Origin of the sequence: Pedobacter sp. PF22-3 (assembly GCF_026239555.1) — a bacterium.
In the GTDB taxonomy this organism is placed as follows: Bacteria; Bacteroidota; Bacteroidia; order Sphingobacteriales; family Sphingobacteriaceae; genus Pedobacter.
The window spans coordinates 461,373-692,058 of sequence record NZ_JAPIVP010000001.1; the positions used below are offsets into that span (position 1 = coordinate 461,373).

Consider the following 230,686-nt stretch of genomic DNA (forward strand, 5'->3'; position numbering starts at 1 on the left):
ACCTGCCAATTCCTCAAAACCAGATATTCTTTAGTGAAAACAACTATGTTCAAAATCCAGGTTACTAAACCTCTAAATTACTAGACAATGAAATTAAAGCAAATATTGAAAGCATTTCTAGCTTTTGTGATGGCCTTAACAATCCTGGGCTGCAAAAAGGATAAGAACAACGATTTTAAACTTGACAGCCAGGTACAACTGGTCTCTTATTCAATTAACGGTATTGCCGCTACTATCGACCAAAAAACGGGTGCTATAAGCGTTAATGTTCCTTTTGGTACAGATATTTCAAATTTGACACCTAAGGTGGAAATGCCAGATGGCGCAACAAGTTCCATGAATTTTAATAAGCCCATTAATTTTACCGGTGCCGTAGATTTCAGGGTAGTGAATGGAAATGTTTTCAAAGATTATTCAACAACGGTGAAAATTACCCCACCACTTAAAAGCGTTTCCGTAGGCAGCTTAAAGGCATCCATAAATCACGATAACCGTACCGCAACGTTAATCCTTCCTGATGGAACAGATTTATCTGGAATTAAACCTATAATAGAAGCGGAAGCAGATGTTGTGGTTAGTCCGCTAAGTGGCACTGCTCAGAATTTCAGTCAACCCGTAACTTACACTTTCACCAAGGGCAATTTTACAACAAGTTACCAGGTCACCTTTATCAGCAATTCTGTAAGCGAGTACGCGTTCCTCGGCACAGCAAGTTCAAGATCGACAATCACTAACCCTGATGAAAAAGCAGCAAGTGACTGGTTTTTTGCCACCTACCCTACTGCAGACTATATTTCTTTTGGCGCATTGGAAACCGGAAAGCGTCTTTCTAATTATAAAGTGATCTGGTGGCATTACGATTCTGCACAGGATCTCCCTGCTCAGGCATTGAGTACTGCTAGTTTGAATGCGCTGAAAACCTACCGTAGCGCAGGTGGAAGTTTACTATTAACATCTTTTGCCGGCAGATATGTGGAAGCATTGGGCTTAGTGCCAGCAGGTAAAGGGCCAAATAACGTTTTTGGCGACTTTCTTCCTAACGGCTTTATCGAAAATGGTAGCGATTGGGGTATCTCTTTCAAAGGCAAGGAATCACATCCCATCTTTCAGGGGCTGGAGACCTATGAAACCGGGAAAGCCAACCTTTTACAAAAAGGAACATTCAGGCTTAACCATACAGCCTGGTGGTTTCTTCCAGACTGGGGAGGTTACACAAATGGTGCGGGATGGCGCCAGCAAACAGGTGGCATAAACCTCGCATCTGAAGCATGGGACGATAACCTTGACGGACGCGTTGGTATTGCGGAATGGCCTCAGACAAATGGTCCTGGAAATGTAGTCGTAATCACTTTTGGTGCCTATGATTGGTATTCTGAACCTCAAAATGGTGCATCTACCAATAACAGGTTTATCACAAATATTCGCAGAATCACCAAAAATGCGATCGACTATCTAAAAAAATAAATTCACAATCAAATAATGACATCATATGGCATTGAAAAGAATATTATTAGCAGGAATGGCGGTTTCGCTCTTCCTGTCTTGCACCAAAGAAAAAACATACGCCCCGGCGGAGCCTTTTAGCGAAGAGAAATTCAACATCTTCCCGAAACCACAAATCAGCCCTAATTCAACTACAGGTCAATCAACAGGCTGGGTTGGCGATGTGATGCCCAGCTATGTGAACGGGCAGTTTGAACTGTTTTTTCTGCATGATGATCCGGATCAGGTGAAGCAAAGTAGTGCTGGTCAGCATGCTATCCACAAACTAAGCTCCAAAAACCTGCTCGATTTCAGCTATGATGGCGAGATTATTCCGTATGGCAATAAATCGACACAAGATAACCTCATTGGCACAGGCTCTATGGTAAAGGCTGGAAATACAAATTACTTTTTCTATACAGGTTATAATGCAAACAACAGTTGGTTGCAGAATACCAACAGTGCATTTGTAACGGGCAACACCCGCGAAGCGATTATGTATGCCACCAGCAGCACAACTACAGGGTGGACAAAAAAGCCTGGTTTTGCGCTTAAAGCACCAGACGGCTATGCAACAACAGACTTTAGGGATCCGTATGTATTCTATAACACGGAATTTTCTACCTACTGGATGATGGTGAGTGCTCAAAAAGACAACAAAGGTGTAATTCTCGTTTACACCAGCAGCGATCCGGCAAGTGATAACTGGCAATTAAGAGGGCCTCTATCGGTTGAAGGTGATTACCTGATGCTCGAATGTGCGGATGTTTTTAAAATTGATGACAAGTATTTTATGCTTTTTGCAGAAGACTGGAGTTCAACGCCTGGAACCCATTACAGGGTTGCATCGTCTTCAGCTGGGCCATGGTTCAAACCAGCAGACGGAATGGATATGTTTGACGGGCATCAGTTTTATGCCGGTAAAACAGCTAGTAATGGTACTGAACGTTATGCCTTCGGTTTTGCTCACCGCCGCAATCCGGAAAACGACAATGGTGTTCGCACCTGGGGAGGAAACCTCATCAGTCAGCAAATTACTAAGCTGGGCAACGATAAGCTTGCAGTAAAAGCCCCAAGTAGCGTGAAAAGTTATTTCAGTAAAGATGCAGATGCTATGGTGAGCGCTCAGATCGGCACCGTTAGCGGATCGGCTGGTAACTATACCCTAACCGGAACCTCTTCAGCTTCAGGATACAGGTTTGCAGCGCTAAACGGAACAACTATGGTTAAAGGAAAATTATCTTTAAGCAATCTTAACGGAACAGCCTCCTTAAACTTTAATGCAAAAACTGATCTGAGCGGATCCTACCAGATCAGGTTCGAACCGGCATCAAATCGCATTGCCGCCTACAATAATGGCCAGGAAGTTACCCGCGTTCCATTTGTTTTCGAACAGGGAAAAACATACGACTTTAGTATTATCGTGGATGGATCGATAATCGTACTTTATCTTAACGATCAGGTTGCACTAACAAACAGAAGCTATAGTGCAAAAGGAACGCCATGGTCATTGACTGCTAACAATTTAGAGGTAAAAGTTACTAATTTGAAAGTATCAACCCATTAATTCCCTAAATGATGAGCATTAAATTTGATTATAGGATTGATTTGAGGTATATCCTCGGACTGTTTTTATTGGTGGGTGGATGCGTACATGCACAGGAAATCGATAGAAAAGCACAGGAATACCGACCTATGTATCATTTCAGTCCGGCAAAAGGATGGATGGGCGACCCGGATGGACTGGTTCATTACAATAACACTTATCATCTTTTTTGGTGGGGCCATGCCGTTTCAAATGATCTGGTTCACTGGCAGGAAATGCCCAGACCCATGAAAGAAGGAATGGGATTTTCTTACTTCAGCGGGTCGGTGGTTGTAGACAGAATGAACACCGGAGGATTTGGAAAGAACAGTATGATCGCTTTCTATACCAAACACCTTCCCGGGGATTCACTTCCTGAAACACAAGCCATTTCCATCAGTAACAATGAGGGACAAAGTTTTGACTATTACCATGGAAATCCGATTCTGGATATCAATAAAGTGTTTTTCAGGGATCCACAGGTTTTCTGGTATGAACAGGATAAAAGCTGGAAGATGGTCGTTTCCAGACCTGATGTGCAGCAGGTTCATATTTATCAATCATCAGACCTCAAAAACTGGACTTTTTGCAGCAGCTTTGAAGGCTTAGGAGCAAAAAATTCATTTTGGGAATGCCCTGATCTTTTCGAACTCCCAATTGAAGGAAGCAATAAGAAGAGATGGGTGCTCATCATAGGAAGAGGTCCGAATCGGGTACAGTATTTTGTGGGTGACTTTAACGGACAGACTTTTGTAACAGATAAAAAACTTGCAGATTACCTTAGTGTTGGAAAAGGCATTAATGGATCTGTTTTTGAAGATTTTGAGGGCAAAAATTCAAAATGGCCGAAGTTTCAGGAAGAGCGTGAAAACAAAGCATCTGGTGTGACTGATTATTTAGGTAAGCATTACCTCAGTACAGCAAATGTTACTGGGGCAGTTGTCCGGTCAAAATCTAAGCCTTTCACAATCAGCAATAAAGCTATTAATTTTTTGTTGATGGGCGGAAATCACCAGGATAGCACCTGTTTAAATCTTTTGGTGGATGGTAAGGTGGTGAAGACAACTCATGGTGATAATACCAAGGTATTTAAGTGGAATGGCTGGGATGTACGCCCCTGGATAGGCAAAAATGCACAACTGGAGCTTGTAGATTTGAGTAAAGATACGACTACCGGATTTATTGCTATCGATCATATCTTATTTTCTGATCAGTTAAGCAATCAACACCTTGAACACGCCCTGTGGCTGGATTACGGGCCTGATTATTATGCCACCAGAACCTGGAGAGATTATGATAAAAGAAATGGCCTGGCCGACACCGTTCATGCCATAGGCTGGATGGGAAACTGGGACTATGCACGCAAGGCGCCGTCAAAATGGGGAAAGGGCTTTCAATCTATTCCCAGGATGATGACTTTAAGAGAAACACCATCCGGATTTAGGGTTTTTCAGCAGCCTATACCGCAGCTCGCCCAACTTCGCGATAGTGGTATTCGTCAACAGTTACAGCTAAAAGGTGTTCAATCTATCAAAAACTTTAAGCCTGGTGTGAATTCTTATGAACTTGATGCTACATTCACTGCAGGAACCGCTAAGGCATTTGGATTTAACCTGCTCGTTGGTGAAGGCAGAAAACTGGAACTAAGATACGATCCACAGCTTGGCGAACTTAGCTTGGACAGGCGCAACTGCACCAACTTCATTACGGATACAGCCTTTACAAAATCGTTTGCAAAAAAGTATGCTGTACCCTTAGCTTTGAATAATGGTAGCCTTCGTTTACATATCTTTATCGATCGTTCTTCGATTGAAATATTCGCGAATAATGGAGAAAAGGTGGTGAGTGCCACAACATTCGCCGCTGACACTCAATTGGGTCTGGAAACTTTTTCCGAGGGTGGAAATACAAAATTAAATCTCCGGGCTTGGAAACTCAAAAGCATATGGTAAACGCTAATAATTTGAACATATTTTAACTTACAGAAATGGAAATAAAAAGAAATTTATACTTTGGTTTAATCATTGCATCTTTTTTTTATGGATGCGCATCGACAAGGATGGTACATCAAAAAAGTTCAGATACGGAACCCTATCGCCCAAAATACCATTTTACACCTAAAGCCCATTGGATGAACGATCCAAATGGAATGGTCTATTTGAATGGAAAGTACCATTTATTTTTTCAGTACAATCCCGACTCTACCGTTTGGGGGCCTATGCATTGGGCGCATGCAATAAGCAAGGATATGATTCACTGGGAAGAGCAGCCGATAGCACTCTACCCAGACAACCTTGGAACCATATTTTCAGGCAGCGCGGTCATAGATAAAGATAATACGGCGGGATTTGGTAAAAATGCGATGGTCGCAATCTTTACTCATCACAACAAGAAAATTGAAGATCAGAAGACAGGACTTCACCAATATCAAAGTCTCGCTTATAGTCTTGATGAAGGCAAAACCTGGACGAAGTACAAAGGAAATCCTGTTCTTCCCAATCCGGGTATCTGGGATTTCAGAGATCCGAAGGTAATGTGGCATGCCGCTACCGGAAAATGGCTCATGACCTTGGCCACAAAAGATCGGATCACATTTTATTCCTCTACTGATTTAAAAAAATGGAGCAAGGAAAGCGAGTTTGGCGAAAAGCTGGGTGCCCACGGTGGCGTTTGGGAATGCCCTGATCTATTTCCACTTGAACTTAATGGCAAAACACATTGGATACTCCTGGTAAGCATCAACCCGGGTGGGCCTAATGGTGGTTCAGCAACGCAGTATTTTACCGGCGATTTTGACGGAAAAACTTTTAAACCAGATTCTGACAAGCAAAAATGGATGGATTATGGCACTGATAACTACGCTGGTGTCACTTTTTCCAATACAGGTGCAAGAAAAGTGTTGATGGGATGGATGAACAATTGGAACTACGCAAACGTGGTGCCGACTGGTTCCTGGCGGGGTGCTACTACCCTACCCCGCGATTTATCGCTTAAAAAAGTTGGTGAGGAGATTTATCTTGCTTCGGCTCCTGTTAAGGAAGTTTCTAAGCTGGAAAAGGTAGTGTTTGAACGCAAAGAATTAACCGGAATTAATTCATTAGATCTTTCTGCAGGTTTAAATGAAGGAAAAGGCACTAAGATTGAAATGCAGGTTAATGGTACGGGTGACTTCGGCATCGAGCTTGGAGACGGAAAAAACCAGAAGCTTATCATCGGTTTTGAAAAAAATAAAGGCTATTTTATCGATCGCAGCAAGGCTGGTAATGGTCAATTTGAGCAGCAATTCGCTGAAAAGCATTTTTCACCGCGTATTTCAAATGCAGATTCTAAAAAAATAATCATTTTTATCGACGCTGCCTCGGTAGAGCTATTTGCAGACGATGGACTTACTGCAATGACAGAAATATTTTTTCCAATAGAAAAAAACATTTTACTCAAGCTAAAAAGTTCGAAGAAATTGGACTTAAAGATGATTAAAGTATCTAGAGTTTCCTCCACAAATTAAGCTTGACAATCTTTGTTATAAAATAACGTATGAGAAGATCAATGATGCGCGTATTTGTTACAATAGGACATCACCTGTGGATCCCAGATCTATTACCGCTGCCGGACACGGCTAAACAATAAGGTCATATCCTAAAACAGAATATTTTTTTCTACCAGGCACAATAAAAATTAGAAAGTTACGCTTATATACATGAGAGCGTTAATTTAGATTAAACGGGAAGCTGTCTTAAGATAGCTTCCCGTTTTTCATTTTTCCAGTAATGATTACCTGCTTCATCAAACATCAGGTTTTCAGCAAATTGACGAAGACCGAAAATTAAATACCATAAATAGTTTTCACCCAGCTGGCATCTTTGGTGGATGGGGATTTTGTACCAGTCCATGAATTATCGATCCAGGTAGAACCATCTAATCGTGTCGTGGTTGGAAGACTACTATTTATCGCACCATAACCATTATATGATCCATAAAGCATTATAGAACTGATATCAAATGTCGTCCCACCATAATTCATACCTGTAAGTTTATTATATCCGGCCTGAGCTGATGCACTTATATTATCCCATTTTACTGAAATGAAGGAGTCACGGTCTGCACGTAGCTGCTCGTGGTGTAATCCAATGGCATGCCCTAGCTCATGTACAACGATGCCTTTAGCTTCCGGATTTGAAAGATTCATCGTGGCCCCGCTAACATAGCCTACCGTACAATTGTTTGCACTCCCAGGTTGTATTGTCAGGTAGTAGCCGGAAGTTACAGCTTCGAAGATAATTCCGGATTTTGCCGTCCAGTCTGCCATGGCAGTTAATATCGTATTGGTCTGCGCTGTGGTAAATCCAGCGGCAAATCTATAGGAAACTTTATGGTTCGGCCACTTGTATGCACCAGCTGGTCCATGTCCCTCAGTTGTCACTTCTGGGAGTTTTGTGGTGATTTGTTCATCTGGGATAACCATATCGCCATTGAAGATATTTTTATCATTAATCCGCTCATAACTGATCAATGATCCCAAATAATAGCCCTGCCTCAGTTCTACAGTATTTTTTTCCGCTGGAACATTTAATACATCATTACTCGTTTTTTTACATGCCTGAGTTAGCAATAGCGATCCTGTTAGGAACAGCATAAACAATTTTGTGTTTTTCATAATATTAATTTTGTAGTTTTAATACTAAATTAATGTATTTTTTAATATTATAAAATTTAAACACCTTTTTGTTGACATCTTCAGGTTGCCAGCTGATTTTTGGTGAGTGAATCGAGTACAGCTATCATATCAAAGCATGTGCTGAGCAGGTTCAAAAAATTTTTCGTAAAGAACAGGATTAGCCTTACGTACTATTGATTTGAAATCATACAGTGGGATCTAAATTAAGTTATGCCACTATCGCTTATACAGGGTAAATTTTTAAAAAATTGGCCAACGAAAAAAGCCATCAATTAATTTGATGGCTTTTACTTAGAAAAATGAATACCTTAAGCGTGGGCATCTCTTAATGCTTTGATCGCATCATGGCTCGTATTAATGCCTTCCTGTTGTTTTAACAATACCGTTCTAACATTTTCGCCTAGCTCATTTTCTGCAAGTGCATCACGATATGCTTTTTTAATTGCATCTTCTCCGCGTTCACATTCCGCCAGGATGCTATGCCTGTCATCGCCACCGAAGGTTGCTTTAATATCAATCCAGGCTCTGTGCAGTGTTCCTAAAATAGTATTCCCATCATCAGGAGTTCCAGCATTTCTGCCCACTAACCCTGCAAGTTCTATAACGTTACTGCGGCTATCAGATGATAGTTTATCAAAAGTTGCCTTTAAATCAATGTTTTCTTCTTTTAGATCGGCAGCTGCTTTATCAAAACCATCTGCTCTATCATTGTTGATCTGAATCAGATCATTTAAGACTTCAACTGTTTTTTCTGTATTTTCCATAGTTTAATATCATTTTTAAATACAACAAGGGGGAGCAGAAATATGTTTTAGTGAAGCAAAATAAATCCTCAACATATATTTATAATTAACCAGATTCGTAATAATATATAGCAAACGCATATTGACAAGGTTCTATATGGTTATGAAAAGTTCAAATCAGAATTCAAAGCCAAAACCGACTGATTTGCTGTAGCTGTCCTTTTGATTAAAAAATCGTAAGAAAGCAATGTTGTCTAATTGATAGGATAACCAAAAGCTTTCATTCACGCCCTCATTAGGCCGCCCAGGTCAACCAGCCGAACTGGTATCAATAGTTGTACAATGTCAGAAAGTAATGCCAGCTATGCAGCCGGAAGGAATAGTCACCCGTAAAAAACTTAAGCTGTCGCCGGGAGAAGCATTCATCATCCGGTATCAGCTTAACTGAGTTTGATAAAAATTACTAAAAGTTCTTAATCGTTAACGCCCGGGTGATTCCATTCGGCACTTACACCAACGGCCATTTAAACACTAAATAAGATCTTTTTAAACTTTTTAGCTTTCTAATCGTCTATTTTTATATGATAGAAACACAAGAAACCTTTAATTTCACTACAATGCCTTTTATTAGCGGTATTTTAGCGCTGATTTTCGGGGCCTTTATTTTCATGTTCGCAATATGGCGAAGAAACAAACGGAGAAAACTAACTGGAATCAATGAGTTCACCTGTACGGACAGGGTGGTAAACACCAAAAGCACCGAAAAACTATTGCAATTTTTGGCACTGGTGCTGCTGATATCAGGTTTCATGCTCGTTACCTCCGAAGCGCTGAGAATTGAAGATAAGGCAACGAACGAAGTGACTACCAGCTAAATAAGGGATAGCATTATATTTAGACTTTAGATAGGTCATTAATGCCCGATCGGAGAAAAGATTAGCTTAAATGTACGGATAGCGTCATGATTTCTCCATCTGCCTAGCTTTCTCTCCTAAAAAAGCTATATTACTATTGTTATCCAAATTAACCGCTCTGTTAATAGAATTTTCACTAAAACTTTTACAATTTGGCATTAAAAAAAGCAGGATTTTACAGGGGGCCACGCTTACCCTTCAGAAAAAAAGAAGCAGAACATAAAATAAATGAGTTTATAACCGCACCAGAGGTGCGTTTGACGGGAGAAAATGTTGAGACCAATATTTACCCGCTCGCAGAAGCACTCAGGATGGCTAAAGAATTGGATTTAGATCTGGTTGAAATCTCACCAAATGCCTTCCCACCCGTTTGCCGGATTATCGACTACAGCAAATTTCTTTACGAACAGAAAAAGAAACAAAAGGAGATTAAGAGTAAGGCCAAGCAGACTATTATTAAAGATATCCGTTTCGGTCCAAATACTGACGATCACGATTTTCAATTTAAACTTAAACACGCGGTTTCGTTTTTGGAAAGTGGTGAAAAGGTACGCGCCTTTGTTCATTTTAAAGGTCGTTCTATAGTATACAAAGACCAGGGCGAAATCCTACTGTTGAGATTTGCACAAGGTTTGGAAGAGGTAGGAAAAGTAGAATTATTGCCAAAACTGGAAGGCAAGCGAATGTTTCTCACACTGGCACCAAAAGTCGGGAGAAAATAAAGAATGGCAATCTACATCTAAAAAATTTAAGAAGTAGCCCACCTCTTTTCAGCACATGTTTTAAGTCAGATGGCCGTTTTATCGGTATGCATTGGCTGGAAGCTCCGTATTACAGATTCCAAACAGCCAGGATAATAGCTTGAGGTTACGTTTGTGACATCCATCAATTGCCGGCTAGAAAAAGGAACGAAAGTATAACCCCTATACTTCTTGTTGACGATGAGCAATGGTTGATTTTATATTAAAATTGGTAGCAATACATTCCGCTACCAATTTTTATCCGATCTTTTAAGTTTACGTTTCTAAAATTCACTACAGTTTAGATTTTTAATGTTCCTGTAAGAAAAGTGGCTAAGGTTTTTGAATTCAATTTCCATTGTTTCTCTTCTAATACTTCCCCCTGGCCGTCTGGCAATTTATGCTCAAGAAACTTCATGCTGTTTTATCGACAACATTAACATTGAAATCATATACCGTTCCAATGATTAGTTTTGAGTTACCGGTGGCATCAATTAATACCTGGTAATTGAATGTCTTCTCCCCGCGGTTATCATTGAGGTATGGATATCTTTATCCCTGACATCCCAAACCGGAGCAGGTTCAGTTCCCGATATATCTTCCTGGTTTATTTAAAAAAGTTGACGTTTATCAAAATGCTTTCACAGCTGTTTTGATAATAATTTGCCTAATGGCATGGATTTATCACATGATAGCAGCGTAATAATCAAAATTTCTTTAATTTGTATCCACAATATTAACGAAATGACGCTACTATATGGATAAATACCCTGTTCCTGCCAACGAAGAAAGACGAATTAATAAGCTCAATTTTTTTAACCTTTTAAAGTTGAAGAAAGATCCACAATTTGATATTTTTACAGAAACAGCTGCGCTTATTGCCGATTGTCCGGCTGCACTTATCGCGATGATGGAAAGTGAATCACAGGTGATCCAAAGTTGCATTGGTCTTGATTTTGATTCCGTAGACAGAAAAAGCACGTTATGTCAATATGCAATTGCAAGTGGTAATGTTGTAACAATCAATGATACATTAGCAGACGAAAGATCATCCGAGAATCCACTGATATTGGAAGGAGGAATTCGCTTTTATACAGGAATCCCTCTGATAGATGATGAAGGATTTGCATTAGGCACCCTATGCGTTATTGACTATCAGCCTAAAACATTGACAGAAAAAAAAGTGACTGCTCTGCAAAAAATTGGAAGTGCTGTCACCAAGCTACTCACAGGAAAAAGAAAAGAGATTGATGCTGAATACTTTCAGCAGATCTTCAATATCTCCAATAATCTCATTTGTGTTCTGGATAACAACTTTATACTCAAAGATGTTAATCCTACCTTCGAAAGGGTTTTCCAATTTAATAAAACTAAAACTCCTGAACAGAATTTTTTAAAAGTTTTAGGTGAACATAATAGTGAATTGCAATTAATCATAAAAAAGCTGCCCGATGTTCAGGAGGAAGTTACATTTTCTACTTCCACAAAAATCAGTGATGGTTCAGCTATTATAGCAGAATGGTCCTTAAAACATAACCAAAACAATTCTGAGATTTTCTGCTTCGGCATTAATATTACCCAACAGATCGAAGAAAAACAACAACTTGAAAGTTCAGAACGGCGCTTTAGAAGCTTTTTTGAAAATGCGATTGGCTTAATGAGCATGCATGATATGCAAGGAAATATAATTTCAGTTAATGAAAAAGGAAGAAAAACACTTCAATATTCAGCAGAGGAAGTCAAAAAATTAAATTTAAAAGACCTCGTTCCCGAAAAGAACTGGCCTTTACTTGCACAGTATCTTGAAAGGATCAATGACAATAAAGAAGATCTCGGAACGATGATCCTAAAATCTAAGGAAGGAGAAAAAATGATATGGATGTATCATAATTTGGTAGAAACTGACACCCACGGAATGCCTTATGTTTTAAGTACAGCTTTAAATGTTACAGAAAGAATGTCTCTTGAAAAAGATTTGCTGTACACTAAGAAAATATTAGAACAGACAAATGCAGTAGCACAGGTAGGAGGTTGGGAAGTTAATCTAAAAACCAATACTGTTTTTTGGTCGCAATCTACTAGAGAAATACATAAAATAGACGACCCATTCCAGCCTGATTTTGGGAATGCATTGGGATTTTACAGTACAGAAAGCAGAAAAAAAGTAAAATCATTATTTGAGCGGGCTGTGCAGGAAGGAATACCTTTTGATGAAGAATTGCAGCTTATACCTAATGATGGAGTGATGATATGGGTAAGATTGAAGGGAATACCTGAATTCGAAAATGGGGTTTGTACAAAAGTGTTTGGGATTATTCAGGATATTGACACCTTTAAAAAAATTTATATCGAACTGGCTACACAAGAAGCTATGCTACAGTCATTTGTAGCATATGTTCCTATTGCGGTAGCAATGTTCGATAAAGATCTCAACTATCTTTCGGTAAGTAGCAGTTGGAAAAATGAGTTCCAGATGTATGATACAGATCTTATAGGGAAAAATATGTTTACTGTTTCACCCAATGTACCGGATGAAAGGAAGAAAATATATAGAGATGCACTCGAAGGAAAAGTGTACATAAATAGAGATATGGCTTTGGAAGTTCCTCATAAAGAAGAAATACAGCATTATAATATTGTGGTTAGCCCCTGGTATTTATCGGATGAGGTGATGGGGGGAGTTATTATTTCTGCACAAAACATTACGGATTCAGTAAAAACTAATGAAGAACTTAAAAATGCAAAAGAAATAGCAGATACGGCAAGCAAGGCAAAATCAGAGTTTCTAGCCAATATGAGCCATGAGATACGAACGCCGCTGAACGGCGTCATCGGGTTTTCTGATCTTTTGATTCAAACGCCGTTAAATGAAATACAAACGCAATATCTCAATTACATTAATGAGTGTGGTGAAAACCTGTTGAACATTATTAATGACATTCTTGATTTCTCTAAAATTGAATCTGGAAAAATGGACCTTCTGATAGAGAAGGCCAATGTTTATGACATGGTGAGTCAGGTCATCAATGCAGTTCTTTACCAGTCTCAGAAAAAAAATATCGAACTTCTTTTGAATATTGAACCGGGATTGCCTGATATAATCTGCCTCGATGAAACACGATTGAAGCAGATTTTGATCAATCTACTCGGGAATGCCGTGAAATTTACAGCACAGGGCGAGATAGAACTTAAAGTGGAAAAGCTGAATATAGACGATAAAAATATAACATTGCGATTCTCGGTAAGAGATACAGGAATTGGTATTCCTGTAGAAAAACAGCAGGATATCTTTAATGCTTTCACCCAGGAAAACAGTTCTATCAGTAAACAATATGGAGGAACCGGTCTCGGGCTTACCATTTCAAATAACATTTTGAAATATATGGGAAGTAATCTTATTTTGGTAAGTGAACCTGGGAAAGGATCTGTTTTCTTTTTTGATATTGAGATTCCTTTTGAAATTTCTGATCAAAGCGAAAATGAAATACCGAAAATCAACAAGGTTCTGATTGTTGACGATAACGAAGCAAACAGGATTATTCTTCAGGATATGCTTGCTTACAAGAATATAGATTCTAAACTGGCTGCCAACGGAATGGAAGCTTTTCAGCTGCTTTTAGCCGGTGAGCGTTTTGATACTATTCTGGTAGATTACCACATGCCGGTTATATCAGGGTTGGAAACAATCGGGAAAATAAAGCTACTATTTAAGCAGCGGAATGAAGTCCCGCCTATTGTTATCCTTCATACATCTTCTGAAGAACATGATGCGATCAATTCTTTCAAGAAGGAAGAAAACTCATATTTTCTGCTCAAACCCATTAAATCTGATGAACTGTACAAAACCTTGCGGCAGGCAATAAAAAGTTCGGTAAAAGAAACGGTTGCTTATAACCCATTGCCCAAAGCAGCACCTTCCCCGCTCATGACTTCGCCTCATGTCTTGCTTGTTGACGATAATCCGGTGAATATGATGCTAAACAACAGGATGATGGAATCACTGATTCCCAATGTAAGGTTAGTAGAAGCAACAGATGGTTTGCAGGCTTTGGAACAATGCAGGGGCCAGCTTTTTGATCTGCTGTTGATGGATGTACAGATGCCTGTAATGGATGGTATAGAAGCCACAAAGCAAATCCGGCTGCTACCGGAATACGCCGCAATTCCGATTATCGGGGTTACGGCAGGAAACGTATTGGGTGAAAAAGAAAAATGCCTGAATGCCGGAATGAATGATTTCCTACCCAAGCCTCTCAGACAAAACGATCTTTTGGAAATGTTGAAAAAACATATAGCTACTGGCGTTCAGGGATTACCTGAAGACCAGGTGCATCAAGAAATGTATTTGGATATGAATGTTCTAAAAGAGCAAATGGGTGGTGATGATGATTTTAGAAAAATATTTTTGAACCTAGTGGTAAAGGAGCTCTTCCAGGCGCAGGAACACTTGAAGTCAGGGATAAAAGAAAAGAATACCGCATATCTGAAACAGATTCTTCACAAACTCAGAGGAACTGCAGGAACCGCCGGATTGATAAAACTTGTGGAACAAACAGCCAGTTGGGAGAGCCGTATTGAAGACAACATGGATTATACTGCTATGGAGAATGAAATCATCCATGAAATAAACACAGGTCTACAATTAATTAAGAAGTTGATATAATGATAGGACGATAGTGATTTAATTGCTGAAGATGACGAACTTAACTTAAAAACGACAGAATAAGCATTCAACAACAATAGAATTTTATGAAAAGGATTTCCATAATCTATGTATTCTATTTTTATTCTTGTCAAAGATTAAATTATGACTTTGTTTGCATATTGGTTTCTAGATTTTAAAAAAAAGATATTTCCATAGTTTTACTATGCCGGGGAATTTCTCTGGCCATAACATTACCGTTAAACTAATTTTTGATGCCGAAAAAAATTATAAGAAATCTTCAGGTTGGAGTCGCACTGTGTTTATTACTTCTGATTGCGAGTTCTATAGCTTCCTATGTGAGCGTATATAAGCAGCAGAAGAACAGGGAAAGCCTTTTAAAAAGTAAGGAATCTATAAGTTTGGTAAAAGATATTTTAAATTTTCTCTTAGATGTAGAAACAGCTAATAGAGGATACCAGCTTACGGGTCAGGAAAATTTTCTTGAACCTTTCAATAAAAGCTTGAGGAAATATCCTGTACTTATTTCTAATAAAAATAGGCTGGATATTAATGATAAACATCAAATCAAGTTCATCAATGAACTCTTGCGTACTTCAGAAATGATTATAGAAGGGGATGTATTGCTAATTGAGAATCGTAGAAAGGGAATATCAATGACCTCAAAGGAACTTGTACAAAACAAGGCCGCTATGGACAGGTGCCGTATACTGGTTGAGGAATTTATAAAATATGAAGAAGTTCAGTTGGCTATCAAAAATAAAGACCTGAATAGATCTTCCAAATCGGCGGTTTTATTCATCATTTTCTCTGCAATTGCAGCCATTGTTGTTACATTTTTTTTCTACGAAAAAATAAAATCTGACCTTATCCGCAGGGATAAATTAGAAAAAGATTTGTTTTACACTAAAACAATTCTTGAAGAAACAAGCGCTGTAGCGCAAGTTGGAGGCTGGGAAGTCAATCTGAAAACTGGCAATGTTTTCTGGTCTCAGAGCACGAGAGAAATTCATAAAATAAAAGGTAATTTCCAGCCTGATTTAGAAAATGCCATCAGATTCTTTAAAGAAGATAGCAGGGAAAGGATGAAAAATCTTTTCGATAGAGCCTTAAAAAAAGGAACTCCCTTTGACGAAGAGTTTCAACTAGTCCGTTATGACGGCGTTACGATCTGGGTCAGAGTAAAAGGAATTCCCGAATTTGGAGATGAAGTTTGTAACAGGGTTTTCGGAATCATTCAAGATATTGATGCCTTCAAAAAAATGTTTCTAGAAGTTACCAGGAAGGAAGCCATGATGCAATCTTTTGTAACCGATGTTCCTATTGCTCTTGCCATGTTTGATAAAGACCTTAACTATGTTTCTGTAAGCAACAAATGGAGAGAAGAATTCAATATGAATGATGTAGGGGTTATCGGAAATAATCTGTTTACTGTATCTCCTGGCATTCCTAAAGAAAGAAAAATATATGAAAACGCCCTGCTGGGTAAAACCTACATAAACGGGGACTTTAAGTTAAAGGTAGCTGGTCAGCAGGAAATTCAGCATTACGACCTTAAAGTCGGGCCATGGTATCTAACAGAAGATGAAGTAGGAGGTTTAATTATTTCCATACAGAATATTACAAATGCCGTTAGGATAAATGAGGAATTGAAAAATGCAAAAGAAATAGCGGATACGGCAAGTAAGGCAAAATCAGAGTTTCTAGCCAATATGAGCCATGAGATACGAACGCCGCTGAACGGCGTCATCGGGTTTTCTGATCTTTTGATTCAAACGCCGTTAAATGAAATACAAACGCAATATCTCAATTACATTAATGAGTGTGGTGAAAACCTGTTGAACATTATTAATGACATTCTTGATTTCTCTAAAATTGAATCTGGAAAAATGGACCTTCTGATAGAGAAGGCCAATGTTTATGACATGGTGAGTCAGGTCATCAATGCAGTTCTTTACCAGTCTCAGAAAAAAAATATCGAACTTCTTTTGAATATTGAACCGGGATTGCCTGATATAATCTGCCTCGATGAAACACGATTGAAGCAGATTTTGATCAATCTACTCGGGAATGCCGTGAAATTTACAGCACAGGGCGAGATAGAACTTAAAGTGGAAAAGCTGAATATAGACGATAAAAATATAACATTGCGATTCTCGGTAAGAGATACAGGAATTGGTATTCCTGTAGAAAAACAGCAGGATATCTTTAATGCTTTCACCCAGGAAAACAGTTCTATCAGTAAACAATATGGAGGAACCGGTCTCGGGCTTACCATTTCAAATAACATTTTGAAATATATGGGAAGTAATCTTATTTTGGTAAGTGAACCTGGGAAAGGATCTGTTTTCTTTTTTGATATTGAGATTCCTTTTGAAATTTCTGATCAAAGCGAAAATGAAATACCGAAAATCAACAAGGTTCTGATTGTTGACGATAACGAAGCAAACAGGATTATTCTTCAGGATATGCTTGCTTACAAGAATATAGATTCTAAACTGGCTGCCAACGGAATGGAAGCTTTTCAGCTGCTTTTAGCCGGTGAGCGTTTTGATACTATTCTGGTAGATTACCACATGCCGGTTATATCAGGGTTGGAAACAATCGGGAAAATAAAGCTACTATTTAAGCAGCGGAATGAAGTCCCGCCTATTGTTATCCTTCATACATCTTCTGAAGAACATGATGCGATCAATTCTTTCAAGAAGGAAGAAAACTCATATTTTCTGCTCAAACCCATTAAATCTGATGAACTGTACAAAACCTTGCGGCAGGCAATAAAAAGTTCGGTAAAAGAAACGGTTGCTTATAACCCATTGCCCAAAGCAGCACCTTCCCCGCTCATGACTTCGCCTCATGTCTTGCTTGTTGACGATAATCCGGTGAATATGATGCTAAACAACAGGATGATGGAATCACTGATTCCCAATGTAAGGTTAGTAGAAGCAACAGATGGTTTGCAGGCTTTGGAACAATGCAGGGGCCAGCTTTTTGATCTGCTGTTGATGGATGTACAGATGCCTGTAATGGATGGTATAGAAGCCACAAAGCAAATCCGGCTGCTACCGGAATACGCCGCAATTCCGATTATCGGGGTTACGGCAGGAAACGTATTGGGTGAAAAAGAAAAATGCCTGAATGCCGGAATGAATGATTTCCTACCCAAGCCTCTCAGACAAAACGATCTTTTGGAAATGTTGAAAAAACATATAGCTACTGGCGTTCAGGGATTACCTGAAGACCAGGTGCATCAAGAAATGTATTTGGATATGAATGTTCTAAAAGAGCAAATGGGTGGTGATGATGATTTTAGAAAAATATTTTTGAACCTAGTGGTAAAGGAGCTCTTCCAGGCGCAGGAACACTTGAAGTCAGGGATAAAAGAAAAGAATACCGCATATCTGAAACAGATTCTTCACAAACTCAGAGGAACTGCAGGAACCGCCGGATTGATAAAACTTGTGGAACAAACGGCCAGTTGGGAGAGCCGTATTGAAGACAACATGGACTATACTGCTATGGAGAATGAAATCATCCATGAAATAAAGACAGGTCTACAATTAATTAAGAAGTTGATATAATGATAGGACAATGAAGATAACCAACTTATTTTAAAAAGATAGTGTATAAATTATTGAAAGAAGTACCCCGAGTAATCATTGAATTTGAAATTACCAATGTACACTATTCCATTATTTTAATTTCCATCAATAACAGTTAGCTTATTGATTTGTTAATTACCATTACTATAAAAATAGTTATTTTCACAGGAATAATTTTATTGCAATTATGAACAAAAAAATGAGATCATTTTTGATCAAATCTGTCATCGTATTAGTACTAATACATTTAGCCTATTTCCTGTATGGTTATTTTAAGTTTACAGGCATTAGAGAAATCGATGTTTATACAGAGTTTTACCGTTTCAAGTTTTATGATGACGTATCTATTTCACATTTTTTTGTAACTGGTTTATTTTTATTAACTGTTCTTATTCTACTCATACGGAATCATTCCAAAGAAAAGTACAGCGCACTAAATCTAATTAAAATAGGCACTGCTCTGCTTTTCATCGTGTTCTTATCCTTAACCTTCTTTATGAGTTATAGTTTCGGGATGAATGCCAAACTTAAGCACGAATTATCAGCGAAAAATTTCAATGCGGATAAAAAGCTGTTAAATGTTTTGAATCCATTTTTATACCCTGGCTCACACTATAATTCAGAAACACTATCAGAAACACTATTTAATGTAACCAATATTCTTTATCCAAAGCCCTATCCGGTAATGGAGGTAACGGATACTGTTTTTTATGATCCGGCAGATAAGCAATATTTTAGTCTGCAATCTGAATATTATAGCATCGATACTTTGAAAATGCTGACCACAGGTTATGAAAAGCTGAAAAGCGCGGCCAATTCTGTTAATGAGTTACTAGGCTTTGATCAGCAAGAATTACAGAAAAGAATCATTTCAAAAAACATCAGAAAGGACAGTATTGAAATTATATTCAGAGGAGCTGAAGTCAACCCTAAATATGATGATGATATTTGTATTTTTCTTGAAAATAAAACGTTAATCAGTCCAATATATGGCGAAGATATAGTAAAACAACAGCGTCAAAATGCGATAGACCGATACAAACTACTCTATAAGTTAAACCAGGATTCATTACTTCAATCGTTTAAAAAGCTGGATTCATTATTGAAAAGATACCATGTAGAATCTTCAATTAATCCAGCAAACCTCACACAGGATGTATTCCGTTTTCGGGATAAAGATCAGGATCAGCTAGGCCAGATCAGGAACAATTTTAACCGAAATGCACTGATTGAAAAAATTAAAATTTTGAACCGGCTGTTTTATCAGCCAAGATTTTTTCATTCATCCATCAGAGAGATTTTCTTTATCGTACTATTTTCAACCTGGCTCTTTGGATTTGCAATTTTTGTGATTTCAACTTATTTACGAAGACCAAAGCAAAACGCATTAAAGTAGTAAAATTTTGTAAGGTTAGTTTACAAAAGAAAAGGATTGGTTTATATTCACTTCGCATTCGGTTTTAATCAATAATTTAGTCTCGACAAATTTCCTTTATGAAAGAGTTATAGCGCAAGCCTGGAGAAATATGGAGAAAAATCTGTTAAAAACCATCATTGTAAAACCTGAAAACATAGTGTTAAAGCAGTATGTTGAATATTTTCTTTTCTTACAGAAAAACGATGGTATACCCGTTCAATATAGTACCTTTCCTAACAATAATTTGTGTCTGGCTATTTATCGGCATAATCATGTCGACTATCAGCGTGATGAAAAAGTTAATCATTGCATCATTAAAACGGGCAAGAAAGAATTTACCAGCCGAATTTATGGCTTCCACAACATGCCTTTTAAGGTGGATATTCAGCAGGAACTCAATCAGATTTGTGTGATCTTCCATCCTGCCGCTTTAAAAGCTTTTACCCGGGTAGATTTTGATGAGATATGCTATACCGACCAGATGTTTGAACAATTGTTTCAGCCAAATGATAAATATTTTCTTGAGCAACTTTTCGATGAGCCTGATCCCGCACAACAAGCCAGAAAGCTTGAAAGATTGTTATTGAATGAACTTGAAGAAAATCGCATATCAAAAATTCAGGAAGCACTTTACCATTTGTCAATAGCTCAGCTAAATAACCCAAATATGAGTGTAGACATGCTTTGTCAAAAACTTGGCATTAGCGATACTACCCTCTTCAGGATTTTTAAAAACAGTTTGGGACAAAACCCTCAGAAATACATCAAAACCGTTCGTTTTAGGAAAGCATTAAAAGATCTAATGAATACACCAGATCCACTCACTACTGTCGCATTACGTCATCATTATTATGACCAGGCCCATTTTATTAAAGATTTTAAAACATTTACAGGTTATTCTCCCAAAAAATTACTCAAGGCTGTATCTGTACAGCAGCAATCACTAGCCTGGATTTACCAGGAAAAGTAAGGTGAATGATTTTTACAATTTCTTCTGCCTGCAATCTTTTTTCTTTGTGGAAATTCTTATTCCATGCGATACCTGTCCATTTTTTTGGCCATTTGTTTGGCCACTTCCTGTGCTTTAAAACAGAAACAATTTTCACCTGATTTTTCTTCATCACCTGATGGTGTTCCGCAGTTAACACACCAGCAAATGCTGGCCGATCATGATTCCCTGGTTTCTTATATCCGACAGGTTAGTCCGGTCATTTATTTTAATCAGGAAGTCAGGCAAATTCATTTTGATCATTATGCCAAGCTACTAAGAAAAAAAATTAAACCCGGCATGGACATGGGTGCCTACCTCTTTATTGTTGAGCAAACGTTTAATGCTGCCCAAGACGGGCATTCGAACAGGTTGGGAAGCTGGCAACTGGATATCATGAAAAGCAACTGGATTCCCAATGGTTTGGTTACAAATATTGATACGAATACGATCAACTATGGTTACCAATATGAAAACTATGCTAATAAAAACTTTTCGGCCAAACTCAATCTGAATCTTGCATATACCAATGGTGAATATTATAATCTTCTACCCTTCACTTACAAAGATCAGAACTACCCTGCGGGAATGAAAGTATTGTCTTGTAATGGCATGCCGGTTCACAAATTTGTGAATAAAGAGATCACAGCAATATCGCCGTTAAGGTGGGACAGACAATACAATAGAGTATATCATGAACGTTTCTATCGACCTGTACAGATTTTTAATCAGGGGCAGTTGAAATTTGTTTTTGAAGAGGATAATGAGCAGAAACATCAACTCACTATTGGTTATAAAGATACCCTTCAGTTTACGCAGAAAATCAAACATCCATTTGGTTATAATGGTGAACAAGAGCCACTCACCACACATTATTTTGAACAGGAGAAGATTTTTTATGCACGGATGCCCTTAATGATTGAAGCTTATGGAGATTCATTAGCAAAAAAATTCAGTGAGCTGACCTCCGGAAAACCTGTTAAAGCCATTGTGTTGGATATAAGGGGAAATGGTGGCGGCAGTGATAATACCTACGCTAATTTTTTAGGAAAAATAATGAACGATACCTTAAAGCAGGATGTTGTTGTGGGAAGAAACTTTAGCCCTTACAATCAAAAGCAATTTAAAGTAAATACCGATTCTGTAAAAAATAAAAAGGGATTTTCATTTGAAGTTAATGTAGCTACCTTGAATGCACCAGATATGTATTTTATTTCTATCCCTAACTTCAAATTTGTAACACCTGATAGCCTGAATGCAGGCTTCAAAGGAAAAGTATATCTTCTACAAGACCGTTTTATCTATTCTTCAGCTTCCAACCTTTCTAACCTTGCCAGTAAAAATGATCAGCTGGTTAGTATTGGAGAAACCCCAAATTTATTAGGCGGTTTACAAACAAATCCTTCCATTCTTCAGTTACCCTACAGCAAGATTATTTTTAGGATTGAGCCTCAGATTGATTTTACCGGTGCAATAAAAGCAGCCGATGCTTTCCAGAACCATGTTGAATATCCGGTAGCTTACACCATTAAAGAATTAAAAGAAAGAGTTACGACAGAAAAACCGATATACGGTCGTGATTTTTTGTATCGCAGCGATCCTATGTTTAAAAAAGTACTTCAGCTAGAACAAGTGAACAGCAGTCAGCGTTAAACCAGCTGACCTGTTAATTATTACATTTTGCTGCCTGATAACCGCCCTAACCAACTGCTGGTTTAAGGCAGCAAAGTAAATATTCAACTCACAGAATAATCAAGTGATTAATTTACCACGGCATTCACCCTGGCAGCAAAGTCGTCTATATTGAAAGGTTTTGCAATAAAATCATCCGGAATGCATTTTTTGTTGACTTCCGTTATAGATGAATGTGCAGACATCATCAAAACTGGAATACCCAGGGTACGCTGATCATTCTTCACCTCCCGGCAAAGGTCATGTCCATTACCATCAGGCAAACGTACGTCCAAAATCATCAGGCTTGGTGCAGCAAAAAGCAAATCCTTTCTAAAACTCCTAATATCAGGATACAGTTTAACCTCATAATTCTCCTCATCCAATAGCAATCCGATGATTTCCCTGATATCCTGATCATCCTCTAAAACCATTATTCTCTTTTTCATTTTCGTTCCGTGTGTATTTATATAACCATTTGGATTCCATTTAGTTTTAGCAGAACCAAAACAATTAAATTATTCACTTAATTGCTTTGTTTGATCCTCACAGGTCCTTTAATCTTTCCAACATCTATCGCCTTACCTTTTTGGGTGATTAAAATTTTTCCATCAATACTCAGGTCAATTGCGACTTCCATAATAGTCCCCATATGTTTCCGCCAATCGTTTGGAAAAAGCATCCTGGCAATTTCAGACGGGCAGGTACTTTTATCGGAGCCGCGCTGCTCAGCCACCATTAATATCCGCGCTGCTATGATTTGCTTCTCTTGCATCATCGGTATAACACATTCCGTCATCAGTTGGTTTCCGAATACTATTCTCATCAACAGTAAATGCTCCACATTATTATAATTGTTGAAAATCCTGATTACATCCTGACTTTCAAAATTGCTTTCGGGTTTAAATACGGGAAATAATACAAAAAGGTCCGGCATCAGTATTAGTCAAAACTTTCATCGCTCTGCCCTAGTTGTTATGATAACCATCTTTTTTAAAAATCCCTATGAATATTGGAATAATAGCACATTTAAAACATCCCATCCGTAAACCATATATGGGCGGCCTGGAAGCTTTCACATACGAGGTTACCAAAAGGTTTATTGCTAGAGGACACACCGTAACTTTGTACGCAAGTGAATTGAGCGATCCTGACCTTAATGTTAATGTGATACTCACAGATGTAGATTACGATAGGGAAACACTAAGCAGGTTCAGGGCTCACGAGTTGAGTGAAGATTTTATATCCACACATCATGCTTATTTAGAACTTATGCAAGATATTGATGGCCGTGAACATGATGTAATCTTCAACAATAGTCTTAATTATGTGCCACTTACCATGTCTACCATTACCGCAACGCCCATGGTTACCGTACTGCATACCCCTCCTATTTTTGAAATGAAACGGGCGATGTTACAAGAGCGTAAAATAGGAAGAATGCGGTATGTAAGTGTTTCAAAGCCCAATGCGCTTGCCTGGCAGCCTTTCCTTAATCATTGTGAGGTGATCTGTAATGGCGTAGATATTTCATTATGGAAATTTTACGCGCAACCCGCTGGTGATTACCTGATCTGGTTTGGAAGGATTCATCCGGATAAAGGAACGCACATTGCTATACAAGCGGCTAAATTGGCTGGCTATCCTATTAAAGTAGCAGGCAGTATTGCCGATTTACATTATTTCCAAACTTATGTTGAACCGCTTATTGGCGAAGGTGTAGAAATGCTTGGAAATTGCAGCCACGAAACACTTAATGAATTAATTGGCAATGCCAGGTGCGCGCTGATTACCCCTTGCTGGGATGAGCCTTTTGGCCTTGTTGTTGCAGAAAGCCTCGCCTGCGGTACACCCGTAGCGGGCATATCCCGTGGCGCATTGCCCTATCTTGTGACTGCCGGAACGGGTTGTCTCACCAGCAGCAATGACCCTGCCGATCTTGCAAATTGTGTGGCTGCAGCTGTAAATATGGATCGGGGCGCCTGCCGCCGTCAGGCCGAAGAAAACCTGGATATTGAACGCATGATAGATGCTTATGAATTGCTGCTGATGGAAACAGTTAGCCACGTAGCCTGATATGGAAATTGCTTTTTACGTTCATCACCACGGATCCGGGCACCTGATGAGGTGCCTGGCGATTGCTTCTGCCCTCAAAAATTGCCATATTACTTTTTTGGGAAGTAGGCTTGAAGCGCACAAATCGTTGATTCCGAAATCAATTGATCTTATCTTTTTACCGATGGATACACCTAACCAGCAGGATCGTGATTTCCTGGATCAAAACCTGGAAGGGTTGCACTATGCACCACTTAATATCGATGGACAGCTCCAACGGGTGAACAGGATAACCAGTTTTTTAGCCAGCCACCCCAAATTACTATTTGTTGTCGACGTTTCAGTTGAAATTGCCATGCTTTCGAGACTTTGTGGTGTGCCAACAGTTGTGATTAGGCAACATGGTTTAAGAGATGATTTACCCCATCAGATCTGCTTCCGCAATGCAGTTGGTTTGTTGGCCCCTTTTGATGTGCGAATGGTGGGACATGGTCCCGAATGGGTAAATAATAAAACTTTTTATACCGGTGGGTTAAGTCGGTTTGCGCCCAGTGCAGATACATCAGACGCCAGCAAAAAGCATGTAGCCATACTTATTGGCAATGGCGGCACCAGTATAAATGGAGAATTTTTAGATTATCTCTCCAAGCAGTGTTTGCAATGGACATTCCATATCTTGGGCGATAGCCAACATGTGAGTACCGTTAATAATTTACACTTTCATGGAAAATTGAATGATCCTCAGGATATATTGGCAAACTGCTGCATTGTAATAGGTAATGCCGGTCATAACACGCTGATGGAATGTGCATCGCTCAACAAACGTTTTATTGCCATAGCTGAAAAACGCCCTTTTGAAGAACAGGAAGAAAAAGCCCGCATCATCGAAGAACTGGCATTGGCAGTACACGTACCTGCCTCTGAAATACGCTGTATTGATTGGGAAGAAATGCTTGAAAATTTGTTAACTACCCGCCCAAACTGGACGGGGTTTATCAGCAGTGATGCAGCCGAAAGGGCAGCAAATTATTTAATGAACATGCATAGCGATATTTTTCAGCATCATTAAGTCAACTTCAGTGCTTTTTCCATTTCCATGGCCGAGGGCATGCGCTTGAGCTCAATATCCTCCTCAGACCATTTGATCAAGCCTGCGCGCTCAAACTTCGCCAGCCAACCTTCCATAGGCCAAATCCCCCATTTTTTCCTGAAGGATGTTGCATTACTCACAATATCAACAAGATGGTTCATAGGCGGGTCGTAACTTGGGTGATACTGATGAAAAGCCATCGCATTTATCGTATGTATAGGCACACCTTTTGCCTTAGCGGCAAAAGCAAAATCGGTATCTTCTGCCCCATATCCCGTAAAAAATTCATCAAATCCACCTATTTGCCTGAAAACGGATTTACTACAGCCAAAATTAAGCGACCAAAAAAGTTCATATGGATATTGGTCAACATTTTCGCGTACCGGGTCTGGTATGCTATATTCTTTCATACATGCTAAAAGATTTTCTTTTTCCATCACTTGCGCGGTAAGATAGCGAACCCGGCCAGCAATGAGTACATCCCGATTGTTAAAGGTTTTATTGTAAACGGATAGAAAATCTGATGCTGGAATACAATCAACATCAAGAAATATCACGTGATCAAAACAAGCAAAAGATACAGCAGCATTTCTTGCAGCGGCCAGTGGTAAATGATGCACGCTACTAACTACGCGCTGTTTGATAGGGAAACTGCAGGCAGGTAATTGATATGCTTCCTCGTTCATATGTACAATTACAAGTTCAGCAGGTTGCTGAGCGCCGCGTTCCAAACCACTAATCATATTGAGGAGTGCAGCCCGGCGGTTTTTAACAATCGTAACCAATGAAATATCCATGATATAATGAACCTATCCAGTCATCAAATAGTTTGAAATACATCATTTCTAAACGGAAATTAACTTAAAATCTGTGCAATATACTGTAATTAAAACACCCATTTCAACAGCATAATCTGGATATTTATCATCATCATGTAATTGTCAGCATTTAATTGATATTAGTAAATTATTTCCTAATGTCGTATATTTGTTACACAATCAAATCCAAATAGCCTATTGCAGAAAGCCCTACTTAAACATTTCAATTAGTTATCTATGAGAAAATACATCTTGGGCATCTTCTTTATTATTTTATCCTTAAGCTTTTTCCTATTGGCCATGAGCGATAAAAAAATCGCACATCCGAAAAATGTTACAGGTGTTTCGACTGTGATAAAACCAAGTTATGCTGCTTACGCAAGAACACTTTATAACCAGGTTCATTTAAAAGATTCGGGCCTGACATATCCGGTGTTTGAAAAAGCATTAACAGGATTTTATAACTTAAAAGAAGCTGGCAGACTATCGCAGCATGCGCTGTTGAGCATTGCAGACTTTGATCAGAAAAGTTCCAAAAAAAGGCTTTATGTGTTAGACCTGGCTAGAAAGAAAATTATTTTAAATACCTGGGTGGCTCATGGTCAGCGCAGTGGCGATGATGAAACAGTCACTTTTTCCAACAAAAACGACTCCTATCGCAGCAGTATCGGCTTTTATGTAACTGGTGAGGAATACGTAGGCACGCATGGCAGATCGCTTCGTTTAGATGGTATGGACGCGGGTTATAACGATAATGCCAGAATGCGCGCTATCGTTATTCACGGTGCACCTTATGTAAGCCAGGGTACAATTGAGGCTTTAGGGCGTTTGGGTCGAAGTCAGGGTTGTCCGGCGGTGAGTCCTGAACTATCCAATCAATTGATCAGTGCAATGGGCGAAGGGAGTGTACTTTTTATCAATAAAAGTGCAGAGAAATATGCTTCGCGTTACCTGGATGAGCAGCATGCCGCATTGGCGGTATTGCCAGCCCTGAACAACAGTGCTGATCAGGGCCAGATTCACCTGGATTAAGCTTTATTTAAGTGAGTATAAAGCACAGCATCCTGACCGTAAATATCATTGGCAAACATGAGCTTACCACTTGTTGAATCTTTCCAGCAGGTAAAATAGTTCAGGTATACAGCCACCTTTTTCGGAAGCGCAATATCCTCCGCTTTTGGGTCTTTGCTTTGCATACCCTCATTTATTTTATTGAATTTATCACCAGTACCAAAAAGTGCACGGGCAAGTTCTAGTGGCTTTTCTACCCTTACACAACCATGGCTTACTGCCCTTACCGCCAGGTTAAAGGCCGCTTTTGCCGGTGTATCGTGTAGGTAAACGCTGCTTTGGTTATTAAACAGGAATTTGATTTTACCTAGCGAATTATCTGCTCCCGGTTGCTGTTTAAAAGTATAGGTTTTCCCTGCATCAGGTGCTGACCAGTCAATGGTCTCTGTATCTTCAACCTTTTTTCCTTTATAAAAAACATCAATATTTTTGTTGCTCAAATAATAGCGGTCTTGTGCAGCATATTTGGCAATTTCATTACTCGCTATACTTTCAGGGATATTCCAAACCGGATTAACCTGTACACTGTGGATCATACTTTTAAGTTGAGGGGTTTCGCGGTTAAATGCACGGTCTTTTTTCAGATCGTTTTCATCGTACTCCATTAATGAAGTTGACTGTCCTGTGTTACGTCCTTCCCCTACGCAAACTTTCATGCTTAAAACCGGTTTTTGTTTTTCGATTACCTGAAGTTCAAAAGCTGGAATATTAACCCATACATATTTATCTTCCTGTTCAGCAGTATGCCATCTCAGGCGTTCCATGTTTACTTCAATAATACGCCTGGTTTCTTCAGCAGTATGTCCGGGAGCCGTAATATTTTGATTCAGGGCAGTTTGTAACATTTTATATGCTTCGGAGCTGGGTTGAATACTATCCAAAAAGGAAGTGAGATTACTGGTTTGGTAAGGCTTTTTAAATGAAATGGAATCTGGTCTGAGTACCTTGGTATAAAACTGTGCAAATATTTTTCTGGGGCTCACTATTCCGTATTGCATCGCCGCAGTATAATCGGTAATAGCACCGCTGGCTACCAATTCGAGATCAATAACAGCATCATAAGCTTTATCAAGCGTATTTACCTCCGTTTTGGAATAGATTTTCTCCAATGCAATATTAAATTTTGTCGACTGGAAGTTTTCGGCCGAAAGGCCATGTTCTTTTGCCGCATTAATCTTTTTTGAAGCATTCATTAGTCCGCTATCAGCGAGGAATTTAGAAATTAAAACCGGCTGGTAATCTGCCTGCTTATAAATTTCCTGCGTAAATTTTGGATTGGACATGGATTTACCCCTTTTGCTTAATGCAGCTTTAAACTTATCGCTTAATACATCAGCATCGAGGTCTTTATATAATTTATTGCCGGTAATCTTGGATAGTTCAGCACCTGTTTTAGATTTAGGCTTATTACAGGCCTCAAATAGCATCAATAAGGGTAAAAGCATAAACAGGCTTTTCAAAAATTTAGGTAAAGTTTTTTTGTTCATGCTCATATAATTTGTTTTTGGCCAAATTGTTTTTCTTATTCAGCTAATCAACTTTAAATCAATTATTTAATTTTTAATCCAAGAAAAAGAAGGCATTATAAATTTAACAGATAGAAAGATGCTGACCACGAAGTAGCTATTAGGCCTTTAAACCAATAAAAACTGCTAATAAAATAAATTCAGCATGACGATCGCCCTGGGAACATATGATAAATAACTATAGAATTAACAAAAGATGTGTATACACAATAGGTATTCGTAGTAAATGACGACCTCAATGTATTACCTCAATTTCCAGCTGCACGATAACCAAGCTACTTAAACAAATCCATTACCCGATTAAACAACAGTATTACTCACCCAGGTAAATTCCTTGAACAGCTCCGCCCCTTCAAAATCAAAATAGCGCTGTTTGAGCAATCTTAATCGGAACTTCACAGGAAGATAAGTGGCCCATTTAGATCCTGACAATATATCGGGATGTGCATATAAAAAATTCTCCAGATGTAAATCCAGATCATCCAAAGATGGAATAAGAAGTTTACTCAAAGCCCCAACATCCAGTATAGCATCCTCAACACCAAACTTGCTCTGGTCATCATGCATATGAACCTCTACCCCGCTTAGCGCCCACAAAAAAGAAAGTGTCCTGTTGATACGCGATCCGGTGAACGAATAAAGTGCGAGCTCCTTTGCCCCGATGAGCATAGGCCGCTGCAGATTAAGATCCGTTAATGGAAATACACTGAACTCCTTGCGTAATTTTTCTATTTCTATGGCGCTGTTTTCATCCAGCACCGGAAAAAGTTCTGCGCTAAAAAGGATCTCCATCATTTTTTCACGGATCCGCGGATGTATATCCCCACCCTCACCAAAAAACAGCGGCTTTCTACCATCATTTGCAGTCACTACCTCAATCTTTTTTGCTTCATGATCTACAAACCTGATCTTCCAGATTTTTGCCGCCAGCAGGATATTTTCATTTTCCCGCACCTGCGCGGTAACCGGAATCTGGCCAATCCCAGTACCCGAATTAACAACCTTATAATATGGCTGCATATTAAACACCGTATAAAAATCGCGCCCATTAACGATCTTTTCTCCTTCTATACCGATAATGAGTTCCCTTCCCAGTTCCTCCAAAAAGTCGATTGCGATCAGGTGGTCCACAATTTCTGCAATCTCAGCCTCATCGATCAGTTTAAAGGCATAATTTTGTTTCAGTTCTGCTACCAGTCCCTTTTTTGTGATGCCTAAACGCTCCTTAGCGATTGAGAGTGCCTGATGAAGCAGGATATCATAGGGATAATCAATAATTTCAGGAGGTTCGATAAATCCTTCCAGATACAACAGCCAGCCAGCTAGTGACTGTAACAAACTCCAGGGATTGGTTGCGTACAACAGCAATCTGCTTTTAGCCCCCTCCCTGCGCCCGCTTCTGCCCACCCTCTGGATGAGCGAGGCGATACTGTGCGCTGCATCAAGCTGAACCACCTGATCGACTGAGCCGATATCAATCCCAAGCTCTAGCGTTGAGGTACAGGCGATGGTAAAATTCCTCCTCACTTTGCTTTTCGCAAACTCCTCTACATATTCCCTCACCTGCTTATCAACAGATGAGTGGTGCGAAAAATAATTCTCATGGCCACCTACACGCTCAGCTATCTTCATCAGGCTTACCGCAACCTCCTCGGCTTTGCCCCGACTGTTGGGAAAAACCAACACCTTTGCATCTCTGGTTTCCCGGTAAAGATCCTTTAACAGTTCGATAGGTAAATTATGCGCCTTCTGCTCAAAATATTTAAAAACGGCATCCAGATCTTTTGAAGCAGGGTCTCTTAACACGACTGTTTTTTCAGGATTGCCCGTAAACTTTTTGGCCTCCGCAAAATCGCCCAGCGTTGCAGATAAACCCACCACCGAAAAACTGCCGGCATTAATTCCCTGCAGCCTGGAAAGCAGCGATTTTAAATGAACACCTCTATCAGAACCGATAAAAGAATGGATCTCATCAATTACCACATATTTTAAATTGGTAAAAAGGTTTTTAATATCATAGGGTTTATTGGCAAACATCGCTTCCAATGATTCGGGCGTAATCAGCACCACGCCTTGCGGATCTTTTAGCAATTTACCCTTAAGCGATCTGCTTGCCTCGCCATGCCACTTGGTAACCATGATTTCCATATCACTGCACAGGTCTTCCACCCGCATAAATTGGTCATTGATGAGTGCAATCAGTGGTGAAATGTAGAGTACCGCAACCCCACGCTGATTAAAATCAACCTTTGAAAGGATCGGAAGAAATGCCGCCTCGGTTTTTCCCGAAGCAGTCCTGGATGCCAGGATATAATGTCCATCGTCGCCCATGATCTTTTTGATCGCGGCTGACTGGATATCGCGGAAGCTTTCCCAACGCTTGTCTCTTACAAATTTTCTTACCGCGGGCGATAACAGTTCGAATGCCGTCACAGTTCTTCGATTCCGTCCAAAATAAGATCATCAGGCCTTTCATCCGAAATCTGCACCTGCGAAAACAGGCGGTTTTTATCAAGGCCTGGATTTTGCCGCAATATGTTCAGGATATTCAGAAAATCGCGGATCACCTCCCTTGGCGTCAAAAATTCATCGGCTCCAGGTTTATTGAACATTTCTTCCATAAAGTTCAGGATATCCTCATCATTGATATTGATTTCAGTTTTATAGTTGAAATCAAAAATCAGCTTGAGTTTTTTGAGCAGTACGAATATCTCATTATTATCTAGCGGTAATAACCTGATTACTGGCTGTGCAAAATCCCTGATCCCTGCAGTTTCGAACTTATTGGTCTCCAGCCTTGTTTTCAGCGCATTATAGCTGAACAAACCCCTGCGTTCGTTCTGTAGAAACTCAAAAGTGCCCGCAAAGTTGAAAAATAAGTTCGATACCTTTCCCTGGAAACAGTCGTTATAAATACTCAGGATTTTTTCATAGTTCTTTTCCCTCATCGCCGCGGTCGAGATTTTATAAAGATTGATCGCCTCATCAAGATTGATCATAAAGCCACTATAGCCCATACTTACAAATAGCCGGGTAAAGTTCTTCAGCATATCATAATAATTAAGGTCATTGATGATTTCCCGAACGCCAAGATCCTGCCTAGCCTCTGTTCTTGTTGTATACTCACCTTTCAGCCATTTCAGTGCGCTCCTTCTGAGCATATCATCACCGGAAATATAAGCCTGATAGTATTTTAATACGACTGTACCAAAATCAAATCCGCCGGCATCTGAAAGATCATTGATCGTTCTCATAATCGCATTCTGCACCAACGGGAGGTTGACCTCATCACGCATAGCATGGATAGGAAGCTGGTTTTCTTCAGCTGTTTTGGTCAATACCTGTTCAATCCATTTCTCTAGCAAGGTTGGCAATGCGCCACCCTCAGGTTTGGTCTGGATCGAGATGTTATCCATAATGGCAGCATATAATGCGAGCCCTTTTCCATCATTTGCATACAACCTGTTATCTGGTGTAAAATCGGCTTTGGCTACTACAAATTTCTGTTTCAGCGCAACCGTATTTAACAGGTGAAGGATAAAAGATTTTCCCGACCCGAAATCACCGATCCAGAACTTGACCATGCTATGCCCGTTTTTTACATCTTCCAGTGCCGCAACAACCGCATCGATCTCTTCAGACCTCCCTACCGTAATATGCTGTATCCCAATTTTGGGCACTACCCCACCAATAAGCGAATTGATGATCGCAGTAGCCTCTTTTGGTTTTAAATTTTCTATCATTTTGCTAAAATATTTTGATAATATTGTTCGTAAATCACATAATTTTCCTCTTCTTCCTCGATCAGCACATCGTCAATCGTTTCAAAGCAGGCTTCATTGATGCTGTCGATCAGCTGGTTTTTAAAAACACCCCTTTCCTTTGCCATTTCCTCAATCTCGGATTGTGGGACCGCGAAGTTATTTCTACTAAAATGAATCAGAATATCACTTTGGAGGGCAGAAAGGTTAAGTTCATGAATAAAAACTTTCCCTGCTCCGTCTGTAGTTAACATTACCTGCTCGTGTATATCCTGAGCAGGTAGAACCTCGGCCACAGCAATAGGTTCTTCATCTTCCTGAAGGTATTTGTTTAGCAGTTCAACGGTACCTGAATGCCGCTGTTTGATTGCCTCAATCGCATCAGCATTGAGCGAAATTTTCTTGCGTTTAGGAAGCAACAATGAGGAAACAGCAGCAAGTGCCTGTCTGATATCACGGCTGGCGATAAGGTTTTCGATCACCACCTGAAAATCATGGAGCTGTTCATCCGTTTTAAACAGCTTTTTAATATTGGTTTTATTTAGCGGCCGGTTATCAAAGGTATCAGATAAAAGATCAGCATAAATATAATGGATATATAAGGTAAGCGCAGCCTGAGGATTTACAGAAGAGATATCTTTGGATGCTTCATAGTAGATCATTTCAAGGGATGGATTGGCACTGTTCAGTTCAGCCAGATCCATCACCAAATCCAAATAGCGGGGTATATCACTTTTGAATTCCTTGCTGATCTGCTCAAAAGCCTGCCGCCACCTGCCAGGGCTCTGTGCGTATAATAACCGTTCAGTTTTCCTGTCGGGCATATCTACCCTTGGAATCCAGATCATAAGCACCTGAGCGAGTTTATCGGTAATCCTGCTATGGTATGCTGATAAAACCTCTTCATCGCTGAGATCTACATCCGTGTTTATTTTTCGGGTATGGCCATAATGAACCCTGAGCGCATTCTCGGCATGTTTAAAAATATTATAGTAGATATCCGTCAGTGAGGATAACATGGTATGCTTATAACTATAATCATTGAGCCCGTTTTTGAAACGGCTCCGTGTCATCAGGTCTGCCACAGTATTAAACTCTACTTCAATGGCTGTTCCCTGCTTTTGGTATTTATAAGCAAGATCATCCAGGATAAGCACGAAAAGTTTGACAATCTGCGACCTGCAAAAGGGAATGCTGCTGAAATTGTTGCTTGGATACCATAAACGGTTGAGGATATCAACCTGCTGGCCAGACAGGTTTAACTGCTTTTGGTATTCGTCACCCAACCTGTCTACCGCAAAGGCATCATCACCAGCAACGGAAAATGAGATGCGCTCGCCTGCACCGGTCACATCAACTATAGATAAATCCATGAATGTTATTGATAAGAGTCCTTTAATTTAGCTTGCGGCAGCTAAAAGCATGATAAATTATACCACACTGCCATATACACTAAGATAATCAACTTCTGACGGTATTTCCAAATCAGCTCAGCAGTTATCCCTGCCTATGATATTATCTGGCTGACATTCCTTATCCGGCCGGTATCTTCATCCATCAATTACTGGTACCTGTTGATGTAATCCTGAAGGCCGCCCTTCATCCCTACGCCAACGGCCTCAAACCTCCATTCGCCGTTACGTCGGTAAATCCGCCCAAATTCAACTGCGGTTTCGATCGAGAAATCCTCTTCCAGTTCGTATTTTAATACCTCTATACCATCCTTGTCTACAATCCGCACAAATGAATTACGGACCTGTCCAAAATTCTGCCTGCGCACTTCAGCCTCATGGATCGTTACCACTATACATAGCTCACTCACTAAAGGATCAACAATGGACAAATCCACGTTTATGGCCTCATCATCCCCATCACCTTCACCTGTCAGGTTATCTCCAGTATGTACCAAAGCACCATCAGGCGAAGTGAGGTTGTTGTAGAATATAAAATGATCATCGCTGATCAGCTTTTTGTTTTCGCCCAGCATAAATACCGATGCATCAAGATCAAAATCATTACCTCCGAAGTTATTGGTGTCCCAGCCCAATCCGATAGTAAATTTCGGAGCCTTTAAATTTTCTCTTTGTCCTTTTTGGAGATTAATTGCCATATGATTTAGTTCCTGTATTTAATCTAAAAATATAAAAGATTATGAAGAAAACATTTTTAAGTTATCAATTAATATTAATTATCTGACAGATCCTGCGTGGCAAATATCGCATCAAGTTTAAGTTTTTCTTTACGGATAACCGTAAAGGGAATAAATTGATTGGCTGAAACCGTCAATTTCCTCGCACCTTATTTATTTTCAATATCATTATGTTAAGGTTTTTAACCACAGATACAAATAGATAAACACGAATTTTATATCTGTTGCACCTGTAGTTAATTAGTATTACCTGTGCCGATGGCTTAACTTAATGACCGTGCATTTATCATAAACCCAGCATGTACTAATCCATAGTTGATTCAAAATACGCCTTTAAAGTTTTTGTTTTCCTACCTAACAAGCGCTCCAAATCGCCTGATTGATACTCGAATTCACCTCCTTCCATTGCGGTTATCCAGCTCGTTAAAAATTCGGCAACCTGAAGCGGAACTCCTTTTGCCACTATTCCATCAATATATGCTTCTGTTGTAATAGTCGTAAAAGGAACTGGTTGACCTTTTATTTCGGAAAGGATTTGTGCAATGTCGGCAAATGAAACGGCTTGACTGCCGCCTAATGAGTACATTTTCTTTTTGTGTCCTGGTGTAGATAGTATTATGGCATGAGCTTCAGCCAGTTCGTCTCTTGTAGCAGGAGCCATTTTTCCATTATTTGCCGGAACTTTTATTCCATTTTGGTAAGGATTGGGATCAAAGTAGAGCGATAAAACATCAGTAAAAGGTGGATGGTATACAATGGTGTAATCAAGATCTGAAGATTTAAGTACCTGTTCGGTAAAAAGATCAGACTCCGTAACTTCAGGCACAATGCGCCCTGAACCTTCTTTACGCATTACAGCCATATACACCACGTGTTTAACACCAGCCTGGCGTGCGGCAGTAATTGCATTAAAGTGTTGGGTAGAACGGTCTGTGAAAGCGACCGTGCTTGTGAGCATCACCTTATCAATACCTTCAAACGCACTTAATAGCGAATTATAATCAAAATAATCACCAAAACGTACTTCTACACCTTGATTAGCCAAATCTTCTATTTGTTCTTTTTTGCGGGAAAGCCCGATAATCCGGCTTGCCAGAATTCCTTTTTTTAATAATTGCTCAACCGTAGCTTTTCCCATCGAACCAGTAACCCCGGTTACCAATATTTTTTCATCCCGTTGTGTTGTTGAATAGTCTTTCATCTTTTCTTTTATTAATTTAAAATAATTAAATTCGCTTTTACTTTGCAAGTTAAAAATTGAAATTTAACTTTCAAATTGCAAGCACAAAAATAAGTATTTACTTTCAAATTGCAAGTAGTAATTATAAAAACATGAAAACAAATGAAATGCGTTCCGATTGCCCCATCAGTTCATCACTGGATATTTTCGGCGACAAGTGGTCGCTGTTGATTGTGCGCGACCTTATGCTTCATAAAACCCGTACTTATGGTGATTTTACAAAAGCGAAAGAAAAAATAGCGACGAATATATTGGCCAATAGGTTACAGGTATTGGAAGAACAAGGAATAATCATCAAATTACCCTATCCTGATAACAAAGTAAAAGGGCTTTATAAACTGAGTAAAAAAGGTGTTGATTTAATACCTGCTGTGATCGAAATAGCGCTTTGGGGTAGCAGTCACCTATCCGATACGGATGAATCTTCTCCATTTATCGAAGAAGTAAAAAAGAACAAAGTAAAATTTCTGAAAAAAATAATGGATAAACTAATGGCAGAAGATGCGGCCTGATGGAAATCAAGTCTATAAATTATGTCCTTTCAGTTGTAATTTAGTAACGGTTTTTATATCAAATGGTTAAGCCCGTTTTGATGAAATACAAATCAGCATATCAATAGCTTAATATGAAATTGCATGAATAGATCGACCTATATTTACCAGCGAAGGATTAATCAGGTAATCGACTACCTTAACCAAAACCTGGACAGATCTATTCCGCTGGAAGAGCTGGCAGCTGTTGCATGCTTTTCGGCATTTCATTTCCACCGGATATTTACCGCTGTAATGGGAGAGACTGTTCATGCTTTTACCAGTAGGATGCGGATCGAAAAAGCTGCCCGTCTTCTTAAATTTTCTAAAAAACCCATTTTCGAAATCGCAGCAGCATGTGGTTTCTCTTCCGCAGCAACATTATCACGCCAATTTAAACAATACTTTGCCACCTCACCGGGCCTTTACCGTAAAGGCGGTAATATAAAAAACAGCAAGATCTGCAAAGAATTACAGCCGGTAAATGAATATCATTGTGACCTGAAACAGGAAGAACTGAAACAGCTTTTTCCTATACAGATAAAACAGATGAAGGAAAGGAGGATTGCATACATCCGGGTAACTGACGCGTTTAAACAGGGAGTAGTAATTTTAGCGTTTTCAAAATTGATCGATTGGTCAAAGGAAGTGGGTATTTATGAAACAGAGACCATTTTTGGTATGTCTAAAGATGATCCAGAAGTAACTCCAAAAAAGAAATATACTTATGAGGCCTGCATAACCCTGCCTGAAAATTTTAAGTTAAGCCAAGGCAGCCCGGTCCAAACGACAGTTCTGCCGGCATGTAAATATGCATTTACCAGCGTGTGCGGCGATATCAAACTGGTTGGAGCAGGCATCAATTTCCTTTTCGACAACTGGCTGATTAATAGTGATTATGAATGTGAAGCGCAGCCAGGGCTGGAAATATTCTTAGATAAGGAAAATGTGTGCAACTGGAACCATTTCGATCTGGAAATTGGCATACCCGTTAAATCAGCGATAAATTATAAGGTAAAATGACAATCAAAGTAAAAAAAACGGGATTAGTTCTCCTCATATTGGCGGCATCCTTTCTTTCAGGTTTTACCGCCAGTACAATTATGAGCAGCAATAAACAAAAAATGAAAAGAGTAACCGGTATAGGGGGCATATTTTTTAAATGCAAGAACCCCAAAGCAATTAACCAGTGGTATAAAACACATCTGGGTTTCGACACTACGCCGTATGGAACCAGTTTCGAATGGCGCGATATAACAGACAGTACCAAAAAGGGACTTACGCAATGGAATCCATTCCCTGAAGACACAAAATATTTCGAGCCCTCGGCAAAGGATTTCATGATCAATTATAGGGTTGAAAACCTGGAGCAACTAGTTGAAGTGCTTAAAAAAGAAAATGTGACCATTGTTGATCAGATTGAAACATTCGATTACGGCAAATTTGTCCATATTTTAGATCCGGAAGGCAACAAAATTCAACTTTGGGAGCCAAAAGATTAAGTTGATACTACAGCTATCAGCGTTCTAAACGTTTTCCTGCCTGATAATAAATCTCCGCCATAGCTTTTTGCAAGTTAGCTACCAGCTCAGCCTGCTTAACCTGCATTTCGATGAGTTTGGTCTCTCTCGCATTGATCAAAAAAAGATTGCTTTCTCCCAGGTCAAACTTTTGCTGCTCACCATTAACTAGTGTACGTTGGCTGGCAACATTCCTGGTTTGTAGCTCAAGTTGTCCCATATAACCTTTGTATTGATTAAATGCAGACAAAACTGCAGTCTGGATTTCCCTACCTGTTTGCTGTAGACCGTATTCCATATCAGCCTGTTTTATTTTTACCTCACGGAGTTTACCACGCTCCTCTCTTAAAAACAAAGGGATAGAAAAATCGATACCAACCTTATAATTGGCTAACCGAAAATCGTAGCTATCTGCTACATAAGAAAAATCTCTGCGGCCGGCTAAAAAAGCACCTTTTACGCTTAGTTTTGGCTTTAACATCTCCCTCCTATACTTCTCCTCAACGCTTAGTTGTGCCTGCTTGCTTTTGATCTTTAACAGCGTTGGATGATCTTGTGTGGCATGGCTTACCAATGAATCGAGCTGCAGACTGTTCACCATAGCCCGTGTATCTGCTACATTTTCGGGTCCAGCAAGCGAAGGAAGTTCCTGCGGCACACCATCAGCAGACCATAGATTATTGGAAAGTACAAGCCGTGCATTGTTTAATTTAACATTAGCTTCCTGAAGCTGAACCCTGCGGTCTTGAAGCGTAATAGATGCCTCTACAGAATCAATCGGTGGCTTATCTCCAATAAGTACCTGCTCTTTTAAAGCACGGAATCTTTTTTCAGCGAGATCAACGCCTTCAGCAGTAAAACGTTGCTGTTCGAAAGCGTAATACCAGCTCCAATAGTCTTTGAGTGCATAAAGCCATACCGCATTAATCTGCGAAATTTTATCTGCTTCTGCATAGTCTACCATAATCTTTGCCTGGCGCAGCGTACTTCTGCGCGAGTCGATCAACAGCCCCTGCCCCAGCGGAATGCTTAGACCTATACCTGTGAGCCCAGTATTACTGGTTCTGGTTTCTGGATTATTATAAGTACCTACATTACGGTCATAGCCAATATTTAAATCGGCGCCTGCCAGCCAAAGCGGAACCTTGAGCTGGCTGTTCCAATGGTTATAATATTCAGTGCCACCAAAAATTTTCCTGCCGAAGGAGGCTACCACTTCCGGATCGAAATTTCCCAGCGATTGCAGGACTTTGGCTTGTGAGGCCTTAGGTAGCAGGGCAGCTTGTTTAACAACCGGATGTCCTGTTAGTACAATTTCCTGTAAATCGCGGATTGAAAATACCTGGTCGCCTGCATCTGCTTTTTGCTGGGCAGATGCAGATAAAATCATAACAGACAGGAATACTATGAAAAAATTGCGCTTAAATGATGCCGCTAACCATCCTGAACCTGAAGCACGCGTTGCGTAATAAGTTCTCATTTATTTGTTATTGATATTTTCGGCTGTTGGTGCCTTGTCTAAACTTGGTGGAAACCCATTGAGCTGTCGCCAGATTTCATACCATACCGGAACGGAGCGTAAAATCACCCTACCGTAAACCCCAGAGCCCTGACGCAATTGAATCGGCCATGGTTCATCGCTTTTAGGTATGCCATCAAGCTGCCTAACCAAAATTCGGTATTTGCCGTTTGTACTTACCCTGTCAATAACAGATACCTTACCTCCAAAAGTACCTACCGCAACCGATGGCCAACCAGAAAACTGAACTGAAGGCCAGCCCTCAAACTGTAGCCGAACATTACTGCTGTCCAAAATGAGTGGAACATCCATCGCATCAACGTAAATTTCAGCAGCAACTTGTGGAGATAATGGCTGCAGCGTTGCCACAGACTCTCCTTCTTTAATATTCTCGCCGATACCTGCTTTATATGTTTTTACGATATAACCATCCTGCGGCGCACGCACTACGTAAAGTCCCCTTCTGATATCGATATTTCTCATTTCATTGCGCAATTTTGATATCTCTTCTCTTACAGATGCTTTACCGGAAATCGCGGAGCTAAGGTCTGACTGGGCTGAGGCTAAAGACTGTGCATACTTTACCCTTATGTTGTCAAGTTCGATAACGGCATTGGCCAGTGATTGCCTCGAACTATTGAGTTTGTTCTCCTGCGCAACTTCTTTGGCTTTATCTTCGGCAAGCTTCAATCTTCTCGATTCGATATCAGTCAAGGAAAAAAGGCCATTTTTATACCCTACTTCATAGCGTTCCAATCTTACTTTACTGGTTTGGTAAATGTTTTTTACAGCCACCAGTTCGGCACTATCAATAGTTACGTTATTCCTTGCCTGCTTAACGTAATTGCGGGCTGCGTTAAGCTGTACTTTTAAGCCATTGTTCAGGGCATTGATCTTGGCATCATTTGCTGAAATTTTCTGTTCTGCAGCTTGCTCGCTCCCCCTTTTGGCATTAAGCTGCTCACCCAAACGTTCAGGCAGTTCGGGATTGAAGTATGAGTGACTGGTTTCAGAAAGTACCAAAATGGTATCGCCTTTCTTCACCTGTTGTCCTTCGGTTACCGCCCAGTACTCAATACGCCCGCCAATTTGGTTTTGTATGGTCTGCGGCCTGTCTTCAGGGCGCAGGGCTGTAACAGTTCCACGACCTGATATTGTCTGTCTCCAGGGAAGTAGCAATATGATCACAAAAAGCACAGCTACCCCAATCATTATTCTTCCAAGTAACCTTGGTCCATTAACAGAAATAAGTTGCCCTTTAGATAACACGGCATATTCATTCACCTTGCTCACCACCAGTTTTTTGGTCTGATTAATCATGTTGTTGCCCTCCTTCCTCTAGTTCCATATCGGTTACCACGGCGAGTTTCTCGCTGCCTGTTACCATATCAAAAACGGTATTTAAACTGGTCATCAACTTTTCAACGGCATAAGAAATCTGTACAATAATTACTTCTGCTGCAACAAATTGCCCAAAAGTCATCTCTCTGTTAACGACAAAATATGACCCCAGGAGCAAAAGTGCTCCCATTAAGGTGGTCCTTAAAACTATTGCACTGGCGAACATTCGTTTCAAAATGCTAAAGTGATCGTTTCTGGCTTCCACATATTTGGAGGTAATTTCATCTGTCATTTTTACTATTTTATCCATTTCATGCTTTTGCCCACGGTAAGCATCCAAATTGTCGGCAACATTTTCCAGGTAAGCCACAACCTCGTATTTATACTCCGATTCCTCAATACTGGTTTCTACTCCCCTACGGTAATAAATGGCAATAATTACAACAATACAAGCAATGGTAAAGATTCCAAAACCAATAAATATCGGGTGGTAGAATGAGAGCAGTATGGCGCTAAAAAATATCAGTACGCCTGATGCTACAATATCTATCAACAGCTTGGTAAGACCTTTTTGAATGGTGAGCACATCAAAAAACCTATTCACCAGTTCCCTTGGATCCTCCCCCTCAAACTCCTTTTTTTTGATCCTGGGCAAACGGTAGGCAAATCCAATTGCCGCTTTGATAAAAATCTTCTGTTCTAAATACTCTACCAGGGCAAGTTGGCCCATAAGTAGTATTCCACCAACCACAATTCCGATTAAAATCGCAGCTATTAAAATATAGGTTGAACTGTACATAGAGCCATTGGCGAGCAGATTAAAAACCGCTGACGTACCTAGTGGAAGAGATAATCCGATTACCCCAATGAAGCCGGCATATAAAAAGATGTAATTAATCGTAGAGCGCTCTACATGAAGCATTTCTACAAGCCGCTGCCAAGGCGTGGGGCGTAGGTTTGTATGGTGTTTTTTCATAAAATTGTACACCTAACACCTATATGGCAAATTATGTTTTGTGAAAATGTGTCTTTTTAAACTTCACTCTTATTGATTTTACCGCTATGATATGCTTTACTCAGTGAGAAATATTCCATTGTACCCTATTATTATTTGAAACAGTATTTATTATACAAATCCATTAAAAGGTTTTAGCCATTTGCTAAGCTTCTTCAATTCATAGATTTGATGTACTGTAGTAAACAAAATACCCGCTAAGGATTCATATTTTTATTGCAAATCAATGACGTTATTGGTCCTGCTTTTTTATACACTATTGAGCAATGCGGAACTGGCTGTTGATGGGAATCCTTAACCATACCAGTAAATATATATTGTGCATTTGCATTTAGAAAGATAAACAATGCGAATACCGTGAAAGATAGCCTTTTGACAAAATATGTTGATATTTCCATATCTGATATGATGATAAACAAACTAGAATGGTTGCGATAATATTTTGAATCCTTCTTTTCTGATATCTTTGTTAAATTCCAGCTATGGCAAAAAAGGTAATACATATTCCGGTCAACATTTTACCTAAAGGTACTAGCCGGGGCATCATGATGTTAAGAAGATACTTTGACGGATATCCTGATAATGAGCATGTCCGGCGGTCACATCGTGATCATGGCTATACGTTCATTTTACAGGAAAAAGGAATTACACACATTGAGATAGACTTTCAAACCTACAGTATTCAGGCACCCGCAATCATATACCTGCATCCAAACCAGGTTCACAGGTTGATCGCATTTGAAAGCGCCCAAATCAGCACCTGGATCATTGAAGACGAAAACCTCCATCCAGAATACCTAAGGGTACTGAACAACCTTATGCCAGCAAGTATTCTGGAACTAAGCAATGAAATCCTTTCCATTTTATTGCAAATGGTTGGTGTATCTTATACGCTTTTCACAGCATTGGAAGCCAACTTATATCATACCACGTTAAAAGAGAGCATCAATACCTTAGCCGCATTCATCACCTCACTTTATCAGGCGCAATCCAAGCTTACTGAAAATCACAATAGGTTTCATGTTGTAGCCAAAGCGTTCAGAAAAGAACTGGAGGTTCGGTACAAAACCGTGAAACGTCCGGCATTATATGCAGATTTTTTGAACCTGTCAGCTTCTTATCTCAATGAATGTGTAAAAACGGCTACCGGGCAATCGCTTTCGAACAATATACATCAACGCGTTATCTTAGAAGCTAAAAGGCTTCTTTATCACTCCGACAAATCAGTAAAGGAAATTGCAACTGAACTCGGCTATGATGATTATTCTTATTTCATACGACTGTTTGTAAAAGTTACCGGGTCACAACCTTTACACTTCAGGCGTAAAAACCGCGAATAGTCCTATACTTACACGGAATAGACTTTCATCATACAAATCAAATGGTGTTCTTTTGTGCTAATAAAATGGCATATGGAAACTTCTAAAAAAATAAATTTAATAAATGGTCGCCAAATAGCAATTGTTGGTGGCGGCCCCGGCGGACTTACCCTGGCGCGATTATTACAGCTCAAAGGTGCAGATGTAAAAGTATACGAAAGGGATATTAATCAAAAAGCACGTGTACAAGGTGCAATTGTGGATCTGCATTATAATTCTGGACTGAAAGTGCTTGAAGCAGCCAGCCTGATGGATGCTTTTAAAGCCCGATATATGCAAGGCGCAGATAGCTTCAAGCTGGTAGATGAAAATGCAGATATCTTATTGGATGATTCTTTTCAAAGTGGCAGATTTACTTTTGGCGATGAACATTTTCGCCCCGAAATTGACCGCGGTGCGCTCAGGGATATCCTGATCGATTCATTACTTCCCGGCACCGTGGTGTGGGGCAGTCAACTTCTTAACCTTTCTTTAGTTAATGGCAGATGGGAAATGCAATTCAAAAACGGCACTTATGCCAGCTCAGACCTGGTTATTGGCTGCGAAGGCTACCGCTCCCACATCCGCGAATACGTGACAGATATCAAGTCAGTATACACTGGTGCAGCCATCATTCAGGGAGAGATCGAGGATCCCAAAACAGCTTGTCCTGAAATTTACAGCCTGTTAAATAATGGAAATCTTATGGCAACAGGACCGGGAAAAATGCTTGTGGTCCAGCCAAGGGGTGATGGCGGCCTAACCTTTTATGCAGCATCTATGTACCCTGATAATTGGGAGAAAATTAGCGGTATAGATTTTCATCGTCCTGCGGAGGTAAGTGGTTATCTTAGCAATTTTTATAATGGCTGGCATCCGGCATTCCATACATTGTTTAGCGCCTGTTCACACTACACCTACCGGCCGCTCCTTTACCACCCGTTAAAACAACGCTGGCAAACCAAACCCAACATCACCATTTTGGGGGATGCCGCTCATCTGATGCCGCCAAATGGCGAGGGCGTAAATTTAGCGATGCTGGATGCACTTGACTTAAGCGATTGCCTGACGAACGGGGTTTATCAGAATATCGAATACGCATTAAGGGCTTATGAAGAATTGATGTTTGCAAGAGCTTCTCCTATCAGCGAAGAGACAGTAGAGGGGATTGAGGATTTTGCTTCGCCTACTAAAGAATCCATCCAAAAACTCATACAGATTTTCGGGGATGATGAAAACGCTTGGAAAGACACGAAGTAAAAACCCAGAATATTATTGACGCATTTTATTTAGAAATAAATGCATTCTTTAAATATCTGTGTTAAGTACCACCATCAATAATCAAGATGTGAACCTAACCTTTTTAACGGCTGGGTTCACATTTTTTTACAGAATTTAAATTTGAGCGATTTCTGTTAATTGCCCGGCTTCTGCTGTATCATTTAACAAATCGATCAGCGCCTTCGCCACTGGGCCCGCCGATAGTGGATTTTGACCGGTGATCAGCAAACCATCTTTTTCTACATGTGATAAAAATGGCAATAGCGCCGTTTTTACCGCTGCACCAAGCTCTTCAAGTTTCGTTTGAAGCAGATAGGGTACATTACCACTTCGACCCACTAAAGTTTCCTCGGTATTGCTGAAGGCGGATATGATTTTCCCTTTTAAAAACCCTGGGCGTTGCCTTTCTGCACTAATTAATGCGGCTGGTCCGTGACATACAGCAGCAACCGGTTTTCCAGCATCCAGAAAATCCAGAATCAAAATTCCACTGTTATTGTCTTGGGCAAGATCCCAAAGCGGGCCATGACCTCCAGGATAGAACACTGCATCGTAGTCATCAGACCTGATCTGATCCAAAACCTGGGTTTGCGAAAAAGCCGTTTTTGCCACCTCATCATCATTATACCTACGGTTAGCGCCAGTTACATGCTCTGTTAATTCACTCATAGGATCAACAGGCGGCCTTCCACCTTTCTGGCTGGCTAAAGTTACCTGATAACCCGCATCTATAAATTCATAGTAGGGATCTGTAAACTCACCTAACCAAACACCTGTTTTTCCATCGGTATTGTCCATCGTGCTGTGCGACGTTAACACCATTAATATCTTCTTCATAAGGATTTTATTTAATATCATCTGGTTCTAGTTCATTCCCTTCCTCATCAATACGTTGATGTTCATTCCAGTTCGAATCCTGACCGTTTTTATCCTGCTGCTCCACATTTTCGTCTTGCGGCTGCGCTTCCTTTTCTTTAGGGTCTATCATAACAATATTATTAGTTTAAATAACAACATAACCGGTAGAAAATAGTTCAGTAAAATTTAAATTGCCTTACAATGCCAAAAGAAAATAGCCAGATACTTACTTGATGACGGAATAACTGTTTAAACATTGGTTGGTTCTGCTGATTTAAATGATTGTTTTTTCCTGATCAGTAAACGATAAATAGCCAGGCACCCCGGAATCATCGGAAGAACCGCAGTCCACATGCCCGGAAAATAATACTGCCCGGTGGTTCTGAAATAAAAATTAGGCATCTGTGGTATTCTGGTGCCTTTAATCGAGGCCGTTAACGAGTGCGGATCATGTGGAAGCAAGTTGGGCGCAATCAGCGGAAAAATAAAATGGGTAAACTCTGCCACACCCGGGCCAATAAATATAAACCAGGCCACAAATCCAGCTATCGGTACCTTGTAATACAACCCAAGTGAAGTAAGGGTATAAATCACCGGACCGATTAGCGCAAACACCATCAAAAAATTCTTTTCGCTCCATGGAATACCAAACAGTCTGCTCATTGCGGGTGCAAAGCCCATGAGGTACTCCTCAACAATATGAATCTGCAAACCAGCAACGGTAAGGATAAAAAGCGGGAGGATAATGTTCGGTTCTACAGGCTTTTTTAAATACGTAAAATACCAGCAAAACAGGCCAACCAATGCAGAGCCGCCTACTATAATAACAGGAGGAAGTCCAATAGAAAGATATCCCATGATGGGTGCTACAAGGGTAAAAGTACAGGCTGCCAACAAGCTTACTTTTTGGGATGATGATAATGGGTTTTTCATAACGGATTAATTTTTACCCGAAAGTACAACCCTTGTATAATCCAGCATTTATCAAATGATAAAAACTATTTCATGGACCTGATTCTGCTCAAAGAAACCTGTGTAATACCCAGATAAGATGCCACATCCGCCAGGCTGATGCGTTGCATAAGCGGCCCATATGCATTTAAGAATTTATGGTAGGCTACCTGGGCTTTTTCTTCCAGGTTGCTGCCAATCCTATCCATCATATTTACTGCGGCCAGCGAAAGGAGTTTCCGGTAAAAGGTTTCCACAGCGTGATATCGCTTGCAGAACATGTCTAGGTCATCATAATTGAGACAGGTGATTACCGTATCTTCAAGAGCCAGAACAGCGTATGCAGATGGTTGTTGAAGTACAAAACTGTCTAGAACAGTAAACATATTCCCTTCAGCAAAAAAACGCATAATGAATTCCCTTGTATCCGTATAAAAGAAAGTTTTAACCAGTCCAATGTCTACAAAATAGATTCGCTTACATACCGTTCCGGCTTCTAAGATCAGTTCTCCTTTCTGATATTTCTTCTGATAAAGTTTTGATCGCAAAGTGTCGTTTACTTCGTTTTCAAGAGGTGAAAGAGAAGAGACAAAAGCTAAAAAGTTGGTTGCATTTGAAAATTGATTGCTAATCATGATAGCAAGTTACGAAAGGATAGCCTTAATACAGTCCTCTTTTTTATGATAAGTTTATACTGTGCATTGCCTTTAACGATAGCTTTGAGGTGATCATCAGTTAACTATAGATTTCTATTAAGCGCATTATCAATCATAAGCAATCCGAAATTCCATTGGCGAAAGACCCGTCCGAACCCTGAACATCTTGCTGAAAGACTGCGGATGTTCGAACCCCAATTCATAAGCGATCTCTGCCACCGTCAGGTCAGTACCGGTTAGTCTTTCCTTTGCTTTTTCGATAAGTTTGCTGCGGATATATTGCTGGGCATTCTGGCCGATCAAAGTGCGTAACATATCACTTAAATAACCAGAAGAGATATTGAGCTGCTCAGACAGGTAATGTACTGTTGGAAGGCCCTGGCGCAGTGCTTCCTGGTTATTGAGGTAGCTATCAAGAATGCTTTCGGTTCTTTGAAGAATATCATTATTGGCTATTTTCCTGGTAATAAACTGCCGCTTGTAAAATCTATTGACATAGCTCAGCAACAACTCGAGTTGGGCAATTACGACCTCCTGGCTGAACTCATCTACTCGGCTATTGAGTTCCTGCTCCATGATTTGATAAACCGATAGGATAATTTCCCGCTCAGCTTCCGACAGATGCAGTGCTTCATTGGATGCATAAGAAAAATAGCTGTACTGTTTTATTTTCCGGGCGATGGGATGCCCGAGCAGGAAATCAGGATGGATGAGCAAAATGTAACAATAGGTTTCGCTGTTATAATCATTGCTTCCGATCAGCTGGTTAGGTGCCATAAACAGCATGCTGCCCTCATCAAAGTCGTAATAATTCCGGCCATATTTTAGTCTGCCCCTATTCCTCGTAATGAAAGTAATCTTATAAAAACTTAACACGTCATAGATTGGTGCCATCGCTGTATTGAACGGATTGTTCTGGTTGAAATGAACCAGACTGATCAGCGGATGCTGCGGCGCCGGTAGCCCGAATGCCTGATGGCTTTCCGATATCGATATAAAACGGATCAGTTTATCTCCCTTACCTTTCATGCTATAAATGTATAAAAAACCTATGATTGGCGATCATAGGTTTTAACTGTTAAAAATTACCAGGGTAGGATATTGTTTTCACCACTGAAATTGGCCGGACCAGTAAAACTTCCGTTCGGAAGATCTTCAGCCAGCGCCACGCGGATCGGCTCTTTAGAACCTTCTTCCACAGTGTCGGTTCCCTGAAAATTATTAAGGGCCGTTGCGGTAAAGCCCGGACTTACCAGGTGAACCTTGATGTTGGTATGCTCCAGATCGATCGCGAGTGACAGAAAGATTCCATTCAGTGCTGTTTTTGAAGCACCATACACGGCGTCGAAATTTGAACGGTACGGGTTTTCCGGATTGGCATTGATCGTGAGCGATCCCAGCGCACTGGAAACGGTTACAATTCTGCCGTTTGGCGCTTGGTGCAATAAAGGCAAGCAGGCCTGTGTTAGGGCCAGTGTCCCAAAAACATTCGTTTCCCAAACCATTTTCAGCTCGTCAATAGGTACAATGCTGGCACGCTGCGAACCCAATACATCCTCCATGGTGCGGCCGGGCTTACCAGCGTGAGAAACCGCCGCATTGTTGATCAGCAACGTCAGGTATCCGGATTTATCTTCAATGGTTTTAACCACTGTCCTGATCGATTCATTGTCCGTAATATCCAGTTGGATCGCGATGGCCGATTCCCCAAGCTGCTCAACCGCGGCTTTTCCTTTTTGCAGGCCGCGGGAACCGGCATACACGGTATACCCGTTTTCCACAAGGGCCTTGGCAATCTGAAAGCCCACACCAGTATTTGCACCTGATACGAGTGCAACTTTATTTTCATTTATCTGCATAATCTTTAATTTGATGCAGCAAATATGAGGATCAGATTAACCATCAATGTAACTCAATCGAGACTATATGAAGCAGAATCGAAGATGATATCAAATTTTAGATTTTGTACATTAATAGGTTGCAGCCTATGATTGAGGATGAGGTGTTCTTCACATTTATACTATGCTTAGGTGTTGGAATTAAGGTAATCTTCCGATCAAACATCCATGCAGCATATTACCAATATTGGATTGAAATACCAATACTACAATAAAATTTGAATGTGAGATGCAACACAGGCTTAATTTTGGTGTCAGGTAAATAAATATTTGCTTGATGAATAAAATCCTAATTATTGCGCTCCTATTGCTTACTTACACCAATGTATTTGCTCAGCAAACTTTCCAGACTCAGCTAGACAGTGTGTTTACGGTAATGTATAATCAAAAACAGTTTAACGGCTCTGTACTGGTAGCCGAAAAAGGCAAAATATTGCTGGCAAAAGGTATGGAAAAGTGATAGGAACCGCCATCAGGAAAAGCAACAATTAAGGTCTTGAGTAACTAATCATAAATAACTGCATATTGATATTATTAATCGTATCCATGTAACCTCGATGCATTAAGTCACATCTAACAGGTAAATACTTATAGAATGAAAAGTAAAGGCTTGAGATTATCCTATTTAATTTTGCTATTCAGCTTTGTTTTTTTGAGTCGTTCACTTGCTCAGTATGTACCAGCGAAGCCTTTTTCATTTCCGCTGCAATTGGAAATGCGTGTACCATTTGGCCCTACTGCTTTTCCGAACGAACCAAATCTTTTCCTGATCTATGAACTTTACCTCACGAACTTTAGTGCTTCACCCATTCGTTTACAACGTATGGAACTGCTTAATGGAAACCGGAAAAGCAACTCTCCGATCGTATCTTTCGACTCGCTGGAACTCAGAAGCATGGTGAAAATTTTGGGTAACAATAATTCAAAAGATGGACTAACTATTGAAGCCGGGAAAAGTGCAGTGTTATATATAGCAGCCAAAACAAACAAAGGTGTGGTTTTTCCCGACAGCATCATTCATCGGATCATTACATCGGATGATTCTTTAGATGGAGCAGCAGTAAGTACGCATACCACGAAAATTAAAACACTCAAAGCACCTGTAACGGGTTCGGATTGGATTGCAGCCGATGGTCCAGGCAACGGCATTGATAATCATCACCGACGGGGAAATATCATTCTTGGCGGACGTGCGATAAATTCGAGGCGATTTGCCATTGATTGGAAAAAAGTTAAAGATAGCCTTTCTTTTTCAGGCGATCCCGCAAATGTGCAATCGTATTTCTGTTACGGCGAAAAAATATTTGCTGTTGGCGATGGTACGGTCATCACTGCTACAGACGGATTACCGGATAACATTCCCGGCCACGGAAAAGCCTTTCATCCGGCAGTGCCACTCACCTTCGAAAAACTGCCTGGTAACCATATCGTAATTGATCTTGGTGACGGGCAATATGCCCATTATATGCACATGAATTCAGGTAGCCTAAAGGTTAAAAAGGGAGATCATGTAACCAAAGGGCAATTATTGGGCAACATCGGTAATTCCGGAGATGCACGGGAACCGCATCTGCATTTTGAGGTAACCACTTCTGCCCAGCTCCTTTTGGGAGAAGGCATACCTTACGTAATTGACTCCTATCGGTTAGGATATCAGGATGGTTTTGATGAAGTGCGAAACAAGCAATTACCTAAAGAGAAAGAAATTGTTGAATTTGGACAAGTAAATAAAAGATAACTGGCCAATGCCTGTATGACATACCCTTTGCTTAAAGCTTACCATGCTTCAGCGATTTTTAATTTTAGCTCGATTTGCTGACTGGATAAAATGCCACAGATTGCTTATGTTTATTTCAGATTTTATATTGTATTAATTTTAAAAAACAGCTCGCTTTGAAAGCATCTATCTTAATATTCCTTATCTCCATATTTTTATTAAAAGCAAATGCCCAAAACACGAATCAGTATATCATTACATCCGATATTAAAAACTTTTGGACAGCTTATGATAAGATTAAAGAGACCAGTGATAGTACTTTGCACACAGGTTACATTAATGATCTGTTTATTAAACAGGGTACTGATGGCTTAAAATTGATCATGAAAGCGAGAGGATACACGGCTAAATCTTATCTGGATGCGATTTATCACTATCCGCTTTTTTGGCGTTCGATAAGGGCCAATACCCTGCGCGCGAATGAGTTTGCAGATAGTATTGCAATAGAGGTAGATAAATTAGCCAGGATTTACAAAAAACTTAAACCTGCCCATATTTATTTTACCATTGGAGCCTTACGCACAAACGGCACTACATTAGATGGAAACGTGCTGATCGGCAGTGAACTTGCCTTAGCTGACACTCATACTGTTTCTTCGGAGTTCCCTAATGCACTATCACACCTAAAAACTTTTTTCAACAGCAACCCGATTGGGGGAACCGTATTCTTAAATGTGCATGAATATGTGCATACCCAGCAAAAAAGCAGTATTGGCTATAACCTCCTTTCTCAGTGCATAATTGAAGGTGCGGCAGAATTTGTAGCCGTAATGGCTACCGGAAAGCCATCAGTAACACCTGCTATTTATTTCGGAACACAGCATTTTGAAAAGGTAAGAAGCGTATTTGCCAGACAAATGTTTTTTGAAGATACTGGGTTTTGGTTGTACAGTAATGCCAATAATGAATTTAACATGCGCGATCTGGGCTATTATGTAGGGTATGAAATCTGTAAAAAATATTATCAAAATGCCAAAGATAAAAATCTGGCCATCAGTGAAATGATTACGCTCGACAATAATAACCCATCAGCTTTATATCAATTTGTTGATCGCTCTGGTTATTTTGAAAAACCCATATCCAAATTATACAGGGAGTATGAAAATGATAGGCCGAAAGTTTTGGGAATTAAAGAATTTAAAAACGGAAGCAAAAAAGTTGATCCAAATCTAATGCAGGTTACCATTAAATTTTCGGCTAAAATGGATAAAAGGTATCGGAATTTTGAACTTGGACCGTTGGGGGAAACAAATTTATTGAAGATCAAAGCATTTACAGGCTTTTCTGATGACGGATATTCAGCTTCTTTTAGCGTGGCTTTAAAACCCAGTAAGCAATACCAGCTGGTGTTAGGTAGTGGTTTCCGCAATGAAAATGGAATACCACTTAAACCATACCTGATTGAATTTACAACTGCAAATTTATAAACATGAAAAAGTCGCTAATTTTCTGCTTTTTTAGCGCTTAGCCAGGTTAAGTGATTATGAGCAGTATATTTATATACATTATTCCACCAGTTTGCACCGCCCCGGCAGGCTGTAAGCAATAACTTATTCTTCTTATCCAATGTTACATCACAAAACCCAGAACATTTAGCTTTTGGGGCATCTGGTTCTGCTAGCAACTCGAACCGCTTTGACACGGGATTGTACAGATAAATGGTGAAAGTTCTGTAAACGCCCATCCCGGCATCTGGAATGGAAAATGCCACATCATCATATCCATCAAAATTGTAGTCATCTATAGTGCCTCTACGTTGAGGATCCTGGCTGTCAAAACCAGGTAAATGTGCTATTTTTTTTTTCTTATCCGGATAGCCGAAGGTAAGCTGTTCATCCATACCCCGCGAAAAAGATATGATTACCCCATTCAGCAGGTAACTTACCTTTCCAGAATAATCTTCCTTGTCTTTCGCCTGCTCCAGCTTAAATAGCTTATGATCTTTATTTCTCGAGTACGATGCTGCTGAGATTTGATTGGTTTGCTGACTCAGTTTATAAGTTCCGGTCACTTTTCCTTCAACTACTTCATCCCAAATGTAGGTAACTTTTAGTTTCGAAGTTTTATCCTGCAAGGTCTGTTTTTTTAATTTTAGTGGAATCACTCCTTGCTGGCCCCGGTATTGCACATATGCCCCCTTTCCACCGGTACCGTAATAAATATTCAATTGAAAAGGTTTAGTGCCTGAAGTTGATTTAAGCAAAAAAGGCTGTGCCTGAACAGCACAACTTATCATAGCCAAAGCCATTATTAATTTTAAATTTCTTATCATCGCTATAAACGCATTTTATATTAAAAGATTAAAAGGTTGATCACAGTAAATATTAGTTTAATAAAGTTAGCGAACCTGTAATCATTTCACACGCTTGACCTAGTTTTATAACATAGTAATATACACCAGTCGGAAGCCTTGTGCCTTTAGTCGTTCCATCAAACGGCATATGATATCCAACTGATTCATAAACCTTATTTCCTACTCTATTAAAAATTTGAATGTTGGCTTTTGGATAATTCTCAATACCTTTTAAATTCCAAATATCATTAACACCATCATTATTAGGTGTAAATGAATTTGCTACGGTTAATCCAGACAAGCCTACGGTAATTTTCACTTCCACTTTAACACTTTCACAATCTCCCATGCGTTGGGTAACAAAGTAATTTTTATCACCTCTGGCATCAATTTTAAAAACGCCACCAACCGAAACGTCTACAGGAAATAAAGCATCTTTATTTTCATAAAGGGCATAGCTGGTGGCTGTTGTCAACCCACTTGCCCGCAAAGTAGCTTCCCCCGGAGAACAAAGTTGGATTGGCATAACAGTCGGTGCTGATATCTGGCTGGTCAGATTATCAACTACAAAATCCGAAATCAATGGCTGGCAATTTATGGCATCAGTAATTTCCAGTTTATAATCATCTTTGGGTAAATTGTAAATGTCTAAACTATTGCCAATCTGTACACCGGCACTGTTAGTCCATTTATAGTTATATGGTGCAAGACCACCACTAATTTGCATTCCGGTAATACTTCCCAGTCTTTGATTACAATTATCATCAGCTATGCGAACATTGCTCTTTTCTAAAACAAGTTCAGCATACCTGTTAACCCTATAAGTAATTAAGTATTTTTCGCAACCGTTGTCATCTATTCCGTAAACTTTATAAGCTCCGGCATCTACGTTTTCTAGTACTGCTGTATTTCCACCAATTGTTCTACCCAATTCATCTTCCCATCTATAACTTGTTGGCGGATGAATTGGATTTTGCATCATCACTATGATTTTTCCGTTGTTTAATCCACAAGAAGCATCGGTAATGATCTTTGTAATACCACCACTCACATTGATTAAATTTGGCTGTGCAACTAAAATAAGATCATAAGTTTTAGTACATGACGGATTTGAAGCTGTTAACTGGTAACTTCCGGCAGGCATCCCTTCTAAATTTACCTGATTACCAACTATTTGACCACCACTATTTTTCCAGATATAGGCATTAGCTCCTCCTATTTGCAAGCCGTTTATACTTCCATTGTTGCCCACGCAAGTAGGATTAAAAATTTGTTTCCGGCTATCATCAATGGTAATGGCATTGGCATCCGGAATGGTAATAACCGGTGTTATGACCGCTCCACAACTGGATTGGTCTGTCACTTCCAAAGTGTACTTTCCGGGAGGCTGATTGATCAGATCTTTAATGCCTGCCACCTGCAGATTGTTGACATTTTTCCATTTATAGGTTAAGGTGCCGCTTCCAGTTGCTATAACTCCGGTAATGCTTCCAGAGTTTGTACCGCAATTGGCTGGCTTTATTGACAAGGATTGCAGGCTAACGTTTGGTCCAGAACTAGTGGTTAAGGTAACCGGCCCATAAATCTCGCTACAACTATTATCCGAAGTGGATAGGGTTAATGTATATCTTCCAGGCGTAACATTTGTTAAATTTAATGTTGTAGCTACTTCGGTACCCAGTTCATTTTTCCAACTGTAAACTGCGGGTGATGACGTATTATTGACCACCTGTAAACCGCTAATACTGCCACCGGTACCACAAGCGGGATTTATTATCCGAACATTTGCAGCATTTGTGATCAATCCCTTTTTAATTTCAAACCATGGTGTTACTTCACTACAATCGCCATTGGTTGCTTTTAACCGATAAGTGCCAATTGGTACATTTAAGAGATCTTTTCCCCTGCCTACTATATTTCCAGTTGCATCCAACCATTCTACATAAGTGGCACTTAATGGCAACACACCTGTAATAGAGCCAGTATTGCCACAAGTATGAGTAATCTTAATACCAGAAACATCTACCCTTGTACGCGTAAATTCAGAAGTTATCCCATTTAATGTAGCTGATGCAATTACCGATCTCAATAATGTACCGCTGTACTGCCAATTTCCACTGGCATCTGCTACTGTACTGGCAAAATAGGTTTCGGGAGAACATGTTCCGCACAAGTCGCTGTAAAAAAGCTCTATTGTTGAGTTTGGTGTAGCCTTACCTACTACACTATTAGCAGTTGCATCGGTAATTTCTACATTTGGTGGGATTCTCATTCCATAATTATCCAAAATCATGGGAAAAGAATTCTTTGTACAAAAAAAACTGTTTTTATTAATTGCTGCAGAAGTACTTGGCCATACATTAACAGGTTTACAATATCCTATATAATTTGCATCAGCAGGATTATCACCACCTATTTGTACTTTATCCACGTAGTATACAAAAATACCGGTATTAACATTTGTTATCTTAATAAAATTTCGATTTACACCAATATAATTCCGCTTAATTTCCACCGCGTTTTTAACTCCGGTAAGTTGAATAGCAGTTGAACCACCAACAACATTATCTTCTATTTTAATGGTACTCAACGTGTAAGGCGCACTTGAACCGATATAAATACCCGCATTAGCAACTAAATTATCAGCTACACTTAAATCTAAATTATTGCCAAGAATATTGTACTTGAAATTGATAAATGCCGGGGTGTTATATATTGGATCAGCATATTGCCCCGTGTTAGACTGATGGATGTAAAAACCTTTAGCCACAACATTTTGTCCTGCTGGCGTACCATCTCCAATATTGACTATTCCATAAAGATTTTGCATATACGCATTGTATGATTGCAAGGCATTTGTACGGGCTGGTTCCGTTATACCATTAGCCTCCACACCAAGAAGAGTAGATTTCATCGAAAAATTCTCAACATAACTGTCGGAATTAGATGAAAGACGAAAATTTGAAGACAGATCACGATTAAAACCACAAATCACATTACCCTTACCTACATCACCTAACCTGATATTTTTTGATGCCGTCAGCGCGACACCTACAACCCGCTCAAATACTACACCGGAAGTAAGATTAAAAACGGTAGTATTGCGAAGATATAACCCATAAATACCTACATCATTTACATTATTGAGGTTAAGACCAATATAAGAATCCTGAAAGGTAAAAGCCGCTATGATTTGAATTTTAGCCGTACTGCGTCCAAAAACAATTCCTGATTGTGTCGATCCATCAATATCCAGATTTGAAGAAACATCAGGCAATTGACTGAGCAAGGTTATGGTTCGTCCTGATTCGCTTTGATCTGCCAGATTAAAATAAATAAAGTCTTTATCGGCACTGCCATTTGCGGCTGCTTTTATTAATGCTTCCCTTAAAGTTCCCGGGCCAGCATCCGCGTTCGAAGTTACCATAAAAACCTCTGCACGGGTAGCTGAAGAAATAAAAAGCGTAAGTAATAACGAGGCGAGAATAAATTTAAGCGTTAATCTAATCATGGATTAACAAATCTAATAAGATTATCTTATTTTAATAATACATCGTAAGCAAATCTCAAAATCGTTCCGAAAACTACGATTAAGAAGAAAATGCGCACAAATTTATTCCCTTTAAGTAAAGCCAGTTTCGTACCAAAAAAAGCACCGAAGAGATTAAAAATAGCCATGGGTATGGCATATTGAAATAAGATGTGGCCAGTTGAACTAAAATAAAGAATCGCGGCCAGATTGGTGGCCATATTTACGATTTTAGCATGCGCGCTGGCACCAATAAAATCGAAGCCAAGTACAGCAATGAAAATCAATATGAGAAAAGCACCTGTTCCGGGACCAATCAATCCATCATAGAAGCCGATAACCAGCCCAAAAAAAGCCGACATCAAAACCTGTTTTTTTACCGAATGATTCTTTTCCTGATGAATCCCAAATTGTTTGTTAAAATAAGTGTAAGCGGCTACTAAAATCAATACCACCAGAATAATCGGCTTAATTACCGAATTATCAATCCTGCTCACTAGAAAAGCGCCCAAAAAAGCAGAAATAAATGCGGTACTGGCACAGGCAATGAGCACCTGATAATTAAACTTAACCTGTTTAGCATATTTAAAGGCGGCAAGTGTTGTGCCGGCAATTGATGGGATTTTGGTTGTACCTAAAAGCGTGGCTACCGGATAGTGAGGTAAAATAAGTAAAATGGCGGGTGTTTGCAATAAACCACCGCCACCTACAATAGCATCTATAAAGCCAGCAGCAAAAGCCACCAAACAGAGTAAAATCAGTTCAGTTGCCATCTTGATCGTGTGAAAACCTCATCAATCCTACATTTTACATTATACGTCTTACATCTCCCATCCAACGTCTTACATCCTTTCTGGAGAAGCAATCCCCAGAATCAGCATTCCGGCATGAATAATATCAGCAGTTTTTTTACAAAGGTTTAAGCGGAATTGTTTTAAGTCACCTTCTTCCGTTTTCACAATTGGAGGTACCTCATGGTAAAACTTATTGAACAGCTTGGCCAGTTCATATAAATAGTTGGCTAAACTTGCCGGACTAAAAGCCTTGGCCGCAATTTCTATTTCTGCAGGGTATTTGGCCAATTGCAGGATCATTTCCAGCTCTACAGCTGATATCCCTGAAAACTGTTCACTGGTAACTGCAAACTGATAGTTCGATTTGCTTAACAACGATTTTATCCTAGCATGAGTGTACTGAATAAATGGCCCGGTATTACCCTGAAAATCAATACTTTCTGCTGGGTTGAACAATAAACGTTTTTTAGGTTCTACCTTCAACAAGAAATATTTTAAAGCACCCAAACCAATGTTTTTGTAAAGTTCTTCTTTATCTTCCTGAGGAAAATCATTGGTTTTACCCAATTCTTCGGTTTTCTCACGTGCGGTAGTAATCATACTTTCAATCAGTTCATCGGCATCTACCACGGTTCCCTCACGGCTTTTCATCTTTCCGTTAGGCAAATCCACCATCCCATAAGATAGGTGATATAAACCTTTCGCCCAGCTTTTACCAAGCTTCTCTAAAATGAGGAACAAAACCTTAAAATGGTAATCCTGTTCGTTGCCTACTACGTAAATAGACTCATCCATATTAAAATCGTCGTGTTTCATTTCGGCAGTACCCAAATCCTGTGTAATGTAAACCGAAGTGCCATCTGCACGTAATACCAGTTTCTGGTCTAAACCATCTTCAGTTAAATCAATCCATACCGATCCATCTTCTTTTTTAAAGAAAACGCCTTTGGCCAAACCTTCATCAACCGTGCCTTTTCCTAAAAGATAGGTATTGCTTTCGTAGTAAAACTTATCAAAATCTACCCCCAGGTTTTTATAGGTAATATTGAAACCCGCGTATACCCATTCGTTCATTGTTTTCCAAAGCGAAACCACTTCCTCATCACCCTGCTCCCATTTTAAAAGCATTTGTTGTGCTTCTTTAATTAACGGTGCATTTTTCTTGGCTTCATCTTCGGTTTGTCCTGCTGCTTTTAAGGTATCAATCTCTTTTTTATATTCCCGATCGAATATGACGTAGTATCTGCCAACCAAATGGTCGCCCTTTTCGCCAGTACTTTCCGGAGTTTCGCCATTACCCCATTTTTGCCAGGCCAGCATTGATTTGCAGATGTGAATACCACGGTCGTTAACCAGGTTTACTTTTACCACATTGTAACCATAGGCTTTAAGCAATTCGGAAACCGAATAACCCAATAGGTTATTGCGTACATGCCCCAAATGAAGCGGCTTGTTGGTATTTGGCGATGAATATTCTACCATTACCTTTTTCCCGTTTGCTGGGTATCTACCGAAATCAGGTGCTAAAATTTCTTCATTAAACTGCTTTAAGAAATAACTTTCTGCAATGCTGAGGTTCAGAAAGCCTTTAACTACGTTAAATTTGGTAATATCCTCAACATGGGCCACTAAATATTCGCCTATTTCGGCAGCTGTTTGCTCAGGTGATTTTTTAGAGATTTTAGTAATCGGAAAAACCACAATGGTAGCCTGACCTTCAAATTCTTTACGCGTTTCCTGTATATTGATTACACTTTCAGCTATTTCTTCTTTATAAAGCTCCAAAATGGCTTTCTGTGTCTCGGTAATAATAAAATTCATAGGCCAAAAATATGTAAAAAAGGTGGAAGGTGAAAGGTTTAAGACCGAAGGTTTTTGAGCTTCTGAAGGTTTGGAAAGGTGCTGTAGTACTTATCGGTACCGATAGTCCTTCTTTTCGCTATAGTCCCGATTGAAGGAATCGGGAGCTGCCGCTGCAATAAGGTTTATAGACGAAGGTGTTGCACATGAAAAAAGCCTGAAGACCCGGGTCCGAAGCTGGAAGACAGGATGCCCATAACGATACACCCCATTTACCACAAAAATTTCCGGCACTTATTTCAACCTATATCTTCGGACTTTCGGAACCTGGACTTTCGGACTCTCAAAAATTCTGATAGATTTGCAATAACTAATTTATTTATGAGCGAGCAGAATCTAAATTTTAAAGTGAATGTAAATACCGAAATCGGCAGGTTGCGTAAATTGTTAATTCATAGTCCTGATAGTGGTTTGGGCAAAGTGGTACCTTCAAAAGCACAAGACTGGCTTTTTGAAGACATTGTGCATTTAGATACCATCCGTAAGGGTGAATACGATTATTACATCAAACTGTTGATGTATTTTTTAGATCCAGGTAAGATTAAGGGCAAACTGGCAGAAATTGATTCTGAAGCTGCCAACCGAAATTTCTATAAGCCTAATCATCCTGAGTTTCACAACTCAACAGCAGTAATCGAAATACAGAATTTATTGAGCGAAATGCTGGAGGATGAATCCATCCGGAAGAAACTGGTATCCGCTGTTTGTGCCATTGAAGGCTGTACCTATAAAGTGCAAATCGCACTGACCAATACCCCGGCTAAAGAACTTGCAGAGATCTTTATTTCGGGTACCCTGGCCAACGATACCATGATTTTTGCGCCAATCCCTAACCTGATTTTTACCCGTGATGTGGGCATCACCATTAATGACCACATTCTCTTAAATAAACCTGCAAAAAAAGCACGCGTACGCGAAACGCTTCTAATGCGCTATATTTTCTTTAACCATCCGTTGTTTGAAAGTTACCGCAACAACATTCTCGAAATTCCGGATGTTACCATGCACTTTTTACGTCCTGGCGATGAACCCGCTTTCAGCACCACGCTTGAAGGTGGCGACGTGATGATGGTTAGCCCCAACCACGTATTAATCGGGTGTAGCGAACGGACATCAGAACATGGCGCAAACGAAGCCATTAAACTCTTGTTTGAACAGAATGTGGTAGAAAAAGTAACGGTAGTAAAAATACCGAGCAAGCGTGATTACATGCACCTGGATACTGTGTTCACACAAGTTAAACGCAACACCTGGGTCATTTTAAACTCGATTGCGCACTCACCTAAATACAATCCTTACGAGCCGATCAACTTCTTAAAAGAGCCGGAAAAACTCGAAGCCACTACCGCCATTCAATTTACCAAAGCTAACCCGCAAGAACCGAAACATTTCGAACACGTAGAAGCTTTGCTGAATGATATTAGTCAGAATGATTTGAAGAGTACCGAACCAACTAAGATTATTTATAGCGGAAACAATACTTTCCCTTACGATTCAAGAGAACAATGGACCGATTCGTGCAACCTGTTGGCCATTAAAGAAGGTGTGGTTTTAGGTTACGATAGGAATGACAAAACTGTTGAAGCCTTTAAAGCAGCCGGTTTTGATGTAGTTGATGTGAAAGATTTAATCCAGGATCTGGAAAGTGGCAAGGTAAATCCCGAAACCATAACCGATACTTTGATTTTAATGCCATCAGCAGAACTTTCGCGCGCTCGCGGAGGTTTCCACTGTATGAGTTTACCTGTTTTGAGAGACAATTTATAGATATAACGTCATGCTGAATTTATTTCAGCATCTAATCAGAAAGATCCTGAAATGAATTCAGGATGACGAAGAGAGAAAGAAAAATGCAAACTACCAACCATATCCTCATGATCCGCCCGGTTGATTTTAAATTCAATGAGCAAACTGCGGCGAACAATAAATTTCAGGTAGCATCCGAAACGCAGGACGTACAGTTACAGGCCTTAAAAGAGTTTGATGGTTTTGTTGAACTGTTAAGGCAAAATGATGTTGATGTTACTGTAGTTGATGATACCCTGCAGCCAGAAACGCCAGATTCAATTTTCCCGAATAACTGGGTTTCTTTTCACGAAGATGGCTCGGTTTACCTGTACCCCATGTTTTCTGAAAACCGCCGTTTAGAGCGCAGAAAAGAAATACTTGAAGGCCTGAAAATCCGGTTTGAACTGAACCATGTAAGCGACCTGAGCTTTTACGAAATGCAATATGCTTTTTTAGAAGGTACTGGCAGTATGGTGTTAGATCGCACCAATAAAATTGCCTACGCTTGTTTAAGTGTACGCACAGATGAAGAGGTTTTAAATAACTTTTGCATGCTTAGCGGATACGAGCCTGTTGTTTTTCAGGCGGTAGATAGTGATAATTTTCCGATTTACCACACCAATGTGATGATGTGTATTGGCGATCGTTTTGCAGTAGTTTGTCTCGATTCGATCCGCGATGCTGAAGAGCGCCTGCAAGTGAGTATCAGTTTAAAAGGTAGCGGTAAAGAAATTATCGAAATCAGTCTGGAACAGATGAATAAATTTGCCGGAAATATGCTACAGGTTTCTAATACGGCCGGCGAAAGTTTGCTGGTAATGTCAGAGCAGGCGTATTTATCCTTAAACCCTGAACAGATTGAAACATTGAAGCGGTACAGTCGCATCATTTATGCACCACTTTACACCATCGAAAAAAATGGTGGTGGTAGCGCAAGGTGTATGCTGGCAGAAATACATTTGCCGGGTAAATAAACGATTGGTTGCAAAATCTTGCTGTGGTTCGTGTGTCTGCACGAACCATTTTATTTTTTGCCACGGAAACTCTAAACACATGGAAAACCCAATGAATAGAGTGCAACTCGGGATTCAACCTCATCCTTCGCCGTGGTTCGAGTCGCCACGAACCGCTTTTTTGACACGAATGCTTGAAACGCACGGAAAAACCCATTGGATAGAATGTATCTTGCGATTCAATACATATCTTTTTATCAAGCAAAGTTTAACTCGCCAAACAAAGATTCCATTAAAATGATCTACATCATAATACCTGTTCATTCCGATTAGTTTTATTACTTTCGCGGAAAATTTAAACCCACATGTCTTTACTACAAGAATTACAGACCCGTTCGGGCAATAAATGCGAATTGTGCACTGCTGAAAACAGTTTATCAGTATACGAAGTTCCCCCAACCAGCAACGCCAATGGCGATAACAGCATTTTAGTTTGTAAAACCTGTTTAGCGCAGATTGAAAAAAATGAACAGCTTGATGCCGGTCACTGGAAAATTTTAACAGAAACCATGTGGTCGGAATTTGCACCTGTTCAGGTAGTGGCCTGGCGCATGTTAAGCCGCTTGAGAAATGAAGGTTGGGCTGCAGACAGCCTAGACATATTATACCTGGATGATGAAACCTTAGAATGGGCTAAAAAAACCGGCGACCATGAACAGGAAGGTACAGTTGAATTTCATCAGGATAGCAATGGGACCCGTTTATTTGAAGGCGATACCGTTGTTTTGGTTAAAACACTTGATGTTAAAGGTTCAACCCTGAGTGCCAAATTGGGTACGGTAGTAAAGAACATCCGCCTGGTGCACGATAACACCGAACAAATTGAAGGTAAAGTAGAAGGTCAGACCATTGTGATTTTAACGAAATATTTAAGAAAAGGATAATTTTGATGCTGGGGTACGTTTGGTGTTTGCGCGCGTTTCAAAACGCGTGCCTAATAACCTAAAATTGTATCGTTATAAACCATATTCTACACCGTAGTTCGCATCTATATGCAATGGGATTTTTGCCACGGAAGTTTAGCACACAGGGAAGACTTTCACATCAAAGCACCTTGCTTTAAAACCCTAAATAGCTGCACGGTCTTTGCCAACTAAACCTGATCGGAACGGGCACGAGTGCAACGAATAAAGTGGAGAGCAGGGCCAACCCCAACCTATTAAAACAGGAACCTGCTTTCCTAAACATGAAGTAAAAATAGCTTCTGCCATGGTTCGTGTCTGCAGGAACCACTATAGTTTAGCCTCAAATTTATAAGTCAAAAGGGAAAATTTGATATAAAATCATCTCTTTTGTTGGCGCGCGTTTCAAACGCATCCCTAAATAGCTCAACGATTATATCGTTACAGACTATATTCTACACCACAGTTTGTATCTATTAGCTAATATTTTGCCACGGAAGCACGGAGCGCACAGAGAACTAAAAGATAGATGCACCTCGCTACCAACCCCTAAATAGCAGTAAGATTCTTACCAACTAAACCTGATCGGAACGGTCACGAGTGCAACGAGTAAAGTGGAGAGCAGGGCCAACCCCAACTTATGAAAACAGGAACCTGCTTTCCTAAACATGAAGTAAAAATAGCTTCTGCCATGGTTCGTGTCTGCACGAACCATTATAGTTTAGCCTCAAATTATAAGTCAAACGGGAAAATTTGATATAAAATCATCTCTTTTGCTGGCGCGCGTTTCAAACGCATCCCTAAATAGCTCAACGATTATATCGTTACAGACTATATTCTACACCACGGTTTGTATCTATTAGCTAATATTTTGCCACGGAAGCACGGAGCGCACAGAGAACTAAAAGATAGATGCACCTCGCTACCAACCCTTAAATAGCAGTAAGATCCTTGCCAACTAAACCTGATCGGAACGGGCACGAGTGTAACGAGTAAAGTGGCGAGCAGGGCCAGCCCCAAACTATGAAAACAGGAACCTGCTTTCCTAAACATCAAGGAAAACAAAATAAATTTATTATTGCATTATAGTCGGATAAACAAAAAACCTACTCTATTTTTTTTCCAAAATACTTTATATTCAAATTTTATGGTGATGCTAAGCGTTTCTCTACAGTAAAAATAATTTTAATACCGTTTAATTCTCGATTTAAAATTACATTTTTGCAAAAATTATTTAAAAGTAAATGCAGAGTTACTCAGAATTTCTCGATCTAAGCGTTGGCTTTCCACAGGAAGGCTTTGATGTGATAGATGATGAATTATATTTTCAGGATTTAAACCTGATGGAAATGATCGAAACTTACGGTACTCCCCTACGTTTCACATACTTACCCATGGTGAGCAAGAAAATTCAGCAGGCGAAGATTCTTTTCCAGACTGCCATTTTAAAGAACAACTATCGCGGCGATTACAAATATTGCTATTGTACAAAAAGCTCACATTTCAGACACATTGTTGAAGAAGCTTTAAAGAACAATATCCACCTCGAAACTTCTTCTGCTTTTGATATGCCTATGGTTGATGCCCTTGAGAAAAAAGGTGCTTTAACTAAAGATACCACCATTATCTGCAACGGATTTAAAACTTACCAGTACAAACAGTATATCATTGATATGCTGCACGATGGTTATACCAATATTATTCCGGTTTTAGATAACAAGGAAGAATTTAACCTTTTTGATGATGAGGTTGATATCGATACTCCTTGTAATCTGGGGATCCGTATTGCTGCTGAAGAGCAGCCAGATTCGCAGTTTTATACCTCACGTTTAGGTGTGCGTATGGAAGATGTAATTGATTTTTACAACAATAAAATTGTACACAATCCTAATTTCAGGGTAAAACTATTGCACTTCTTTATCAATTCGGGTATTACCGATTCGCCTTATTACTGGAACGAATTGGAAAAATACGTAACCCTTTACTGTAAATTCAAAAAAATCAACCCTGATTTAGATACGCTTGATATTGGTGGCGGTATGCCTTTTAAAGATTCGTTGGTTTTTGATTTCGATTACGAGTATATGGTTAACGAAATTGTTAAAAGGATAAAAGAAATCTGCGCCATCCACGAAGTAATGGAACCCGATATTATTACCGAATTTGGTAAATATACCGTTGCAGAGGCTTCTGGTATTTTATATAAGGTTTTAGGCCGTAAGCAGCAAAACGACCGCGAGCGCTGGTTAATGTTGGATGGTTCTTTCATCACCAACTTGCCTGACGTTTGGGCTTTAAACCAAAAATATATCCTGCTTCCCATTAACAACTGGGATGCTGAATACGAACGTGTTAACTTAGGTGGTATTACCTGTGATGGACAGGATTATTACAACCAGGAAGCACACATGAACAGTGTGTTTATGCCTAAAACCCGTAAAGTACAATATTTAGGTTTCTTCCATACCGGCGCTTACCAGGAAGTGTTGAGCGGATATGGCGGTATACACCACTGCTTATTGCCCAGTCCGAAGCATGTGTTGATCCGCAGAAACCGTGACGAAAGTTTTAACTTTGAAGTTTTTGGCGAAGAACAGAACAGCAAGCAAGTATTGAAGATTCTGGGTTACTAAGCCAGTTTGCAGCTGGAAGTTTACAGTTGAAGAAGCTAAACATAAACTTTCCACAATAAGCCCAAGCAAAGCACAAGTTTCTTATTTTTACAATATATAAATACCTTAGTTGAATAAGCTAAGGTATTTTTTTGGCCTTACACCTAAAACCTTTAAAAATGCAATTCGGTAAAGTAGACGATCCCTCAATTATAGATTACACACTTCCAGCTGATGCTGCGGAAACGGTGCGAATTTTAGCTGCAAATAAACCTAAACAATCTTTTAAGGCTTACGTAGGTTGTGCAAAATGGAACAAGGCTGATTTAAAGGGCTTTTACCCGAAGGGAACAAAAGACGAGCTTAGCTATTATTCTACTCAATTTAATTCCATTGAGCTTAATGCCACCTTTTATGGCATGCCTACCCGAGAGCAGGTAATTACATGGACACAAAAAACACCTGCAGATTTTAAGTTTTTCCCGAAACTGACCAATACCATCAGTCACTTTAAAAGATTAATCAACGTTAAAGAGCCTGTAGCGCAATATTGTGATGCCATTAGTAATTTCGAGGATAAACTGGGAATGGCTTTTCTCCAATTGCACGATAACTTTAAACCTAAAGATTTTGAAAGGTTAAAAATTGTGATAAACGAATTTCCAAAAGTAATTCCGCTGGGTGTTGAAGTAAGAAATACGGAATGGTTTAACAACCCCGCCATTGCAAATGAATTTACCAAACTTTTTGCAGATAACGGGGTAACGAACATTATTGTAGATACTTCGGGGCGAAGAGATATGATGCACATGCGCTTAACTACACCAACAGCTTTTGTACGTTTTGTAGGTGCCAATGATGATGAAATCGATAAAAAACGTTTAGATGACTGGATTGAAAGAATTGTGGACTGGAAAGCGCAAGGTTTAGAGAACCTATATTTTTTCGTACACCAGAATGTAGAACTTTCTTCCCCGCTGTTTTCAGCCTATTTTACAGAGAAACTAAACAAAGCGGTAGGGACAGATTTAAAGATCCCGGTAATGGCCAACCAGGCTTCGCCAAGTTTATTTTAGTTTTTATTAAGAGTCGTCATTCCAGAGTATGCCTATCGTGTGGACACATGTTTTTTAAGTATTTTTAAGCGTTTTGCTAACCAACTTTAATAAAGCACGGATTTTAACCAAGAATGCTGTCAATCCCAAGAGCCTTTGAAAATCAAAAAAACAGATGCAGTTCAGGTAAATTGGCACCAACAAACTTCAAACTTAGGTTTTGTGTTCACAACCGATGATCTAATTTTTAAAAAATATTGAACACAAACCCTGAAGAACTCAATCAGACCAAATAAAACTTTGACTTATTTTAAAAAATTTTTGATCCGCAGAGCCTTCGGATTATCTACTGTGTCGAAATGACGCCTCATCTCCTACTGTAAGTTGGAATTTGCCATTTCGCCTTAATGAGTTATGGATTTATAGCCTACTGCAAAGATTAAAAATCCTTACTAACAACAACAAGTGATTTATTTTATCGAATTTTAATATTAAATTGAAGTTTTGTGTATTGAAAATCCTAGGAACGACAATTTACACGAGCAGCAATCAAACCAAACAACAAAATAAATAAATGACAAATTACGAGATCGAAAACGAACTAAAACCTGATTTAAGCACAGACGAAAAATTAATTTGGACAGGAAAACCTAAGACAGGAATTTTATTTAGAACCTCAGATGCACTCTTCATTCCCTTTAGCTTGCTTTGGGCTGGGTTTGCAGTTTTCTGGGAAACAGGTGTTATTACAACCGATGCACCTTTTTTCTTTAAACTCTGGGGTATTCCATTTGTTTTAATAGGAATATACATCACAGTAGGGAGATTTTTCATCGACGCAAAAAAGAGAGCAAATACCGTGTACGGAATTACTTCGGAAAGAATTATTATTAAAACGGGAATATTTAGCAGAGAAATCAAGTCATTAAACATCAGAACCCTAACCGACATCACAATTAATCAAAAATCTGATAATAGCGGAACCATTACATTAGGACCAACTGACTTTAGAAATGCGATGATGCAGGGGATAGAATGGCCAGGTGTAAAGCAACCGGCATGTCTTGAGTTTATTGAAGATGTAAAAAATGTTTACAACCAAATAATCAACCTCCAACGACAGAAATAACTGCTCAACCGATAGTTTACTTCCTGAAATCAGCCTCCAAAAAAAGCTTTTCAATTTAATCAATGATTGTAACAAATCATCTAAAAACAAGAAACCTAAAAAAACAATAGTTAATTCGGGATATAATTATAAATAGAAAATTGTAAATTGTTCACTGAAAACTATCTATTTATGCTAAAGGCTTTAGATCTCAATCAGGTAATGGTTATCGATATCGAAACTGTGCCCCAATATCCGTCTTTTCAGGATGTCCCACCTCATTTTCAAGAACTTTGGGAACAAAAAACGCAATATCAACGCAGCAGCGACCAAAGCGCAGAAGACTTTTACGAACGTGCAGGTGTGATGGCCGAATTTGGTAAAATTATTTGCATCAGCCTCGGCATTTTCTACACGGAAGAAAAAACGAATAAATTACGAATCAAATCCTTTTCGGGCCATGATGAACACGAAATACTTTCACAATTTTCTGCACTGATTAATAAACAAACCCCTAACCTGATGTTCTGCGCGCATAATGGAAAAGAATTTGATTTTCCTTACCTGTGCCGTAGGCTTTTGATCAACCGGATAGAAATTCCTCTACAATTGCAATTATCCGGCAAAAAACCCTGGGAAGTGAACCATATTGATACGATGGAACTCTGGAAATTTGGCGACTATAAAAATTTCACCTCGCTTAATCTGCTAGCCACCATTCTGGATATTCCGACACCAAAAGATGACATTAACGGCAGTCAGGTAAAACAGGTATATTATGAAGAGAAAAATCTCCCCCGCATTGTTACTTATTGCCAGAAAGATGTAATTACTACTGCACAGGTACTGTTAAAATTCAAAGAGATGGATGTAATTCCGGAAGAAAATATTACCATTGTACCCTGATGGCTGAATTAAAAATAATTATTCCAGAATATACTATAGAAAAAGGTACTGTTTCTATTTGGGAAGATGGATTTGTAATTAAAAGTGCGATTCTAAATGACCAGATTGTAATCTCTGCGAACCAGGCAGGGTTGATTTCTTTAGCAAAAAAATTGCTTTTTTTGTCACAAAACGAAACTCCTCTCGGTTGCCATTATCATTTGGATGAACATAATAGTTTAGAGTTAGGCTCAAAAGAAATTGTCATTAATAAAATTTAATGTTAAACGTTGAAAATTTAAATATCGATTTCTACATCCAGGAAGATAAAAGCTGGTTCAATGCGGTTAAAAAAATCAGCTTTAATGTAAAGAAAGGCACCATTTTAGGCATTGTAGGCGAATCGGGCTCTGGCAAATCGGTTACTTCATTTTCAATTATGCGTTTACATGATGAAGGCTTTGCAAAAATCACCGGAGATATTGAATTTGAAGATATCAGCCTGCTTAATTTGGATGCTAACGAAATCAGGCACATCAGGGGAAATCAGATTTCGATGATTTTTCAGGAACCGATGACCTCCCTAAATCCTGTTTTTACTTGCGGCGATCAGGTAGCCGAAGCCATTATTCTCCATCAAAAGGTAGATAAAGCCGAAGCAAAAAAGCAGACTATTGCCTTATTTAACGAAGTTCAGCTTCCAAGGCCCGAAAAAATATTTGACAGTTATCCGCATCAGATTTCAGGCGGACAAAAACAGCGGGTGATGATTGCTATGGCTTTAAGTTGCAATCCTAAACTCCTCATTGCCGACGAGCCTACAACTGCCTTGGATGTAACCGTTCAGAAAACCATCCTGCAATTGCTCCTTAAGCTCAAAACAGAGCGTAACATGGCCATGATCTTTATCTCGCACGATTTAGGTGTGGTAAACGAAATTGCTGACGAAGTTGCCGTGATGTACAAAGGTGAAATTGTAGAACAAGGCCTGGCAAAATCGGTGTTCGAAAACCCACAACATCCTTACACCAAAGGTTTACTGGCCTGCAGGCCCTCACCCACCTTACAATTAAAAAAATTACCTGTTGTAGCCGATTTTTTAAATAACGAAACTGGAGATATGCCTGCCTATTTAATGGCTGCAAACCTATTAACAGCAACTGAAATCGAACAAAGAAGACAAACATTGTATCAGCAAAAACCATTGCTGCAAATTAAAGACCTCTGCACCTGGTACCCCATTAGTAATGGATTATTCGGTAAAACTACCGATTATGTTAAAGCGGTAGACGGAATTAATTTTGAGGTTTTTCCAGGTGAAACCCTTGGCCTCGTAGGAGAATCAGGTTGCGGAAAAACCACGCTTGGGCGTAGTATCCTGAGGTTAATTCAGCCAACATCTGGTTCCATTATATTTAATGGGCAAGACATTACACATCTGGGCAAAAACGAATTGCGGAAGCTCAGAAAAGATATCCAGATCATTTTTCAGGATCCTTATGCTTCGCTAAATCCAAAACTGAGCATTGGTCAATCTATATTGGAGCCCTTGCAGGTGCATGGGCTGTATCAAAATGATGCCGAGCGCAAACAAAAAGTAGTAGAACTTTTAGATAAGGTTGGTTTAAAAGCTGAACATTTTAACCGTTATCCACACGAGTTTAGCGGCGGCCAGCGGCAGCGCGTGGTCATTGCCAGGGCTTTGGCCTTACAGCCTAAATTTATCATTTGCGATGAATCTGTATCTGCGCTCGATGTATCTGTACAGGCACAGGTGCTCAACCTCATCAGGTCATTACAGGAAGAGTTTGGCCTTACTTATATTTTCATTTCACATGATCTGGCGGTAATTAAGCATATTTCCGACCGTATTTTGGTGATGAATAAAGGCAAAATTGAAGAAGAAGGTTTTCCAGAAGAATTATTTAACGCCCCTAAGGCCGAATATACCCAAAAACTGATTGCCGCCATCCCCGGTCACCAATAAATTATGCGAATTCTACTTCCCATTATTATCATACTATCCTTTTTATCAAATACTTACGCGCAAAAAATTGAAATTTTACAGTCTAACCCCATTTTTAAACAAGTACCTTTCGAAGCCTGTCATGCTTCAACACTGGTTGATCTTGGAAATGGAAAAATTATGGCAGCCTGGTTTGGTGGCAAACACGAAGGGAGCAAAGATGTGGTCATCTGGTCGGCAGTAAAAAACGGGACAAACTGGAGCCAACCTGTCGAAATTGCCAATGGGATACAAAATGACACCAGCCGTTTAGCCTGCTGGAATCCGGTGCTTTTTAAAGCAAAAAACGGCACTTTATTTTTACATTACAAAGTGGGGCTAAATCCCCGTACGTGGTGGGCAGAATATAAAACATCTGTTAACAATGGTAAAAGCTGGTCTAAAGCTAGAAAACTACCTGATGATTTTTTGGGTCCCATTAAAAACAAACCCATTCAATTGGCAAACGGAACCATCCTTTACCCTTCAAGTACCGAAAGTCAGGATGAAAAAACCTGGAATATCCACATTGAAAAATCGGATGCGAATGGTAAAAACTGGAGAAAAATCAAGATCAACTGCGATACCTTTGGGGTTATCCAGCCATCCATCCTCATTCATCCCCAAGGAAAATTGCAATTGCTCTGCAGAAGCCGCCAAAATGTAATTGTAGAAAGCTGGTCTGTTGATCATGGCGAAACCTGGTCAAAGCTTAAGCCTACCCAATTGCCTAACCCCAACTCCGGCAGTGATGCGGTAACCTTAAAAGATGGCAGGCAATTGCTTGTTTACAATCCATTAACAGCAGGCAAAAACTGGTGGGAAGGCCGCTCGGTATTAAAGCTGGCCATATCAACCGATGGCGAAAACTGGACAGATATTTATACCCTCGAAAACCATTTGAAAGGAGAATACAGCTATCCAGCCATTATTCAGGACCAAAATGGAAACATCCATATCAGCTACACCGCAGAACGGACGAAAATTATTTACATGGAGATCAGGTTAGTCCATAGTCCATAGTCCATAGTCCATAGTCCATAGTCCATAAGATGGAATAAAGTTTAGAAATGAGGTTTAATTTGGAATATTATTTATTGGCCCATGTTAATCTCTGATCTTCAATAGCAATTTCCGCTAACTCGCCCTGGCAATCCACGATGAGCTATTAAACCATCAACATGCAACCCTGTTTGCTATACCAATAAACCAATGACCAATAAACGATAAACCATCTTACCGCTCACATCTCAACACCCATATCCTGTGTCTCCCCGCTCAGTTCTCACATCTCAGGTCTCATATCTCAGGTCTCATATCTCACATCTAGAATACATTTTACACGCCAAATCCTGCCACTTCTCTATCTTTTCTGTATCTTCGGTAAATTCAGTTTAGCATATGGCAAAGAAAAAATCGGCAAATATTAAATTGGTTCTGAATCAATTGGTTAGTGATATTTTTGAAAAAAACAATAATCAACTCCTCAATTACAAACAGGTTTCGTCAAAATTAAACCTAAACGATCAGGAATCAAGAGAAACGATTTTAGAGATATTAAAAGAAGGAAAAAACAACGGAATTTTCTTAGAACCCGAGAAAGGTAAATTTAAACTTAAAGAACTGCAGAATTTCATTATTGGCACGGTAGATATGACTGCCGATGGATCGGCTTATATCGTGCCCGAAGATGAGTTTGAAAAAGATATTTTTGTTGCACCCCGCAAACTTAAAAATGCGCTGCACGGCGATACCGTAAAAGCTTATGTGTTTGCCAAAAAGAGCGGACGTAAAAATGATGGCGAGGTAATTGAAATCATTAAAAGGGCAAAATCAGACTTTACAGGGGTGATTAAAATTTCAGACCGTTTTGCCTTTGTAATTGCCGACGACAAAAAAATGATGCACGATATTTTTGTGCCATTGGCCGATACGCATGGTGCAAAAAGCGGTCAAAGGGTATTGGTAACGTTATCCGATTGGCCTGAAAGTGCCAAAAATCCAATAGGTATTGTAAAACACGTGCTGGGCAACCAGGGTGAAAACAATACCGAAATGAATGCCATTCTGGCTCAGTATGGTTTTCCACTTGAGTTTCCCCCTCAGGTAGAAAGAGAAGCCAATGCTATTCCGGAAGAAATTCCTGCCGCTGAAATTGCGAAACGAAAAGATTTTAGACAGGTATTAACCTTTACCATCGATCCGGCAGATGCCAAAGATTTTGACGATGCCATCTCTTACCAAAAACTGCCTAACGGAAACTATGAAATCGGGGTTCACATTGCCGATGTTTCACACTATGTTATTCAGGGAAGTGAACTCGATAAAGAGGCTTACAGCAGGGCAACCTCTGTTTACCTGGTTGATCGCGTCATTCCGATGCTGCCAGAACGCTTAAGTAACGGTGTATGCTCACTTCGTCCGCATGAAGATAAATTATGCTTTGCTGCTGTTTTTGAGCTTGATGAGCAGGCAAATATTCAAAACGAATGGTATGGCCGTACCGTAATCCACTCTGACCGCCGATTCACCTACGAAGAGGCCCAGGAAGTGATTGAAAATAAAACCGGCGACTATGCACCTGAAATACAAAAACTGAATGAGCTGGCTTACATCTTGCGCGACCGCAAGTTTAAAAACGGTGCCATCAGCTTTGAAAGTACAGAAGTTAAATTTAAACTCGATGAAGCGGGTAAACCTATAGGCGTTTACGTTAAAGAACGCAAAGATGCCCACAAATTGATTGAAGATTATATGCTTTTGGCCAACCGCAAAGTGGCTGAATTTATTGCTAAAAAAGTGAAGGGCAAAAATAAATTGACCTTCGTTTACCGTGTGCACGATTCGCCAAACATGGAAACCCTGAATACCTTTGCCAATTTTGCTTCCCGTTTTGGTTATAAAATCAATACTAAATCCGATAAGGAAATTGCAAAATCGCTCAACCATTTAATGGCAGATGTAGAGGGTAAAAAAGAGCAGAATATTTTAACCTCGCTGGCCATCCGCTCTATGGCCAAAGCCATCTACACCACTAAAAAAACCAGTCATTATGGTTTGGCTTTCGAATATTATACCCACTTTACCTCACCGATCCGCCGTTACCCGGATGTAATGGTTCACCGTTTACTCCAAACCTATTTAGATGGCGGCAAATCGGCTGATATGGAGTTTTATGAAGTTGCTTCAGTACATTCTTCGGCGATGGAAAAACGGGCTGCAGATGCAGAAAGAGCTTCAATAAAGTACAAACAGGCAGAATATTTAGAAAACAATATCGGTACCGAATACAAAGGCATTATTTCAGGTGTTACTGAATGGGGCATGTATGTAGAAATTGAAGAGAATAAATGCGAAGGTATGATTCGTTTACGCGATATATCTGACGATTTTTACGTACTTGATGAGAAAAACTACTGCATTGTTGGACAAAGAAAAAAGAAAAAATATCAACTGGGAGATGAAGTAATGATCCGGGTAAAAAAAGTTGACCTTTCTAAACGTCAGATCGATTTCACCCTAATTCCTGATTAAAAAATCAAGACATTTGTGCCAGAAACACAATGTTTAAACAAAACATGCAGACTACAGAACAATTACAGCAGATTTTAAATAACGCAATACAAAATTTAAATTTACCAGGTTTCCCTAAGCAACTTTATGATCCAATCAGCTATATCATTAACCTTGGTGGCAAACGTGTAAGACCCCTATTGGTGCTAATGGCTACCGAATTGTTTGGTAAAGATGCCAACGAATCTGTTCATGCTGCCATGGCGATTGAAATTTTCCATAATTTCACTTTGGTACACGATGATATCATGGATAATGCACCATTGCGCAGAGGCCAGGCAACGGTACACGAAAAGTGGAGTACCAATGTGGCTATTTTAAGTGGCGATGTGATGATGGTAGAAGCCAATAAAAACCTGGCAAAGGTAAATCCGGCTCTCCTGAAAGATGCACTGGATACTTTTAATGCTACTGCACAGGGTGTTTGCGAAGGGCAGCAGCTTGATATGGAATTTGAAAAACGTGATGATGTAAGTATTGAAGAGTACATCAACATGATCAGACTTAAAACAGCAGTATTATTAGGTGGTGCGCTGAAGTTGGGCGCTATTATTGCCAGTGCATCTGCAAAAGATGCAGATTTGATTGAACAATTTGGAGAAAACATTGGCATTGCCTTTCAATTGCATGATGATATTTTAGATGTATATGCTGATCCTGAAAAGTTTGGCAAACAGGTTGGCGGCGATATTATTGCCAATAAAAAAACTTTCTTACTGTTGAAAGCACTTGAACTTGCAGAAGGCGATAATAAAACTGCTTTAAAAACCTGGACCGCTTCTAAAGCCTTTAATGCACAAGAAAAAGTAAAAAGCGTAAGGGCTATTTACGATACATTAAATATACAGCAGATTGCGAAAGAACACATGAACCATTACCGTGATAAAGCTTTAGCCTTATTTGCGCAGATAAATGTGAGTGATGAAAGAAAAGCCGACCTGTTAACACTTACCAACCAATTAATGGACAGGGAGTATTAAGGTATTCGTCATTTCGAGCGAAGCGCAACGAAGCCGAGAAATCTATATCAAAGGATTTTCCATTTCGCTGCGCTTCAGTAAAAGACGTACTTCAAATATCTCCCAAGCCTTTAGCTAACTTATATTTAATCCAAAAATCAGCTGATTTAGTAGAATATTCAGCTCCTGACATTGGTCTTTGACCGCCACCCCCCATTCTTCCTCCGCCGCCCATACCACCGTGGCCACCGCCCCCCATACCTCCAGCTCCCATTCCACCTCTGCCGCCTGATCTTCCACCACTTCTGTTTCCTCCTTCAGGGGAAGCTTCTCTTTTAAACCCAGATTTACCTGGTTCGTTAATTTTGATATTATAAACAATGGGCTTTTTAAAATTCAGGCCCACCTGTAACTGTGCCAATGGAATGCTTAACTCATAAATCAGATCTCTGTTGGGATGAATGCTCATACCTGTTTCAATACCGTCCTGATTAATTGCTGGCAATTCGCCATCAGCAATATTTTTAAAACCTGAAACCCTAATGCTTTTATTCGTAGCAGCCAAATCATGTATTTCTTGATCAGATGATAAAGCATGATGCACTTCCCCATCTTTTGGCATGGGCGGCCTTTCCATGAGCGGAAAGATCAACTTCATGCCATCTTTCTTTTTACCTTCAGTATTAATATTTAAAGTGATCCCTCCCCTTAGTACACTAAAAGTAGTTTGCGGGTCTAATGATTCTATTATAATATAGAGGTTTTTATCATCGTTGGCCAGGGCAAAAGCCAGTTTGGTAGCATCGTTATACTGGTTGAGCGGTTCATTCCATTCGTTCGATATACCATCGGCCTTAAATGGTTTTACCATGCGAATATTTTCTTCTATCTCCTGCGCATACAAAAAATGGCCAGAAATAAGTGACAGAATTAGCAATGATATTTTCTTCAGATTCATTTGTATTAATTTTTAAATCAATACCCAAATCTAATGCACCGAAATGTTAATTTATGTTATTTAACAGGGTTTAACATACTAGTCTGGAGTTGGATAGCCTGGATTCCAAAGTTAGTTAACAAAATCCCCCTTATTTCCTGAGGGTAGTCGAAGTACCGATACTTAGTTTTGAGTCGGGAGTTTGACTGTTAGCATAAATAAACATTGTAAAAAGTTTAACCAAAAGCGTATTAAACAAAAAAGGTCCTGATTTGCATCAGAACCTTCCTTATATTTTGTTTCGTACTAATTATTCTGCAGCTGCAGCTTCTTCAGTCGCTTCGTCTTTTTTAGCTGCTTTTTTAGCAGGTGCTTTTTTAGCAGGTGTTGCTTCAACTTCAGCTACAACTTCTCTCTTTGCAGTTGCTTTTTTAGCAGCTGGTTTAGCCATTGCTGCTTCGATCTCCGCATCAGTGATAGGAAGAATAGAAACATATGATTTGTTATCTTGTTTCTTTTTGAAAACAACAGTACCATCAACTAAAGCAAATAAAGTATGGTCTTTACCAATACCCACGCCTTTATCAGGATGGTGTTTTGTACCACGTTGACGTACTAAAATGTTTCCTGCGATAGCTAACTGACCACCGAAAACTTTAATACCTAAACGCTTACTATGCGATTCACGTCCGTTTTTCGAACTACCGGCTCCTTTTTTGTGTGCCATGATTTTATATTTTGTAACCCGCTAAAAGCGGATTATTGGGTTAACAATTAATTATAACGTGATGTCAGAGATCTGAATCTTAGTGAAAAACTGGCGGTGACCGTTTTTCTTTTTGTAACCTTTTCTACGTTTCTTGTGGAAAACGATTACTTTATCACCTTTCAAATGAGATACGATCTTAGCTGAAACTTTAGCACCTTTAACTGCAGGAGCACCTACAGTAATTGCACCACCGTTATCAACCAACAATACATTATCAAATTCAATACTAGCGCCTTCATCTCCTTGTAATCTGTGTACAAAAAGGTGCTGGTCTTTAGCAACTTTAAATTGCTGCCCTGCTATATTTACTATTGCGTACATTGTTTAAATATTAGTTTTTTAATTTTTATTTAACGAGGTGCAAATATAGAACAAATTCAATTAACACACAAACACATATCAAAAATATTTTTAACTAAAATCATACGCGATCAGGATTTTGAGTATTTAAAGAGTTCAGGATCGATTTAATTACATTTTTAGAAAAGCATTGTTCGATAAATAACGTGGGATAAAATAAAAAAAACCTCCATTTTTAGGTTGCCAAGTGCAGTACCTCTTGTTCCTAAACCTGATCCGATGGCTATCGAATGAGCGGAATAGCCCGGAGCGTAGCGAGGACTATAAGCGAAAGCGGGACTACACACCGCCAAGAACCACAAGCCGTTTATTTCCAAAACTTACAAAATATTTATCATGTACCATTTAACTTCATGGCAGATCCTTCTACACTGTTCAAGATAAGATAATTTCCTCGGTTGCAGGTCGCAGAAACCATTGTTCCTAAACCTGATTGGAGCGAACACGAAGTGCAACGAAGTAAAGCGTAAAGCAGGACTAAAGCCAGCCAAGAACCACAAGCCGTTCATTTCCAAAACTTAACGATGCATCTTTGCAAATAAAATACATTCCCCCCATTATCCATCATCCATTTTACATCTTCCATTACCCATCATCCATTTTACATCTTACATTTTACATTTTCCATCTACCATTTACATCTCCCACCTTCTCTCCGTTAAAAAATGTTAAAGTATTTTTTTATTACGAATATTTCGTAGATTTACGAAAATTAAATAGAAACAACTCAATATCATGAAACGAATTTTAACTACCTGTTTGGCTACGGCCATTTTATTTTCGGCAAAGGCCCAAGAATCAGATAAAGCGTTGGCCAGGGTGCGCTATACTTTAACGCACGTAACCGACACTACACAAAGAGATAAACCTAAAGTGGAAAATATGCTTCTGGTAACCGGTAAAAATGCATCGGTGTTTACCAGTTACGATAAGCTGAACCAGGCACAAAACATGCAAAAACAGATACAGGAACAGATGAAAAACCAAATAGGCAATGGCAACGTAAAAATTGAAGTCAAAAGCGAAACAAAAGTCCCCCTTACCCAGGAAGACTATTTCTTTTTTGCAAATGAGCATAAAATGATTACCAAAGAACGCATTTTTAATAATTACTTAGTTGAAGAACCTGCAGCAACGATTGACTGGAAAATTTTAAAAGATACGATGAGTTTTTCTGGAGTTGCCTGCCAAAAAGCAACTGCACATTTTAAAGGACGTATCTGGATAGCCTGGTTTGCTACCGAGATTCCGTTTCAAAGTGGTCCATGGAAATTAAATGGCTTACCTGGTTTAATTATAGAAGCTTACGATGATAAAAAGGAAGTAAAATTTGAATTTGCCGGAATTGAAAATGTAAAGGAAGCAAATGCTACAGACAATGCCGATGGGGAGGTTAAAATTGCAGCCCCAAGTGGCGGAGTGAGTTCGGTAAAAATTATGGGCATGGATATCAGCACAAGCTACCTTGGGCCTGAAATTAAGTTACCTGCCAATGCGATAAAAACCACCCGCAAAGAACTTGATAAACTTAAAGCCGCCCGTGATAAAGACCCGCAAGGTTTTATGCAGGCACAAATGGCTGCAAACGGTATGCAAGGCGCGTTCAAAAACAACCAGCCCCCACGTCCTTCAGGCACGAATGCAGCTAAAGCCGAAATTAACAACCCAATAGAAATTGAAGATAAAAAATGAAAAAACTCATTTTAACATGTTGGCTCTTGCTGGCAGCTTTTTCTATTTTTGCCCAAAGGCCTCCACTTAAAGGCTTGGTAAAAGATGCCAGTGGTAAGGGTATTGAATCAGTTAACGTAACGCTAAAAGATGCTGAAGGTAATATCATCAATTTTACCCGGACCAATAAAAATGGTGCTTTTACCATCGCACTCAAAAACGATCAGATTGCAGGTTACAAAATTGAAACTTCGAGCATTGGTTTTAAAAAGCTGATTACCATGGTAACCGATGCCACTAAAAGTTACGACCTGATTTTACAATCCAGCGAAACCATGCTGGAAACGGTAACCGTTAAAAACAGGCCTTCATTAAACGCCAGGGGCGATACTTTAAATTACCGAACTGCTGACTTTGCTGATAAGCAAGACAGAAGTATTGGTGATGTATTGAAAAAAATGCCTGGTGTTGAAGTGGCCGAAGACGGCAAAATCAGCTACAACGGAAAATCGATATCTAACCTTTATGTGGATGGCGACAATTTATTGGATGATAAATACAATATAGGTACTAAAAGCATCCCCCATGGGGCAGTTGATAAGGTGCAGGTCATTCAAAACGATCAACCCATTAAAATGATGCGTAAAAATAACATGAGCGATGATGTTGCCCTAAACCTGGTGATTAAAGATGAAGCTCAGCTTAAAGTTTTGGGCGATGCCACTGTCGGCGCCGGCGCTCCAAATCGATTTGACGAAAACCTAACAGCCATGTTGTTTAATAAAAAGCTAAAGTTTATTAACAACATAAAAGGAAACAATATTGGCATTGATCCTGGTGGAGACCTTATTGCACACAATTTTTCTGATTATGCAAAAAAACTGGATAACGGTAAACCCAACGCACTGCTTTCTACAGGCGCTGCCGGAGTACCTTCCTTACCACAAAGCAGATATCTTTTTAATAAAGCTGGTTTAATTAATCTGAACAACTTATACAAATTCAATCCTGACCTTCAGTTGAGGGCAAATATTTCCTATTTATATGATCAGCGACGTCAGGAATACAATAAATTTTCAGAAACTTATCTTCCCGGGCAAACCATACGCTATGCTGAAACGCAGCGCAATGCCATTAATCCACAAAAACTAAGGGCGCAGTTTAATCTAAACGGCAATGCGGAGCAATACTATTTGAACAATAACCTGGTATTGGAATATACACCGTTTAAAACCACATCGGATTTTGTAATTAACAATGTAGCGGCCAACCAGGTGCTTAAACAGGAAACCTTCGACTTGTCGAACGAATTTAATTACCGCAAAAAGTTAAAATCGGAGGATGTGATTAACCTTTACTCCTATTTAAACCACACCACCCAACCCGAAACCCTGAATATTATGCCCGGCCTAAATGCCGATGTTTTGAATAATGGAAATAGCTATCTCGGTTTAACACAATTTATCAAATTGCCAACCTGGTATACGAATAATTATGTATCATTCGCTTTTGTAAAAAACAATTTCGTACAAACCTATAAAGCAGGATTTAACGTACAACAGCAACAGCTTAATTCGGAACTTTTCCGCACGCAAAACAACCTACAAACTGAGTCTGTTACAGGTAATACAGTTAACAGCCTTGACTGGCTTAAAACCAAAATTTATACTGAAGCTACTTACGAGTATAACAACGATAAGTTAAAGGCCAGCTTAAGTTTGCCGTTAAGCTACAACCACATCAACTACAATGATGTACTTAATCAGTTGGACAACAGCATAAATAAACTATTCATAAATCCTTTGTTTAATGTGAAATACCAAACCAGTACCGAAAATTATGTAACGGCGAATTATAGTTTCAGAAACGATCTGGGTGGTATAAGTGATATTTATAGGGGTACGATTTTAAAAAATTACCGCTCACTGTTTTCGAACGATGCACCAATTGCTGAATCCAAAACGCATAACGTGGGAGCCGGTTTTAATTTTAGAAAAGCCATGCAAATGTTATTTGCCAACTTAATGGCAAATTACAGCGATACTCAGCTGAATACGATTGAGGCCTACAACCTCAACAGCAACATTCAGCAGAAAATTGTTCTGCCGCTTAATAACCATATCCGTAACCTTTCTTTGGCCGCAAACGCAAGCAAATATCTGTTTACCTTAAAAAGTACGGTAAATGCCGGTGTAAGTTTTGCTCAAAGCAAATACAGTCAGCTGCAGAACAATGAACTTTTACCATTTAACACACAAACCATGAGTTACAAAGTTGGTATTGAAGCTAAGCTGACCAACTTCATTAACTGGTCGTACGCTGCTAATTTGGCCATTACCGAAAATAAAGCCATGGTAGCCGATGGGATAAAAACAAATTTTAAACAATTGAGGCAACAATCTGCTTTAGCTATCACCACAGTTAAAAACCTGTATTTGAATTTATCTGCAGAGCACCTTTTAACCCGGCAATCATCACAGCCTGATTTGAAATACCTTTTTGCGGATGCCAACATGCGCTATAAATGGTTAAAGATGAAGACTGATATCGAATTTGGAATCACCAACCTTACAAATATTAAAAGCTTTGATGCAATTTACCTCTCAGCCAACTCCTTAACTACCGGAACTTATGATATCCCCGGACGAGTGGCCATGCTGAAGGCCACATTTAATTTTTAATAATTCAACTGCAAATTTGTCAACTTTCTTACGCCCTTGCCATTAAAGTTGACAAATTTAATTTGCCGAAGGCTTGGTATTTATCTGAATAGATTCTCCTTTTTTATCCATTCTCAACTCCATAATCATATTGGGATTCAATTGATCAAGTGCTGCTTTACTCATCTTATTTCCGTTCAGATAATAACTCATGCTGGTAACTGAAGATTCTTTTATTGCTGGTTTATCTTTTAATGTCTCGCTTTTTTCTTTCGTGTTGATATTAGATTTTATAACAAAAACAGCTTTAACTTTTTTTCCCTTTATACCAGCTATATCCACAAAGCCTCCGTTTGCCTGTTCAGCAAGCATAATCTGCTCAATGCTCTCATTAGCCGGAACTGAGTCTGTGAAGTTAAATTGTTTAACAAAAACTCTTTTGTTTGAACTGCCATCTGGTTTAAAATCAAATTTAAAGTTTTCAGCCATTTTTTTCTTTACTTCAACCACTTGATGTTGTACAGAATCTCCATTCTTAACCACCATTTTCAAAACAAGCGTTATTTTGTGTGCCTTATCTATCTTTTTAATCAATGGTTGGGCTGCCTTTCCCTTATTTCTGGTATCTACAATGGTTTTGGCCTGCATAACAGGTTCACGCTCTTTGTTCGGCATAACATGATTCACCATTTTGGTCAATGGAACCAAACTTTTCTGCACAGCTTTTCTATCGATGGTAAAAGCAAGGGTAATGCACAGCAAAATCGGTAAAGCAAGCAGATAGCGTGTTAAATTTACTTTTGATGAGCGTTTAGCATTCATCATCTTGATCCTTTTCTTAAGATCAGACAAGTTGAAATTATTGACAATAGCCACTGAAGGCTGTAAAGTACCTACATCAAGCAAACTGTACTGATAGGCTTTTTTATCAATTCCCTTCCTTAAAATACGGGCATCGGTAATAAACTCAATATTTTCGCGTACGGCCTTTTTCATCAGCCAAACACCAGGATTAAACCAATAAAAAACAACACAAATTTCAGCCAGAATAATATCAAGCGTATGCCATTGCGCTACATGTACTTGCTCATGCGCCAATATATTGGGCAGATCTTCCTGCTTATGCAAGCCTGGATTAATATAAATGGTTTGCCAGAAACTGAAGGGGCTTACTTTATCTGCTAAAATTCTTACCGGATACTGATTTAACTTATCGGGCGAAGAATTTTGATGCATGCGGTACAAAGAAATAAACTGCACCATTAACCGCAACGCCATTAACACCACGCCAATGTAAAAGAATAGGTAAAGTATTTGCCAAAATACCGGAACCGCATCTTGTTTGATCAACTGACTTACCTGTTGGTTTAAGCCGGGAACAAATGCTGGTACAGATTTATGGCTGGCCAACAGACTGGTTAGGTTAATAAAAGGATAAGCAGAAGAAAAAATAATTCCAAATAAAAGAAACATCCTGTTAATGGAGTAGAAAGTTAACCTCCGCAGCACCAGGTAATAGGTAGCCGAAAACAAAATCAGTACCAGGTTAATTTTCAATAAAATGAGAAAGAAATGTGGCATAGCCTTTACTTTTCAGGGTGCTCTATTAAATTTATAATCTCTTTAAGTTCTTCGGCACTTATCTTTTTATCCTTGGCAAAAAAAGCAACGAGCTCTTTATACGAACTTTGAAAATAATTATTGACAAAACCGCTCATAAAACGCTTTTTATATTCAATCTCTTTAACCTTAGCACTATAGCGGTTGGCATTGGCAAAACGCTCACTTACCAGGTATCCTTTACGTTCCAGGTTTTTAATAGTCGATGCCAAAGTGGTATATGGCGGTTTAGGCTCGGGCAGCACATCCATAAAATCTTTGATAAAGCCTTTTCCAACTTGCCAAACAGCCAGCATCGCTTCTTCTTCCTGCAATGTTAATTTTTCCATATTTACGAATCTATCGTAAATATACGAAAACATCCTAAATAAAAAAGACCTTAATCTGCTTAGATAAAGGCCTTTTCCTATAATAATGAGTATTTTATTCCCGGTAAATCCGACTCAGGGCTCCCGACTATGGACTTCAGACTATTTCCCGCTTCTTTTTTCAGCCTGTAAAAGCGTTTGATCTATAACTTTACGCATTTGTACGGCAGCATCCAATAATTTTGGATTACCATCAAAATCGCCGTAAATCACTACATGTTTTGCTTTCTCCTTGTATTTGAACAAAATATCATAACGTGGCACAGCCATTGATTTTTTACTTTTCTTACCTATGGTATCTGGAAAATTCCAGAGTCCGATTTCATTGGCTTTGCCGTGCATGTAAAGAATATCGTCGTTCTTTAAAAATATTTTTTTCTTGATTACCGAATCTGCCCCGTTTACATACTGATAATCGCCAGTAGCCGAATTATAGTGATTTTCCAGCGTATCTTTAATGCCCCATTTGTACTCCATTGATACAAAATCCTTTTTCCGGAACGGTGCATTCTGAATAATCGGTTTATAATAGATATAACAATAAATGATCATCGGTACGATAATCGTAATGGCTAAGAATATTTTTTTTCCTCTACTTGACACTTGATGTTGAATTATTGAATGAATATTTAATTACTGAATGAGAGAATTGTTGAATGATTGAATGAAACAATAAGACTGAAGACTACCGACTTTAGACTTATGACTCCTTAAGCTCCCCTTCCCATTTACTGACCACGGCAGTAGCAATACTGTTACCCACCACATTAGTTGCTGAACGGCCCATATCCAGTAATGGATCAATACCAATTAACAGCGCCAAACCTGCTTCAGGAATATTAAAACTGGCAATAGTACCGGCAATAACCACCAAAGATGCTCTTGGCACACCCGCAATCCCCTTACTGGTTAACATCAGGATTAACAGCATTGAAATTTGCTGCTCAAAACTTAAATGAATGCCATAAGCCTGTGCAATAAAAAGCGAGGCGAAGGTCATATACATCATCGATCCATCTAAATTGAACGAATAACCCAATGGCAGCACAAAACTTACAATTTTATCTTTACAACCGAAACGTTCTAACAGCATCATTGTTTTTGGATAGGCTGCTTCACTGCTTGCTGTACTAAAAGCCAAAAGTGCAGGCTCTTTCATATCGTTTACCAAACGGAAAATACGTTTTTTGAGGATCAGGAAGCCTAAGAAGATCAATAATCCCCACAAAATGATTAAACCAAAGTAGAATTCACCAATAAAAATGGCATAGGTATTCAGCACACTTAAACCTTGCTTGGCAATAATGGCCGTCATGGCGCCAAACACAGCAAGTGGTGCAAAATTCATTACATAACCCGTCATCTTTAAGATTACGTGTGCAATGGCATCAAAAGCTTTAATTACAATAGCTCCTGCAGGACCAATTGCCGCCGTTGCCACGCCAAAGAATAAGGAGAAAACTACAATTTGAAGGATTTCATTGTTAGCCATCGATTCGGCAATACTTTTTGGAAACACATGTGCAATAAAATCTTTCACGCTCATGGCTGCTTTCTGTATCCCGGTATCAACCAGATGATCGGGCAGTGATAATTTCATGTGCTTGCCAGGCTCAAATAAATTCACCAGAATCATTCCTAACACCAGCGACATTAACGACATGGTTAAAAACCAACCCAACGTTTTGCCACCAATACGGCCAACCGCTTTAATATCGCCTACTTTCGCAACACCTACAACCAGCGTGGTAAATACCAGTGGGGCAACAATCATTTTAATCAGACGCAGAAAAATATCACTCAACAGGGTAAAAAACTCTAGTTTTTTCTCCCGTATGGTTTCATTTTCTTTTTTGATTTTAGCGGCAGCTTTTTTGTCTACTTTAAGCTGGCTATAAACTGCGCTCGTCGTATCAGTCGATTTTGCAATGTTTACTTCTATACTTTTAACTTTTGCATCGGCATTCAGGATATTCTGATTGTAAACATTGATAGCATTTACGTTCAAAATATAGCCCAATGCAATCCCTGCAATCAGCGCGATAAAAATAAAAAGCGTGAGTTTGTTTTTCTTCATGAATAAAAAAAGTTTGTGGCAACTTAATTCGGTAAAACTACGATATTTACAGCTTGTAACAAATTTTGATCTCAGGAGGCATCAAAAATATATTATTTTGAAATCCTCATGTAACAAAAAATGTGTATCAACATCTAAAACGCAACGACAAACTCCTAAATGGAACAAAAAGACAAGTTATTTAAGCAGATCTTCGATTCGAATTCCAAAAAAATATTCCATTTATGTTATGGTTATACCGGCGATACCGACGCTGCAAATGATCTTTTACAGGAAACTTTTTTAAAGGTCTGGCAAAATCTGGATAAGTTCCGCAACAAATCTTTGATTTCAACGTGGATTTATCGCATTGCTGTAAATACCTGTTTAACTTACCTGAGATCCGAAAAAAGACAGGCAAAAGACGAATTAACAGATAACATTATTGAAAATAAGGTAGAAGAATTTTCAGAGAAAAACGAACAGGTAGCCCTGCTTTATAAATGTATTTCTAAACTGGAAGAGAATGACCGTTTAATTATTACCATGGTACTTGATGAGCTTCCATACCACGAAATTGCTGATATTTCAGGTATCAGCGAAGGCAATTTAAGGGTAAAAATTCATCGTATTAAACAAAAATTAACAGAATTATATAGCCAGTATGCAAGCGTTTGATCAAATACAGGAGTTGTGGCAAAAACACGAGGTAGAAGTTAAGGTTTCTGCTGATGAGATGTTGCAACAAGCGAAGAAAGAAGTAAATGGATTAAAGCTGAAATCGGCCTTAAACATTGGAGGTATGCTGCTGTCTTTCATCGCCATTGCCGCATTATGGATATTCTTTCACTTCGAATCGTGGACGACACATGTAGGGATTAGCATTACACTTATCGCCATTGGCGTTTACACTTTAATACTTTACCGCGATTACCGTCTAATTTCGAAAAATGATTTCACCGCTCATCCTAACGAGTTTTTAAACAACTTAAAAACTTATCAGTTAAATCGTTATAAACTTTACAATACCCTTTACTGGTTTTACGCTATTGCCCTTTCTTTGGGCCTGGGATTTTATTTTGTAGAAATAATGGCACGCTTTAACAACGCACAAAAAGTAATTGCCGTAGGTTTAACAGCGATGTGGATCATCTTTTGCTCAACCATTTTACGTAAAGCTGTAATTAAAAGGGAAAAAGAGAGAGTTGCCTTGCTGATTGAAAAATTTGAGCGCATTAGTGCACAGATTTCAACTCCGCAGTAATTTTAGGCACGGTTTTTTCGTTGTAAAATTCGACACACAAAATCCTGATGATTTGACTGCTGAAAGGCAACAAAAACCAGGATCAGATACCGTTGAAAAATTATGCTATTGAAAAAACTAATCATACCGATATTATTGCTGCTGCCTTTTTCTTTTGGTTTTAAACAGGATTTTACCCAGCCTATACAACTCAATTGGGAAACTTATTTTAAAGGCAAAGCCGATGAACGTTCGCCATTTATTGCATTAACAGCAATGACCTGGGAGTACAGCTATAACAGTACCGTGTATCGAAACCGCGTAGTCATCGATCTTAAAAACGAAGTTCGTATTGACAAAAACCGTTCCTGGGTAAAGTGGGATAAAATTAAAGATCCCAATGTCAGGGCGAGTTTACTGCACCACGAACAGGGACACGTAAACATTCAGTATATTCTGCTTTCTGAAGCAGAAAGAGTACTAAAAAACCGCAATTACTCAGTTAGCAATTATAAAGCGCAGATAGCCGAACTGGCCAACCAGATCAGTACTTATTTTGATACCATGCAACGTAATTACGACGAAGAAACTGAGCATGGCAGCAACCATAAAATGCAAGCCCGCTGGGATCAGATTATCGAAGATAAAATGGAGGAATCGAAAACAGCCACACTGGCGCTACAAAAATAATTTTGGTATAAATATAATGGCGCCTACGGCTAAAGCTAAAAACGCAGCAACCAAAACCGCAGCAGCTGCCAGATCTTTTACTATTTTAATTTTAGGATGAAAATCTGGTGACACCACATCAGCCAGTTTTTCGATGGCTGAATTTAAAATTTCGGCGACGATAACGGCAGAAATAACACCTAAAATGGCAATCCACTCTAAAGCAGAAAGCTTTAGGTAAAAGGAAAGAGCAATAGCAACAATGGCTGCAAAAAGATGGACTCTGCCATTATGATCGAGAATAAAAAACAGTTTTAAGCCATGAAAAGCATATTTAAAACTTTTAATACGATCTATAATAGAAAATTTTTCGTTGTTCATTTTCATATATGGTCAATAGGGAAAGATCTTTCGACTACGCTACCATTGACAGATTCCAATAGACTTGTCGTCATCTCGACCGCAGCAACGCGAAGCGGAGAGATCTAACCAGCAAAACTTAAACAAAAATCATCGTCCCGACAAGAGTAATGTGAAGTGAAGAAATCCTATCTTAGAAAAGATTTCTCGACTACGTTGCACTTCGCTCGAAATGACAGATACGTGCAGGCCCTACTTCACCTCACTCGTCGAAAAACTATTACCATTTAACCTGTATTGATAAGTTTTGGTCACCGTTTTAGTACTATCTGCACTATCCTTTACAGGAAACGAGCGAAACAAATCGCCATTTTTAATAAAAAACTTATCTTTACCCGCATAACCTTTCTTTTGATTTGCGCTTAAAGAAGGAAAACTGATTTTATTAAAATCGCCACCTGCGTATTCAAAGACATTCAGATCAGAAACATTTTTTTTGCTCAACAACTGAATGTATAATTCTGGATTTCCGTCGTTATCTAAATCCATGTTCCAGGCATCGGTGATAACACCTTTACGATCAATAGCTGCTGACCGGTAATGATTGCGAATCGAATCGGACATTAAAATCTGGTACCCACCTATCGAATCCACTCCTTTTCCCCAACTTACAATTTCGAAATTTAGTCCGGGTTTTACCTCGATATCTTTATAAAAAGGGAAAGGATTTTTTATGACTTTAACTGGGGCTGTAGCAACTGCTTTAGGTTTATCTTCGGTGCATGCCAAACAAAACAGCATCCCTGTAATGCATAAGAGATGCTGTAATGTATATTTTTGTAGTTTCATTTTAATAAGGGACGTTTGGTTGTCCCAAATTAAGGATTTTAGCCTATCAAAGCAATTATTTTATTTCTTCGCCTCTACTGAAACCTCAGGGGCACCATTATTTAAAACCGTTTCGGTAGTTACACTTCTTCTACCGCTTGGGGCAATAACAATAGTCTTTAAAACCCTCTTCTCTCCTTTCGGAACAGTAATTTTTACCGGACCAGTATATAAAAAAGCATTTTCTGAAGGGCGTGATAAATCAATTGAATAATAGATTTTAGCACCTTTTACCGGTACTTTCAAATCGATTGTAAAATCGCCACCGGTTAAATTTTTATCGCTCAGGCCAATTGGAGTGGGCACCCAATAGTTAACATTCATTTTATCTAAACGGGCCAAATGTACAGGTAAACGTTCCTCGCTAAAGTTTTTTAAATCTTTACGTTCAACCGGCGACCATGCAATTTCTGCTAAAGCCAGAATACGCGGATAAGCATGGTTTTCTGCTTTTTCAGGGGTCTTAATATATTCAGTCCACATATTGGCCTGTACACCTTTAATATATTTTCGCTGATCGGCATTTAATACTTTTGGAATAGGATCGTAAGCATATATTTTCTGATATGGTGCGAAACCACCAATGGTAACCGGCTCATCAGGAGAATTAGATTGTTTGTGATCGATATACAAACCCATCGAACCAGGCGTCATAATCACATCATGATTTTGCTGTGCTGCAGCAATACCGCCATCTTCACCTCTCCAGCTCATTACTGTAGCATTTGGAGCTAAACCACCTTCTAAAATCTCATCCCATCCAATGATAGACCGGCCTTTAGCATTTACATGTTTTTCTATCGTCTGGATAAAATAACTTTGCAATTCATGCTCATCTTTGAGGCCTTTTTCTTTCATGAGTGCCTGGCAAAACGGCGATTCTTTCCAATAGGTTTTAGGCGCTTCGTCGCCACCAATATGAATATATTTTGAAGGGAAAATGGCAATCACCTCGTCAAGAATATTATTTAACATCGTAAAAGTATTGGCTGATGGCACGAAGATATCATCAAAAACACCCCAGGTTTGCTGCACCTGTTTGCCTTTTCTGCTACCCGCCCAAGGCGTTTTATCGCTTATAAAAGTATCACGGTCAGGGAAACAGCTTAATTCGGGATATGAAGCAATAGCAGCAGAAGCATGGCCAGGTAATTCGATTTCAGGGATTACCGTAATGTATTTAGCAGCGGCATATTTAACAATTTCTTTAGCTTCATCCTGAGTATAAAAACCTTTTACCGGTGTAAGATAATTTCCGTTACCCGGATAATTACCAATGATAGTACCATTACGCGATGAACCAATTTCGGTTAGTTTAGGGTATTTTTTTATTTCTAATCTCCAGCCCTGATCATCAGTTAAATGCCAGTGAAAAGTATTAATTTTATAATAAGCCAACTGATCGATGTATTTTTTGATAAAAGAGATCGGAAAGAAATGACGGCTTACGTCAAGCATTGTACCACGATAAGCAAAACGTGGATAGTCATTAATATTAACTGCAGGGATGGTAATTTTGTCGGCAACTTTATCTGGCATCATTTGCATAGCCGATTGAACCGCATAAAACAACCCCGCGCCTTTTCCTGTTAAAACGACCTGTTTTGGTGTAACTTTAATGGTGTAACCTTCGGCTGGTAACTGATCCGCGCCAATTGATGTTAAAATAATAGCCTTTTGGTTAGGCTGGGTAATTTTAGTTTCACGTAAAGCAAACCCTGCCTTGGTCACAATGAAAGCATTTAATAAATCGGTCATCTTCGCACCTTCAATGCTTTGATTGACTAAAACTGTGGTTTTATCTAATTCGAAATTTCCGCTTGTCCTCGTAATGGATACCGGAGCAGGTATGATCCCGAGATTAGGATCACGCTGCGCAAATACACTTGAACTGATTAATACTCCAATAAAAACAGATAATGCTTTGTTCATTTTTTGTGTTGATTTTATAGCTTAAACTAATTATTTGAACCAAGATAGAGATTATGGAGAAATTACAAATCCCACATTCTTGTTACAATCCAGATCAAGCGTTTGATTGGCATTGCAAAAGGCATATAAATTTTAATTTCAAAGGTCGTCATTCCAACGGAGTGCATCGAAGCCGAGAACCCGAAGGCTCAGCGAAGCTAAATCTATATCGTGGAGCTTTTAGCGAGTAGATCTCTCCATTTCACTTACGTTCCAGTATAGATAACGCTACTTTTTTTTAGAAATCAGGTACAGCAGCATTTGGGTTAAGATAGTCCCGCTCCCGCTTCTGCCAATTTGAAGGAAATTGGCATCCCGCTCCGATCGGGTTTAGGTGGCATGGCCAGTAAGACGATTTAGGGTTGCAAAGCGAAGAAATACTGTGTATTTAATTATGCATTGGGTTTTACGGCACTATCCTGCGTGTCTAAACCTGATCGCAGCGAACACGGAGTGCAACGGAGTAAAGCAAAGAGCAGGAACAAACCTTCCTATGAACACACAGGTTTTGCTTTCCAAATCAAAAAACTTTGAAATTATTTTTAAGGAAAGCAGTTTGGTAGCGTTTAGGCTGTTCAGTCCCGCTTTCACTTACAGTCCTCGCTGTGCTGTGGGCTATTCCGCTCAGATCCGGGTTTAGGTGGCACGGCCAGTAAGACGATTTAGAGTTGCAAAGCGAAGAAATAATGTGTCTTTAAATATGCATTGGGTTTTACGGCACTACCCTGCGTGTCTAAACCTGATCGCAGCGAACACGGAGTGCAACGGAGTAAAGCAAAGAGCAGGAACAAACCTTCCTATGCACACACAGGTTTTGCTTTCCAAATCAAAAAAACTTTGAAATTATTTTTCGGAAAGCAGTTTGGTAGCGTTTAGGCTGTTCAGTCCCGCTTTCGCTTACAGTCTGCACTGTGGGCTATTCTGCATAGATCCGGGTTTAGATGGCATGGCCAGTAAGACGATTTAGGGCTGCAAAGCGAATAAATACTGTGTCTTTAAATATGCATTGGGTTTTACGGCACTACCCTGCGTGTCTAAACCTGATCGCAGCGAGCACGGAGTGCAACGGAGTAAAGCAAAGAGCAGGAACAAACCTTCCTATGCACACACAGGTTTTGCTTTCCAAATCAAAAAAACTTTGAAATTATTTTTCGGAAAGCAGTTTGGTAGCGTTTAGGTCGCTTCAGTTTCGCTTACAGTCCTCGCTGCGCTGTAGGCTATTCCGCTCAGATCCGGGTTTAGGTGGCTAGGCCGGTTATACTATTTGGGGTTTGTAAGTTGCAAAAGAAGCATTATGGCATAATGCTATTAAGCCCCTGATAACAGCAGAAAACGGTGTATCTAAACCTGATTGTAATGGAAAGCACGCAAACGAGGTACGAGTGCCGACTTGAAATGTAAAGCAGGAATAACTTTAAAACGCACTACTGCCGTTGCTTTCCAAAAAAATGGAGGTTTTATAAAATAAGATTTGCTTTAATAGATCCTCGATTACGTTACACCCGATAGCTATCTGGTTCGCTCGAGATGCCGATTTCGACAAAAAAGAGAAACCATTACTGATTTCTCTTTTACAAATTGATATTAAAAAATCAATTAAGCTTCTACGGGATGTTCTTTAGCTGCTAAATATCTTTCGGCATCAAGTGCAGCCATACAACCAGAACCTGCAGCGGTTACCGCCTGTCTGTAATACATATCCTGCACATCGCCACACGCAAAAACACCCTCGATATTGGTTAAGGTAGAGCCTGGCTTAGTGGTTAAATAACCGGTTTCATCCATATCCAACTGTCCTTTAAAAATATCAGTGTTCGGTTTATGACCAATAGCCACAAAGAAACCTTCAACGGCAATATCAGATTCTACACCTGTTTTGTTATTTAAAACTTTAACCGCCGTTACATTTTTACCGTTACCTAAAATTTCCTGTGTTTCTGTATTGTAATGCACCACAATATTTGGAGTTGCCAATACGCGGCTAACCATCGCCTTAGAAGCCCTGAATTCGTCGCGGCGAACCAATAAATGCACCGTTTTACAAAGTTTTGCTAAGTAAGTTGCTTCTTCGGCAGCGGTATCACCGGCACCTACAATGGCCACATCCTGACCTTTAAAGAAGAAACCATCACAAACGGCGCAGGCAGAAACGCCAAAGCCATTGTATTGTTGCTCACTAGGCAAACCCAACCATTTTGCAGTGGCACCAGTTGCAATAATTACAGTATCAGCAGTAATGGTTTTAATTTCATCAACCACCACTTTATGAGGTGTTGAAGAAAAATCTACGGAGCTTACATAACCGAAGCGGATATCAGTTCCAAAACGTTCGGCTTGTTTACGGAAATCTTCCATCATTTCCGGCCCCATAATTCCTTGCGGGTAGCCAGGGAAATTTTCTACATCTGTAGTTTGCGTAAGCTGTCCGCCAGCCTGCATACCGGTATACATGATTGGTTTTAAATCAGCTCTGGCAGCATAAATTGCAGCAGTATAACCTGCAGGACCAGAACCTATAATTAAACACTGAACGTGTTCGTTTTCTTGTGACATTATATAATAAGTTTGAAATTCATTAATCGTAGCGCAAATTTAATGCTTTAAATAATTGTTAACAAGCGCACATTGTCAACATAGTTTACTTATTAACAGTAGAGGGCGTGGAGCAAGGTGCATCGCGTTTGCGAAAAGCGGCTACTTCACCCTAAATAGTTTTGCTTTTTAGATCCAATAGTTGTTTTTTGAGGTCTTCAAATGCCTATAAGCTAAGATCTGTTCTATACTGTCGGGTGGTAACACCTGACAGCACAGATAAATCTGTCAGATGGTAACATCTGGCAGCACTAAGTCTGTATCACCCCAACGCTAAACTTTTTTGTAATCGGCGATTGGTTGGCTGCCTCGATTCCCATCGAAATGACCTTTCTGGTTTCGAGCGGATCGATAATCCCATCAACCCAAAGGCGCGATGCAGCATAATAAGGCGTGGTTTGGCTATCATATTTATCGGTAATTTCTTTCAATAGCTCAGCTTGCTTTTCAGGGGTAATTACCTCACCCTTAGCTTTTAAAGATGCCTCCTGAATTTGCAAAAGGGTTTTAGCCGCCTGCGAGCCACCCATAACTGCAATTTTTGCTGTAGGCCAGGCATAGATCAATCTAGGATCATAAGCTTTACCGCACATGGCATAATTACCGGCACCATAAGAATTACCCAATACGATTGTAAATTTAGGTACTACAGAATTGGCAACGGCATTCACCATTTTGGCTCCGTCTTTAATGATACCCCCATGTTCAGAACGGCTACCTACCATAAAACCGGTCACATCCTGTAGAAAAACCAAGGGAATTTTTTTCTGGTTGCAATTCATGATAAAACGGCTTGCCTTATCGGCGCTATCCGAATAAATTACCCCGCCAAACTGCATCTCCCCTTTTTTCGATTTCACCACTTTACGTTGATTGGCCACAATGCCTACGGCCCAGCCATCAATACGACCTAAACCACAAACAATACTCTGTCCGTAACCTTTTTTATATTCTTCGAATTCGGATCCATCAATCAACCGGTTAATGACATCCATCATTTCATAAGGTTTATCTCTGCTCTCAGGGAAAATGCCATATAGTTCCTCTTCTTTTTCTTTTGGTTTAAGAGGCTTAATCCGATCAAAACCTGCATTTTGAGGAGCGCCCAACATACTCATGATGTTTTTAATGCTATCTAAACAGGCCTGATCGTTAGGATGTTTATAATCTGTAACGCCCGAAATTTCGCAATGCGTAGTTGCTCCCCCTAAAGTTTCATTATCTACTTCCTCTCCTATTGCAGATTTAACCAGATAAGACCCCGCTAAAAACACAGAACCCGTTTTATCTACAATCATGGCTTCATCACTCATAATGGGTAAATAAGCACCTCCTGCAACACAAGCCCCCATAATGGCAGAAATCTGTACAATCCCTTCTGAAGACATGATCGCATTGTTGCGAAACATTCTACCAAAATGTTCTTTATCCGGAAAAATTTCATCTTGCATGGGCAGATAAACACCAGCACTGTCAACCAGGTAAATAACCGGCAACCGGTTTTCCATGGCAATTTCTTGCGCACGAAGGTTCTTTTTGGCTGTCATGGGGAACCATGCACCTGCTTTTACAGTTGCATCATTAGCCACAATCATACATTGCCGGCCACTCACATAACCAATACCACAAACCACCCCAGCCGAAGGGCATCCGCCTTGCTCGGCGTACATGCCATCGGCGGTAAAGGCGCCAACTTCTAAAAAGTTAGAACCTTTATCAATTAAATATTCAATCCGCTCACGCGCCAGTAGTTTACCTTTTTCCTTTTGTTTTGCAGCATTTTTTTCGCCACCACCCAGGTATATTTTTTTGAGTCTGGTTTTAAGTTCGTAAACCAACTGTTTATTTACATCCTCGTTTTTATTGAATTCGATATTCATGGAGGCAATTTAAATTTAATTTTAGAAAAACAATATTGACCAAAATGGTTTCTGGTCTACCAACTGGTTTAACCGCAAAGTACGCTAGATTTTTAAACACAGAGATCACAAAGAAAAAGCACAGAGGTCACAAAGTTGGGTTTAGCATCTCCGTGTTTTCTGTGCTTCTATGGCTAACTAATTAGTGGTAAGAAAATTAATACTTTCTCTGTGCCCCTCTGTGTAAAACTCCGTGATCTCTGTGGTAAATCATTTAATTTTGATAAACCACTCCATCGATCTTTATTTTTTGGTATTTTTCTGCCCAGCCTTTGCCTTTTATATATTTTACCAGAGTGGGATGACCTTTTAAATTTGGATGGTAAATAGGATCAAACGAAAAAGTGATTTCATGATCTGATTTTTCTACCACAGTCACTTCGTTATCATTTTCATCTTTTTCGCCCGTGGTGAAAAACTTATCGCCCTTCTTTACAGAGAAATCAGCTCTGGTGTATGTTTTCAAAGGGCTATCGGGATAACCCTCGATCAATTTATGATGTTCGTCTATCCTTAAATAAACGGTACTACTTGCATCGCCACCTACCAAAGAATAAAACTTATAATAAAGCTGCTTATTAATCCGAACTGTATCTTGAATTTCGGTATAGGACTGCGCATTCATATACCATAAATTACCAATCTGCATCGGTAAAAATGAATCAACTGCCAAATGCTGATCCTTCTTTATTTGGCAAGACAGGATAAACAGGCTAATTAAAATAAAACTTAAGAATTTATTATTTTTGATCATGAGCGAATCTATTTTCTTATTTAACTCTAAATATAAACAATACGCTACATTCTAAGTAATTAATTTACAAAATGATACAAGAAAACCACTTCTCCGCTAAATGCAGGCTTTTTCTGATCTTCAATTTCCATTTCGATAGCCATATTAACTTTGGTTACGCCACGGAGATTAATAATAGAAGCCAGCTTTGCTTTTAACCTTACCTTACTATTTACCGTTACGGCTTGTGCAAATCGTAAACTTTCTATCCCGTAATTGATCTCCATTTTTAGGTTTTGGATATCAACAATTTCTTTCCAAAGATACGGGATTAATGAAAGCGTTAAATAACCGTGCGCTATAGTTGCCTTAAAAGGGCCTTCATTTTGGGCTCTTTCCTCATCAACATGAATCCATTGATGATCTAATGTGGCATCGGCAAATTTGTTAATCTGTTCTTGCGTAATGGTATGCCACGAAGAAACACCTAATTCTTTGCCTAAGTGTTGTTCAAATTCTGCGTGCGAGGTAATAATTTGCATTTTTAATATATTTTTAAAGCGCCGGGCGTTTAGCGGATGGCGGGTTATTGATTATATGTTGAAATTGTATTCGTTTTAGCCTTGGGTTGATGGTTCATGGTCTTATATTTCATATTAAATATATCAAACTATTGAGTATAAGCTATGAGCCATTAAACTATTAACCATGAGCAACTCGCTATACCAAAGTTAACTTAGGTTCCGATCTCTAAACCAAACCTCATCTGGAACGGCCGAAAAATCATCCATCTTATTAATTAAAGTTTCGGCACTTGCTTCATTGAATACTAAATCCCGATTGGCCGGTTTCAAAAATTTACTTTGTACCATCATATCCATTTGAGCGAATAAAGGATCGTAAAAACCTCCAACATTTAATACACCGATTGGTTTATTGTGCAGACCGAGCTGCAGCCAGGTTAATACTTCGAAAAATTCTTCCAATGTACCAAAGCCGCCAGGTAAGATCACAAAACCATCGCTCAAATCGGCCATTTTCTGTTTCCGCTGGTGCATATTTTCGGTAACAATCATTTCTGTTAAATTTTGATGACCAACCTCTTTATCCATTAAAAACTGCGGAATTACACCTGTAACCAAACCACCCAACTCCAGCACATCGTTAGCGAGCAAACCCATCACACCCACGCTTCCGCCTCCATAAACCAATCTGATCTGCTGTTTTACAAGTGTTTCTGCCAATTGTTTTATCGCATCACGTAGCTTTGCATCACCATTAAAGTTTGAGCCGCAGTATACACAAACCGATTTAAGCTTATTCATTGAATTAAAAATTTACCGAAGTTAAGATTTTATCGGCTTTCTATAAATTTTTATTCTGCACAATGCTTTTGGCAGCATGAAGTGTACAAGTGGTTGTCGATTTTTTTACCTGAGACCCAGCAGTTTTGCCATATAAACCTGATTGCAGAGAAAGCCCACAGCGCAGCGAGGACTTGAAACGGAAAGCAGGACTGACTTTAATATGGAACCCTGTCTTTGCTTTTCAAAACATCTTAACACCTAAAATATTAAACGTTTTTGTTTCCATAAAAAGGAGCGGCATTACACCACTCCTTTAACCAAATATAAAAGAGAAAATTAAATTAGATGTGATTAGAATGCATAACGGATGGTAGCCCCATAAGTTCTTGGATCGCCCAATACACCTGCATATAAACCAGCGTTACCTGCTGCAGCCTGTAATTGCTCATAGTAATTCTTATTAGCAATATTTCTGCTCCAAACAAATAAGGAGAACTTATCTGATTTGAATCCTAACCTGGCATTAAATAAAGCATAACCTTTAACAATCAATACGCTTGATGGTGTAGGATTTGATGAATATTCTGAACGGTAACTGGCATCACCTGCGATAAAATAGCGTCCCTCCCTCGTTGCCAGGTTACCGGGCGTACTGAATTCTGAACCGCCAGAAATATTCCATTTAGAAATACCAGGTAACCTACCTCCAGAAGCATCTTTAAATGCCACCTGGGTAGCCACGCCATTGATCAATTCGGTATGCCCCGTTTCTTCTAATGGAAGCGGTGCATTGGTGAATTTCACATATTTACCATCAAGATAGGCTAAAGCTGCATTTAAAGTTAAAAACCGCTCCAACTGATAAGTACCGTCTATTTCCAATCCTTTTACCCTTACTTTTTCGGCGTTGGCCAAATAACCCCTGTTTACACCGAGTTGTGGCGATTGCACATTGGTCTGGTAATCTTTAATATCTGTGTTAAACAAACTGATGTTTACAATGGCCCCTTTAACTGGCTTCGTTTTAGCTCCTAACTCATAATGTTGAACATATTCAGGCTTAACAACAGCAACTGATAAATCGGCTGCTCCCGTTGAGGTAGTTGGCAAACCACCTACGTTAACACCCACCGGTTTGTAAGCAGTAGAAAAAGTTCCATAAACATTTAAGTTATGGGTTGGACGGTAGGATAAGGTAAAGTTACCCGATAAATTGTTGTTATCTACCTTTGTGTTGAACTGCTGATTTGCATATACAGCTGCTTTAAGTGCTAACAATGTCGCATCAGTAGTTTGCAAACCGCCATAGGTTACCCGGTCATAATCCACATCTTTTTTATCATAGGTATACCTTAAACCTGGTAATGCGTGCAGATTTTTCAAAACTTCCCAATCAACCTGGGCAAAAACAGCTGCACTTAACGATTTAATGGTAGAGTTGGTTTTAATACCGAAACCATCCAATAAACCTGGAGTCGCATATAAGGCCTGGTTGCCGGTATTGCTGGTCTGCACAAAACGCCATTGATCTTTACCTACTTCTTCTGTTTGCGCTAAACCTTTTAAATTCTGACCCAGGAAATAAACACCCACTACCCCACTTAATTTTTCGGTAATATTTCCTGCATACCTAACTTCCTGCGAGTATTGATCATGGCGTGAGGTACCCTGCGATTTGGTTAACGCCGCCAGTTCTGAGAAATCACGGTCATTTGTTGGATCCCAATTCCAGAATCTCCAGGCCGTAGTTGATGTAAGCGTTCCATTTCCGATTTTGTAATCTACATTTAATGAGATTCCTCCTATTGACTGGTTGTGTCTCCAAGGGGTATTGGTATTGATTTCTCTTGAGAAGGGATCTATTTTAGGTTGTTGATAGCCAAGATCAGAAACAATTTTAGCGTACTGGCGGTATGCACTTCTCTCGGTTGTGGTAACACCGGCAATTACCAACGGATAACCTGCCGGATGCTGAATGCTGACATCACCGCTTAACAATACCTGTAATTTTTCTGAAGGGGTGTAATATAACTGACTTTTAAAGCCCAGGTTATTTTGTCCACTATACTTGCGCTCTTCTCTGGTATTCCAGATGGTACCATCGCGTTGCGTACCCGAAATGGAGATTTTTGCAGCAAGATCTTTTGCAAGTGCTCCGGAAACTGATGTTTTGGCCTGAATAAAATTATAATTCCCTGCGCTCAATTCTATTTTTGCACTAGGTGTTAAAGTTGGCTTGCTTGTAGTGATGTTAAAGGCACCTGCAGTAGTATTTTTACCAAATAAGGTACCTTGCGGACCGCGCAAAATTTCGATCTGATCAATATCAAGAAAGTCGGTAGAGGTAGCCGCCGGACGGGCGTGATAAACGCCATCAACATAGAAACCCACTCCAGGATCGATACCATCATTTGTTAAACCAAAAGTAGAACCCAAACCCCTGATATTTAAAGTGGTATTTCTGGCATTAGAAGCATATAACTGTACCGAAGGCACCAACTCTTTTAAACGGTTTACATTAAAAGCACCTGCATTTTCTGCTGAACGCCCACCAATAACCGTAATTGGAATCGGTACATCCTGTAAAACTTCAGAACGCCTTCTGGAGGTTACTACAATTTCATCGAGCAATGCATTTTCTACCAAAACCAGTTCTATTGGCGTATCCTGAAGTTTTAGTATCTGAAAATCCTGTGGTTTATAACCTACAGAGCTTACCTGCAAGTAAAATGGAGTTTCTTGTTTAACATTAATGCTAAAGACACCATTTTCATCGGCTACTACAGCCTGGTTGGTTCCCCTTACCTTTATGGTTGCATTCGGGATTGTTGTGCCGTTGGTTGTTTTAATAACACCAGTTACCGGGCTTTGGGCAAAAGTAAATCCTGCCCAAAGTAAAAATGAAAAGAGAAAAAGTAAAGTTTTGTTCATGGTTAATATTGATAGTTTATTTAAATGCTATTAATTAATAACTCGTTCAAAGCCAATGATTACCTTTTAACATGGTTAAACAGTAATAAGAAAGCTGTTTTCGTCGCATTATTAAAATTATTATATAATTCCTATGGATTTAGTAGACAAATATATTAAAAAATATTATCTGCCAAATTTTATTTTGTGATTTTTATATTACTTACATCGATTTGTAATTTAATTTCAGTTCGTGGCGACACCAACCGAGGCGAGGGCAACCTAAACCAGGCAGCACCAACTCCGGTAATCTAAACCTGATAGAACGGAAAGGCCGGAGCGAGGAATTGGATGGATAGCAGGACTATCGGCTGTAATTGGCACCGAACCCACCATTTCCCAAAAAATATTGATCACCTAAGGCACCTTGGCACACCTAAGCTCTAATTTGTTTGTTAAATAGTCTCCCTTTGTAATGAGGACGATGGTTGAAAAAAAACGGGGCTATCGTAAACCGACGCCCCGTTTTTTAATTATTTAAGAAAGGCCAGGCCTTATACCTTCTGCCTTAAGCCTTAAACAATTCTACCTTATCTCGTGTAGTTAGGCGCTTCTTTAGTTATTGTAATATCGTGTGGATGACTTTCGCGCATACCTGCAGCGGTGATCTGTACAAATTGCGCTTCCTGCAATGCTTCAATATTGGCTGCTCCACAATAGCCCATACTTGCACGCAAACCGCCAATATATTGGTACATTACCTCTGCCAAGGTACCTTTAAATGGTACGCGGCCAACAATACCTTCCGGAACCAGTTTTTTAATATCATCTTCCACATCCTGGAAATAACGGTCTTTAGAACCTTGTTCCATTGCTTCGATCGACCCCATTCCACGGTAAGATTTAAATTTACGTCCTTCGTAAATAATGGTTTCACCCGGCGATTCTTCAACTCCAGCAAATAAAGAACCTGCCATTACCGTACTGGCTCCCGAGGCAATTGCTTTAGCAATATCACCTGTGTGTTTAATTCCACCATCAGCAATAACAGGTACGCCTGTACCTTTTAATGCTTTGGCACATTCGTAAACCGCATATAACTGAGGAACACCAACACCAGCAATAATTCTGGTGGTACAGATAGAACCCGGACCAATACCTACTTTAACAGCATCAGCACCAGCATCTGCTAAAAATTTCGCAGCGGCACCAGTAGCAATATTACCAACAATAACCTGTAAGTCAGGATATTTTGCTTTAACTTCTTTTAATTTATCTACTACACCTTTAGTATGACCATGGGCAGTATCAATGGTAATTACATCAACACCAGCATGAACTAAAGCATCAACGCGTTGTAAAGTATCAGCAGTTACCCCTACCGCAGCACCTACCCTTAAACGGCCATGTTCATCTTTACAGGCTAAAGGATAATTTTTAACCTTCGAAATATCTTTAAAGGTAATTAAGCCACTTAAGTAACCATCCTTACTCACAACAGGAAGTTTCTCAATTTTATGGTTCTGAAGAATCTCTTCTGCCTGAACCAAAGTAGTTCCTTCTGGTGCAATGATTAAATTATCTTTAGTCATTACCTCAGAAATTGGCCTCTTCATATCTTTTTGAAAACGTAAATCCCTGTTAGTAATAATACCAACCAGTTTATTATCGCTGCTTACCACCGGAATACCCCCAATTTTATGCTCCTTCATAATCTTGAAAGCATCAGCAACTACAGCTGTTTCCAACAAGGTTACCGGATCCTTGATCATACCACTTTCTGAACGCTTAACTTTACGAACTTCTGCAGCCTGTCTGTCTATCGTCATGTTTTTATGTAACATACCAATACCACCATTTTGCGCGATGGCAATGGCCAGTTCGGCTTCGGTTACGGTATCCATTGCAGCAGAAATCAATGGAACATTGAGCTTGATTTTTTTGGTTAAAAAAGTGGTTGTATTTACTTCACGGGGCAGGATTTCGGAATATGCGGGTACCAATAGTACATCATCATACGTTAAACCTGTGGCAATAAACTTTGTGGAATCGAGTTGCATAGCAAATAAATTAGGATTTATTATTTGCCAGGCAAAGATACGAAATTTGAAAGAAAATAAAAGTATAAATTTAAAAATGCTTAAATATTGAGCTTGCCTGACAATTATTCAATCTATAATAATTTAAAACCTTTTTATTTCCCTTTACTTCATGCCCGTACTGCGTAAATACACACGTATTAACCGCAAATTATTTTAAAATAATTTGTGGAATGTTTTTTATACTTGCAGTAACCAAAAAACTAATTTTATACATGCAGAAAAATGCGCTCAGATTTCTGACTTTAATGCTATGCATTGGAGTTAGCCCCCTTTATGCCCAAAATATTCCACCTGTAAAAAGAGAATTCAAGTTTGGCAAAATTGCACCAACAGAATTCGAAGTAAAAGCCTCGGGACAAGATTCTTCAGCATCTGCCATTAAATTGTTCGATGTAGGCGAATGTTATTTCGAAATCAGCCCTTCATCAAGCGGTTTTATTTATGTTTTTGAAAGGCATATCCGCTACAAAATCCTGAACAAGAATGGTTATGACCTCGCCAATTTTAAGGTAGAACTTTATAAAAGCAGTGGTTCGGCAAAAGAAGATCTTAACTACATGGATGCAGCAACCTATAACATGGTTGATGGTAAAATGGTAACCAGCAAACTAAACAAAGACGCCAAATTTACCGAGGAGTTTAATAAAAACTATGTGATCAAAAAGTTTGCCCTTCCAAATGTAAAAGAAGGATCGATCATCGAATTTAAGTACAGGATTAAATCTGATTTTATTTTTACCCTTCGCGGCTGGAAATTCCAGTCGAGTGTTCCAACGCTTTGGTCGGAGTATAATGTGAGGATACCTGAATACTTTAATTACAAAACCAATATGAGCGGCTATTACCAGGTAGATCACCCACTTCATCAAAATGTGAATGCATCTTACCTAGCTGGGGTAAGCTCAAATGCGGTGTACGATAAATATTGCGTAGCAAACATCCCTGCACTAAAAGATGAGCCTTATGTTACCACGATGGATGATTATAATCCAAAGATCGAATTTGAGCTGAGGGCAACCAATTTCCCCGGTGATGTTTACCATGACTATAATGGCTCTTGGTCTAAAATCGTCAATGAACTGGCACAGGATGAAAACTTTGGTGCCTATATCAATAAAAACAGTTATGCAAAATCAGTACTTCCTGGCATTTTAAAAGGAGAAAAAGATACATTGGCAGTCGTTAAACTTATTTTCAATTATGTTAAAAACAGCGTAAAATGGGATAAGCATTATTCGAAATACGCTGACGGAACCAACCCTAAAACTCTTTTCGAAAAGAAAACCGGTTCATCAGGAGATATTAACCTTGCTTTATTGAGTTTATTGAAAGAAGCCAAAATCGAAGCCTATCCAGTACTGATCAGCACAAGGGAAAACGGCACACACCCTGGCTATCCATTAATCTCTGCATTTAATAATGTAATTGCTGTTACACAGATTGGAAATGAACTTTATTATCTTGATGCTACAGATAAAGATTTACCTGCCGGAATGTTGGATTACGAAAACCTGAGCCACAATGGCTTTTACATGGATTTAAAAAACAACGATGGCAAATGGCTCTCTACAGAGCCCAAAGTTCCGAGTGAAAAGATTTTTGTGTACAATTTGGTGCTGGATAAAGAACATAAACTTACTGGAAAAATCAATCAATATGCCAAGGGTTATGCCGCTTTAAACCTGCGCAATAAATACAGGACCACAAATAACGAAACCGAATTTATAAAGAGCTTTAAAAAGGATAAAACGGGTTTGGAGGTTTCTGCATACAAAATAGATAACCTGGATAACCTTGATGAACTATTGAGTGAAAGCATGGACGTGGTTATAGAAGATAATGTAGAAGAAGCCGGCAATCTGGTATACTTCACGCCGCTCCTTTTTGAAAGGACAAAAGAGAATTTATTTAAATTGGAGCAGCGTAAATTCCCAGTTGATTTTGCCTATCCATTTAAAGAAAGCTACCGCATCACCGTAAACTTTCCAGACGATTACGAGATTGACAAACTTCCTAAAGGAGGAATCTTTAAACTTCCTGAAGATAATGGCACTTTCACCATTAATTATATAACAGATGGTAAAACACTACTTGTAAGAAGTAACATCAACGTAAATAAATCATTTTATACGCCAGAAGAGTATTTCGATTTGCAAGCGTTATTTAAAGCTATCGTAGAAAAACAAGCCGAACAAATCGTATTTAAAAAGAAAGTATAATGAAGTATTATTTAAGTTTGGTGTTCGCTATTGCGGTTATTAATACCACATTTGCCCAGATAGATTACGATGTAGCAAAAATTCCCGAAAACCTTAAAAAGGATGCAGTAGCTGTAATCAGAAATGAAGAATCTTTTTTTGATATTAAGGGGCTAGGTGCTGCAAAAATGGATTATAAAGTAGCAATAACCATTTTGAATAAAGCCGGTGAACCATATGGTGAAATGGAAGAAGTTTACGATAAGTTTAGCAACATCTACAACATTAAGGCTGCGCTTTACGATGCATCGGGGAAAAAAGTAAAAGACTATAAAAGTTCAGATATTAAAGACCAAAGCCTTATTTCGGACTTTTCGATCTTCGAAGACAACAGACTTAAGCTCTTAAAATTTGTAAGTTTAACCTATCCGTACACCGTAGAATATAGCTACAGTCAGGACTATAAAGGATTGCTTTCTTTTCCTTCATGGCGTGACCTGAAAGGTTTTGGTATAGCTGTAGAAAAATCTGCTTACACGATTCAAAAGGCAAAAGACTACAAAATGAGGTACATTACGAGTTCGAATTTACAAACCGACTCGGTAACTAATGGCGAGAAATTACAGTATAAATGGAAAAGTACAAATGTTGCGGCGATTGCTAATGAACCTTTAAGTACAGGGTTTGACAACATTTCTGCATGGGTTAAAGCTTCCCCTAATCAGTTTGAATACGATGGTTCTACTGGAAATTTTGATAACTGGAAAAATTTCGGTTCGTGGATCTTCAATTTAAATCAGGGAGGAAACAAACTTCCTGAAGCAACCAAATTGATGGTACAAAACTTGATTAAGGATGCTAAAACACCAAAAGAAAAGATCAAAATCTTATATAACCACCTGCAACAAAACACCCGTTATGTTAGCGTTCAATTAGGGATTGGTGGTTTTAGGCCGATTTTGGCCGAAAAGGTTGCACAGGTAAATTACGGAGATTGTAAAGCGCTTTCCAACTATATGAAAGCTTTGCTAAATGAAGCAGGAATTGCCTCAAATTTAATTATGATTGGAAACGATATGCCTAGTTTAAATCCCAACTACTCAAGTTTGGGACAGGCTAACCACATGATTTTATGTGTTCCCCTTGCTAAAGATACCACCTTTTTAGAATGTACCAGTCAGTATAATCCAATGGGATTTATAGGCTATGGCAATTCTGACCGGAATGTACTAATGGTAACTGAAGATGGAGGAAAACTAGTGCATACCCCGGTTTACCATGCCAAAGAAAATTATCAGATCAGAAAAACTAAAATCACTCTAGCGGAAGACGGTACGGCCAGTTCAGAAGTTAGCGCTACTTATGGTAACGCGCAGTTTGAAGAAAATTTTTCGATGACGCTGATGGAACCTGTTGATCTCCGGAAAAAAATAATTGAAGACAGTTCTATTCCGGTAGCAGAGCTGATTAGTTATAAGTATGCGCAGCCAGACAAAATGGTACCGGTGCTTACTGAAGAAATTATTTTTAAAACCAATCCATTGTTAACCAAAGGTGGAGATAAACTGTTTTTAGTGGTTAACCAGATTAACCGTCGCGAGAGCGTTCCGCTTAAAGTAGAAGGAAGAAAAACATATTTCGCGGTTCCATTCGGTTATAACGATGATGATGAAATTAATTACATCTTGCCAAAAGGATATCAGGTGGAGTTTATTCCAAAAGATATCACGATTAGTTCTGAATTTGGAACGTACACAGCGAAATTTAGTGTTAAGGATAATATGATTGTTTATAGCCGTACGCAAACCATGAATAACAAAAAATATCCACCAGAAAAATATGGTGAATATGTAGATTTTTACAAAAAGATTTATCAGGCAGATAAGCAAAAAGCTGTTTTAACTAAAACTTTATAAATTAGCATATGATTACTGAAAACCAATATTTTGATGGCAAGGTTAAATCGTTAGGCTATGAAACCACTGAAGGAAAATCGACAGTTGGTATCATCAATCCGGGAGAATACACCTTTGGTACGGCTCAAAAAGAAATTATGCATGTTATAGAGGGCGAATTGGAAACCTTACTTCCTGAAGCTACAGAATGGCAAAGTTTTAAAGCAGGCAGCAAATTCGAAGTTAATGCAAATTTGTCGTTTAAAGTAAAAACGATTGTACAAACGGCATATTTATGCCAGTACAGATAGTTTTATTATAGAATTCTAGTCTCAAACCTAGCGCAATAAATTCTGAAACAACCCAGAGCCGTCATCTCGACTGGAACGTAGTGAAATGGAGAGATCTATCTTTGCAGATTTCTCGACTTCGTTGCACCCGATAACTATCGGGTCCGCTCGAAATGACGGCCTCTAGACATTTATTTCTTCCCGATCACTACTTCTGTAAAATTTTCTGTAGTAAGGTATTTATTGGCCAATGCCAACAATTCTCCTGAAGTAATGGTCTTCACTTTTTCGATATATTTGGTATAATAATCATAATCCAGTCCCGAAAAATAAATATTCTTAAATTTATCGGCATGCGAAAAAACATTCTCCAAACTGCCTAACATCGATCCAAGCATATAGTTCTTAACCAGCTCAAGTTCTGCTGCTCCTACCTGTTCATTTTTCAATATATCGATCTCTTTATAAATTTCAGTTAGTGCAGCCGAACATACATCAGCCCCTACCTCGGTAGCAATAAATAGATAACCTGCCTGCTGCAGCGAAGAAATGCCAGAACCAATTCCGTATGTGTAACCTTTATCTTCTCGGATATTGTTCATTAAACGCGAACCAAAATATCCACCTAAAATTGTATTAAGAATCTGAAGTCCACAAAAATCCTCATGTTTACGGTTAATTGCCAGTTGCCCTATTCGGATAGCCGATTGTAATGCATCTGGCTTTTCGGTATAAACCACTTTTCTATCACTGGCAGTAAAACTGAAACTATTTTTTACTGCATTACTTTTTTCCCAATCGCGACCAAAAAAATCGTTTAAAAGATTGAATCCGGCTTCGTCAAACTTACCTGATATCACTATAGTGCAATTATTCGGGGTATAAGCTGCCTTAAAATAATCAATCAAATCCTCACGCTTTAAGGTATCATAATGTTCTGCCTGGATGTTTACACCATAAGCGGTATCACCAAACAAAGCATGGGCAAATTCCTTTCTCGAAAGGATATCATTTTTCTTCAGGTTAACCTGTAACTTCTGCTTCTGGTTCTGGATATAAATATCGAGTTCATGCTGTGGAAACTGACTTTCTGATAAAACATCTTTCACGATCGGTAATACCGAATGTAAATGTTTATTCAGCGTATACAACGTAACTGAAGATTGATCCTGCACATATTCTGTTTGAAAAAATGCACCATAAAAATCAATTTTTTCGGCTATCTCTTTTGCTGATAACTTATTTGTCCCATTATTGATTAATGCGCTTACTGCAATAGCCTGCAATGGTTTTTCGAGTTTCCAGTTTACGTTATCAAAAATAAATTCAATTCGTACCAGATCCTGTTCTCCGGAATAAATGGTATAAACGGGTACACCATTATCCAATACTTTTTTTTCTGGCTGGATAAAGTTTATGATAGATACCTGCTTAAAATCAGGTGCCTGTTGTCTATTAAGCATTTTCTTCAGTTAAGTAATATAAAGTAGATGATGATTTTTGGTTAAAAGTTTCGTTAGATATCCTTTTGATATCTTCTGCCTCTACTTTTAAAAACTCCTCGGTTTCACGGTTCAATATAGCCGCATCGCCCAACAGCTCATAGTAAGCCAGGTTCATTGCTTTATCCAGCAGGCTCATCTCAGAAAAAACCAGTACCGACTCTACCTTGTTCTTCACTTTGGTTAATTCAGTTTCAGAAACCAATTCTGTTTTTATCTTTTCAAGTTCTGACCAGATCGCTTTTTCTGCCGTTTCGATGGCTACACCTTCCACCAATTTACCTTCAACAATAAACAAACCCGGATCTAAACTGCTCGAAATGTAGGCATTGATATCGCTAAAAAGTTGCTGTTCCTTCAACAGGCTGTTGTACAAACGAGAAGATTGTCCACGTGATAAAATATCCGACAATAAATCAAAAGCATAATAATCCTGATTTAAGCGTCCTGGCATTTTAAAAGCCATATAAATCGCATTTAAAGGTACATTAGCCTTAACCGTTTCTTTTCTGGCTTCGGTTTGTGGATCCTCCTGAATTAAATTCCGGTTATATTTTTCACCTGCAGGGATTGGTTCGAACCATTTTTCGGCCAGTTTTTTCACATCAGCTGTTTTCACATTCCCGCCAACAACCAAAATTGCATTTTGTGGCGTATAATGTTTCTTAAAAAATGATTTTACATCATCCATCGTTGCATTTTCGATGTGCGAAAGCTCCTTTCCTATAGTTGCCCATCGATAAGAATGCTTTTTATAAGCTAATGGACGCAGCTTTAACCAAACATCGCCATAAGGCTGGTTAAGATAACGCTGTTTAAATTCTTCACTTACCACATTACGCTGGGTATCTAAGCTTTTTTCGGAGAAAGCGAGGCTCAGCATCCGATCGCTCTCCAGCCAAAGAGCAGTTTCGATATTTTCTGCTGGCAAAGTGATGTAATAATTGGTAATATCATTACTCGTAAAAGCGTTATTTTCGCCTCCTACCCGCTGCAAAGGTTCGTCGTAACTCGGAATGTTTACCGATCCACCAAACATCAGATGTTCGAATAAGTGGGCAAAACCCGTTTTTTCAGGATCCTCATCCCGGGCACCTACATCATATAAAATATTTAAAACTGCCATTGGAGTTGTTGCATCTTCATGCACCAAAACTTTTAACCCATTGGCTAGTGTAAAACGATTAAAATCTACCATAAGTGACAAATATAAACGAATTGTTGAATTGCTAAATTGTTTAATCAATTAATCGAGTAAACTGATCATTATTTTTTTTTATTTGTTTAAAAAAATAACGCAAACAGCTTTTGTAATTTCTTTATTACATCTAATTATATACTTTTATAAAAAATTAAAAAAATATGCTTACCTATACTGTAATATCACTTGTTCTAGTAGCAACGAGTCTTTTTTTACTCAATTTCAGAAGAGATAGCCAATGGCGTAAAAACAATAATGATACTTTTAGTTTTATTATCTCGCTAATTTCCACTTTTACAGGATTATTTATTGCCCTATCAGTAAATACATTTTTAGATAATATCGACAAAAAGAATAACTTAATTAAGCTACTAAATACAACCAATTTGGCTATAGAAAATTGCCAGATGAAAACTAAGGGAATGTATTTAAATACTTCAAATTCTGGATTGAACTTAACTGAAACCTTAAAAAAAACACCAGTTGAACTGCCTAAATTATATCCACAACTTGCAACAAATAATTTGGTTAACGACTACTTTACGCCAAATGCTTTTCAAGCTTACATTGTTTGTATAGATAACATGGAAACCTTTGTTAAAAATCTTGCTAATGCCGAACAGAACAACAATGGAACGAAAATTGAGATTCTTAACCGATATTTAAAATATTTAGAATTTGCGAAGAGCATTAATAATTTAGAGATTGAAAGACTTGGTGGAAACATTACAGAAGAACAGGAAACCAACTCTTTAAAGAAAATAGTTGACCAATTTACTACCTCAAAATAATATGAAAAATATAATTATCATTTGTCTGTTAGCTTTCGGTTTGGCTGCTTGCAACACAGCCACAAAAAACGAAGAAAAAATTGATTTTACTAAATCTTACGAAACTGCGGCCCTCGCACTAACCGATGCGCAATTAAATTATGATGCAGCTGTGGCAAGTAAGGATACCGCGAGAATAGCTGCTGCAAAAATCCAGTTAGAAACTGCCAAAATAAATTATTTAAACAGTAAAACCGATTACACTGCAAATGGTGGCACTGTAAAAGCTGAGGACGAGCAACTACTCGCCAAAGCAAATACATCTTTAGGTAAACCTGTTAATGACACAACCATAATAGCCACTGCTGCTGAAAAGTTTATAGATAGCACTAAAATTAATGCTGATAAAAAAGTAAAACAGGTCCTGGGCACTATTTCAACTGGCGAAAACAAGGTTAGAAAGGTTTCTGATGCAGTTGCTGCTGGTCAAAATACAGTTAAAAATAATGTTATAAAGGCCAATGAAGGTTTAAAAAAAGTTAACGACACCACAAAAAAGCGTTTAGAAGAAATTAAAAAGCAGGGAAATGACTTACTAAACCTCTTTAAACGTAAAACAGATACCACAAAAAATAATTAGGCTGCATCGTTTTTTTATAATCCTGTGATTATAGTGATACTAATTTCGAGTATTTTTGCCTTATGAATACAGCCGATTTACTGCAACGGGCATTACATTTTGATTTTTTAACACAAGAGGAAGGCGTATACTTATACCATCATGCCGATACTGCATCATTGATGTTTATAGCCAATGAGCTTAGAAAAATCCAAGTGCCGAGTGGCAAAGTAACCTGGCAGATCGACCGTAATGTAAACACCACCAACGTTTGTATTGCGAATTGTAAATTTTGCAATTTCTTCCGCAGGCCTGGCCATGAGGAAAGTTATATTACCGATATTGAAACCTACAAGGTTAAAATCGAAGAAACCTTTCGTTTAGGCGGCGATCAATTATTATTGCAAGGCGGCCACCACCCCGATTTGGGTTTGGCTTTTTATGCCGATTTATTCAAAAAATTAAAAGAATTATACCCAGATTTAAAACTTCATGCTTTGGGTCCGCCAGAAATTGCCCACGTAGCCAAGCTGGAAGGCATCACGCATACTGAAGTATTAAAAACACTAAAAGAGGCAGGAATGGATTCTCTTCCTGGTGCTGGTGCTGAAATATTAAACGATCGTGTAAGGCGCTTAATCTCTAAAGGTAAATGTGGTGGACAAGAATGGCTTGATGTAATGCGTGCCTGTCACCAATTAGATATCACAACCTCCGCAACCATGATGTTTGGGCATGTTGAAACGATAGAAGAGCGTTTTGAGCATTTGGTTTGGATCCGTCAGGTACAGAGCGAAAAACCAGCCGATGCAAACGGATTCCTGGCCTTTATTCCATGGCCTTTCCAGGACGATGGTACTTTATTAAAAAGGCTCCGTGGAATTAGCAACACCGTAACTGCTGATGAATACATCCGTATGATTGCTTTGAGCCGCATCATGCTACCTAACATCAAAAACATCCAGGCCAGCTGGTTAACCGTTGGAAAAACGACGGCCCAGTTATGTTTACATGCCGGAGCAAATGATTTTGGATCGATCATGATTGAAGAAAACGTAGTATCAGCAGCTGGTGCACCACACCGCTTTACGGCCAATGGCATTCAACAATCAATTAAAGCTGCTGGTTTTGAGCCACAGTTACGCGGACAAAAATACAATTACAGGGATTTACCAGAGCATTTAGAGGAACAGGTGATAACTTACTAAAAAATGTAAGAGGTAAGATGGTGAATGGGCTATGGAAACGATCATGCCGGTTATTAATCATCAATGGCAACCTGAATTCGATAATTATTTGCTAAAAATAGTGCTTTAAAGGCGATTGATTTCGCTCTATTCGTCATGCTGAATTTATTTTACAAGTAGCGCTAGCGTTTTCAATTGCCTTGTAGCTACTGCGTGGTCAGCATCTTTTTAGCATGAAAGACCCTGAAATGAATTTACTACGCAGCTTTCCGCTGTGCTACAGGTCAGGGTGACGACTCTGAATTGAAAATATCTTACAGGAGCCATTTAAAACTGGATTTTTAATCGAACTCAGGTTAGCAACAGATTTATTGGAGTAAATTTCTAATTCCATAATCTTGAAAGAAGTCAAGATAGTTCGCTTTTTTTATCGATCTTAAAGTCTAACAACCCTAAAAGCTGATAAAACAAAGGGAAGTACAACCTAGGTTCTACCTCCCTACCTTAAATATATTGCTTTATAGAGATAAATTTCTATATATGCCGCCATTCTTTTTTGCTACCCATGGATGACCAATTCCATCCATACCAACTTTATAACCTCTATAGCCCATATCATAAAAATCGTATCCAGTCCAGCGAAATAGTTGATAGTTTCCATTTGCATCTGCTGCACCACCAAGTAAAAATATATTATCAACATTATTTGAATATCCAATTGCCAATTCTTTGAAAACGATATTTTGTGAAGGTGTATCAAAATAGCTGTTGCCATTCCTACGAATTTTAAAATTTCCAGCATTATCAATAATAGCCATATTATAGTCTTTGCCCATACCAAATTTAACTGCTCCTAGAGAAGTCTCATCAATCCAATTTGTACCATCCCATCTCTTTATCAGGTTACCACCAAATGTCGCAGGTGTAGTACTTAGGATAAAAACTCCAGCATTACTTTGCGCAATTTCTAAAGCGTTTCCAGGTAATTGTACAGGAGTACTTCCATTTGTATAACCTTTAAAAATCTCATGATCAGTATTGATGTAAAAAAGACCATCAGTTGAGTTAGCAATTTTTGTCCCAAAATAATTATAAGAAGTTGAAGTATTATAGTAAGAATTGTACCAAACTAAATAACCATTTAAGCCTTCACCAAATGAAACAAAGTAAAAAATACTTTCAGATCCGCCTGCAGAAAATGATTCGGCACTTAAGCTCGACATAACCTCCCAAGTTCCAACTGCCTTAGGATACATTGTCCGAAGAGCAATTAGGTCATTACTTGTAAAACCTTCAAAAGAACCTAGAGATAAGCTGCCGTTCATATAAGACGAAGCATCGAAGGCTGCTGTGCCTGCGATTTGGATTTCATCCGAACCAGTACCATCTGTATGAGCTATACCTATAGTATGAGCCAATTCATGCGTAATCGCCACAACTTTTTGAGCAAGCGGCAAACTACCGTGGTTATTATAAATCCTGATTTGCGAACCAGGCACAACCACAAAAGTCCCCGGAGGCATAAATGCATAACGTGGGATTTGAGCATCAGCTATTACGGATGAATTCGAATTAGTTGTACCTGTTTCGCTAATCGTAATATTTTGACCTTCTGTTACAACTTTTATTTGTATCTTACTAATAGAGGTTAAGCTATTAAGGTTAAAGTTGCGTACAGCCTCTTGAGCAGCATCAATCCATTCTGGTGAGGTTGCATTTATTTTTACTTTTAAATTTGTTATAAACTGATTATCTACAATCCAAGGATTTTGATTCTGAACGTTTATGTATTGGCGTTGTTGAATTAAGTCTGGTCTACCTAACATCTTTCTGGATGAAAATAATTCCGCCAAGGTTAAATGCTTTTGATTTAAGGCTTTTTTCCCTGATTCAATTTCCAAAGCAAGTTTCACATCTTCTTTATAAATAAATACGTCGTTTTGTATAACAAATGATGTATCTGATAATGTAATGTCTGATTCTTTAACACCTTTTGTTGTACTTAGAAAACGAACAAGATATTGTAAACTGTCAGGAACATTTGATTTCTTGTCAATCCTGTTCTCGGTAGCACTTTCTATATTACTCTGTTTTTTACAGGAGAACATCAGTGCAATTGCAGTAATGTATAACGTTAATAAGATTTTTCTTTTCATAATTTTAAATTGAATGATTCATTTCACTAAATAACAACAATAGTCACACACATTGAAAGAAATACAGACAAATAAGACAACTTAAAGTTTTAAATAACACAATCATATTATAATTAACAATACAACTAAATCTTTTAAGTCAATAAAAAAGGGAAGCAGCCCAAACGCTACCTCCCTACCTTAAACTAAACATTACCTAATCAATAATGTAAATATTCTCTAAACTAATTTTTTACCAGTTCTGATAAATTGGTTTGCAATTGTTTTAACAGCTGCACCAGTTAAAAATTCGTCGAAACTTTCTGCTGCCTGAGTTTGTGAAGCTCCACCCAATCCATTAATTTCAATACCAGCCTGAATTGTATTTTGTTCTCCTGCATAAACTGCATCAACTGCTGCAATTCCGGTATCGTTACCGTTAGCTGCATAACTTATCCAAGGTTTTAAAGCAACACCAAGAGAAGCAGCAACCATTTGACGGATATGCGATGCGTGACGGGCTTCTACTGAGTGGATTTGTAAAGCGGTGGTTAAAACAGCATTGCCTTTTAAAATCGGCGCTTGTCCCTTATAGGCACGTACACCAGTATCTTCAAAAGCTAAAGCCACTTTTAAGAAAGTTTGATAGTTACTAAAAACATCTCCAAACGCTCCTCCAGCTGTAAAATCGAAATCAGCATCTACATAACCATCAGCACCTGTAATTTGCAACGCACTTTTTAATAAATCAACGTGAGCTCTTTCATGGGCTCTAATGGTAGTGATAGCTGCATTTGAAGCTGCAGTAGGGAAAGTGATGGTAGAATTTGTTAAAGCGTGGTTGTAATAATTGTATTCAAGATACTCCAATGCTAATGCAAAGTTTAACACATCGTTAACTGAACTAGGGTTTGTTTGTCCATAAGCTTTTTGGAACATTGAACCCAAAGCAAGCGGTAATGCCGCCATCGATATCTTTTTACCAACATTGAAAAAATCTTTCATTGCTGATCTGCGCGGACTTAATCTTTCATAGATCTCGCCGTCCACTTTTTCTATTTCGTCTAATATATTTAAGATATTCATGATTGTTGAGTTTTAAAGATTAAAGGTTGATTACGTTAATTTTGGTTTTTACATATTTTCCAGCGATTGCCAAAACTTTATCTGGAGTTAAAGCTCCATCTAATCCTGCTGAATTACTAGCTCCTAATGCTGTTAAGCTATTTAAATCAGCAAAACTTCCATTAGAAATCTGATCTCTAACCCACGCAGCGTGACGGGCTTCTACTGAAACAATTTTACCTGCTAAAACAAGATAATCGGTAGTAGTAATGCGTACACCAGCACCATTGTAAGCAGCAACACCTAAATCTTCAAATGATTGAGCTGCAGCTAAAACACCTGAAGCACTCGTAAAATCGATACTTGAAAAATCAACCTCTAAACTGCCGATTGCTGCAGTACTCAATGCTTTTTTAAAGAATTCTCTGTGTGCAATTTCATGAAATTGAACATCTTGAAAATATGCTTTCTGGGCAGCTGTGAATGCTGCAGGTGGTGCAGAAGCTACTTTAATGTAAAATGCAGCTTCTAATTGTTCCAAAGCATAGGCATAATTCAATACACCTACATCAGTTTTAAAATCCAGTGTTGCGCCACTCATTACTGGGTTATCGTAACCGCGATCTTTACTACAACCTGCAGCAACTAAAGCGATACCTGCAGCACCTGCACCTGCATACTGCAGAAAAGATCTTCTGCCCACACTTTTGTCAAACAAACTTTTCTCTTGAAGCTCGCTTTTTGTTTCTAGTTCATTGTTTTTCATAGTCATCTATGTTTTAGTGGTTTTGAATACGTTTGATGATACATACGTGACAATTTATATACTGGTTTTTTCGATTTGCATTTTTTTTTGTAAGACCATTTTAATACATTCACCAACCTATAGCTATGACTACATTAAAGGCCATTATTGTTGATGATGAAGAGTTTGCACGATCGTCATTATTTTTTTTACTGCAGCAGAATTGCCAACAGGTAGAAATTACCGGTATTGCAAGATCCGTAGCCGAGGCAAAAGATATTTTGGCTCATCACCCTATTGATCTTATCTTTTTGGATATTGCGATGCCCGGAGGAAATGGCTTCGAATTGATTCCTGAGGCGCAAAAACATCATGCAGCTGTTATTTTTACAACCGCCTATGATCAATATGCACTAAAGGCGATAAAGGCAAATGCGCTAGATTACCTGTTAAAACCAATTGATATTGATGAACTCAAAATAGCGGTAGACAAAGTTTCCCAACACATCAAATTATTTAAAAGCCAAAACGAAAATGATGAAAGAATCAATAATCTGGCTTCCAGTTTAAGTTCGAGATCAGAGATCAGGAAACTTACGCTTCCTTATGGTCAGGGGTTTAAAATGATTGATATTGATGATATCATCTACATTGAGGCGGATAGCAATTACTCTATTGTACACTTAAACAACCATGAAAAAATCACCGTTTCTAAAGTTTTAAGGGAGTTTGAAGAACTATTGCCAACCGATCAGTTTGTTAGGATCCACAAATCAAGCATCATTAACCTTAATCACTTAAAGGAATACAATTCTAAAAACGGACTCCAGGTTTTCCTGAAAAACGGCGAAAGCATCAATATTTCGAGAAGAAGGGCGAGCGATTTTTTTGAAAAAATAAAGTTATTTACCAAAGCAAACAGTGATCACTAAACCGCAAATAAAAATAAGAAGATTAGCGCAAAAAGCTATCCCGAAGCCCGGTTTCGGTCATGTTTTTATGGCTTTTTTATTTTTGATCATAGGTCTTACTGCGCCTCAAAAGCTTTTTTCTCAAACCACTTATCTCCCCCATTATAACGCTAAAAACGGGCTTGCCAGCAATAACTGTTATTACATTTTACAGGATAAAAAAGGTTTTATATGGATTGCTACCGATAATGGATTAAGCCGTTTTGATGGCACAAATTTCCAGAATTTCACCATAGAAGATGGTCTGCCCGATACGCAGATTCTTCAGATGAAAGAAGATAAAGAAGGCCGCCTATGGTTTTTTGCACTAAACGGTCAACTCAGTTATTTAAAAGAAGGAAAGTTTTATAACCAGAACAATGATGAACTACTTAAAAAGCTCAACTTCAATACCGTAATTGTTTCTTTTTTAATCGATCAATCAGGCCGGATCTGGCTCGGAACAAATGCTAACCTGATTGTTTGCTGGGATGGAAAAACCATTAAAAAATATATATCTCCAAATCAAAACGATAAGTTTATTAACGCCTTTATCCATGAAGATGATCGAGGTAATATATTTGCATATAGCGATTTAAGCGTGCAACAATTTAATGGAAAAACATTTTCCATGATCAGGTCAAAGGTGCAGCCGCTTTCTTATATGACGGCTACGAATAGCAGCCAAAGATCTTTATTTTACCTGGATAATGGCGGGTTAAAACAATTCAGGCACGGAAGTATCAACGATCTTATCCCCATTCCTCAAAACCTGATCAAAAACATGTCGGGGTATTTTTATTACGACGTTAGCAGCAAAGAGGTTTGGCTATCGAATGCCAATGGGGCCTTCGCGCTCGATAAAAGCGGCAAAACAGTACAGTATCTACAGGATATTTCGGTTAACCAGGTCATCAAAGACAGTAACCAGAACATGTGGTTTGCCACCAACCAGGGCATTTACATGCTGCCTAATGCAAATAACCGCTTATCTATTATTGATGCAGAATCTGGCCTGAGCAGTAATGTGATCAAAAGCATCACCAAAGACGGGAAAAACCGGCTATGGCTCGGTACCGATGATGCGGTAATCGATGTATTAACCATCAACAATTATCAGGTTAATGAAATTGGGTTAGACGATTTTAAAAAATATAAAACCATAAAACAAATTACATTTGATCCGCAAGATCAATCTATATATTTTGCATCTGATTATGGAATGGGTGTTTTCAAAAATATCTACAACAGCAGTAATGATGTGAGTTATTTAAAGGAATCTAATAACTCAATGTTCGTGATCAAACACTTTAGCGTTGCTGAAAATAATGATCATCTTGCCCTGGCCCTATCATCGGGTGTTGTTTTTTTATCAGACAGAAGAAATAAATTTGAGTTTAACGCTGCAAAATACCGCGAAAAAGAAGACTTTTTTAAAGATAGATCTTATCATGTTTTTTATGATCGAGAAGGCAATTTGTGGTTTTCAAATGTTAATGGACTTTCTCAATTTTCGAGGGGGAAACTGATAAAACATTATGAGAATCATCCCCTATTGACCAAAAGGATCAACGATATACAACAGCTTGCAGATGGCACATTAATTCTGGCTACAGATGGTTATGGCTTAATTTTTTACAAAAATAACCAGATTACCAGACAGATTACCCAAAAAGATGGCTTAACCAATAACATCTGCACCAAAATATTCATAAAAAACAATGAGATATGGGTATTAACCAATAAAGGCGTTAACAAAATAGCCAATTATCCGAATCAGCCTAACGTAGCCAATTTCGACTATGGGAAAGACCTTTTAAGTGATGATATCAACAGTTTGTTTATTGATGACAGCACGGCTTATTTTGCGACAAACAAAGGCCTGATTTTATTTAAATACAATAATAAAAACATTGTTAAAAACCTTCCAAAGGTCTATGTTACTTCTATTATTAAAGATAATGAACGTTTACCCGTTGACCAGGACAATTTTACTTTCGAAACGGGCAATAATACCATTCTTTTTACCTTTAGTGCAGTAGATTTTACCACCAGCGATATCACCTACCGCTACCGCTTAAATGAAAATTCGGCATGGGTAGAAACCCGTACCAGACGATTGGACTTCTCTTCGCTACAATCAGGCGATTATGTATTTGAAGTAAGCGCCAAAAGCCAGAATGGTAATTGGGGCCAACCTGCAAAAATCACTTTTACCATTAAAAAGCATTTTTGGCAAAGCTTATGGTTTTTATCCATTTTGATATTACTTGTGGCTTATATTTTTTACAAAGTAGCTGTTTACATTACCCGTAAGCAAAAAGATAAAGAGCAGGCACAACTGTTATTAAAAAACAAAGTACTCATGTTGGAACAACAGGCGCTACAGGCAATGATGAATCCACACTTTGTATTTAATGTGATGAACTCTATTCAGCATTATATTAATACGCAGAATACAGCTTCGGCTAATAAAGTTTTAACCGGATTTGCCAGATTGATCAGAAAAAATCTGGAGATCTGTACCAAAAGTTACATCTCACTGGAAGAAGAGTTAGAATACCTAAATCTCTACCTGAAACTGGAGAAGAACCGTTTTGGTGATAAATTGTCTTATGTTTTTAATGTGGATGTAGATATCGACAAAGAAGAAACTTTTATCCCCTCTATGCTATTGCAACCTTACGTAGAAAATGCAATATGGCACGGCATTATGCCAAAAGAAACCGGTGGCAAAATCCTGATCAACATTAAACTGATGGATGAATTCTATCTTAACATTGAAATTATTGACGATGGAATAGGAATAGACAACTCTTTAAAAGATAAAAAGGAAACACATATTAGTAAAGGCATGCAGCTCACTAAAGAAAGGTTACACCTTTTAGGTCAGATTGGAGCAAAACCAATACATTTAAATGTAAGACAAAATACTACAAATGGTACAACGGTATCTATTTCCATCCCGTTAAAATAGATAATTTACCGTTTACTCAATTATTAATACCACTCACTAAATAGAATCTTCATCGAACCTTGTTTAGCCTTAAACTTGTGTTAGAAATAAACGATAGTGTTTATCAAAGACGTTCTTATAGAATTGATATAGATATTTAATAACCTAACCTAAAACTATATCTTAATTCAGGTTTCATTTGTGTGTTGAAAGCGGTCTTGTTTTTAAAAGCGAGACCGCTTTTTTTATGTCAAAAATTTTATTTTTGTATATGCCCAATCCTAACATCGCCAGGCACATCGAAGCCCTTATATTTTCTTCCAGCCAAAGTATTGGTAAGCAAGAAATTATACTTGCCCTAAATGCTGTTTTTAATGAAGAATTTACCGAAGCACAGGTCTTCGAAAGCATAGCGCAGATTAAAGAAAAGTATAGCCGGGATGATTTGGCTATTGAATTGGTATTTTTAAATAATGGGTATCAATTTCTAACCAAAAAAGATTACCATGAAACGGTTAACCAACTGCAGTTACACCGCTCCAAGAAAAAATTAAGTCAGGCTGCTATGGAGACACTTGCCATTATTGCCTACCGCCAGCCCATTACCAAATTGGAAATTGAACAGATCAGGGGAGTAAATTCTGATTATTCGGTACAGCGCCTGCTTGAAAAAGAATTGATCAGTATTGATGGGAAAGCAGAGACGCCGGGCAGGCCTATCCTATACAGCACCAGCACATTGTTTATGGATTATTTCGGTTTAAATAATTTAAACCAACTTCCGCAATTAAAAGATATCGTTAAGGAGGAAAATTCTGTGGGAGAAAATTTAGAGTAAATAAATTAATTTATTTATTCACAGCTTGTTATTAAAAAAAGTTTTTTAGTATTTTTAAACTATAAAAGCAATTTTTATTTTTGTGTTATGACAGCGCCAAAGAAACTCCCAACTAAACCGACTGCCAAAAAACAGGCAGACGAAGATGATGATTTTGAAGATGAAGATGTTCAAACAATAAAAAAGAAGCCTCAGGATGATGACGATGATGATTTCGACTTGCCACTAGATGATCTTGACAACTTCGATAATTTTGACGACGACGACGACGATTTTTAATATTTAAAAAACATATATTTGAAAAAGCATCCGACCGCTTGGTAGGATGCTTTTTAATTTTAAAATCTGCCCATGCAAGTTATATCCGTAAGCACTTCATCATTAAAAAAAGACTTTCTAAACACGCCAAAAATCTTATACAAAAACGATAAAAACTGGATCTGTCCGTTAGATAGCGAAGTTGAAAATGTTTTTAATACTGAAAAGAATACCTTTTTTGCGCATGGAAAATGTACACGTTGGGTATTAAAGGATGATGCAGGAAAACTGATTGGTCGTGTAGCAGCTTTTATAAATGAGAAAAAAGCCTACCACTATGACCAACCAACAGGCGGTATGGGTTTTTTTGAATGTATTGATGATGAAAAGGCTGCCTTTCTTTTATTCGATACGGCAAAAAAATGGTTAACCGAAAACGGTATGAAAGCAATGGATGGTCCGATTAATTTTGGCGAAAACGATAGTTTCTGGGGCCTATTGGTTGAAGGCTTTACCCCTCCTTCTTTCGGCATGAACTATAACTTTCCATATTATCAGAATTTTTTTGAGAAATATGGTTTTATTACCGAGTACGAGCAGTTAACCAATCATATTAACCTGACCATACCTTTTCCGGAGCGTTTTACAAAAATTGCCAACTGGGTAAGAAATAAACCAGGCTACACTTTCGAATATTTCAGCAAAGCCAATTCCAGCAAATACATTAATGATTTAATGGAGATTTACAATGACGGCTGGCAGAATTTTGAAAACTTTGTTCCTATTAAAAGAGAAACCCTCGAAGAGAGTTTTAAAAGTATGGAACCTATCATGGATGAACATCTGATCCAGTTTGCCTACTTTAACGGTGAACCAGCATCGTTTGTAGTATTGATTCCTGATGCAAACCAAATGATAAAAGGTTTTAATGGAAAACTGGGGTTAATTGAAAAATTAAAGTTTGCTTACCGCCGCTGGGTAGGCGTTACCCGCATGAGGGCGATTGTAATGGGCACTAAACCTAAATTCCAAAAACATGGTTTAGAATCCGTACTTTTTATCAGGTTGGGTGAATATGTATTACCTAAAAACCAATACAAAGAACTCGAATTGAGCTGGGTAGGCGATTTTAACGAACAAATGATTGCCATCCATAAAGCTACTGGCGCAACCTTTGGCAAAAAGCATTTAACGATGCGTAAGGTATTTTAGTTATTCATCACCTTCATCGTCCTCGTTTTTAACGAGGATGAATGAGAATGGCGATTGTATCGCCATCAAAAACTACTATTTTCGCATTATAAATGCGGACCTCACTAATCCTCGTTATAAACGAGGACTATTTTTTTTATGCCTAGGTTCGTGTCTCCACGAACCTTTTTTATTTTTGCCACGGAGTCACCGCAAACACAGAAGAATTCAACTTCAAGCTTCTTTATTTTTACTTTACAGATTTCTCCATTCCGTTGCACTACAGTCGAAATGACGTTTAAGTTATAACTTACACACTTTTATATTTAGGAAGATTAATCAACAACACACTTCCTAAAATTATCACCAATCCAATTATCTGCGTTAAGCCAATCACTTCATTTGTAAAGGTTAAACTCAACAACACAGCAACAACCGGATTAACATAGGCGTAGGTACTCACCTGTGTAGCCGGACGCACTTTGAGCAACCACACATAAGCACTAAATGCTGCAATGGAACCGAATAAAATCAGGTAAATAATGGATAGCCAGGCATCAAGCGGGATACTGCTCCAATCAAGCAATTTAAATTCAGATTTTAAAAATCCTCCAGGTAAAAATACCAAACTGGCCATCAACATCTGCCACCCAGTGTTAACAGAAACTGAACTATCGGTAGTAGGATGGTATTTTGAATAAAGTGATCCTCCAGCCCATGCTATCGGTCCAAAAATAAGTAATACCATACCTAAAATCTGTAAATTACTTTGAGGTTTATCAAGTGCCTGTACAATCTGATTGCCAAATAAGAGTATCACACCTAAAAAGCCAATAACCAGTCCTGATAAGATATATTTATTGCTTAGGTTTTCCTTCCAATGCGATTTATCTAAAATAACAAACCATATGGCTGCAGAGGCGACCATAATAGCCACTAAACCACTGGGGATAAATTGCTCTACCCAAATTACAATTCCGGTACCTAAACCCAACATTAAAACACCACTTACCGTAGCAATTTTGATGGTTTTAAGATTAAAAATATCCTCTCCTTTGATCTTGCGCCAAGTAAGCATTAGTATACCTGCAATAGAAAAACGGAATGCACCTAAAATGAAAGGCGGAAAACCAGCCAGGGCTTTCTGAATAAAAAAATAGGTAGAACCCCAAACAATATATACGATAGCAAAAGCCAGGTAAATCATTACCGGCGACACTGCTTTATTTGAATTTGTCATTTCCTTATTTTTAGGAATTACCAATTTATTGCTTTTTTAAGGTTCCATCATCATGGTTATTCAAGCCATATTTTATATCCCAAGCTTATCGTATAGATCAATAACCTTTTTGCGGAGTTTATGAATTTCTTCTTCCTTTTCAATCAGTTCTTTTTTAAGCGCAATGAGTTCTTTTGAGCTATCTGATTCTGATACTGCTGATTGCCCTGTAATTAATTGTATTACAGGAACTTTAAACATTTTGGAAATCTGGAGTAAACGGGAAATATTGATATCGGTTTGTCCTGTTTCGATTTTACAAAAAGCCGGGGTAGAAATATTCAATTTTTTAGCTGCATCGGCCTGGCTTAATCCCAGGGCCAATCTACTTTGTTTGATATGATCGCCTATGCTTTTCATCTTTTTTAGATTGGGATATTAGACGTGAGATAAGAGAACCTGAATCCGTATCATACCTAATATCTCACGTCTCATATCTATTTATCCAAAGCAGCCGCCAGTTCAGGCAGATCGAAACCTGCATAATTACCAGAACTCATCATTAACAGATTGGCATCTTTATAATTTAAGCTCAACAAATAGTCTTTAAGCTTTGCTGCATCATTAAAAAACTTCAATTTTGGATTGCCAAATGCCTGTTGCACGTTGTCTTCAGAAAAAGGCTCCATCCGCTTCTGTTCAAATGATTTAATATCAATAAATACAATGGCTTCATCAGCTTTATCCATCGCACCTGTATATTCTTTAAGAAAATCTTTGTTTAAACTGCTAAAAGTATGTAATTCGATACAGGCTACTAATTTACGGTTGACAAATTGGGCTTTAACAGCATCAATAGTTGCTTTTAGTTTTGATGGTGAATGTGCAAAATCCTTATAAACATTGGTTGATTCATCAGCTGAAATAACTTCTAAACGTTTAGCAGCACCAGTAAATGAAGCAATAGCCATATCAAAATCGTTTTCACTGATATCTAATTGTTTACATACCAATTTAGCTGCATTCAGGTTCATCAGGTTATGATCACCAAAAATCTTTAATGCCGTTTCTTCCGGAAGCAGGTAAGTTATACCATTTCTGATTTCATGTTCGGGAATTGCATAACCGATTTTTGTAACATCAGCTTTTGAATTTAATACAATGTCATTCAAATCTGCATCGGCTTTACAGTAAATCAATGTTCCCTTGGGTTCGATGGTATCGATAAACTTATCAAACTGCAAAGTATAATCGGCATAAGTTGGAAAAACATTAATGTGATCCCAGGCAATGCCACTAATTACAGCAACATTTGCTTTATAGAGATGAAATTTTGGCCTTCTATCAATCGGTGAAGATAAATACTCATCACCCTCAATAATCATCACAGGCGCTTCTTCGGTAACTTTTACCATAGTTTCGAAACCAGCCAGTTGCGCGCCAACCAAATAATCGAAATCGTGTTTATAATAATTAAGCACATGCAAAATCATACTGGTTATGGTTGTTTTACCATGACTGCCACCAATTACTATACGCAGTTTATTTTTGCTCTGCTCGTAAATATATTCAGGATAAGAATAGATTTTAATGCCCAGTTCCTGTGCTTTCAACAATTCCGGATTATCGATACGGGCATGCATACCCAAAATTACCGCATCCAGATCTTTTGAAATACGATTTTCATCCCAGCCCATTTCAGCCGGTAATAAATCATATTTATCCAAACGTGATTTTGCTGGTTCGAAAATCACATCGTCTGAACCTGAAATCTGATAACCTTTTTTATGTAAGGCAATGGCCAGGTTGTGCATGGCACTCCCACCAATCGCTATAAAATGTATACGCATATTTTTTATTTTAAAGGAGATTTTAGATGTGAGATGCTAGATTTGAGAGAAGAAATATTAGATGTGGAAACAAAACTAAACCTTAATCCCTAAACCTTAAGCCTTACACCCTAAACCTTATACCTCATACCTTCTACCTTTTCTCAAACTGTGCCGCTACCCAATCACCATTTTGTTTATGGTCAACATATTTAATTCCGTATTTAGCACATTCAGCCGTAATCATACCCAGATCTGGATCTAAATAAAAACCACTAAAGAAAATTTTGCCTCCGTCTTTTAATACATCGGCATAGCGGTAGATCTGATTTAAAAGGATATTTCGGTTGATATTGGCAAAAATAACGTCATACTCATCATCTGGAATAACTTCTTTACTACCACAAAGCGCCTGTAAATTATCTACATGGTTAAGCGCTGCATTTTCTACCGTACTTTCGTAACAAATATCATCGTAGTCAATGGCCATTAAACTTTTAGCGCCTAGTTTTGCCGCCAGAATAGCTAAAATTCCAGTTCCGCAACCCATATCCAGGATGTTTTTATCCTTTAAATCGGCAGCCAGAATATACTGCATTACCATGGTGGTGGTTTGATGGTGACCAGTGCCGAAAGCCATTTTAGGATCGATCACAATCTCGTAGGGATATGAGGGCTGTGGCTCATGAAAGGTTGCCCTCACATAACACACATCATCAATAATCAGTGGACTAAAATTCTTTTCCCATTCGGCATTCCAGTTTTCGTCGGCAACATCTTCTAAGGTATACGCTGTTGCAAATTCTTCACTATAATTGCCCAATAGCACTTTTAATTCTTGCTCATTAAAATTATCCTTGATGACGAAAGCCGTAAAACCATCCTCACTATCTTCGAATGTATCGAAGCCTAAATCGGCAAGATCGCTAATAAGGAGATCCTGTTGATAGTCTTCGATACTTTTGAAAGTAAATATTGCTTTTGTATATTGCATCTAGCTGTTTAATGCTTTAATAATATCTGTAAAATCGCGTGATTTTAACGATGCACCACCAATCAGGCCACCATCAATATCTTTTTGAGCGAATAAGCTCGCCGCATTGCCTGGGTTACAGCTACCACCATATAAAATGGTTGTATCATCAGCCACATTGAAACCATAATTTGCTTCAATTTCACTACGGATAAAAGCATGAATATCCTGTGCCTGCTCTGGTGAAGCAGTTAAACCTGTTCCAATTGCCCAAACCGGCTCGTAAGCGATCACGATCTTTTTGAAATCTTCTTCGGTTAAACTAAAAATACCTTCTACCAATTGTTTTTTTAATACTTCGTAGTAGCTTCCGTTGTTACGCTCATCTAAAGTTTCGCCAATACAGAAAATTGGGGTTAAGCCATTGGCTAAAGCAATTTTAGTTTTTTCTGCTAATAAAGCATCGCTTTCAGCAAAATATTGCCTGCGTTCTGAGTGACCCAAAATCACATATTCTGCGCCAACAGATTTCACCATTTTAGCTGAAGTTTCGCCGGTATAAGCGCCACTTTCTTTATCGCTGATATTTTGAGCGCCAATTTTAACATCGTTACCACCCAATTTTGCCAAACTGTTTAAATGAATAAATGGCGAACAAATAATAGCCAGTTGATCGCCTTTGCGCTCATCTTTAACCATATTTACGATTTCGCTGAACAACGAAACACCTTCGTTATAATCTAAGTTCATTTTCCAGTTACCGGCAACAATCTTTTTTCTCATTTTATATTATTTAATGGTTGGTTGATCTTTTTCAGACCAGGTTTTATATTAAAATCGCCTATACGATTCGGTTAATTCAAATACTTGGGTTAGCATGTTTTTTTCTACCTCATTAAAAGCCACGTCTTTTCTTGCAAATACCTTTTCGGTTGTTTCGAACATTTTGTACAGTTTATAGGCATCGAAACCAGCGGCACCACCCCAACTAAAATCAGGAACATGGTTTGGCGGAAAACCTGCACCAAAAACATTGGCACCAACTCCTACTATGCTACCGGTATTAAACATTGTATTTATGCCTGCTTTTGCATGATCGGCCATAATTAAACCACAAAACTGCAAACTGGTATTCCGCATTTTCCGACTTTCGTAATCGTAAAGTTTTACTTCTGCGTAATTATTTTTTAAATTCGAATTGTTGGTATCTGCACCGATATTACACCACTCGCCCATCACCGAATTACCCAGATATCCTTCATGGCCTTTGGCCGAATTACCCCAGATTACTGCATTGTTGATTTCGCCGCCTGCACGGCTATTTGGACCAATTGTAGTCCCCGAATAGATTTTTGCACCCATTTTTATGGATGAGTTTTCGCAAAGGGCAAAAGAACCTCTAATTAAAGCGCCTTCCCAAACCTCGGCATTTTTACCAATGTAAATCGGGCCATAAGTAGTATTAAATACGCTGCATTCGGCTTTTGCACCTTCTTCCAGAAAGATATCGTCACCGAGCAGTTGGTTGGTACTACTAATGTTTGCCGAAGTACGTCCATCGGTTAACAATTTAAAATCTTTTCTGATTTCTGCCGGGTTATTCCCGAAAATATGTTCCGGGTAAACAATTCGAGTAAACACTCCAGGATATTCAATCTGTTTTAAAGACTTAGTGGCTTCCAGATCGTGCTGATCGGCGATGTAAGCTATAACAACATCATTTTTATAAAGTGCTTCACCTGTTTTGAGGCTCGAAATTGCCTGAAGCAATGCTTCATCAGGGCAAACAGAACCATTTATAAATAAATCGGCATTAGGCTTTGGCGCAAATTTTACTGAAAGGTAATCCTGGGTATGAAAACCAAAATCGGCTTTTAAGTACTTTGCCCATTTTTCGGCAATGGTTAAAATACCAATCCGTAAATCGGCCACAGGCCTGGTAAACGTAAGTGGACGTAAGGACATCCAGGAAGCATCATCAAATAAATTGATTTTCATAAGCAGCAAAAATAAAAAAAGTCCCGATGCTTTTGGCAAAGGGACTTCAAAAAATGCTTTTTGTTGCTAAAATTATTTCTTAGCGTAACGGTTTTTGAATTTATCGATACGTCCTGCAGTATCAACCAATTTCATTTTACCAGTATAAAAAGGGTGTGAAGTGTGAGAAATCTCTAATTTATAAAGAGGATACTCGTTACCATCTTCCCATTTAATTGTTTCTTTAGTATCTACACAAGATTTTGTTAAGAAAGCATATTCGTTAGACATGTCTTTAAAAACAACTGGTCTGTAGCTTGTTGGGTGCAAATCTTTTTTCATTTGAATATTATTTTAAGTTATTTGTGTGAAAGCATCAAGAACATTTTTGCAATTTGCTGGCAACAACGCTTATGACATTTCCTATTAGTCTTTCTACCTCTATTTTAGAGGATGCAAATATCTTAATTTTATTTTTGATTTACAAGCCTAAATAAAGAATTTTAAATTATATGCTTTTTATGCCTGCTGAAGAGAAAACTTAGCAGCTGCTAAGTTTGGTAAAATTAAACTTTTTAAGCTGAATATTGTTTCTCAGATATTTAAAAAATTATATGTAATTTTGGTATATGAGAAAACACGGCGAATTAGACGGCATCATCCATGCCAACAGTAGCGGAAAGCTCTATATTAAAAGTCCTGATTTTTTTGCACAGCCAAGGGTGATCGAAATGGTGGGTGCATTAATGCAATCGAGTATATTTAAAAAAATAGAAAAGGATAAAAACAAGAAATAGCCTTATAGATGCCTTTTAACCTGCTTTTATTCCCTCTTGTAGGCGGCTATTATATATTAATCAGGTTTAGGTATTTACGGTATGTACAATACCGGCTCGAAAGCCAGCGCATTTTATTAAATGCTGCTTTTGCGGGTATCTTATTACTCGGCGCATGTTTTATCCTAAGGGCAATTTTTATTGCCATCTGGCCGGAAACGGTTGAACATCTTAGCAAATTACTCCCCATCCATGCACCCTATTTCGGCACCACCAGCCTATCGTTATTGGTTGCCGTAGCCGCAACAGAAATCGCTAATCTTTTTATCAACCGCCTTAAAGCCATTAAAAGGGCCATCGCTACTTCTGGAAATGAATTTGAATTGTTATTAAGTTCATCTTTTTTTGACGCACACCTTTTACAGTTTACCATGGATAGCGGAAAATTCTACATTGGATGGGTAAAAGAATTACCGAAGCCCTTTACTACCAGTTATATCCGGATTACCCCCGCCTTTAGTGGTTATCGCAAGGCTGATGACAAGGAACTGGTTTTTACCACACAATATTTAACCGTTTATGCCAGTTATATTGAAGATGGCTCTGTAGCAAATACCGATGAGCTGAAAACAGATCTGGTACTGAAAGCAGACAAGATCAATTCTATTTCATTTTTCGATATGGATATGTATAACCGCTTTAATCCGGCACAGGAAGAAGCATCTTAATCCTTTTTCGAACTATATTTTGCCCAGGTTTCTATTTTGGCCTTCTGACGGGTAATATAAGCATCAGCAATCACTTCAGCAGAACTGGAGCCCTCTACCGTTTCCAATAAATCCTTTAATTTATACTGATCAACATCGGCTTTATATAAGATCTGGATCAGTTTCGGAAAATCGTTATCAATGAGGTAAGCAAAAGCATCAACCAGAACCTTGCGCAGTTGATTTTCGGAAAGTTGATCGGGTATATCGAAATCTTTGCTAATGATGCTGATTAATGACATGGAACAGGATTTTTAAGATTGTAGGATTTCAAGATCAAATTTACCTAAGATAAATTTTTAAGATTACTTTGTTTAATTAAGTTTTAGGCAATTTGCAAAAGCCAAGAACCACTATCCAAAGTTAAATAAACCTGATGGAAATGGCAGCGTCCGACTGCAAGGAGGACCTAAAATGTACAGCAGGGCTACAGACCCGATGAAATACGGAACCCTTCGTTTTCAAAGACCCTGAATTAAATTTAAGGCGACGAATGCGTGTACATCACCCATCTTACCTCCTTCCATCCCTACACCCATTTAATTTCCTGGCAAATCTCAATCAACACGCCACTGGTATCTTTTGGATGAACAAAACATACCATCTTATTGTCTGCGCCTCTTTTTGGAGAATCGCTGAGCAGCACAAAACCTTCTTTATGTAACCTTTCCATTTCCGCCAGAATATCATCAACCAGGAAAGCGATATGGTGAATCCCCTCTCCTTTTTTCTCGATAAATTTTGCAATTGCACTATCTGCTGCAGTAGCCTGAAGCAGCTCTACCTTGTTCTCGCCGGTTTTAAAAAAAGCTGTATTGACCAATTCGGAAGCAACCTGCTCCGTTTTATAACAATCGGTATTAAGCAGTTTCTCGTAAATGGCAATGGAATGGTCCAGGTCTTTTACTGCGATACCGATGTGTTCTATCTTTTTCATAGGGTATAAGGTTATGTTAATGTAAAAATGCAGCTTTTCTCTATAAGCTCATAGCTATTATTTATAATTGTTCAATAAGTTTTTTCGTATCTTTGTGTTATAATTAACAGAATAGAGATGAAACAGCCGATATATTTAGATAATAATGCTACAACGCCGTTAGATCCGCGTGTGCTGGAAGCAATGCTACCTTACTTTACTGAAAAATTTGGAAACGCTGCAAGCCGTAACCATGCTTTTGGATGGGTGGCTGAAGAGGGGGTTGATTACGCCCGCGAGGAGGTAGCCAAATTGATCGGCTGTACTGAAAAAGAAATTATTTTTACCTCAGGTGCTACCGAAGCCGATAACCTGGCGATTAAAGGTGTATTTGAAATGTATAAAGAAAAAGGTAACCACATTATTACTGCGGTTACTGAACATAAAGCAATTTTAGATACCTGCAAACACTTAGAAAAAAATGGCGCACGCGTTACTTATTTAGGTGTTAAAGCAGACGGTTTAATTGATTTAGCTGAATTGGAAGCGGCCATGACGCCCGAAACGATTTTAGTTTCGATTATGTATGGCAATAATGAAATCGGCGTAATCCAACCTGTTAAAGAAATTGCAGCCATTGCACATAAACATGGTGCATTATTTATGACTGATGCTACGCAGGCAGTGGGTAAAATCCCTGTTGATGTAAATGCTGATGGTATCGATTTAATGGCTTTCTCGGCACATAAAATGTACGGTCCGAAAGGTGTTGGTGCACTTTATGTACGCCGTAAAAATCCAAGGGTTAAAGTTACCGCACAAATGGATGGCGGTGGCCATGAACGCGGTATGCGCTCTGGTACTTTAAACGTTCCGGGTATTGTTGGTTTAGGTAAAGCTTGCGAACTTTGCCGTTTAGAAATGGAAAGCGAAGCTATTCGTTTATCGGCTTTACGCGATAAGTTAGAATCAACTTTAAGTAAAATGGAAGAGAGTTATGTTAATGGTAATACACAGCATCGTTTACCTCACGTAGCCAATATTTCTTTCAAATATGTTGAGGGTGAAGGTTTAATGATGGCCATGAGCGATTTAGCTGTATCTTCAGGATCAGCTTGTACTTCAGCATCTTTAGAGCCATCTTATGTATTAAAAAGCTTAGGTTTATCTGATGATCTGGCACACTCTTCTATCCGTTATGGATTAGGAAGGTTTACTACTGAAGCAGAAATCGATCAGGCGATTGAAGTAACTCAAAAAGCGGTTAACCACTTAAGAGAACTTTCTCCACTTTGGGAAATGTTTAAAGAAGGAATCGATTTGAGTAAAATTGAATGGGCAGAACACTAGTTCAGTTTGGAGTTGGCAGTTTGCAGTTTTGAGTAAGCAAACTGGTCATTGAAAACTGGTAATTGAAAACTAAAAATAAATTGCTCCTTAGGGAGATTAAAAAAATAAAAACATGGCATATTCAGAAAAAGTAATTGATCATTACAATAACCCACGTAATGTAGGTACTTTAAATAAAGACAGTAAATTTGTAGGCACAGGGTTAGTTGGTGCACCTGAGTGTGGCGACGTAATGCGTTTACAAATTGAGGTTGGAGAAGATAATGTAATCACTGATGCTAAATTTAAAACATTTGGTTGTGGTTCTGCAATTGCTTCTTCTTCTTTAGCAACAGAATGGTTAAAAGGAAAAACAATTGATGAGGCTTTATCTATCGATAACATGGATATTGTTGAAGAATTGGCTTTACCTCCGGTAAAAATCCACTGTTCAGTATTGGCAGAAGATGCAATTAAATCAGCAATTAACGATTACCGTGTTAAAAATGGTTTAGAAGCAATTGCGCTAGAAAAATCACACCACTAGACTAGATTTGAGAAGATAGATTTGAGATGTGAGACTTCAAGGTTCTCAATTTATTCTCAAGTCTAATATCTCAAATCTCAAATCTTAATATTATGATTACGATAACAGATAAAGCAAAAGAAAAAATAGGCCACTTAATGCAGGATTCGGAAATGGGTTCTGATTACTTTTTACGCGTTTCGGTAAAGGGTGGTGGCTGCTCTGGTTTATCATACAATTTAGATTTCGATAACGAAGAACAAAAAGGAGATCAGTTTTTTGAAGATAAAGGAATTAAAATTGCTTTAGATATGAAATCTTTCCTTTACCTGGCTGGAACTGAATTAGATTTCACTGATGGTTTAAACGGAAAAGGTTTCAACTTTATAAATCCGAATGCCAGCCGTAGCTGTGGTTGCGGCGAAAGTTTTTCAGTATAATTAATATAATTTAAACAGCAAAAAGAAAGCGGCTCAGGAAATTTTTCTGAGCCGCTTTCTTTTTTATTTCAATTGAGATTGAGATGGTTTACTGCTAATGGCATTTTCTTCGGTAACCATAGCGATTTTGCTATTAAAATCTGTAGGTCCAGAAGTATAATCGCCATCAAAGGCAACCCTGCCTTGTCCCTCTGCAATGGTACCAAATCCGGTATGAGAATCGTCTATGTTAATGATGCCTGCAATTCCGTTTTTAATATTGCTACCATCTTTTTCTCCAGACATTAAAAAAGCGAAAAAATTATAACCACCGTTTCTGTACGCTTTTACCTTTCCGTAAACGGTAAATTTATTTCCACTTCCACTAATGGCGGTTACAACACTGGTATCTGCCGCACCGATAAAATTTTTGCCCAACATTTTTATGCTGAAATCGCTAGTACTTTGCTCATAAAGTTTAACTACACCATCATTAAGCACATAACCCGGCTGATAGGGATCATTGGGTATATTACTGCTCTTTATGGTAAAAGGCTTAAATAAATAAGCACCAACGATATCTGGGGGCGTAGTACCCTTGTTTATGGTAAAACCCAGCTTAGTCAGGCTATCTACATACCTTTGCGGAATAATATCTTCTATTTTCTTGGTCAAGATTTCTTCATCGCTCGGATTAATGTCGTTGTTTTTAGAGCAAGCCGCAAATTGCAGCACTACACCTACTATTAAAGCAAATGCAGATCCTTTCGCTACCCTGGTTAAGTTTGTTGTTTTTTTCATCATGCAATTTTTAATTATAAGTTTAGCATGTCAATTGCAACTGAAGTGCCAGTATACAACAGCCTGGCTCAAATAGATTAAAAATAACCATAAACCACTATATAGATCTACCTAAAAACAGGTATTTCCATTAATGTACAAACAAAACTGCTGTCCTTTTTTCTTACGGTGTTTTTGTCCTGGCTTAAATTTTACATTTTTTATTTAATTTTTGAATAGGTTTATCACACTGTTGCATTTATTAAACCAAAAAGCCTTATAATTGTTAATTATAATCAGCAGACCAAATTACGAGCATGCCATTAATAAATGATTTTTCAACTGTTCCTACCTTATTACGGAATGTTGTAAAAAATATTCATAAACCTCAGGAAACCTTTTTAATCCATAAACAGGGTGCAGAATGGATTGAAATTTCTTTTGAAGATACTTTAAAAAGAGCTGACGCTGTTTCTGCATTTTTCCTGGAAAAAGGGATCAAAAAAGGCGATCGCTTAGGTTTAATGATTGAGAATTCTCCGGAATATGTATATTATGACCAAGGTATTCAGCAAATTGGTGTAATTAACGTTTCTATTTATCCTACACTTTCTGAACAGGAAGTAGCCTATATTATTAACGACTCTGGCATAAAAGCTATTCTGGTTGGGAATAATTTTCTTTACCGTAAGGTTTTAAAAGTAGCTGCAAACTGTAAAGCATTAAAATATATCATTCCTGCTTTCAAGGATTTCGAAAAGGTGACCATTCCGGCAGATGTAAATGTAGAGGTTATCGCATTTTCTGATATTTTAGCACTTAAACATCAGGTTACGGTTGCCGAAAAGGCTGAAATTGAGCAATGTAGAAGTTTGGTTTTACCTGAAGATGTTTCCTCATTAATTTATACCTCCGGTACTACCGGAACGCCAAAAGGTGTAATGCTTACCCACCATAATTTTGTAAAAAACGTAGAGGTTTGTTTGCAACAAATTCCGGTGATCGATCAAACAGAAACTTTCCTTTCTTTCTTACCACTGTCGCATGTATTCGAGCGTACGGCAACTTACCATGTTTGCTGCGCCCAGGGCTGTAAAATTGCATTTGCACAAAGTTTAGAGTTATTGGCCAAAAACATGGGCGAAGTTCGTCCAACCGTGATGAGTTGCGTACCACGCCTTTTAGAACGCATACACGATAAGGCGATAAAAGGAGGAACTGCAGGCGGAGGCACAAAGGCAAAAATATTTACCTGGGCTTTAGAAACTGGTAACAAATACCGGGTTGCAAAAGAGGCAGGAAAAAATCCTGGCTTAATCTTATCAGCAAAAAAAGGAATTGCAGAGAAACTGGTATTCAGCAAGATTAAGGAAAAAACCGGTGGCCGTTTAAAATTTATGATTTCGGGCGGTGCTGCACTTCCTAAAAATGTTGGTGAGTTTTTTGGCGATCTCGGCATTAAAATTTTGGAAGGTTTTGGTTTAACCGAAACTTCACCGGTAATGTCGGTTACAGAATACCACAGACAGGTATATGGCACCGTTGGACGTATTATTCCAGGTATTGAAGTAGGTATACAGGATGTGGAAAGTAAAGAAATCATCAGCATTCAAACCCACCATACCTTTAATGAAGATTTTGAATGTGCGGAGGGCGAAGTAATTGTACGTGGCCATTGCGTAATGAAGGGTTATTTTAATAAACCTGCCGAAACTGCAGAAGCCATAGATAAGGATATGTGGTTCCACACGGGTGATATTGGCCGTTTTTATAAAGGTAATCTTCAGATCACGGATCGTTTAAAAAATATGATCGTAAATGCCTATGGCAAAAATGTATACCCTACTCCGGTAGAAAACATTTATTTAAAAAGTCCGAAAATTGATCAACTCTTTCTGATTGGCGATAAAAGAGAATTTATTACGGCAATCATTATTCCAAACCGCGAAACTTTAGAAGAGACCTTTAAACTTAAACCTTCATTTTTTGAAGAGGCCGATCCTTTTATCAGCAATCCCGAAATTATCGATTGGATGGAGCAGGATATCAAAAAAATATCCAACGAACTGGCCAAATTTGAACGGATTAAAAACTTCAAGATTAAACGCAATCCTTTTGATATTGATGAAGGAGAAATTACACCAACCATGAAAGTTAAACGCCGTATTGTAGAGAAAAAATACGCAGAGGCGATTAATGAAATGTATGAGGAAGGTGTAGAAGCGGAGTAATATGTAAACTTAATGGCCTATTTTGAAATACAGCCACACCCGGTATTAAAGCACTATATCGATGCCTATTGGATATCAGAAATTACTGAGAATGCGCTTCATAAAACCAAAATTCTACCCGATGGGTGTGTAGATATCATCTTCAATATTGAGGATGATTACCGAACCGAAATTGGTAGTGTGTTGATGAAAAGCGAAACTACTTATCTTATCGGCACGATGATGCATTTTAAAGAATATCAGACCATAGGTAAAGCAAAAATTCTGGGTATTCGATTTAAACCGGCAGCGTTCTCCTATTTTTTTAAACTTTCTTCATTACACGAATTTACTAATCAAAGTATTGAACTTAAAAACATGGATTTGCCTTTAGTTTACGCTATTGATGAAAATACTTCAGCCCATCTAGATCGTTTTTTTCTTCGTAAACTCTCTCCTCCCAAATATTCGATTCTGCCCATAATTAAGGATATCGAAGTACAAAATGGTCAATTAAAAGTCAGTGAACTCGCAAAGAAATACTTTACAACGCCTAGGCAATTAGAAAGACATTTCAAAAGTTCAGTTGGTGTAAGTCCTAAAGATTTTATAAGTCTCGTTCGTTACCAGTTTGCCAACCAGATAATTAAAAATAATAATTCACTTAAGTGCTTAGCTGAAATTGCTTTCGAATCGGGATACTATGATCATGCCCATCTCACAAAGGAAATAAAAAGATTTACTGGTTCAGCTCCTTCCCAATTATAGTTTTTGTCGCATTTTTACAAAGTCAATTCTGACGCACGTAGTATCTTTGGAAAAAATTAAAACAACTTATGGTAAAATTTAGCTACACAATACTCTACGTTAAAAATGTGACTGAATCGATAGAATTTTATGAAAAGGCGTTCGGCTTTAAAAGGAAATTTATAACCCCTGAAAACGATTATGCCGAGCTGCTCAGTGGCGATACCGTAATATCATTTGCCAATATGCGACTCGCAAATGCTAATTTATCCGGTGGTTTTAAGGAAAGCATAAAGGGAGAAAAGCCTTTTGGTATAGAGCTAGGCTTTACAACAGAAAATGTAGAAATGGTTTTTACACATGCAGTGGAACTGGGGGCAATTCCTCTTGAGAACATGAAAATAAAACCCTGGGGGCAGGCTGTAGCTTATATACAGGACATCAATGGATTTTTAATTGAAATCTGCTCACCTATGCCTGATGCTTAGCAGTAATAATAAAATTATTTATGCTAAAAATATCCACCCCTGCCGACTAGCAAAAATAAGGAGGGGTGAACCACTACCCCTCCGTTATCAATCAACTAACTAACCAAATAACCTCATCAAAAATAAAGATCAAAATTTGTTATTCCAAATAAATGCAACAAAATTGCTTTTAAAAATTAAATGTGTTAAAAATCTGATATAAAGATATGTCTATTTTCTTAAAATACTAATATTTTTAGCAAAAAGAGACGGTAGGATTTAGCATAAATCTTAATTGACAGATTAACAAGCGGTTACCAATAACTAGTTTTCTTTACAATTGCCTGCTTGATATAATCGGTGGTAGTTATTAAAGCATTATACATATATTTAATAGCTTTAAGAATCATTTATTTAATCATGAATCAGGCTTTATTTATCGAACAGGTTTGGGATTTAACCAGAGAAATACCCAAAGGTAAGGTAACTTCATACGGTGCAATTGCAAAAGCCATTGGTACGCCTAATCTATCGAGAATGGTTGCCAAAGCTATTGGTGCTTGCGGGGCAGCACAGCCTCCTGTGCCTTATTATAGGGTAATCAGCAGCAATGGCTTACTCGCTGGCGATCCATCATCTACAGCTAAAAGACAAGAACTTCTCGAACGCGAAGGCGTTGAAATTAAAAACCTGAAAGTTCAAAACCTTAAAAAGGTATTCTGGAATCCTTTAATTGATCTGGAATAAATACTGATGGTAAAGTTTCTGACTATCCATATTTTTTCATTACGCTTAACATTTTCAAATACGGTGTTATATCTAATAAAGCATTTATTAATTACAATCCCTTTCTTATCTTTGCCTCAAGGTGTCTTTTCAAAAAATGACGTTTGAAATGATATCCATTACAATAATAAACACATTGCAAATTCTTACTTTTGCAAAAAATACCCGAAATGAGTATAGGATTATCAGAACAAGAGCAATTACGACGTGAGTCGCTAAAACAATTACGAGCATTAGGCATTGAGCCATATCCTGCAGAAGCTTATGAAGTGAATGCTTACGCAGCAGATATATTAGCCAATTATGAAGTAGATAAAACCGCATACAAGACCGTAGTATTGGCAGGTAGAATTATGAGCCGGAATATTATGGGTGCTGCTTCTTTTACGGAGTTACAGGATTCTACAGGCAGAATTCAGATCTACCTAAAGCGTGATGAACTTTGTCCTGGGGAAGATAAAACACTATACAATACCGTATTTAAAAAACTTTTAGATATCGGCGATTTCATTGGGGTTAAAGGATATGTATTTACTACACAAACAGGTGAAATTTCTATACATGTAACTGAATTTAAGGTACTTTCTAAGTCATTACGCCCACTACCAATCGTTAAACGTGATGATGAAGGGAATGTTTATGATGGCTTTACCAATCCGGAACTGCGTTACCGCATGCGTTATGTAGATTTAACGGTAAATCCTGATTACAAACAGATCTTTATTAAACGCAGCAAGGTGATCAACACCATGCGCAGTTATTTCGACAACCAGGGTTGGATGGAAGTGGAAACCCCTATCCTACAGCCTATCCATGGCGGTGCAGCGGCACGCCCGTTTGCTACACACCACAATACTTTAGATATGCCGCTTTATTTGCGCATTGCAAATGAGCTTTATCTAAAAAGATTAATCGTTGCCGGTTTTGACGGCGTATATGAGTTTGGTAAAATGTTCCGCAATGAAGGAATGGACCGTACGCATAACCCCGAATTTACTTCAATGGAAATTTATGTTGCCTATAAGGATTATATCTGGATGATGGCAATGGTTGAGGAATGTTTAGAAAAAGTAGCTATTGCAACAACAGGTTCTGCTGTAGTAAAAGTTGGTGCGAACGAAATTAATTTCGAAGGACCGTATGAAAAACTAACCATGTACGAGTCTATAGAAAAGTATACCGACATTGATGTTTCAGATATGACAGAAGAAGAAATTGCTGTCAAATGCAATGAAATGGGCATCGAAATCGACTCGACCATGGGCCGCGGTAAATTGATTGATGAGATTTTTGGTGCTAAAGTAGAAGCAAACTTAATCCAGCCTACCTACATTACCGATTACCCTATCGAAATGACACCACTAGCTAAAAAACACCGTACTGCGGAAGGTTTGGTAGAGCGTTTTGAGCTGTTTGTGAATGGCAAGGAAATTGCCAATGCTTATTCAGAATTGAACGATCCGATTGACCAGAAAGAACGTTTGGAAGATCAGTTAAAATTAGCTGCACGTGGTGATGATGAAGCTATGGCGATGGATGATGATTTTGTACGTGCTTTAGAGTATGGTATGCCGCCAACGTCAGGTTTAGGTATTGGTATCGATCGTTTGGTCATGTTAATGACTAACCAAAGTACTATCCAGGAAGTTTTGTTCTTCCCTCAGATGCGTCCGGAAAAAAAGAAAATTGAAATGACTCCGGAAGAAACTGAATTATATGCTTTAGTTACTGAAGGCGAACAGTACCTGTTAGCGGATGTAAAAGCAAAGCTGACCGATTGGAGCAATAAAAAATGGGATACTACTTTGAAAGCCCTAACTGGCAAAGGCATTTTGAAAGTTGCCAAAACAGATGATGGCTTATTCCTATCACAGAAATAGTTAATTTGTTAACCTACAAGGCAGAATATTTGCCAATTTTTAACAAAAACATAACATAAACTTAAAAGGCTTGCTAACAATTGTTTAGCAAGCCTTTTCTATATTTACAGCAATCGATAATTAAAATCAGTTGCCATATGAATACGTCAAGTTTAGAAATCAACGAAAGAGAGTACTGCATTAAATTAAGCAAAGATGCTTTCGATTTAACATTGGTTCGCCAATTAATAAAAAGAATCCAGGCCGAAGCTTTGTTCTTCTCAAGAGTACAGGTTGAAGAAGATGATATCTTAAGCAAAAGAGCACAAAGAGAAGATTTTGAAGGTTTTGATTATTTAGGAGATAAATAATCAGTTTGCAGTTGGTAATTCTCAGTTGACAGTTAATTGCAACAATTAACGAGTTAACCGATTCCAACAGTTAACCTCACTAATCAATATCCAAAGTTCCTTCTACTGAATCATCCATTGTTTTCCCGGTAATTACGGATGCGGCCATTTTCAAAAATGCAACGGCTGTTCCGTGTTTGGTATCCCAGTAATAACCTTCTGATGGGATTACTTTGATCAGTGTAATATTTGGGTCGTCTTTCCCTCCCTGAAACCAGGTTTTAATAAACGGGCTCCAAAGCTCGTCAATTTTGGCCTGATCTCTGCTGATTTCTGAAATACCATAAATATTTACAAAACCTGAATGGGCACCGGCCTGAAATAGTAAATGTGTAAAAGGATCGGCTGAAATTTCATCATTTTTATGACTGTCTTTCATGCTCATAAACCAGATGTTACCTTCATCATCAACCTGCTGAATAGCCATTGGCCTTACCGATAAAGGTACTCCTGTTTTAATATTGGTACAGAAAAAACAACTTTCGGCCTTCTCGGCTAAAGTTCTCAATTTTTCGATAGCCTCTTTACCGCCTAAATCCTGGATGTTATTTTCTTCCTGAGTATTGTTTGTACTCCCCTCTTGTGATGTTGCCATAGTTTTGAATTTTATATAAACTACAATGAAAAATAGAATTTGGTTTTGTTTTTTTGCGGAAAGCGTTAGGCGGAAGGCTTTGCGCGGAGCGCATAGAGATAAATTATAAAGTTTGATTTATTGGATAAAAATTATGGCGTTTTGATCAAAGGAAATATCTTTAATCAATGAATATCAAAAAACCGAAAGCTTTTAAGGCTGAGATTAAAATTATAGGCATCAACCCTTTTGTATTTGTACCAGAAGAAGTATTAAATTCTATTTTTCATCAATCTGGAAAAGACAAGGGACAAATCCCTATCAACATAAAAATAGATGGGCATGATTTTAGGCAAACCCTGGTTAGGTACGCGGGCGACTGGCGTTTATATCTGAACATGCCCATGCGTAGGGCTGCCCATAAAGATGTTGGAGATTTCGCGACTTTCGAAATGGAATTTAATCCTGAAAAACAGATTATCGACATGCATCCCAAATTGACCGAGGCTTTAGCTAAACATCCACGGGCGCAGGAAATATTTGATGGCCTTTCGCCTTATTTACAGAAAGAAATTGTCCGCTATATCGCAAATCTTAAAACAGAAGCATCAATAGATAAAAATGTAAAACGGGCAATCGGTTTTTTGTTGGGAGAAGAAAGATTTATTGGAAGAGCACCGTTAGTATGATAATCATATAGGACAAAGCAAAGCCTAATTGAGAGATTTTTCAATGATATTAATAAAACGCAATTAAAGATTCAGCAATGTCGTAGTTATCTGATGTAGCTAAAGCTTTCGCTTTTTTGTTACCGCTTATTATGCAAAGCTACCCATTAACCAAATTGATCCATTTTTTTTGAGCGCAGGGCCAATACAAAACACTAAGTTTCTTCCCGTTTTCCGCTTATACGCTTCGCTGCCTCGTACCTCGTTGCTGCAGGGTATCGCTGCAACCGGGGCTATTTGCTAAAACAGTATTTGATTTGTAGGATTGTAGGGTGCACAAACCTATGTTCCTAAACCCGATTAAGCGGAATAGCCCGGAGCGCAGCGAGGACTATAAGCGAAAGCGGGACTAAAAACAGCCAAGAACCATTGAACGCTCATTTCCTAATCAAAAATACTATAATCAAAAAGATAGCGCCACAGTTGTCAGTCTGAGCGTAGTCGAAGACTTCTTGAGCTTTGATAAATTGCTCATAAACACCCTTCAACTACGTTAAGGGTATTTTTTTTACGATTTATTCCTTAACTTAATAACATTAGGACATCGGTGCAACCAGAGCTATTTGGCTACGGCATTATTTCGCTTGTTGGGTTTATGGTGTAGAAACCATTGTTTGTAAACCCGATTAAGCGGAATAGCCCGGAGCGCAGCGAGGACTATAAGCGAAAGCGGGACTAAAAACCGCCAAGAACCACTGAACGCTCATTTCCTAATCAAAATACTATCATCATAGAGGTGCAAAGCCATTGCAAAACACTAATCTTGTGAAGATTTGATCAAAAAAAAGCCACTTCATTTCTGAAATGGCTCTGTATACGATACATTAATACTATCTGTAACGAACTTGCTGTTGTTTGTCCATCATGCCCATCTGATCTTTCATTTGTTTAATCTGATCAGCCAGCAATTTATTTTTATCTGCTTTTTTAGCTTCAGCAAGGTACATGGTTGCCTCACGTTTGTTGCGTTTAGCCATTGCAATACCAGCTAAACTTAATTTTGCTAAAGCAATATTATGATCCATCTGCATACCTAATGCAAGCGATTTTTTAAAATATTTCTCACTTTGCATTGGCGCTGTTCTACTTTCAATTAAACCGATCAATAAGTTATAATAACCGTGTTGAACTTTAATCAACTGCGTTTCATAATTGGTAATACGATCTAAAAACATTTTTGCTTTGGGCATGTTATCTTTTCTAAGAAACCATTGTGCTAAAAGCATGTTCTCATTAAAGAAATAAGTTACCAGTACAATTATCCCCAATAAAATGGCAATAATACCCCAAGGCCAGAAACCGAAAATAAATAAAGCTACTGCGCCACCTAGTAAAGCAAACCCCGCAATTAATCTGATGATATTTGGCATAAATTATTCTAATTATTTTTTTTCGCAAATATCGTGTTTAAATGGCAGAAATTAGATTTTAAAACAATAATTTCAATAAAAATTTAAAAGTTAAAAAAAACGTCTAATAAATATGAAAATCATTTTATCTATAACCCTAATAATACTTGCAATGAACGTTTCTGCACAGGACTTGAATAAAAAAATACACGACGAAGTTCACAATAAAGATATATTGATTAACGCTTGTACGCGCGAGGGCGTTACTACTTTTCCTGAATTTAAGGAAATGTACGATCCTCTTTATGAGGCATATGTGCCAGATGCAGCAACAATGATCGAACTGAAAAAACTGATCAAAAACGAAAAAATCAAAATTGTGCTGGGAACCTGGTGCGGCGACAGCAAAGCGAACGTACCAAACTTTCTTAAAATTATAGATGCCCTGCACTTTAAAGAGAAAAATATAGAGATTATTGCTGTTGATGGCAACAAAAAGGCCCAAAATGGCATATTGGATGGCTTAGATATTGTAAGGGTACCAACTTTTATTGTTTTTGATAAGAAAGGTAAAGAATTGGGACGGATTATTGAAGGACCTAAAACAACACTTGAAGGAGATTTATTGGCGATATACAAGAAGAAATCTTAAACTTTTTGAGCTTTTTTTTGTTCCATGGTTCATATTTTAATGGTTCATAGTTGATTGCATAAGTCATTATTTTCGATAGACTATTGGTTTAAGCTAAACCATCCAAGCCATTAACGATGAGCTATCAAACCATCGACTAAAATTTATTTACAACACATTATCCAAAATCCATTTTACATTATACATCTTACATCAATATTATGTCAGCAGCATTAGAACCGGGATGGTTAGCCGTTTTAGAAGAAGAATTTGAAAAAGACTATATGATTAAACTGAAGTCTTTTTTACAGGAAGAGAAGCAGCGAGGTGCTACTATTTACCCGAAAGGGGCGGATATGTTTAATGCATTGAATACTACCCCATTTGATCAGGTAAAAGTAGTCATTCTCGGCCAGGATCCTTATCATGGTACAGGCCAGGCGCATGGTCTTTCTTTTTCGGTACAACGCGGTGTAGCGGTTCCACCTTCTTTAAAAAATATATACAAAGAGCTGGAAACTGACATTGAAGGTTTTAAAACCCCAAACCATGGCCACTTAACACATTGGGCAGAACAAGGTGTATTGCTATTAAATGCCACTTTAACCGTTCGCTCTTCAGAAGCAGGTTCGCATCAGAACCAGGGTTGGGAAATTTTTACAGATGAGATTATCAAAGCTTTATCTGAGAAACGTGAACATATCGTATTTTTATTGTGGGGTAAATATGCACAGCAAAAAGCGGCTTTAATTGATCAGAAAAAGCATTATGTTTTGACAGCTGCTCACCCATCACCATTTTCCGCATACAATGGTTTCTTCGGATCGAAACATTTTTCGAAAGCAAACCAGCTTTTGGTACAAAATAACCTGAAACCAATTGACTGGAACTTACCAGCATAATGAACGCTTATTTTATTAGCGGCCTCGGGGCTGATCAACAGATTTTTTCAAAATTAAAACTTAGCGAAAAGATCAATATTATTCATATTGAATGGATAAATCCTAATCAAAATGAGACACTTGAAGTTTACGCTGAACGCCTGAGCCGGATTATAGATACCAGTAAGCCATTTGCGTTGGTAGGCGTATCTTTTGGTGGAATGATTGCGGTAGAAATTGCTAAATTGTTAAAACCTGTAGCAACTATTATCATATCAAGCACCATATTGAGCAGCCATCTCCCTGCATTATATCGTTTCGCAGGTAAATTCAGACTGTTAAATTTGATTCCTGCTAAGCTCTTAAAAGCATCAAATAAACTTACACAGCATTATTATTTTGGCACAAAATCCAGTAGCGAGAAAATATTACTGAACAGGATTATAAAAGATACCGATCCTCATTTTTTAAAATGGGCGATCGGAAGTATTTTAAGCTGGAAAAATAAGGTTAAACCGGAAAAGATTTTTCACATCCATGGAACAAAAGATAAAATCCTCTATTCCAAAAAAGCAATGCCTGATTTCTTGATTGAAAACGGAACACATTTTATGGTTTATCAAAATGCCAAGAAAATTTCAGGTCTTATTGATCAATTGATATTGAATAACTGAATCAGCTAAAATCCTACTCCTTTCAGGATTCTGTAGAACGAAAATGCTAAAATAAATCACTAATGATAGTTTAAAATGATCGTCATCTCCTGATAGACACTGAGACATGCATTTTTAGATTTCTCTACTGCGCTACTCTGCTAGATGACGATCATTAAAGGAATTAGAATTTTAATCCTTAAATTTCTTCATAAAATTACTCACGCTTTCTTCTAAATTTCCATCGGCAATGGCTTTAACGAAAGCCGTACCAATAATGGCACCATTGGCATAAGAACAGGCCTTATCAAAAGTTTGTTTATCGCTGATCCCAAAACCGATCATGGTTGGATTTTTTAGGTTCATGTTTTTAATTCTACTAAAATAAGTTTCGGTAGTATTGCCAACTTCTAAGTTTTTACCGGTTGTAGCTGAAGATGATAACAGGTAAATAAATCCATTGGTTAAACCATCTATTTTACGAATACGCTCTTCAGCGGTCTGCGGGGTAATTAAAAATACATTGCTCAAATGATGTTTTTCGAAGCAATCTTTATAAAACTCCTCATACTCTACCATCGGCAAATCGGGAACAATGCAACCATCTACCCCTACTTCGGCACAAGCCTCACAAAATTTTTCTACACCAAACTGTAAAACCGGATTTACATAACCCATTAACAAAACCGGGATGGTTACATTTTTACGTAATTCTTTCAGCTGCTCGAAAAGCAGTTTAAGTGTCATACCCTGATCAAGCGATTGTTTACTGCTCGCCTGGATCACAGGACCATCAGCAACCGGATCAGAATAAGGAAAGCCGATTTCCAATATATCTGCCCCTGATTTTTGCAGGGCTTCAGCAATCTGAACGGTATCGCCAATATTAGGATAACCAGCGGTATAATAAATTGATAATATATTTTTCTTCTCCTGGAAGAGTTGTTTAATTCTGTTCATTGTTTTGAGATGTGAGATATGAGATGTGAGATATGAGATGTGAGATTAGATTGCCTAACAAGCGATCAATCGTCTCAAATCTCATGTCTATTGTCTCAAATCTACCTTAAAGATTAAAATATTTTATATAAGTATCCAGATCCTTGTCGCCACGGCCTGAAAGGCAAACCACTACATTTTCGCCACCTTTAAATTCCATTTTTTCTAAATAAGCCAGGGCGTGTGCACTTTCTATTGCCGGAATAATACCTTCCAATTGTGTGCAAAGTAAACCAGCTTCCAAACTTTCTTCATCTGTGATGGAAACATATTGTCCGCGGCCGGTTTTAAATAAATGTGCATGTTGTGGCCCGATGCCCGGGTAATCCAACCCCGCCGAAACCGAATGAGGCTCTACCACCTGTCCATCTGGTGTTTGCATTAAAATACTTCTGCTGCCATGTAAAACGCCTTCGTTGCCCAGGTAAGTTGTGGCCGCCGAAAATCCGCTTGACACACCCTTTCCTGCTGCTTCAACAGCGATCAATTTTACGTTTTCATCGTCCATAAAGTGATAGAACATGCCCATGGCGTTACTTCCTCCACCCACACAAGCCAAAACATAATCAGGCTGGTCACTACCGGTCTGCTCCAAAAGTTGTTTTTTGGTTTCTTCGGAAATGATGGATTGGAAAATCGCCACCATATCAGGGTAAGGATGTGGACCAACCACTGAACCGATAATATAATGTGTATCAACCGGGTTGTTGATCCAATCGCGCATAGCTTCATTGGTAGCATCCTTTAGGGTTTTACTACCCGAACTTGCAGGAACAACCTTTGCACCCAACATTTTCATACGGGCCACATTCGGCGCCTGACGCTCGATATCTACTTCGCCCATGTAAATAACACACTCCAGGTTACGCAGTGCACAAACCGTTGCGGTGGCTACACCGTGCTGACCAGCACCAGTTTCGGCAATGATGCGTTTTTTACCCAATTTTTCGGCCAGTAAAATCTGTCCGATGGTATTATTAATTTTATGCGCTCCGGTATGGTTGAGGTCTTCCCTTTTCAGGAAAATATTAGCGCCGAATTTTTCAGAATATCTTTTAGCCAGATACAATGGCGAAGGACGGCCAACGTAATCTTTTAACAGCTGATGAAACTCCTTCTGGAAATCAGGATCAGCAATAATCTTTAAATAATTCTGACGCAGTTCCTCTACATTTGGATAAAGCATTTCGGGGATGTACGCGCCTCCAAAATCTCCGTAATATCCTTTTTCGTTTACTTTGTATTTCATAATATTTTTATCAAATCGTTTGTCACATTGATAGCTGCCAAAGATAAGTCGTCATTCCAGCGCAGGCGGGAATCTTAAAGCTTATTGCATTACGATTATCTTCGATGAGCACTGCGTGGTTCCCAATCAACCCGATAGCTATCGGGTTGGGAATGACGGATAAGCCTATATTTTAATCAACTTCACAATGACATTATTTTGTATTCATTTCTTTTATAAATTCTTTAATCTTTTCTGCATCTTTCACACCTGGTTCGGTTTCGAAACGGCTATTAATGTCTAATGCATATAAACGATCGTCGTTGATGTTTTTAATGGCTATGGCATGTTCTAAATCAATTCCACCGCTTAAAAAGTAAGGTTTTGCATAGGTATATCGGTCTAAAACAGACCAATTAAATGTTTTTCCCGATCCGCCATGTGCCTTCGTTTTGGTATCGAACAGGAAATAATCAGTTGTACCCAAATAAGCTTCCAAAGCCGAAAAATCAAACTCTTCATCTATCCCAAAAGCCTTAATCACTTCTATACCAGTGAAACTTAATTGTAATGCTTCGCAATATTCTGAAGATTCGTCACCATGTAACTGAACAGCCTTTAACTTGAATGTGTTTATTTTTTCTTTTACCTTTTCAATATCCTCGTTTACAAAAACACCAACAGTTTTAATTTCAGCAGGAATGTATTTGATCAATTCTGCTGAAACATCGCTGATCAACCTTGGCGATTTTTCATAAAAAATAAAGCCTAAATAATCAGGTTGCAACCCGGCAACCGAAGCAATATTGGCCGCTAAACGCATACCACAAACCTTTAATTTTAACATGCCAGTAACTGTTTAAAACTGTTTAAAGCTTTTTTATCCCTCAGCGATTCTTCTGCTTCGTAATAGCAATCGGCAAATGACATTTCGGGTTTGATGGTTCGGATGGCCAATGCCGAATTACATAACACCACGTTGTTCTGCACATCAGTTGCCTCGCCGTTTAGTACATCCATAAATATTTTGGCTGATGATTCTACCGTATCCCCGCCTTTAATTGCATTTACATCCACCTTTTCGAAGCCCATGTCATCAAGTGTTAAAATCTGCTCGCCCTTATTTGAAAAGGTTTTTACATCACAGGTTAACGAAACTTCATCATAACCCTCCAGTGCATGTACAATAGTATAGCTTTTATCGGTATCCTGGTATAAATAAGCATATAAACGAGCCAGTTCCAAACTAAAAACGCCCACCATCTGGTATTTTGGTTGTCCTGGGTTAACCATTGGTCCCAACATATTAAAAAATGTTTTTACCCCAAGTTCTTTACGGATCGGTGCCACAATTTTCATGGCAGGATTAAACAGTGGTGCATGTAAAAAACAGATCCCCGCAGTATCTAAATTACGCCTTAAAGTAGCTTCATCGTTGGTAAAGCTATAGCCCAAGTATTCCATTACGTTTGATGATCCGCAACCCGAAGAAACACCATAATTACCATGTTTGGCAACTTGATGCCCTGCACCCGCGACCACAAATGATGATAACGTAGAAATGTTGAAGGTGTCTTTACCATCGCCACCGGTACCGCAAAGATCGATCAAGTTGTAAGCAGAAAGGTCTACTTTTACGCACATATCCAACATGGCATCCCTAAAGCCCTGCAGCTCCTGAACGGTGATATTGCGCATGGCATAAGCCGTAATAAAAGCGGCAATTTGCGAAGAATTAAATGCGCCTTCCGAAATGGAAATTAGAATGTTCTTTGCTTCTTCCCTGCTAAAACTCTTGTTTTCGAATAAATGGTTTAATATTTTTTTCATGTTTTATATTCAATCTTGCGCCATGGTTTGTGTCTCCACAAACCATTATGTTTATTCCAGTTCGTGAAGACACGAACCGTGGCGATGGTTTATTGCAATGTTATTTAACCACAGATGAAAAGGATGAACACGGATAAAAATCTGTGTGTATCTGTGTACATCTGTGACTCATTTTTCATTTATCTCTATTTTGCGCCATGGTTTGTTTCTCCACAAACCATTTATGTTTATTCTATTCCGGTTCGTGAAGACACGAACCGTGGCGCAAAAAAAAAGGATTGCTTTTTGGGCAATCCTCTTAATTGTGTTTAAAATATTTTAAAATATATAACAATAGAATTTGCCTAACGAATTTCGTTATGCCACCACCAATTGTTATTTAAGTTTTTAATTATCATGTTTGTATAAAGCAAATATTGACATTGTTTTTTAATATTCCAAAATCTTTCTAAAAATATATGGCTTTCTTTAAAAGAAAAGTACAGTTTAATGATGATTTAGGTTTCGGATCCAATCCGGTAACCAAAAACCAGCGCATGCTTAACCCGGATGGTTCGGCAAATATAGAACGTACAGGTCTGCCCTGGTTCAAATTTGATGATACCTACACCCGTTTGGTAACCATGAGCTGGACACGGTTTTTCTTTGTCATTCTTCTCGCCTACCTGGTGGTAAATACCATTTTTGCAGTTTTATATAATGTTGTTGGGATTGAAAATTTAGATGGCGCCAAAGGTGTAACCCTGCGCGATCAGTTTTTTGATGCCTTTTTCTTTTCCGCGCAAACCATTTCTACGGTGGGTTATGGCCACATTTCACCACAGGGCTTTATTACCAGTGTGCTTGCCGCTTTCGAGAGCATGTTGGGTTTACTGGCTTTTGCATTAGCTACAGGTTTATTGTATGGCCGTTTCAGCAGACCAACTTCTAAAGTGAGTTTCAGCAAAAAAATGGTGATTGCACCTTACGAAAAAAGACATGGCTTGATGTGCCGTTTGGTTAATTTACGCCGCAACCAGCTTATAGAAGTAGAAGTGCAGATGGTGATGTCGTACAATGAAACGGTTGACGGTAAGCATGTAAGAAAATTTTATCCCCTGGCATTAGAGCGCAATAAAATCGGCATCCTCTCTTTAAACTGGACCTTGGTACACCCGATTACGGAAGATAGTCCGTTTTTCGAAAAATCCTTAACCGAGCTGCAGCATGCCGAAGTAGAGGTTTTTGTAATTCTTAAAGCTTTTGATGATACTTTCTCGCAGACGATCCACACCAGAACCAGTTATCAGGATGAAGAAATAGAAATGGATGCTAAGTTTGAGAAAATGTATTATCATAACGAAGAAGGCAAAATGGTGATGGATTATAGTAAATTGGATAAGATTACGCGAACGGTGTAAAGTCACTTCTTGCTTTAAAAGTGTCTTTTTTTGGAAAGCAGGCTTCAGTGCTAATCGGTTGCGGTAGTCCCGCCATACGCTACAATCTTTTTGTGGCGCTGTCATCCTGAGGCACGAAGGATCTGTTCCATAGGCTGCAGATAACGGGACATTTAAGGCTACTGCAAACAAAAAGGATTTTCGCTGCTGTCGGGTTTGATGATTAAAGCTTCTGCAAAAAAGAAAAGCCCGCCTACCGCATTAAGATTGCTTCGTACCTCGCAATGACGATACATTTTGAATAAAATCCAAAATATCCTTATACAATTGATTCCCGCCAAAAATCATCTGACTAATCATCGGCACGTGGCTTTTGCCTTTAATTTCTTTTATTTCTACGGGAATATTATTCGCTTTAAGCTTCTCGTATAATCTCGGTGTTTGCAATTTAATGGCACCGTAGGTTTTACTTCCATAAAAAAGGAGATGTGGATTTTTGATATTGTTTATATAATCCAGCGGCGAGGCCACTTTCCATACCGCAGGCTGATCAGTAAAAGTGCGGATGAAATCGAAATAAAAATGGTCTTTTTCAGCCGTGGTTAAATATTCGTGCATGTCCAAACCAAATGGATCATTCAAGATTACTCCTTTAATCGGATTCGCTATACCAGCATGCTTAAAATACTGAGGATCGGCATTGATTAATTCAGCCAGATGTGCACCTGCAGAATGGCCCATCACAAAAATCTTCTGCGGACTTGCAGTGTAATCGGCGATATGTTTTTTAACCCATTTTATAGCTAAAGCACAATCCTCGCCCATTCTTTCATACTGAACGTTTGGCGCCAAAGGATAATTGATGATGACCGTAACTACACCTTTCCGGGCAAAATTCCTCCCCAGCCACCAATAGGTTTCTTTTTTACCACTGCTCCAGGAGCCACCATGAATAAAAATTAAAACGGGTTTATTTTTGATACTGTCGTTTTTGTAAAAAACATTCAGCGTATTGGCCTCATCGGTATTACCAGCATAATTGATATTTTTTACCTTTTTAACCTGTGCAGCAGAAAGTAACGTTTGGAACAAGAGCATCAATAAAACAAGGATTTTGTACATAAAAAAGATTTAACGCTTCAGTTAATAAACGAAATTGTTGTGGGTGTGGATTTATTGAGGAGTAGTAAGAAGTGAGTATCAAGTATCTAGACACAATTCATCCAGCGCTTAACCCTAACCGCTCTACGCTAACCCTTAATCAGCGGATTTTTCTCTTTCGCAAACAAATCAAAAACCTTTTTATCTACAAAAGCAGGGAAAAGTTTATTCATCCACACGGCCAGTTTCCCTTGTCTGGTCATTACCAAAGTACGTTTGCGTTGTTCAATGCCATCGGCAATAATGCTGGCCACTTCTTCTGATGACATCATTTTACCTTCATCCATACTGGTTTCGCCATGTGCAGCACCATCTTTCGATAAAGCCGTTACCCGGATGTTAGAAGCCGTAAAGCCAGGACAGGCCACCATTACATTTACGCCGGTTTTAAGCAATTCGGTACGTAAAGATTCCATAAAACCGTTCATGGCAAATTTTGAGGCTGAATAACCTGTACGGCCTGGCAAACCGCGGTAACCTGCAATAGACGATACGCCCACCACTGTTCCTTTTGTTTTTAAAATCTCTGGCAAAGCATATTTGGTGCAATATACGGTTCCCCAAAAGTTTACATCCATTAGGTTTTTAAGTACCGATAAATCCAGATCGTTAAATAGCGCACGCATTGATAATCCGGCATTGTTCACCAGGATATCTATTTTTTGAAAAGAAACCAGGGTTTGTTTTATAATGAGTTCGCAATCGGCCTCTTTACTTACATCTGCTTGTACGGCAACAGCCCTAATATTATATTTCTTTTCTAAATCAGCGGTAATTTCGCACAGGGTAACGTATTGGCGGGCAGCTAAAACCAGGTTGGCACCACGCTTAGCAAATTCTTCTGCACAGGCTTTTCCAATTCCGCTTGATGCCCCGGTGATGATGATTACTTTATTTTTTAGGTTCATTTGTATTTTAGTAGCAAGTATGGAGTAATTAGTATCAAGTAGTGAGTAGCAAGTATTGAGTAGTAAGTATCAAGACTGGATACTGCTTTAATTATTATAGGCTATGTTATGACTATTTCATCATCGCTGTTTCGTAAGGCACGCGGGTGATGATTGATCGGCCCAAGGTAATTTCATCGGTATATTCGAGTTCGCCACCAAATGCAATTCCACGCGCAATGGTGGTTACGGGAACATTAAATTCTTTTAGTCTTTTATAAAGGTAGAATAAGGTGGTATCTCCCTCCATATTCGGACTTAAAGCTAAAATCACTTCTTTAATGCCTCCTGCTGCCATCCTGGTGACCAAACCATCAATAAACAGATCAGAAGGGCCTATACCATCCATTGGCGAAATTAAACCACCTAAAACATGGTAAACGCCAAAATACTGTCCAGTATTTTCAATGGCCATTACATCACGCGTATCTTCTACCACACAAATGGTTTCTTTATCACGTTTATGCGAAGTACAGATTTCGCAAACCGTATAATCAGAAATATTATGGCAGGTACTGCAGTGTTTAATCTGTTGTTTAAGTTTTATAAACGTATTACCAAACTGATTTACCTCCTCCTGCTCCTTATTTAAAAGATGTAATACCAAACGCAAAGCTGTTTTTTGCCCCACACCAGGAAGTTTTGAGAATTCGTTTACCGCATCTTCGAGCAGTTTGGATGAAAAATTCATAGTGCAAAAATAGGTAAAATCGTTTGTTAGTTCAATAGTTCATTAGTCATTGGTTCATTGGTAATTGCAAATTGCCAACTGAAAACTGGATATTGGTTTATTGATAACTGCAAATTGCCAATTGCCAACTGAAAACGAGCAACCTTTCCTACTCATTTGTTACAGGACGTTTTTACTCCGGACTTCCGACTTCCGACTTCCGCCTTCCGACTTCCGACTAACAAGAATATTGCTTGATTTGATAGTTTTCTTTACATTTATCAGCTTAAAACAAAACTATGTCACCAACCATTCTCTTATGTTTTCTAATTGGTTACTTTCTGCTACTGATTATTATTTCGTTTGTAACCTCTCAAAAATCGTCAGACAATAGCACCTTTTTTGTTGCCAATAGAAATTCTAAATGGTACCTCGTGGCTTTTGGAATGATTGGAACAGCACTTTCTGGCGTTACTTTTATTTCGGTACCAGGAGAAGTTGGTGCACCCAGCGGAAACCAGTTTCAATATTTCCAATTTGTGCTGGGTAATGCGGTCGGCTTTATCATTATAGCCACAGTTTTGCTCCCGCTCTACTATCGGATGAACCTTACCTCGATTTACAGTTATATCGAAAAGAGATTAGGCCATTATAGCTACAAAACCGCTGCATCGATATTTTTATTGAGCCGAACATTGGGTTCAGCGACCAGATTATACCTGGTAGTAATTGTTTTACAACGTTTTATCTTCGACAATTATGGGATTCCATTCTGGTTAACGGTATTAATTTCATTGGCATTGATATGGTCGTATACTTTTAAAGGCGGGTTAAAAACCATCATTATTACCGATACTTTACAAACGTTCTTCCTCGTTTTATCTGTTTTCTTAACCATTTATTTCATTTGCAATAGCCTTAATTTCAATATCCCTCAAGCCTTTGAGACCGTAAAAAACAGCAGTTATTCCAAAATATTCTTTTTAGATAATTTCCTGACCAATAAGTTCTATTTCAGTAAACAGTTTATCGGTGGTATTTTTGTAACCATTGCCATGACGGGTTTAGATCAGGACCTGATGCAGAAAAACCTGAGCATGGGAACCATTAAAGAAGCACAGAAAAACATGTTCACCTTTACTGGTGTATTTGTAATTTTAAATGTTTTCTTTTTAAGTGTAGGCGCATTGCTATACATTTTTGCAGCGAAAAATGGTATCGATATTCCATTAGATCACATTACGGGTAAACCGCGTACAGATTTATTATTCCCAGAAATTGCGTTGAACAACCTTGGCGCAATACCGGCCATTATTTTTATGCTGGGATTAACCGCAGCCACATTTGCTACAACCGACTCAGCCCTTACTGCCTTAACCACCTCATTTTGTGTCGACTTTTTAGGCATGGCTAAAGCAGAAAATGTAAATGCCAAAGATGCTGTAAAAAAACGCCATACGGTCCACATAGCCTTTTCTATTTTGATGTTCCTGGTGATTCTCGTAATCAATGCGTTGAACAGTTCCTCAGTTGTGAGTTTGATTTTCACCATTGCATCTTACACCTACGGACCGCTTTTAGGCTTATATAGTTTTGGATTATTTGTAAAAAAACGTGGTCTTCACGATAAATTAGTGCCGATAGTTTGCATATTATCGCCTTTTTTATGTTACTTGCTTGCAAGCAATTCGGCCTCAATTTTAGGTGGATATGTTTTTAGTGTTGAACTGATTTTAATTAATGGTTTAATCACATTTATAGGTTTGTTATTCATCAGCAAAAAGACTGATGCGCAGACAAAGTTTTAATATTAGAATAACAGTATATGACGAGTGAAGAAAAAATTAGAAGTGCTTTTGAGAACAAAGACTGGCAGGAAATTAAAGTAACCGATTCCTGGCAAATTTTTAAAATCATGGCCGAATTTGTAGACGGCTTTGAAAAATTGGCTAAAATTGGTCCATGCGTTACCATTTATGGTTCGGCACGTACTGCCCAAACACACCGGTATTACCAATTGGCCGAGCAATGCGGTAAATTATTAACTGATAGAGGTTACGGTGTAATTACTGGAGGTGGTCCGGGTATCATGGAAGCTGGTAACAAAGGCGCCCATACCAATGGAGGGAAATCTGTAGGTTTAAACATTGAACTACCATTTGAGCAGTTCCACAATAAATATATCGATCATAATAAGTTGCTGGAGTTTGATTATTTCTTTGTGCGTAAGGTAATGTTCATGAAATATAGTCAGGGTTTTGTGGTCTTACCTGGTGGATTTGGCACTATGGATGAACTGTTTGAAGCCTTAACCCTCATCCAGACCGGAAAAATTGCCCGTTTCCCTATCGTATTGGTTGGTGTTGATTATTGGGGCGGACTAATCGACTGGATTAAAGGAACCATGTTGCAAAAAGAACACAATATTCATGAAGAAGATTTAAACCTCTTCAGATTGGTTGATACGGCAGAAGAAGCCGCAGAACATATTTTCCGTTTCTATGATAAATATGTGCTTAAACCGAATTTTTAATGCTGTTGATTAATCGGTTAACTGTTGAAATTGGCTAATTGAAAACTGATAACTGAAAAAGTGCTTACAAAACATAAGCACTTTTTTATTGTAACAACTTCAACAAAAGGGTATCTAAAATAAAACGCAACAAAAATGTCGAAATTTATCAACTGGAAGAGTAATTGGTGTAGCGGGAATTTTCAACTCTTTGTAGATGGGCTTCAAAAAGGCGCCATTACTTTCGGAATGTGGACAAGCAACGCCGAAAGTGTGTTTGAAGATCAAAACTTTCTATTTGTAAACGAGGGATTTTGGCAATCAAGCACCAAGGTAATCGATCGTAAAACAAATGAAGTAATTGCAATGATTACTTACGACACCTGGAAATCAAAAGCAGTAATCAGCTTAAAATCCGGTGAGCAGTATGAATGGAAAGCAACCGGTATCTGGAAATCGCAATGGACGGTAAGCAATTATAAAGATGAGCACATTATGTACAATTCGAGCAGCAATAGTGGAGCAATATCTTCCGATACCGATAATAAATTGTTGGTAATTGCGGGATTATTTATTAAACAGGTTTACAACAGACAGACCATTCTCATAATTGCCTGTATTGTTCCTGTTATTACCACCTCAACACTTCGTCACCATTAATGATGTAAATTAAATCTTTGTGAGATGGAACAGGTATTAAGTTGGAGAAAAGGTTTATTTGACAGTAACTATCAGGTATTTAACAACGGATTTTTAAAATTCTCAATGAATTTTATTTCCTGGAAAAATTCGGCTATAGCCACTACCCCAGCTGGTATTTACATGTTTAAAAGTGAAGGGTTTTCTAAACCTGAAACTAAATTATTAAACAATAAGAACGAGGTTTTAGCCATAATTACTTACGATTGGGGGCGTTTTCAAGCTAAAATTGTATTTGCTTCCGGTGATACTTTTGATTGGAGTTTTCAAAACAGCTGGTTAAAGCGATGGTCTTTAAATAATCATCAGGATAAACAGATTTTGTTCAATGCTTCAACAGGGAGTGGTTTGTTACACACCAATGTAGATGATGATCTGATCATTTTGTGCGGACTTTTTGTCCGGGAATATTATTCGAGACTGATTTTCGGTCTGATTATTTTTATATGCTGCATGCTTACCTTTAAGAGTATTTTTTAGTTGTCATTCTGAGCGCAGCGAAGAATCTTTTCGTTTCAGTTAAATTCCTTAAACATAAAAGATACTGAAATAAGTTCAGTATGACGATAGTGAGCAGAATATTTCAATTTGTCATTCTGCGCGCAGCGAAGAATCTTTTCGTTTCAGTTAAATTCCTTAAATATAAAAGATACTGAAACAAGTTCAGTATGACGATAGTGAGCAGAATATTTCAATTTGTCATTCTGAGCGCAGCGAAGAATCTTTTCGTTTCAGTTAAATTCCTTAAATATAAAAGATACTGAAACAAGTGCAGTATGACGATAGTGAGCAGAATATTTCAATTTGTCATTCTGAGCGCAGCGAAGAATCTTTTTGTTTTAGTTGAATTCCTTAAACATAAAGTTACTGAAGCAAGTTCAGTATGACGATAGTGAGCAGAATGTATCCTATCTTCTAAATGCAGTATCGAGACGCTAAAACTAGATGAAAACTGATTTTCGGCTCTTTATCTGTCTATTATGCCTGCCCAGTTTTATTGATGAAATATCGTAATCATTTAGAAAGTATTTAAAGGCCACTAACACCACCGCTCACCACCATTTTCATGGCATCGGCTGCTGACATTTTTAGATCGGTAACCTTATCACGCTGTACTATGCATAGCTGACCTGCAAATGAATAGGAGAGCGGAAAATAAACGGCTACTTCGTCAGGCAGATCGAGTTTATGCAAATCGTTCTGCGTTAAAAAACCAATCTTTTTTAAACCGCCCTCTACCTCAACTAATACCGGATGGTTAAATTTCTTTTCGTCGCCCACAAAGGCTTCGGTTAGATCTTTTATGGAAGAGTAAATAAAATTAAGCAAGGGCAGGCGCTGCATCATCCGCTGAAACCAGTTGTACATGGGTTCGGTTACCAAATTGGTGACAAAAATTCCCGCAAGTAAAATGATGGTCAAAACGGTCAACAAACCTAAACCGGGAATATTGCGACTTTCGCCTGTGTGCGGATTTACGCCTAAGATATTGTTTACATTTAACCAGCTATCAACTGTTGTAACTGCCCAAACCACAATAAAAATACTTACGGCAATGGGTACAACAATTAATAAACCTTTAATTAAATAGTTTAAAATGGCTTTCCCGACTTTATTCATGGTGCAAAAATAACATTTTTTTTAGTTCATTTGTTCACTAGCCATTAGTTCATTTGTGCATGATGCCTATCTTAGCAATTAGTAGTTGCCGTTGGCTATGAACCATCAAGCTATTGACCAATGAACCGACGACTAATAGGCAATTCGCTATACTAATGACCAATAAACCAATGACTAATGAACTACTCGTAGAAATAAACTCTCTTTACCCTTTGCGAGATATTGGTTAAAATTTCATAAGGAATGGTATTGATATCTTTCGCCAACTCCATAATGGTATGCTCTTTATTAAAAACAATAGCCTCATCGCCCGGTTTCACCTCAATGCCGGTAATATCCAGCATGGTCATATCCATACAGATTGAGCCAATTGTAGGCACCAAATGGCCATTGATGAGCATTTTGCCAACGCCATTACCAAAATACCGCGTGTATCCGTCTGCGTAGCCAATTTTTACGGTTGCTATTTTTCCACCATTTGGCATGAGTCCTCTCCTACCATAACCTACAGTTTCTCCTGGCGCTAAAGTCTTCACCTGCGTAACCGTAGTTTTAAGTACCATTACCGTCTGCAAACCCCGGTTATTGGCTAAAGCAGAATCAAAACCATACAACCCTATACCCAAACGAACCATATCCATTTGTGCATCTGGCCAGCGTGAGATCCCAGAGGTATTGGAGATATGCAATAATGGCTTATAACCTAAAATGTTAACCAATTGATTGGCGACGATTTTAAATCTATCAATCTGCTGCTGGGTAAATCCATCATGCTCTGCGGCATCACTAGCCACGAGGTGAGAAAAAACACTCTGTACTTTAACCCTTGCGGAATCTTTTAAGAGGACAGATAAGGCATCCATTTCGGCTTGATCGAAGCCCAAGCGATGCATACCACTATCTATTTTAATGTGGATAGGATAATCGAAATCATAATCTGATAGTGCGTTTAAGAAACTGCTTAGAATTTCTACACTATAAATTTCGGGTTCTAACCTGTGCTTGATAATGGCTTCGAAGGCAGATTCTTCCGGACTCATCACCATAATAGGTAAAGTAATTCCTGCTTTACGCAAAGCAATACCCTCATCGGCATAAGCTACTGCCAGATAATCTACCTTGTGGAACTGCAATAAATTGGCGATTTCGAAACTTCCGCTTCCGTAAGAAAAGGCCTTAACCATTGCCATTATTTTAACGTCTGGCTTAATTTTAGACCGGTAAAACTGCAAATTACCTACCATGGCATTCAAGTCGATCTCTAAAACCGTATCGTGTATTTTTTGGGTGAGTAATTTACTGATGCGTCCAAATTCATAACGCCTGGCCCCTTTTACCAATATAGTTTCATGGTTAAAGTGTAAACCCGGAAAAGCCTCTACAAAAGCATTGGTATTGTCAAAAAACTGGGTTTCGAACTTAAAAAGTTCGGCATAACGGGCAATGTTTGTCCCAATGCCGATCAATCGGTTTATCTTTTTTTGCGAGAGCAGCTCAGCTATTTCAGTATACAAATCAAAATCGTCTCTTCCGGTTTCGAATAATTCAGAAAGAATAACGGTTTTCTTGGGATGCTGGTTCTGTTGATTTAAAAAATCCAGCGCAATAGCTAAAGAAGAAATATCAGCACTGTACGAATCGTCAATAATGGAGCACTGATTGATGCCGTTTTTCAGCTCCAGGCGCATACTTACATGGCTCAGTTTCTCCAGGCGCAGATCGGCCTGCTCTGGTGTATAACCTAAAGCCAATAAAGTTGCCCAGCAGATCATGCCATTTTCTATCGATGCTTTATCTTTAAAAGGTAATATGCATTCAATTTCTCTATTTTGATAAATGGCTCTTAAATAACATTTTCCTTCAATAGGTTCAACAGTGGTGATCTGAAGATCTGCTGCCTGTTTGCTGCTCCAGCTAAACTGTTTTTTACCCGGCAGATTTTTTACGCCAATTTCATTTACATACTCTGGTGAATAAATAAATAGTTGAGATGCTGCAAAGAGTTTCAATTTTTCGGTGAGTTTTTCTTTTTTGGAACTGAATCCTTCAGCATGTGCCTCACCGATGTTGGTTAAAATTCCGATTTCAGGGCGGATAATTTCTGCCAGATATTGCATCTCATTAACGGCAGAAATACCAGCTTCAAAAATGCCCAAGGTATCGTCGGCCTCAATTTGCCATACAGAAAGCGGCACCCCAATTTGCGAATTATAACTTTTCGGACTCTTCACAATATTAAAATCGGATGCCAGAAGCTGATATAACCATTCTTTAACAATCGTTTTCCCATTGCTACCTGTTATACCAATTATTTTTAGATTGAATTGATTTCGATGATAAGTGCTTAACTTTTGTAGTGCTTCCAAGGCATCATTTACCAATAAAAAGTTGCAGTCTGGATATTCGAGAATGTATCTTGCTTCGGTAACGACAAAATTCCTGATTTCTTTTGCATAGGCATCTTTAATAAATTCGTGGCCGTTGCGGTGCGAAGAAAGGGCAAAAAACATAGAACTTTCAGGTACCAAAACCGAACGGCTATCGATTACCAGATAATGGATAATCACCTCGCCATCAACTAATTTCGTATTGGCGTTTAAAATTTCGGCAATTTTGGCAACGGTATATATTGGATTTTGCATGCTATTATATTCAGAAAAATACGGTAATCGCTTTTATTTTTACGAATTTCAGTAATTAATTATGAAAAGCGGTAAACAAGAAGCAGTATTATTAGATAAAAAACAAGCTTTGGCCAAAGCCGAAAGTTTTTGCGTTTACCAGGAGCGCTCGCAAAAAGAAGTGCGATACAAATTGGTTGAATGGGGCATGCGTGGCGACGAACTGGAAGAAATTATTACCGACCTGATCATCAACAATTTTTTAAATGAAGAAAGATTTGCCAAAAGTTATGCATCAGGTAAATTTAACATCAAACATTGGGGCCGGATTAAAATTAAGCAGGGGCTGAAATTAAAAGGTGTTCCGGATAAAATACTGCAAAAAGCAATTTATAGTATTGATGAGGATGATTATTTGCAAACGATAGAAAAATTAGCGGTAAAAAAAGCGGAAAGTTTGGGAGAAAATGATCCTTTTAAAAGGAAAAATAGGCTGATGAGCTACCTTCAGGCAAAAGGATTTGAAACTGATTTAATTTTACTGGTACTGAAAGCCAGCAATTTAAATTAAATATTAAATTTTTAATAAAAAATCTCTTGACAGAAATATAAATCTGCCTATATTTGCATCACCAAAACGAAACGACAACATCAGTTTTGTAAATGCGAAAGTAGCTCAGTTGGTAGAGCACGACCTTGCCAAGGTCGGGGTCGCGAGTTCGAATCTCGTCTTTCGCTCCAAAATGCCTTCCTACCAGAAGGCATTTATTTTAAAGTTAACCAAGCCGTTGGAGATCGGCAGCGGCTAATGCTCGGGTGGTGGAACTGGTAGACACGCAGGACTTAAAATCCTGTGCTTTCAAAGGCGTGCGGGTTCGATTCCCGCCCCGAGTACACAACAAAAAGTCCGGTCAAAATTGATCGGACTTTTTTGTTTTTGATCTGCATACTTTAGTAGCGCTCACTTAATATTACCCAGCGATTGTATCTGTACTAGTGAAACTATTTAATATCCTATTTTTTCTTCTAAACCGCAGATATAAGATTGTAGTGATGCATGGATAAACTATCGAAAAGATCAAAAGTTCTGTGAGCACATTTTTACTCACTTCATAAGTTGATATCCATAAACTAATCACGGGTATCGCCACCCCTAAAATAGGTGCTCCAGAAAAGCTAAGCCAGGAAAGAACAGCATTACGCCTTACCTTATGGATGAAATTCAGAAAAACGGTAAAAGAGCAAATTACCACTGCAGTAAGGTATAATAATGAATACCCCAGATTTAAAACGATATTTAATAAATACAGCACATTTGAGAAGAACCCACTGCCGGTAGCAGTTTTATTCATAATGGTAATGGTGTAGGCAGCATATAAAACTAAACCTAACAATAAATCTATTATCCAATATTTTAAAATAATTTTGTGCATTGTTAAAGTTTACCGGTTGCTGCGTGATCCAATTATTATAAAATGTATTACCAGGTTAAAAGCACTTAGCCGATTAAATATAGCATTAATTAAATACGACCAGTTTATTCTCCGCCAGATTATACTCATAAATCCGGCCATTTTCTTCTCCTAAATAAAGCCATTGAACAATATTACGGCCATTTGGCCCAACCGGGGCAATACCAATCACCCTGTAGTGCTGACCGTTTCTTTCTGCCGATTCGATAGAATAAGTCAGCTCCTGCCGGTTTTTTATAGCAGCCTGCAGCGAAGGATTTTTCGTTTGTGTAAGGTAATACTCCATTAACAAATAAATTTTGTTAAGGTATGATGAGGTAAATTCCTCGTCAGTAGACCATGTATATTTTATTTTTTTATCGTAGGTCTTTCTGAATGAAGTTACCGGACCGTCACCTGTTTTCTTTATGGAAAGTATTAATTTGGCGGGCATTTCAGACTCATTATCTCCAGGAATGGTAACCATATCATTTTTCCAGACAACTTGTATCTGGTCTCCACGATTTAGGTTTCTGGCAGTATCAGTTTCATTGATGAAACTAAATGTACTATCACCTTTGTTTGCTAAAATTTGAAAATAATCACCGTCATCAAGATATTCCACAAAAGTTAATTGGGCAACATGCTCAAGTTTATTATTTTGTTTTTTTGGGGTAACATTTTGGTCATAAACAGGACTTAGCTTTCCTGATTCTTTCCTTTCTACTGTTTTTGAATGGCAGGCCAACAGACCGCACATCCCTATAATGTTGAGTGCATTTATTAGTTTATTCATTCGGTAAACTGTTTTATCATTTGCTTAAATAAAATCAAACCGTGTTTCCATTCTAAGCTGCAAATACTAACCTTCATTTATATAGGTCTGAGCAATTTACAAAAAGTTAATATTGATCAAAATAATTAATTGTAGCTGATGTAATGGATAGACAGCAATTTTATTATTTTTTTTATGCCTGATCAAATCCCCCATCTGCTAACAACCCTCATTTTAAATCCCTGATAATCTTCAAATTTCAAGATTAAATCATAAAAATTGATCAACTACCTCAACACAAAAAGCCACTAAACACGCCTTAAAAAACAAAAAAAATAAAATTATTTTTTGATAGTTATATTTATATTTCTATATTTGCAACCCCAAAGGAATACAACACCATGTATTAATTTGCGAAAGTAGCTCAGTTGGTAGAGCACGACCTTGCCAAGGTCGGGGTCGCGAGTTCGAATCTCGTCTTTCGCTCTAAATGCCTTCCTACCAGAAGGCATTTATTTTTAAGTTAACCAAGTCGATGGAGATCGGCAGCGGCTAATGCTCGGGTGGTGGAACTGGTAGACACGCAGGACTTAAAATCCTGTGCTTTCAAAGGCGTGCGGGTTCGATTCCCGCCCCGAGTACAACAAAAAATCGAACAAAAGCCTTGATGAAAATCAAGGCTTTTGCTTTTATGATCGGTCTGATTGTTTTCTAAATTATTCATAAAAGTGAAAATATCACTAAAAAACAACACTTTAGGCAAACTTGTTCTCTGAGACATAATACAGTTCATTCCTGACATACTTTAAAAGCTCTCTTTTAATAGAGATGCGTTTCTGGGAACTGCAGCAATATTGTTCCCAAAGTTGAACTTTTGCTTTATTAATTCAGGGACTTAATATTACTACAGGCACAGGCACTCTTTCACGCTTAATCATAATAGATCGTTTTATAGCATAATACTTCACCAAATAAATACTAAAAATCAATATTTTAAAATATAAAAATAACCAAATAAAATCAAGGTCCTGAGCATAGCCCACAAAAAAACAAACAGGCTTGATTTATATTATTATAGATTTTTCCTGTGAGGATAACAGTCTAATCATCAATCCTGGAGACTATAGCCACTACCTGAATAGCTACATGTATCCCGTAAGTCAGACTTGGATTTTCAATACCAATTACAGGATTTAAAAGACTATTCCCCTTTAAATCTACAATACCTGATTTAAAGTTAGTCCTGCTGCCCGCTCTCCAAAACGAAAAATTCTGTTTAGAGCGAAAAGCATTATAAGAGCCATCAAGTAGATAAACATTACAAAAATCCCCTCCGGGAGGAGCCGTTAACATACCAACACCGGCAGATAGAACCCCGCTTTTATCAATAAGCTTAGTCAATTGCCCTGCCAGGCTAAACAATTTGGTATACCCATCAATATCATCCTTATTTCTGGAGGCAGAAAACTCATAATACCATTCTACAGTCCCCTTGGGTAATACAATAGGATACATCGTCCTGGACTTTCCATCAAGAAGCGCTTCATTACCTGTACTATTCAAAAAGAAAGATTGCAATGGAAACTTTACCACCTCAAACATGGATTTAGAGACTTTCACTTCATTTCCAGAAAAATCAGTTTTGGAAATGAGGGCTCCCTGTTCATAGTCAGCTTCTCTTTCTTTGCTACCATCTTCCTTATACCAAATGCAATGACCGTTATATAACAAAGGCTTTGCCGATACCAGCTTAAATTCCGCGCGAAGCTTACCATCAGCATAAAAATCCTTACACCATCCGATGGGCTTTCCATCATCAAAAGTTACTTCCCGATACATCTTTTCATCTTCCTTTTTCTCCGCATAATCCCCATATTTATCCAAAGGAAAGCGCCATTTTCCTTGCGCCTTCCCTCCACATTTTAAGTTCACCGGATTGAAAGTAATTGTATAAGAGCTTTTACCTTCTAAATTAACCAGGTTGAAACGGTAAATCTTTATGAGCTGCGAGGCATAATCAATAGCCTTATCAGCATTGGGAATAGTAAAGGCATCCTGAGTATTTACATAAAGAGAATACTGGCCAAAATAGCCCTGGTCACATTTCTCAATCTTCGCACAGTAATAAAAATTGGGATTACTTAAAGCTGTATAATTATATACTGGCTTCTCTTCTCCAGGTTCAACAGGAAACCATCCTTTAGTAGTCCAGCCAGTATGCACGTCCCTATAACCGTAAGCCACATAAACTTTAGAAAAACCCTCATTTTTAAGGATCACTTGCGCAGATAGCGAAAAGCTATCAAGCAAAAAAATAAAAAGAGCGAAATAGATTCTACGCATAAAAAAATAACAGTCAGTAATTAAATGGAATTCCATCTAGTGGATGCAAAAACAGAAGCCGCAAAAAAAACAGAGAGATTCAAACAGTAAAAAATCGAGCGCCATAAGAGAATTTAGTCCACAAACATAGCAAAATCAGATCAAACAAAAACAAAAACATCCAAAAAGACAAGCTGCAGATCCAAATCTACAGGAGAGTAACGGCATCAACATGCCGATATCAAAATGAGAAAAAATAAAATAAAGCCACTGACAATCGTCAGCAGTTCATTCCCCAAAACAATCTTTCTGATTATTTCTTGCTATTTTCCTTTTCAGGCACCTTAGTTTTAAAAACCTCCCGAACTATGAGCGTGAAGGATTTTTAGAACAAAATATTTTAACTTTTTTTGGAAATTTTGAAGTTCTTTATGCAACTTTTTTTTTATCTAACACCTCTAAGAAGCCAGAAAGGTATTGTGATAATTTCCCACCTACTGTACAACAAAAAAATCGAACAAAAGCCTTGATGAAAATCAAGGCTTTTGCTTTTATGATCGGTCTGATTGTTGTGAAGAATTAAGACATCGGATGTTAAAATACAGAACCTCTTATAGATCAAGCAAAAAAGTTAGGAAGCACTTCACCGCAATTCTTTAAACGGAACAATAATTCAGTTGATTGATTAATTTTGTGCTGTTTTACCCATGTTAAAAACATTACACCTGATCTATCAGCTTACCTTTTCACCAACCGGGAACGTTGTTGATAACCAGCTTATTATCATTTCAAAAAAAGCTTTTAAGGATAAAGTGATTATTGGCTACCATAACCCGGGGCAGGATCCTATTTTGAATAAATATGTGAACTGATTTTTCGTATAAAATCTTAAAATAATGAATTAGGAAACCTCACTTACCAAGTGAATGAATGATTTTTAGTATCCCATTTTTTTAGATTCATTCCCCTCCTAGCAAACATAAACAAGCGAATAGCTGTTGATATATTTAAAATTGCGATTTGAACATACTACTTACCGGCGCAACCGGATATATTGCTCAGCGATTGCTTCCAGTTCTGTTAGAACAGGGCAATACTGTTTTTTGCCTGGTTAGAAATGCAGCTCGCTTCGACAAAAACAAATTTGGCCAGGATGCGAAGATAACCGTTATCGAAGCTGACCTCATGAAACCTGAAAGCTTACACTCACTACCAAAAGATATTGATGCGGCTTACTACCTGGTTCATTCAATGAGCGGCAACAAAGACTTTAGTGACAGTGAGGCAAAGTCTGCCCGTAACTTTTCAAAAGCAATAGGCGAAACAGCAGCCAAACAAATTATATTTTTAAGCGGAATAGTAAATAGTGTTGAGCTTTCTAAACACCTGGCCTCGCGCAAAAAAGTGGAGCAACTGTTGAGTGAATGCAAAGTACCACTTACCACACTCAGGGCAGGAATAATAGTGGGTTCTGGCAGTGCCTCCTTCGAAATTATACGCGATCTGGTGGAAAAGTTACCGGTAATGGTTGCACCAAAGTGGCTTCATACCAAATGCCAGCCTATTGCCATCCGAAATGTGATAGAATTCCTGTTTAAAGTATTGTTAAAGGAGTTTACTTTCGGTAAGCATTACGACATTTATGGTCCGGATATATTAAGCTACAAGGAGATGTTATTGGAGTTTGCAGCAGTGAGAAAGCTTAAAAGACGCATCTTGATTCTACCTGTTATGACGCCTAAACTTTCATCTTATTGGTTATATTTTGTAACGTCAACCTCTTATAGCCTGGCACGGAATCTTGTAGACAGTATGCATGTGGATGTAGTGGCCGAACCGAATGATCTTGCAGACAAACTTGATATTAAATTAATCCCATACAAAGAAGCTATTGATCTTGCCTTTCAAAAGATTGAGCAAAATATGGTGCTTTCAAGCTGGTACGATGCGATGGGAAAAACCTATTCAAAGGAAATGATCAAAAAGCTGCTCGCTGTTCCTACCAACGGCGTGTTTGTAGATCGAAAATCGGCCCACACGAGTGACCGAAAATTGGCTACGGCAAGAATTTTTGCCATTGGTGGCAAATCGGGATGGTACTATGCAAATTGGCTATGGAACTTTAGGGGTTTCCTGGATAAGTTATTCGGCGGTGTCGGGCTTAACCGGGGAAGAAAAAACCCAACAGCCATCAGCACAGGCGATCGGCTCGATTTTTGGCGTGTAATTTATTCAAACACCCAGGAAAGTCGTTTGCTGTTATATGCAGAAATGAAATTACCGGGTGAAGCCTGGCTGGAGTTTAAAATAGTGGATGACTGTGTTTACCAAACTGCCACTTTCAGACCGCTTGGATTAGCTGGACGCTTATATTGGTACGCAGTACTACCATTTCACTATTTTATTTTTAATGGCATGATTAAAAAAATTGTGACTTAAAAGCCTTATGAAAGATGTAAAAAAGCAGCATCTACCGGTAAAAACCTGCCCGGTTTGTAACCGCTCGTTTATGTGGCGCGCAAAATGGGCAAGGCACTGGGAAGAGGTGATCTATTGTAGTCAAAAATGCAGACGCACGAAAAACTTAGCAAAAACGGTATAGTCATGCTCATCTTTAGCATCCAAACATTTGCGCTTCACCTTTGTTGCAGTTATTTAAGATTACAACCATGAAAAAAATATATAGAAATACACTTTTGCTTGCCACATTAGCCGTCGTAGCAGCAACCTATACAAGCTGTAAAGTTTCAATTCCCAATGGGGCAACCGCAGTTAAACCATTTAACAAAGATAAATACCTGGGCACCTGGTACGAAATTGCCAGAATGGATTTTAAGTTCGAAAAAAATCTAAAGAATGTAACGGCTACCTATTCAAAAAATGACGACGGATCTATCAGGGTAGATAATAAGGGATACGATATGGTCAAAAACAAATGGAAACAGAGCATTGGAAAAGCCAAATTTGTGAAAGGTAATGATGAAGCTCGGTTAAAAGTCTCCTTTTTTGGCCCTTTTTACGCAGGGTACAACGTAATTGAAATCGATAAAGACTACCAATACGCCCTTATAGCCGGAAATAACCTGGATTACCTCTGGATACTGTCTCGCACTAAGCATATTCCGGATGCGGTAAAGGCAGATTACCTAAAAAAAGCAAATGATCTGGGGTATCAGACAAAAGACCTGGTTTGGACTATACAAGATTAACGATTGAATTTTCGAGAGGTTGGTGCATCAATCGTGATAAAAACATATCATAATTAACCTGTTGCATAAACCTTTCGAATGATTCTGGTGACATTTTCAATCTCAACATCTTTTAATATATAGCACGAGGCTGCAGCATATCGGATTTATTTGGCAAGAGAAATAGCGGTTTTCATTTGCTTTCAGCGACTTCGTGATCAGCGAACCATGATCAATTATTCTTCATCCCGAGAGCCTGTTTCACTCCTTATTTATTTCTTAAATTAAAATGAGCTTGCTGCACGTAAGGACGTTTCGCACCACCATCCCCGTGAATGAAAGATTTAAATGGTTGTTATTAATATACAATAACATCGTCGCGGCACTTCTTTATACTTATAGCGCCGGCAAGCCTGCTTTTTGCCGATGGTGAGTAAACTCCTCTTTGATAAGGCCTTCAAAATCCTATTTCCAAAGCCTTGTCAGGTATTTAGCACGGTAAAAACACGTAATTGACACCTAAACTTTTACCAACCGATCAGGTTTTATAAGGAGTTGGAAACATGGATTCTCCATCTAAATAACCATTTCACTTAAACAAAACCAGAAAATATGCTAGCAATGAACTATCGTGGCCCGTACAGGGTCAGAATTGAACAGCGTCCAATGCCAGAAATTTTGCATCCCGAGGATGCGATAGTAAGGGTTACCCGTACCTGCATCTGTGGTTCGGATCTGCACCTTTACCACGGAATGGTGCCCGATACGAGGGTAGGTTCAACCTTTGGACATGAATTTATCGGTATTATTGAAGAAATTGGTCCACTGGTAACTAATGTAAAAATTGGCGATCAGGTACTGGTTCCTTTTAATATAGCCTGTGGAAGATGCAATTTTTGTAAACAGGGGCTTTATGGCAACTGTCACGAATCTAACCCTATGGCCACCGCAGTCAGTGGTATTTTTGGGTATTCGCATACGGCAGGAGGATTTAATGGCGGGCAGGCTGAATATGTACGTGTGCCGTATGCCAACACAGGTCCAACGGTAATCCCTCCGGATATGGATCCTGATGATGCCGTTTTACTAACTGATGTTGTACCTACCGGATACCAGGCGGCAGAGATGGGCGGAATTAAAGAGGGAGATACTGTAGTTGTTTTTGGAGCAGGCCCCATCGGGATTATGGCAGCCAGGTGTGCCTGGTTTTTTGGTGCAGCCAGAGTAATCATTATCGACCACATCGATTATCGGCTGGAATTTGCCAGGAACTATGCAAAGTGCGAAGCCTACAATTTTAAATCGATGGAAGATCCCGTGGTATTTCTAAAAAAAATAACCGATTGGTATGGAGCTGATGTTTGCATAGACTGCGTAGGTTGTGAGGCCGAAGGAAATGCGTTACAGACTTTTACCGGCAAAGTAACGTTGATGCAAGCCGGTGCCGCCACTGCCCTACAGTGGGCAATTAATTCGGTAAAAAAAGGCGGGATTGTTTCGGTGGTAGGTGTTTATGGTCCGCCGTTTAATTATGTGCCTATTGGCAATGTACTGAACAAGGGGATTACCCTACGGGCCAACCAGGCCTCAGTAAAAAGGCTGCTTCCCAAACTTATTGAACATGTACAGGCCGGAAGGCTTGATCCTAAAGGACTCATTACCCACAAAGTACCTTTGGAAGAAATAGCAGATGCCTACCATATTTTTTCAGCTAAGCTAGATGAATGTATCAAGGTCGTACTTATCCCATCAACTAAATCTTAAAACATGGAAACCAACAATTTTGATTATAAAAACATTCCCGGTTGGGGCTTGGATATAGATGAGCATAATGAGCCCACTTATCCGATGAAAAATTATACAGGTGATGACCATAAACGGTCGGATTATGAAAAACCGCCGCAACAACCTGCAGATGTAGAAATACTTCAATCCACCGAACGCCCCGCATTAAGCGCCGTATTCGGCAATGCGTCGCCTCCTTCAGGTCTCAGTGGTATGATACGCCGATATGCCTTTAAACATAGCGAAGACCGCTACCGACACTGGATCCCCTTGATTCTTGCCGATCGGGTAAATGCCTGGGAAGGAATTATAGATGATTTTAGAAAAGGTATTATTCCCAACATCCCTGCCGAGCGTGGATGGAAGTCGGAACTGAAATACAACCGCGCAGGATTGACTAAAAAGATCTTGGTGACAGGTGTAATCAGTCTCGTTTTATTAAGTTATCTGACGCGAAAAAAAAGATAGCAATTCCAGTGATCAGATGTGCGATTCTTAATCCACATCTGGTTTACCTGAACATCAACAATACCTTGAATTTTAAATTACCAATTAAATTTTAACTGCCACAATATAATTAACTGATTTGCAATGTATTAATGAATTTTATTTTGCACACCATAGTGCCTTACTGGCGTAGAGCCGTTTAATGAGTTGGGCTTTTTTTTTTGTTCACAGGCGCAATGCAGCATCTTTTAATTCAACAGATCCGGAAGCTTCAACATGCAGGCCAATTAAAATCCTCGTCAGCTTCCATAATCAAATGTAACAGCAATTTATGATAACCAGCGACTTTGCCGTTCCGCAGGTTTAACAAATTAGTTTTCGCCTCTGCCGTAAGCGGAGTCAATCCATTAGGCTATGTTGGTGTAGAATAATGGACTGAAGTAGAAACTTAAATATTCTGTATTGCTGCCGTATGTTATCAACTAAAATACCTAAATCTCACATTACAAAATCATATGGCTCATCTGCTACCTTTTGGATAGGCATTTAGTAAACACCTGCCCTGTCAGCAAATTTTAATTCTCTCATCACAAGATTAGTCCTTTACTTCCGTGTTGTTATTCTGGGTAGAATTTGGCATATTTCCAGCTTCGCCAGGATTACCCTTATCCGGATCTGCCCTTGCCTCTTCAGCTCCGTAATCTCCTTCGCCCATTTCACGGCCGAGCATACCAGCACCATCTTTTACTTTATCTAATTCACTGCTATCATTGCTACGATGGCGGGGAACCTGATTATCGGGCATATTCGATTTATCCGCAGTATTATCTGCTTTTGGATCTGCAAGATTGTTGTTTTTATGATCTTTTTCCATAATAAATTTTGTTGTTTATGATACAACAGGAAATAGACTATGAAGTTTTGCCTGGATAATAAAAAAGCGTCTTTACACATTTGATGTAATACCAGAAACTAATAAGTTTAGGCCCATCACATCATCAGTTAAAACTTTTAAGCTGAATGGTCAGTTCTACTTATATCCAAAACCATTTTTTATTGTTGAAAACAAAAGGATAGATTTTCTCACGTACTAGCAAATCAGCTTTAAGTGATATCAACTGGAATTAATATGAACAAATTAAAAATAATCCTTGCAGAAGATCATAACCTGGTAAGGAACGGAATTAAAATGTTACTTGAATCGCAGGCTGATATTGAAGTGATTGCTGAGGCCGATGACGGCAAGCAGGTATTGGAACATCTTGCATCCGGAATTATTCCCGACATTGTTCTTACAGACATCAATATGCCAGAAATGGACGGCATTAGCCTGATAAAAGCCATTAAATTAACCTACCCTGATATTAAAGTAGTTATCCTATCTATGTTGGATAATGAAAAATATGTGATGCAGGCCTTTATGGAAGGGAGTTGTGGTTATATTTTGAAAAATGTAAATGAAAGCGAAATGCTGTTTGCCCTTAAAACGGTGGCTGGCGGAGCTAAATATCTTTGCGTAGAACTGACCGAAACACTGCTTAACCGCTTTATCCACCAAACTTCGGCTCAAACTGAACAGGGGGAAATTCAGGTAGATCTTTCCATGAGGGAAATTGAAGTGCTGCATCTGGTTGCAGAAGGTTATACCAACCAGGAAATGGCAGATAAGTTATTCTTAAGTAAACGCACCGTTGAAGGGCACCGCCAAACGCTGATTGATAAAACAGGATCTAAAAACACCGCATCACTAATCCGTTTTGCTGTGGTAAATGGTTATTTAAATTGATTTAACACATCGCATTTTTATTAGGAACCTGTACAAGTGGAAGTCCATAGTCTTGAGTCCGAAGTCCTAAGTTTTAGGGGCGGTACTGAAGTTTGATAATTGCACCCTTTGGGAGCGTAAACAAGCTTTTTAATTATACGGCCTAAATATAAAAAGGCTTATTTTTCCCATGCAAAAAATGTTGTTAAACCTGGTTATACCGAGCATCATAAAATAAACAACTAAAGCCTTTTATGCTGACGAATTATGATAGGTATTTGATTTCTAACTATCATTTTATACGTTTTCGATATACGACTTATACCTCTCCACTTTGTTGTTTATACCCGTTGTTGCAACATCTACCCGATCTCCAAAACCAAAAAAAAATAAAGGAGTTCTTTTTAAGTAATCAACGTTCACTGGCTGAACATTTTTTAAACTGGTTAAAAAAATAGATCATGGAACAAGAGAATTTCTGTGTAGCTGCTGAATATCATAAACAGTCATTACTGGCACAAGCCCTTAAACTTACCGCTGATGAAGATGATGCAAAAGATCTGGTTCAGGATACCCTGATCAGAGCAGTCGGATCTTGTAGTAATTTCTCTGAAGGAACCAATATCAGAGGCTGGCTTTATGTCATTATGAAAAACACATTTTACAACAGCTGTTGTAAACAAAAAAGACGTACGGCCATCTGGGAGAGCGACGATTGCCTCTATGATCAGAAACTGATGAACAGCCCTGTTAATAACCTTTCGGAAACCAAGATGATACTGGAGGATATTCAAAAGGCAATGAACACACTTAGAGCAGATTACAGGACTGCATTTCAGCGATATTTTGAAGGCTACAGTTATGATGAGATAGCCCTTGAATTAAATATTCCCCAGGGGACAGTAAAAACCTATATCTACCAGGCACGCCTAAGTTTAAAAAAATACTTGCGCATTTACCGTTAAGCTATTTTTTTTGGTAAAGCAGGAAGAAATATGCTAAGTTAATCAGACTGAAGATAATGAGTACTTTAAGATTAACCCTTTAACAGGCTATATAAAACCTGCAAAAAATTAAAGTTTAAAATCAGCGCTGAACCATAAACACAAAGGGGGCTAAATTTTAGTCCCCTTTGTGTAGTAAATTAAGTTTTTTAGCTTAAAATAATCTGGTAATTCACATTTACTCTTTTCGGATAATTGCTTTGTTCAGTATTGAGAGAAACAAATGCAGCATTGCCATGAACTTCATTTTTCAATGCATGTTCATAATGCGATTGGATCGTTTTCTGATAATCGTTCTGCAGGCCTTTTGTTGTTTCTGCTAAAAGATTTCTATCATTCAGGTTTTCAGGCAATAAAGTAATATCGCAATTTCCTTCACTGATTTCTTTGACTAAGTATTTCATTTTGGTTTTAAATCTTCGTTTCCTGTTATATAAATAAGATTTCAAGAAAGACCAAAAATATAGTAACCGTTTATTTTGTATGTAATCTAAAAGTTAATTTTTAAGGTAAAGCATGTATCAATTTAAATTCAAGCAGCATGATTACAGCCACAAGCCAACAGTTTAAAACTCAAAACACACAACTTTCCGGCTAAAAACACAAAATGATTTAACCTTTGCCAATAACTGCACTAAGGTTTCTGATTGAAATAATTACTAAAAAAAACACTTTGATATTTAATGGCATTTGCCCAGTAATCCCAATTGTGTACACCAGGCCGCGTGGTAAAATCGTGCTGAATATTATTGTACAATAGCTCATCATGCAAGCGTACGTTCATTTTATAGAAAAAATCGTCGACACCACATTCAAAAGCAATAGACAGCGATCCAGGTTTAATCAGGTAAATCATATCAATTACACTATTCTGTTTCCAGCGTTCCGGAAATTCATCCTGTTTGCCCAGTCTTTTCGAAATATCCCATCCATTCGGAAAAGGTTTAATATCTACGCCTCCACTCATGCTGCCAATAGCCCCATATACATCCTGGTGTTTAATGGCCAGGTAAAATGCCCCATGACCGCCCATACTTAAACCGGTAATGGCCCGCCCCTTTTTATCCGCAATGGTCTTATAATGTTCATCAATATAACTTACCAGCTCGGTAGCTACATAAGTTTCGTATTTCCAGGCAGGGTCTACCGGACTATCGAAATACCAACTGGTTACATTACCATCAGGGCATACAATAATAAATTGATACTGATCGACCAGTTTTTTTATCCCAGGTACTTTTTTTGCCCATTCTGCATAACTTCCCCCTGCTCCATGAAGCAGGTAAACCACCGGAAAAGCTTTTCCGGTTTTGTAGCTATCCGGCTTAATCACCACAGCCTTTATATTTTTTTTCATCGATTTGCTGTAGGTCAATGCTGTATCTACTTCCGCAGCACGTATAACTTGGCTACACAAAAACAAACAGGCAATTATGAGGAGACTTTTTTTCATGTGGTGGTTTTTAATAATGATTATAACAGCGCGCTAAATTTATAAAATAACTGGTTATGGTTTGGCATTTCTATGAATTGGAAACCTAAAAAATGGTCATGACTGCTTAACTATTCCTTAGACAGCTAAAAACTTTAAAACAATTTTGTTACATTTTAGGTTCTTGAACGGTTAACCCATCTAAAAATGCTTAAAACCTACCCATTTTACATCAAAGCACCTGTAATCCTTTTAGGATTAGTAATTACGGTATTCATCATGAGTGTGCTGAGAGATATTCTTGTGCCACTTGCTTTCGCAGCCTTAGTAGCCATACTACTTAACCCACTCACCAACCGTTTCGAAAGAAAAATGCCAAAAATCGTCAGTATTATTCTTTCCATGCTCATTGGTTTGTTAGTGATAGTGGCCATATTTTATTTTTTGTCATCACAAGTAGCTCACTTTTTCGATGATCTTGATAGCATTAAACAAAAATTATCACAGTTGCTTGAGCAGATCAGGAGTTGGCTGCAAGGCACCTTTGGTATTTCTACAAAAAAGCAGGTGCAAATGCTTAATGATGCTGCTAATGGTAGCAAGGCATTGATAGGTCAAACACTAAGTGGTTTGATGGGTGTTTTAAGTGTAGTTTTCCTGATCCCGGTTTACACTTTTTTAATCTTATTATATAAAACACTGATCTTAAACTTCATTTACGAAGTATTTTCAGAAGAGAACAAGCAAAAAGTTGCAGAAATTTTAAGTGAAACGAAAGCAGCCATTCAAAGTTACATTATTGGCTTATTGATCGAAACGTCTGTGGTTGCCATAATGAATTCTGCTGCCCTGCTTATTCTTGGTGTGCCAAATGCCATCCTTATTGGTGTTATCGGAGCAATATTAAACCTGCTGCCATATATTGGTGGGATTATCGCCATCGCACTTCCGGTATTAATGGCCACCTTAACCAAAGATGGCTTTACTACCCAACTTTTAATTATCGGTGCATATGCGCTGATTCAGTTTATTGATAACAATATTCTTGTTCCACGCATTGTATCAAGCAAGGTACAGATCAATGCCCTTATTTCTATTGTAATTGTATTAATGGGTGCTGCACTTTGGGGTATCCCCGGCATGTTTCTTTCCATTCCGTTTATTGCGGTACTGAAAATCATCTTTGACCGGATAGACGGCCTTAAGCCATGGGGTAAATTATTGGGAGATAATATTCCCACTGAGCATATGGGGCAGGTAAAAAGGTTTAGGAAAAAGAAAAAATTGGCTACAGATTAATAGTTATTTTTTGAAAACGATCGTTCAGTAGTCCTTCGCAAACAACAGTCCCGTTATTCGCTTTATCCCGATAGAAAACCTGTGAAACAAGCAAGCGCACCAAAACATAACATAAACCCAGTGCTTAAATCGGGATGTCCGCTACTACCGGGTTTATTGAATAAAGGTTGCTACATAAAAGTATAATTTGATAAAAAATATCTCACCACCATTGACAGACTCCAATAGAATAGTCGTCATTGCAATGACGACTATTCGCCTACTATCAATTCAATAAATACACTTCATTCATATTTATCTTTATGAAATAAATCTTAATTGCTGTACCAAATTGCTCTCTAATCTATCATTAAAAAATCCAAGGAAAAAGAAAAGCCTTCCAAATTGAAAGGCTTTAGGAGAAAAATTACTTCTTTTTGAGAAAGGCTAAAACGCTACTGGCATGCTCATCTCCTTTTAACATTCCTTTAAACTTAAACACCACTCTACCATTCAGATCGACCAGGAAAGTTTCTCTACCGGTTAAAAACATGACATCTTTAACGCCAAACATTTTCAAAACTTTATTATCAGGATCGCTTAAAAGGGTAAATGGCAGATTATGGTGCTTCTTAAAATCGGCATGGCTTTGTACAGTACCAGAATTTATCCCGATAATCATTGCATCTGTAGATTTAAACTCCTCATAACTATCCCGGAAGGCACAGGCCTCTTTAGTACAAACGCTACTTTCATCTTTAGGATAAAAATAAATCACCAGTTTTTTCTTCCCGATGTAGTTACTCACTTTAAAATCTTTACCACTATCATCTTTAAGGGTAAAATCTGGAATTTTGTTTCCAACCTCAATTGGTTGATTTTTAGACTTCGGTTTTGCATCCTGTGCATCAGTTCCTATCCCAATCAGGCCTAAGAGAACTAATGTGGTTGTTGCGATATTTATTTTCATTTCTTAAGGATTTATTTCTACATACGTTTAATCTCATAAAAGGGATCAAAAAATATTTTGGTCAATCAAAGACTAATTAAACCAAACGTAATTTTACTGCATTTGGCTTATTCCAATCAACACGAAACGGATTTCTTTCTTGATCCCATCATAAGTTAACGGCAATAATTTCTAAAAGTTTTGCCCAAATAAATTACAATCTCCTCCTGGTGTGTCAAAGTAGCATATCTGCTTTTTGCTTGTAAAAGCATCACACGAAACTTAATCGTTTTAGTTTAATCAGTTTCAAACAAAATCAGTTCTTATTTGCTTATAAAGCATGAAAAACATCAGACTAATTATTCCAGCCCTTTTGGTATTATTTTCGGCCTGTAGCGAAGCGACAAGAAATACCGCTAGCACAAAAAATGAAAGCACCAGTCAGACTGCTGCCAACAAAACCGATTCGCTAGAAGTTAAACTAAATATAAATGGCAATGTAGCCACAGGTGAGCCATTACTGTTAAGATTTGTGGTGTACAACAATACCGATAGCGTAAAAAAATTCTGTATCTGGCATACGCCATTTGAACCTTTAATGAGCAGTTACTTAAGTATTACCAATGACAAAGGAGAAGAAGCCCAATATAAAGGCGCAATGGCCAAAAGGGTTATGCCACCTCCAGCCTCTAGTTATACACAGGTAAAGCCGGGTGATAGCCTGGTGGCAAATGCTGATTTGCTTAAAGCATACGATTTAAAAAAAGGATCGAGTTATAAAGCCGTTTATACAGGTGGAAACATGAGCGGTTTATCATCCAGAGACACGGTTACCTTTATTTATACTGATCTACATTAATTTGAGGTTTCTTTGCCTCTAATGCACATTTTTAGCAGTTATCGGCATCTTTAAAAGAGTTTTTGAATAGCAATTATAAAGATATATGAGGCCATATCAACTTAAATGGCCTTATATTTCTTAAGTGGTGACACTTCCTTAAAAACAAAAAATAAATCTATTATAGAATCGCACCTACAATTAACCGAATCTATACTAGTCAGAATGAATTAATCTGCCAAATCAATTAAGGGTATTCCACCCCCTCTTTTGTCGCATTTACACTTTCCGGGATGCAAAAGTTCCCATAACTTTATGCTACGAATTTAAACAGAGAAAAAAATGGGAAATAGTACATCAATCACCGTAGAAACCACAGTTAATGCGCCAATAGAAAAGGTTTGGGAATTTTGGAACAATCCAGATCACATTACCAAATGGAGCTTTGCTTCACGTGACTGGCATACGCCTAATGCTGAAAACGATTTAACGGTTGGTGGTAAATTTAAAAACACCATGGCTGCAAAAGATGGCAGCATGAGTTTTGATTTCGGCGGAACTTATACTACAGTTGATCAGCACAAAAAAATTGAATATACCTTAGAAGATGGAAGAAAGGTTAGTATTGTTTTTGATCTGCTGAGCGAACAGACCAGGATAACCGAAACTTTCGATCCAGAATCTACCCACCCGATAGAAATGCAACGCAGCGGCTGGCAGGCCATTCTGGATAACTTTAAAAAATATACGGAAGAGTCGTAAACATATTTTTAATAAAGGCTGTATCGTATCTGTATTCCACGCGACTTTGTTATTCCAGAGAATTCAATGCTAAAGATATATCATTGGTATCTTTTGCATTGACCGTCATTGCCAGCTTGGCTGGCAATCTTAATGCAACTGGAGGGTCGATGAGCCATAAGCTTTAAGATTCCCGTTTTCACGGGAATGACGTAAGGTGAATGAATCATTTCCAATAGGAATAATGGAAACAAGTAGTCAAAACTTCTTGCGAGATATTTAAAAAAATCCTTCGCCAGGCTATCGTTCACAGATTCCAATAGAAAAATCGTCATCTTGACTGAAGCTTCGCGGAGTGCCCGCCTCTGCTGGCGGGGAAAGATCTTAGGCTATATTAAAAATTTCTCTAGGAGCTATGCGCTTAAAAACGTGATGTTTTTAAATTTAATTTTATGAGACGAACTTTTCCAATTTAGCCACATCAATTATCCTCTTTAATCCTTAAGTAACAATTCGATTATTATTTGATTCGCATAATTTTTGATTTGAACCGAATTACTTTGATATAGCGCTCATAATTTACATTTGCCGTGTAAATTATACACTATGCCTCGTATATCTTTATTTTATCTTTCATTCCTGTTATCAATCGGTTTGCCTTCTGGTGTTAATGCACAAACACTCAGCTTAAAGCAGGCGGTAAATAATGCATTAACCAATTATGGCACCATTAAGGCCAAAGATAATTATGCCAATGCATCAAAAACTTCTATCCAACAAGCCAGAAGAGAATACTTACCGAATTTAAACTTAAGTGCACAGCAAGATTACGGAACCATTAACGGCCAAAACGGTCCACAATACGGCTTTGGCGGTTTAGGAACTGCTTCTTCAGGTCCGGCGTTAAACAAACAAAACTGGAATGCCGCTTTTGGCGGACTTTATCTAGCGAACGTAAACTGGGATTTTTTCACTTTTGGAAAAATCAAGGAACGCATTAAAATTGCTGATGCTACCTACCAAAGAGATAAAAATGACCTGGAACAGGAAAAGTTCCAACAGGAAATCCGAGTTTCCGCAGCCTACTTAAATCTGCTCGCTGCGCAAAGGTTAAGCAAATCGCAACAGAAAAATCTCGATCGTGCCATTACCTTTAAAAATACGGCCGTAATCAGGGCCAAAAACGGATTAATTGCCGGGGTAGATTCTTCATTCGCAAAAGCCGAAGTTTCCAATGCCAAAATCGCTTTAACCAAAGCTAAAGATCTGGAACAGGAACAAGCCAACCGATTAGGCGTTTTAATGGGATTAACAGCCACATCGTATATGCTGGATACCACTTCCATAACGAGGATTCCAGGTAACCTGCTCGAAGATACGGTAATCAAAAGTTCACATCCAGTATTAAAGTTTTACCAAAACCGGGTAGAGGTGAGCCAGCAGCAGGTTAATTATTTCAAAAAATTATATTATCCAACATTTACTTTTTTTGGTGTGGTGCAGGGTAAAGGTTCTGGTTTCAGTTCTGCTTATGCCTTAGATCAAACGGCCTATTCTACCAGTTATGCAGATGGAATAAACCCCACTCGCGGAAACTATTTGATTGGCATAGGAATGACCTGGAATCTATCCACATTATTAAAAAATCGCCCGCAAGTACGTGCGCAGGAATACATTAGTCAAGGTTTAAAAGAAGAATATAACCTTATCGATCAGCAATTAAAAGCGCAACTGGCCCTAGCCGAAGCCAAACTGAGCAATGCATTAGCCAATTACAGGGAGGCACCTATCCAGGTAAAGGCAGCATCTGATGCTTATCTGCAAAAAAGCACTTTGTACAAAAACGGACTTACTACATTGGTTGACCTTACACAGGCACTTTTTACCTTAAACCGCGCCGAAACAGACAGAGATATTGCCTTTACCAATGTTTGGCAGGCCTTATTGCTAAAGTCTTCAGCATTGGGGAATTACGACATATTTATCAACGAATTTTAATCTGGCTATATAAATGAATTTAATACGTTTCGCACTCCGCAAACCCATATCCATCTTGGTTTTAGTGGCTGGATTGTTTTTTTTCGGTATTGGTGCCATCAACCAGATCAAGGTTGATATCCTGCCGCAGATGAACCTTCCGGTAATTTATATTGCCCATCCATTTGGCGGTTATACTCCCGATCAGATGGAGGCTTATTTTGGCAAGCAATATGTGAATATCCTGCTTTTTGCCAACGGCATTAAAAGTATCGAAACCAAGAATACGCAGGGTTTAATGCTCATGAAACTCACCTATTACGAAGGGACCAACATGGCCCAGGCTGCAGCAGAACTAAGCGCGCTCTCTACGCGTGCGCAAGCCATTTTTCCGCCAGGTTCCCAACCGCCATTCGTCATCCGTTTTGATGCTTCTTCGCTTCCCGTTGGACAGTTGGTATTAAGCAGCGCTATCCGTACCAATAACGAATTGCAGGATCTGGCTAATACTTATGTACGCCCTAGTTTCTCAGCTATACCGGGTTTGCTCTCTCCCGCACCATTTGGCGGTAGTCCACGCACCATCGAGATTAATGTAAACCCTTCGCTATTGCGCTCTCATAACCTAACGGTAGACCAGGTGGTGGAAGCCATCAGGTTAAATAACCAGACTGCACCTTCAGGAAATGTGAGGATTGGCGATAAAAACTACCTTACCCCAACCAATTATACCATTAAAAAGGTTAAGGATTTTGAGAATATTCCCTTATTTAAAGGCAGTGTGCAAAATTTACAGCTCCGCGATGTGGCTACAGTTAAAGATGGAGCAGATTTAGTAGCTGGTTATGCCTTAATTAATGGTAAGCGCTCAGTTTACTTAAGTATTGCTAAATCTGGAGATGCTTCTACCTGGGATGTGGTTAAAAACTTAAAGAAAAACCTACCCAATATCCAAAGCACCTTACCAGAGGATGTCAAACTTTCTTATGAGTTCGACCAATCTGTTTACGTCATTAACGCGGTAAAAAGTCTGATCAGTGAGGGGGCAATCGGTGCGATATTAACGGGTTTGATGGTTTTACTTTTCCTAGGGGATAAACGCGCCGCACTGATCGTAATCTTAACCATTCCTACCTCTATTATTGCAGGGGTGCTGTTCCTGAAACTATTTGGGCAAACAATTAATATCATGACGCTGAGCGGATTGGCTTTAGCCATCGGTATTTTGGTAGATGAATCGACGGTAACGATAGAAAACATCCACCAGCATTTTGATATGGGCAAGCCCAAGGCCCTGGCCATTTGGGATGCCTGTAAGGAAATTGCCTTCCCTAAACTGTTAATCCTGTTCTGTATCCTTGCCGTATTCGCACCTGCCTTTACCATGACTGGTATCCCAGGGGCATTATTTTTGCCGCTGGCATTGGCAATTGGTTTTTCAATGGTGGTATCATTCCTGTTATCACAAACTTTTGTTCCCATTATGGCCAACTGGCTGATGATCGCGCATCCTAAAAAGGGCAATGCGCCCCATCCGGGCATTACAGAAGATGAGGCTGATTTTACAGCAACAGGCATTACACTCGATTCAGAAAAAGACACCCTGAACCAAAAAAAGGTGCTGGTAGAACGTGAAGATTTTAGCGGCAATGGTAAAATTGGTTTCTTCGATAAGTTTCGCAACCGTTTTATGCGTTTCCTTGATCGGATTTTGCCTTACCGAAAATCTGTTGTTTTGGTTTATTTAGTTGTTATTATTGGCTTAGCTGCGTTACTTTTAGCTAATATTGGCCGCGATGTTCTGCCCAGGGTAAATTCAAGTCAGTTTCAGTTACGTTTACGTGCACCCGATGGAACGCGTTTAGAGCGTACCGAAGAAAAGGCAAATGTGGTTTTAGCTGAGCTTAAAAAAATGGTTGGAGAAGAACACATGGGCATTTCTTCCGTTTATGTTGGTCAGCACCCTGCACAATTTTCGGTAAACCCCATCTATCAGTTTATGGCTGGTCCGCATGAAGCTGTTTTTCAGGTAAGTTTAAAAGATTTTGAAGAAGATATGGACGACTTTAAAGATCAGTTCAGGGAAAAAATCAAAAAATTGTTACCTGATGTTAAACTTTCTTTTGAGCCGATAGAGCTAACCGATAAAGTATTGAGCCAAGGCTCTCCTACCCCTGTTGAGGTACGTATTGCAGGAAAAAACAAAAAACTGAATGAAAAATATGCCAATAAAATACTGGCAGAATTGAAAGAGATTCCTTATATGAGGGATGTTCAGATCGCGCAACCCATTAAATATCCATCATTAAATATTGATATAGACAGAACCCGTGCAGCCCAGATCGGGGTAGATATGGCTGATATTTCACGCTCATTAATTGCCTCCACTTCATCATCACGTTATACGGATAAAAACATCTGGCTGGATGAAAAAGCAGCTTTACCTTACAGTGTACAAGTTCAGGTACCACTTAATCAGATGACCAGTAAAGATGATATTGGAGAAATTCCTTTATTAAAAAATTCGGCGAGGCCGGTGTTGAGTGATGTGGCAAAAATCACCCCAGATACTACTGCTGGCGAAAATGATAACATTGGTGCGATGCCTTTCCTATCGGTAACCGCAAACCTTTACCATACAGATCTGGGGTCGGCATCGAAGGATGTAGAAAAAGCCATTGCAGACGTTGGCGAATTACCAAGGGGATTAAATGTTACCGCCATTGGTTTAAGCAAAGTATTAACAGATACTTTAAACAGCTTACAATCGGGTTTATTAGTGGCCATTGTGGTCATTTTTCTGATGCTGGCAGCTAATTTCCAGTCTTTTAAAGTTCCACTGGTTATTTTAGCCACTGTGCCAGCCGTTATTTTAGGTTCGTTATTGTTATTAACCATTACCGGATCAACCTTAAACCTGCAATCATACATGGGGATTATCATGTCGGTCGGGGTATCTATCGCCAATGCGGTATTGCTCATTACCAATGCAGAGCAATTAAGAAAACACAATGGCAATGCGCTAGAATCGGCACGCGAAGCTGCTGCATTACGTTTACGTCCAATCATCATGACGAGTATTGCAATGATTGCGGGTATGTTACCAATGGCCATTGGCCACGGTGAAGGCGGTGGCGCTGTTTCACCATTGGGCAGGGCTGTTATTGGTGGTTTAGTGGCCTCCACATTCGCCGTATTAATCATATTACCATTGGTATTTGCATGGGTGCAGGGCAAACAGACTACCCATTCGATATCGCTTGATCCGGAAGATGAAGAAAGCATCCACTACATTAAAGGTTTACAAGAAAAAGAATAAATCATCATTACAAATGAATACGAAGATATTTTCAACAGGATTATTAAGTACAGGATTTTTAGTGCTAACGGCTATATATGGTTGCGGGCACTCCGAATCGAAAGTGGCCCCCAAGAAAGAAAAAGAAGCTGTAATAGCAACGTTCGACCTTAAAAAAGAAAAACTATCCACCAAACTGAGTCTACCCGGCGAATTAATTGCCTTGCAACAAGTTGATCTATACGCCAAAGTAAGCAGTTTTGTTAAAACCTTAAAAGTTGATATCGGCTCAGAAGTAAGCAAGGGGCAGTTACTGATGACTTTGGAGGCTCCAGAAATGAGTTCGCAACTGGCTGCAACACAATCTCGGATAAAAGCACAGGAAGCCATTTATACGGCAAGCAAAGCAAATTATAACCGTTTGTACGAAACGAGCAAAACCCCTGGAACGATTTCCACAAACGATCTGGACCAGGCGATGGCGAAAAAGAACGCAGATTTAGCGCAGCTTGAAGCAGCAAAAGCGGCCTATAAGGAAGTAAGTTCAGTTCAGGATTATTTAACCATCAGGGCGCCTTTCAGCGGTATTATCTCAGCCAGAAATGTGAATTTAGGAGCCTACGTTGGTCCAACAGGTAAAGGTTCCGATTTACCTTTGTTTACCTTACAGGACCAGAGAAACCTGCGTCTGGCTGTTTCTATTCCAGAGGTTTATACTGGTTATCTAAAAGCTGGCGACGAAATTAGTTTTACGGTTAAATCTTTGCCCAGTCAGACTTTTAAAGCTAAAGTGAAACGTTTATCAGGCGCCTTAGATTTACGCTTGCGTTCTGAGCGCATTGAAATGGATGTACCAAATGCATCGAAAGTTTTATTGCCCGGAATGGTTGCAGAGGTCAATATTCCGCTTCCGGCCAATGCCAGTACATTTATTATTGCGAAGAAGGCTTTATTAGATACCAGTGAAGGACTATTTGTGTTAAAAGTAGTCGATAATAAAGCAGTTAAGGTAGCTGTGAAGAAAGGTAGAGAAACGGACGATCGGGTTGAAATTTTTGGCAATTTAACAGAAGGTGACAAATTAGTTGCAGAACCAACAGAAGAAATGCACGAAGGAATAACGATTAAACCTTAACTTTACCTGTATAAAGCACTTAAAATATGTTGTCAAAAAACCAAGAGCTTTCTACCCTACAAAAAAAGGAAACATTAGAAGATTTTTATAATAAACTAAAAATCACCAGGCCTGAAATTCCTACGCCAAGTTTAGGAATGATTAATGATATTGGGCATTTTAATGTTTTTAACAGAGGTAACGTTTGTACTAATGTACCCTCTGCTTTTAGCCGGAGAGATTTTTACAAAATTTCGTTAATTATTGGGAATGGAATCTTGCATTACCCTGATGCACAAATCGAAATTAAAGAAAGGGCATTACTGTTTACAAATCCGAATATTCCCTATTCATGGGAAAGTACATCGCCAAAACCTGCCGGTTTCTTTTGTTTATTTACCGAAAATTTTATCCATAACCGTAATGAAACCCTGCGCGATTCTTTGTTGTGGCGCATAAACGATAGTCCGGTCATTCATATCGATGAAGAACAGGAAGTAACATTAAAGGACATTTTCAGTAAAATGATGAAAGAAATGGATGGTGATTACATCCATAAGTATGATCTGTTAAGAAACTACGTTCAGCTTATTGTTCATGAAGCATTAAAGGTTAAACCTCAGGATATTATTTTTAAACAGAATAATGCATCGGTACGTTTAACATCATTGTTTCTCGAATTATTGGAAAGGCAGTTCCCAATTGGCTCTACGGAACATATTTTGGAGCTAAAAACTGCGCACGACTTTGCTTTGCGTCTGCTGGTGCATGTAAATCATTTAAACCATGCGGTAAAAGAAGTAACGGGCAAAACCACTTCCGAACATATTTCGAGAAGAATAGCTACAGAGGCAGTGGCTTTGCTTAAACATACCGAATGGAATATTGCCCAGATTGCTTACTGTTTAGGTTTTGAGTACCCAGCCAATTTCAATATATTTTTTAAACGCCAGATGCAGTGTACACCGAAAGGTTTTAGGGCAAATTAGTTGTAACCGATTCTAATAAAGACAGCTCGTCACCCTGAATTTATTTCTGGGTCTTATTCTTAACAATCTAATGATTTCCGCTAACGCTCGTTTCTAACGAGCGTTGAATAGTATATCGTTTACAACGATAAAATCGAGTAACTATTTATGTACTCGTTTGGAAACGAGCGCAAGTATGAAAAATCTAATTTTATAGATTTAGCTTCGCTGAGCTTTCGGGTTCTCGACTGCGTTGCACTCCTCTCTAAATGAAGACATTAGGTATGTTCAAAGGGTTTTTGTTTCAATGCATTGTTATTTTATCATTTTATTTTACCACCCAAATATTATTGCTTCTATCCACATCTAACAAATATCCATAAGGATCAATTGCTATTGTTTTTGGTTTATGGTTAACTACAATCGACAGCCTGGTCTTATTTTGCCCGATGTGATGCTTTTGATAATAAACCGGTTTTGTATTTGTATCCCAGTCACTTTCCAAATGATCAAAACAGGCTAAATCTATATCAAGATCAGGTAATTGCTTACCGCCATCACTTATTCTTTCAGTAGAAATTTCCAGGTCAACGCTATATTTTCCATCATTCAAGGCTTTACAACGAATCAATTCGATCCCCAGATCGTAAGTCACTACCTCATTAAAACAATCGATGATAAACTTTTTGTCTTTAGGAAGCGCCTGCTTTAAAAGTAAGTTTACGAGATCGGTAGCTGTTGCTTTAGGCTTAGGGTATTTATGCGCTACAATCAGTTGATGCAGTATTGCGTTAAATTTTTGTTCCCCTATCGTCTCTTTTAAGGCATACATCATCAATCCACCCTTTTGGTAATGTACATAAGGCTGATCTAAAGTTTTGGCGAGAGGCAATTCTTTTTTATCATTATTCCGGTTCAAAAAGTAGAGGTCGTTATCGTAAGAGAGGTATTTTTTCAAATACATTTTGCCAAAAGTATTTTCAATCAATACATTTTCGGTGTATTTAGCCAACGATTCAGTGAGCATGGCATAACCTGCACCATCTGCTGGAGCCATTATGTTTGCCCACCATTGATGTGCCGTTTCATGAGCGGCAATGGCATAGCTTTGATTAATACTGTTGTTCTGGCTATAATTTCCTAAAAAACTAATACGTTCTGCGCTAAAAACTATTCCAGGATAAGCTGTTGCTGCCCCCCTGTATTGCGGTATTTCGGCGATAGCGAATTGTTTAAGTGGATAATTTGCGAAATTTTTATTGCCATAGTTCAGCGCATCCTTAACACCTTCAAAAATACTTTTCAGGTTATACTCCTGTCCTGGTTGATAATAAACACGAACATTTATGCCCTTATGTTTCTCGTTTTTGACTACATATTTTGCACTGCTCAGTGCAAACATAAAATTAATCGGAGCAGCAGTTTTGTATTTAAAGTATTGCCGGTTATTGGCTCGCCAAATCTTCTGCAAGTCTCCAACAGTAATCACCTGTTGATCGACAGTGGTAGAAATAGTTGTTTCAAAGTTCACCAGATGGTACGTATTGTTGAATGGTGGCTTTGTGGCAACTTTAGGCAGACCTGCTTTTTTCCGTTCCTGCTGATCATCACTTTCAAAGTTATAACAGTAACCCAACTGCGGAATAAATTTCTCCAGTTCGATATAAGTACCGTTCTCCACGATCGAATTCTCCGTATCGAAAGTTGTAAATCCGTTCCTAATGACTTCAATAGAAAAATTCATTACGATTTCTTGATCGGGCTGTAATGGCGTCTTTAAAATCAGAAACTGTTGGCTAAAAACTTCATCCCTTTCATCACTTTTAATTTCACTAATGTTTACGGAAAATGAATATACAGCGGGGCTAACAGAAGTCCAGATTTTGGTAATTGGCTCATTTGTTTCATTTTTAAGCAAGTACGTTCCCTTAACGGTATATTTTCCTTCGCCTGGATATAAATCAACGTTGGTTTTAACGGCTTTAATAACAGGCTGAGGGAGATTTGCCCATGATTTATATTTTTGCTCATAAGCCAGGCGCCAATTTAATTGGGACTGTTTATTTTTATATTTCCCAATGCTATTCGTTTGATGGTAAATAAATGCAGCACAGGAAATCCAGATCAATAATGCTGGTGCTATAATCCATTGATATTGCTTCAAAGCCACAACCATTGATTTGAATCTCGGTTTAATCTTTATTTCAACTAAACGCTGCCATAATCCAATGGTTAACACAGCAATAACAGTTGTAAAGGCCAACCAGTAAAGCATATACCAGTTAAAAGCTGTGGTATAATATCCAAAACCATTAAAATAAGAATGTTGGAGATCTGGAACAGTAGCAAAGCGGAACAGATAATGCGATATCCCAAACCTTTCCGCAAAAGAAATCAGAAAAATAACCAACATGCTTAATACCATACCGAGGTATTTATTAACACTCAGATTCTGGATAAATAAAATCAACACCACAAAAAGCAACATCGGGAAAGCACTGTAATAATATAAAGTTAGATATAAAGGCAATTCGATGTGGAAATAACCGTGGCTAACCTGTAAAACAATTCCAATAAAGATATTTAATGTAACAAGGATAAAAACCAAAGTAAACAAGCTGAAACTTTTAGCCATCCATAACGCAGCATTTCGGACAGGGGTGCTATAAATTAATGCATGTATATTAGCCGTTTTCTCCCTGCTGATGGTTTCTGCAGCATAAAATACAATCAGGATCAATCCAAATTTCATCGAACGCATTTCTTCTATAATAATGCCAGTTGCCGGATAACTATGAATGCCATAAATGCCGCTAAATAGTCTATCTTTTAACTCTATGCCAAACAAAAATACCCACAGCAACAGCATAACCATGATGGGTATATTTTTAAACAGGAAGATCATTTCTAATTTTAACTGGGCTTTAAAGGTCCTGAAATAATAAGACATACCACTTGGTAAAACCATTAAAGTACGATAGGAAATCAAAGCCGTATACGCTGTTTTAGCTGTTTTAATCTTTAATTGTTGCTGTTGCGTTAGCCTAAAATTGAATAAGCGATAGCTCATCAAGATTAGCAGACTTGTAGAAGAAGTCCACAGGATCCTGTTGAGTAAAAGTATACCTTCAAAAGGAAATAACTGTTGATTACGCTGTAGATTAGTCCATGTTCTGGTTTCGCCAAAAAACGAAGCCAAAGCAAAAGGGTCTAAAAGAATCGGCAAAATATCAGCACTCCCTGCTTTCATTGTGGAGGTGGCCAATAAAGGAGAATTGCCAAATATGGAAGCCAGCAGGTATAAAATGTAAATCAACACACCAACTACATAAATGGCCCTTACACTTTTGGTTAATATGGCAGTACAAAATAAGGTTCCTGCTGAAAATAGCACATTTGGCAAGGCAAAAACTAAAAGCGGTTGTAAATAGTAACTCATTTGAAAGACGCCCAAGCGATCTTCGTCAATAAAAAAAGAACCTGCAAAAATCCCCAGCGCTACCAGCAACAATAAGCTAAAAACTGTGATGATCAAGCCCAGCAACCTTACACCAAAATAGGGCAACTTTTTAATTGATGTGGTAAAAACAACTGCTTCCATTTTAAACATACTATCTCGAAGCACCACGTTCGCACTAAATAATGTAGCTGAAAAGATGGAGAAGAGCGAGAGCAGGGCGATGATATTGGTGATAACATAAGGTGAATTTTTATGCACCTCTGCTGAGCCAAAGCCGCCATTTACTGCACAAAAATAGCCCAGTATAAAAAATAAAAGTGCTGCAGCTTTAAACGATATCTGCCCGAAATGATATTTCAGCTCAAATTTTAGTAAATCTGGTATCATCTTTTTGCCTCCATGTTTAAATTCACTACGCCAGATAATGAAGAAAAATAAACCTCTTCCAAACCTGGGTAAACGGATTTGAAACCTACTGCGGGTAATTGATCTGCCAGAACAAACACGTGTAACTTACCCGAAATAACTTTAGTAGAAATAACATTAAAAATGGATGAATATTGAGCCAGCTCTACCTTATCAATTGCCTTTCGCCAGATTTTTCCATCTAATTTTTCGATCAGTTCTGAAGGTTTACCTTGTAAAATCAATTTTCCATTAGCCATCACTGCCATTTCAGCACAGAGGTCATTCACGTCCTCCACAATATGCGTAGACAGGATCAACACCCGATTGGCGCCAATTTCACTCAACAGATCGTGGAACCTGTTCCTTTCCTGTGGATCAAGCCCTGCGGTGGGCTCATCAACAATAATCAACTGCGGGTTACCCAATAAAGCCTGTGCAATTCCGAAACGCTGCCGCATACCACCAGAAAAAGTACTGACAGCTCTCTTCCTAACTTCAAATAAATTGGTCTGTTGCAGCAATGAAGTCACCTGTTCCTCTCGTTCACTCTTATTTTGCAGTCCTTTTAAAATCGCAAGATGATTTAATAAATCTACAGCTGAAATGTTAGGATACACACCAAAATCCTGTGGCAGATACCCCAATTTGTTGCGCATCTCCTGCGGATTCTGCAACACATCATTTCCATCAAAATGAACGCAACCGGCATCTGGCAGTTGTAGCGTAGCAAGCGTACGCATAAGTGAAGATTTACCAGCTCCATTAGGGCCCAACAAACCAAACATTCCATTTGCAATATTTAGCGTAACATCATCAAGAGCCTTTACCCCATTTTGATAAGATTTTGTAAGTTGCTGTATTTTAAGTCGTACCATATCAAATAATTAAGATGGCCGCAAATTAGACTGATGAAACCAGTCTGTTAAATTTAAGTGACAAAGGAAGCAGAAATGATGATGAAAGGAATAATGAACAGCGATGCGCCTTTCATCATGAAAAATATGCCTTTCATCATCTATATTTTAAACAACCTGCAAAGTTTCTTAATTTTAAAGAATGGAAAAATTGGTCTGTGGGGACACAGACCACGGCGATGGAAAGATTAAAAAAATATTATCGCATCGGTTCGTGTCTCCACGAACCGAAATAATAATACGAGTGTGGCATGTGAACTCACGGATACATTAAATACGAAATGCTTAGTACAAAAAAATTCAGCTACAATTATAAGTACCAGGACTTTTTCATATTTCTTGGCCTGTTGTTGTGGATAGCTATATTTAATACTTACAACTTAACCAGCAAAATTTGGCTTAACTATGTCAGCTGCATTTTGGGATTAGGTTTTTGTTTACTTCCTATTCTCGTTTTTTCCTTTCTTAAAGTCAGACTAAAAAACGTCTTAACTCGAAATCGATACGTTACCTACTGGTGCACTTGCTTCTTCATCCTGCTTCCGCTTTTTACTGATCTTGCATTTTACCTGCAAATTGCTAAGCTTGACCATACTGTTTTTATTTCAACTGCTTTGGCGGCAACTTCCCTCGAAATGATGTTGATTGCCAATCAGTATTACCAGAAAAAAGTGCAGCACATTAAATGGATCAAAAAAATTGGCCTGGAGCATGCAGTACTCATCACCATTATTTTACTTGCTGCAACCATTTCCATAATGGCTGTTTCAAGTTCAGACAACCCCATTTACCAAAGAAATGGTTTCCGTTTAGTAGGTTTTGAATTCAACTTAAAAGCACTTTGGTTTAATATTGGAACGTTTTTCGGCTTCTTTTTGCAATTTCTGATTATGTACTTATGCGGATACCTGCTTTTTCTGATCAATAGCCGTTTACTGGTATCTAAAATCCTCAAAGAAAAAGGACTGCTAATTTATCTGTTAGCACTTTCTACTACCATTGCATTGCTGTACCCCCTATTGGCTCAATTATTAATTTCACTACCCATTAATACGGTTTTCGGTCGGAGCATTTTCGAAACCAATCCATTCGAGCTTGAAAATGCATTTGGCGCCTTTGCCATTATGCTCATCAGTTTGCCGGTAGTTCTGGCACTGCAATGGGGCAAACAGAACAACAAAATCCTTTCTTTAGAGAAGGAAAAATCGCAACATGAACTCGATTTATTAAAACAACAACTTAATCCTCATTTTTTCTTTAATACGTTGAACAACCTTTATGCTTTGAGTCTCCAAAAATCGGATAAAACACCCGAAAGTATCCTGCAGTTATCTGAATTGATGCGCTACACCATATATAAAGGCCAGGAAAAAACAGTTAAACTTTCGCAGGAAATTGATTATGTTAATGATTACATTCAATTGCAACAAATCCGCTTGCGGAAAACGTTGCACTTTGAGTTTGATCAACAGGTTGAAAACGATCAGATTGATATTGCCCCGCTATTGCTCATCGTTTTTATCGAAAATGCCTTTAAACATGGGATAGAACCTGCGGAAGATGCCGCCACGTTAAAGCTTTCATTAATTACGACCGACGATTTACTCAGTTTCAAATGTGAAAATTCCTTCGATCCTGAAGAATTAAACAAGACTAGAGGAATTGGCCTCGATAACCTTAAAAAAAGGCTTGAATTGCTTTATCCTAACCGTTACACATTGCATATCACCACAATTGGTAATATCTTTAAGGCAGAACTTAAACTCCAGCTAACATGAGCTTACGTTGTTTAATAGTAGATGATGAACCGCTTGCACATGGTGTAATTACTGAATATGCAAAAGATATTCCTTTTATTAACATCGTTGGCAATTGTTATCGTGCTACGGCAGCATTAGATTTTTTAAGTAAACAACCAGTGGATTTAATTTTCCTAGATATCCGGATGCCAAAATTAAATGGTTTGGATTTTTTAAGGACTTTAGCGCATAAACCTCTTGTAATTATAACCTCTGCATACGAAGAATACGCTTTATCAGGTTTTGATCTGGCCGTTTGCGATTATCTTTTAAAACCCTTCAGGCTCGATCGTTTTTTAAAAGCGGTTAACCGTGCACTTGAATTGCACAACCTTAAAAAGCAAACAGCTACAACTAGTGAAATTGAAAAAATTCCGACTAAAAATAATGGACAAATCTCTCTTAAGGTTGATAAAAAGTACATCCTGATCAAAATAGACGAAATACAATATCTGGAAAGCCTGGGTAATTATGTAAAAGTTTGGAAAAACGGTGATTTTCTGCTCACCCCCAGAACGTTGGCCAGTTTTGAAGACCAGTTGTCAACAGATTTCATCCGAATTCATAAATCTTTTATGCTTAACAAAAAATATGTCGATTATTTAGAGGGCAATACCATTGTGCTTAAAAATGGTCAGCAGGTACCTATTGGTAAAAATTTTAAGGGCACGATCAAACAGCTACTCAATATTGAAGATTAACCATTAACCGATCTTTAACCAACCCGTAATGCTCATCCGCTGTTTATGGGTGATGAGTACTTCATGTGCCAGGTCAGAACTTTTAAAGAAAACACTTTTACCGCTATCAGGTGAGATATTCTGTTCTTCATCAGCACGATAAATGCGCAACTCACCGCCATCTTCTGTTTTCCAATCGGCATTTAAATACATAATCATCGAGTATTGCCTGCACCCGTTATGCTGGAACTGATCGATATGTTTTTTGTAAAAAGTACCTGGCTCGTATAGTGTATAATGAAATTCGTAACCAGTGATGCCGGTATAACAGGTACGGTTCAGATAAGCCACAAATCCGTCCATCAGATCGAAAAAATCATTTTCGTATTGATTTTCATGTTTTCTATCCAGCCAGTAAATCACATCACTCCTGATCCGCTTATCCTCATGAACAAGTACATCATTCCCCACGCCGGCATTTAAAAACTTTTTATTTTCAAATAAGGCAATCAGGTTTTCTTTAAGGTGTGCAGATAAAGATGCACTTAAAAATCCCTCCGCAACACCAACTTTATTTTCGATAAAACTATCTATCAGGCAATCAAATATTTTTTCCAACTGATGGGTTTAATCTTAAAACAGCATGCCTAAGGTTTGTAAGGTAGTCTTATTTAATGACGAAGATGTCGATTTAAAAATTTATATTTAGTCCCCCAAAACCAATATCTCCATGCAGCATCTCTTTCCCGCACAATACTCCACTTTATCAGCCGCTGCTTTAAAAAATTATTTAATTGAAGCTTATCAGTTAGATCCATGTACGACCTGCCGTTTACTCATCAGAAATGTAAGCGACACCTATATCCTGGAAAATCAGAACCAGAAATATATCTTCAAAATTTATCGCGATGCGCACCGCAAACGCAACGAAATTGAAGCTGAAATAGAATTGCTGAACATTTTAATCGCCAATGGAAATTCAGTTTCCTATCCCATTAATGATGTGGAAGGAAAGCAGATCCAACAGTTTAATGCTATTGAGGGTTTAAGAAATGGCATATTGTTTTCGTTTGCCGAGGGAAAAGTAATTTTAGACCTTGAGGATAGGCATCTCATTCAGTTGGGGCATGATATGGCTAAATTGCATCAAAGCACTTCGTCAATTAAACTAAACAATCCAAGACCGGTATTTAACTTCGAAACAACCTTATTTGAGCCTTTGAAATACCTCGAATCTCATTTTTCAGAAATGAAAGAAGAATATGAATACTTAAGTAATATTTCAGAAAAAGTAGTTCAAAAGTTTAAAGAATTCGATACTTCAACCTTCAGTTATGGCTATTGCCATTACGATTTCTTTCCTAAAAACTTCCACTTTGATGAACAGGGGAAAATCACCTTCTTTGATTTCGATTTTGCAGGAGAAGGTTATCTGATTAATGACCTAATGTCCTTCCTTAACCATTATTTCTTCCATCAATTGAATAACCTAATTTCTAAAGAACAGGCAGAAAAGGATTTCGATACTTTTTTAAATGCCTACCAAAAAGTTAGGCCCTTAACAAATGATGAATTAAAGGCCATTCCTTATCTGGGCGTTACCTTTCATATTTTTTTCCTTAAATTCTTTTACGATAATTATGATGATTGGTCGAACATATTTTTAACGCCACGATATACTAAACACCGTGTTGGATTGATTAAAAAGTGGGAAGAATTGTATTGTAACTTTTAGGCAAGGCTAGGTTAAATATCAGCTTCCTTTTTTATCTTGTAATTATATCAAAATCAATAAGATGGACCAGAAAATAATTAACCTGTACGATGAGTACACCCACAGTCAGATCGGTAGAAAAGATTTTATGAAAAAGTTGGCAATACTGGCTGGCAGTACAGCTTTGGCCATGACGATCCTGCCTATGCTGGAGAATAACTATGCTGCTGCTGCAGATTTTAATAGTGATGATATCGAAGTTGAAAATATCACTTATACTGGTATTGATGGTGAAATGAAAGCAGTATTGGCTAAACCAAAAGGTAAAAAGAATTTGGGCTGTGTATTGGTTATTCATGAAAACAGGGGCTTAAATCCACATATTATTGATGTAACCAAACGTATTGCCGCCGAAGGCTTTCTGGCTTTGGGCGTTGACGCCCTTTCGCCGCTTGGTGGAACGCCTGCAGATGAAGATAAGGGACGCGAGCTGATTGGCAAATTAGATCCTAAAAAAAACCTCCAGAATTATTTAAGGGGACTTGATTATTTACGAAAGAGAAAAGATGGCAACGGCAAAGTAGGCTGTGTTGGCTTTTGCTGGGGCGGTGGCATGGCTAATAAATTAGCGGTTAACGATCCTAAACTGCAAGCCGCAGTGGCTTATTATGGGGCGCAGGCCAATGCTGCCGATGTTCCTAAAATTAAAGCGAGTTTAATGCTGCATTACGCCGGTTTAGATGAAAGGATTAATGCTGGCATTCCAGCTTACGAACAGGCTTTGAAAGACAATAAGATTAATTACAAAATTTACATCTACGACGGGGTAAACCATGCTTTTAACAACAATACCTCGCCTACCCGCTACAATGAAGCTGCCGCAAAACTCGCCTGGAGCAGAACAATTGACCTGTTTAAGCATAAATTGGCGGTGTTAACGAGGTAGTAATAATTTCTTTCATAAGATCGTCATTGCGAGAAGGCTTTTTCAGCCGACGAAGCAATCTTAATGCGACAGTTCAATTATCCAGCGTTGTAAGATTGCTTCGTCGTTCCTCCTCGCAATGACGGCTTTTTTATGGAGTAATCCTCATTAATAATGCTCAGCTATGTATGTGATAAAAAACCAACCTAAAACAAGTCTGTCTTTAGCATGGTCTTCAAAATATTCGATTGAACATCAAAATTATTGAGGTGATTCAGGAAATTGATATCCGATATTTTACCATAACTATCTTCCAATAAATGAACAACATCATTGGGAATGGCGGTTTTTAAAACCGCCGCGTTACTTTTTAATTTATCGTTTTTATACTGCAATTCTTGTACAATCCGCTCCCGTTCTGAAAGGTTGTTTGTCATGTCTAAATCTTTCAAAATGGTTAGATCGCAGAACAGAAATAGGTTTCTACTGGGGAAAAACAGGTAATAATAGTCTTCATCTAAAAATTTATAAACTTCAACAACCATTTCTCCCGATTTTAAACCAATATAAAATTCGGTCCGGAAATCGTTCTTACAAAGCTTACCCATCAATTTTTTCTCAATGGTTGCATACACATTCGTATATACTTGTTTACCCTGAAAATCAATCAGTTTAGAAAACTGATCTGTAGTGAGATCGAAATAAAAATCATTGGCGTATTTGGAACTAAAAACATTGATGTTTTTTGAAAAGGGAAAATCTGAACTCAGCTCAGATAATACGCTGAACAGCTTCCTAAGCGATAAGTTAATTTTAAGCGACTGTTTTTGTTTATCCTGCTGAAAATTTTTCTGATCAATGAGCGAACCCGCCATTCGATCGATCAGTTCTTCATTCAGATCAATTTCATCATAAATGAGCGATACGTTTTTCTCGTTGCTCTTTTTAATCTTTCTAAGCAGTTCGATTACACTATCGGTAAATTGAAGGTGGAAAAGATCTAATTTTTCGATCTCCAACTCTTCATTATTGGCAAAAAGTTGATGAATAACCTGGCTCCGCAGGTAAATTTTATAAATCACCTCATCATCAAAAAACACAGAGAGCAACTGCAAACGGTTGATCTCTGCGCTTGATTTTTTGAGAATATTTAAACGGTATTCATCCATATTTTAATTAATTCACCCTCGTTACGTTCTTTTTCAACTCTGCTTCCAAAGTTTTAAGTTCGCCATCCAACACTCTTCTACTCTGTGCACCTGCTTCATGGATCTGTTTCACCTCGTTAAGGGTTTCAATCAGCGATGAAGTGGTTCGTTTCAAGGTTTCCAAAGATACTACTGTTTTTTCATTCTCTTTGGCTACATCAATACTGTTTTGTTTTAGCATCTCTGCATTTTTCTGCAAAATGGTATTGGTGGTATCCGAAATTTTCTTCTGCATCTCTACATTGGCCTTTTGCCTTTGTAAAGCAACCGCAATAGTCAATTGGTTTTTCCATACCGGAATGGTGGTAGAAACAATCGACTGTGCTTTTTCTGCAATAGAAGTGTTGTTGTTCTGCACCACACGGATCTGTGCTAAAGATTGCAACATAATAAAACGCACAATCTTCATATCGGCCAGTCTCTTATCCAATCGACTAATAAAATCCCTTAAATCGGCAATTTCATAATCCTGGTAATCGGCCGGGCGACCTTCCATTTCGGCTAGTTTAATACTTAGTTCGTTGTACTTTAACTGCCCGGCAATAATCAGTTCTTCCATCTGGTGGATATAACCAACGTTGCTATCGAACATGGTTTGCAGCGAGCTGTTATCTTTAATTGAATTTAATCTTCCGGCTTTAATTTTGTTGGTAATTTTATCAATATTATTGACCACCACATCATATTTCTGGAAAAGTTTCTTCACATCAACCACTAAATTTTTTAAGAATGGAATTCTCGAGATAAAACTCTTAAAGCCGCTCTGTTCTAATTCAGATACATCGATATAATTCAGTTCGGTTAGCAGTTCGTTAATTAAACCACCAACTTCGCCACTGTTGTAGGTACGTACAGACGATAAAAAATCGTTACTGTATTTCTCCATTGAGTTTTGGGCATCGCTTCCATAATTCAGGATCGAATTTACATCCGATGGTTCTAACGATTTTCCAATTTCCTTATATTTAGTTGTTTCCTCGGCTGTTATTTTTTCGAGGTCAACATTTCCGTCCTTATCCAGTTTAACCGGAGTAAGGGCCTGAGTAACGTTTGGGTTGGTTTCCATAATTTGATCAATTACCAGCTTTTACGGCTTATAAATAGTTTTGAGTTACGGTTTTAACGGTATCTTCCAGTTTTCTATCTTTGGTTGGTTCGCCAATGGCATTAAATTTCCATTCGCCGTTTTTCTTGTAAAAAACACCCATTACCATTGATACATGACCTGCAAAATTGGCTCCATTAGCAATGTCGAATTTAGCAAAAACCTCGTTCACACGTTTCGTTGTGCCTTCATAAATACGGATGGAAGCAAAAGGAATAGTACCAAAATCATGGCCTCTAAAGCTGTTTAATACAAAGGCAACATAGTTTACATTAGCATCCAACTGCGAAAAATCGAGGGTGATGATCTCGTTATCTAAACCATCATCGCCACCCATATCGCCAGTTAAATCATCGCCACTATGTTTTACCGAACCATTTTTAGATTTAAGGTTACCAAAGTACACTACCTCTAAAAGCTGTTTGTTTTCGTTATATAAAGCACAGCTTGCGTCTAAATCTACTGCCTCTTTTGACGATCCGAAGCCAAATAAGCCTTTCTTTTCAATTGCACCCCAGTTGATCCCAACACAGGCTTGTTGAAGTGTGCTTCCATTGCTTTTTTCCAGACTGATACGTTGTCCTTTTTGAAGATTGATTGCCATAATATTATTGATATTTGTTTAAATAATCCTGTAAACCGCCTTTCATACCTACGCCAACAGCTTCAAATTTCCATTTGCCTTCGCGTTTGTAAATCCTTCCGAATTCTACAGCTGTTTCAATAGAGAAGTCTTCTTCTAATTCATATTTCAAAATTACCTCATTGGTTACCGCATCAAAAATACGGATGAAAGAATTTCTAACCTGACCAAAATTCTGTCTTCTGCTTTCTGCATCATGAATGGTTACCACAACGCAAATCTCATTTACTTTGGCATCAGCCTTGGTTAAATCAATTTTAATCTGCTCATCATCGCCGTCACCATCACCTGTTAAATTATCACCTGTATGTTCTACTGCCCCATCTGGTGAAACCAGGTTATTGTAGAACACAAAATTTTCGTCAGAAATTAGTTTTTTCTGGTCATTTAATATAAAAATTGAAGCATCTAAATCGAATGCAGAACCTGTTGAAGAGCTGTTGGTATCCCATCCTAAACCTATTGTAAATTTAGGAGCATCGATATTTTCTCTTTGCCCCTTTTGCAAATTAATAGCCATATTTAAATTAATTTATAATTGTTGTTTTTGATATAGTCTTTTATAAGATGTAAATTTTTAGAGTACGCCTCTATGGTATGGTAATTATTCCCTAGCGACAGGTCGTAAAGCTGATTAATAAAATCGGTACTCCTGCGTTCTAAAAAGATGGTAAAACTGCTCGAAGTCGTATTTAAAATGTATTTCACAATACGGGTATTAAACCTGAAATTGCCGCTATCAATAATATCTTCCAGGTCAAAGATTGATTTGATCTGATGGTAATTCAGGAAGTTTTCTATATTGGGATGGATGTTTTTATTCACCAGTTCGGCAAAATAAAGCATATGCATTTCGTTCTTTAAACCATACTCCTTCGCCATTTTTAAAATCATCCGCTCATGGCTCCCGGTAATCCTGATATCATCCAGAAATAATAGTGTTTTACCCGTTAGAAAATCTTTATCAATATGGAATGAATCGTTACCAATGAGCGACAGCCTTTCTTCAGCACTTAATTCGCCATAATCTTCTTTGTAGGTAATGGTTCTATGCACCTTGGTTTCCTGTACGGCTAAACCACCGTTTTCAACCAGCCAGCGGTTAAGCTGGCAAACGAAATAGTTTTTCATGGCAAAAGTTGCCGTAGGGATAAAACTGTAAGGACTGGAAATAACCACAATCTGATCGGTAATTAAATTATCGGCCAGGTAATACCTGATAAAACCGTCTGCGAGGTCTTTTCCAAAATATCTGGCAACCAGATCATCACCAAATTTAAAACGGCTGTAATCATCGGCACTAAAGCCAAAATCGACGGTATTGTCTATTTTGTGAAGAGAGAAATTATACGGTATCATAGAGTAGGTTTAAGATAGATAATTTGTTGGAATTGATCAGCATACTGTTAATACCCATTGCTTCTGCACCGCGAATGTCGGCATGGGGATTATCTCCAACATGGATCACTTCTGATAACAATAATCCAGGATGTTTTGTTCTGTCAATACGGTCTAACATCAACTGAAAAAAGCCTGCATTGGGTTTAGACATGCGTACCTCATCAGAATAAAGCTGAAAATCTATAAACTGACCGATGCCTAAATGTTCGATGACTTTTTTTAAGGTTTTACCTTTAATAAAGCCAGTGTTACTTAGTATATTGGTAGAGCTTTTACCCGAATCTTTAATCTTTTCCAATACAGCTAAACAATCATCACAGTAAAGTTGAGGCATATGGTTAAATACGATCTGCTCCATATCCTGGTCGAGCACTTTTAGATCCACATCACTAAAGTTGAAATCGTAATCATTGATCATACTGATGATCATTAAATACATTTCATCAGCATCAACATTTTTACCGGCTTTTTCATTAATGGCATTTACCATTAAATCTACCTGGCGAAAAGTGATGGCAATTTCATCAATGCTTTTATGCTTGCTATTAAAATTTCTGAAAAAATACTGAACCCGTTCCTGCTTATAAGTTGGATTAGACTTAATCAACGTTAACCAAAGATCGAATGAGTAGTGTTTGTAAAAAGCCATTGCACCCTGTTTCGTAATCTGTTTAATAAATTCTAATATTACACATTTGATTGTATAATCAGAAGCGGTTGATTGTAAGATTTATGACAGACAAGCCGTAAAATTTACGATTTATCCAATACTTCTTCAGCTTCTTCCGAAATAACAATATCGCTTTTGTGTTTTTTGGGATAGTTAAACAAAAGAGAGGTTAATACCGGTATAATGAAAATAGCTACAGTAAAAATAGACACGAAAAGATCTGTTTTCTCCCCTTCAATGGCATGAGAAATTGGCGACTCCGGATAAAAATGCGTAAATAATGAAGAGGTAAGTTTAATACCCAAAACACCAATTACAATAAATGCCACTGTTTCTAAAAAAGTAAATTTCTCCATCAGTTTTACAAAAGCCTGTGCCACAAAGCGCATGGCCAAAATACCGATAAAAACACCAATATAGATTAACCAGATGTGGTCGGTAAATGCTACCGCAGCAAAAACATTATCAATAGAGAAGGCCAAATCCATCACTTCTACCAAGGCAACAGTAGCCCAAAAAGTACCCACCAAGCCAACAGTAGATTTATAGATCCAGCTTTTGCTTTTATCTACTTCCTCTTCTTCCTCATTCTTTTTACTGTTCTTTTTTCTAAAATAATCGAAAGCAAGGTATAATAAGTATAAACCGCCAAGTGGTTTTAACCACCAGATTTTAACTAACCATGCTGCTAAGAATAAACAGATTCCCCTGAAAACATAAGCACCGATAATGCCATATTTTAGTGCTTTTTCTCTTTGCGATTTAGGCAGATCCATTACCATGGTAGCCAAAACAGCAGCATTATCAACCGATAATAAACTCTCGATTACAATTAAGTTTAAAATAATTAATAATCCAGCTTGTATATCATCACCTAAAATTGTGTGCAAAAAATCCATCGAGCGATTGTGTATATGTTTTAAATTAAAGTTTTAGTTAACAGCAAAGAAACAAAATTTTATCATTTCCGCTATTTAAATTATTGTTTTATTGTTAGAATGGCAGTTATTAAAATTGTTACATATTCGAAGCCTAATATTAATTGGCAGCATCTAACTGATAGATTACGCCATTATTGCCAGCTAACAAAACTGCTGTGCCTTTTTTAGCTTTTTGAACAGCATTAAAACTCTTATTTGAAATCTGTTTCCAGTGCTCACCGCCATCGGTAGAAATATCAACGCCTGAAGTACCTGCAGCAATTAAAATTTTAGCATTAATATAAGTCACAGCCGATCGAAAACCTAAAACCGGACTAGCCGGCTTTTGCCAGTTTTTGCCTCCATCGTTTGTTAAAAGCACATTATTCGAATTTTCTTTATCCTTTAAATAGTTACCGCCAACAACTATACCCGTTTTTTCGTTAAAAAAATCAATAGAGAAAGGGCCTGTACTCCCCTCGCCCTGTAAAATCGGGCATTTGAATACCTGCCAGGTTTGTCCGTAATTCAGAGAAAAGTAGATATTAGACACGGTTCCCCCTGTTGCAATCCAGGTTTTACCCCCTGGCAATGTTTTAACGGTGGTTCCACTTGCCGCAAAACTGGCTTCTCCTTTAGTCAGGTTGATTTTTAGACTTTTTGAAATATCCTGCCAGCTTTTGCCTGCATCGACAGTTTTAAGCAATTGCATTTTATCATTTATGGGATCGCCGAAAATGATTCCTCTATTTTTATCCCAAAAACCTAAACCATCCAAAAATATTGCTGAATCTACATTTTTATAATTTTCTGTCCAGGTTTCTCCTCCATCAACGGTTTTTAAGATATAAGCTGGCGATGCAATGCCTACAATAATAGCCTGTTTATCATCGAAAGCTTCAATATCCCTGAAATCGATTTTTCCGTAACCTTTCGGGTTTACCCATTTCCAGGTGATACCGCCATCAATGGTTTTACCAACTGCTCCATTACTCCCGCTTACCCAGGTAACCTGATCGGATACCACACTTAATCCGCGTAAGCTGGTTTTGGTATGCTCATTTAAAGGTTTTATGGAATACGACTGCGCGGTGCAAAAAAAAGGTGCCAATAAAAGGCACCATAAAATTTTCTTCATTTATAAATTATTTTACCCGTCTAAAAGTTTCAGATCGTCCTAAAAGTGAAATACCTACATATCCGCGGATATTTAGCACATCAACACTTTTTAAGCTCATATTACAGCTATACGTTTTACCACTTTTAGGATCATAAATAGTCCCATCAGTCCATTTGCCATCATCATAAACAAAATTCTTTAATATTTCCAGATTTAACAAAGGACGCTTTTGCAGACTTGCGTCAGGATTTTTAACATCCAATTTTGGCTTACCGTTTATGTTTGGCTCTTTTATCCAGGCCAGTTTACCATAGAATTTATCACCTTTTTTGTAGATTTCTATTTGTCCTTCGCCTGATGGATTAAGCCACTTGCCTACAATTGCATCTTTGTTCTGCGCAAAAGCAGAAAATGATATAGCTACAAAGAGTAGCATTAAAAATGGGAATTTTCTCATATTTTTTTTTATTTCTAGTTAGTTTTTAAAGATAATCATTACACCTTATATCGAAACACTAAATAAAGAGAAAAAGTATGAGAATTCTTAAAAATTTGAAAATTACTTTGAAACAATGGGCAGATACTTTGCGCGATAGGCATAAAACAGGAATAAATTAAATAAAAGCATTGCGCCAACCAGAGGTAAATCCTTAGGACCTAAAAACGCATGATACAGGAAAATGTTAAGTGTAACCGGAAAAATGATCAGTGCAGCCAATGGCGCAGTACGGTTAATAAGCAAGAGTATTCCACCTATTAACTCTGTGGCTTTAATTAAAGGCATTAAATAAACAGATGCCATTACGCCCGACATAAATGTGGTTTGAGCTGCCGACATTGATGGCGCTTCTTTAGGCATCATATTAAAGAAAAAGCTAACAGAAGCAAACAGATACATGGCGGCCAAAAGCACGCGCACAACAATTACTGCAATTTTCATATTTAATTGGTTTTGGTTTATATATTAAAAATAATAAAATTTATCGGTTAATTAGTTTATTCAAATTCGTTAACTGGTTAATAGATAGTAAACGCGGAACTTTAAATCGCCTGTTTTGTTAATGCTTTGACAACCAAAATTTTATATATAAATAACTTGTAATAACTACTAAAAACCTTAACTTCTTAATGGTCTAATTATGTATAGTTGATCTTTAATTGGTAGATCAATCATTGGTTCTTGATAATTAATGATTGGTAATTGATCATTATTCTATTGGCAATTTTGGACTAAGGACTAACGACTACGGACTTTGGACTCCCGACCTACTTGTAATCATAATTCACCATCCATTGAATACCGAATTTATCAGTAGTCATACCAAAAAGTGCATTCCAAAAGGTTTTTTCTAGCGCCATAGTTATGGTACCTCCTGTTGATAAACGATCAAATAAACGTTTGGCTTCCTCTTCGCTGGCCGCATCAACCGAAAGTGAAACACCCGAACCAAATGTTGCTGACGGCATTGGATTGGTTATATCGGTACCCATTAAAATATTGCCCCCAATAGGTAAAGCAATGTGCATCAATTTTTCCTGATCGCTCATAGGCATGCCTTCACATCCTGGAGAATCTTTATAACGCTGCACTACCAAAAATTCGCCGCCAAAAACTGACTTGTAAAAGTTGAATGCTTCTTCGGTGTTTCCGTTAAAATTTAAATACGTGTTAAGTGTTGCCATTTTTTTTTGTTTTTATCCCTTTAGGACTGGTTGTTATTATTTAGTTTCTATTATATTCTTGTTAAGAAGGTCGTCATCCTGAACTTGTTCCAGAATCTATTTAGCTAAGATGCTGAAACAAGTTCAGCAAAACTTTACAAGGGAATTCTCGTCAACTTTATATCCATCCACTGCACCCAGTTTTTACCATCAAATTGTTCCCATGTGCCTTCAATGGTATGGGTTTTAAAATTTCCATTAAATCTTTCGGCATCAGCAAATATTAAAATGATATCATTATAAATTTTAAGGGTGGATATTGAAATACGCCCCTCATTATCGAAAGATTGCGATCGGAAGACATCATCCATATCATCATAGTGTGTAATCTCTATTGATCGGATAGTTTTATTTCCAAACATCACATCAACCTGATGTTTTAAGAAAAAGCCACCATCAACCCACTCGTAACTACCTGTTCCTGCAATTACATCACCTGATTTTGTTAAACCTTCTGTTTTCCATTTGCCGATATATGGATTTAATAGGTCAAGCTTGTTGTTTCTCATAAATTTATACTCATGTTTACATTTTTCATTGGCCTCTTATATCATCTCCTTTTCTATAACCTACTTGAAATTCATCTCTGCCCAATATAATGAGCTTTCGCTAGTTACTAAACCGACTATTTCAAATGATAGGATTCCATCGGGGCATAACACGTTTTCTATGATTTTTTATCTGTAGCCATTTTATAGATTCCTGCAAGTATTATTCATTAGGTAATAACTTGAAATAAAATTAATGATTAACTCAAATGAACATCATTGCCGTAGAAGTCAATCTTGAGGGGCATTTCAGACAAATTTCATATATTTACGATATCTAAATTTTTAACCAGATGACGCAAGTGGGTGTTTTATTGCCGCAAAACTTCAGATTATTAAGCTTGGCGGCTATTTTAGATGTATTTGATACAGTGAATGGTTTTTATAAAAAGGATGGTATTGAAGCCCCATTCAACATTAGTTTAATTACCTTTGGCGATACTTATTATAATTTTAGTAAACATCCACGCATAAACCTAGAAGGCACAGGGCAGTTGGGGTTAGTTTTGGTTCCATCTTTTGCCAGCCCTGATATAAAAGATTGCATCAACGCCAACAGCGGATACATCACATGGTTAAACAAACAATATGCAGGAGGAGCAGAAATTGCTACCTTTTGTACCGGTGCTTTTTTACTTGCCGCATCCGGACTGCTAAATGGTAAAACTGCAACCACACATGTTGATGCCTGTTCTGCTTTTTCCACAGCTTTTCCTTTGGTTCATTTAAAGCCTGATAAAACGGTAACACAAGACGGCAGATTATTTACAAGCGGTGGCGCCACCTCTACTTTTCATTTATTGCTGCATCTTTTACAGCTTCATTGTGGAAAAGATATGGCCATTAAGGTAGCCAAGATTTTCGCAATTGATATGGACCGCGTAACCCAGTCTTATTTTAGTACTTTCCAGCCTGTCCGTAATCATAACGACAGTATAGTTGCTTCCGCACAGGAAAAAATTGAAAATAATTATCAGGATGTTGCCACCATTGAAGAGATGATTAAAGATATTCCTTCCAGCAGAAGAAATATTGTACGCCGCTTTAAGCAGGTAATTGGGATGACCCCTATTGAATATCTTCAGCAAACCCGTATCGAAGCTGCGAAAAAATTACTGGAACAAACTGCACAACAAATGACAGAGGTTATTTATAATTCTGGTTACAACGATCCAAAAGCATTCAGAAAAGTATTTAGAAAATCTGTAGGGATGACACCAACCCAATACCGTGATAAATTCCAGCCAAAATAGATAAATGATTAAAAAATAAAAGCACAAACAACCAAGTATAAAAACTAAATAAATAGTTTTCAACATACAAAATCCAAAATGTTAATAATTAACATAAAATTAATGCACTATAATGGCATTTTAAGGATAACTTAACGTTATAATTATACTAACCAAATAACAAACATTATGAGCACATTCCTTTTAGTTACAGCGGTATTTTATATTATTTCTTTTGGATTAATGTTGTACTGTTATTTCTCCGCTGAGCAGATTCCCAGCGATGATGAAAAATTTTAATCAGTTCTTTTCCGTCATCAAAATTAACGTCTCCCTTCAAGTTAAAACATCAACCTTTTAGAGAAACTTATGAAGTATCACCACCAAATCTGCATTTAAGATTTATTGCAATAATCCTATTTATTGGCTATCCATTTAATTAAATAGGGAGCAGTTCCTGTATACCATAAAACTGCAGCAATTAAAAATATAGCAATGAGAATCCATAAAATCGGCCATCCTTCAAATTTGTGTTTGGAGCTAGTCGTATAAGGATCATTAAGGTTATTATGGTCATTGTCCATCCATTCACCTTTTTCTTTTGGTTTCGGATTAGAGGTATCGCTCATAAAATATTTGGTTAGTGTACAAATTTAAGCTATAAACGCATAATATCAAAAATAAGTTTTAACATACCTTTCTATTGAGATCAATCAAAAGCAAAAACATTATTTAAAGATGCACAAAACAAGATAATGTATTCAACGTTGAAAGCTTTGCAAATATTTTCAAGAAAGATTGTTAATGTTTAAAATCGAATTCATTAACAGATATTATTACTTAGAAAAAGCCTGCTGATATTTTAATGGGGTTTTACCCGTTATTTCCCTAAAATATTTATGAAAGCTGGTAAAATTGTAAAACCCACAATCATAGCAGATTTCTTTTACGGTCAGGTTATTCTCAATCAATAATTTACAGGCCTGCCCTACTCTAATCTCATTCAGAAACTGTGTATAGGTTTTCCTACTTTTGGTTTTAAAGAATTTACAAAACGAATTGGGGCTAATTTTAGCTACTGCAGCAATTTCCTTGAGTTCAATCTTATTCTTGTAATTGCTAATGGTATAATTATAAATAGATTGGATCCGGTCTTTTTCGTTCTCCAAAAAGTTTGGTTTAAAACCTAATGAAACCAATGTGCTTCGTTCTTCGCAATTGGCTATTTCTGTTAATACTTCGAGTATCTTTATAATCCGCATTGTCCCTGTTGCGGTAATAATCTGCGGCATTAAGCCAGCAATTTTTTCTTTTGAAAATCCATGCAGCTGAATTCCCTGGGTTGATTGGAGCAAAACTTTTTTAAGTTCCTGATTTTCGGGAAGATCGAGAAAATCCCTTCCTAAAAAATCTGCTTTAAAATGAATCACATAAACATCAACCGGCTCACAATCTTTTCCATCAAAAAATTCCGGATCAAAACGCCAGTAATGTGGCAGATTGCTCCCCAGTAAAACCACATCACCCTCCTTAAAATTTTTAATGCTATCGCCAATAAACTGAGTGCCTCTGCCTTTTTTGATGTAGATCAATTCTAACGCAGAATGGTAATGCCAACGGTTATTTACATCGGGCATAACATCTCTTCGGGCGCTAAAAGAATCTACAGAATTGGTAGATACGTTGAGTAAATGCGGTTTCATAAAATCTTTAAAAATCAATCTAATATGCAAATTTAATTTATAATGTAAAAAATCAAGCCAATATCATTTAATAATTAGATGATAAAGTTAAATTTTAATTAAAGCTGAACGGTTTAATTTGTAAAGCTGCAATTCATCCGAAACCTTATACGAAAGTTGGATTATTTACGCTTTGTTATATAGACAAATTGTATGCTAAATTTGCCCTTACCACCACCGCGTGGTTAGAAAAAACTGGCCTGGTCTTCATCCATCTACCTACTGTTGGTAGTTAATGCCTGAGGTTTCCAGAAGTTTAACTATTTTTATTTTAGCAACACTTGCTTAAACCATTTTATAACCAAATAAACATGAGCCAAATTACACCTGCAAACTTTAAAGTATCCGATCAACCAAACAATGGCAAAGGATATCTATTCCCCTTAATTTTAGTTACCAGCCTATTTTTCTTCTGGGGTTTTGTCCACAACCTCGATCCGATATTGATTCCACATTTACGTAAAGCCTTTCAGCTGAATGTTTTCGAATCAACCCTGGTCGATTCATCTGTTTTTATCGCTTATTTTTTATTGGCGTTACCTGCAGGCTACATCATGCGCAAATATGGCTATAAAAGCGGTATTATATTAGGGCTCGTTTTATTCGCCGTTGGCTGTTTATTATTTATACCCGCGGCCAATACTGCGCAATATGTATTTTTCTTAGGTGCACTTTTTATCATCGCCTGTGGTTTAACCTTTCTGGAAACAGCCGCAAATCCTTATGTTACTGTTTTGGGGCCACCAGAAACTGCCACACAGCGCTTAAATTTCTCTCAATCTTTTAATGGTTTTGCCGCTTTTTTAGCCCCTGTACTCGGAGGTAAATTTATTTTTACCGAAGTAAAATATACCGACGCCCAATTGGCAAAAATGCTGCCTTTAGAAAAACAGGCTTATATGCTCGAAGAAGCATCGACCGTAAAAGCACCGTATTTAATTTTAGGTATCCTGATTATTGTAGTAGCTATTCTATTCATTTTCACTAAACTGCCTGATATCAAGGAAGAAGAAAATGTTCAGGAAAAAAGCAGTTTTCGCCATGTATTAGGCCATAGCCATTTGCGCTGGGGAATTATTGGTCAGTTTTTTTATGTAGGCGCCCAGGTTTGCGTATTAAGTTTATTCATCAGTTTCGTAACCTCATCAGCGGGTATTAGCCAGGATGAAGCCAAATGGTACGCTGGTGCAGCAGGCTTGGCTTTTATGATTGGCAGGTTTGTTGGTACCGTGTTTATGAAATTTGTAGCGCCACATAAACTATTGATGCTGTATGCATTAATTAGTGCTTTGCTTACACTTGTCTCTATTTTTGGAAGCGGAATGATTACTGTTTACGCATTAATTGGCGTTGCATTTTTTATGTCGATCATGTTTCCAACCATATTCTCGTTAGGCATAGCAGGCTTGGGTAAAGATACAAAACTGGGTTCGTCATTAATTGTAATGTCTATTGTGGGTGGTGCATTTTTACCTCCGGTTTTAGGCCTTATATCAGACGCTACCCATAACATCCAATATGGATACCTGGTGCCTTTTGTATGCTTTTTAGTGGTTTTCTACTTTGGCTGGAAAGGATGGAAACCCAACCATATCGAAAAAGAAATAAGTTTAGAAGTATAAATTGATAATGAAAAAATTAGTCATCAAGATTAACAATGTTGATAACGTTTTAGTTGCGTTACAAGATTTACCAGCAGGCACTCCAATACTACACGAAGGCAATACTTACGTTACTGTTGATGAAATTCCGGCCAAGCACAAATTTTTTATGCAGGATATGAAAGCTGGCGATGAAGTTATGATGTATGGCGTTTTGGTTGGAAAAGTGCAGTTTAGTGTAAAAGCAGGCATGCGGATGAACGTAGATAATACCAAACATGCCGCAGAACCATTTGCTTTTCGCAGTGTTCATTACAATTGGGTAGCCCCTGATGTGAGCAAATATGCCAACCGCAGTTTTAATGGTTATCACCGTAAAAATGGTGCAATAGGTACAGCAAACTACTGGTTGTTTATCCCTACTGTATTTTGCGAAAACAGAAATCTGGATATTATTAAAGAATCGCTATATAGTGAATTGGGTTATGCCGTAGATGATAAATACAAGTCTTATACCCACAAATTAGTTCAGGCTTTTGAACAAGGAGAAGACATTAATAAGATTAGTTTTGAACCTAAAGTAAATCAGGCCAACCGTACTTTTAAAAATGTAAACGGAATTAAATTCCTGACGCATAATGGTGGATGTGGTGGAACACGACAGGATTCGGACACCTTAAGCAAACTATTGGCGGCTTATGCCCACCACCCAAATGTAGCAGGTATAACGGTTTTAAGTTTGGGCTGCCAGCATTTACAGGTAGCGGATTTTAAACGCGATCTTTTTGCACTGGATCCTGATTTTGAGAAACCACTTTTAATTTTTGAGCAACAAAAAGCACAAAGTGAAGAACAATTGATTCAAAACGCAATCCGCAGTACTTTTGAAGGATTGATGTTTATTAATAAACAAGAACGTGCAGCGGCGCCACTCAGCAAAATGTGTGTAGGGGTTAAATGCGGCGGTAGCGATGGTTTCAGCGGTATTTCTGCCAACCCAGCGGTTGGTTATTGTGCCGATTTGTTGGTAGCATTAGGCGCAAAGGTTTTATTGGCAGAGTTCCCCGAACTTTGCGGTGTAGAGCAGGAAATGATTGATAGATCTGTTGATCAGTCAACAGCTGAAAAGTTTATCCGTTTAATGACGGAGTATGATGAACTGGCGCATAAAGTTGGATCCGGATTTTACATGAATCCTTCTCCGGGCAACATTAAAGATGGTTTAATTACCGATGCCATCAAATCAGCAGGTGCGGCACGTAAAGCTGGCTCCTCGCCTATTGTAGATGTTTTAGATTATACAGAACCTGCAACAAAACCTGGCTTAAGTTTAGTCTGTACACCCGGAAATGATGTAGAAGCAACTACAGGTAAGGCAGCTGCCGGAGCAACGTTAATTTTATTCACTACAGGCTTAGGTACGCCAACAGGAAATCCGGTTTGTCCAACCATTAAAGTGGCCACCAATTCTGTTCTGGCCAAACGCATGAGTGATATTATCGATATTGATACCGGACCAGTAATTAATGGCGAAAAAACCATTAACGAAATGGGTGAAGATATATTGGAATACTGTATTAAAGTTGCCAGTGGCGAAGAAATACCAAAAGCCGTACAGCTTAATCAGGATGATTTTATCCCATGGAAAAGAGGGGTAAGCCTATAGAACGAGGTAAGATGTGAGATGGACGATGTGAGATGGAGGACCTCAAAATAAAAACTGTCATGAAGTCCAGACAGCTATGGAATAGCGTAATACAGAACGGGGGAAATCTAAATGGCTAAGTCCACCGCTATGCCCTATGCAAAAAGCACTATGCTTAATTCATTAAATAACAAAATAAAAATATAACCAGATATGAATTTAAATTTAAACGGCAAAATAATCCTAGTAAGTGGCGGAGCCAAAGGCATCGGCGGAGCAATTGTTAAAGCCCTAGCTATTGAAAATGCTTTCCCAATCATTATTGGCCGTAGTGAAAACGATAATGTAAAAATGCTTCAGGAAATAACAGATTTAGGTTTAAAAGCTGATTATTTCACAGCTGAGCTCACCATGCCAGATCATTGCAAAAACATTATTGACGCTATACTAACCAAATATGGTAGAATTGATGGTTTAGTAAACAATGCGGGTGTTAACGATGGTGTAGGTCTTGAGAGTGGTACTTACGAAGGTTTTATAGAATCACTACATAAAAACGTGGTACATTATTATCTTTTGGCCAAATATGCCCTTCCTGCGCTAAAGCGAAGCAAAGGTTCAATTTTAAATATAGGGAGCAAGACTGCAGAAACCGGGCAAGGTGGAACATCTGGTTATGCGGCATCAAACGGCGCCAGAAATGCTTTAACACGTGAGTGGGCAGTAGAACTATTGCCGTTTAGCATCCGTGTAAATGCCATTATTGTTGCCGAAGCCTGGACTCCGCTATACGAGAAATGGATTAACTCTTTTGAAGATCGTGATGCAAAGCTTAAAAACATCACCGATAAAATTCCGTTCGAAAACCGAATGACCACTGTGGAAGAAATTGCCCACACCGCCGTATTCTTATTATCAGATAAATCTAGTCATACTACTGGCCAACTCATTCATGTAGATGGCGGTTATGTACACTTAGATAGGGCTTTGTTGTAGGTATATTAATCCCCCACACCTTTTCTGTCATTCTGAACGTAGTGAAGAATCTTTTTTTAATATGCAATGCCTTAAATCACATTATTTCCTTTGACATCAGCTCATTTTTGGTTCTGTATTTCATAGGCTGGAAATTCTTCGCTGCGCTCAGAATGACAATTATATCCTCGGTCTGTGTCCTCCGTCTTTTCTGTCATTCTGAACGAAGTGAAGAATCTTTTTAATTATAGGTTTCTACTATCGACCTGTTTTGGGTTCGGTTTTCTATCGCTGGCAGATTCTTCGTTGCACTCAGAATGACCATTTTATTTTTTCTTTCTTTCTTCTAAATACGCATGCCACAACAGCATCGTGGCAATAGTGCGGTAAGGTTTAAACTGATTGGCCACCGCAAATATTTCTTCTTTACTTACTCCCTTTGCCAAACCTTTTATTTTCTTTAACGAGTTTACCGCAGCCAAATCCCCTATCGGGAAAATATCCTTATGGTGCAGCATAAAAATCAGATAAATATCAACCGTCCAATCGCCAATCCCTTTGATACTTTTAAGCTGGTTTCTAATGGTCAGATCGTCCATTTTCTCCATTTCGCTTAAAGACAATGTTCCGCTAACTATATTTTCTGCCAAATGGCGTACATAAGCCGTTTTTTGTCGACTGAAATAACAATCCCTTAATTCCTGATCGGTAAGTAATAACAACCCTACAGGTGTAATATCCTTTATTTTTTCTTTCAATTTATTCAATGTGGCCAACGCCGAAGCCAAAGAAACCTGCTGCTCCAAAATAACATGCACCAATGATTCGAAAGTATTCGGCCTCGACCAAAAGGGTGGATAACCGTATCGATTTAAAATAACCTGTAAATCGGCATCCCTTTTACCCGCTAGATCACAAAGCTGATGGAAATTAGTCTGATCAAATGTTTCGAACATGAAGCTGTTTTTATTCAATCCCAAATATAATAAGGATGGTTAATAAATAGAATTGATTTCGGTTAGTGAGACACCGACTATCGATTCCAATAGAGCGTTAGTCCTGTATAACCTTACTTAGTCAGTATGAGCGAATTAATTAAGCCTCAAATCTCCGAAGGTAAAGGAAAAACCCGTATTTTAATCCTATTTTAAGATGAGATGGTTACTTTTGTTGGATGCTAAAGATTGGAATAGCTGAAGACGACCCTAAAATTGCCGAACTTTTAAAGTCGGCGCTCGAAGAGAACGATTATCTGGTACTTACTTTATCTAATGGGATTGATGCGCTAGATCTTTTTTTACGTGACAGTTTTAACCTCCTGATTATTGACGTGATGATGCCCGGTCTCAACGGCATCCAGCTTTGTAAACACCTCAGAGAAAACGCGCTGCAAACACCAATCCTCATGCTTACGGCCATGGGTACCGTTGATGATAAAGTTACTGGTTTAGAAGCCGGTGCTGATGATTATCTTGTAAAACCCTTTCACCTGAAGGAACTTTTGGCCAGGGTTGCAGCACTTTTGCGCAGGCAGCCACCTATTGAAACGCAAACAGACCCTAAATTATATTTCGAAGATCTTATTCTTGATACCTACAGCAAAGAAGTAAGCCGCGCGGGTAAACCGATCGAATTAAGTGCCAAAGAATTTATCCTGCTCGAACTATTTATGCGCAACCCAAATCGTTTACTCTCGCGACAATTTATAGCAGAACAAGCCTGGGATATCAACTTCGAAACCGGCACTAACGTAATCGATGTGTATATCAATTTTCTGCGAAAAAAGATCGAAAAAGGCTTTGAACGCAAACTTATCCACACTAAAATCAATATGGGCTATATTTTGAAATAAATGAAGATTAAGGACCGCATAGCACTATATTTTACGCTGATCAGTACTTCTATGCTCTTCGCAGTGCTCTGCACGGTATATTTTACTTTTATGAAATTTTTGGAGGCCGATTTCTTCGAACGCCTGACCGACCGTACTATGGTTACCGCTAAATTGTACCTTGAAGCCGATGAAATCAGTCGGGATGCGCTGAACACGGTACGCCATAAATACCTTCAAAAGTTGAACAGTGAAGTAATCCGTGTTTACGACAAAAAGAACAGGGCTACTTTTATTGGTGATACTGCTCAATACTGGACCCCTGCCACCATTGATCAGGTAAGGAGGAAAGGTCATTTAAAATATACGGACGGTCAGCGACAAGTGGTGGGTATTTATTATAAAGATAACCAGGGCGACTTCGTCATCCTCGCTTCGGCTGATGACCAGGGCTCACACAACAGGCTCGACAAACTGTTGAAGATCATGATTTTTATCTTCTTCCTTATTTCGCTCGTGGTATTATTGTTAAGCAGATGGGTTGCGCAGAAAATGCTGAAACCGCTGCAAAAATTTATGCTCGAAGTAAAACAGGCAGGCGCTCAAAACATGGAGTTTAGGGTAGAAGAAAATAACAATAAAGATGAAATTAACCTCATTGCCCAAAGTTTTAACCATTTGATGGAAGAGCTGGAACAGGCTTTTATTTTGCAGAAAACTTTTGTAGCCAATGCTTCGCATGAACTTCGTACCCCCGTTACGCGGATGATGATAACCGCTGAACTTGCCCTCTCAAAAGAGAGAGATGAGGCTGCCTATCAGAAAGTAATCGCTTCCATGCTTGAGGATGCCGAAAAAATGGAACACACCATAACTGGTTTAGTGGCCCTGGCAAAAATGGATCTTGACCTGATTAATTCGAAACTTGTTCCGATCAAACTTGATGATTTGCTTTCTAAAATCCAAACTGAATGGAAAGTGCAGAAAAACCTTGAGCTCAAAATTACTTATCAAAAATCCATTGATACAAAAACTGAAATAATGGCCAATGCCGTTTTATTACAGATAGCTTTAGACAATATCATCTCGAATGCATTTAAATTTTCAGACAATCAGGAAGTTAATATTCGTGTAGAAACTGTTGAAAATGATTTTTTCATCCACATCACTGATCAGGGAACCGGCATCTCTACCGAAGATCAGGCAGCTATTTTTAACCCATTTTATACCCGTGCAAAAGAACAGGGCCATCAGGGCGAAGGCATGGGGCTTTACATGGCAAAAAAAATCGTCGATTTGTTAAAAGGCGAAATAACCGTAAATAACCTCGAGCAAGGTGGCTGCACTTTTACGGTGAGATTGACAAAACTTTAATGATTAATTACATCCATTTCGCTAAGCTCGTTTCTAACCAGCGTTGAATAGCATATCGTTTACAACGATAATATCGTGTTACTATTTATGCACTCGTTTGGAAACGAGTGCAAGAATGCCTAACAACTTTAATCCCCTTTTAATTCGCATTTAATCCCCCTTTAATTCGGCAAGGATAGTTTTGCTTACATGATAAGGATATTTTCGTGGCTCATTTTCTTTTTGGTTTTAACGGCCAGAGCAACTTTCGCACAAAGTGATACGTTAAGCTTAAACCTGAGCCAGGCCGAAAGCCTCTTTTTAAAAAACAATTTCGACCTCCTGGCCAGTAATTACGATGTTGACAAGGCCAAAGCAGAAATCATCACGGCCAGGCTTTTCGAAAATCCTACGCTAGAATACGAAAACCTTTTTTATAATCAGGAAACAAAGAAATTCCTGCAAACCTCTTATGCACATGGCCAATATGCCGGATCTGTTTCTCAGCTATTCAGACTTGCCGGCAAACGAAATAAGAATATCAAGCTGGCCCAAACTGGAGTTAAAATGGCCGAATACGAATATTTCGACCTGATCAGAACGCTGAAATTTGAACTCGTTAACACCTTTTACAAAACCTATTTTACTGCACAGTCGGTTAACGTATATCAGGAACAAATCAGTTCTACCAATCAGTTGATGAAGGCTTATGACCTACAGTTAAAAATGGGCAATGTTGCTGCGAAGGATGTAATCAGGATTAAGTCATTATTGATCAACCTCAAAGCCGAACAGGCAGGGCTACTGAATGAACTGGAAGATTACTATAAAGATTTAAAACTGCTCTGTGGCATTAATGCTTCTACTTCAATCACGCTTATTTTAGATAAATCAGTCCTCACATCCCCTTCTCTGGATAAAATCCCTTATCAGGCATTGCTCGATTCGGCCAGGACGAACCGTGCTGACCTTAAACAGGCCAAAACCAATCTGCTTTATAACGAACGTAATTTAAAGCTGCAAAAAGCAATGGCCATACCTGATATAGAAATTGGACTCAGTTACGACCTCAAAGGTAATTATCCAGAAAAATATACTGGTTTAGGCATTAAAATCCCTATTCCCCTGTTCTCCAGGAATCAGGGAGAAATTAAAAAGGCACAAATTGGCATCATTGCGGCAGATGTAAATATTAAAAAACAGGAAGCTTTACTGGAGAACGAGGTATTCAACAGCTACAGGACTGCTTTACGTAATGAAAAATTGTATGGAGAGATTGATCCTGCGTTCAGTTCCGACTTTAATACACTGATTTCGGGCCTGATCAAAAATTTTAAGGCAAGGAATATCAGCCTGATCGAATTTTTGGACCTCTACGATGCCTATAAAGAAAATACGCTTCAGCTCAACAAACTCCAATCCGAAAGAATGAGCACACGTGCTGAACTCAATTATGTTACCGGTTCTAATATTTTTTAAAAAAATCTCATGCAAAATTTCTATAAAAACACTGTACTTATTGCTGCAACCAGTTTATTTTTTGCTTGTAGCGAACACAAAAAGGCTGCACCAAACGATAAATTTGTCATCACCGATTCTTTGATCAGCCGCTTACTAATCGATACTGTACAGCAGGCAAATGGCAAAACCGAACTTATTTTTTCGGCCAAAATTACCGCAAATGAAGAACGAAGGTCAGAACTTTTCCCCATGGTAAGCGGAACGGTAAACCGCGTTGGGGTAAGGTTGGGCGATCAGGTTTCGACCGGACAAATACTGGCTACGCTAATCAGTTCTGAAATGGCTGGTTTTGATAAAGAAGTTATAGCGGCCAATGCCGAACTTAAAAATGCAGAAAGAGCCGTAAAGCAAGCCGAACAACTTTTCCAGAGTGGTTTATCATCGGCAAAAGAACTCGAAGAAGCCAAAAATGACTATGAGATCAAAAAAGCTGAGGCGAAAAGGGCGAGTTCTGTATTAAAACTCAATGGTGGAAGCAGTACAGGATTATACGCGATTAAATCGCCGATTAGCGGTTTTGTGATCGAAAAAAATGTTACACAGAACATGCAGCTGCGTGGCGATAACGACAAAAGCCTTTTCACCATTGCCGATCTCTCTAACGTTTGGGCCATGATCAATATTTACGAATCGGATATTTCGCGTGTTAAGGCAGGTGATGAGGTGAGTTTATCTACCCTATCCTATCCAAATAAAGTTTTTAAAGGAAAAATAGAGAAATTATATAATCAGGTAGATCAGGACAGCAAAGTAATGAATGCCAGGGTGGTGATCGCAAATCCAGGCTTTCTGCTTAAGCCAGGCATGCTCGGCACAGTAAAGGTTTCTGCAAATTCTGCAGTTGATCTTCCGGTTTTAAACTCAAGGGCTGTAATTTTCGATGAAAATAAAAATTATGTAATCGTTCTGGGGCAGGATCATAAAGTAAAGGTTCAAGAGATCGAAATCGGGCGTAAAACCGCTGATAAAACCTACATCAGCAAAGGTGTACAGGCCGGTGAGCGCATTATTGCCTCCAAACAGGTTTTCTTGTTCGAAAGCCTGAAAACGCAATAATTTTTTTTCCAACACCCTAGATTTTAAAAATGAATAAATTCATAAAAAGCATTATCGGCTTTGCGCTGAAAAATAAATATTTCATCTTTTTTGCTACTTTTATTTTACTTCTGGCAGGCTATTTAAGCTTCAAACATACTACAATTGATGCCTTCCCCGATGTAACCAATACCAATATCACCATTATTACCCAATGGCCGGGCCGTAGTGCAGAAGAGGTAGAAAAATTTGTGAGCAGACCTTTGGAAATTGCCATGAACCCTACCGAAAAGAGAACCAGCATCCGGTCTTCCTCGCTATTTGGCTTATCCATTGTAAAAGTAAGTTTCGAAGATGATGTAGATTATGCCGAGGCACGGGTTCAGGTAAATAATCATCTTGAAGAAGCCGATCTTCCAGAAGGCATCCAGCCTGAAGTGCAACCTCCTTATGGACCAACCGGAGAAATTTTTCGCTATACCTTAGCAAGTGATACAAAATCGGTCCGGGAACTAAAAACCTTACAAGATTGGGTTGTACAACGCGAACTCTTATCCGTTTCAGGCATTGCCGATGTCGTAAGTTTTGGAGGCGAGGTTAAAACCTACCAGATCACGGTCGATCCGCAGAAAGCGATCCAATACGGTGTAAGTGCAACCGAACTTTTCGAAGCGGTATCTAAAAGCAATATCAATGTGGGCGGTGATGTAATTGTGCAGAGCGGTCAGGCTTATGTGGTACGCGGTATAGGCGTGCTCAACAACATCGATGAGATCAGAAACGTGGTTGTTGACAACATCAATGGTACACCAATTTACGTCAAAACCATTGCCGATGTAGCCGAATCGGCATTACCCAGATTGGGGCAGGTTGGCCGCGACGGGGATCCTGATGTGGTAGAAGGCATTATCGTCATGAGAAAAGGCGGTAATCCCAGTGAGATAATAGCAAGATTAAAAGAAAAGATCAATACCATAAACAGCACCATTTTACCTGATGATGTAAAGATCAAACCTTTTTACGACCGCGAAGACCTGGTTAATTACTCCGTACATACCGTAATGGGCAACATGCTCGAAGGTATTTTATTTGTTACCCTGATTGTATTCCTTTTCATGGCCGATTGGCGCACTACTTTAATTGTTTCGATTATCATTCCATTGGCCTTACTTTTTGCCTTTATCTGTCTCAAATTAAAGGGCATGCCTGCCAACCTGCTATCTATGGGGGCTATCGACTTCGGGATTATTATTGATGGTGCAGTAGTGATGGTTGAAGGGATTTTCGTCGTATTAGATGCAAAGGCCAGGAAACTGGGCATGGAAAAGTTTGATAAAATGAGCAAACTCGGCTTTATCAAAAAAGCTTGCCTTGAAAATGGAAAAGGCATTTTATTTGCCAAGCTAATCATTATTACTGGTTTGCTCCCCATTTTTACATTCGAAAAGGTAGAGGGCAAAATGTTCTCTCCCTTGGCCTGGACCTTAAGTTTTGCCTTATTGGGTGCGCTAATTTTAACCTTTACCCTCGTGCCTGCCATGGCCAGCGTACTTTTGAAAAAAAATGTAAAAGAGAAACACAATATCTTTTTAGCGTGGATCACCAAGGCAACCCTTAAATTTTATGATATATGTTTCAAAAAGAAGAAACTGGTGTTTGGCATATCCATTATTGTACTTTTTCTGGGCGCTTTCAGCTTTAATTTTTTAGGCACCGAATTTCTACCCAGTTTGGATGAGGGGTCCATTTATGTCCGCGCCACGGGGCCATTGAGTATTTCATTAGATGAAACCAAAAGACTTTCGAACGAAATGAGGAAGATCTTTTTAAGTTTTGAAGAGGTAAAACAGGTGATGTCGCAAACTGGCCGACCGAATGACGGAACAGATGCCACCGGTTTTTATAATATGGAATTTCATGTGGATATCTATCCACGGAAAGAATGGAAACGCAAGCAGAGCAAAGAACAACTGATAGAACGCATGCAGGAGAAATTAAAGAGCTTTCCAGGCATCAGCCTCAATTTTTCACAGCCCATTTCAGATAATGTGGAAGAAGCTGTTTCAGGTGTAAAGGGATCGATTGTGGTAAAATTATTTGGTGAGAACTTTGAATATATCGAACAGGAAGAGGAAAAAATAGAAAGCATTTTAAAAACGGTTGATGGTATTGAAGATTTAGGAATTTTAAGAAATCTTGGTCAGCCCGAACTGCAGATTAACCTTGATCAGAAAAAAATGGCTTTATATGGAGTAAGCACAGCTGATGCAAATGCCGTAATTGAAATGGCTATTGGCGGAAAAGCCGCTACGCAGATTTATGAAGGCGAACGCAAATTTGATCTGATTATCCGTTATCCCGAAGATTTTAGGAATGATGAAAGTTCCATCAGTAAATTAAGCGTACCTACCCTATCCGGTTCAAATGTTCAATTGGGTGAAATATCGAGCATTAGCAAAATTACAGGGCCAAGTATGATTTACCGTGATAAACACAAACGTTACGGGGCTATTAAATTCTCGATCCGCGGCAGAGATATGGGAAGTGTAATTGCCGAAGCACAGCAAAAGGTAAATGCAAAAATCAAATTGCCACAAGGTTATCAGCTGGAGTGGGCTGGCGATTTTGAAAACCAGCAAAGAGCTATTGCGAGGTTGTCGAAGGCCGTACCGGTAAGTTTGTTGTTAATATTTTTTATCCTTTTTGTACTTTTTGGAAACTTCAAAGATGCATTATTGGTATTGAATAACGTTCCTTTTGCCATGATTGGTGGCATATTAGCCCTTTTGGCTGCTGGTGTTAACTTCAATATTTCGGCAGGGATTGGTTTTATCGCATTATTTGGCATCTGTGTGCAGAACGGTGTAATTCTTATTACGCGTTTCAAAACCAATATTACTGAGCTGAAATACCACCCAAACTGGACTTTTACTGATGCCATGCGTGATGGAATAGCCAGTAGGTTTAGGCCGGTATTGATGACGGCATTAATGGCGGCTATTGGTCTGATGCCCGCTGCACTCTCTACAGGAATCGGTTCAGAAGCTTCAAAACCATTGGCTATCGTAGTTATTGGTGGGTTGGTAACAAATACTTTATTTAATCTTTTTGTTTATCCGATCGTATTTTATTGGTCGTACCAAAAAAAAGTTTATGGAGGGTTCAATGATACAAAAAGACAGATTGGATAAGAGGGACTCACTTAGCGTTTATCAATCGCAGCAACACTGAAAAATCCTTGCATTAAAACAAAAAAGGCTGATACCAAATGGTATCAGCCTTTAGTACTATTTGAAAATTTCCTGTTAAAACTTGAAAGTAAAATTACCCGTAACTTTAGCCGGACTTTGAGCGGCATACCTAAACGACCAGTATTTTTCGTTAGTGAGGTTATCTATCTTTAAACCGATCCTATATTTGGGTTTGTCGTAAAATACAGCAGCATCAAGCACGGTATAAGATGGAATACTGAATTTAAATGTAGCCGTATTTACCTGGTTATAAGAACTACCGTAAATCCCGCCAAAACCCAGTCCCAAGCCTTGAGCAGCACCATCAATTAAACGATAACTGATCCATATATTAGCCATTTTTGGTGCTCCGGCAGTTGCTGGTCTTAAACCTTCAATACTGGCATTGGCTTTGGTATATTTACTGTCATTATAAGTGTAGCCAGCAATAATGTTTAATCCAGGTACTGGATTGGCAATAATTTCTGCCTCAAACCCTTTACTTAACTGGGTACCATCCTGTAATGAAAAGTTGGCGTGTACAACATCATCGTATAATGTATTGGTTACCTTGATGTCGTAATAGCTCAAAGTAGCACTGATTTTATCAAGATCAAACTTGGCACCACCCTCAAACTGGTTGGCATAACTTGGCTTAAAGGTATTTCCTTCAAAATCAGAACCGCCGTTGTTGCTAAACCCGTTCATGTAATTACCAAATATCGAAACCTTGTCTTTCACGATTTGATAAACCGCACCGAACCTTGGCGAAAAAGCAGTTTGGTTATATTTTCCTTTGGTAATGTCGTTGGCAAAATCATACGTTCCTCCATTAAAATAACGATCTACCCTTACACCAGCCATAACCAGCAATTTATCGGTTATGTTCAACACATCAGAAACATAAGCACTATAAGTGGTTTCCTCATTCGAAACCTGATTATTATAGGTTGCCGTTGTGAATAATGGTGAGATCTTGGTTGAATTAAAATTATTGTAAGCAGTACCAGGTTTTTTAAAATTTAAAGCCGGCATATTTACCGTAGCATCGTTACGTGTAGCACGCAGGCTGTAAAAATCTACACCTAGTACTACCCGGTTTCGTAAACTGCCTATTTTAAAATCGCCATTAAAATTCTGCTGGATATCAGTTCCGTAGTAAGGATAATCCTGATTGGTAACCGATTGCCTTAAAGTAGAGTCTGTTAATAAGTTGAGCGCCACGGTATAACCTTCAGAAGAGGAACGGGTACGTGATACAATCGTCTGCGATTTCCATTGTTCAGATATTTTGTACTTAGCCTGTGCAAAAATGTTATACTGTTGGCTGGTGTAGTTAACGGTATTATTGGCAAAAGAGAGTTTGTAGGGCATCTGCAAGTCGGTTATACTTCTGGCTTTTAAGTTTACCAATGTTGGTGCTATTACCAAACGCGTAGGTGAAGTGGCTTTCGAACCGCTCATTTCAACATCTAAGGCCAAGGTTAGCCTATCATTTACCATGTAGGAAAAACTAGGTGCAATTAAGTAGTTTTTATAAAAACCTGCATCCTGGAAACTTCTTTCACTGTGTAAAGCGGTGTTAATTCTTAATAAAGCTGTTTTTTCCTCATTCAATGGCGTATTTACATCAGCTGTTAAACGGTTAAGATCGTAACTTGCAGCAGAATAAGAAATTTCTCCCCTAAACGTATCGAAAGGTTTTTTGGTTACACGGTTAAATAAACCACCGAAGGATGATATGGTGCTGCCAAATAAGGTTGCTGCAGGGCCTTTAATTACTTCAATACGTTCTAGATTAGCCGGATCAATGGTGGTATAAGTAAAACTTCCAACCCCATTCCTTACCAATTGCGGAGTGCTAAAACCTCTTGAAATGTTACTTGTTCTACCCTGGTTACGGACTTCGGCAATGCCTGCCCCTGGGACATTTTTAAAAGCACTGTTATAATCGGTTATTAGCTGCTCTTTCATCAGCTCTTTACTTACAACACTATATACCTGCGGGTTTTCCATGTTCTTAAGCTGCATTTTAGAAACATCTTCACTTTCTTTCTTAGCAAAACGGTTTCCTCCACTGCTAATGATTACCTCCTCCAGTTTTTGGGAAGTAATATCAAGTTTCAATTCGATGTAAACTACAGGATTTTCAGCAGTAATTTCGACCGTTTGTGCAGAACCACCAAAACCTACTCTGATCATCTGTACTGTATATTTGCCAAAAGAAAGGTTTTTTAGCTCAAATTTTCCATCTGCATCGCTTACGGTTCCCTTTTTAATTTCTTTAAGTTTAACAGTTACACCCTGAGCACTGCTGCCATCTGTTATAGTAATCTTGCCGGTAATACTCCCTTTTTCAGGCTTGCTGCTTTGAGCCATAACCAAACTTGAAACAAATTGAAAAATGAAAAGCAGGGTGATAAAGTTCAGCTTAGGTTTACAATTATGAGTAGAAAATAAATTTATAATCATTTAATTCTTATTTAGACTGTTTTAAAATTAGGATGCAAAGAAGCACATTTTGTGCATCAAAAACAACAGCCAAATAAAGTTTTTTTGTACTTTAAAAAAGACATGATCTATATAAATAAATCATGTCTTTTTTTCAGATCTCACCTATAAATTTTTCATTTATGCTAAAATGGAATCGAAAAAATAAGTGCTTTTACTTCATCACTCCTACCGTATTATTACTCTTTTTACTATCCCATTTAAGGATAATTTGTTAAATTGCCTTTATCTAATTTAAATCGATCTTAATGAAAAACCCTATCTCATGTATCATTATTGATGATGATCCTACAGCAATAAATATTTTGAAAGACCATATTGAGGAAATGCCAAGGTTAAAGGTTCACCGTGTCTTCACTAAACCGATAGAAGCACTAAGTGAAATCAGTGCAGAGCGCAATAAACAATTGATTTTTCTGGATATCGATATGCCAGCAATGTCTGGACTACGACTTGCTGACAACATTAAACACAAATCGCATAACATTATTTTTACTACGTCCTATCCAGAATTTGCATTGGATGCTTTTAAGGTAAGGGCAAAACATTACCTGTTAAAACCTTTTGACATTGGAGATTTTGCAATAGTGGTTAATGAAGTAATTTCGGAGTGTTATGATGCACAGCAAATTGTAAACGAAAATGAAGACGCATTTTTCTTGCGTACAAATGGAGAACGCGGTAGATTGACCAAAGTTCTCAAAAAGGATATTATTTATATCCAAGGATCAAACAACCATGTGCATATTTACACACCAACAAATGATTATTCTGTGTACATGACCATTAAGGAAATGGAAGAAAAGCTCAAGGAAAATGAGCATTTCTTCCGCGTTCACAAATCATACATCATAAACACCTCCTATGTAAAGGAGATCAATGGGCACAAAATCGACCTTGGAAAGTACGAAGTGCTCATGACCCCACAATACAAAGAGGCATTTATGGATTACATTGAAAACCAAACGCTGGTATCAAAACGTTTAAGGGGTTGATCTCTGTACACCGGTAAGTGTGGTAATGACGGTTACCGTACTGGTTGTTGGATCAGTTTTTTGGAAGCGAACATTAGCCGCTTTCTCCGAGCGGAAAACAAATGCAGTTTTCCGGGTTGATTTTATGTCTGTTATTCTTTTCATAAAAGAAAATTAGCCGCCTAAAAACCATCAAAAGAGTACATTACGCAAAGCAATTGTTGACTGTTGTGAAACTGAATTTTAACCAAAGAACAAAATGAAGAACTGGCTTAAAAATTATCGCTGGCATATTATCTCATGGGCTACTTTCATTCTTTATGAATATTTATTGGTCTCTCTGGTCCTTAAAATAAATAGCCCTGTAATAAACTATGGTATTCATTACATTATTATTATCACTTTCTTTTATGTACATGCAGAACTCGTGCTGAAATGGGCCTTGAAAACACAAAAAGCCGCTTATTTTAGTATGATCATACTATCTGTACTAGAAATTTGCTTATATACATTAGCGTCATACCTTGCCGACCGTTCTCTTTCGAAAGTGTTAACTCTTTCTATTGGTAAAATGACAGTTGCAGACTGGAAGCAAATTTCTTTAACTATATGGAGAGGCATTTACTTCCTGCTTTTCTCAACAGCTTATTATTTTATCAAAAGTTATATTCATCAAAAACATAGAACAACCCAACTGGAAAAAGAAGCCATTGAAGAAGTGTTGAAGCAAAAACAAATAACACTTGAATTGGCCAATGCTAAAAATGCCTACCTAAAGGCACAAATAAATCCACATTTTTTGTTTAATACATTAACTTATATTTACAATAGCACACATAAAAGTGAGCCCAATGCCGCAGAAGCGGTGCGATACCTTTCTAAATTGATGCGTTACGCATTGGAATGCGAACATGGACCAGAAATTATGCCGCTTGAAGCAGAGATCCGTCAAGTGGAAAACCTGCTTCAGCTTTGCAGAATAAAGCAGCCTGATTTAGTTATAGATTTTATTTATGACCAGAAAACCAAATCGACGGAAGTGATTCCACTACTCTTGCTTAGTCTAACGGAAAATATGGTTAAACATGGAAACCTCAGCCAGCCAGAAGACCCCGGAAAGATTATAGTAAAACTGCAAGATGGTATATTTAGCATTCTAACAAATAACCTGATTAATACTGGCTTGAATGATACCGGTTTCCACACAGGTCTTGAAAACATACGGCATAGATTGCTGCATACCTACGAAGAAAAAGCAAAAATCATTTCAGGCCCAAAAGGCAAGTATTTTGAAGTGTTAATTACGATCAGCCTAACAGAGGCTTAATAATTTATAAATGATCTACCGAATTAAAATAGCTCCCTGTTTTATTTAGATTGCCTTAAAGTATTGTTAAATACATATCATTGTTTATTAGAAACTAAACTTCCTTTTCTAAATTCTATTTTTTGGCTTAGAAGTTATTTACTTCAAAACCACGATAGCTAAGCATTTCAGCATTATGCGAAACAATTAAGCGAAGTTTTAATCTTGCTATAATTTCTCTGGCTTGAGCAATATTTCTATGGATATCGTTTATTCCCCTGATTTCGATCCCGCCCTGCAGCAATTTAAACTTGCTGGGTTCAAATTTATCAATAAACTGCTGTAAATCCGGACTAACTTTTATCTGATTGTTTTGCATAATTAATTTAGTTCTATGGCCGCAAAGCAACACAAAGCGTTTTAAATTATCTACAACTTCATATTAACTTATTAAGAAATAATGTTGTGTTTTTTGAATTCAGCTGCTTCTACCGCTACTGAAAACTGTTTATTAAAATCACCACGGTAATTTCTTCAAACAATTCTGACTGACATAAATATGATATTCGCTTAACTTCCAGATCACGTATGGCTAGTAGTTTTGTGTAAACAACAACTCATGCGTACCATAAAAAGATTGACTAAACTCCAGCATTATTTCTTTACAGCGATATCAATACTGCTGGTGGCACTCATTTTTAATTTTAGCTTTTCTAAAACAGATGGATTCATCATTTTTAACCGATTCCATCCAACATGGTTAGATATTTTTTTTAAGTATTTCACTAATCTGGGAGATGGTTTAATCAGTATTCTGGCAGCTGTGATCCTGCTTTCATTCCAAAAAAAGAAAAAAGCATTTACTATAGTTATTGCTTACATTTATTCGGGTTTACTCATTCAGATCGCCAAAAGGATATTTCACATGCCACGTCCTAAATATTTTTTTGAGCAGACTTTATTTCATTATTCTCATTTTGTAAATGGATTAAGTACGCATAATGAAAATTCTTTTCCTTCAGGACATACTGCATCTGCTTTTGCCTTAGCCACAGTATTGGTACTGGTTTTCAAAAAAAAGAAAATTTCCCCTTACTGTCTGTTTTTTGCCTTTCTAATTGGCTATTCACGAATATATCTGGCTCAACATTTTCTTATTGATGTAATTTTTGGTGCAATAACTGGTATTATTTGCGCAATCGCGAGCTATCATCAAGTATACGATCTTAAGCTTTTCAGACCGGCTAAGCTTAACAAAAGATATAAACAGCTTAAAATCATCAATCAGTCAAACACTATCTAAGTGAAAAAAATACCAGTTAAATTATGGCTATTTATAATGGCAATGACTGTAATCAAACTGATCATAGCCTCAGCAACAGCGCTTGGAAATGATGAAGTATATTACTGGACATACGCTTTAAACTTGCAATGGAATTATTTTGATCATCCACCATTTGTAGCCTGGTTGATCAGAACCACAACGGCAAATTTATATATTCACAACGAACTGGCCGTTCGGTTCGGTGCCATAATAGCATCTACATTAGGAACCGTAATGGTATATAAAACAGGTAAATTATTGCTGAATGAACGCGTGGGTTGGTATGCTGTTTTACTCTACTCTTCTTCTTTTTATTGCAGTATCATTGCCGGCACGTTTATTTTGCCCGATAGTCCTCAAATGATTTTCTGGCTGTGGAGCATATTTTTATTGCTTAGAATTACTATATCCACCAAGCAAGGCTTACCCACATTAAATCTGTGGTGCTGGTTTGGCTTAGCGGCAGGACTTTGCATGATGTGTAAGATCCATGGTATCTATTTATGGGTTGGCGTTATCATGTTCGCTTTGTTTAGCAATAGAAAATTATTAGTACAAAAGGGTATGCATATCTCTATGCTAATTAGTTTAATTATACTATCTCCCTTTATCATCTGGAACATCAAGCATCACTTTATTACCTACACCTACCATAGCAGTCGGGTGAGTCTTTTCCATGCCGGCATAAACCCACTAGCTTTTGCCAGAGAAATTGGCGGACAAATATTTTACAATAATCCTATTGTTTTTTTTCTGGCTTGGGTGGCTGTTTTTAGTTTCATCAAAACCAAAAATCTTCTTCTTAAGAGCGAAATCCAACTGTTACTATTTTTTGCGCTACCGCTTATTGCAACACTGATTTTTCTTTCCATTTTTAGAGATACCTTGCCGCATTGGTCTGGCCCAGCGTATAGCTGTTTAATATTTCTTTCTGCATTGAAACTCGAATCTTTTAGCCTCCCAAAAGTAAAAGCAGTTATAGGTGCAGGTATGCTGTTTTTCTTGTTAATAGTAAGTACAGGCCTCATGGCTATAAATTTTTATAAGGGTACATTTTCAACGCAAAAAGATGCTGTAAAATTGGGTATGGGCGATCCTACGTTAGATTTATACGGCTGGAAGGAAACAGGAAGAATAATTGATTCTATTTATCGCGTGGATAAATCATTAGAAAAGAATAAAACAGCTCATACCATTGTGATAACAAAGTGGTTTCCTGCTGCCCATTTAGATTTTTATGTTTGTACCCAAACTGGTTTGCATACTTATGGCATTGGAGAAATATTCGATCTTCATCAGTATTACTGGTCTAACCAAAGCAAACCAAAATTAACTGTTGGCGACAATGCCTATTATATTTTACCTTCCAATCTTTACGATGAAAACAGCATCAACTTTGTTAAATCCCAATTTAAAAGTTGTAAGCCACCAATTATTCTCCCTATTTTCAGGAATGGTGCCATATGTAAAAACATTTTATTGTTTAAGTTAAATGGCTATAGAAAATAGTATAAAAGTAATTATAACTGACTATATAACGTTTAAATCTAATTGCACTTGAGCTGAAAATGCAATAAATTAGCATAATAAATTAAAGCCGATCATATAGCTGATGGCGAACCTTTTCCTTAAAAAATATGATGCCCAATTACAAATTATATCTACTGAGCACAATTTTCCTGGTACTTTTATTCAACTCTTTATCTTCAACAGGGCAGATTGTACTTCAGGATAAAAAATATCACGTAGACACTAAAGCATTTTCGAAAACCGACTCTGGCACACTCAAACTGGATATTTATTACAGCGGAAAGATAACAGAAACTAAGCCAACAGTACTTTTTGTTTTTGGTGGTGGTTTTGTAATGGGGCGCAGAGATAGCAAATTATATGATCAGTACTTTAACGCCTTAATCGAAAATCATTATAAAGTAGTATCAGTTGATTATCGATTGGGCCTTAAGGGAAAGAAATTTCCTAGCCCATTTAACACTTCAAACTTGAAAGCTGCTATTGATACTGCTACAACAGATATTTTCGATGCAACAGCTTATCTGATCAAAAATGCAAAAGAACTCGGTATTGATACGGCCATGATCATCCTATCGGGATCAAGTGCTGGCGCTATTACAGCACTACATGCCGATTATAACAAGCGGAATGCCACAGCATTATCCAAAAAATTACCTAGAGATTTTCAATACAAAGGGGTGATCTCTTTTGCCGGAGCGATATTAAGTTATCACGGTGCACCAAAATATACCATACCACCAGCTCCAACGATGCTTTTCCACGGCACGGCCGATAAACTTGTACCCTATAACAAAGTGAGATTGTTTAACAGAGGCTTTTTTGGCTCCAGGTATCTTGCGCGCACTTTCAAAAAAAACAGCTATCCATATTACTTTCAATACGTGCAAGATATGGGCCACGAAATAGCTGGTTCACCGATGGTCGAAAATTTGCCGGATATTCTATGGTTTATAGATAGTTACATCATTAAACAAAAGCGTTATTTTATGGAAGTAGATTTTAAAGACGCCGACAAAAAACCCACGTTTAACATTCCGCCTGCTTTGATAAAAAGATAGCTAAATTATTCTTTCACATTAATCTTTACTTGCTGGTGCAACTGAGATTTAAATCCGGCAGTAAAAACAAAAATTCCCATTTTCATAATGGGTCAGTGCTCATGCGCTCCAGCCCCATCACTTAGTATCCTTTCCATTTCTATCATCATTTGTTCGGCCAAACGATGTTTAGCCTTTAATTTCAATAGGTAAGCATCGGCAAATGTTACTTCAAGTTCATCCATAATAAAGGCGTATTTTGCCTTAAGTTCTATGAGATCAATCTGAAGCTTTTGGGAAAGATTTTGCATAATACAAAGCTAAAAAAAGAAGAGGCAAATTTCGGGAAAACTGCCTTTATTTTTCTTTTTAAAAAAAACAGACACCTCCTTTAAAACAATCCCTAAATTTTTTCGTTTATAATTTGATTCCGGCGTGGTTTCCGGAATACATTTGTTTGGTTAGTTGATTAGGGATCACCCTCAAAGTGAATCCCTTTTTTTATAAATTCTTTATCCATTGTGTATTACGGACAATATTTTCTAAAATGAAAGAAATCAGATGGGGTATTATTGGCTGTGGAGATGTGA

202 protein-coding genes and 4 tRNA genes (2 of these 206 only partly in view) are annotated in these 230,686 nt (G+C 38.3%); 110 read left to right on the forward strand and 96 right to left on the reverse strand.

Translation table 11 applies throughout. From position 1 onward, the window contains the following. The 5 genes in view from OQX63_RS01910 to OQX63_RS01930 are tightly spaced (at most 35 nt apart) and all read left to right on the forward strand, a layout consistent with a single transcriptional unit that may run on beyond the window. Positions 1–68, forward strand: the 3' portion of a protein-coding gene (locus tag OQX63_RS01910) for a RagB/SusD family nutrient uptake outer membrane protein (protein WP_265849204.1). 1,630 nt of this gene lie to the left of the window's left edge; 68 of the gene's 1,698 nt are visible here — the last part of the coding sequence; its start codon lies beyond the left edge, outside the window; it ends in the stop codon at positions 66–68. A gap of 19 nt (positions 69–87) precedes the next feature. Beyond that, positions 88–1,464: a DUF4960 domain-containing protein gene (locus tag OQX63_RS01915; protein WP_265849205.1), complete on the forward strand. Its 1,377-nt coding sequence runs from the start codon at positions 88–90 to the stop codon at positions 1,462–1,464. A gap of 31 nt (positions 1,465–1,495) precedes the next feature. Beyond that, positions 1,496–3,049 (forward strand): glycoside hydrolase family 32 protein, encoded by a 1,554-nt coding sequence (locus OQX63_RS01920; protein WP_265849206.1) that lies wholly within the window; start codon positions 1,496–1,498, stop codon positions 3,047–3,049. An 8-nt stretch (positions 3,050–3,057) separates the two neighbouring features. Continuing rightward, positions 3,058–5,019: a glycoside hydrolase family 32 protein gene (locus OQX63_RS01925; RefSeq protein WP_265849207.1), complete on the forward strand. Its 1,962-nt coding sequence runs from the start codon at positions 3,058–3,060 to the stop codon at positions 5,017–5,019. 35 nt (positions 5,020–5,054) lie between these two features. Continuing rightward, a complete protein-coding gene (locus OQX63_RS01930) occupies positions 5,055–6,572 on the forward strand; it encodes a glycoside hydrolase family 32 protein (RefSeq protein ID WP_265849208.1) in 1,518 nt (505 codons plus the stop codon). 318 nt (positions 6,573–6,890) lie between these two features. Here the strand turns inward: OQX63_RS01930 and OQX63_RS01935 are convergent, their stop codons facing one another. Both OQX63_RS01935 and OQX63_RS01940 read right to left on the reverse strand, forming a co-directional pair. Continuing rightward, positions 6,891–7,721, reverse strand: a complete 831-nt coding sequence (locus OQX63_RS01935) for a M12 family metallopeptidase (RefSeq protein WP_265849209.1) — start codon at positions 7,719–7,721, stop codon at positions 6,891–6,893. 329 nt (positions 7,722–8,050) lie between these two features. Further along, positions 8,051–8,506 (reverse strand): PA2169 family four-helix-bundle protein, encoded by a 456-nt coding sequence (locus tag OQX63_RS01940; protein ID WP_265849210.1) that lies wholly within the window; start codon positions 8,504–8,506, stop codon positions 8,051–8,053. Between the two features lie 560 nt (positions 8,507–9,066). Here OQX63_RS01940 and OQX63_RS01945 point away from each other — a divergent pair. The 7 genes from OQX63_RS01945 to OQX63_RS01975 all read left to right on the forward strand — a co-directional run bounded on the left by OQX63_RS01945 (position 9,067) and on the right by OQX63_RS01975 (position 22,462). After that, positions 9,067–9,360: a hypothetical protein gene (locus OQX63_RS01945; RefSeq protein WP_265849211.1), complete on the forward strand. Its 294-nt coding sequence runs from the start codon at positions 9,067–9,069 to the stop codon at positions 9,358–9,360. A gap of 191 nt (positions 9,361–9,551) precedes the next feature. Beyond that, on the forward strand, positions 9,552–10,121 hold the full coding sequence (gene infC, locus OQX63_RS01950; RefSeq protein WP_265849212.1) for a translation initiation factor IF-3: 570 nt from the start codon (positions 9,552–9,554) through the stop codon (positions 10,119–10,121). Positions 10,122–10,896: 775 nt separating this feature from the next. Next, the gene (locus tag OQX63_RS01955; RefSeq protein WP_265849213.1) at positions 10,897–14,802 is read left to right on the forward strand and encodes a response regulator; all 3,906 of its coding nucleotides are present in this window, start codon (positions 10,897–10,899) and stop codon (positions 14,800–14,802) included. Positions 14,803–15,056: 254 nt separating this feature from the next. Then, complete coding sequence (locus OQX63_RS01960; RefSeq protein ID WP_265849214.1) at positions 15,057–18,383, forward strand: response regulator; 3,327 nt, start codon at positions 15,057–15,059, stop codon at positions 18,381–18,383. 220 nt (positions 18,384–18,603) lie between these two features. Beyond that, a complete protein-coding gene (locus tag OQX63_RS01965) occupies positions 18,604–19,800 on the forward strand; it encodes a hypothetical protein (protein WP_265849215.1) in 1,197 nt (398 codons plus the stop codon). Between the two features lie 130 nt (positions 19,801–19,930). Continuing rightward, positions 19,931–20,791, forward strand: a complete 861-nt coding sequence (locus OQX63_RS01970) for a helix-turn-helix domain-containing protein (protein WP_265849216.1) — start codon at positions 19,931–19,933, stop codon at positions 20,789–20,791. A gap of 63 nt (positions 20,792–20,854) precedes the next feature. Then, positions 20,855–22,462, forward strand: a complete 1,608-nt coding sequence (locus OQX63_RS01975; protein ID WP_265849217.1) for a S41 family peptidase — start codon at positions 20,855–20,857, stop codon at positions 22,460–22,462. Between the two features lie 107 nt (positions 22,463–22,569). On the opposite strand, the gene OQX63_RS01980 is transcribed toward OQX63_RS01975, so the two are convergent. Next, positions 22,570–22,929 carry a response regulator transcription factor gene (locus tag OQX63_RS01980; protein WP_265849218.1) on the reverse strand — a complete coding sequence of 120 codons (360 nt, stop codon included), beginning with the start codon at positions 22,927–22,929 and terminating at the stop codon, positions 22,570–22,572. 77 nt (positions 22,930–23,006) lie between these two features. Further along, positions 23,007–23,417: a DUF3253 domain-containing protein gene (locus tag OQX63_RS01985; protein WP_265849219.1), complete on the reverse strand. Its 411-nt coding sequence runs from the start codon at positions 23,415–23,417 to the stop codon at positions 23,007–23,009. Between the two features lie 68 nt (positions 23,418–23,485). On the opposite strand from OQX63_RS01985, the gene OQX63_RS01990 reads away from it, so the two are divergent. Both OQX63_RS01990 and OQX63_RS01995 read left to right on the forward strand, forming a co-directional pair. Then, complete coding sequence (locus OQX63_RS01990; RefSeq protein ID WP_265849220.1) at positions 23,486–24,556, forward strand: glycosyltransferase family 4 protein; 1,071 nt, start codon at positions 23,486–23,488, stop codon at positions 24,554–24,556. Position 24,557: 1 nt separating this feature from the next. Further along, positions 24,558–25,604: a glycosyltransferase gene (locus tag OQX63_RS01995; RefSeq protein ID WP_265849221.1), complete on the forward strand. Its 1,047-nt coding sequence runs from the start codon at positions 24,558–24,560 to the stop codon at positions 25,602–25,604. On the opposite strand, the gene OQX63_RS02000 is transcribed toward OQX63_RS01995, so the two are convergent. Continuing rightward, positions 25,601–26,422 carry a glycosyltransferase family 2 protein gene (locus tag OQX63_RS02000; RefSeq protein WP_265849222.1) on the reverse strand — a complete coding sequence of 274 codons (822 nt, stop codon included), beginning with the start codon at positions 26,420–26,422 and terminating at the stop codon, positions 25,601–25,603. The two genes, OQX63_RS01995 and OQX63_RS02000, sit on opposite strands and share 4 nt — an antisense overlap. 258 nt (positions 26,423–26,680) lie before the next feature. Between OQX63_RS02000 and OQX63_RS02005 the strand changes: the two genes are divergently transcribed. After that, positions 26,681–27,475: a murein L,D-transpeptidase catalytic domain family protein gene (locus tag OQX63_RS02005; protein WP_265849223.1), complete on the forward strand. Its 795-nt coding sequence runs from the start codon at positions 26,681–26,683 to the stop codon at positions 27,473–27,475. Here OQX63_RS02005 and OQX63_RS02010 read toward each other — a convergent pair. The 6 genes from OQX63_RS02010 to OQX63_RS02035 all read right to left on the reverse strand — a co-directional run bounded on the left by OQX63_RS02010 (position 27,472) and on the right by OQX63_RS02035 (position 36,151). After that, positions 27,472–29,001: a L,D-transpeptidase family protein gene (locus OQX63_RS02010; protein WP_265849224.1), complete on the reverse strand. Its 1,530-nt coding sequence runs from the start codon at positions 28,999–29,001 to the stop codon at positions 27,472–27,474. The two genes, OQX63_RS02005 and OQX63_RS02010, sit on opposite strands and share 4 nt — an antisense overlap. A gap of 339 nt (positions 29,002–29,340) precedes the next feature. Further along, positions 29,341–31,473, reverse strand: coding sequence for a DEAD/DEAH box helicase (locus OQX63_RS02015; protein WP_265849225.1), 2,133 nt, complete (start codon positions 31,471–31,473; stop codon positions 29,341–29,343). After that, a complete protein-coding gene (locus OQX63_RS02020; protein WP_265849226.1) occupies positions 31,470–32,783 on the reverse strand; it encodes an ATP-binding protein in 1,314 nt (437 codons plus the stop codon). The genes OQX63_RS02015 and OQX63_RS02020 overlap by 4 nt, the downstream gene beginning before the upstream one ends. Next, positions 32,780–34,174, reverse strand: coding sequence for a tellurite resistance TerB C-terminal domain-containing protein (locus OQX63_RS02025; protein ID WP_265849227.1), 1,395 nt, complete (start codon positions 34,172–34,174; stop codon positions 32,780–32,782). Before OQX63_RS02025 ends, OQX63_RS02020 begins: the two co-directional genes overlap by 4 nt. A gap of 188 nt (positions 34,175–34,362) precedes the next feature. Beyond that, a complete protein-coding gene (locus tag OQX63_RS02030; RefSeq protein ID WP_265849228.1) occupies positions 34,363–34,911 on the reverse strand; it encodes a TerD family protein in 549 nt (182 codons plus the stop codon). A gap of 343 nt (positions 34,912–35,254) precedes the next feature. Further along, the gene (locus OQX63_RS02035; RefSeq protein WP_265849229.1) at positions 35,255–36,151 is read right to left on the reverse strand and encodes an SDR family oxidoreductase; all 897 of its coding nucleotides are present in this window, start codon (positions 36,149–36,151) and stop codon (positions 35,255–35,257) included. A 131-nt stretch (positions 36,152–36,282) separates the two neighbouring features. Between OQX63_RS02035 and OQX63_RS02040 the strand changes: the two genes are divergently transcribed. The 3 genes from OQX63_RS02040 to OQX63_RS02050 all read left to right on the forward strand — a co-directional run bounded on the left by OQX63_RS02040 (position 36,283) and on the right by OQX63_RS02050 (position 38,222). Beyond that, on the forward strand, positions 36,283–36,702 hold the full coding sequence (locus tag OQX63_RS02040) for a winged helix-turn-helix transcriptional regulator (RefSeq protein WP_265849230.1): 420 nt from the start codon (positions 36,283–36,285) through the stop codon (positions 36,700–36,702). A gap of 123 nt (positions 36,703–36,825) precedes the next feature. After that, positions 36,826–37,743 carry an AraC family transcriptional regulator gene (locus tag OQX63_RS02045; RefSeq protein WP_265849231.1) on the forward strand — a complete coding sequence of 306 codons (918 nt, stop codon included), beginning with the start codon at positions 36,826–36,828 and terminating at the stop codon, positions 37,741–37,743. 101 nt (positions 37,744–37,844) lie between these two features. Further along, on the forward strand, positions 37,845–38,222 hold the full coding sequence (locus tag OQX63_RS02050) for a VOC family protein (protein WP_265849232.1): 378 nt from the start codon (positions 37,845–37,847) through the stop codon (positions 38,220–38,222). A 16-nt stretch (positions 38,223–38,238) separates the two neighbouring features. On the opposite strand, the gene OQX63_RS02055 is transcribed toward OQX63_RS02050, so the two are convergent. Genes OQX63_RS02055 through OQX63_RS02065 form a run of 3 tightly spaced genes read right to left on the reverse strand, consistent with a single transcriptional unit; the run spans position 38,239 to position 42,076 of the window. Then, positions 38,239–39,720, reverse strand: coding sequence for a TolC family protein (locus tag OQX63_RS02055; RefSeq protein WP_265849233.1), 1,482 nt, complete (start codon positions 39,718–39,720; stop codon positions 38,239–38,241). After that, entirely contained in the window at positions 39,721–41,079 is a 1,359-nt protein-coding gene (locus OQX63_RS02060; protein WP_265849234.1) for an HlyD family secretion protein, read from the reverse strand. It lies immediately after the preceding gene. Continuing rightward, a complete protein-coding gene (locus OQX63_RS02065) occupies positions 41,072–42,076 on the reverse strand; it encodes an ABC transporter transmembrane domain-containing protein (RefSeq protein ID WP_265849235.1) in 1,005 nt (334 codons plus the stop codon). The genes OQX63_RS02060 and OQX63_RS02065 overlap by 8 nt, the downstream gene beginning before the upstream one ends. A 521-nt stretch (positions 42,077–42,597) precedes the next feature. Between OQX63_RS02065 and OQX63_RS02070 the strand changes: the two genes are divergently transcribed. Next, positions 42,598–43,455: an AraC family transcriptional regulator gene (locus OQX63_RS02070; protein WP_265849236.1), complete on the forward strand. Its 858-nt coding sequence runs from the start codon at positions 42,598–42,600 to the stop codon at positions 43,453–43,455. 72 nt (positions 43,456–43,527) lie between these two features. Then, positions 43,528–44,733 (forward strand): FAD-dependent oxidoreductase, encoded by a 1,206-nt coding sequence (locus OQX63_RS02075; RefSeq protein WP_265849237.1) that lies wholly within the window; start codon positions 43,528–43,530, stop codon positions 44,731–44,733. Positions 44,734–44,868: 135 nt separating this feature from the next. Here OQX63_RS02075 and OQX63_RS02080 read toward each other — a convergent pair whose 3' ends face one another. The 6 genes from OQX63_RS02080 to OQX63_RS02105 all read right to left on the reverse strand — a co-directional run bounded on the left by OQX63_RS02080 (position 44,869) and on the right by OQX63_RS02105 (position 49,078). Further along, complete coding sequence (locus OQX63_RS02080) at positions 44,869–45,591, reverse strand: type 1 glutamine amidotransferase domain-containing protein (protein ID WP_265849238.1); 723 nt, start codon at positions 45,589–45,591, stop codon at positions 44,869–44,871. A gap of 7 nt (positions 45,592–45,598) precedes the next feature. Further along, complete coding sequence (locus tag OQX63_RS02085; protein WP_265849239.1) at positions 45,599–45,742, reverse strand: hypothetical protein; 144 nt, start codon at positions 45,740–45,742, stop codon at positions 45,599–45,601. A 119-nt stretch (positions 45,743–45,861) separates the two neighbouring features. Further along, positions 45,862–46,545 (reverse strand): hypothetical protein, encoded by a 684-nt coding sequence (locus tag OQX63_RS02090; protein ID WP_265849240.1) that lies wholly within the window; start codon positions 46,543–46,545, stop codon positions 45,862–45,864. Between the two features lie 65 nt (positions 46,546–46,610). Continuing rightward, positions 46,611–47,198: a Crp/Fnr family transcriptional regulator gene (locus tag OQX63_RS02095; protein ID WP_265849241.1), complete on the reverse strand. Its 588-nt coding sequence runs from the start codon at positions 47,196–47,198 to the stop codon at positions 46,611–46,613. A gap of 129 nt (positions 47,199–47,327) precedes the next feature. Next, the gene (locus tag OQX63_RS02100) at positions 47,328–48,248 is read right to left on the reverse strand and encodes a helix-turn-helix domain-containing protein (protein WP_265849242.1); all 921 of its coding nucleotides are present in this window, start codon (positions 48,246–48,248) and stop codon (positions 47,328–47,330) included. 56 nt (positions 48,249–48,304) lie between these two features. Continuing rightward, entirely contained in the window at positions 48,305–49,078 is a 774-nt protein-coding gene (locus OQX63_RS02105; protein WP_265849243.1) for an SDR family NAD(P)-dependent oxidoreductase, read from the reverse strand. 316 nt (positions 49,079–49,394) lie between these two features. Between OQX63_RS02105 and OQX63_RS02110 the strand changes: the two genes are divergently transcribed. From OQX63_RS02110 to OQX63_RS02120, 3 genes are all read left to right on the forward strand, one after another. Beyond that, positions 49,395–49,577 carry a hypothetical protein gene (locus tag OQX63_RS02110; protein WP_265849244.1) on the forward strand — a complete coding sequence of 61 codons (183 nt, stop codon included), beginning with the start codon at positions 49,395–49,397 and terminating at the stop codon, positions 49,575–49,577. 135 nt (positions 49,578–49,712) lie between these two features. Beyond that, positions 49,713–50,855, forward strand: coding sequence for a M23 family metallopeptidase (locus tag OQX63_RS02115; RefSeq protein ID WP_265849245.1), 1,143 nt, complete (start codon positions 49,713–49,715; stop codon positions 50,853–50,855). A gap of 155 nt (positions 50,856–51,010) precedes the next feature. Further along, positions 51,011–52,321 (forward strand): hypothetical protein, encoded by a 1,311-nt coding sequence (locus OQX63_RS02120; RefSeq protein WP_265849246.1) that lies wholly within the window; start codon positions 51,011–51,013, stop codon positions 52,319–52,321. 14 nt (positions 52,322–52,335) lie between these two features. On the opposite strand, the gene OQX63_RS02125 is transcribed toward OQX63_RS02120, so the two are convergent. From OQX63_RS02125 to argS, 4 genes are all read right to left on the reverse strand, one after another. Further along, positions 52,336–53,130, reverse strand: a complete 795-nt coding sequence (locus OQX63_RS02125) for an XAC2610-related protein (RefSeq protein ID WP_265849247.1) — start codon at positions 53,128–53,130, stop codon at positions 52,336–52,338. An 88-nt stretch (positions 53,131–53,218) separates the two neighbouring features. Continuing rightward, a complete protein-coding gene (locus tag OQX63_RS02130) occupies positions 53,219–56,698 on the reverse strand; it encodes a gliding motility-associated C-terminal domain-containing protein (protein ID WP_265849248.1) in 3,480 nt (1,159 codons plus the stop codon). A gap of 26 nt (positions 56,699–56,724) precedes the next feature. Beyond that, a complete protein-coding gene (locus tag OQX63_RS02135) occupies positions 56,725–57,489 on the reverse strand; it encodes a sulfite exporter TauE/SafE family protein (RefSeq protein ID WP_265849249.1) in 765 nt (254 codons plus the stop codon). A 69-nt stretch (positions 57,490–57,558) separates the two neighbouring features. Then, positions 57,559–59,331, reverse strand: a complete 1,773-nt coding sequence (gene argS / locus OQX63_RS02140) for an arginine--tRNA ligase (protein WP_265849250.1) — start codon at positions 59,329–59,331, stop codon at positions 57,559–57,561. A gap of 360 nt (positions 59,332–59,691) precedes the next feature. Here argS and OQX63_RS02145 point away from each other — a divergent pair, with 360 nt between their 5' ends. The 12 genes from OQX63_RS02145 to OQX63_RS02200 all read left to right on the forward strand — a co-directional run bounded on the left by OQX63_RS02145 (position 59,692) and on the right by OQX63_RS02200 (position 75,291). Next, entirely contained in the window at positions 59,692–61,137 is a 1,446-nt protein-coding gene (locus tag OQX63_RS02145) for an arginine deiminase family protein (protein ID WP_265849251.1), read from the forward strand. A gap of 62 nt (positions 61,138–61,199) precedes the next feature. Further along, positions 61,200–62,132, forward strand: coding sequence for a citrulline utilization hydrolase CtlX (gene ctlX / locus OQX63_RS02150; protein ID WP_322974212.1), 933 nt, complete (start codon positions 61,200–61,202; stop codon positions 62,130–62,132). A gap of 344 nt (positions 62,133–62,476) precedes the next feature. After that, on the forward strand, positions 62,477–63,055 hold the full coding sequence (locus OQX63_RS02155) for an alkylphosphonate utilization protein (protein WP_265849252.1): 579 nt from the start codon (positions 62,477–62,479) through the stop codon (positions 63,053–63,055). A 1,262-nt stretch (positions 63,056–64,317) separates the two neighbouring features. Next, positions 64,318–65,706, forward strand: a complete 1,389-nt coding sequence (locus OQX63_RS02160; protein ID WP_090496099.1) for an arginine decarboxylase — start codon at positions 64,318–64,320, stop codon at positions 65,704–65,706. Between the two features lie 158 nt (positions 65,707–65,864). Beyond that, complete coding sequence (locus OQX63_RS02165; protein WP_265849253.1) at positions 65,865–66,761, forward strand: DUF72 domain-containing protein; 897 nt, start codon at positions 65,865–65,867, stop codon at positions 66,759–66,761. A gap of 553 nt (positions 66,762–67,314) precedes the next feature. Then, a complete protein-coding gene (locus OQX63_RS02170; protein WP_265849254.1) occupies positions 67,315–67,869 on the forward strand; it encodes a PH domain-containing protein in 555 nt (184 codons plus the stop codon). A gap of 171 nt (positions 67,870–68,040) precedes the next feature. Then, positions 68,041–68,754, forward strand: a complete 714-nt coding sequence (locus OQX63_RS02175; protein ID WP_265849255.1) for a 3'-5' exonuclease — start codon at positions 68,041–68,043, stop codon at positions 68,752–68,754. Further along, entirely contained in the window at positions 68,754–69,014 is a 261-nt protein-coding gene (locus OQX63_RS02180) for a hypothetical protein (protein ID WP_265849256.1), read from the forward strand. The genes OQX63_RS02175 and OQX63_RS02180 overlap by 1 nt, the downstream gene beginning before the upstream one ends. Beyond that, a complete protein-coding gene (locus tag OQX63_RS02185; RefSeq protein WP_265849257.1) occupies positions 69,014–70,720 on the forward strand; it encodes an ABC transporter ATP-binding protein in 1,707 nt (568 codons plus the stop codon). The genes OQX63_RS02180 and OQX63_RS02185 overlap by 1 nt, the downstream gene beginning before the upstream one ends. A gap of 3 nt (positions 70,721–70,723) precedes the next feature. Next, positions 70,724–71,761, forward strand: coding sequence for a sialidase family protein (locus OQX63_RS02190; RefSeq protein WP_265849258.1), 1,038 nt, complete (start codon positions 70,724–70,726; stop codon positions 71,759–71,761). 378 nt (positions 71,762–72,139) lie between these two features. Continuing rightward, positions 72,140–74,272: a ribonuclease R gene (rnr, locus tag OQX63_RS02195; RefSeq protein WP_265849259.1), complete on the forward strand. Its 2,133-nt coding sequence runs from the start codon at positions 72,140–72,142 to the stop codon at positions 74,270–74,272. A gap of 44 nt (positions 74,273–74,316) precedes the next feature. Beyond that, the gene (locus OQX63_RS02200; protein WP_265849260.1) at positions 74,317–75,291 is read left to right on the forward strand and encodes a polyprenyl synthetase family protein; all 975 of its coding nucleotides are present in this window, start codon (positions 74,317–74,319) and stop codon (positions 75,289–75,291) included. A gap of 91 nt (positions 75,292–75,382) precedes the next feature. Here OQX63_RS02200 and OQX63_RS02205 read toward each other — a convergent pair whose 3' ends face one another. The 3 genes from OQX63_RS02205 to rplU all read right to left on the reverse strand — a co-directional run bounded on the left by OQX63_RS02205 (position 75,383) and on the right by rplU (position 77,297). Further along, complete coding sequence (locus OQX63_RS02205; protein WP_265849261.1) at positions 75,383–76,228, reverse strand: hypothetical protein; 846 nt, start codon at positions 76,226–76,228, stop codon at positions 75,383–75,385. Positions 76,229–76,517: 289 nt separating this feature from the next. Continuing rightward, positions 76,518–76,934 carry a 50S ribosomal protein L27 gene (gene rpmA, locus OQX63_RS02210; protein WP_265849262.1) on the reverse strand — a complete coding sequence of 139 codons (417 nt, stop codon included), beginning with the start codon at positions 76,932–76,934 and terminating at the stop codon, positions 76,518–76,520. Positions 76,935–76,985: 51 nt separating this feature from the next. Beyond that, a complete protein-coding gene (rplU, locus tag OQX63_RS02215) occupies positions 76,986–77,297 on the reverse strand; it encodes a 50S ribosomal protein L21 (RefSeq protein ID WP_039476071.1) in 312 nt (103 codons plus the stop codon). A gap of 774 nt (positions 77,298–78,071) precedes the next feature. On the opposite strand from rplU, the gene OQX63_RS02220 reads away from it, so the two are divergent. Both OQX63_RS02220 and OQX63_RS02225 read left to right on the forward strand, forming a co-directional pair. Next, the gene (locus tag OQX63_RS02220) at positions 78,072–79,028 is read left to right on the forward strand and encodes a GLPGLI family protein (RefSeq protein ID WP_265849263.1); all 957 of its coding nucleotides are present in this window, start codon (positions 78,072–78,074) and stop codon (positions 79,026–79,028) included. After that, entirely contained in the window at positions 79,025–81,688 is a 2,664-nt protein-coding gene (locus OQX63_RS02225; protein WP_265849264.1) for a carboxypeptidase-like regulatory domain-containing protein, read from the forward strand. The genes OQX63_RS02220 and OQX63_RS02225 overlap by 4 nt, the downstream gene beginning before the upstream one ends. A gap of 57 nt (positions 81,689–81,745) precedes the next feature. Here the strand turns inward: OQX63_RS02225 and OQX63_RS02230 are convergent, their stop codons facing one another. The 4 genes from OQX63_RS02230 to OQX63_RS02245 all read right to left on the reverse strand — a co-directional run bounded on the left by OQX63_RS02230 (position 81,746) and on the right by OQX63_RS02245 (position 85,732). Beyond that, on the reverse strand, positions 81,746–83,248 hold the full coding sequence (locus tag OQX63_RS02230) for a M56 family metallopeptidase (RefSeq protein ID WP_265849265.1): 1,503 nt from the start codon (positions 83,246–83,248) through the stop codon (positions 81,746–81,748). Positions 83,249–83,253: 5 nt separating this feature from the next. Further along, entirely contained in the window at positions 83,254–83,616 is a 363-nt protein-coding gene (locus OQX63_RS02235; RefSeq protein WP_090987357.1) for a BlaI/MecI/CopY family transcriptional regulator, read from the reverse strand. A 141-nt stretch (positions 83,617–83,757) separates the two neighbouring features. Continuing rightward, positions 83,758–84,258, reverse strand: a complete 501-nt coding sequence (locus tag OQX63_RS02240) for a hypothetical protein (protein ID WP_265849266.1) — start codon at positions 84,256–84,258, stop codon at positions 83,758–83,760. Between the two features lie 97 nt (positions 84,259–84,355). Further along, positions 84,356–85,732: a dicarboxylate/amino acid:cation symporter gene (locus OQX63_RS02245; protein WP_265849267.1), complete on the reverse strand. Its 1,377-nt coding sequence runs from the start codon at positions 85,730–85,732 to the stop codon at positions 84,356–84,358. Positions 85,733–85,891: 159 nt separating this feature from the next. Between OQX63_RS02245 and OQX63_RS02250 the strand changes: the two genes are divergently transcribed. From OQX63_RS02250 to OQX63_RS02260, 3 genes are all read left to right on the forward strand, one after another. Then, complete coding sequence (locus OQX63_RS02250) at positions 85,892–86,389, forward strand: RNA polymerase sigma factor (RefSeq protein WP_039476083.1); 498 nt, start codon at positions 85,892–85,894, stop codon at positions 86,387–86,389. Next, positions 86,376–86,975 carry a hypothetical protein gene (locus OQX63_RS02255; protein WP_265849268.1) on the forward strand — a complete coding sequence of 200 codons (600 nt, stop codon included), beginning with the start codon at positions 86,376–86,378 and terminating at the stop codon, positions 86,973–86,975. Before OQX63_RS02250 ends, OQX63_RS02255 begins: the two co-directional genes overlap by 14 nt. 108 nt (positions 86,976–87,083) lie before the next feature. Continuing rightward, positions 87,084–87,644, forward strand: coding sequence for a DUF922 domain-containing protein (locus OQX63_RS02260; protein WP_265849269.1), 561 nt, complete (start codon positions 87,084–87,086; stop codon positions 87,642–87,644). Here the strand turns inward: OQX63_RS02260 and OQX63_RS02265 are convergent. The 10 genes from OQX63_RS02265 to guaB form a co-directional block, all read right to left on the reverse strand. Then, positions 87,633–88,004 (reverse strand): diacylglycerol kinase family protein, encoded by a 372-nt coding sequence (locus OQX63_RS02265; RefSeq protein ID WP_265849270.1) that lies wholly within the window; start codon positions 88,002–88,004, stop codon positions 87,633–87,635. The genes OQX63_RS02260 and OQX63_RS02265 overlap by 12 nt on opposite strands. Positions 88,005–88,235: 231 nt before the next feature. Continuing rightward, the gene (locus tag OQX63_RS02270) at positions 88,236–88,832 is read right to left on the reverse strand and encodes a hypothetical protein (protein WP_265849271.1); all 597 of its coding nucleotides are present in this window, start codon (positions 88,830–88,832) and stop codon (positions 88,236–88,238) included. Positions 88,833–88,892: 60 nt separating this feature from the next. Next, positions 88,893–90,803: a beta-N-acetylhexosaminidase gene (locus OQX63_RS02275; RefSeq protein ID WP_265849272.1), complete on the reverse strand. Its 1,911-nt coding sequence runs from the start codon at positions 90,801–90,803 to the stop codon at positions 88,893–88,895. A gap of 1,635 nt (positions 90,804–92,438) precedes the next feature. Continuing rightward, positions 92,439–93,395 carry a thioredoxin-disulfide reductase gene (gene trxB, locus OQX63_RS02280; protein WP_121284757.1) on the reverse strand — a complete coding sequence of 319 codons (957 nt, stop codon included), beginning with the start codon at positions 93,393–93,395 and terminating at the stop codon, positions 92,439–92,441. Positions 93,396–93,685: 290 nt separating this feature from the next. Next, positions 93,686–95,314 carry an acyl-CoA carboxylase subunit beta gene (locus OQX63_RS02285; protein WP_265849273.1) on the reverse strand — a complete coding sequence of 543 codons (1,629 nt, stop codon included), beginning with the start codon at positions 95,312–95,314 and terminating at the stop codon, positions 93,686–93,688. Positions 95,315–95,567: 253 nt separating this feature from the next. Continuing rightward, a complete protein-coding gene (locus OQX63_RS02290) occupies positions 95,568–96,107 on the reverse strand; it encodes a hypothetical protein (RefSeq protein WP_265849274.1) in 540 nt (179 codons plus the stop codon). Positions 96,108–96,166: 59 nt separating this feature from the next. Further along, on the reverse strand, positions 96,167–96,628 hold the full coding sequence (locus OQX63_RS02295) for a MaoC family dehydratase (protein WP_265849275.1): 462 nt from the start codon (positions 96,626–96,628) through the stop codon (positions 96,167–96,169). A gap of 189 nt (positions 96,629–96,817) precedes the next feature. After that, on the reverse strand, positions 96,818–97,411 hold the full coding sequence (locus OQX63_RS02300) for a TIGR00730 family Rossman fold protein (RefSeq protein WP_265849276.1): 594 nt from the start codon (positions 97,409–97,411) through the stop codon (positions 96,818–96,820). A 333-nt stretch (positions 97,412–97,744) separates the two neighbouring features. Beyond that, complete coding sequence (locus OQX63_RS02305; protein WP_265849277.1) at positions 97,745–100,324, reverse strand: TonB-dependent receptor; 2,580 nt, start codon at positions 100,322–100,324, stop codon at positions 97,745–97,747. Positions 100,325–100,893: 569 nt separating this feature from the next. Next, positions 100,894–102,363 (reverse strand): IMP dehydrogenase, encoded by a 1,470-nt coding sequence (gene guaB / locus OQX63_RS02310; protein WP_265849278.1) that lies wholly within the window; start codon positions 102,361–102,363, stop codon positions 100,894–100,896. Positions 102,364–102,575: 212 nt separating this feature from the next. Here guaB and OQX63_RS02315 point away from each other — a divergent pair, with 212 nt between their 5' ends. Genes OQX63_RS02315 through OQX63_RS02325 form a run of 3 tightly spaced genes read left to right on the forward strand, consistent with a single transcriptional unit; the run spans position 102,576 to position 106,809 of the window. Further along, on the forward strand, positions 102,576–104,624 hold the full coding sequence (locus OQX63_RS02315; protein ID WP_265849279.1) for a DUF3857 domain-containing protein: 2,049 nt from the start codon (positions 102,576–102,578) through the stop codon (positions 104,622–104,624). Beyond that, positions 104,624–106,519, forward strand: a complete 1,896-nt coding sequence (locus OQX63_RS02320; protein WP_265849280.1) for a DUF3857 domain-containing protein — start codon at positions 104,624–104,626, stop codon at positions 106,517–106,519. Before OQX63_RS02315 ends, OQX63_RS02320 begins: the two co-directional genes overlap by 1 nt. An 8-nt stretch (positions 106,520–106,527) precedes the next feature. Continuing rightward, positions 106,528–106,809: a pyrimidine/purine nucleoside phosphorylase gene (locus OQX63_RS02325; protein ID WP_265849281.1), complete on the forward strand. Its 282-nt coding sequence runs from the start codon at positions 106,528–106,530 to the stop codon at positions 106,807–106,809. Positions 106,810–106,979: 170 nt separating this feature from the next. On the opposite strand, the gene OQX63_RS02330 is transcribed toward OQX63_RS02325, so the two are convergent. Together OQX63_RS02330 and OQX63_RS02335 are read right to left on the reverse strand one after the other, a co-directional pair. Then, positions 106,980–108,251, reverse strand: a complete 1,272-nt coding sequence (locus OQX63_RS02330) for a M16 family metallopeptidase (protein ID WP_265849282.1) — start codon at positions 108,249–108,251, stop codon at positions 106,980–106,982. Further along, the gene (locus OQX63_RS02335) at positions 108,244–109,488 is read right to left on the reverse strand and encodes a M16 family metallopeptidase (protein ID WP_265849283.1); all 1,245 of its coding nucleotides are present in this window, start codon (positions 109,486–109,488) and stop codon (positions 108,244–108,246) included. Before OQX63_RS02335 ends, OQX63_RS02330 begins: the two co-directional genes overlap by 8 nt. A gap of 164 nt (positions 109,489–109,652) precedes the next feature. Between OQX63_RS02335 and OQX63_RS02340 the strand changes: the two genes are divergently transcribed. The 3 genes from OQX63_RS02340 to OQX63_RS02350 all read left to right on the forward strand — a co-directional run bounded on the left by OQX63_RS02340 (position 109,653) and on the right by OQX63_RS02350 (position 112,088). Next, complete coding sequence (locus OQX63_RS02340) at positions 109,653–110,282, forward strand: hypothetical protein (protein ID WP_265849284.1); 630 nt, start codon at positions 109,653–109,655, stop codon at positions 110,280–110,282. Position 110,283: 1 nt separating this feature from the next. Next, a complete protein-coding gene (locus OQX63_RS02345) occupies positions 110,284–110,901 on the forward strand; it encodes a hypothetical protein (protein ID WP_265849285.1) in 618 nt (205 codons plus the stop codon). Positions 110,902–110,963: 62 nt separating this feature from the next. After that, on the forward strand, positions 110,964–112,088 hold the full coding sequence (locus OQX63_RS02350) for a CofH family radical SAM protein (protein ID WP_265849286.1): 1,125 nt from the start codon (positions 110,964–110,966) through the stop codon (positions 112,086–112,088). A gap of 497 nt (positions 112,089–112,585) precedes the next feature. On the opposite strand, the gene OQX63_RS02355 is transcribed toward OQX63_RS02350, so the two are convergent. The 3 genes from OQX63_RS02355 to OQX63_RS02365 form a co-directional block, all read right to left on the reverse strand. Further along, the gene (locus OQX63_RS02355) at positions 112,586–114,223 is read right to left on the reverse strand and encodes a M57 family metalloprotease (RefSeq protein WP_265849287.1); all 1,638 of its coding nucleotides are present in this window, start codon (positions 114,221–114,223) and stop codon (positions 112,586–112,588) included. Positions 114,224–114,442: 219 nt separating this feature from the next. Beyond that, positions 114,443–115,288 (reverse strand): ferritin-like domain-containing protein, encoded by an 846-nt coding sequence (locus OQX63_RS02360; protein ID WP_265849288.1) that lies wholly within the window; start codon positions 115,286–115,288, stop codon positions 114,443–114,445. Positions 115,289–115,307: 19 nt separating this feature from the next. Beyond that, positions 115,308–116,033 carry a ferritin-like domain-containing protein gene (locus OQX63_RS02365; RefSeq protein ID WP_265849289.1) on the reverse strand — a complete coding sequence of 242 codons (726 nt, stop codon included), beginning with the start codon at positions 116,031–116,033 and terminating at the stop codon, positions 115,308–115,310. Between the two features lie 125 nt (positions 116,034–116,158). On the opposite strand from OQX63_RS02365, the gene OQX63_RS02370 reads away from it, so the two are divergent. The 5 genes from OQX63_RS02370 (at position 116,159) to OQX63_RS02390 (ending at position 122,226) form a co-directional block, all read left to right on the forward strand. Further along, complete coding sequence (locus tag OQX63_RS02370) at positions 116,159–116,944, forward strand: LytR/AlgR family response regulator transcription factor (RefSeq protein WP_265849290.1); 786 nt, start codon at positions 116,159–116,161, stop codon at positions 116,942–116,944. Next, a complete protein-coding gene (locus OQX63_RS02375; protein WP_265849291.1) occupies positions 116,934–119,939 on the forward strand; it encodes a ligand-binding sensor domain-containing protein in 3,006 nt (1,001 codons plus the stop codon). Before OQX63_RS02370 ends, OQX63_RS02375 begins: the two co-directional genes overlap by 11 nt. A gap of 250 nt (positions 119,940–120,189) precedes the next feature. Beyond that, on the forward strand, positions 120,190–120,756 hold the full coding sequence (gene scpB / locus OQX63_RS02380) for an SMC-Scp complex subunit ScpB (RefSeq protein ID WP_265849292.1): 567 nt from the start codon (positions 120,190–120,192) through the stop codon (positions 120,754–120,756). An 87-nt stretch (positions 120,757–120,843) separates the two neighbouring features. After that, a complete protein-coding gene (locus OQX63_RS02385; RefSeq protein ID WP_265849293.1) occupies positions 120,844–121,035 on the forward strand; it encodes a hypothetical protein in 192 nt (63 codons plus the stop codon). Positions 121,036–121,107: 72 nt separating this feature from the next. Then, positions 121,108–122,226, forward strand: coding sequence for a GNAT family N-acetyltransferase (locus OQX63_RS02390; RefSeq protein WP_265849294.1), 1,119 nt, complete (start codon positions 121,108–121,110; stop codon positions 122,224–122,226). Positions 122,227–122,515: 289 nt separating this feature from the next. On the opposite strand, the gene OQX63_RS02395 is transcribed toward OQX63_RS02390, so the two are convergent. From OQX63_RS02395 to OQX63_RS02425, 7 genes are all read right to left on the reverse strand, one after another. Next, on the reverse strand, positions 122,516–123,445 hold the full coding sequence (locus OQX63_RS02395) for an EamA family transporter (RefSeq protein ID WP_265849295.1): 930 nt from the start codon (positions 123,443–123,445) through the stop codon (positions 122,516–122,518). Between the two features lie 72 nt (positions 123,446–123,517). Continuing rightward, the gene (locus OQX63_RS02400) at positions 123,518–123,844 is read right to left on the reverse strand and encodes a helix-turn-helix domain-containing protein (protein WP_265849296.1); all 327 of its coding nucleotides are present in this window, start codon (positions 123,842–123,844) and stop codon (positions 123,518–123,520) included. A gap of 77 nt (positions 123,845–123,921) precedes the next feature. Next, positions 123,922–125,274 carry a UDP-N-acetylmuramate--L-alanine ligase gene (locus OQX63_RS02405; protein ID WP_265849297.1) on the reverse strand — a complete coding sequence of 451 codons (1,353 nt, stop codon included), beginning with the start codon at positions 125,272–125,274 and terminating at the stop codon, positions 123,922–123,924. Between the two features lie 133 nt (positions 125,275–125,407). Beyond that, complete coding sequence (gene prmA, locus OQX63_RS02410; protein ID WP_265849298.1) at positions 125,408–126,247, reverse strand: 50S ribosomal protein L11 methyltransferase; 840 nt, start codon at positions 126,245–126,247, stop codon at positions 125,408–125,410. Then, the gene (gene tpiA, locus OQX63_RS02415; protein WP_265849299.1) at positions 126,248–127,009 is read right to left on the reverse strand and encodes a triose-phosphate isomerase; all 762 of its coding nucleotides are present in this window, start codon (positions 127,007–127,009) and stop codon (positions 126,248–126,250) included. Positions 127,010–127,057: 48 nt separating this feature from the next. Further along, positions 127,058–128,224, reverse strand: a complete 1,167-nt coding sequence (locus tag OQX63_RS02420) for a putative sugar nucleotidyl transferase (RefSeq protein WP_265849300.1) — start codon at positions 128,222–128,224, stop codon at positions 127,058–127,060. 72 nt (positions 128,225–128,296) lie between these two features. Next, the gene (locus OQX63_RS02425) at positions 128,297–128,545 is read right to left on the reverse strand and encodes a type B 50S ribosomal protein L31 (RefSeq protein ID WP_025142617.1); all 249 of its coding nucleotides are present in this window, start codon (positions 128,543–128,545) and stop codon (positions 128,297–128,299) included. A gap of 287 nt (positions 128,546–128,832) precedes the next feature. On the opposite strand from OQX63_RS02425, the gene OQX63_RS02430 reads away from it, so the two are divergent. Both OQX63_RS02430 and OQX63_RS02435 read left to right on the forward strand, forming a co-directional pair. Continuing rightward, complete coding sequence (locus tag OQX63_RS02430) at positions 128,833–129,000, forward strand: hypothetical protein (protein ID WP_167354647.1); 168 nt, start codon at positions 128,833–128,835, stop codon at positions 128,998–129,000. Between the two features lie 8 nt (positions 129,001–129,008). Next, positions 129,009–129,707: a hypothetical protein gene (locus OQX63_RS02435; protein WP_265849301.1), complete on the forward strand. Its 699-nt coding sequence runs from the start codon at positions 129,009–129,011 to the stop codon at positions 129,705–129,707. Here OQX63_RS02435 and OQX63_RS02440 read toward each other — a convergent pair. Both OQX63_RS02440 and mce read right to left on the reverse strand, forming a co-directional pair. Next, on the reverse strand, positions 129,704–129,988 hold the full coding sequence (locus OQX63_RS02440; RefSeq protein WP_265849302.1) for a hypothetical protein: 285 nt from the start codon (positions 129,986–129,988) through the stop codon (positions 129,704–129,706). The genes OQX63_RS02435 and OQX63_RS02440 overlap by 4 nt on opposite strands. A gap of 287 nt (positions 129,989–130,275) precedes the next feature. Then, complete coding sequence (gene mce / locus OQX63_RS02445; RefSeq protein ID WP_265849303.1) at positions 130,276–130,683, reverse strand: methylmalonyl-CoA epimerase; 408 nt, start codon at positions 130,681–130,683, stop codon at positions 130,276–130,278. Positions 130,684–130,800: 117 nt separating this feature from the next. On the opposite strand from mce, the gene OQX63_RS02450 reads away from it, so the two are divergent. The 3 genes from OQX63_RS02450 to OQX63_RS02460 all read left to right on the forward strand — a co-directional run bounded on the left by OQX63_RS02450 (position 130,801) and on the right by OQX63_RS02460 (position 132,957). Then, a complete protein-coding gene (locus tag OQX63_RS02450; RefSeq protein ID WP_265849304.1) occupies positions 130,801–132,012 on the forward strand; it encodes an IscS subfamily cysteine desulfurase in 1,212 nt (403 codons plus the stop codon). A gap of 112 nt (positions 132,013–132,124) precedes the next feature. Next, complete coding sequence (gene iscU, locus OQX63_RS02455; RefSeq protein WP_090496050.1) at positions 132,125–132,538, forward strand: Fe-S cluster assembly scaffold IscU; 414 nt, start codon at positions 132,125–132,127, stop codon at positions 132,536–132,538. Between the two features lie 92 nt (positions 132,539–132,630). Next, complete coding sequence (locus OQX63_RS02460) at positions 132,631–132,957, forward strand: HesB/IscA family protein (RefSeq protein WP_090496049.1); 327 nt, start codon at positions 132,631–132,633, stop codon at positions 132,955–132,957. 63 nt (positions 132,958–133,020) lie between these two features. On the opposite strand, the gene OQX63_RS02465 is transcribed toward OQX63_RS02460, so the two are convergent. Further along, positions 133,021–133,737, reverse strand: a complete 717-nt coding sequence (locus OQX63_RS02465; protein ID WP_265849305.1) for a hypothetical protein — start codon at positions 133,735–133,737, stop codon at positions 133,021–133,023. A gap of 296 nt (positions 133,738–134,033) precedes the next feature. Here OQX63_RS02465 and OQX63_RS02470 point away from each other — a divergent pair, with 296 nt between their 5' ends. From OQX63_RS02470 to OQX63_RS02495, 6 genes are all read left to right on the forward strand, one after another. After that, a complete protein-coding gene (locus tag OQX63_RS02470) occupies positions 134,034–135,947 on the forward strand; it encodes an AMP-dependent synthetase/ligase (RefSeq protein ID WP_265849306.1) in 1,914 nt (637 codons plus the stop codon). Positions 135,948–135,959: 12 nt separating this feature from the next. Next, positions 135,960–136,694 (forward strand): helix-turn-helix domain-containing protein, encoded by a 735-nt coding sequence (locus tag OQX63_RS02475; RefSeq protein ID WP_265849307.1) that lies wholly within the window; start codon positions 135,960–135,962, stop codon positions 136,692–136,694. Positions 136,695–136,762: 68 nt separating this feature from the next. Then, complete coding sequence (locus OQX63_RS02480; RefSeq protein WP_265849308.1) at positions 136,763–137,161, forward strand: VOC family protein; 399 nt, start codon at positions 136,763–136,765, stop codon at positions 137,159–137,161. 399 nt (positions 137,162–137,560) lie between these two features. Beyond that, positions 137,561–137,887: an MGMT family protein gene (locus OQX63_RS02485; protein WP_265849309.1), complete on the forward strand. Its 327-nt coding sequence runs from the start codon at positions 137,561–137,563 to the stop codon at positions 137,885–137,887. A 209-nt stretch (positions 137,888–138,096) separates the two neighbouring features. Further along, positions 138,097–139,806 carry a lysine--tRNA ligase gene (gene lysS / locus OQX63_RS02490; RefSeq protein ID WP_265849310.1) on the forward strand — a complete coding sequence of 570 codons (1,710 nt, stop codon included), beginning with the start codon at positions 138,097–138,099 and terminating at the stop codon, positions 139,804–139,806. A gap of 137 nt (positions 139,807–139,943) precedes the next feature. Beyond that, on the forward strand, positions 139,944–140,156 hold the full coding sequence (locus OQX63_RS02495; RefSeq protein WP_265849311.1) for a hypothetical protein: 213 nt from the start codon (positions 139,944–139,946) through the stop codon (positions 140,154–140,156). 79 nt (positions 140,157–140,235) lie between these two features. Here OQX63_RS02495 and OQX63_RS02500 read toward each other — a convergent pair whose 3' ends face one another. Beyond that, positions 140,236–140,790: a pyridoxamine 5'-phosphate oxidase family protein gene (locus OQX63_RS02500; protein WP_265849312.1), complete on the reverse strand. Its 555-nt coding sequence runs from the start codon at positions 140,788–140,790 to the stop codon at positions 140,236–140,238. Positions 140,791–140,957: 167 nt separating this feature from the next. Here OQX63_RS02500 and OQX63_RS02505 point away from each other — a divergent pair, with 167 nt between their 5' ends. Continuing rightward, on the forward strand, positions 140,958–141,458 hold the full coding sequence (locus OQX63_RS02505) for a YdeI/OmpD-associated family protein (RefSeq protein WP_265849313.1): 501 nt from the start codon (positions 140,958–140,960) through the stop codon (positions 141,456–141,458). A gap of 869 nt (positions 141,459–142,327) precedes the next feature. On the opposite strand, the gene OQX63_RS02510 is transcribed toward OQX63_RS02505, so the two are convergent. Beyond that, complete coding sequence (locus tag OQX63_RS02510; protein WP_090496042.1) at positions 142,328–142,867, reverse strand: hypothetical protein; 540 nt, start codon at positions 142,865–142,867, stop codon at positions 142,328–142,330. Between the two features lie 151 nt (positions 142,868–143,018). On the opposite strand from OQX63_RS02510, the gene OQX63_RS02515 reads away from it, so the two are divergent. The 3 genes from OQX63_RS02515 to OQX63_RS02525 all read left to right on the forward strand — a co-directional run bounded on the left by OQX63_RS02515 (position 143,019) and on the right by OQX63_RS02525 (position 145,032). After that, a complete protein-coding gene (locus tag OQX63_RS02515) occupies positions 143,019–143,498 on the forward strand; it encodes a thioredoxin family protein (RefSeq protein ID WP_265849314.1) in 480 nt (159 codons plus the stop codon). Positions 143,499–143,698: 200 nt separating this feature from the next. After that, positions 143,699–144,379, forward strand: a complete 681-nt coding sequence (gene ung, locus OQX63_RS02520) for a uracil-DNA glycosylase (RefSeq protein WP_265849315.1) — start codon at positions 143,699–143,701, stop codon at positions 144,377–144,379. Further along, entirely contained in the window at positions 144,379–145,032 is a 654-nt protein-coding gene (locus OQX63_RS02525; RefSeq protein WP_265849316.1) for an alpha/beta fold hydrolase, read from the forward strand. The genes ung and OQX63_RS02525 overlap by 1 nt, the downstream gene beginning before the upstream one ends. A 171-nt stretch (positions 145,033–145,203) precedes the next feature. On the opposite strand, the gene trpA is transcribed toward OQX63_RS02525, so the two are convergent. From trpA to trpD, 4 genes are all read right to left on the reverse strand, one after another. After that, the gene (gene trpA, locus OQX63_RS02530; protein WP_265849317.1) at positions 145,204–145,971 is read right to left on the reverse strand and encodes a tryptophan synthase subunit alpha; all 768 of its coding nucleotides are present in this window, start codon (positions 145,969–145,971) and stop codon (positions 145,204–145,206) included. 106 nt (positions 145,972–146,077) lie between these two features. Continuing rightward, on the reverse strand, positions 146,078–147,259 hold the full coding sequence (gene trpB / locus OQX63_RS02535; RefSeq protein ID WP_265849318.1) for a tryptophan synthase subunit beta: 1,182 nt from the start codon (positions 147,257–147,259) through the stop codon (positions 146,078–146,080). 193 nt (positions 147,260–147,452) lie between these two features. Continuing rightward, the gene (locus OQX63_RS02540; RefSeq protein WP_265849319.1) at positions 147,453–148,085 is read right to left on the reverse strand and encodes a phosphoribosylanthranilate isomerase; all 633 of its coding nucleotides are present in this window, start codon (positions 148,083–148,085) and stop codon (positions 147,453–147,455) included. Continuing rightward, complete coding sequence (gene trpD / locus OQX63_RS02545) at positions 148,079–149,068, reverse strand: anthranilate phosphoribosyltransferase (RefSeq protein ID WP_265849320.1); 990 nt, start codon at positions 149,066–149,068, stop codon at positions 148,079–148,081. The genes OQX63_RS02540 and trpD overlap by 7 nt, the downstream gene beginning before the upstream one ends. A gap of 458 nt (positions 149,069–149,526) precedes the next feature. Here trpD and OQX63_RS02550 point away from each other — a divergent pair, with 458 nt between their 5' ends. Further along, complete coding sequence (locus OQX63_RS02550; protein WP_265849321.1) at positions 149,527–150,468, forward strand: ion channel; 942 nt, start codon at positions 149,527–149,529, stop codon at positions 150,466–150,468. A 240-nt stretch (positions 150,469–150,708) separates the two neighbouring features. Here OQX63_RS02550 and OQX63_RS02555 read toward each other — a convergent pair whose 3' ends face one another. The 3 genes from OQX63_RS02555 to recR all read right to left on the reverse strand — a co-directional run bounded on the left by OQX63_RS02555 (position 150,709) and on the right by recR (position 153,246). Next, a complete protein-coding gene (locus OQX63_RS02555; RefSeq protein ID WP_265849322.1) occupies positions 150,709–151,569 on the reverse strand; it encodes an alpha/beta hydrolase in 861 nt (286 codons plus the stop codon). Between the two features lie 128 nt (positions 151,570–151,697). Continuing rightward, positions 151,698–152,516, reverse strand: coding sequence for an SDR family oxidoreductase (locus OQX63_RS02560; RefSeq protein WP_265849323.1), 819 nt, complete (start codon positions 152,514–152,516; stop codon positions 151,698–151,700). Positions 152,517–152,628: 112 nt separating this feature from the next. Next, positions 152,629–153,246: a recombination mediator RecR gene (recR, locus tag OQX63_RS02565; protein WP_265849324.1), complete on the reverse strand. Its 618-nt coding sequence runs from the start codon at positions 153,244–153,246 to the stop codon at positions 152,629–152,631. 278 nt (positions 153,247–153,524) lie between these two features. Between recR and OQX63_RS02570 the strand changes: the two genes are divergently transcribed. The 4 genes from OQX63_RS02570 to OQX63_RS02585 all read left to right on the forward strand — a co-directional run bounded on the left by OQX63_RS02570 (position 153,525) and on the right by OQX63_RS02585 (position 156,916). Continuing rightward, entirely contained in the window at positions 153,525–155,033 is a 1,509-nt protein-coding gene (locus OQX63_RS02570) for a sodium:solute symporter (RefSeq protein WP_265849325.1), read from the forward strand. Positions 155,034–155,050: 17 nt separating this feature from the next. Further along, the gene (locus tag OQX63_RS02575) at positions 155,051–155,758 is read left to right on the forward strand and encodes a TIGR00730 family Rossman fold protein (RefSeq protein ID WP_029278019.1); all 708 of its coding nucleotides are present in this window, start codon (positions 155,051–155,053) and stop codon (positions 155,756–155,758) included. Positions 155,759–155,893: 135 nt separating this feature from the next. After that, entirely contained in the window at positions 155,894–156,397 is a 504-nt protein-coding gene (locus tag OQX63_RS02580) for a hypothetical protein (protein WP_265849326.1), read from the forward strand. Between the two features lie 24 nt (positions 156,398–156,421). Beyond that, the gene (locus tag OQX63_RS02585) at positions 156,422–156,916 is read left to right on the forward strand and encodes a hypothetical protein (RefSeq protein WP_265849327.1); all 495 of its coding nucleotides are present in this window, start codon (positions 156,422–156,424) and stop codon (positions 156,914–156,916) included. Between the two features lie 549 nt (positions 156,917–157,465). On the opposite strand, the gene OQX63_RS02590 is transcribed toward OQX63_RS02585, so the two are convergent. Next, positions 157,466–158,056 (reverse strand): DUF502 domain-containing protein, encoded by a 591-nt coding sequence (locus OQX63_RS02590; protein ID WP_265849328.1) that lies wholly within the window; start codon positions 158,054–158,056, stop codon positions 157,466–157,468. 182 nt (positions 158,057–158,238) lie between these two features. Next, complete coding sequence (locus tag OQX63_RS02595) at positions 158,239–160,698, reverse strand: bifunctional UDP-N-acetylmuramoyl-tripeptide:D-alanyl-D-alanine ligase/alanine racemase (RefSeq protein ID WP_265849329.1); 2,460 nt, start codon at positions 160,696–160,698, stop codon at positions 158,239–158,241. Between the two features lie 61 nt (positions 160,699–160,759). Here OQX63_RS02595 and OQX63_RS02600 point away from each other — a divergent pair, with 61 nt between their 5' ends. From OQX63_RS02600 to OQX63_RS02610, 3 genes are all read left to right on the forward strand, one after another. After that, positions 160,760–161,248 (forward strand): regulatory protein RecX, encoded by a 489-nt coding sequence (locus OQX63_RS02600; RefSeq protein ID WP_265849330.1) that lies wholly within the window; start codon positions 160,760–160,762, stop codon positions 161,246–161,248. A 94-nt stretch (positions 161,249–161,342) separates the two neighbouring features. After that, a tRNA-Gly gene (locus OQX63_RS02605) sits at positions 161,343–161,418 on the forward strand. A gap of 69 nt (positions 161,419–161,487) precedes the next feature. Further along, positions 161,488–161,571: transfer RNA gene (locus tag OQX63_RS02610), tRNA-Leu, on the forward strand. Between the two features lie 77 nt (positions 161,572–161,648). Here the strand turns inward: OQX63_RS02610 and OQX63_RS02615 are convergent. Further along, complete coding sequence (locus OQX63_RS02615; protein WP_265849331.1) at positions 161,649–162,110, reverse strand: hypothetical protein; 462 nt, start codon at positions 162,108–162,110, stop codon at positions 161,649–161,651. An 85-nt stretch (positions 162,111–162,195) separates the two neighbouring features. Continuing rightward, positions 162,196–162,924 carry a hypothetical protein gene (locus OQX63_RS02620; RefSeq protein ID WP_265849332.1) on the reverse strand — a complete coding sequence of 243 codons (729 nt, stop codon included), beginning with the start codon at positions 162,922–162,924 and terminating at the stop codon, positions 162,196–162,198. 392 nt (positions 162,925–163,316) lie between these two features. Between OQX63_RS02620 and OQX63_RS02625 the strand changes: the two genes are divergently transcribed. After that, positions 163,317–163,389 (forward strand) — tRNA-Gly (locus OQX63_RS02625). A gap of 71 nt (positions 163,390–163,460) precedes the next feature. Next, positions 163,461–163,544 (forward strand) — tRNA-Leu (locus OQX63_RS02630). Positions 163,545–164,004: 460 nt separating this feature from the next. Here OQX63_RS02630 and OQX63_RS02635 read toward each other — a convergent pair. Beyond that, positions 164,005–165,246: a DUF1036 domain-containing protein gene (locus tag OQX63_RS02635; protein ID WP_265849333.1), complete on the reverse strand. Its 1,242-nt coding sequence runs from the start codon at positions 165,244–165,246 to the stop codon at positions 164,005–164,007. Between the two features lie 686 nt (positions 165,247–165,932). Here OQX63_RS02635 and OQX63_RS02640 point away from each other — a divergent pair. From OQX63_RS02640 to OQX63_RS02665, 6 genes are all read left to right on the forward strand, one after another. After that, entirely contained in the window at positions 165,933–166,097 is a 165-nt protein-coding gene (locus OQX63_RS02640) for a hypothetical protein (protein ID WP_265849334.1), read from the forward strand. Positions 166,098–166,245: 148 nt separating this feature from the next. After that, complete coding sequence (locus tag OQX63_RS02645) at positions 166,246–167,664, forward strand: SDR family oxidoreductase (protein WP_265849335.1); 1,419 nt, start codon at positions 166,246–166,248, stop codon at positions 167,662–167,664. A 7-nt stretch (positions 167,665–167,671) separates the two neighbouring features. After that, positions 167,672–167,827, forward strand: coding sequence for a DUF2256 domain-containing protein (locus OQX63_RS23345; RefSeq protein WP_265849336.1), 156 nt, complete (start codon positions 167,672–167,674; stop codon positions 167,825–167,827). 67 nt (positions 167,828–167,894) lie between these two features. Next, on the forward strand, positions 167,895–168,434 hold the full coding sequence (locus tag OQX63_RS02655; protein WP_265849337.1) for a lipocalin family protein: 540 nt from the start codon (positions 167,895–167,897) through the stop codon (positions 168,432–168,434). A gap of 591 nt (positions 168,435–169,025) precedes the next feature. After that, positions 169,026–170,177 carry a zinc-dependent alcohol dehydrogenase gene (locus OQX63_RS02660; protein WP_265849338.1) on the forward strand — a complete coding sequence of 384 codons (1,152 nt, stop codon included), beginning with the start codon at positions 169,026–169,028 and terminating at the stop codon, positions 170,175–170,177. Between the two features lie 3 nt (positions 170,178–170,180). Beyond that, complete coding sequence (locus OQX63_RS02665; protein WP_265849339.1) at positions 170,181–170,666, forward strand: hypothetical protein; 486 nt, start codon at positions 170,181–170,183, stop codon at positions 170,664–170,666. A 574-nt stretch (positions 170,667–171,240) separates the two neighbouring features. On the opposite strand, the gene OQX63_RS02670 is transcribed toward OQX63_RS02665, so the two are convergent. Next, positions 171,241–171,519, reverse strand: coding sequence for a hypothetical protein (locus tag OQX63_RS02670; protein WP_265849340.1), 279 nt, complete (start codon positions 171,517–171,519; stop codon positions 171,241–171,243). Between the two features lie 255 nt (positions 171,520–171,774). Here OQX63_RS02670 and OQX63_RS02675 point away from each other — a divergent pair, with 255 nt between their 5' ends. Continuing rightward, the gene (locus OQX63_RS02675; protein ID WP_265849341.1) at positions 171,775–172,431 is read left to right on the forward strand and encodes a response regulator transcription factor; all 657 of its coding nucleotides are present in this window, start codon (positions 171,775–171,777) and stop codon (positions 172,429–172,431) included. Positions 172,432–172,871: 440 nt separating this feature from the next. Continuing rightward, positions 172,872–173,375, forward strand: coding sequence for an RNA polymerase sigma factor (locus OQX63_RS02680; protein ID WP_265849342.1), 504 nt, complete (start codon positions 172,872–172,874; stop codon positions 173,373–173,375). 188 nt (positions 173,376–173,563) lie between these two features. On the opposite strand, the gene OQX63_RS02685 is transcribed toward OQX63_RS02680, so the two are convergent. Beyond that, a complete protein-coding gene (locus tag OQX63_RS02685) occupies positions 173,564–173,818 on the reverse strand; it encodes a hypothetical protein (RefSeq protein WP_265849343.1) in 255 nt (84 codons plus the stop codon). A 230-nt stretch (positions 173,819–174,048) separates the two neighbouring features. Continuing rightward, entirely contained in the window at positions 174,049–174,867 is an 819-nt protein-coding gene (locus OQX63_RS02690) for an alpha/beta hydrolase (RefSeq protein WP_265849344.1), read from the reverse strand. Positions 174,868–175,053: 186 nt separating this feature from the next. Here OQX63_RS02690 and OQX63_RS02695 point away from each other — a divergent pair, with 186 nt between their 5' ends. Next, a complete protein-coding gene (locus tag OQX63_RS02695) occupies positions 175,054–176,145 on the forward strand; it encodes an AI-2E family transporter (RefSeq protein WP_265849345.1) in 1,092 nt (363 codons plus the stop codon). A 406-nt stretch (positions 176,146–176,551) separates the two neighbouring features. Here OQX63_RS02695 and OQX63_RS02700 read toward each other — a convergent pair whose 3' ends face one another. Further along, positions 176,552–177,094, reverse strand: a complete 543-nt coding sequence (locus OQX63_RS02700) for a peroxiredoxin (protein ID WP_265849346.1) — start codon at positions 177,092–177,094, stop codon at positions 176,552–176,554. 319 nt (positions 177,095–177,413) lie between these two features. Between OQX63_RS02700 and OQX63_RS02705 the strand changes: the two genes are divergently transcribed. From OQX63_RS02705 to OQX63_RS02730, 6 genes are all read left to right on the forward strand, one after another. Beyond that, on the forward strand, positions 177,414–177,932 hold the full coding sequence (locus OQX63_RS02705) for a protease (RefSeq protein ID WP_265849347.1): 519 nt from the start codon (positions 177,414–177,416) through the stop codon (positions 177,930–177,932). A 321-nt stretch (positions 177,933–178,253) separates the two neighbouring features. Next, positions 178,254–178,673 carry an SRPBCC family protein gene (locus OQX63_RS02710; protein WP_265849348.1) on the forward strand — a complete coding sequence of 140 codons (420 nt, stop codon included), beginning with the start codon at positions 178,254–178,256 and terminating at the stop codon, positions 178,671–178,673. 585 nt (positions 178,674–179,258) lie between these two features. Beyond that, positions 179,259–180,650 carry a TolC family protein gene (locus OQX63_RS02715; protein WP_265849349.1) on the forward strand — a complete coding sequence of 464 codons (1,392 nt, stop codon included), beginning with the start codon at positions 179,259–179,261 and terminating at the stop codon, positions 180,648–180,650. 13 nt (positions 180,651–180,663) lie between these two features. Continuing rightward, complete coding sequence (locus OQX63_RS02720) at positions 180,664–183,948, forward strand: efflux RND transporter permease subunit (protein ID WP_265849350.1); 3,285 nt, start codon at positions 180,664–180,666, stop codon at positions 183,946–183,948. 13 nt (positions 183,949–183,961) lie between these two features. After that, entirely contained in the window at positions 183,962–185,062 is a 1,101-nt protein-coding gene (locus OQX63_RS02725) for an efflux RND transporter periplasmic adaptor subunit (RefSeq protein WP_265849351.1), read from the forward strand. Between the two features lie 26 nt (positions 185,063–185,088). Continuing rightward, positions 185,089–186,030: a helix-turn-helix domain-containing protein gene (locus tag OQX63_RS02730; RefSeq protein WP_265849352.1), complete on the forward strand. Its 942-nt coding sequence runs from the start codon at positions 185,089–185,091 to the stop codon at positions 186,028–186,030. 307 nt (positions 186,031–186,337) lie between these two features. Here OQX63_RS02730 and OQX63_RS02735 read toward each other — a convergent pair whose 3' ends face one another. Both OQX63_RS02735 and OQX63_RS02740 read right to left on the reverse strand, forming a co-directional pair. Continuing rightward, positions 186,338–189,856 (reverse strand): M1 family aminopeptidase, encoded by a 3,519-nt coding sequence (locus tag OQX63_RS02735; RefSeq protein WP_265849353.1) that lies wholly within the window; start codon positions 189,854–189,856, stop codon positions 186,338–186,340. After that, the gene (locus OQX63_RS02740) at positions 189,853–190,752 is read right to left on the reverse strand and encodes an ABC transporter ATP-binding protein (RefSeq protein ID WP_265849354.1); all 900 of its coding nucleotides are present in this window, start codon (positions 190,750–190,752) and stop codon (positions 189,853–189,855) included. Before OQX63_RS02740 ends, OQX63_RS02735 begins: the two co-directional genes overlap by 4 nt. A gap of 653 nt (positions 190,753–191,405) precedes the next feature. On the opposite strand from OQX63_RS02740, the gene OQX63_RS02745 reads away from it, so the two are divergent. Next, positions 191,406–192,569, forward strand: coding sequence for a sensor histidine kinase (locus OQX63_RS02745; RefSeq protein ID WP_265849355.1), 1,164 nt, complete (start codon positions 191,406–191,408; stop codon positions 192,567–192,569). Next, entirely contained in the window at positions 192,566–193,291 is a 726-nt protein-coding gene (locus OQX63_RS02750; RefSeq protein WP_265849356.1) for a LytR/AlgR family response regulator transcription factor, read from the forward strand. The genes OQX63_RS02745 and OQX63_RS02750 overlap by 4 nt, the downstream gene beginning before the upstream one ends. 3 nt (positions 193,292–193,294) lie before the next feature. Here OQX63_RS02750 and OQX63_RS02755 read toward each other — a convergent pair whose 3' ends face one another. Then, positions 193,295–193,888 carry a 2OG-Fe(II) oxygenase gene (locus OQX63_RS02755; protein WP_265849357.1) on the reverse strand — a complete coding sequence of 198 codons (594 nt, stop codon included), beginning with the start codon at positions 193,886–193,888 and terminating at the stop codon, positions 193,295–193,297. Between the two features lie 112 nt (positions 193,889–194,000). On the opposite strand from OQX63_RS02755, the gene OQX63_RS02760 reads away from it, so the two are divergent. Together OQX63_RS02760 and OQX63_RS02765 are read left to right on the forward strand one after the other, a co-directional pair. Next, positions 194,001–195,005, forward strand: a complete 1,005-nt coding sequence (locus OQX63_RS02760; RefSeq protein ID WP_265849358.1) for a phosphotransferase enzyme family protein — start codon at positions 194,001–194,003, stop codon at positions 195,003–195,005. 61 nt (positions 195,006–195,066) lie between these two features. Further along, entirely contained in the window at positions 195,067–195,930 is an 864-nt protein-coding gene (locus OQX63_RS02765) for a dienelactone hydrolase family protein (RefSeq protein ID WP_265849359.1), read from the forward strand. Positions 195,931–196,115: 185 nt separating this feature from the next. On the opposite strand, the gene OQX63_RS02770 is transcribed toward OQX63_RS02765, so the two are convergent. The 12 genes from OQX63_RS02770 to OQX63_RS02825 form a co-directional block, all read right to left on the reverse strand. Continuing rightward, on the reverse strand, positions 196,116–197,078 hold the full coding sequence (locus OQX63_RS02770; RefSeq protein ID WP_265849360.1) for a hypothetical protein: 963 nt from the start codon (positions 197,076–197,078) through the stop codon (positions 196,116–196,118). 7 nt (positions 197,079–197,085) lie between these two features. Beyond that, positions 197,086–198,183, reverse strand: coding sequence for a toxic anion resistance protein (locus OQX63_RS02775; RefSeq protein WP_265849361.1), 1,098 nt, complete (start codon positions 198,181–198,183; stop codon positions 197,086–197,088). 28 nt (positions 198,184–198,211) lie between these two features. After that, on the reverse strand, positions 198,212–198,826 hold the full coding sequence (locus OQX63_RS02780; protein WP_265849362.1) for a TerD family protein: 615 nt from the start codon (positions 198,824–198,826) through the stop codon (positions 198,212–198,214). 4 nt (positions 198,827–198,830) lie between these two features. Next, positions 198,831–199,385, reverse strand: coding sequence for a TerD family protein (locus tag OQX63_RS02785; RefSeq protein WP_265849363.1), 555 nt, complete (start codon positions 199,383–199,385; stop codon positions 198,831–198,833). A 2-nt stretch (positions 199,386–199,387) separates the two neighbouring features. Further along, entirely contained in the window at positions 199,388–200,224 is an 837-nt protein-coding gene (locus OQX63_RS02790) for a phosphoribosyltransferase family protein (protein ID WP_265849364.1), read from the reverse strand. Further along, a complete protein-coding gene (locus OQX63_RS02795; RefSeq protein WP_265849365.1) occupies positions 200,211–200,915 on the reverse strand; it encodes an HAD family hydrolase in 705 nt (234 codons plus the stop codon). The genes OQX63_RS02790 and OQX63_RS02795 overlap by 14 nt, the downstream gene beginning before the upstream one ends. Before the next feature lie 104 nt (positions 200,916–201,019). Further along, the gene (locus tag OQX63_RS02800; RefSeq protein WP_265849366.1) at positions 201,020–201,835 is read right to left on the reverse strand and encodes a TerC family protein; all 816 of its coding nucleotides are present in this window, start codon (positions 201,833–201,835) and stop codon (positions 201,020–201,022) included. A gap of 139 nt (positions 201,836–201,974) precedes the next feature. Then, positions 201,975–202,994: a WD40/YVTN/BNR-like repeat-containing protein gene (locus tag OQX63_RS02805; RefSeq protein WP_265849367.1), complete on the reverse strand. Its 1,020-nt coding sequence runs from the start codon at positions 202,992–202,994 to the stop codon at positions 201,975–201,977. 7 nt (positions 202,995–203,001) lie between these two features. Next, positions 203,002–203,433 carry a DUF2147 domain-containing protein gene (locus OQX63_RS02810; RefSeq protein ID WP_265849368.1) on the reverse strand — a complete coding sequence of 144 codons (432 nt, stop codon included), beginning with the start codon at positions 203,431–203,433 and terminating at the stop codon, positions 203,002–203,004. 102 nt (positions 203,434–203,535) lie between these two features. Then, positions 203,536–203,916 (reverse strand): DoxX family membrane protein, encoded by a 381-nt coding sequence (locus OQX63_RS02815; protein ID WP_265849369.1) that lies wholly within the window; start codon positions 203,914–203,916, stop codon positions 203,536–203,538. Positions 203,917–204,242: 326 nt separating this feature from the next. Further along, entirely contained in the window at positions 204,243–204,659 is a 417-nt protein-coding gene (locus OQX63_RS02820; protein WP_265849370.1) for a VOC family protein, read from the reverse strand. 134 nt (positions 204,660–204,793) lie between these two features. After that, positions 204,794–205,207 (reverse strand): hypothetical protein, encoded by a 414-nt coding sequence (locus tag OQX63_RS02825; RefSeq protein WP_265849371.1) that lies wholly within the window; start codon positions 205,205–205,207, stop codon positions 204,794–204,796. Positions 205,208–205,539: 332 nt separating this feature from the next. Between OQX63_RS02825 and OQX63_RS02830 the strand changes: the two genes are divergently transcribed. Beyond that, positions 205,540–206,499 (forward strand): GlxA family transcriptional regulator, encoded by a 960-nt coding sequence (locus tag OQX63_RS02830; RefSeq protein ID WP_265849372.1) that lies wholly within the window; start codon positions 205,540–205,542, stop codon positions 206,497–206,499. A gap of 395 nt (positions 206,500–206,894) precedes the next feature. Here OQX63_RS02830 and OQX63_RS02835 read toward each other — a convergent pair whose 3' ends face one another. Both OQX63_RS02835 and OQX63_RS02840 read right to left on the reverse strand, forming a co-directional pair. Then, positions 206,895–207,107 carry a hypothetical protein gene (locus tag OQX63_RS02835; protein WP_265849373.1) on the reverse strand — a complete coding sequence of 71 codons (213 nt, stop codon included), beginning with the start codon at positions 207,105–207,107 and terminating at the stop codon, positions 206,895–206,897. Positions 207,108–207,314: 207 nt separating this feature from the next. Further along, positions 207,315–208,181 carry an AraC family transcriptional regulator gene (locus OQX63_RS02840; RefSeq protein ID WP_265849374.1) on the reverse strand — a complete coding sequence of 289 codons (867 nt, stop codon included), beginning with the start codon at positions 208,179–208,181 and terminating at the stop codon, positions 207,315–207,317. 350 nt (positions 208,182–208,531) lie between these two features. On the opposite strand from OQX63_RS02840, the gene fucP reads away from it, so the two are divergent. The 3 genes from fucP (at position 208,532) to OQX63_RS02855 (ending at position 212,462) form a co-directional block, all read left to right on the forward strand. Then, positions 208,532–209,842 carry an L-fucose:H+ symporter permease gene (fucP, locus tag OQX63_RS02845; protein WP_265849375.1) on the forward strand — a complete coding sequence of 437 codons (1,311 nt, stop codon included), beginning with the start codon at positions 208,532–208,534 and terminating at the stop codon, positions 209,840–209,842. A 7-nt stretch (positions 209,843–209,849) separates the two neighbouring features. Next, positions 209,850–211,487 (forward strand): UxaA family hydrolase, encoded by a 1,638-nt coding sequence (locus tag OQX63_RS02850; protein ID WP_265849376.1) that lies wholly within the window; start codon positions 209,850–209,852, stop codon positions 211,485–211,487. 192 nt (positions 211,488–211,679) lie between these two features. Beyond that, positions 211,680–212,462 carry an SDR family oxidoreductase gene (locus tag OQX63_RS02855; RefSeq protein ID WP_265849377.1) on the forward strand — a complete coding sequence of 261 codons (783 nt, stop codon included), beginning with the start codon at positions 211,680–211,682 and terminating at the stop codon, positions 212,460–212,462. A gap of 305 nt (positions 212,463–212,767) precedes the next feature. Here OQX63_RS02855 and OQX63_RS02860 read toward each other — a convergent pair whose 3' ends face one another. Beyond that, entirely contained in the window at positions 212,768–213,397 is a 630-nt protein-coding gene (locus tag OQX63_RS02860) for a DNA-3-methyladenine glycosylase family protein (protein WP_265849378.1), read from the reverse strand. A gap of 218 nt (positions 213,398–213,615) precedes the next feature. Between OQX63_RS02860 and OQX63_RS02865 the strand changes: the two genes are divergently transcribed. The 5 genes from OQX63_RS02865 (at position 213,616) to OQX63_RS02885 (ending at position 221,372) form a co-directional block, all read left to right on the forward strand. Further along, positions 213,616–214,293: a response regulator transcription factor gene (locus OQX63_RS02865; RefSeq protein WP_265849379.1), complete on the forward strand. Its 678-nt coding sequence runs from the start codon at positions 213,616–213,618 to the stop codon at positions 214,291–214,293. Beyond that, positions 214,294–215,646 carry a sensor histidine kinase gene (locus OQX63_RS02870; RefSeq protein WP_265849380.1) on the forward strand — a complete coding sequence of 451 codons (1,353 nt, stop codon included), beginning with the start codon at positions 214,294–214,296 and terminating at the stop codon, positions 215,644–215,646. A 189-nt stretch (positions 215,647–215,835) separates the two neighbouring features. Continuing rightward, positions 215,836–217,104 carry a TolC family protein gene (locus OQX63_RS02875; RefSeq protein WP_265849381.1) on the forward strand — a complete coding sequence of 423 codons (1,269 nt, stop codon included), beginning with the start codon at positions 215,836–215,838 and terminating at the stop codon, positions 217,102–217,104. 9 nt (positions 217,105–217,113) lie between these two features. Next, entirely contained in the window at positions 217,114–218,202 is a 1,089-nt protein-coding gene (locus OQX63_RS02880) for an efflux RND transporter periplasmic adaptor subunit (RefSeq protein ID WP_265849382.1), read from the forward strand. Between the two features lie 29 nt (positions 218,203–218,231). Continuing rightward, positions 218,232–221,372: an efflux RND transporter permease subunit gene (locus tag OQX63_RS02885; RefSeq protein ID WP_265849383.1), complete on the forward strand. Its 3,141-nt coding sequence runs from the start codon at positions 218,232–218,234 to the stop codon at positions 221,370–221,372. A 114-nt stretch (positions 221,373–221,486) separates the two neighbouring features. Here the strand turns inward: OQX63_RS02885 and OQX63_RS02890 are convergent, their stop codons facing one another. Further along, positions 221,487–223,883 (reverse strand): TonB-dependent siderophore receptor, encoded by a 2,397-nt coding sequence (locus tag OQX63_RS02890; RefSeq protein ID WP_265849384.1) that lies wholly within the window; start codon positions 223,881–223,883, stop codon positions 221,487–221,489. A gap of 287 nt (positions 223,884–224,170) precedes the next feature. Between OQX63_RS02890 and OQX63_RS02895 the strand changes: the two genes are divergently transcribed. After that, positions 224,171–224,917, forward strand: coding sequence for a LytR/AlgR family response regulator transcription factor (locus OQX63_RS02895; RefSeq protein WP_265849385.1), 747 nt, complete (start codon positions 224,171–224,173; stop codon positions 224,915–224,917). Here OQX63_RS02895 and OQX63_RS02900 read toward each other — a convergent pair. Beyond that, positions 224,906–225,061 (reverse strand): hypothetical protein, encoded by a 156-nt coding sequence (locus OQX63_RS02900; protein ID WP_265849386.1) that lies wholly within the window; start codon positions 225,059–225,061, stop codon positions 224,906–224,908. The genes OQX63_RS02895 and OQX63_RS02900 overlap by 12 nt on opposite strands. Positions 225,062–225,338: 277 nt before the next feature. Between OQX63_RS02900 and OQX63_RS02905 the strand changes: the two genes are divergently transcribed. Next, on the forward strand, positions 225,339–226,223 hold the full coding sequence (locus tag OQX63_RS02905; protein ID WP_265849387.1) for a sensor histidine kinase: 885 nt from the start codon (positions 225,339–225,341) through the stop codon (positions 226,221–226,223). Between the two features lie 127 nt (positions 226,224–226,350). Here OQX63_RS02905 and OQX63_RS02910 read toward each other — a convergent pair whose 3' ends face one another. Further along, on the reverse strand, positions 226,351–226,581 hold the full coding sequence (locus OQX63_RS02910) for a hypothetical protein (RefSeq protein WP_265849388.1): 231 nt from the start codon (positions 226,579–226,581) through the stop codon (positions 226,351–226,353). A gap of 240 nt (positions 226,582–226,821) precedes the next feature. Between OQX63_RS02910 and OQX63_RS02915 the strand changes: the two genes are divergently transcribed. From OQX63_RS02915 to OQX63_RS02925, 3 genes are all read left to right on the forward strand, one after another. Next, positions 226,822–227,505, forward strand: a complete 684-nt coding sequence (locus OQX63_RS02915) for a phosphatase PAP2 family protein (RefSeq protein ID WP_265849389.1) — start codon at positions 226,822–226,824, stop codon at positions 227,503–227,505. A 42-nt stretch (positions 227,506–227,547) separates the two neighbouring features. Next, positions 227,548–229,035, forward strand: a complete 1,488-nt coding sequence (locus OQX63_RS02920) for an ArnT family glycosyltransferase (protein ID WP_265849390.1) — start codon at positions 227,548–227,550, stop codon at positions 229,033–229,035. A 128-nt stretch (positions 229,036–229,163) separates the two neighbouring features. After that, positions 229,164–230,117, forward strand: coding sequence for an alpha/beta hydrolase (locus tag OQX63_RS02925; protein ID WP_265849391.1), 954 nt, complete (start codon positions 229,164–229,166; stop codon positions 230,115–230,117). 92 nt (positions 230,118–230,209) lie between these two features. Here the strand turns inward: OQX63_RS02925 and OQX63_RS02930 are convergent, their stop codons facing one another. Next, a complete protein-coding gene (locus OQX63_RS02930) occupies positions 230,210–230,407 on the reverse strand; it encodes a hypothetical protein (protein WP_265849392.1) in 198 nt (65 codons plus the stop codon). Between the two features lie 236 nt (positions 230,408–230,643). Between OQX63_RS02930 and OQX63_RS02935 the strand changes: the two genes are divergently transcribed. Then, positions 230,644–230,686: the start of a Gfo/Idh/MocA family protein gene (locus tag OQX63_RS02935; protein WP_265849393.1), read on the forward strand. It continues 929 nt past the right edge of the window; the window shows 43 of its 972 coding nt (coding positions 1–43); the start codon lies at positions 230,644–230,646; its stop codon lies off the right edge, out of view.

What these genes read in the sequence shown, in the direction of transcription:
- OQX63_RS01915 (WP_265849205.1), top strand. Translation starts at nt 88, where the DNA reads ATGAAATTAAAGCAAATATTGAAAGCATTTCTAGCTTTTGTGATGGCC.
- OQX63_RS01925 (WP_265849207.1), top strand. Translation starts at nt 3,058, where the DNA reads ATGATGAGCATTAAATTTGATTATAGGATTGATTTGAGGTATATCCTC.
- OQX63_RS01930 (WP_265849208.1), top strand. Translation starts at nt 5,055, where the DNA reads ATGGAAATAAAAAGAAATTTATACTTTGGTTTAATCATTGCATCTTTT.
- OQX63_RS01935 (WP_265849209.1), bottom strand. Translation starts at nt 7,721, where the DNA reads ATGAAAAACACAAAATTGTTTATGCTGTTCCTAACAGGATCGCTATTG.
- OQX63_RS01940 (WP_265849210.1), bottom strand. Translation starts at nt 8,506, where the DNA reads ATGGAAAATACAGAAAAAACAGTTGAAGTCTTAAATGATCTGATTCAG.
- OQX63_RS01945 (WP_265849211.1), top strand. Translation starts at nt 9,067, where the DNA reads ATGATAGAAACACAAGAAACCTTTAATTTCACTACAATGCCTTTTATT.
- OQX63_RS01955 (WP_265849213.1), top strand. Translation starts at nt 10,897, where the DNA reads ATGGATAAATACCCTGTTCCTGCCAACGAAGAAAGACGAATTAATAAG.
- OQX63_RS01960 (WP_265849214.1), top strand. Translation starts at nt 15,057, where the DNA reads ATGCCGAAAAAAATTATAAGAAATCTTCAGGTTGGAGTCGCACTGTGT.
- OQX63_RS01965 (WP_265849215.1), top strand. Translation starts at nt 18,604, where the DNA reads ATGAGATCATTTTTGATCAAATCTGTCATCGTATTAGTACTAATACAT.
- OQX63_RS01970 (WP_265849216.1), top strand. Translation starts at nt 19,931, where the DNA reads ATGGAGAAAAATCTGTTAAAAACCATCATTGTAAAACCTGAAAACATA.
- OQX63_RS01975 (WP_265849217.1), top strand. Translation starts at nt 20,855, where the DNA reads ATGCGATACCTGTCCATTTTTTTGGCCATTTGTTTGGCCACTTCCTGT.
- OQX63_RS01980 (WP_265849218.1), bottom strand. Translation starts at nt 22,929, where the DNA reads ATGAAAAAGAGAATAATGGTTTTAGAGGATGATCAGGATATCAGGGAA.
- OQX63_RS01985 (WP_265849219.1), bottom strand. Translation starts at nt 23,417, where the DNA reads ATGCCGGACCTTTTTGTATTATTTCCCGTATTTAAACCCGAAAGCAAT.
- OQX63_RS01990 (WP_265849220.1), top strand. Translation starts at nt 23,486, where the DNA reads ATGAATATTGGAATAATAGCACATTTAAAACATCCCATCCGTAAACCA.
- OQX63_RS01995 (WP_265849221.1), top strand. Translation starts at nt 24,558, where the DNA reads ATGGAAATTGCTTTTTACGTTCATCACCACGGATCCGGGCACCTGATG.
- OQX63_RS02000 (WP_265849222.1), bottom strand. Translation starts at nt 26,422, where the DNA reads ATGGATATTTCATTGGTTACGATTGTTAAAAACCGCCGGGCTGCACTC.
- OQX63_RS02005 (WP_265849223.1), top strand. Translation starts at nt 26,681, where the DNA reads ATGAGAAAATACATCTTGGGCATCTTCTTTATTATTTTATCCTTAAGC.
- OQX63_RS02010 (WP_265849224.1), bottom strand. Translation starts at nt 29,001, where the DNA reads ATGAACAAAAAAACTTTACCTAAATTTTTGAAAAGCCTGTTTATGCTT.
- OQX63_RS02020 (WP_265849226.1), bottom strand. Translation starts at nt 32,783, where the DNA reads ATGATAGAAAATTTAAAACCAAAAGAGGCTACTGCGATCATCAATTCG.
- OQX63_RS02025 (WP_265849227.1), bottom strand. Translation starts at nt 34,174, where the DNA reads ATGGATTTATCTATAGTTGATGTGACCGGTGCAGGCGAGCGCATCTCA.
- OQX63_RS02030 (WP_265849228.1), bottom strand. Translation starts at nt 34,911, where the DNA reads ATGGCAATTAATCTCCAAAAAGGACAAAGAGAAAATTTAAAGGCTCCG.
- OQX63_RS02035 (WP_265849229.1), bottom strand. Translation starts at nt 36,151, where the DNA reads ATGAAAGACTATTCAACAACACAACGGGATGAAAAAATATTGGTAACC.
- OQX63_RS02040 (WP_265849230.1), top strand. Translation starts at nt 36,283, where the DNA reads ATGAAAACAAATGAAATGCGTTCCGATTGCCCCATCAGTTCATCACTG.
- OQX63_RS02045 (WP_265849231.1), top strand. Translation starts at nt 36,826, where the DNA reads ATGAATAGATCGACCTATATTTACCAGCGAAGGATTAATCAGGTAATC.
- OQX63_RS02050 (WP_265849232.1), top strand. Translation starts at nt 37,845, where the DNA reads ATGAAAAGAGTAACCGGTATAGGGGGCATATTTTTTAAATGCAAGAAC.
- OQX63_RS02055 (WP_265849233.1), bottom strand. Translation starts at nt 39,720, where the DNA reads ATGAGAACTTATTACGCAACGCGTGCTTCAGGTTCAGGATGGTTAGCG.
- OQX63_RS02060 (WP_265849234.1), bottom strand. Translation starts at nt 41,079, where the DNA reads ATGATTAATCAGACCAAAAAACTGGTGGTGAGCAAGGTGAATGAATAT.
- OQX63_RS02065 (WP_265849235.1), bottom strand. Translation starts at nt 42,076, where the DNA reads ATGAAAAAACACCATACAAACCTACGCCCCACGCCTTGGCAGCGGCTT.
- OQX63_RS02070 (WP_265849236.1), top strand. Translation starts at nt 42,598, where the DNA reads ATGGCAAAAAAGGTAATACATATTCCGGTCAACATTTTACCTAAAGGT.
- OQX63_RS02075 (WP_265849237.1), top strand. Translation starts at nt 43,528, where the DNA reads ATGGAAACTTCTAAAAAAATAAATTTAATAAATGGTCGCCAAATAGCA.
- OQX63_RS02080 (WP_265849238.1), bottom strand. Translation starts at nt 45,591, where the DNA reads ATGAAGAAGATATTAATGGTGTTAACGTCGCACAGCACGATGGACAAT.
- OQX63_RS02085 (WP_265849239.1), bottom strand. Translation starts at nt 45,742, where the DNA reads ATGATAGACCCTAAAGAAAAGGAAGCGCAGCCGCAAGACGAAAATGTG.
- OQX63_RS02090 (WP_265849240.1), bottom strand. Translation starts at nt 46,545, where the DNA reads ATGAAAAACCCATTATCATCATCCCAAAAAGTAAGCTTGTTGGCAGCC.
- OQX63_RS02095 (WP_265849241.1), bottom strand. Translation starts at nt 47,198, where the DNA reads ATGATTAGCAATCAATTTTCAAATGCAACCAACTTTTTAGCTTTTGTC.
- OQX63_RS02100 (WP_265849242.1), bottom strand. Translation starts at nt 48,248, where the DNA reads ATGAAAGGTAAGGGAGATAAACTGATCCGTTTTATATCGATATCGGAA.
- OQX63_RS02105 (WP_265849243.1), bottom strand. Translation starts at nt 49,078, where the DNA reads ATGCAGATAAATGAAAATAAAGTTGCACTCGTATCAGGTGCAAATACT.
- OQX63_RS02110 (WP_265849244.1), top strand. Translation starts at nt 49,395, where the DNA reads ATGAATAAAATCCTAATTATTGCGCTCCTATTGCTTACTTACACCAAT.
- OQX63_RS02115 (WP_265849245.1), top strand. Translation starts at nt 49,713, where the DNA reads ATGAAAAGTAAAGGCTTGAGATTATCCTATTTAATTTTGCTATTCAGC.
- OQX63_RS02125 (WP_265849247.1), bottom strand. Translation starts at nt 53,130, where the DNA reads ATGATAAGTTGTGCTGTTCAGGCACAGCCTTTTTTGCTTAAATCAACT.
- OQX63_RS02130 (WP_265849248.1), bottom strand. Translation starts at nt 56,698, where the DNA reads ATGATTAGATTAACGCTTAAATTTATTCTCGCCTCGTTATTACTTACG.
- OQX63_RS02135 (WP_265849249.1), bottom strand. Translation starts at nt 57,489, where the DNA reads ATGGCAACTGAACTGATTTTACTCTGTTTGGTGGCTTTTGCTGCTGGC.
- argS (WP_265849250.1), bottom strand. Translation starts at nt 59,331, where the DNA reads ATGAATTTTATTATTACCGAGACACAGAAAGCCATTTTGGAGCTTTAT.
- OQX63_RS02145 (WP_265849251.1), top strand. Translation starts at nt 59,692, where the DNA reads ATGAGCGAGCAGAATCTAAATTTTAAAGTGAATGTAAATACCGAAATC.
- ctlX (WP_322974212.1), top strand. Translation starts at nt 61,200, where the DNA reads ATGACGAAGAGAGAAAGAAAAATGCAAACTACCAACCATATCCTCATG.
- OQX63_RS02155 (WP_265849252.1), top strand. Translation starts at nt 62,477, where the DNA reads ATGTCTTTACTACAAGAATTACAGACCCGTTCGGGCAATAAATGCGAA.
- OQX63_RS02160 (WP_090496099.1), top strand. Translation starts at nt 64,318, where the DNA reads ATGCAGAGTTACTCAGAATTTCTCGATCTAAGCGTTGGCTTTCCACAG.
- OQX63_RS02165 (WP_265849253.1), top strand. Translation starts at nt 65,865, where the DNA reads ATGCAATTCGGTAAAGTAGACGATCCCTCAATTATAGATTACACACTT.
- OQX63_RS02170 (WP_265849254.1), top strand. Translation starts at nt 67,315, where the DNA reads ATGACAAATTACGAGATCGAAAACGAACTAAAACCTGATTTAAGCACA.
- OQX63_RS02175 (WP_265849255.1), top strand. Translation starts at nt 68,041, where the DNA reads ATGCTAAAGGCTTTAGATCTCAATCAGGTAATGGTTATCGATATCGAA.
- OQX63_RS02180 (WP_265849256.1), top strand. Translation starts at nt 68,754, where the DNA reads ATGGCTGAATTAAAAATAATTATTCCAGAATATACTATAGAAAAAGGT.
- OQX63_RS02185 (WP_265849257.1), top strand. Translation starts at nt 69,014, where the DNA reads ATGTTAAACGTTGAAAATTTAAATATCGATTTCTACATCCAGGAAGAT.
- OQX63_RS02190 (WP_265849258.1), top strand. Translation starts at nt 70,724, where the DNA reads ATGCGAATTCTACTTCCCATTATTATCATACTATCCTTTTTATCAAAT.
- rnr (WP_265849259.1), top strand. Translation starts at nt 72,140, where the DNA reads ATGGCAAAGAAAAAATCGGCAAATATTAAATTGGTTCTGAATCAATTG.
- OQX63_RS02200 (WP_265849260.1), top strand. Translation starts at nt 74,317, where the DNA reads ATGCAGACTACAGAACAATTACAGCAGATTTTAAATAACGCAATACAA.
- OQX63_RS02205 (WP_265849261.1), bottom strand. Translation starts at nt 76,228, where the DNA reads ATGAATCTGAAGAAAATATCATTGCTAATTCTGTCACTTATTTCTGGC.
- rpmA (WP_265849262.1), bottom strand. Translation starts at nt 76,934, where the DNA reads ATGGCACACAAAAAAGGAGCCGGTAGTTCGAAAAACGGACGTGAATCG.
- rplU (WP_039476071.1), bottom strand. Translation starts at nt 77,297, where the DNA reads ATGTACGCAATAGTAAATATAGCAGGGCAGCAATTTAAAGTTGCTAAA.
- OQX63_RS02220 (WP_265849263.1), top strand. Translation starts at nt 78,072, where the DNA reads ATGAAACGAATTTTAACTACCTGTTTGGCTACGGCCATTTTATTTTCG.
- OQX63_RS02225 (WP_265849264.1), top strand. Translation starts at nt 79,025, where the DNA reads ATGAAAAAACTCATTTTAACATGTTGGCTCTTGCTGGCAGCTTTTTCT.
- OQX63_RS02230 (WP_265849265.1), bottom strand. Translation starts at nt 83,248, where the DNA reads ATGCCACATTTCTTTCTCATTTTATTGAAAATTAACCTGGTACTGATT.
- OQX63_RS02235 (WP_090987357.1), bottom strand. Translation starts at nt 83,616, where the DNA reads ATGGAAAAATTAACATTGCAGGAAGAAGAAGCGATGCTGGCTGTTTGG.
- OQX63_RS02245 (WP_265849267.1), bottom strand. Translation starts at nt 85,732, where the DNA reads ATGAAGAAAAACAAACTCACGCTTTTTATTTTTATCGCGCTGATTGCA.
- OQX63_RS02250 (WP_039476083.1), top strand. Translation starts at nt 85,892, where the DNA reads ATGGAACAAAAAGACAAGTTATTTAAGCAGATCTTCGATTCGAATTCC.
- OQX63_RS02255 (WP_265849268.1), top strand. Translation starts at nt 86,376, where the DNA reads ATGCAAGCGTTTGATCAAATACAGGAGTTGTGGCAAAAACACGAGGTA.
- OQX63_RS02265 (WP_265849270.1), bottom strand. Translation starts at nt 88,004, where the DNA reads ATGAACAACGAAAAATTTTCTATTATAGATCGTATTAAAAGTTTTAAA.
- OQX63_RS02270 (WP_265849271.1), bottom strand. Translation starts at nt 88,832, where the DNA reads ATGAAACTACAAAAATATACATTACAGCATCTCTTATGCATTACAGGG.
- OQX63_RS02275 (WP_265849272.1), bottom strand. Translation starts at nt 90,803, where the DNA reads ATGAACAAAGCATTATCTGTTTTTATTGGAGTATTAATCAGTTCAAGT.
- trxB (WP_121284757.1), bottom strand. Translation starts at nt 93,395, where the DNA reads ATGTCACAAGAAAACGAACACGTTCAGTGTTTAATTATAGGTTCTGGT.
- OQX63_RS02285 (WP_265849273.1), bottom strand. Translation starts at nt 95,314, where the DNA reads ATGAATATCGAATTCAATAAAAACGAGGATGTAAATAAACAGTTGGTT.
- OQX63_RS02290 (WP_265849274.1), bottom strand. Translation starts at nt 96,107, where the DNA reads ATGATCAAAAATAATAAATTCTTAAGTTTTATTTTAATTAGCCTGTTT.
- OQX63_RS02295 (WP_265849275.1), bottom strand. Translation starts at nt 96,628, where the DNA reads ATGCAAATTATTACCTCGCACGCAGAATTTGAACAACACTTAGGCAAA.
- OQX63_RS02300 (WP_265849276.1), bottom strand. Translation starts at nt 97,411, where the DNA reads ATGAATAAGCTTAAATCGGTTTGTGTATACTGCGGCTCAAACTTTAAT.
- OQX63_RS02305 (WP_265849277.1), bottom strand. Translation starts at nt 100,324, where the DNA reads ATGAACAAAACTTTACTTTTTCTCTTTTCATTTTTACTTTGGGCAGGA.
- guaB (WP_265849278.1), bottom strand. Translation starts at nt 102,363, where the DNA reads ATGCAACTCGATTCCACAAAGTTTATTGCCACAGGTTTAACGTATGAT.
- OQX63_RS02315 (WP_265849279.1), top strand. Translation starts at nt 102,576, where the DNA reads ATGTTTTTTATACTTGCAGTAACCAAAAAACTAATTTTATACATGCAG.
- OQX63_RS02320 (WP_265849280.1), top strand. Translation starts at nt 104,624, where the DNA reads ATGAAGTATTATTTAAGTTTGGTGTTCGCTATTGCGGTTATTAATACC.
- OQX63_RS02325 (WP_265849281.1), top strand. Translation starts at nt 106,528, where the DNA reads ATGATTACTGAAAACCAATATTTTGATGGCAAGGTTAAATCGTTAGGC.
- OQX63_RS02330 (WP_265849282.1), bottom strand. Translation starts at nt 108,251, where the DNA reads ATGCTTAATAGACAACAGGCACCTGATTTTAAGCAGGTATCTATCATA.
- OQX63_RS02335 (WP_265849283.1), bottom strand. Translation starts at nt 109,488, where the DNA reads ATGGTAGATTTTAATCGTTTTACACTAGCCAATGGGTTAAAAGTTTTG.
- OQX63_RS02340 (WP_265849284.1), top strand. Translation starts at nt 109,653, where the DNA reads ATGCTTACCTATACTGTAATATCACTTGTTCTAGTAGCAACGAGTCTT.
- OQX63_RS02345 (WP_265849285.1), top strand. Translation starts at nt 110,284, where the DNA reads ATGAAAAATATAATTATCATTTGTCTGTTAGCTTTCGGTTTGGCTGCT.
- OQX63_RS02350 (WP_265849286.1), top strand. Translation starts at nt 110,964, where the DNA reads ATGAATACAGCCGATTTACTGCAACGGGCATTACATTTTGATTTTTTA.
- OQX63_RS02355 (WP_265849287.1), bottom strand. Translation starts at nt 114,223, where the DNA reads ATGAAAAGAAAAATCTTATTAACGTTATACATTACTGCAATTGCACTG.
- OQX63_RS02360 (WP_265849288.1), bottom strand. Translation starts at nt 115,288, where the DNA reads ATGAATATCTTAAATATATTAGACGAAATAGAAAAAGTGGACGGCGAG.
- OQX63_RS02365 (WP_265849289.1), bottom strand. Translation starts at nt 116,033, where the DNA reads ATGAAAAACAATGAACTAGAAACAAAAAGCGAGCTTCAAGAGAAAAGT.
- OQX63_RS02370 (WP_265849290.1), top strand. Translation starts at nt 116,159, where the DNA reads ATGACTACATTAAAGGCCATTATTGTTGATGATGAAGAGTTTGCACGA.
- scpB (WP_265849292.1), top strand. Translation starts at nt 120,190, where the DNA reads ATGCCCAATCCTAACATCGCCAGGCACATCGAAGCCCTTATATTTTCT.
- OQX63_RS02385 (WP_265849293.1), top strand. Translation starts at nt 120,844, where the DNA reads ATGACAGCGCCAAAGAAACTCCCAACTAAACCGACTGCCAAAAAACAG.
- OQX63_RS02390 (WP_265849294.1), top strand. Translation starts at nt 121,108, where the DNA reads ATGCAAGTTATATCCGTAAGCACTTCATCATTAAAAAAAGACTTTCTA.
- OQX63_RS02395 (WP_265849295.1), bottom strand. Translation starts at nt 123,445, where the DNA reads ATGACAAATTCAAATAAAGCAGTGTCGCCGGTAATGATTTACCTGGCT.
- OQX63_RS02400 (WP_265849296.1), bottom strand. Translation starts at nt 123,844, where the DNA reads ATGAAAAGCATAGGCGATCATATCAAACAAAGTAGATTGGCCCTGGGA.
- OQX63_RS02405 (WP_265849297.1), bottom strand. Translation starts at nt 125,274, where the DNA reads ATGCGTATACATTTTATAGCGATTGGTGGGAGTGCCATGCACAACCTG.
- prmA (WP_265849298.1), bottom strand. Translation starts at nt 126,247, where the DNA reads ATGCAATATACAAAAGCAATATTTACTTTCAAAAGTATCGAAGACTAT.
- tpiA (WP_265849299.1), bottom strand. Translation starts at nt 127,009, where the DNA reads ATGAGAAAAAAGATTGTTGCCGGTAACTGGAAAATGAACTTAGATTAT.
- OQX63_RS02420 (WP_265849300.1), bottom strand. Translation starts at nt 128,224, where the DNA reads ATGAAAATCAATTTATTTGATGATGCTTCCTGGATGTCCTTACGTCCA.
- OQX63_RS02425 (WP_025142617.1), bottom strand. Translation starts at nt 128,545, where the DNA reads ATGAAAAAAGATTTGCACCCAACAAGCTACAGACCAGTTGTTTTTAAA.
- OQX63_RS02430 (WP_167354647.1), top strand. Translation starts at nt 128,833, where the DNA reads ATGAGAAAACACGGCGAATTAGACGGCATCATCCATGCCAACAGTAGC.
- OQX63_RS02435 (WP_265849301.1), top strand. Translation starts at nt 129,009, where the DNA reads ATGCCTTTTAACCTGCTTTTATTCCCTCTTGTAGGCGGCTATTATATA.
- OQX63_RS02440 (WP_265849302.1), bottom strand. Translation starts at nt 129,988, where the DNA reads ATGTCATTAATCAGCATCATTAGCAAAGATTTCGATATACCCGATCAA.
- mce (WP_265849303.1), bottom strand. Translation starts at nt 130,683, where the DNA reads ATGAAAAAGATAGAACACATCGGTATCGCAGTAAAAGACCTGGACCAT.
- OQX63_RS02450 (WP_265849304.1), top strand. Translation starts at nt 130,801, where the DNA reads ATGAAACAGCCGATATATTTAGATAATAATGCTACAACGCCGTTAGAT.
- iscU (WP_090496050.1), top strand. Translation starts at nt 132,125, where the DNA reads ATGGCATATTCAGAAAAAGTAATTGATCATTACAATAACCCACGTAAT.
- OQX63_RS02460 (WP_090496049.1), top strand. Translation starts at nt 132,631, where the DNA reads ATGATTACGATAACAGATAAAGCAAAAGAAAAAATAGGCCACTTAATG.
- OQX63_RS02465 (WP_265849305.1), bottom strand. Translation starts at nt 133,737, where the DNA reads ATGAAAAAAACAACAAACTTAACCAGGGTAGCGAAAGGATCTGCATTT.
- OQX63_RS02470 (WP_265849306.1), top strand. Translation starts at nt 134,034, where the DNA reads ATGCCATTAATAAATGATTTTTCAACTGTTCCTACCTTATTACGGAAT.
- OQX63_RS02475 (WP_265849307.1), top strand. Translation starts at nt 135,960, where the DNA reads ATGGCCTATTTTGAAATACAGCCACACCCGGTATTAAAGCACTATATC.
- OQX63_RS02480 (WP_265849308.1), top strand. Translation starts at nt 136,763, where the DNA reads ATGGTAAAATTTAGCTACACAATACTCTACGTTAAAAATGTGACTGAA.
- OQX63_RS02485 (WP_265849309.1), top strand. Translation starts at nt 137,561, where the DNA reads ATGAATCAGGCTTTATTTATCGAACAGGTTTGGGATTTAACCAGAGAA.
- lysS (WP_265849310.1), top strand. Translation starts at nt 138,097, where the DNA reads ATGAGTATAGGATTATCAGAACAAGAGCAATTACGACGTGAGTCGCTA.
- OQX63_RS02495 (WP_265849311.1), top strand. Translation starts at nt 139,944, where the DNA reads ATGAATACGTCAAGTTTAGAAATCAACGAAAGAGAGTACTGCATTAAA.
- OQX63_RS02500 (WP_265849312.1), bottom strand. Translation starts at nt 140,790, where the DNA reads ATGGCAACATCACAAGAGGGGAGTACAAACAATACTCAGGAAGAAAAT.
- OQX63_RS02505 (WP_265849313.1), top strand. Translation starts at nt 140,958, where the DNA reads ATGAATATCAAAAAACCGAAAGCTTTTAAGGCTGAGATTAAAATTATA.
- OQX63_RS02510 (WP_090496042.1), bottom strand. Translation starts at nt 142,867, where the DNA reads ATGCCAAATATCATCAGATTAATTGCGGGGTTTGCTTTACTAGGTGGC.
- OQX63_RS02515 (WP_265849314.1), top strand. Translation starts at nt 143,019, where the DNA reads ATGAACGTTTCTGCACAGGACTTGAATAAAAAAATACACGACGAAGTT.
- ung (WP_265849315.1), top strand. Translation starts at nt 143,699, where the DNA reads ATGTCAGCAGCATTAGAACCGGGATGGTTAGCCGTTTTAGAAGAAGAA.
- OQX63_RS02525 (WP_265849316.1), top strand. Translation starts at nt 144,379, where the DNA reads ATGAACGCTTATTTTATTAGCGGCCTCGGGGCTGATCAACAGATTTTT.
- trpA (WP_265849317.1), bottom strand. Translation starts at nt 145,971, where the DNA reads ATGAACAGAATTAAACAACTCTTCCAGGAGAAGAAAAATATATTATCA.
- trpB (WP_265849318.1), bottom strand. Translation starts at nt 147,259, where the DNA reads ATGAAATACAAAGTAAACGAAAAAGGATATTACGGAGATTTTGGAGGC.
- OQX63_RS02540 (WP_265849319.1), bottom strand. Translation starts at nt 148,085, where the DNA reads ATGTTAAAATTAAAGGTTTGTGGTATGCGTTTAGCGGCCAATATTGCT.
- trpD (WP_265849320.1), bottom strand. Translation starts at nt 149,068, where the DNA reads ATGAAAAAAATATTAAACCATTTATTCGAAAACAAGAGTTTTAGCAGG.
- OQX63_RS02550 (WP_265849321.1), top strand. Translation starts at nt 149,527, where the DNA reads ATGGCTTTCTTTAAAAGAAAAGTACAGTTTAATGATGATTTAGGTTTC.
- OQX63_RS02555 (WP_265849322.1), bottom strand. Translation starts at nt 151,569, where the DNA reads ATGTACAAAATCCTTGTTTTATTGATGCTCTTGTTCCAAACGTTACTT.
- OQX63_RS02560 (WP_265849323.1), bottom strand. Translation starts at nt 152,516, where the DNA reads ATGAACCTAAAAAATAAAGTAATCATCATCACCGGGGCATCAAGCGGA.
- recR (WP_265849324.1), bottom strand. Translation starts at nt 153,246, where the DNA reads ATGAATTTTTCATCCAAACTGCTCGAAGATGCGGTAAACGAATTCTCA.
- OQX63_RS02570 (WP_265849325.1), top strand. Translation starts at nt 153,525, where the DNA reads ATGTCACCAACCATTCTCTTATGTTTTCTAATTGGTTACTTTCTGCTA.
- OQX63_RS02575 (WP_029278019.1), top strand. Translation starts at nt 155,051, where the DNA reads ATGACGAGTGAAGAAAAAATTAGAAGTGCTTTTGAGAACAAAGACTGG.
- OQX63_RS02580 (WP_265849326.1), top strand. Translation starts at nt 155,894, where the DNA reads ATGTCGAAATTTATCAACTGGAAGAGTAATTGGTGTAGCGGGAATTTT.
- OQX63_RS02585 (WP_265849327.1), top strand. Translation starts at nt 156,422, where the DNA reads ATGGAACAGGTATTAAGTTGGAGAAAAGGTTTATTTGACAGTAACTAT.
- OQX63_RS02590 (WP_265849328.1), bottom strand. Translation starts at nt 158,056, where the DNA reads ATGAATAAAGTCGGGAAAGCCATTTTAAACTATTTAATTAAAGGTTTA.
- OQX63_RS02595 (WP_265849329.1), bottom strand. Translation starts at nt 160,698, where the DNA reads ATGCAAAATCCAATATATACCGTTGCCAAAATTGCCGAAATTTTAAAC.
- OQX63_RS02600 (WP_265849330.1), top strand. Translation starts at nt 160,760, where the DNA reads ATGAAAAGCGGTAAACAAGAAGCAGTATTATTAGATAAAAAACAAGCT.
- OQX63_RS02615 (WP_265849331.1), bottom strand. Translation starts at nt 162,110, where the DNA reads ATGCACAAAATTATTTTAAAATATTGGATAATAGATTTATTGTTAGGT.
- OQX63_RS02620 (WP_265849332.1), bottom strand. Translation starts at nt 162,924, where the DNA reads ATGAATAAACTAATAAATGCACTCAACATTATAGGGATGTGCGGTCTG.
- OQX63_RS02635 (WP_265849333.1), bottom strand. Translation starts at nt 165,246, where the DNA reads ATGCGTAGAATCTATTTCGCTCTTTTTATTTTTTTGCTTGATAGCTTT.
- OQX63_RS02640 (WP_265849334.1), top strand. Translation starts at nt 165,933, where the DNA reads ATGTTAAAAACATTACACCTGATCTATCAGCTTACCTTTTCACCAACC.
- OQX63_RS23345 (WP_265849336.1), top strand. Translation starts at nt 167,672, where the DNA reads ATGAAAGATGTAAAAAAGCAGCATCTACCGGTAAAAACCTGCCCGGTT.
- OQX63_RS02655 (WP_265849337.1), top strand. Translation starts at nt 167,895, where the DNA reads ATGAAAAAAATATATAGAAATACACTTTTGCTTGCCACATTAGCCGTC.
- OQX63_RS02660 (WP_265849338.1), top strand. Translation starts at nt 169,026, where the DNA reads ATGCTAGCAATGAACTATCGTGGCCCGTACAGGGTCAGAATTGAACAG.
- OQX63_RS02665 (WP_265849339.1), top strand. Translation starts at nt 170,181, where the DNA reads ATGGAAACCAACAATTTTGATTATAAAAACATTCCCGGTTGGGGCTTG.
- OQX63_RS02670 (WP_265849340.1), bottom strand. Translation starts at nt 171,519, where the DNA reads ATGGAAAAAGATCATAAAAACAACAATCTTGCAGATCCAAAAGCAGAT.
- OQX63_RS02675 (WP_265849341.1), top strand. Translation starts at nt 171,775, where the DNA reads ATGAACAAATTAAAAATAATCCTTGCAGAAGATCATAACCTGGTAAGG.
- OQX63_RS02680 (WP_265849342.1), top strand. Translation starts at nt 172,872, where the DNA reads ATGGAACAAGAGAATTTCTGTGTAGCTGCTGAATATCATAAACAGTCA.
- OQX63_RS02685 (WP_265849343.1), bottom strand. Translation starts at nt 173,818, where the DNA reads ATGAAATACTTAGTCAAAGAAATCAGTGAAGGAAATTGCGATATTACT.
- OQX63_RS02690 (WP_265849344.1), bottom strand. Translation starts at nt 174,867, where the DNA reads ATGAAAAAAAGTCTCCTCATAATTGCCTGTTTGTTTTTGTGTAGCCAA.
- OQX63_RS02695 (WP_265849345.1), top strand. Translation starts at nt 175,054, where the DNA reads ATGCTTAAAACCTACCCATTTTACATCAAAGCACCTGTAATCCTTTTA.
- OQX63_RS02700 (WP_265849346.1), bottom strand. Translation starts at nt 177,094, where the DNA reads ATGAAAATAAATATCGCAACAACCACATTAGTTCTCTTAGGCCTGATT.
- OQX63_RS02705 (WP_265849347.1), top strand. Translation starts at nt 177,414, where the DNA reads ATGAAAAACATCAGACTAATTATTCCAGCCCTTTTGGTATTATTTTCG.
- OQX63_RS02710 (WP_265849348.1), top strand. Translation starts at nt 178,254, where the DNA reads ATGGGAAATAGTACATCAATCACCGTAGAAACCACAGTTAATGCGCCA.
- OQX63_RS02715 (WP_265849349.1), top strand. Translation starts at nt 179,259, where the DNA reads ATGCCTCGTATATCTTTATTTTATCTTTCATTCCTGTTATCAATCGGT.
- OQX63_RS02720 (WP_265849350.1), top strand. Translation starts at nt 180,664, where the DNA reads ATGAATTTAATACGTTTCGCACTCCGCAAACCCATATCCATCTTGGTT.
- OQX63_RS02725 (WP_265849351.1), top strand. Translation starts at nt 183,962, where the DNA reads ATGAATACGAAGATATTTTCAACAGGATTATTAAGTACAGGATTTTTA.
- OQX63_RS02730 (WP_265849352.1), top strand. Translation starts at nt 185,089, where the DNA reads ATGTTGTCAAAAAACCAAGAGCTTTCTACCCTACAAAAAAAGGAAACA.
- OQX63_RS02735 (WP_265849353.1), bottom strand. Translation starts at nt 189,856, where the DNA reads ATGATACCAGATTTACTAAAATTTGAGCTGAAATATCATTTCGGGCAG.
- OQX63_RS02740 (WP_265849354.1), bottom strand. Translation starts at nt 190,752, where the DNA reads ATGGTACGACTTAAAATACAGCAACTTACAAAATCTTATCAAAATGGG.
- OQX63_RS02750 (WP_265849356.1), top strand. Translation starts at nt 192,566, where the DNA reads ATGAGCTTACGTTGTTTAATAGTAGATGATGAACCGCTTGCACATGGT.
- OQX63_RS02760 (WP_265849358.1), top strand. Translation starts at nt 194,001, where the DNA reads ATGCAGCATCTCTTTCCCGCACAATACTCCACTTTATCAGCCGCTGCT.
- OQX63_RS02765 (WP_265849359.1), top strand. Translation starts at nt 195,067, where the DNA reads ATGGACCAGAAAATAATTAACCTGTACGATGAGTACACCCACAGTCAG.
- OQX63_RS02770 (WP_265849360.1), bottom strand. Translation starts at nt 197,078, where the DNA reads ATGGATGAATACCGTTTAAATATTCTCAAAAAATCAAGCGCAGAGATC.
- OQX63_RS02775 (WP_265849361.1), bottom strand. Translation starts at nt 198,183, where the DNA reads ATGGAAACCAACCCAAACGTTACTCAGGCCCTTACTCCGGTTAAACTG.
- OQX63_RS02780 (WP_265849362.1), bottom strand. Translation starts at nt 198,826, where the DNA reads ATGGCAATCAATCTTCAAAAAGGACAACGTATCAGTCTGGAAAAAAGC.
- OQX63_RS02785 (WP_265849363.1), bottom strand. Translation starts at nt 199,385, where the DNA reads ATGGCTATTAATTTGCAAAAGGGGCAAAGAGAAAATATCGATGCTCCT.
- OQX63_RS02790 (WP_265849364.1), bottom strand. Translation starts at nt 200,224, where the DNA reads ATGATACCGTATAATTTCTCTCTTCACAAAATAGACAATACCGTCGAT.
- OQX63_RS02795 (WP_265849365.1), bottom strand. Translation starts at nt 200,915, where the DNA reads ATGGCTTTTTACAAACACTACTCATTCGATCTTTGGTTAACGTTGATT.
- OQX63_RS02800 (WP_265849366.1), bottom strand. Translation starts at nt 201,835, where the DNA reads ATGGATTTTTTGCACACAATTTTAGGTGATGATATACAAGCTGGATTA.
- OQX63_RS02805 (WP_265849367.1), bottom strand. Translation starts at nt 202,994, where the DNA reads ATGAAGAAAATTTTATGGTGCCTTTTATTGGCACCTTTTTTTTGCACC.
- OQX63_RS02810 (WP_265849368.1), bottom strand. Translation starts at nt 203,433, where the DNA reads ATGAGAAAATTCCCATTTTTAATGCTACTCTTTGTAGCTATATCATTT.
- OQX63_RS02815 (WP_265849369.1), bottom strand. Translation starts at nt 203,916, where the DNA reads ATGAAAATTGCAGTAATTGTTGTGCGCGTGCTTTTGGCCGCCATGTAT.
- OQX63_RS02820 (WP_265849370.1), bottom strand. Translation starts at nt 204,659, where the DNA reads ATGGCAACACTTAACACGTATTTAAATTTTAACGGAAACACCGAAGAA.
- OQX63_RS02825 (WP_265849371.1), bottom strand. Translation starts at nt 205,207, where the DNA reads ATGAGAAACAACAAGCTTGACCTATTAAATCCATATATCGGCAAATGG.
- OQX63_RS02830 (WP_265849372.1), top strand. Translation starts at nt 205,540, where the DNA reads ATGACGCAAGTGGGTGTTTTATTGCCGCAAAACTTCAGATTATTAAGC.
- OQX63_RS02835 (WP_265849373.1), bottom strand. Translation starts at nt 207,107, where the DNA reads ATGAGCGATACCTCTAATCCGAAACCAAAAGAAAAAGGTGAATGGATG.
- OQX63_RS02840 (WP_265849374.1), bottom strand. Translation starts at nt 208,181, where the DNA reads ATGAAACCGCATTTACTCAACGTATCTACCAATTCTGTAGATTCTTTT.
- fucP (WP_265849375.1), top strand. Translation starts at nt 208,532, where the DNA reads ATGAGCCAAATTACACCTGCAAACTTTAAAGTATCCGATCAACCAAAC.
- OQX63_RS02850 (WP_265849376.1), top strand. Translation starts at nt 209,850, where the DNA reads ATGAAAAAATTAGTCATCAAGATTAACAATGTTGATAACGTTTTAGTT.
- OQX63_RS02855 (WP_265849377.1), top strand. Translation starts at nt 211,680, where the DNA reads ATGAATTTAAATTTAAACGGCAAAATAATCCTAGTAAGTGGCGGAGCC.
- OQX63_RS02860 (WP_265849378.1), bottom strand. Translation starts at nt 213,397, where the DNA reads ATGTTCGAAACATTTGATCAGACTAATTTCCATCAGCTTTGTGATCTA.
- OQX63_RS02865 (WP_265849379.1), top strand. Translation starts at nt 213,616, where the DNA reads ATGCTAAAGATTGGAATAGCTGAAGACGACCCTAAAATTGCCGAACTT.
- OQX63_RS02870 (WP_265849380.1), top strand. Translation starts at nt 214,294, where the DNA reads ATGAAGATTAAGGACCGCATAGCACTATATTTTACGCTGATCAGTACT.
- OQX63_RS02875 (WP_265849381.1), top strand. Translation starts at nt 215,836, where the DNA reads ATGATAAGGATATTTTCGTGGCTCATTTTCTTTTTGGTTTTAACGGCC.
- OQX63_RS02880 (WP_265849382.1), top strand. Translation starts at nt 217,114, where the DNA reads ATGCAAAATTTCTATAAAAACACTGTACTTATTGCTGCAACCAGTTTA.
- OQX63_RS02885 (WP_265849383.1), top strand. Translation starts at nt 218,232, where the DNA reads ATGAATAAATTCATAAAAAGCATTATCGGCTTTGCGCTGAAAAATAAA.
- OQX63_RS02890 (WP_265849384.1), bottom strand. Translation starts at nt 223,883, where the DNA reads ATGATTATAAATTTATTTTCTACTCATAATTGTAAACCTAAGCTGAAC.
- OQX63_RS02895 (WP_265849385.1), top strand. Translation starts at nt 224,171, where the DNA reads ATGAAAAACCCTATCTCATGTATCATTATTGATGATGATCCTACAGCA.
- OQX63_RS02900 (WP_265849386.1), bottom strand. Translation starts at nt 225,061, where the DNA reads ATGAAAAGAATAACAGACATAAAATCAACCCGGAAAACTGCATTTGTT.
- OQX63_RS02910 (WP_265849388.1), bottom strand. Translation starts at nt 226,581, where the DNA reads ATGCAAAACAATCAGATAAAAGTTAGTCCGGATTTACAGCAGTTTATT.
- OQX63_RS02915 (WP_265849389.1), top strand. Translation starts at nt 226,822, where the DNA reads ATGCGTACCATAAAAAGATTGACTAAACTCCAGCATTATTTCTTTACA.
- OQX63_RS02920 (WP_265849390.1), top strand. Translation starts at nt 227,548, where the DNA reads ATGACTGTAATCAAACTGATCATAGCCTCAGCAACAGCGCTTGGAAAT.
- OQX63_RS02925 (WP_265849391.1), top strand. Translation starts at nt 229,164, where the DNA reads ATGATGCCCAATTACAAATTATATCTACTGAGCACAATTTTCCTGGTA.
- OQX63_RS02930 (WP_265849392.1), bottom strand. Translation starts at nt 230,407, where the DNA reads ATGCAAAATCTTTCCCAAAAGCTTCAGATTGATCTCATAGAACTTAAG.